Below are 208,645 nucleotides of genomic sequence, written 5' to 3' on the forward strand. Positions count from 1 at the left end.
CTTGACGTGCTTAGTAAGCCTAGTAATAGGCCTATAATTTTAATAGGTAATTTTCTCAAGCACGACTTCATAGATAGTGGGATAGGTTATTGATATTCACCTAGCAAAATATATCCTATTGCGTATAAGTAAGGAAGTATTCATTTTAAGGCTCAAAATATGTTATTAGCGTCAGCCAGTATAGGTAGAAAATTGCTGCTGTCCTTTGCTTCAATGGCAAGTCTGTTAATTTTAGCGGTAGTAATTGGTGCTTCGGGTTTTTCTTTTGTCGCTGAAACAGAAAAGCAAGTGATTGACTCGTCGGTTCCTGCGATGATTCAGGCAAGAGAAGTGTCAGAACAAAGTTCTAAAATATTGTCGTCTTTAGGGGTGCTATCTAATGCTCAAACAGAAAGAGAAAGGCAACAGGCCGGGGCACTGTTATTTTCTCAACTAGAAAAGTTATTAGATAAAATCAAGCTTCTTGGCGACAAACCATTTGACGTGGCGATATTAGAGCGACTAGAAAGCAAGGTGCAAAATGTAATAGACACTATAGTAGAACTGGGTGTCGTAGTAGAAGAAAAACTACTTTTAGATCACGTCATTATTTTGCAAGTAGAAGAGATGCGCCAACTCGCGGTTGAATTAGAAACTCTAACTAGAACTCAGGTTTTGAATACCAGCACTATTGCTGTTGCTAATATCACCAATATTTATAATCTCATCGAGAAACAAGATAATGAAACGGTTTACAGAGCGCTCGATAATCTAATCGAAGTCGATTTAGATTTATCTGAGCGGTTACATGAATTGCACCTACTCGCGTTTCAGATGCTGGCTCACATCGAAGAAGCACGAGCCGTAACAGACTCCTCGCGTATACAAAAGCTTAGAGCTGAATTTGAACATAATATCGACATCATTAAGCGTCGTATTTTGTCCGTGGAAGATCCTACCCGTTCTAGACAGATGCAAGTGCTAGTCAGCAAATTAGAACAAAGAAAAGAGGTGTTTGATAATCTAGATTTGCGTTATGAAAACAGGCAAAATGCGGAAAACTTGATGGTTCTAAACCTAACGCAGTTATCAGAGTTGAATAAAACAGTGAGCTTATTGGTAGATGAATCAAACAGCGACACAGCGTTGGCGATTAAAGAGTTAGGTGAAACGTTAACTTACGCAAAGTGGTCGTTGATTGTACTTTCTTTGCTTGGATTAGTGGCAGTTAGTTTTATTCTCTGGAATGTTGTGTATCTCTCTGTCGTCAAAAGATTGCACATCTACTCAGATGCGATTCGCTCAGTAGCAAATGGTGATTTGGCGTTCGATATTGATGTCAAAGGTAGCGATGAATTGGCGCAAATGGGTAAAGCTATCGTTATTGCTAGAGATACCGCTGAACAGCTTCAAATCGTTGCAGCCAGCGATGCTGTGACCAAAAATGAATTAGAAGAGCATAAAGCACATCTAGAGGAAACCATTACCCAACGAACGAAACAACTTAGAATGGCAAATGAGAAACTCAACCAGGAAGTATTAAAGCATAATCAAGCAAGGATCGAAGCAGAGCAAGCAAATCGAGCTAAAACTGCCTTTCTTTCTACCATGAGTCATGAGATCAGAACCCCTATGAATGGCGTGCTCGGTACCGCGACGTTATTGGATGAGACACGTTTAAATAACAAACAAAAACAATATGTCGATGTAATTAATCGTAGTGGTAACACCCTGTTGGGCATTCTAAACGATGTGCTTGATTATTCAAAAATTGAAGCGGGATTTTTGGAAATTCGCGAAGCACCTTTCAACCTTTCTGCTCTTGTAACTGACGTTTACCAACTTCAGAAGAGTAAAGCGACAGAGAAGCAGCTCGGTTTCTCTATGAACGTTGACAAAGAAGTCAGTGGCTATTGGTTAGGCGACGCAACACGAATAACTCAGGTACTAAATAACCTTGTAAGTAATGCCATAAAATTCACATCAACAGGGGACGTGAGCGTCAGCGTCTGTAAGGACTCGCGTCACCTCAGACATATTCTTTTTCGTGTTATCGATGCAGGGGTAGGTATATCGGAAGGCGACAAATCGAAACTGTTTGATGCATTTACTCAGGTTGGCAATGCAAAAGCAAAATTAGGTGGAACAGGGTTGGGTTTAGCGATTAGTCAAAAAATAGTCACTGCTATGGGAGGGTTTCTAGAGGTAGGGTCAGAGCTCGATCAAGGCAGTGTATTTAGCTTTTCTATCCCGCTAGAAGTCTCATTAGAGACAATCAAACCGAAGCCTGTGATAAAAGACCAAACCAACCTTGTTGCGAAGATCTTATTAGTCGAAGACAACCCTGTTAACTGCCTCGTTGCTGAAGGTTTTCTGACCAATAAGGGCCATCAAGTGGTTATTGCAGAAAATGGAGCACAAGCAAGAGCTCTGTTTAAGAAGCAACACTTTGATATTGGCTTGTTAGATATCAATTTACCCGATTGCAATGGTGTAGAGCTTATGGCTGACCTGCGATTGATCGAGGCCGAAACCCTTGACAACGTAGTGAAACGTATTCCAATGGTTGCCATTTCTGCCCATGTGTTTAGTGAAGAAGTGCAGGGCTATTTGAAAGCGGGGTTTGATGACTATCTGCCTAAGCCTTTAGATAAAAACAAATTACTTATCCTTGTGCAATCGATTCTAAAAGGACGAATACTTCAACGACCGCAACCTCTCCCTGAAGTAGAAAAGCATCAAGAGTTGGTGGATTTACATGTATTAGATGAAGATTGTAAAGTTTTAGGTGTAGAGAAAGTGCTTGAATTAATAAAGCTATTTGAGACAAGCAGTCTAGAGATCGTCAAGCAATTAGATCAAGCCGTGATTGAACTAGATCCTGCTTTGGTGAAGCAATTAGCGCACAAACTAAAGGGCTCTGCGGGTTCTATGGGAATGAATACACTTTATGCTACTTGCCTTGAGGTTGAATCCAATGATTATCCAATTGAAACGTATCAACAACAAAGAGAATCGCTGATTTCAATAGTAAAACGGTCAATTAGACTGGTAAAAAATGCAAGGCAATGAAGTGTTTATAGGCATCAAATTGCAGTCATAAATACATATAATTAGTTGGTTATGATCAAGATTTTATAGTTTACTTGCTGTTATAGTCACCGCTATCAGATCAAGCCCTCTTAAAGTAGAGGGAACTTGCAGTGTTAAGGTTAAATAATGATAGCGTTAAAAGAAGCATATACAGCGGGATTGCTAAAACAAAAATATTGGTTAAATAACGTGTTGTCAGGTGTCATCGTTGGGGTTGTCGCGTTGCCGTTGGCAATGGCATTTGCGATTGCTTCAGGTGCTAAACCCGAGCAGGGAATTTACACGGCCATTGTTGCAGGATTCTGCGTATCTATATTTGGTGGTAGCAGGCTACAAATAGCAGGCCCTACTGGGGCTTTCATCGTAATCTTGTCTGGCATTACTGGTGAACATGGCGTTATAGGGTTACAGATTGCGACATTCATGGCTGGTATCATACTATTTATATTTGGCTTAACGAAAATGGGCTCGATTATTAAGTTTATACCAGCCCCTGTCATTGTCGGATTTACTGCTGGTATTGGTGTCATCATATGGATAGGCCAGTGGCGGGACTTTTTTGGCCTACCAGTCGTTACCGGAGAACATTTTCATCAGAAATTTGCCCATCTGATCCAATTGTTGCCCCAGTTTCATCCAAGTACCACAATGTTTGGCATTGTTTCTCTATTCATTCTTCTTATATGTCCGAAATTGCGATGGACTAAGAAAATACCGAGCCCCCTGATAGCGCTCGTATTAATGACTTCATTGCAGGCCATGTTTCAGTTCGAAGGTATTAAAACGATAGGGAGTGCGTTTGGTGGAATTCCTTTAGGCTTGCCTACATTCGAACCTCTATCCTTCGAGTGGAGCCAGGTAATAACGCTTATTGGGCCAGCGTTTGCAATTGCTATGTTAGGCGCCATAGAGTCACTATTATCTGCTGTCGTCGCCGACGGTATGGTAGGGACTAAGCACAACTCTAATCAAGAACTCGTTGGTCAAGGCATCGCAAATATTGTTGCGCCATTATTTGGTGGTTTCGCTGCGACGGGTGCGATTGCTCGTACAGCTACAAACATTCGTAATGGTGGTAATAGCCCGTTAGCAGGTATCGTTCATGCTATTACGTTGTGCGTTGTACTCCTTGTGTTGGCTCCCCTGGCTGACAATATACCGCTAGCTACTCTTGCTGCTATTCTCTTTGTTGTCGCGTGGAACATGAGCGAAGCCAAACACTTTGTTAAAATGATGCGAACTGCACCTCACGCCGATGTTGCTGTCTTGGTTATCACTTTTACGTTGACCATTTTTGCAGACTTGGTCGTTGCGGTTAATATTGGTGTGATATTAGCAACATTACATTTTCTACATCGCATGGCTTCAAGTGTGGAAGTGTCATTGCAATCGTCAGATCCATTGAATGATGAACAAGTCTTGGCTGGGGAGCGGCCCCTGCCCAAAGATACGGTTGTCTATAACGTTGATGGTCCCTTTTTTTTCGGCGCTGTGGATAGTTTGGATAGAACATTAGCGGAAACGTTAATAATACCCGAATTCCTCGTTATTCGTTTGAAGTGGGTTCCATTCATCGATATCACAGGTATTGAGGCTCTTGATAAAGTGATCAGAGAATTACAAAACCGTGGAATACGCGTGATGGTGTGTGGTGCTAACGCCCGTGTAGAGAAAAAACTCAAGAAAGCCGGTGTGTTGGACTTAATCGGTGTGTATTACTACTTTGCAACCTTCGACAGTGCTGTAAATGCGATTCGGGAAAGACAAATTGATTAAGTCTTCAAACGTAAGGTACGTAAGCCATTAAAAATGTAGTAGATAAAGGTGATTAAGTTGACAATAGACAGCGTTGCTCATTATTCTCCACGTTGAATTTTCACTTAGCAGTCTCAATATGAACAAAGCCAAAAAATCGTTACAGATTAAAAAAAAGGTCGATATAAGCTCTAACACTCTGATTAAAACCGTTAATGGACCGATAGGACTCCATTGCAGGAACAAACATCAAGGGCGTTACGATTTTAAGAAACTTGTTGAATCTCTGCCATTGCTTAAAAAGGTTCTGACTAAGAACCCTAAAGGTGAAGACAGTATCGATTTTTCTGATCCAGAAGCTGTAAAGCTTCTTAATCGAGCACTTCTTTGTTGCTATTACAATATTGAGCAATGGGACATTCCTAAGGGGTATCTTTGTCCGCCAATACCGGGTCGCGCAGATTATATTCATCGGGTTGCGGCACTGTTATCGAGTGAAAGCAAAGGGTTAAAGCATCATCTCGTTAATGCGTTGGATATTGGCGTTGGTGCCAATTGTATCTATCCAATCATTGGCGTTAGTGAGTATGATTGGCATGTCGTCGCCTGTGATGTTGACCCAATCTCGGTTGAGTCGGTAGAAAAAATCGTGTGTAATAACTTAGTTTTGAAAGGCAATGTCGATTGTAGGCTTCAGATTAACAGCCAGAATTTCTTTCAGAATATCATCCAACCGGGTGAATACTACGATATAACCACCTGTAATCCACCATTTCATAAATCATTATCGGAAGCGCAACAAGGTAGCGAACGCAAAATCAAAAACCTTGCATCAAATCGAATAAAACGAGGTCAACCTTCGCAACAATTGAATAAGGGGAACCAACCTTTGCTCAACTTTGGTGGACAAAAAGCGGAATTATGGTGTCAGGGTGGCGAAGCAGAGTTTGTAAAAAACATGGTATTAGAGAGTAAACGTTTTGCTGATCAAGTACTTTGGTTTTCTACACTCATCTCGAAGAAAGACAATGTAAGATGGATGAAAAAGAATTTGGAAAAGGTAAATGCTTGTGAAGTTCAGATATTAGAAATGAGTCAAGGTCAAAAAGTGAGTCGTATTGTTGCGTGGACCTTTAAAAGCCCACAACAACGGCAACAGTGGCTTAAACTTAAAAACTAATCTAATCATGAGCATTTGGTTTTCCTCTCAGTGCTTTTGTTTTTCCTTTCAGTACTTTAGTGTCTACGCGTTTTCGTTTAGAAGAACGTGTAGGGCGTGTCGCTCTGCGGGCTTTTTCAACGTAGGATACAGAAACAATTAATTCTTGAAGTCTTTTAAGTGCATCCTCTCTATTTTTTTCCTGTGTTCTAAACTGCTGAGCTTTGATGATTATTACGCCATCTTTGGTTATTCGGCTGTCGTTCATGTTCAATAAACGCTGTTTATAGAAATCCGGTAGCGTAGAGTGTGTTACATCGAATCGCAGGTGTATAGCACTTGCAACTTTGTTAACATTTTGTCCTCCAGCACCTTGAGATCGTATTGCGGTAAGTTGAATTTCCCAGTCGGAAATTTCAACACTGTTTGATATTTTTAACATTATTTATCCGTAAAATTAGTAGATTATCTGTTGTTGTATATATGGTAAAGTTATTGTGTCTCGACTAATTTTACAGGAAAAATAGAATGAATATTGATCTTTCCAAATATGAAGGTGTGATATTTGATATGGATGGTACGCTTATAGATACCATGCCCGCACACCTTGATGCGTGGGAAACAACAGCAAAACAGTTCAATTTTACGTATAACAGAGACTGGATCCACGGACTGGGTGGTAAACCGAGTCCAGTAATAGCAGAAGAAGTTAGCCTAAAATATGGTATAGAACTAGATTTTGTTGCGGTGTCTGACTTCAAAATGGTCACTTTTTCACAAATGGCAGAGCAAGGTGACGTTATAAAGCATACCTTTGAGGTACTAAAAAAGGCTTATGGTAACAAGAAAATCGGGCTTGGTACTGGTAGTCAAAGAGCAAATGCGATGAGGCTCTTGGAAGAAAGAGATCTGTTGACATATTTTGATGCAATAGTGACGGCATCGGATGTGACGAATTTTAAACCATGCCCAGACACATTTATTAAAGCCGCAGAAAGTATGGGGGTTGCACCAACCTCATGCGTGGTGTTTGAAGATACGGCATTGGGTAAAAAAGCGGCGCATTCAGGTGGAATGGATTGCATAATGGTTCTTCCTGATGGTTTTGAGTTTTGTCCAGTTGAACGATAAAATAAACGGTGCTGATCAGTTTGAAGAGTAAGGGCCATGTAGACTATATGAACTAATACATCGTTATGATATTTATTGATATAGGTAGATAGGACCACTTCAAATTATTGGCTATTTAAGCTAGTGTTTATATTGTATATATATGTTATAAGGCCAAGGTTTTATTGTAGGTACCGCTAAACTTCAATGTTGATGTGTTTCTATAAATAACACACCAACATTGAAGCGATAATAACTATTTACATAACGTGCATTGAAATGAATTATTTTCTTCAAAATAATCTAGTATCGGCGTTATTAAGACCTCTTCTCCAGCACGCCATCGTGCAAGAATTGGGGTGACGAAACCTTCTCGACCTAAATTTGATTCAAACTCAACGATATTTTCCCAATTTTCGGCACCTATATGCGTAGGTAAAAATGCCCATCCCATTTTTTCAGATAATGCACATTCCAATAACTCCAAATCATTAATAACTTTATTATTTGGAGTGAATATGAATTTCTGATCTTTCGTTTTATTTAGATAAGCTTGTGGCAATATTTGAGTATGGTGGACGAGCTCGCTTAGCATTACATATTGTGAATCAAAAAAATCTTTGTGGGCATAAAATCGATAAGGCATAAACCCAAGAATACGCCATTCGTTCGTGATTGGTTTCTCTTCATTGTCATCAGATGGGGCTATTATAATATCGATAATATTTTTATCGAGAAGCTCTATTGACACGTTAGAACCAATTTTTATAAACTCGATCTCCATTTCTTTTGAGTGTGCATATCGAATCAAATTCTTCATCATTTCTTTTGGTACAACAGCATCGTAAGCCATTCGCAATGTGACTTTTAAAGCATCTGGGGATACCGTCTTTATTGTGTTTTGCCACGTAAAAATCTGTGCTGTTAGTAAAATTGAAGGCTTAAGTATTCTATTCCCTAATGGAGTAAGTTCTATTTTCCTAGAACTTCTGTTAAATAATTTGTGACCTAGTTCAAACTCAAAGGATTCAATATGTTCCGTAATTGTTGCACGGTTTTTATTTAAATGTTTCGCCGCCGTAGAAATATTTAGATCTTGGGCTACTTGTACAAAGGAAACGAGTTGATTGTAATTAAAGTCCTTCACCTAAATCGGTCCTTATTGGAAAGAATTCTCATTCTAACTTGTTCTGTCGGAAAAGCCCGCAGTTGCTGATTTCATTATCAAATAAACATAGGCTATAAATCTTTCGTATATTACATGCTTTTTAGACATCGTACATAAATGAGATTTTATTATGTCAAATGAAAACCAAAAAGAAAACGAAAATGAAATTGAAGACAACTCACGTCGCAATTTTTTTAAATTGGGATTAGGAGCCGCTGCTATTGCGGGGGTAGGCGTTTCCTCTACTTACGCGGCAAACAAAATAGAAGGTGTAAGTCATAGCGATTTCCCTGTTCCCATCGATCCTGATGTATTGAAACCCATGCCACAAGAAAACTCGATTTGGACGTTTATTAAGTCGCCATTGCTGGCGGACAAATTTCCTGAAAGAAATAAAAATTTCGAAAATGGATGGAATTTCCAACAACATGGCTTTAATCCCTTCGTTGGAATGGATAATTCAAAGCCTGGAATGCGACAACTAGATCTTGCCTTGATGATGTCTGGTTGGGCGATGGATGATGTATTAGCGCCTGGTTCGTCTTCGCTGCAGATTAAATCTGGCGTTTACGGTTGGGAGCAACATGGTCTCATGGATCAACAATGGCAGTTTGAAAGTGCCGAAGATGCAAGCCAGAGTATAAAGTCAGCTGCCAGACTGTTAGGGGCAACACGGTGTGGAATTACTCGTAACCATAAGGTGTGGAATTGGGACCCGCTTTATGATTCGAAAGAAGGACGAGAGGTTTCTTGGGATGAGTTTCCGTTTGTGCCAAAAACCGTAATAGTTGTTTTAATTGAGGAGGATTACCAAGCAATCGCTACAGCACCTTCTTACGTGTCCGGAGCCGCTGTTGGTATGGGATACTCCCAGATGGCAACAGTAGCCGGGAGCTTAGCGACATTTATTCGAGGGTTAGGTTATCAGGCTGTTGGCGCGGGTAACGATTTGGGAAATAGTGTTGCTTATGCTATAGAGGCGGGTCTAGGCGAAGGGGCTCGTAATGGTCACATGATGGCCCCACGTTTTGGCCCTCGTGTTCGAATTGCGAAAGTCTATACGGACCTAGAATTACCTGACGAAGCATATGATAAACCTAAGTCTTTTGGGATTATGGAGTTCTGTGAGAAATGCAAATTATGTGCAGAGAAGTGTCCCTCAAAAGCGATCAGTTTAGATGACAAGCCGGGGTGGGGACCAACCTATGAAAATGGTGAAAATCCAGAGTACTCCTGGCACCATCAGAGAGGCGTTAAAAAATTCTATAATGACGCCAAAAAATGCTACAAATATTGGGTAGATAGTGGCACTGACTGTGCGATTTGCATGACTGCTTGCCCATGGAATAAGCCGGATTTTTGGCACCATAGATTAATTGATGCTTCTAATGCTTATACGGGCGGACCGATTCATACCTTTATGAAAGTAATGGATGAATTATTTGGATACGGAAATGTATTTGATGAACAAGCCGTTTTTGATTTTTGGAAAACAGGCAAAGACATCGAAGTTTAATAGGAGCATAAAATTATGATGGCATTAATGTGGTATCTGTTGGGTATGTTCACTGTAACGGCATTTATCGGGTACAGGAAACTTGATCGTTTATATAAGCTAAATTGGATAGCGAAGCTCGGCATCCTCGCTTCAGCCGTAGGCATGTGGTTTTGTATTGCTTGGTCTTGGGCTTCTTTTGTAGAGAGAGAACCTCAGTCAGGTGCAATGGGTTTGGTTATGTTTGGTTTTATTTCCATAGTGATTTTTGCTGTTACCTGGAGAACCCAAATAGCACCAAATGAAAGAGCCTCTTATAAATAATTGAATAAACGTTAAATAAATAAGGATATTTCGATAGGCCAGGAAGGCCAAATATCACAGTAAAAGGTTACCTAACATGACTCATGAAAAACCATGCGAAGAGCTTTCCGACGCGCAGAACTACTATCTACAGGCAGCGAATCTTCTCAAGGGAATGAAACACAATGATAATGCAGAATTGGCAGTAAAATACTTAACTAAATCCGCTGATTTAGGATTAGTTGAAGCGCAGTATCAAATGGGCGTGATGTATTCTTTAGGTGAACATGTTGCTAAAAGCCAACCTATCGCATTTGATTGGTTTAAAAAGGCCTCGGATTGCGACTTTATTCCTGCTCAATTTGCGATGGCGACGCTGTATTCTCAAAGTGATCAATTTGGCAAGGCTTTTGACATTCTAAATGGCCTCGCAAACAAAGAAATAACAGAGGCGCAAACAAACCTAGCTGACCTTTATCTACGAGGGAAGGGAGTAGACAAAGACGTCGTAAAAGCAATCTCACTTCTTAAGTGTGCCGCCAACAAAGGCGATAGATTCGCGCAATATCGTTTGGGGCAACTCTATTATCAAGGGCAAGATACGGCAACCGACTACGTAAGCGCTCGTAAATATATAGTATTAGCGATGGAACAAAAGGTGTTACAAGCCTATTTTATAATGGGGTCTATGTTAGAGCATGGTTTTGGTATAGACAAAGATGTTGTTCGAGCCTATAGCTTATATAGTTATTGCCGACACTATGGAATGCCAAATCTAGATGATTTGATAGAGGACGTATTGGGTACTCTTGATGATATAAAAAAACAGCAAGCGAAACAAAAGGCTCAGGAGTACTGCGAGCATGAACCTTCCCCTATTTAATCATTGGCAAGACAATATATCCGAACAACTTTTTGAACAGGAGACACTGGCCAACTTTGATATATGGGGAGGCCAAAAACGCAATGAACGAAGAGGGGATGGATTCAAAGGGAAAGAGTACAAATATATGACTCTAATGCACTCGAACAATAATACGTTTTCAAATCGTACTTGGTGCTCACCGCCCGGTTTCCTTAGCAAGAATGACCATAATGTCGAGCGAATATTAATGAGTGAGAATCCGATTATTTATAATGTGCCACTTATGGATTCACCACATATAAGGTCGCTTGAGATATCACCCTACGGCCTGGAAACGAAAGATCAAAACACATTTACTATATTGGTACCCATTTGTGACAATATTGAACAGCGTTGGAAGGTCATCCTGTGCTTTAGAATTAAGAACGAGAAAAACCAAAATCCTCAACTGTTTTTGAAGCGCAATCAAGAGCAACTCGTTGGTATTGCAAACAAGATATATAAATTATGGCTAACCTTTGAAGGGAAAGATTTTAACCTGTATAAAGTAAGAGGTTCATTCTGTGAAAATGCCATCCAAATAGCCAGTTTGATGGTGGAAGGTTTTTCTACAAAACAGATGTCAGAGACTTTACATATCAGTGGTTCAGGCATTGAATACCATATTGAATCAATGAGACGAATATTAGGCGCGACGAATAGAGGAAGTTTAATCGCGGAGTTGTTCAGAAAAGGTATCGTTTCATGAACAAATATCAAGCTGGAATACAATTAAATTCTTTAGTCTGAAAATGACACGGTTGCCAGACGCTATATTCCATTGTGATGGCTTTCTTTATTTTAATCTAACGCAAGCCCGCCTTTATAGGTGAGCTTGCGCTTTGTTTAAACCATGCGATCTGGTTATTCAACCTATCAATCTCCTTAAAACAACTCGAATGTAATTTGGCCATCTTCCAGCATCGCCTTTAAGTAATTAACGACTTCTTGCTCGTCGACGTATCGCGTAGCGAGTGCGTCTTTGAACACCGCTAAAATCTCAGCTTTTAGTTCAGGTCTACCACACACGTAAACTTGTGCGCCATCATCTAGTAACCAACCAGCTAACTGTGTGTTGTGTTGATTCAACTTATCCTGTACATAAACTTTCTGTTCAGAATCTCGAGAAAATGCGGTATCAAGTTGCGTGATGACGCCTTCCGCGACGTATCGTATTAATTTCTGTTGATAGTAGAAATCACTTTCAGCGTGCCTATTACCAAATACTAACCAGTTCTTTCCTGAATGAAGCTGCTGCCTTCTCTCTTCTAACAGGCTCATCATAGGTGCGATTCCCGCTCCCGTTGCAATTAAGATAGCCGGTATATCATCTAGGGGTAATGACATTCCTGCACCGGGCTTAATCGTTGCAACCAGTTCGTGCCCTACAGGTAGATGTTCGGTTAAGAAATCTGAGCACAATCCATTTGTAAGTTTTCCATCCAACACAAACTGGTGCTTCGCTACGCATAAAGAAATCTGATTAGGGTTTTCGGTAGGGGATGAGGCAATTGAGTATAATCGCTCTTTAGCACTTCCTGGTGGGGTAATGCCAACAAGGTCGTTTACTAGGTACGGTTGTGTAATGTTGCCCTGAATGTCGAAACGTAGGTGAAAGGCTTGATTTGAGTTGTCGACGCAAGTTGAGGTATGTAAGGGTATCTTCTCTGCCAAGACCAATTTTACTGGTGTGTTAACCGACTTGGTTTGGCTAATGTCGATGTCATATTCTAGCTGTTGAGAGAGCCAGTTCTGCCAATCTTGCATCGGGTTACCATTGACCATGACAAGGTCATCTTCTGTTGCTAACCCCATACGAAGCAACTCGTTATGAAATAATTTTCCGGCTAAACAATAGTGAGAATAACTCTTGTCTCCAAGAGCCAATATACCAACGGGGATATCGAGAGTCGGAAAATCTTTGAGCTGCTCATAAAATAGTATTCCGTTATCAGGGATGTCGCCCTCTCCACAAGTACTTACAATCAGTAATACCTGTTTATATCGTTTGAAATCGGCAGGTTGTAATGATGAAAGTGACTGGACCTCGGCGGTTCTTCCTAACTTGCGTATAATATCGCCGGATTGAGAAGCCAAATTAGCGGCGGTTCCCGTTTGACTGGCATAACAAACGAGAATGTCTTGGTCTTCGTAAACAGGGCTAAAGAGGATACTCATTAAAGCATGGGTTATTTTGTTCATATTAACGGCCAATCGCTCAGGTATAGTTTTTAATAAACGAGTCAAAAAGGAATGCAATGATAATCGCGCTTGTAACAAACAATAGTGCTGTCGAAGCCCATTGAAGTCCTTTGGTTTTTGTCTTGGGAGGCTTGGTTGGTTTACTCATTTCTCTGTACTCGTCCTGTATGAAAGCAATCATATTACCCTCTGGTTTCCTTACGTTTTGCGAATTGTTTGATCTGGTATACAAGGTTATTTCTTAAATTAACTAGTAGGGTTAGCATCTCTCCCGCAGGGCAGAAAAAACGACAAAACATGTCGGGTATAAAAAAACAACCAACGATAACAGCAGGCATTATGAACCACTGAATACCATCACCTTGCAACGAAAATATCATCGAGAATGGCTCATATGCACCAGCACTAGGGTTTACGGTAACGAGCCCAATCATCAAAGCGATCCATAGGCCTATCTTAGGTATATAGCGACCATACTTCAGAACAATAGGCAGAAGAAGGAAGTTAAGATTGCTGATTTTTTGTAATAGAAATTGGATAGCATGGAATGGGCAGATATGACCACAATAGATATTTCTTCCTAGAAGGATAACCGCGACGAAGACGCTACCAAATAGAATCCAGAAACCGAGGTTTTCACTGAGTGCGGGTACAAAACCTAACAATAACCCAGAGAAGTTAGCTACATTGAGTAGCTGATTGGTCATAAAGCCAATAACGATAATGCTACCCAAAACGTAACTGAGCTTTAGCTTCTTACTGCCTACCCAAATATTGATGACTGACAGCACAATGAGTAACGCGATTAAAACGTGATTAAGAGTAAGGTCGATTTCTTTTTGTAATGGTTTAGGGGATAGAGAAAAACGCAGTTTTGCAATGGTATGTGATGCCCTAGTATTGGCATGCATGATCGCGTTGGAGCTGAGGGTTGCCCCACTAACTGCATCCCAGTTCTTGCCTGAGACGGGTAAATAATCAACAGGTTTTCGTTGAAACTGTCGTAAATATCCTGCATTTAAAAGCTTTTGGATATACGCAGGAGTGTCACTGTGGTTCAACAACTCTACCGTTTTGATTTTGCCTTCTTTGGTAATGATTGACGCTAACGTTAGTGGTCCACCATAACTGTTATCCGTGGCGACAGAGACATAATACTCCGCACCATTGTTAGCCATCGTAAAGAGTGCTTCGCTACCGTTTATTGCTGAAATTTTAGCGTTAGGATAAAGTCCTTGAATATCACTTTTCCAATCAGGCCTGTTATGCTCTTGACCCCAATACCAAGCAAGGATGAGTGTAATTAACGCGAGTAATCGAAACACCTTTCCATAATCAAGGCGCCATTTGATAGAGGATGTTGCCTTACTTGTACGACACGATTGCGATGAACAATCCTTACAATTCACGATAACGGCCTCTGAAAACAATAACAAAAATACAGTCGTTACTATCCACTTATGACGAAATCGTGTCACTAGGAAAAATCATAGTAAATGTGAAAATAAAACAATAATACGAAGTGAGGTAAACGAAAGCCTAGCGTCTTATTCAGACATTATTATTCGTCCAAGATCAGATGGACGTTACCTAATACCCAAAAAGCCCATTAACAAAGTAATGGGCTTTAAGCAGTACAATCACGACCATTTTTACAGGATTTAATGACCAACGATTAGATACATTTCGTTTTTATTCGAATACTTACTGTATTTCTAATAACTCAACATCAAATATCAGTACCGATGCTGGTGGGATTGGTCCGCTGCCACCTTTGCCATAACCAAGATTACTTGGCACAAACAAACGAATTTTTTGCCCAACAACCATGGTTTGCACCCCTTCAGTCCAGCCTTTTATGACTTGATTTAATCCAAACGAAATCGGTTCATTTCTATCAACCGAGCTATCGAAAACTGTACCGTCAATTAATGTACCGTGATAGTGCACCTTAACTTTGCTCGTGGCGGTTGGGTTCTCGGTACCCGTACCTTCCTGCAATACCTTGTACTGAAGTCCGCTTTCGGTAGTAATGACGCCTTCTTCTTTGGCATTTTTTTCTAAAAACGTTTGCCCAATAACCACGTTTGCGTCTGCGATTTTATGATTATTCCACGTGCGATAGATAAAAAATGCGGCAAGAACAAGAATTACAATGGGAAAGATAATTTTAGACACAGGAGTTCCTTTTTATTCTGATTTCGAAAGTAGGTAGTTAATGGTGGTTGCGAGGTCTTTAATGTCTTCATGACCTTCAGTGATAAGCAAATATTTACCCTTTATGATAAAGCTTGGTACAGAGTTAATATCCGCCTTTTTAGAAACGTCGTCAGCGAATGTCATGTGTTGTTCTAGTTCAGCCACGTGAGAGCTGTCGAATCGATAAGGACTCACTAAACCGCGAGAGACAAATACTTCCTCGATTCTTTCTTGCTTTTGATCCATCGTACCTTCTTGTTGCTGTACCACTTCAAATAGTGCGGCAACCAATTCGTGATCTGGCTGACCTTCTACTTGCATTACAGCAGCATAATAGAGCATGGCACTAACCTGGGCGCTTTGATTGAAGGTAACGTGAATTTTTCCGACTTTCTGTTTGGTGAGTGATTCTATTTCTGGTATCGAGGCTTCCATATTTCGACAATGGCCACAGGTTAAAGAAAACACCTCGGTAACGGGGGATAAGTTAAATTCGGATAAGTCGTTTGGTAGTGCGCTGTACTGTTTACCAAGTTGAGGCGTATTTGAGTCGCTGCAGGCAGCAACAAAAAGGGTGAAGGTCACCAATAGAAACAGTCGAACGAGTTTGTTTAGCATGTTATTAACCAATAAATGGAATATTGGGTTGATTCTACAGTCTGTAAACCGATGATTAAAGATACGGATAACAAATTTAGGTCAACTTTTAGAAATATTTTATTATGCTATAAAGATATTTAGGTTTAGGCCGATACAATTTTTGATTACATATGAATTTTCTTGGGTGGTGTTATGAGACTGATAGTCAGCTTGGTAATGGTCATACTTAGTGGATGTGGAACGATGAGTGAGTTCTCTATGCTGAATACGGCTCCACTGAATGGATCCCAATTACTTCACCCAGAATGGGCAGAAAGTACGTCTACTTCGCGTAATCAAAATGCGGCTCAACGTTCTTATGGACAAAGAGAAAATGATGACATGAGTTCAGTGGCAAGATTTTTGTCTTTGCAAGGTATACAGTATGAAGTGGTGTCTGGTGGCCATACCATGATCAAACTGAAGGAAAATATTAACTTTAAAACCGGGTCTGCCTCATTATCCCCTATATCCCAAGATTGGTTATCCAAACTTGGGGTATTCTTGTCAGGTTATTCAAATGTCGATATCGTCATAGACGGCCATACAGATAGTACAGGTAAATTATCAAATAATGAGCGGCTATCTCAAAAAAGGGCGTCAGAGGTAAAGTCACAGTTGCTGCGTAGCGACCTACATTCAAATAATATTTTCACGCGTGGTTATGGGGAATATATGCCTGCATGCAATAATGGTACATCGACCGGTAAAGCATGTAATCGTCGAGTTGAGTTGACGTTGATAGTCGCAAAGAACTAACAAAGTAACTCTTAAAAGGATTGGTGATCTGCCAATCCTTTCTTATTACTATTGAGCTTCCGAATCCAATGTCGGTGTGACATAAGCCGCCGTTCCCCAGAGCGGAACAGTAGAAAGGCTATGTTTGAAGCTGCCGGATGTTTCTTTGGTCGAGTATGAGAGGTACATCAACGTCTGGTTCTTTCCATCATAGATACGTCTGATTTTCATGTTTTTAAAGAATATGCTTTTGGATTTCTTTAAAACGACTTCACCAGATTTACTCTTGTCTATTTCGGCGATCATCTCTGAGGTTATCTCTCCTGTTTGGCGGCAAGATATAGAGCTATCACTTGGGTCCGATAAGCTGAAGTCGGCTTCAATAGAAGCTATATGGCAGGTCACGCCTGTAACCACAGGATCCGCCATATGATCTAGTTTGATATCCTTCATAGTAAAAATACCGAGTGACACATCACCAACCTCGTTGTCTGAACAGCCGACAAGTAAGGCTGATATTCCTACAGCTAAGAGTACTTTCTTCATCATTATTCCTTAGATCGCTATTTATATAGCGAGTCTATCATACGGTGGTCGGATATTAATCTGTTAAAGATTACCAAAGATAACTATGACGTCTAGTTACTTTTTGATAACAATCATGATCTGGATGCGATATCCTAAGAGCCAATTTCGCTCGGATGTAACACGGATATCAGAGAAATCTGTATCTAACATTCCTCCAATTAATTAGATGTATATCAAATGATTTCACAAATAGAGCCAGTTGAGAAGAAACATCAGTGGTTAAAAAGTCATGTCGATGTGAGTTTCCCTACCCCCGAGAGTCTCTTGGGTCGTGACCTATATATAGCACGAGAAAAGCAGGTCCAATACGTAGAAATTACGGCGACGGAAACAGAAACGTTAGACGAGTCTCTATTAGATGATGTCTATTTGGTCGACTTTCATCGATTAACCGTTATGTTTGCGCAGCTACAGTCGTCGTTTTGGTCGGACAAGAGCGATCAAAACTATGTGTTAGAATTTTTTGCTCAAATAGCACTGTCTCAAGATCATAATCTATACTTAGGATTTAAAGGTGGGCAAGCAACCGTCTGCGGTATGACAACAGTGTCTGACCGTACATTGCTTATTTCAGATTTAATATCACTGAAGAACGATCAAACCGTCATTCAGCACTTCGTAAGAAAATTAGTGGCGTGTCAAGATAGCTCGACGACTTTCAATCAACTTATTGTATCTTGCAACTAAATCCGTCTGGTTATAGTTTGTTCATTATGAACGATTTAAAGTGATCAGCCTTAAATTTTCAATGTTAATAACGTGCCTCACTACCATTCTTCTCTGTTGTTTCTTGTTCTTTCTTTTTCAGTACCCATTATAAGTATACAGGTAGCCTTAGTTTTATCGCATAACTGACTTGGTATAAAAGGTTGGTGTGATGAGAGGGAGATTATCGTTAGGTTAGTATGGCTACGCAACAGAAATAGGGACGGTTATGACTCTGAAAGTAAACGAAACCAAGTGTGTCATTTTCGACTGTGATGGCGTGCTGATTGACAGTGAAAAGTTATGTTGTAAAGCGCTAGTAAACGTTTTTTCTAAATATAACGATCAAATAAGTATCGAAGATTGTATCGCGCACTTTCAAGGTGGCAAAGTCGCCGATATTCTTACCGCCACAATAGAACGACTTAACATTAAGGTATCGCTGGACGATGTAGAGCCATTCTATCGAGCACAAGTTCAGCATTTATTTCACGAAGAGTTAGAGCCAGTGGCGGGTATTAGTGAACTTCTTGATCGTTTAACTGTGAAGGGGCTCCAGTATTGTGTTGTTTCAAATAGTCCAAAAACAAAAATAGAACGCTCCCTAGAACTTACTGGCTTGTTAGACAGGTTTAAAGGTAAGGTTTTTTCTGCTTTTGATGCAAACAGTTGGAAACCTGAACCAGATTTATTACTTTATGCCGCGATGAGTATGGGATATTCCCCTAAAGAATGCGTGTATATTGATGACACAGCGAAAGGTGTCGTCACAGGACTAAGTGCGGGTATTCAAACCATCTATTATCGCTCAAGTGCCTATAGCCCTCTATTTACGGGTGATGCGTTAGAGATAGAAAAAATGTCTGAGTTAGAGCTATTGATTAGTTAAACGTTTTTAAGCAAGCGAAGAGTGTGAAAATCGACTCTGTAGCCGATCTAGATAGGTTGATAATTATTCGATAACTAAAATGTAATCCATTTCATAAAGACCAGCATATGCTGGTCTTTTTCTTTTTATGTCGCCAATTCAGTAAAAATGTAACTTAACTGTCATACATTACACAAATATTTACACTTAAACTTACAATTATAAACTTAACCATATATTAACATCGGTTTCTATGACGAGAGTAAAACAATAAATATCAATACTTTAAAGTATTGACATGTTTCACGTATGTTAATAGTTAATGTGTTAAATGATAGTTTGGAAATAATTTACATGACGGGGGTTGTTTTTTGACCGAAAACAGGCAAAATGCACTGCAAAATAAGATTTCATTTATGAAGGGATGCCAAAATCAGACGTATAAGAGGTAAATCATGAAACTTTTCCTAGTGGTAATGGCTTCAATTTCAGCCGGTATTATTTCAGCAGATCATATCCATTCATTTATGTTGGGATTGACGGTCGCTTCGTTAGCGGTAGGCAGCTGTTATTGGTTTGCTTTCAGAACAACACGGTTTCCTGAATTAGCTCTACTATTATTGCTCTGTGGTATTTTTTCAAAGCTTATTATTACAACAATTGGTATCGCGATTGGGGTTCATACCTCTATTATCACCTCACCACTTGTTTTTGCCTTTTCGTATCTGTTTTTCTCTTTGGTGGTTACGTTCTTGTGGTTCAGTTACCGAGACAGTATTACGAAGGTTTCGAATAAGAAACTGGATAAAGCTGCGGTCTAAGATAACGTTTCTAGGTTACCTAGTTAAAAGTCAGTATGAAGCTGGCTTTTTTTGTGTCTGTAAATATGCAACACAAGCCATTCGACAATGGCATTACGGGTATTAGACTATGGTACAACTGCTTTAATTGCGGTTCTACGATAAAATAGTCAAGTGTTTATCAAATTTGCAGGGATGTGTCATGGAAGGCAATCTATTTTGGATCGAAAAAGGTTTCTTAGTATTTGGTATCATATTCGTAATGACGGGAATTCTTCTATATGGGAAGAGAAGTAATGATTGGAAAGGCGTGGCGACGATGTTTTACAAGCGCGTACCGCTGTCTATTGCGGAATATAAATGGTATCGGCTTGGTATTTCTCTCGTTGTTTTTGCTGTGATACTTCGTGTACTTGTCCTTACCTTGTGGCCACAGTGATCTAAGCGTTATTGTTAATTATGTGAATTATCAAAAAAGTCAGCCAGTATTAGGCTGACTTTTTTGCTTTAATCGACATTTACTGTAATGCTTTGTTATATATCTGGTAAGATATTGTTATTTAAATCAGTATAAAACAATGGTGGTATATGTCCTATCCGGTTTTAATATGTGATGATTCTGCTTTGGCTCGCAAGCAGATGGCTCGATCCTTACCCGCTGCACTAAATGCTGATATTACTTTCGCAGTAAATGGGTTAGATGCACTAGAAAAACTAGAACAACAAGAATTCAAATTGATGTTTTTGGATTTAACTATGCCTGAACTGGATGGTTATGGCACATTAGAACAGATTCAAAAACGAAATATCATTATTGATGTTGTCGTCGTCTCCGGTGATATTCAACCAAAAGCAAAACAAAAAGTAGAACAGCTAGGTGCAAAAGGTTTCATCCAAAAACCTATGGATAAAGAGCATCTAAAGTCGGTTCTTCGATCCCTTGTCAATCCTGCAGAAATATCTCAAGTCACTCCAAATCGAACTATTGAACTTCCTATATTAAAAAGAAGGGATATCTATATGGAGGTGGCTAATGTTTCTATTGGTCGAGCTGCCGATGCTCTGGCACGACATTTTGACGTCTTTGTCCATTTACCTTTGCCAAACGTGAATATTTTCGAAGTGACCGAATTACATATGGCGCTCGCAGATCTGGCTGACAATGATCAAGTTTCTGGCGTTTGCCAAGGTTTCAATGGCGAAGGTATTGCTGGCGAGGCGTTGGTGCTACTAAGTGACTCAAGTATTACGGACTTAAAACGTTTGATGAAGGTGCCAGCAGAGAGTGTAGAGCTAGAAGAGTTGGAACTGTTAATGGATGTGTCTAACATTCTAGTCGGATCATTCCTAAATGGTTTGGGTCAGCAAGCTGAGGTTCGGTTTTTCCAAGGACAACCTGTACTTCTTGGACAACATATACCGATTGAATCTATTATCGAATCAACCTCTGGGTCCTTCCAAAAAACCATGACATTCGAGGTAAGCTATAACATTGACAACACGAGCATTCGATGCGATTTGTTATTTATGTTCGTTGATGAATCTCTGCCAATTTTGGACAACAAACTCTCTTATCTAATGGAGGATTTTTGATGATAGGTTTACCAGCTGAGTTTGAGCAGTTTCATTGGATGGTGGACATGGTTCAGAATGTTGATCTTGGTCTAGTGGTACTAGATAAAGATTTTAATATACAAGTCTGGAATGGTTTTATGACGCATCATAGTGGCAAGCAAGCGCATGATGCGATCGGGAAATCGATTTTTGAAGTATTTCCTGAGATACAAAAAGAATGGTTTGTCATTAAGGCAAAGCCTGTTTTCGATCTAGGTTGTCGAAGTTTTGTTACTTGGCGACAAAGGCCCTATTTGTTTAAGTGCAGAAACGTAAGGCCTATTACGCAACAAGCGGATTATATGTATCAAAATGTGACCCTTAATCCGATGCGAACTCCAACCGGAGAGATAAAATCATTGTTTCTTTCTATTCAAGATGCAACAGCAGAAGCAATGACGGAAAATAGAAAAAATGACATTAAGGGGTAGTCATTGTGGTTGATCAGGGAAGGTTTCTTTATACCGCGCAACAAGTAAAAGCTGGGGAAATAAAACTAAGCGCTGAGCTAGGTTTAGACATGTTTGAGTTGATGGAAAGAGCCGGAACGGCAGTATTTGAACATATACAGCGTTGTTTTCCAGACTCTCACAGCATGCATGTTTACTGCGGCTCAGGCAATAATGGTGGTGATGGTTACGTCATTGCACGTTTAGCAAAAGCGGTAGGTTACAACGTCACTTTAGTGCATGTAGGCGAGTTAAGTAAGGTCAAGGGTGATGCAAAAATAGCCCAGGAAAAGTGGGCTCAAGTCAGTGGGAAAATAGAGTCTTTTTCTGATAACACCTTAAAAAAATGTGACCTAATAGTGGATGCATTATTAGGGACAGGCTATGAAGGAAATCTGCGTGAAGAATATGCCCAAGTAATCGCACACATTAATCGAAGTGAAGCGGAAACCATTTCGGTTGATATACCATCCGGACTGTGTCCAGATACCGGTTCGGTGTTAGGTGTATGTGTTGCTGCTAGATATACGGTTTCTTTTATTGGCCTTAAAAGGGGCTTATATACCGGACAAGCCGCTAATTATACCGGGGATATCATTTTTGCGGGGCTGGGTCTCTCTGATGTATTTACTAAATCGGTGCTGTCCAACATTAAGCTCATCTCTCAATCTGATGTTAATGATCATCTGGTTAAACGCGCGCGCGCATCACATAAGGGCGATTTTGGACGTGTACTTTGCTTAGGCGGTGATAGAGGCCTGTTTGGTGCTATTCGTTTAACGTCTGAAGCATGTGCTCGTGTGGGGGCGGGGCTTACTCGAGTCGTCACACAGCCTGAAAATGTACCAGCACTGGTCAGTGCTCGACCAGAGATAATGGTGTTTGATTGGCGCGGAAACAGCAACGAAATAAACGATCACCTATGGTGGACTGACGTTATCGCGCTGGGGCCCGGGCTAGGTAGTTCAAGTTGGGGACGATCGCTAGTTGGCTATTCCAGAACGGTTGAAAAGGCAATGGTTGTTGATGCTGATGGCCTTAACGTGCTAGCAAAGACCCCAGATTTCAATCGACGCCGCGTCATCACCCCGCACCCCGGAGAAGCGTCGAGGCTTCTAAATATGAGCGTACCAGAAGTTGAGCATGACCGCTTCTCAAGTGCTCGAAAGTTGCAGCTGAAATATGGTGGTGTTGTCGTTTTAAAAGGTGCGGGCACAATTATTTATGACGGAGAGTCATATTGGGTTTGTCAAAGCGGGAATCCTGGTATGGCAACAGGAGGGATGGGGGATGTGCTAACGGGTGTAATAGCCGGATTGATAGCACAAGGATTATCTCTGAGCGTCGCGGCTCGTGTTGGTGTTTGGATTCATTCGGTTGCAGCAGACATATGCGTTGAAAAAGAGGGTGAACGTGGCCTCTTAGCATCGGATCTATTTCCCGTAATAAGAAGGCTCGCAAACGGTATATAGCGTTACATATAAAGAGTTAACAAAGAGCGGCTTTAATTATTGAAGCTGCTCTTTGTCGTTTTACACATCATATTTCGTTTTGTCGCCAATATCAAAGTGTCTTGGCATGCGCCACTTGGCGATGCTAACGATCAAAAATAGTAGGGATGATGCGGATGCAAAAACCTTACTTGCGAGATCTGCATCAAACTGCAAACTGAACCATAATGCAGCGAGTATCAAAGGCTGAAATGGCAGTCCAGGTATCTTGAAACAGAAATATTCTTTGTAACAGAGCCCACCAAGCGTGATAAATGCACCACCAAGGCCTATTTCTGGATATCCAAGCAATACACAAATTAAACCGACCCAAGTCGCCATTTGTAAAAGCAGCCGAAAGGGCTTCATGTAAACGTGTAACGATGAAGCGCACATGATGGCACAGACAAAAACGAGATTTTGAATTGGGTAGTCAAGACCCCAAGGTAGTAATGCAATGACTGGAAAGCAAAATGTAAAGCCTAATCGATAGATGATCACGGTTAAATGATCGATCCAATCCATCTCCGATTTGATATGTGGATCTGCCATAGCGAATTCCCTATTTGAGCAATAAAATGGGTTAGAAAGTGCATTGTCTTACTAAATGAGATTTAATTTTTGATGTAAAACAATGAAGACCAAGTTCATTACATAAACTATCGCTGATTCTTGTGTGGTCGCGCGGGTGGTAAATTCAATGGTGAGAAGAAAAACCGTCTTGAATAGAGAGTCTAAGCAATAACTTAACCTATTGTAAGTAAATAAGTAATAACAGTTGTGTGTAAATTAGAAGACGTCTTAGATAAGTTTAGGATATGGAATCTTTGTCAGGATACCACAAAAAAAAGTCAAATATCAGACTTGTCAGCGCGGATTATCGACCTATAATGCTGAAAACCGGAGCGTCTGCCAATGCTCCGGTTTTTTTGTGCCCGAAGCATGAAAACCGACTGCAAAAGGTGATCAGAATGCACCTTCTTTAAGACTAGGTGTTAGGCACATCGTTACTGAAACAAGGAAATGCACAATGCGTATTGAACAGGAACTGAAGCTCGGCTTTAAAGATGTATTATTTCGTCCAAAGCGTTCAACGCTTAAAAGTCGCTCTCAAGTTAATTTAACCCGCGACATCACATTCAAGCATAGTGGCCGTCATTGGTCCGGCGTACCAGTCATTGCAGCGAATATGGATTCCGTTGCAACCTTCGAAATGGCCAAAGCATTAACTGAACATAACGTTATGACCGCGGTTCACAAACATTACACCGTTGATGATTGGAAACAGTTTATTGAAGGTTCGGACTCTAAAATATTAAATAACGTTATGGTTTCTACCGGTACGTCAGAAGTCGATTTTCAAAAGACCATTGATATCATGGCGATGACCGACGATATTATATTTATCTGCGTTGATATCGCTAATGGTTACTCTGAACATTTAGTTGAGTACGTAACGAAGGTGCGTGAACAGTTTCCAGATAAGGTTATCTCTGCAGGAAATGTCGTCACTGGCGACATGGTTGAAGAACTCATTCTTGCTGGTGCTGACATTGTCAAAGTGGGCATTGGTCCTGGTTCGGTTTGTACGACCCGCGTAAAAACGGGAGTAGGCTACCCACAGTTGTCCGCTATTATTGAGTGCGCTGATGCCGCTCACGGCTTAGGTGGTGCAATTATTGGTGATGGCGGGTGTGCATGCGCTGGAGATGTTTCAAAAGCCTTTGGTGGTGGCGCAGACTTTGTCATGTTAGGCGGCATGTTAGCTGGACATGAAGAATCTGGTGGTGAAACGGTAGAAAAGGATGGCAAGACGTTCATGAAATTCTACGGCATGAGTTCCGAGAGCGCGATGGCGAAGCATTCTGGTGGTGTCGCGAAGTATCGTGCAGCCGAAGGCAAAACCGTACTCATCCCGTTCCGTGGAAGCGTTCATGAAACCATTTCAGACATCCTCGGCGGCGTACGTTCAACCTGTACCTATGTAGGCGCAGCAAGGCTTAAAGAGCTAACTAAGCGTACAACATTTATCCGCGTGCAAGAGCAAGAGAACAACGTTTACGGTAAAGAGTAACACTCGTCATAACTGTAAAATTTTGCACAAATTAGGGTCGCTTTTAGCGGCTCTTTTTTTGCCTAAAATAGGGCAAGTGGCGAACTAGGTTATGCAAGAAAGCAGTTTACGTCGTGAAGAGAATGCAACTTTCCTTTAGTCACAAAAAACTCCAATCGATGGAAACATGGATTAGAGTTTTATTGCCGAGCTATCTATAAATTGCATTATCTAAAATTAAGGTGTCATTGAACAAGTAAAGGTAGCCTCAACTAAAGTATCCTCTGTATTCTCACTTGATTCAGTTACCATGGACGCCAAAATAGCGTTCTCTTTCCCTTTGATTTTAACGAAATGGCTTTCCTTAACAGAGTCAGCCTCTTGCCAAATTAAGGTTCCTGATGAATCGACTTTCCATGTAACGTTACTCGTTTCGTCTGCATCGTTATATTTGATAGTACCAATTTCACTTGAACGTAATTGAAGAGAAAAATTGTTATATGGTATGTTTTCACCACCTTTCGTTGTTGTTATAACAAATTGGCAAAGGTCATAATCTTCTCTGAAATTATAAAAATCATCAGAACGTGTAATGGATATTTCATCTAAATCACCAAGCAGAAGAGTAGAACCTGATTCCTCAAGTACATTCACTTTAGTCGTGGTAGAAAAACGACCAATCCGTGCAAAGCTATACGAACCTTCGTCCTGATCAACGAAACTAAGATCCCCCCAAGGATGAACGGTTATGGTTTCGTTTTCTTGATCAGACATATCTTGAACATTGTAAAGTCCACCCTCACCATCAGAATCAACACTTGCACTTAAGGCGTTAAATTTATTTGCTCCGTCTAAACTGTAGGTTCCAAATTCCCCAGAATAGGCTTGCGCCGATCCTTCAGAATAAGACTCTTGGTTATTGGTATGAGCAATAATATATTCAGTCGTTGAGATAAACGTGAGAATATTCCAATTATCATCATCCTCTTCATGCATACTCCATGCACCTATTAATGAGTTATCATCACTAGTAATACGTGTGAAAGTGAACGAGCCTTCCTCCGGAGCCGTAAAGTTAAGATTGTTTTGCTCAACTGAGATAGTAGTAGAAGGGGATAGGTCAGATAATCCACCTGATGAATCAGACTCTCCAGTAACATTAACAAGAAACCCTCCAGTTTCTAGATCCCAAGTATAGGTGCCATACTCGACAGAGCCTGCTTCTTGGTCGCCGTCATCACTGTGTTCGTGAATAATAATGTAGCGGTTCTCATCGATGAAGGTGAGAACATTGCGTTTGTTTTCCCCCTCAGATAATACCCAGGAACCAAGTAGCGTGCTCTTGAAGTGATCTTGCGCATCCTCTTTGCTAACAATAGTCAGACCTAAACCAGATAATTTACCTGCAACATCAGTATCAAAACTTGCAGACGTGATATCTAGTTCACTCGCATCAGCAAATGCTGCAGTGGTGGCGGCATCAATCGTAATTCCATTTTCTGGGTTACCATCTTTATCTAGCGTTTGTAATATTTGCAAGATATTGGTCTGTGTAGTCGGCTCATCGCTCATATCCATAGGCGTAATTATGCCGCTCGCTAACACTGGCGGAAATTCTAAATCGTTAATAAAAAATGTGACCGATTCTCCATCAACATAATCATACTCACCAAGTTCATTCGTTGTGCCTTCTTTTGTTTCAGTTCGATATGAGATACCTCCCACAGGACTATCAACAAACACCCCGGTTAACGTTGCACTGCTCCCTGAATCGTTGTTGTCACTGCTACTATCACTGTTGTTATCACTACCGCCACATCCAACTAACATACTAGTTAACGTAAGCGCTAAAAATAATGTTTTCATTACCTTCCCTTCTATGTTCTGAAATTAGAGATATTTTAAGGCTAAAAATTATCAGAAATTCAAAATGAAAATGAGCCATATTTGCGTTGAATTACTGGCGCATATAGAAGGTCAGTGTGTGATAATAAGATTAGTTATTCATCACCCAAATGGGTGATGAATAACTAAAACATCAGCGTAAATTGAGTTAGATCAATAGTCTGCGAATTATAGGTTACTCCGTTCACTTTTAATTCATGTGTTATTTCATACTTTCTGACAGCCATGCAATGAGTTCAATTGCTTTTTTTTTGCCATGGTTCTGTCTGGATAAGCGAGATAATAGGCACGGGTGAAATGAAATACAGTGGTGTCGCAGAAATTTTATCTGTAGAACAACAGCCGAAAGTATTGAAAGTGAAGCCTGGAACGTTAACGCTTTTCACAGGTCGCAACGCCATACATAGAGTAACACCGACACAAGGAGACAAAACTCGAATGTTGGTTGTCTTGGCTTATAATGCTCGGCAGACGTGAGTTTATCAGAACCGGCAAGAGTGACCTTCTATGGTCGACTTTAATATAGGATGAAAGATAGTAAAGTATTTGTCTTGTTTGAAGCTCAAAGGGACAAGTTCTTTAAATACGGGCTGAAGATAGAACAGATATCGATTAGAGGCAATATCGAATCGATTACTGTACTTGCCTCATTACAGCGGCTTTAATTTAGTGGAGAATGCTTCAACAGCGAACGCTCGTAAATATGAGATCGCTTACTACTCCCTGCATATAAACCGCGTATTATTTACGTCAGTTGTAGTAAATTTTGACTACCTTACCTAAAAATTCTATTTTCAATTAAAGCTATTTGAAGACAGAACCTTACTTGTAATATAGTGAATTGTATACCAATATAACTTTACGCGCATAGATCATGGATGGAGTATGTCTCAATTAGTAACCAACAAAAAGAATACGATTACGCAACTTGTGTTGCCATCGCTTTTAATTAATATTCTTTCATTGGCCGTGCCGTTAACGGTATTACAAATATATGACCGCATATTGCCTAATCAAAGCTACGGTACCGCGACATTATTGATTGCAGGGGCGATGATAGCGGTTTTATTAGAATCGTTGCTTAGATTCATTCGTACCTGGTTACTTTCTGCTGCTGCCAGCAATACAGAAAAGGCCAATTTTTCCTATCTTGTTTCACTTTTAGATAAAGCCACACCAAAACAGCTACTTAACCTAAAATTTGATGGTGTTCAGGACGGATTAGATTCGGTTAGCAAAACGAAAGAACTTCATTCAGGTGGGTTGATTTCAGGGATTATTGACGTGCCTTTCGCCCTGATTTTTCTCTGTTTGGTTGCGTATGTTGGTGGGGAATTAGTCTTGGTTCCTATTGCTGTATGGCTTATCACCTTTATTTTGGTTTGGGGAAGTTCTTTTCGAACCAAGCAATTGAATGAGGCAACAGCAAAACAGGAATCTCTACGTTCTTCATTCCTTATGGTAATGACCAATACGTTGCAGGGTATAAAGCGGCAAGCCGTTGAATCGCGGATCTATAGTCAGTTTAAACGGATCAATTATGAGCGCGCCCTTAGTAAAGCATCAGAAGAGCAACAAAGCGCCTTCGCTCAAGAGTGTATTCAACTCGCATCCTTAGCAACATCAGTAGTATTGGTGATTGTTGGTAGCTTGTGGGTATTGGATGGACAACTAACAACCGGTGGTCTTGCCGCGTGTTCAATTTTATCGGGTCGGGCTGTTGCACCATTAAGTGCGTTGGTTGGTCTGCGTGTAAAGTTGAATGCAATGCACAGTGCTAACCAAGCAATCGAGATGGTGAAAGCGGTAAACGACAATGATGACGAACTTGTTAAGAATCTAAATGTTGATTTTGACATTGGTGTAATTGAGTTGGTTGACGTAATAATTGATCGCTTTGGGCACCAGTATAAAGTATCTGGAGATTATCACTCGGGTGATATCGTTTTAGTACAGAGCGATATCCGGCATATTGCTAGTCATATACTTGCGGCAGTTTCTGGTAACGATGAGGTGATTCATGGGCAGATAACGTCAAAAAATGTCCCGTTTCCTCTTCGTGAAAACATCGCTTATGTGGGAAGTCGTGGGCAACTTTTATTTGGTTCGATATTAGATAACTTATGTGGGTTTGAACCTTCGCGCGCACAATTAGTAAATGATTACGTTAAAGAGCTTGGACTACATTCTGTTATTACACGATTACCTGAAGGGCTAGAAACGAAAGTAGGGATCACACCAAGTAATGTTCTGAGTGATGGTAGCGTAAAGCTCATTAATATTATTGCTCAACTAGCTAATAATAAACAGATAATAGTTTTCGATAAACCTGAGGTTGATCTCGATCTAGCCAGTATGGAAAGCTTGGCCAATAAAATCAAAATAGAGTCTGAAAAAAACAAGATTGTATTCATCGTGTCCCATCACCCACAGTTTATTAACTTGAGCAACAAAGTACTTGCCGTTGACTTAGTGATGGAGACATCAATATGAATGTATCACTAAGTATATGCGCCCAAAAGACATTAAGTGCACTTGAAGTGAATAGTAACATCCAACTATTTGCCAAGCAGTGGATTGATGAAAATGGGCTAGAGACAATAGAAGAGTTGTTTGCTCTTTTTGACCGCCTACAGCTACCCTATAGATTGCTCCCATCCCATAAAGAAGCGTGTAAATCAGAACATCGGCTGTGTCTGTTTGTCACGGGTGACTCAGAGGCCAAGTTGGGGCGTTTCTTTGATGGTAAATATCAGGTGTTAGCACTAGAAACCGAACAATTTGATCTATCTAAAACACCTGAAGACAGTCTTAATAGTTACTACATTTTGATAGACGATGCACCGAAGGAAAAAATCGAGCCCGATTGGGTTGGAGGCCGGCTAGCTGCATTTCGACCTTTAATACCGAAACTTATGCTTGTTAGTTTTTTTACTAATGTGTTTGCGTTGTTCATTCCATTTATCACCATGTCTATCTATGACCATGTTATTGGTGGTGACGCTGGCCATGAATTGGAGGGTATTGCGATTGGTGCAGCACTTCTGTTTGCCATGATGTGGCTTCTACGCGTTCTGAGAAGTAAGGTATTGGCTACTGTCTCGAATCGTATAAGCCGAGAGATTTCTCAAGCGATAGTGCAAAAGATACTTTCTAGTGCATACACCCAAGTGCAAAGTACCGCGTCATCTGCGCAGTATAATCAGACCTTAATGTCAGACCGTATCTCTGGTGTATTTTCAGGGCCATTAGGAAGTGCTTTATTTGATCTCCCATTCGTTATTTTGTTTTTGCTCGCCATTGGTATTCTTGGTGGCTGGTTGGTATTAGTCCCCGCCATATCACTGGTGTGTTATTACTTGCTTGCAAAACGTAATATTCAGAAATCAGTAACGCGTGCTAACCAAGCGACGGTCGCGGGAACCAACCGTCAAAACATGTTAAACGAACTGTCAAGTAAACTCGGTTTTATGCGTAGCGCCAATGTATTAAAACCGTGGAAGGTTCGGTTTGATAAAGCCAATTATTTGGCATCGAAAAATGGTTTTAATCAAGCGACAACTCAAAGCAAGTATACGTCGCTGTATTACGCTATAGGAGTCGGTTCTACCTTAGCAATTATAGGGATGGGTATCGGACTCATCTTTGAGCAAGTCATGACCGCGGGTGGCCTTATTGCTTCTATGATGCTTATTTCTCGAATTACTGGACCTGCCCAACTACTTGCTAATAGCGCAGGTCGATTGCAACTATTACAACAGTCAAAAATCCAAGTGAATCGAACACTAACTCAAAACAGTGACCGTAGTTTTAGCTATCAACATCAAGCATTATCGAAGGAAGCGCCTTCAATAAAACTAGAACAAGTGACGTTACGTTTTCCTAAGCAATCGAAGCCAGCGTTGAGCGGGGTTAGCTTTGAAATTGAGTCCGGTGAAGTCGTGGCGATTATAGGCCCAATGGGAAGCGGTAAAAGCTCTTTGCTTGGTGTTGTTGCTGGTTTACAGTCTGTGCAAAGCGGTGTTGTTGAGTTGAACTTAGTGAACATAAATCAATATGATCCGCAGTTGCTTCGGCACTGGAGTTATTATAGGGCGACGCATCCGGACATCTTGCTTCTAACGGTGCGAGAATGGCTTGATGATGGTAATGGTATTAGTGAAGAAACGATGTTGAATGCGATAAAGGTGGTAGGGGGAGAGCCTTGGTTGAGTTCATTACCTGATGGTCTAGACTCAGAATTAAGCAAACTATCACCTCAAAGTATATTTGATTCATTGGTAGGGTATGAAGCACAAGTATTAATAGACGCAAAAGCGTTGGTACATGACTATCCACTCTATTTAATGGATAACCCGGTTTCTGATTGCCATGAATCAGCAAAAAGTGTTTTTAGCCAATTTATTGAAAGTAAAAGAAGTAAGGCAACCGTTATTTTTACTTCGCACGATCTAGATTTAATAAAGTTAGCAGATAAAGTCATTGTGCTCGATGAAGGAAGTGTTGTTTACGCAGGGCCTGTAAACCAAGCGGAATCAGAAAGCCCACAAGGATTGGAGAGTGTGAATGAGTAATATGTATGGAGATGTGGTTGAATCTCGAAACACCAAGAGATTCCTTTCACTTGCTACGTGGGCTGTTGGTTTTTGTGTCATTGCGTTTGGTACATGGTCGGTGCTAACACAAGTGGATGAAATAGCAAAAGCAAAAGGTTCAGTCATACCGGAAGGTGAGCGGCAAGTGTTGCAGAGCGACATCGGTGGCAAGTTAAAGCGTATTTTAGTCAAAGAAGGTGAATTAGTTGAAATGGGTCAACCATTGGTTGAGTTTGACGCCACCTTTCAACAAACCGCCCTAGAAGAGTTGGATTCACAAAGAGTGACCTTAGAAGCGAGCATTGAAAGAATGAATGCGTTATTGGAAAACCGAGATCCAATTTTCGGCGTGTTTCAAGTAGATTACCCCGAAATTGTCAGCCAACAATTGGCCCAATTAAGCGCTCAAAAAGCACTATACTTTCAAAAACAAATCGTTCTTGAAAAAGAGAGTGAGCAGATTGCGGAGCAACTAAACAGTGTCGAGAAAGCCTTGCCATCTTTTAGACGACAGTTGTCGGCGACCCAGCAAGAGCTTGTGATTTTAGAAAAAGGACAGAAATCCGGTAATATTTCAAAGCTTCGAGTATTGGAAATGAAACAAAAACTCGCGTCTATTGAACAGCAAATTCAGGAAGCGCGTGGTAAAAAAGCGGTATTTCTTAGGCAAGTTGATTCTAATGAGCAGAAAATCGAACAACTATTAGCAGAAGAAAAAGTAGAGGTAAGCGACCTACGCTCCAAAGCTGTGTCTGATTTATCCGCTTTACAAGCTCGGGTTCGGACTGGGCAAGCGAAGTTAAGCAATACGATATTAGAATCACCTTTGCAAGGCTTAGTACAAAGTATACCAAGCACAAAAATTGGTGCAGTTATACCACCGGGCGGTACGGTTGTAGAGATTGTTCCTATTGGAGGAAAAGCCGACTTTAAAGCGCAGCTATCTCCAAGAGATATTGGTTTTGTAAGTGTAAGTCAACCAGCACGTGTAAAAATAGATGCATTTGATTACAGCCGTTTTGGTGCGCTAAAAGGGAGCGTCAAAAGTATTTCACCGACGACATCTCAAGATCAAAAAGGCAATATATTCTATGAAGTATTGATCTCAGTTGAGAAACCTTACTTTCATAATGACCCAGAAAAGTTTGTTATTTTGCCGGGTATGACAGGTGAAGTGAATATTACTACGGGAGAAAAATCAGTTTTCCAATACCTGTGGAAACCAATATATACCAATGTGAGTGTCGCGTTCGGTGAACGTTGATAGCTAACGAGTAGCTATTCGGGTAAATGTACCTAATGAGAGTGAATCGACGACAAAAAAAAGAACGTCATTTAGGCGTTCTTTTTTACGTTTGCAGGTGAATGTAACGTATTCCTAGCGTTCCTCGCCTTAGAAGTGAAGTTAGGTATCTTTTTCCAACAACTTGATGCTCTTACTTAAAGCTGGTGAGTTACCCTGAGTTTTAAACTGGCCTCACAAATACGTTGATGTAATGCGACTTCTTTGAAATGAACTGATACCTTTACTGCAACTTTATTCCTCAAGAAAACAATGATGTTATAATACATTGATGAGAACAAATTAATTTTAACTTGCACAACTTATTAATATTGAGGGTCTAAATTATACAACTTGTTATTGTTTGAATAAGATCATTGCGAGAGAAATAACAATAATGACAAGGGTTAATATATAAACATGTTTATCTTTTATCTTTTTCATTAATCTCATTGATACAGGTACGCCAATAAACGCGCCTAATGACATAAGTATTGCTGTTGTTAAATCGCTTTGTCCGCCTCTGCTATAATTTAGTGCGGTTAAACTGGAAAGAATAAGGGCCATCACTAATGATGATCCTACGGATTTTTTAATTCCGACACCAAGTAAGGTATTAAATGCGGGCAACAACATCACGCCTCCACCAACACCCGTCGATCCCATAATTGTACCGCAAGTGGCCCCAGTTGAAACGGCCACCTTGTTTGAGTGTATACGACCAGATTGTTGGTTAGCGCATTGTCGATATTTATTGTAAATGGAGACTAAGGATACGAGCATTATACCAATGATTGCAAACTCGATAGCGCTGTTAATACTAGAGGATAGGGCGGGAATACTGTAAAGATGGATAATCAATTCAGTGGTTATAAAGGTAGCAGGAAGGGCTCCTAATAGCATCCATCTTAGTGCTTTCCAATCGACATTTCCAACCATGATATGCGAAATGCCAGCGTTCGCTTTGACGATGGAAGAGATAATACTTGCGGTCCCGACAGCCATAATCGTATGCATACCAAATATGACCTGAAGAATAGGAATAATTAAAACGCCGCCACCAACACCTGTTAATCCAAGACATAAGCCTATGAGTGACCCTAATATCACTTTCATTAGGCTATCAACACTGAGTAATATTAATAAGTAATCCACATGATCCTCGTCGCTAATTTGTAATGTGTTGCTATTTATGACGTAATGTTTAAGTCATAATAAATAAAGGAATTGTACTTCGTTGCTAATATGAGGTTATTCTATAGGAGCACGAGGTCATCGATTATGTCGCGTGACATAATTGGAGAATAAATTATTTTTATGCGAATGAGAGACAATGACAATTGAATTAGATGCGGTTGTAAAGCGACTCAGTGAGAATACAAAAATTCATCAAGATAATTTTGAGAAGAATCAGATTATTTATCGTGCAAACCAAATAGCCAACGGATTTTATTTATTGGACTCCGGAATGGTTGGCTTGTATAAGAATACGGAAGCCGGCAAAGAACATTTGATTCGGGTGTATGGGAAGGGTGAGTTTTTCGGTTATCGCTCGTTGTTTAGTCAAGAAGCGTATCACCTTACCACTCGTAGCCTAACACCAAGTAATGTTTACCATATTCATATTTCACGTATCGAAGATCTTTATCAAAACACGCCAGATCTTTTAAACTTCTTAGTTAAATCAGTGTGTAGAGAGTTAGGAGAAGCAGAAAGTAGGCTATCTAATGTGGCTGGCTTTGGTGCGAAAATCCGAGTGCTAGATTCAATTATTGATCTGTTCGGTCGCTTTAGTGATTACCCATGGACGGCAAGAGAGATCGCAGAGTTTTCAGGGACAGAAGCACAAACCGTGATTCGTTTCTGTCGCCTCCTAAAAGATAAGGGATTACTCGATCCAAATATACGTGGTATCGCTCCCGTTAATCTGCATAACCTCTCTCAATTTAGAGCCAAACTCGTCAGCGATTAAGGGTCTTTATTTTCCACAGCATTGCTTGAATTTTCTGTTTGAACCACATGGGCATGGGTCGTTTCGACCGACCTTTGCAGTGGTAGAGGCACTGTTTTTAAGCTGCATTTCATGTTGATGTACCTGCCACATGATGTCACTTGCTGGTCGACCAGACTCAACTAAATCGCGCATTGTCGCAATGTAAGAGGCGGTATAATTGAAAAAATGTAAATAACCATCACATAGGTAATTGTGATTAGGCGCACCACTTTTTGACGATATAAATCTATGCTTAGGGCAACCACCATGACACGCGAAACGAAACTCGCACGTTTTGCACTCTGGTGTTAATCTCGATTTTTTAGACTGCCCAAATGCAATGGCTTGATCGCTCTGATTCATCTCTTTGATTGATAATTCGTGTATGTTACCAAGCTTATATTCAGGATATACGTAGTGATCACAGCTGTATAAATCGCCGTTAGCTTCTAGAGCCAGTGCTGTTCCGCATGTTGGGGAAAATATACATAGGCCACCCGGTTGTTTACACCAGTTGGCTAACGCGGTATCGAACGTTTGAATAAATACAGTACCAACGTCTTTTCTAACCCACTCATCAAATATCTGGTTAAGAAACTCGCCATATTGCCATGCAGGCACCGACCAACTTGTTACATTAGATTCAAGCGGTGAATCAGGGTGAATCAAAGTGAGTTGACCAGAATTCGTGGTTTTGGTCTGTTGTTCCACCAAGGGTATGAACTGCATGAATTTGGAGCCGATCGCTTTTAAAAAGTGATAGACCTCTTTGGGGTGGCGGGCATTGATATCATTGACGACAGTCAGTGTATTAAAAGCGATGTCGTGATGAATAAGTCGCTTGATCGCTCGCATCACTTTTTCGTGTGTCGCTTTACCTGATCTTGTTACTCTATAGGCATCGTGTAGCTCTGCTGGACCGTCAATGGAAAGGCCAATTAAGAAATTGTGACGTTTGAAAAATTCACACCAATCGTCGTCTATCAAAATGCCGTTGGTTTGAAAGGCATGATGCACTCTTTTATCACCTTTGTGCTTATCGACAAACTGAATGGCTTTTTGATAAAACGCTATTCCCATTAAGGTCGGCTCACCGCCTTGCCACGCAATATCAACGTCTGGACCTTGCTGCGCATCAATCTGCTGTTTAATGAAAAGTTCTAATGTCTCGTCGTCCATTTTCCAGTTTTCATTTCGCTCTGGGTAGAGCTTCTCTTTTTCTAAATAAAAACAGTATTTGCAATCGAGATTACATACAAAACCAGATGGTTTTGCCATAACGTGGCAATTGGTAGGAAGGTTTTGAGTGGTCATTGTTTGCAATTAGACTCCTTTTATAGAGAGGTGGCAGATGAGGGTGAACAGAAAAAAGTTATGGCTGTATATATACTTGAAATAAGCGAGTTAAAGCCAGCTTTTTTTTAAAACTGGCTTTATTTAAAAAATAACCTGATGCAACTCAAGATAGATAAGTTTAGCTTAATATAGGTTTTAACATCTGCATATCTTGATTGTGCTGCATTGGCAGGTGTTCCATATTGTGTAATCGGAACGATGCCCAATAACCCGCCCAACGAGGATCTGAACTGAATATCTCAGCGCCTTTATCTATTATGGCTTGCTTAATACTGTCGGATTCCTCCAGATAAAAAAGGTTAACCTGATCATCGATATCTAGGTCATAGAGTTCTTGATACCCAGTTGAGGTATTGTAACCGTAAAACCAACGGCGGTTATCTAATTCGATTTGGAAACCCGCACCAAGGTTCATGCCGACGTGCATGCCTGTTTGATATACTTGGGTTAGTGGTTTACGTTCTTTTCCTTGGGTAAGAGGCAGCAAACTACCCCCTTCCATATAGGTTGGTGTGTCTATACCCGCGATATTCAAAACGGTTGGTGCAACGTCTAGTGATGAAACCAATACTTCGCTATGTCTAATCGCTGATGCATAGGATTGCGGCGGCTTAACATACAGAGGAATCGAGAATATATCAGGTTGAAAATAGACCCCCTTATCAGCCATACCCATTCTTCCGTTCATGTCTCCATGGTCGGCTGAAAATATTATCAAACTGTCTTGCCAAAGCCCGGATGATTTCAAGTAGTCAATGAGTTTTCCGACGCCATAATCCACGACTTCTACTTGAAGTAAGTGACCCGCTATATAATCCACTAACGTCTGCTCGTCGTAGATCCCCCAATATTTCCTATAAAGCTTGTAGATAGGATTATTTGGGAGATCGTCACAAGCCATTAAGCGACGAAAACTCTCTGGTATTTCGATAGCTTGCTTAATTTCTTGATAGCGTTTTTCAAAACCGGCCGGAATGGAGTAGGGCTGGTGTGGGTCAAAGAAGTCAAGTTGGCTAAAAATCGGCTTTGTTGGGTCTTGGCGTTTGGCGGCCTTTATCTGACGAATGGTAAGATCAGCTAAGAACGTAGAGTAGTGAGCTTCAACTGGGAATGGTTGGCCATTTTCTTGTTCAATCCATCCGCCGAACGAATTTCCAACGTTCACCATATCCGACTGCAATCCGTAGAGTTCTCGTTTGTATACTGGCGGCAGAACCCCCATTGAGTCGATATAGTCGATATACCGGTCATCATCTAATACGGGTGGTCCCCAACGATCCCACGCGTGAACGTTTTCGCCAAAAGTTTCGACAAATTTAGCGACGCCCACGTGGCATTTTCCAGCGTGTTTAAGCGTGTAGCCCTCAGATTTAAGGTAATCTTGAAAAATAGTATCACTCGTTTCAAGATCGACCTGTGATCCACAGGGTGCTCTTTCGCCATTGGTTAAGTATGGAGGATGTTGGCCAGTAAACAGTGCGGCTCTAGCGGGTCCGCATAACGGGCTTGGCGTGAAAGCGCGGTTAAACTTAGTCCCTTCTTGCGCTATCTGATCTAGATTTGGTGTACGGATAACACTCGATAGCTGTCTAGCATCGTTGTAACAATCTGGCGAGATCATATCAACGGTTATTAAGAAGATATTCGGTTTGTTAGCGACGTCAAAGGTTTTGTAGGCACCCTTACGCGACTTTCTATTTAGGAATTTGGTATCCCCAGGCATAAAAGAATCCTCACTGGATAAGTGTAAATAATGAGCCTGAATAGCTGTATCAATTCTTGTCCTGAGTGCAGATTCAGGCCCGTTGATCTTATTGGTTTTCGGCGAGAGAAGACGCTGACGGTGATGTTTTTGATAACCAAATTTTTCGAGCTACAAAGCAGGACATTCCAAAAAGCGCTAACACGAGAAGCACCTTGGTAAGGCTACCGTTCTCACCGAGAATGCCGATATTAGAAAATACAGTGTAAAGCAGGGCTAACAGTCCAATAACCGTCCAGCTAGCGTGTTTTACGTACTTCCATTCAGTCACTTCAACCTGTTCGGTATACTTCTGTTCGAATGCGCTCTCCAATGGTTTGAAATAGCGAACCACCATCATGATTGAAACCATCCACAAGAAGTTAAGACCAACAACGTGGAGCCAATGCAGTTTGACGAACCCTAGGTCATCCTTAAGCACGAAGTGAGCGATATAGAAACTCGCCATACCAATGGGAAGCGCAATGTATGCAGCAAGTGCAGGTGTACGTTTAGACACGATACCAACAAGAATCACGGTAAGGATTGGCACATTAATAACGGCCATAATGGTTCGCATTAGCGTATATAAACCATCCGCTTGCGCAATAAGTGGCGCAATACAAACACAAATAGCAATAGTAACTGAACCAAAGATCTTACCGATTCGAACCGTCTGCCTATCAGACGCATCTTTGTTGATTATCCCTTTATAAATATCAAGGCTTACAAGCGTTGATAAGCTGTTCACTCCACTATTAAATGAGCTCATAACAGCGCCGAATAATACCGCACCAAAGAACCCCGTTAACCATGTAGGAAGCACTTCTCTAACCAAGGTTGGATAAGCCATATCTTTAGCAAGAATTTCCAATCCTTCTGCTGAAATCCCTTTAACAGGTACAGAGATCATTCCGCGTTGATGCATGTGCCAAGCGATAATTCCAGGTAGAACCAGCATCATGACACCAAAAACTTTCATAATTGCCGCTGCTAAAACACCTTTTTGTCCCTCTGCTAGGTTTTTTGCGCCTAATGCTCGTTGAACAATCGCTTGATTGGTACACCAGTAAAAGAGGTTAATTAATAAAATACCAGAGAATAGAGTATGCCAAGGAATCGCCGCTCCTTCTGAAACACCCGCCGCTTGCATCCGTTCTGGTGCCTCGGAAATGACGATATTAAAACCTTCAATCATGCTGCCATCACCAAGTTGGGTCAGGGCAAGAACCGGGACTAAGAAACCCGCGAATAGAAGACCCACGCCGTTTACCGTATCTGAAACTGCTACTGCCTTAAGCCCACCGAAGACGGCGTACAAACCTCCCATAATACCGAGGCTGATAACCATTATCCAGGTCGCTACGTTCTCAGTGACCCCTAGAATTTCAGCTACATTGAACAGTTTACCTAAGGTAATAGCACCTGCATAAAGTACAAATGGTAGGAAGCCAATTACAATTGCGTAAATAAAGATAAATGACGCGACACTTCTCATTCGCTTGCCGTATCTAGCTTCTAAAAACTGAGGTACAGTGGCGATGCCACCGCGTAAGAACTTAGGAAGAAAAACAACAGCAAGTATTATCATTGTTACCGCGGCTACAGTTTCCCATGCCATAACACTTGCGCCATTTGCGAAGGCATTGCCGTTGAGCCCCGTTAATTGCTCTGCAGAAATATTGGTTAGAAAAAGCGAACCTGCAATAACAAACCAGGGAAGACTACGACCGGCTAAAAAATAACCCGTTGTTTCGTTTAAATTTTCATCTTTAGTAACTCGATATGATATCCACGCTACTAACAGTGTAAATATAATAAATGACCCAATGGCAATCATAATATTATTCTCCATGTGTGAAGCACTTTTATTCCGTTCAATGTGCTTTTATTGTAAGGGTAATTAAGGTTAGGGCGATGTTCTAGTGATTAACTTTAAACTTGCTAATTCTCGTTAATAATAAAGAGATACGTCACGTTATTCGTCATTCAATAAAGGATTTCAATCACCTTGGGTCTAGTATTGGTTAGAAACGACATCATGTAGATGTAGTTAACGAACCGATTCATGTATAAAACGAAACTATGAAGAATAATCCGTTAGTAATTCTAAAAAATGTGAGCTGTACAGGTATTTCGATACGTTCATTTTGGGATGTCAATGGTGATAGGGGTTATCAAAACCTTTGGCCAAGAGATCGTAAGCTTCCTTACGCAGACAATACCCTTGTTGTTGTTTATACAGAGAGTGGTCAGGGGGTGATAAATGTAAAAAACGCAGATAGCATCAATATCAGGGGGAATAGTTTAATCTTTCTTGAACCACAATCTATTCTGAGTTACGGCTGTACAGGATTGGCATGGAAGTTATATTGGGTAGAGATATTTATAGATGAAGATGCGAAAAAGGTCATCCCTTTTAAAAGCATTATTAATATAGAAAATAGAGTTCATTATGAATTACAACTGGAGGAATTAAAGAAGCAGTTGAATTATAATGAGACCTACCATAACTCATATGCAGCAGCAATTTTTACTAAAATATTCTACGAATGGTTGGTTAACGCTAATTTCAAAGATAAGACACCACAACAAAGGATCATTGCCACTGTTGTAGACGAAATGTATCACCGAATTTCGGAAAACTGGACCGTTAAGGAGATGGCTTCTTTTGTTGGTTGCAGTGAGCAACATATGCGCAAGCTATTTACTAAGCAAACGGGTAAATCACCGAAAGACTATTACATGACGATTAAACTTGAAATTGCGCACACTCTGTTAAAAAAGGGCACACATAACATCACACAACTCGCTTATGAACTTGGTTACACTGATGCGTTCCATTTTAGCAAAGCCTTCAAGAAAAAGTTTAACATATCACCATCAGAGGTCGAACCTCACCAGACCAGCGAGGCTCGAAATCTATTAGAGCAATGACGTGTTAGGGATGATTAAAAGCGATCAGTCCCTCAACTCTCTTCTTAAGATTTTTCCGACATTAGTTTTTGGCAGTTCTTCTCTAAATTCAATGATTTTTGGGATTTTATAGCCAGTCAAATGTTGACGGCAGTGCTTCTTTATATCGTCTGCAGTAACTGGCGCACTAGTGACAACAACAAGTTTAACCCTTTCTCCGGCGACGTCATCTAGTACGCCAATTGCGGCGGCCTCGACAATCTTAGGGTGCAGAGTGGCGACTTCCTCAATTTCGGTAGGAAAGACATTAAAACCGGAGACTAGAATCATGTCTTTTTTACGATCTTCTATATAGAAAAATCCTTGGTCATCCATCCTGCCGATATCACCAGAACTTATCCAACCGCCTTCTTTTAAGGCTTCTTTAGTTTCAAGTTCTTGTTGCCAATAGCCTTTCATGACCTGATCACCGCGAATCTCTATCTCACCAATTTCTCCGGCAGGAAGTTCGTTGCCTTGCTCATTGACTATTCTTAACTCAGTACTAGGCAAGGGCACTCCAATAGATGGAACAAAGGACTGTTGAGTATGGACACCACCAGCAACGACAGGGGAGCATTCAGTCAAGCCGTAACCTTCAACGACTGGCATTCCTGTAATTCTCTGCCATTCGTCCGCGACATGTTTTTGTGTCGCCATTCCACCTGCAATAGTGAAGTTAGCATGGCTGAAGTCCAATGATCGAAAGCCAGCATGATTGTTTAACCCGTTAAAAAGCGTGTTAAGACCAAACATCATGGTGAAAGGATATTTCTTTAGATCGTTAACAAAACTATCCATATCTCGAGGATTCGTGATAAGTAGGTTAGTACCACCAAAATACATGATCAACATCATACTGACTGAGTTAGCAAAAATGTGATAGAGAGGCAGAGGTGTGACGGCGTGTTCGTTCTCGACTAAGGTTCGAGGTGAAAAATGCGCATTAACCTGCAGAACATTTGCAATAATGTTGCGATGCGTAAGCATGGCCCCTTTAGCAAGCCCTGTTGTACCGCCCGTGTATTGGAGGTAAGCAAGATCACTGTTTTCTATAAGCGGTGGATTCAGTGTCAGGCTTTTACCTTGAGTTAAGGCTCTTTTGAACGAGATGGCGCCAGGTAGATTATATTTTGGCACCATTTTTTTAACATACTTAACGGCAAAATTAACCAGTGTACGTTTATACGGTGTAAATTCATCACCTATTCGAGTTAGAATGACATGTTCTAAACTGGTTTGGTTGATAACTTTTTGAAGATTGTTGCCGAAGTTTGTCACCGCTACAATGGCTTTTGCGCCTGAGTCGCGTAACTGGTGTTGAAGTTCTCTCGGCGTATAGAGAGGATTAACGTTTACTACCACCAATCCTGCCTTGAGAGAACCAAGAATAGCGATGGGGTATTGAAGAAGGTTTGGCATCATTAATGCGATGCGATCCCCTTTTTTCATTGCCAATTTTACTTGCAGATAAGCAGCAAAAGCCGTCGCTTTTTCATCCAGTTCCTTATAACTAAGCGAATGCCCCATATTAATGAAAGCGGCTTTGTCTGGATGCTTAGCGAATACGTCCCGGAACATATCCGTAATATTTTGATACTTGTCGGCATCGATAGACGCAGGCACGTCTTTCGGGTAACTGTTAAGCCATGGTTTTTGTTCTGCGTACATTGTTATATTCTTCCTGCCATTTTTACCCGTATAGGGTAACGTATTCGCAATTCAAACAATAGAGCAAACGTACTAACTGAGCGTTTATCAACCTGTTTCTGTCAATATTTTAGAGGTAAATCCGGCGATAGACGATAGAATTGTTTCATGCTTAGACTAAAGTGGTATTTTCTATTTGTCATTTCTAGGTTAAAAATAACCTTACTATCTTTGAGATTATTAGTGAAACACAACAAGAGGGTTGGATTATGGAATTGAAGCAAGACCCAAGATGCTATACCGATGTGTGTGTAAATGGACTTTGGTATCACTATGATCATTGCGGCACTAAAGCATACGTATTGAGAGGGGGAGCGTCTCCAGAAATTATGCTTGAGCGCGAGCCAAAGACAGAAGACGAGTTAGTCTTAATGCTTAAAAATATGACGCCCAATTTTTAGATATTAATATAATAAAAAACCGAGTTCTTTGACAAGGCTCGGTTTTTTATTGCGTGTTAGATTAGTCATGTAAATTCATTATTCGCATGGAGGTGCCATGTGGATAACCGCCAAACCTCCGAGCGAGGTTTCGCGGTACTTCTTATTCATGTCTTTTCCGGTTTGATACATAGTATCAATAACTTTATCCAAAGAAATCAAGCACTTGCTGTTTCTCTTTAGTGCCATTCTAGATGCATTAATTGCCTTTACTGCCCCCATTGCGTTTCTCTCAATACAAGGCACCTGAACCAGCCCACCAATGGGGTCACACGTCATTCCTAAGGAGTGTTCCATGGCTATTTCAGCGGCAATACAAACTTGCTCGTTAGTACCACCGCGTAAAGCAGTTAAACCAGCTGCCGCCATAGAAGAGGAAACACCGATTTCTCCCTGACAGCCGACTTCTGCGCCAGAAATGGACGCATTCATTTTATACAGCATCCCGATAGCACCAGACACAGCAAGAAAATCTTTGATCTGTTTAAGATCTAACTCTTTAATAAAGGTGTGATAATACATCAATACTGCTGGGATAACGCCAGCGGCACCATTGGTTGGCGAGGTGACAACTTGTCCTCCAGCGGCATTTTCTTCACTCACCGCGAAGGCATAAACATTTATCCAATCCATTATCTCCATTGGGTCGCTATGCAGAGAATGATTGGCCTCAAGGTTTTTATGTAACGCTGGAGCTCGCCTTGTTACATTGAGTCCACCATCAAGAATACCCTCTGTCACTAATCCACGTTCGACACAATTTGTCATTATTTGCCATATCTGACGTGCTTTATCATCGATTTCTTCTTGGGGTCTAAATGCTAATTCATTTTTTAAAACAAGTCCGCCCAAGCAGAAACCGTTGGTCTCCGCTTTTAGCAGTAACTCGTCTGCTGAAAGGAAAGGATACTCAACCTTAACAACGTCTTTACTCGACCCGTTGGTTAATTCAGATTCGGTAGCAATGAACCCACCACCGACGGAATAATAGATCTCTTTTGAAATGAGTTTATTGCTTCCGTCGAATGCAGAAATGGACATGCCATTTTCATGCAAAGGAAGGTTCTCTTTGTGAAAAATGATGTCGTTATTGAAATCAAATGGAATAATGTAGTTCGGTGAAAGTGTGAGTGTGTTGTTGTCGATGTCAGAGCGTAGCAGGGCGTTCGCTTGTTCAATATGAATATTGTCTGGGCGGTTTCCCATCAAACCAATGAGCGTAGCGCGGTCAGTATGGTGACCTCTACCCGTTAATGAGAGCGAACCATAAAGGTCAACCTTGATTGACGCTACCTGGTCGAAATGACTTTCGATTTTTTGCCTAAATTCGAAACCTGCAATCATAGGTCCATTGGTATGAGAACTTGAAGGGCCAACACCGATTTTGTAGATATCGAATATAGATAACATGGTTTTACTCTCGAGATGAAATCAGTGCGAATACTGATTTATATTTATAATGTGTTTCGGAAAATAACGAAGGTTGATACTACCGTTCCGATCCTGAACAATTCAAGAAACTTGTTACGTGGCTGTGACAGAGAATAACATACTCTACTAAAAATCACGTTTTAAACCCTGTATAGTAATATTCCTTTTTCATACCAATGTTTATTATTTGTTATGGTTTCAATTATAGACATAGATTGCTCAAGTGGATAACTAATGCAGGTAAGTGAAGTATTAAGTGGTGAGTTGGCGACTGAATTTAAAACGGTGTCGGCTATGATGGAGATATACTGCAGAAAATATCACGGTAGCAGGTCGAACTTATGTCAGAACTGCCGTGAGCTCTTGACCTACGCAGAAACTAAATTGGACCGCTGTCCTTATGGTCAGGAGAAGCCTACCTGCAATAAATGTCCAATTCATTGCTATAAACCAGAACCCAAAGAACGCATGCGGCTGATCATGCGCTACTCTGGCCCAAGAATGCTATTGAAACACCCCATTCTTGCGGTTAGGCACCTTCGGCACGAAAAGCGCGAGGTACCTGAACAACCTAAAGTGAATGCATCTAATCGTCACACGCGATTAGAATTGGCCAAACAGGAAGCCGAGTACAAAAAAACTATGCGTGAGAAAGAGTAAGGTTGTTAACCCATTTTAGCTTCAAATAACGATGAAAGCAGAGCAATAATTTAACAACCTCTTCGATGATCAACATCGCATAAACCCAGGAAAATCCCCATTCTCCGATGAATGCACCATAGGCGGTGAGGGGAATACCGACCAACCACATTGCGATAAAATCCATTCGCAGGCAAAACAGGTTGTCCCCGCCAGAACGCAATATCCCATTTATGATGATCAAGTTAAGCATTCTTATCCAGATACCGCAGCATAGGATAGAGATTGCGGGAAGTGATAGGTGATAAAACACTTCTCCATCCAGATTAAGTAGTGTGAGTATCCATTCTTTGGTAGCGAATAGAGTTACACCAAGAATTAGGCCAAATATCAAAACAAACTTCAACAGTATCCGTGTTAGTTGAACCGCTTGACCAAATTGGTCTTTGCCCAATGACTGCCCAATGAGCACGGAACAAGCAACAGAAAGACCAAAGAATGTCGCGTAACACAGCGATTCAAATGGCCCTAGCAAGCTAAATACGGCCAGTTCCGTTGTTCCAATATGACCAAATATCATCTGGTAAGTTAACGTACCCATGGCCCAAAGCAACCCGTTGGATGCATTTGGTATAGCCAACTTACGATACGACGCATGTAACTTTTCAGGTGAGGCAACACGTTGAGAACTGAAGAGCCAATGGTGACGGTACCTCATATATGAATACATCAAAGCGATCTGTACAAAACGGGCAATAGTGGTGGCTAGGGCTGCACCCGCGACACCCATAGGGGCTATACCAAAACCACCCTGTATGAGCCAAAAATTAAGGGCGATGTTTAACAAGACCGTTAGAGTACCCACATAAAGTGGAGAGGTTGCATCTCCGCTAGACCGCATACTAGATTCAAGTACGATGACGAAGTGCGTTAATATCAATACTGGAAAACTGTACCACAGGTATTGGGACCCCAATTCGATTACACGTAAATCCATGGTTTGCGCCTGCATAATAAACCCAGAAAATAACGTAATTAGCACCGTAACGGGTAAAATAATTAGCGCGCCAACACGAATAGCGTAAAGCGTTACTGATTTGGCCGAGTTTCGGTCATCTTTGCCCCAGTATTGCGATACCAATACACCATTCGACACACTTAACCCCGCCATAATCATAATTGCAACAAAATGCCATTTTGATGCAATTCCCACAGCAGCAGTTGCCTCTTTACCAAATTCACTAACAATGAGAACATCAGCAAGTGCGAGAATTGATACCAACGCGCTTTGTATCGCAACAGGAAGAGCGAGCTTGATTATTCTTGAAAATAGGCGCGGGTGGTTGGTTTGAACAGGCATTAAGTATGACATGAATCCTCCTTTTTAATAGAGTGAAATATAGACATATAAGAAGATAAATAACATGTCAAAAAAAAGCATAAACCTGTTCAAATCCGTCATTAGTGATTTTGAGCCTCCAGTCGAATGGAAAGATTTTGTTTATCTCTCACCGGAATGTAGGGAGCGATTTTTAACAGTATCGGATATCCCAGAACTCAGTACTCAACATTTTTTCATGGCTGGATTAGCGGAGTTGAAAGGGGGATATCTGGTTGAAAGAGACAGCGTTGACGTCCACACCCTGCTATTCACTATTGAAGGGGAAGGTAAGCTAACAACGGCAACAAGTGAGGTGGTACTGAAACAAAACACACTGACTGTTTTACCTGCACTTACTCCGTTTCGATTTGAGTTAAATAAACCTGATGGGCAATGGAAAATGGTCTGGGTTCTCCTTAATAATAAAGAAAAGTGGATTCAGATAGCCAAACTTGGTCAATCGGTTATACCCTTTAAGGACGCGGAACTTGTATGGGCACTGATGACGCTTTTGCACAGCGAGATAGAAGGTCGACCAGCTTACAGAAAGCTTATATGCAGCGAGATTTCGAGTTTTTTAACAGGTGTTGAGTCCAAACCATTTAACTCTACTGCAAGAGTTCAGGCGTTATTTAATGAAGTAGGAGCACAACTTCATTTGCCATGGACGGTGAAAGAGATGGCGAACAGAACGTTTTTGAGTGAAGAGCAATTAAATAGAGTGTGTAAATCGCTTTATGCTCGCTCTCCTCAGAAAAAACTAATTGCATTACGCATGCAAAAAGCCGCAGACTTACTGCACAATAGAGAATGGTCTATTACCATGATCGCGCAACGTCTTGGATATAAAGACCCATACAATTTCACCCACAGATTCAAGGTGTTTTATGGTTGTTCTCCGAGAGATTACCGTAAACGAATTCATCAACAAAGAGAGTCATAATGGAGTCAGTTGCAATACTTGTAGATGTACAAAATATCTACTACACGACAAGGGATCGTTTTAATAGTCATTTTGACTACAATGCATTCTGGAGAAAAGCAACCGGGAATAGACAGGTAGTTGAAGCCAACGCTTACGCAATAGCAAGCAACAACCCCAAACAAAGGCAGTTTCACCATATACTCCGTGGTATAGGATTTAACGTTAAGTTGAAGCCTTTTATTCAGAGAATGGACGGTTCTGCGAAAGGGGATTGGGATGTTGGGATAACACTAGACGCAATAGAGTTGGCGATGCAAGCTGATGTCGTGATTCTTCTTTCCGGCGATGGTGATTTTGATTTGCTTGCACAACGAATCAGAGATAAATATAAAAAAGAGGTTGAAGTTTACGGTGTTAAAGATCTTACAGCAAAATCTTTAATAGAAGCGTCGGATCGTTTTTATGAAATTGATGAAGATCTTTTAATAAAGTAATGTAAAAAGAAGAAGATCAATCATTGATCTTCTTCTTCTTGAATTTCTTTTTCACTAACATTTTCTTCTATAATAATATCTAATTTTTCTCTGTCAGCTTTAGATATATATTTTTCTTTATTGTCTGTATGTAATTTAGAGTTTTTCTTTTTTTGTCTTTTTTTAAATATTTGATTAATTTTCTTTTTTCTATTCACTGCATATTCTCACTCAGTAGATGTCTATTTAATAAACGAATTTGAGACCTGACATTCGTGATTATAAGCTGCTTTAGATTAGCCGTCTACATCTAATCGGAGCGGTGTCGCAAAGTGAAAGCCTTGAAACAGGCTTACATTGAGACTAGAAACACTGAGAAACTGTTCTTTTGTTTCTATCCCTTCTATTAAGATTTTCGCGTTTATACTCTCACCCAAATCCAACGCTTTGTATAGCCTTCGTTGGTTACCGTCAATAAAATCATCCAGTAAGCTTTTATCCAATTTTATTATGTCTGGTTGTACTAGTTCAACACGATCAACGTCAGAAGAATCAATACCATAATCATCGATAGCGATGGTAAAACCAAGTTCTTTCAGGTGGTCAATAGACTGTTTAAGTCGTCTTGGATTATAGCTATCTAGCTCCACGATCTCGATGACAATCTGGCTCGTCTTTATCTCTAATTCATCTAGGCGTTGCATAAGCAGTTTGGTATTGCGACTGTTATTAAGAAAGTACTCATTAGACCGGGGAATAGTATTTAGAAATAAGGTAGAGCGCCGTTTTGATGATAGGGCGAAATTTCTTATGTGGATCGCGCGACTAAGGCGTTCAACGAATATTTTGCAATCGAAACTAAAAAGGTTACTTCTAAAGAAAAGATCTGTACGAATCTCTTGTCCATCGATGGTCTCTATTCGAAGTAATGCCTCGTAACCAATAATATGAGTGTCACTTTTCAATATTGGTTGATATACACTATTGAGTAACAATCCATTGTAAGTTGCAAAATAGTAACCATTATTATCTCGTTTAATGAGGGATTCTAGTTCTCTACGTTCAAAATACATAAGATATATTCAAATTTTATTAATCACAATTTATTTTTAACCACACTAATTATATTGTCAATACGACTTTATGCTCATTTATAAGAATGTATTAAATTAATTATATTTATAAACAATTTATTAACAAATAAGCAAAACATTGAGTACAAATCGAAGGGTTAAATAGACGCATATTGGCTGGTAAGAGTAGTTAATGCGGTACAAATCACATTAACTAGGTTGCTTATACTTTAGTTTAATCTATTTAGCATTTGATGTGTCAAGAGTTTGTTTTGACAGAGAGCTAACGATACCAACGATGGATAGCTATCGATGCCGAAAATATTAGATCAAACATATATCAGGATTATTTAATGCGTTTTATTTACTTAGCCCCCATGGCTTTGTCTTGTTCTGTTTTTGCAAATGAAGAAGCTTCTTTATTGCCCAGTTTAGAATTAGAAACACTGATGGCAACCGATGTCCAAGCGAATGCTGCGATGAAGCGTTTACAATCTACATCTGAAACCGCAGCGTCTATATACGTATTATCTAACGATGAACTGGTTAAATCTGGTGTTACTTCAATCCCTCAAGCATTGACATTAGTCCCTGGGTTGCAGGTAAGAAAAATCGACAATAATGTTTGGGCGATAACATCTAGAGCACCAGCAGGTAGATATTCAAGTAAATTACTTGTAATGATCGATGGCCAGAGTATTCATAACCCTGGTTTCGCTGGTGTTGATTGGGAAAGTATAAATGTACCAATTTTTGACATAGAAAGAATCGAGGTCATACGTGGTCAGTCAGGGTTGTTATGGGGAAGTAATGCGACAAATGGTGTCGTTAATATTATAACTATGCATTCTGAGGACACGCGTGCAACAAAAGTTCAGGTAGAAACCGGTTCACAATTAAACCATCAAGTAACGGGGCGGTTCGGGTCAGACTTAGGTGAGTATGGTGCGTATCGAGTCTATGCTTCAAGTCGAGAAACTGAACGTTCAGACACCTCCTATAAAGGACGCTCTAGTGATGAAGGGGAAACCTCTTCGTTTGGGTTGCGCTCGGACTTGATCCTAAGCGATGATCTTTCACTTATTTTGCAAGGGGACTATACAAAAATTGATAACGGTCAGACGGTCTCGTTATCTGATTTGACGACGTTTAAAACGAATCAGCTTACGACGGAATTTAAGCGAGAAGATGTTAAGTTAATGACGCGTCTAGAGCACCGGATAGATATTATTTCGAGTCAAATGATTCAAGCCTCCTATTCCAACCTGTCAGCAGACTCAGCTTTCCACAATGAACGCTTTAGTATTGTCGATGTAGACTATCAAATGAATACTATTATTAACGATATTCAATTTGACTGGGGTCTTAACTACAGACACACCCAAATAGATAGCGAAGACACGGACTATATGCTGGCAGTCAAAGATATTAACTCTACCGCCCAATACGGTGGATTTGTACAGGTACAGATTGACCTTATTCCACGAGAGTTGAATTTTTCACTTGGCAATCGTTCCGAACACAATGATTTTACTGGTTGGGAACACCAACCCATTGCAAGGTTAATGTGGAAGCCAACTGATAATCATGTAATGTGGTCATCGGTATCTCAAGCTATAAGGGTTCCATCTTTACTAGAGCAAAATGGTAAGACAGTGTTATCGGGTCAACGAGTAGGTGACCAAGTTGCGACAGGTAATCCTGGTATAGATAATCTTTATATCCCTTTATACTTAAACGGTAGCGAAGATATAGACGCTGAGACAACAATTTCGGGCGAGTTGGGTTATCGATACCTAAGGCATAACTGGAATTTTGATGTTACCTTTTTCCAAACCAAGTCAAAAAACGCGCTAGCGCTTGAAGCAACCTTTAATCCACTTACAATAGAAGAAGTTATCGCACTCAACGACCCTATTGCGATCGCTATTGCCCTACAAAATACGACGATTGATTATAATTTTGTGTCAAATGCGGAACTAAAGACCAACGGTTCGGAGTTCGTGTTAGGGTGGCAGCCAAACGATGAATTCAAGGCAGAAATAGGTTACAACTTTACCTCGTACGAATATCAATTAGCGGATTCAACGAGAACCGCCGTTGGTCAATCTTCCGATTTGTCACAACTGTTCTTAAAGTCTAGTGTATCGATTACCCGTAACCACTACCTCTTTGCCTTATATCGAATCGAATCGGGTACCGCGTATAAAACATCTGATTATGGATCTCTTGACCTAAGTTGGTCATGGTTATTTAACCCAACAGTAGCGTTTACGTTGACGGGTAACAATTTGCTTGCTGGTAAGCATGTAGAGTACAAAAATACAGACGAAACCTATACTGTGCCTACCTATATTGAGCAATCACTTGTTGCTCGAATTACGGCCAATTTCTAAATAGAGGCAGATAGTTATCTTATTAAGGCTGTTTCATCTCGTTCTTATAGGGCTGACGTTAATGTCGGCCAATTTGTCGTATGCAAGTGAAAGAGAATATGCGGTCAAAGCAGGTTTTATCTTTAACTTTGCCCGATACAGTGAGGGCAATTGGTTTAATCCAAATCTCAGAAGCAATTATATTATTTGTAGTTATAATCCAGATTTTGTCCTAACCGCATCAAAAACACTTATTGGTCAAAAGGTTAAAAATCGCCAAGTCGAGGTTCATTTAATATCAAGAGAAGGGATGCCTGATGATTCATGTAATAGTTTTTTCCTGACAGAAAAAAATTCCGACTTGATTGAAAAAGTAACCAGAAATGAAAGCCTGAAAAAAACCATGTTAGTAGGAGAAATGAAAACCTTTGTTCCATCCGGTGGTCATATCAATTTATTTATTACTGGTGGGAAAGTACGCTTTGAGGTTGACTCTGATGCGTTGCTTGATGCGGGTATAAAAATGAGCTCGAAGGTATTAAGGCTTGGACGTGTCGTCGAAGGGAGGCGTAAACAATGAGGAATATTGTTCCTAGATTCCGGACTATCCAAGTAAAGCTTGTCGCCTTATTTATGGTTGTTGCGCTTTTTTCTGTGTTAAGTACCGCAATCACTATTATCAAGTATGAAAAGAGTAATTCCAGAGAAAAAGAGTTGCATCGGATAGACTCAATTGCCGAAATATTGGCTCCAACCTTGACCGCTGCAGTCGTGTTTCATGATGACTTTGCCGCCAGTGAGCTATTGATGCCTTTGATGTCCGATAATACAATTATTGATGCGAAAGTGTACACAATAGACAGCGATGTATTTGTAAGTTTTCAATCCCCTCATTTAAACAGTATTGTTCCTAACACGGTATATATTACGGTGGCAAAACCCCTTGTTCATGACGAGACTAGCTATGGCAACTTGGTGATAAGGGTGAATGATCAATCGATCAATAAGCACATCGAAGTATACTCACTTTTTGTTGGATTGATTGCGGCCATCACTCTGGCAATTAGTTTCGCATTAGCGATAGTGTTTAGCCGATTTGTCATTGAACCTTTGTTGAATCTCGCTCGTGTGGCTACCAAGGTAACGAAAACAAATAATTATGCTCTGCGGGCTAAAACAACGACAAATGATGAAATAGGTCAATTGACTCAGTGCTTCAATCTCATGTTAGAAAACGTTGAACTGCGGGACCGCAACCTAGAACTTCAGGTTAAGCAGAGGACCACGGAATTAGAAGCGGCAAATAGCAAACTCCAGAAACAAGCTTATCATGACAGTTTGTCTAACCTGCCTAATAGACGGTACCTTAACGAAGAGCTGCAAAACTATGTGTTTAAATATGAAGCCAATGAGTCAATCGGCTTTTCAATACTATTTTTAGATCTGGATGGTTTCAAAGACGTTAATGATACTTTGGGGCATGATTATGGTGATCTGTTATTGATCGCGGTTGCCGATAGGCTTAGATCGGTGGTAAGAGCAAGTGACCTTGTTGTCCGCTTGGGCGGTGATGAGTTTACAATACTGCTTGGTGATGTGATTGATAGAGAACACAGCACTTTTGTGGCTAAAAACGTCCAAAGAGAATTAAACCAACCATTTATCATTAAGGGCGAAGACATCTCAGTTACCGCAAGCATTGGTGTTGCCATATTCCCAATAAATGCAATCGATGTAGAAACCATCTTAAAGTGTGCGGATCTGGCAATGTATGAAGCAAAATATGAAGGAAGGAATTGCTACCGATATTTTGACAACATGATGATGGACAGATTAATCGAAAAAAGGTCGGTAGTAGCTGATCTTAAAGTAGCATTGAGAGAGGAGCAATTTGAACTTTATTTTCAGCCTATTGTCGATTTTTCAACGGGTGAAATTGCCAAGGTCGAAGCCCTAATTCGTTGGAACCATCCAACGAAAGGTCTCGTGTTTCCCGATGAATTCATCTCGATTGCTGAAGAGTTTGGCATAATCAACGAAATTGGAGAATGGGTGTTAATAAATGCTTCTTTGCATATTCCCATCTTACAAAAGACCTTCAACCAAGACGTACAAATAAGTGTCAATGTTTCTCCGGCTCAATTCAAAGGTGATTTTAAACGCATAGAAACATGGTTAAACGAGTGCAGAAAATGTGAGCGACAGGTCGATCTCATTTCCTTCGAAATTACTGAAAACCTCTTAATGACGAGTGATGAAATAGTAAAGGATAGGTTGAAGCTGTTGAAAAATGTCGGTATCGATATTGCTATCGATGACTTTGGAGTTGGCTATTCTTCTCTGTCGTATCTACAGCAGATTGAAATCGACTTTATTAAAATTGATCGGTCATTTGTGAAAAATTTGGTCGAAGATGCAAATAGTCAGGCGCTATGTAAAGCGATGATTCAAATGGCGGATGAACTTGGCATCAAGGTTGTAGCGGAAGGGATTGAAGAAAAACGGCAATCTGATCTTCTTGCCTCTTATGGCTGCGGTTATGCCCAAGGTTATTATTTCTCGAAACCTGTTCCTATCGATGTATTAATTGACTCTACACGTGTTTTGATAAACGCATAATGTAAAGGGACATCGATTCACTTTTGGCACTCTAAGATTGCGTAAAGTTGGATATATTTTCTAACTAATTGTTGATCTGTAGAGCGAACCAAAGGATGCCCGAATCGCAGATAACAGGGACGAATATGAAATCGCTGGTCTAGATCATGCACAAGTTTTGAGTCGCTTTTGTACAAAGAAATACCTTGTTCTGTATACGCAGTGAAATCATCGGGTAATTCGCCCATCCACCAATCTAAAAGCTCACGGCTTTTCTGACTCCGTGATATCCAATGGTCAGCTAATAAGACGAGTAGGTCGCTGGGTTGGATGGCAAATCCATACTCAGCTTGCCATTCTGTTATGTCGGTAAGTAGCTTTTCTTTGCATATAGAATTTGCGCTGTCGAGGTGGTGAGTGATTACCCAAACGGTTCCTGCACTAGAGGCGATTCTATAGTGATGAGGATGATCGGGCGAACGAGTGGTATCAATTGGCTCGAATTGGTTTGGTAGGTTAAATGAATCCAAAGTGCTGGCGAGGCGTCTTGAAAATGCACGTCCAAGATGATGTTCACTCATTCCGCGATTATGTACCGTTGGGTAATGATTTTCGCATAGCTTAAGACAATCTTTCTGAAAGTCATGTATTGCACGTATGACGAGATCCCGTTGCAAATGTCCTCTCCCGAGTTTAATAATAGTGATATACCAGAACGTATTAGAATATATCACTTTACGTAAAGCTATGTACTAATATAACTTATTCGAAGTTACTTGATTTTTAACATAAAAGTGTGAGCTTATGAACGAAATAACTTTCAGTGCCAAACAAAAACAAGAGATTATTTATGCATTGCAGCGCTATTTTGAAGACGAACTTGATTTTGAACTCGGTCAATTCGATGCTGATTTCCTGCTTGATTTTGTCTCAAAAAAAATCGGGCCTGCTTTTTATAATCAGGGAGTAAGGGACGCGCAAAACGTTCTTGATCTCAAACTGGCTGATATTAATGATGAGCTATATCAGATCGAAAAGGAGAGTGACTTTTAGGTGTTAACGTAGAAGGTTGTCGTAGATATTCTATCAGTTCAAATAAACTGAACTGACCAATCAAATTTCGTTGCTTTATTCTTCTCTCTAATCAGTAAATACTCCGTACAAGATAATTATTCGCATTTAGATTAACGTGGCGAGAGAAGACTCATGTCGAAAGAAGTAAAAAACTATAACCCGATGGCGAGAGGGCTGCATTGGTTATCCGCTTTGGTCATTTTCGGTATGTTCGCCGCTGGGCTATGGATGGTTGAACTTAACTACTACAGTAGTTGGTATAAGACTGCACCCCATTGGCATAAGTCAGCTGGGCTGTTGTTGGCGGTTTTAACGACTTTTCGGATTATTTGGAAGTGGTTTACTTTGACACCAGCAATAGAAGGCTCAGGGCTAGAAAAAAAAGGGGCTCATGCGGTACATCACCTGTTGTATGTTCTCATGTTTGTTCTGTTTATCTCTGGATACCTGATTTCTACGTCAGACGGGCGGGGTATTGAAGTATTTAATTGGTTTACGATTCCAGGACTGGGGGAGTTATTTGCAGACCAATCTGATATCTCAGGAGAAATTCACTTTTACACCGCAGTCACTCTTATAGGTTTTGCCGCTTTACATGCGGTTGCCGCACTTAAGCACCACTTTATTAACAAAGACAATACGCTACGAAAAATGATAGGAGCATCAAAATGAAAAATTTACTGATAAAAACGGGACTAGCATTAGCAGTAGCAATGCCTATAACGGCGAGCGCAGCCGACTACGCTATTGATACCAACGGTGCGCACGCATCAATCAACTTTAAAGTAAGCCACTTAGGTTATGGCTTTATCAAAGGTCGTTTCAATACATTCGATGGTACTTTTTCCTACGATCCTGCTGATGTCACCGCTTCAAAAATTATGGTGAATATCGACACTACGAGTCTCGACTCTAACCATGCTGAACGTGATAAGCATCTTCGAAGCAAAGATTTCATTAACGCTGGTAAATTTACAGACGCAAAATTTGTTAGTTCGTCAGTAACAGATAATGGTGATGGTAAACTTTCAGTAAACGGTGACCTTACGCTTCATGGTAAAACCAGCCCAATTTCAATCTCTGCTGAATTCATCGGTGAAGGTTCAGACCCTTGGGGTGGATATCGTGCTGGATTTGTTGGCACAACGACTTTGCAGCTAGGTGATTTTGGAATTGAAGCGATGGGTATGGCACAAACGGTTGATATGGAACTTTACGTAGAAGGCGTAAAAAAATAATATAATGAGGCCAAGCGGGTGAGCTTGGCCTCTACTTATTAAGCGGTTTCTAGTTCATGGGTGTTGACGATAACATTCATTTTTTCTCCGTAAATTGCTCTCAATGCTGTCATCGCTTCCATTCTAGACACCACGCCAACAAGTAGACCATCTTGCAATACTGGCAGTGTTTGTGGCTTATTGATTTTCATGCTTTTCGCTCTCTCTTCTAAAGACAACGATGCAAATTGTGTCGCGATCCCCATTCCTGTTGTTGGATAGAGTTGCTCTTTGTCGATACATAAAAACTCGACAAGATTGACCAATGATTCATCGTGATTGACAGCAACAACGTCTCTAGACATGAGATCAACGACTTTCTGTCCCTTCGCGGGTAAATAATCTTGGCACCATAAGTCGACCATAACATCGTGGATAGAAAAGAAACCAACCAGCTTACCTTGAACATTGACAACTGGCGCGCCTTGGAGGTTTCTATCGGTTAATGCATCGATAGCTAATTCTGTCGGCATGTCTGCTTTTACTGCGTAAAATTCTTCATTCATAATATCGATAGCGGTTAAGTTAGTTTTCATAGCAAGTTCCCTTATTGACGTTGTTAGGTCTGTTGTTTTAATTGATTTTGATTGAGTTGATTTTAGTTCTGGTCGTACGTAGATAGACCAGTTAGCTAAGCCCACTAATACGGCGCCACCAACGATGTTTCCAAGCGTGACTGGTATTAAGTTTGCGGTTACAAAATTGAAAAATGTCAGATCTGAGTATTGGCTGGCTTCCGCCCCTACTTGAGCCCAAAAAGCATCAGGAGCAGTAGATTGAATCAGTATGCCTAGTGGCACCATAAACATATTTGCTACGCAGTGTTCAAAACCACTGCTGACGAACATCGCAACCGGAAGCATAACCATAAAAGCTTTCCCCATTGCGCTATGAGTACTAAATGTAAGCCAGATTGCTAGGCAAACAAGTAGGTTACATAAAACACCGAGTGCAAAGGCTTCAACAGGTGTGTGGTGGAGTTTGTGTTGCGCTATATTTAGTGCGTTTAAGCCCCATTGACCGCTGTCCATTTGGTACAAACCAGCGGCTACAACCAATAACAGTAGTATCGCCGCGCCAATAAAGTTGCCGACATAAACCTTTCCCCAAATGAGCACCATACGTTTAAAGCTAATCTTCCGGTTTGCCCATGCGATACTTGATAAAACAGAACTGGTAAAGAGTTCACCACCCATTAAGACAATAAGAATCAGCCCCATGCTAAAAGCGAGGCCACCGGCAAATCGACTGATGCCCCAACCCGTTGATTGGCTTCCGGTTGTAACCGTTATATAGAATAAAAACGCCAGTCCAATAAACAGGCCAGCCATAATCGCGAGGCTGAGTGTCATACTGGTGCTTTTCGTTGTTTTACTGAAAGCAAACTTTTCAGCTTGGGTCATCATCTCTTTCGGTGAAAAAAGATGTTTAATTTCAGACGAGTCATGCGGTGAAGTCATTTCTCCCTCCTTGTATTGTTTTCATGTCGTTCCTATTGTTCTTGATAAAAATTGAAGTGGTAGATTGCATAGTGGCGTTGTGTTGATATAAGAATAAGGGCTGGAACATGTAGTAGTAAAATTGATAATATTTATTAATATAATCAAAGAAATTGATATACAATAATTGACACGAACGATCATTCTTTTGAAACAGTTATTTTGAGGTGAATTTAATGCGATATTCATTGAAGCAACTTGCCGTTTTCGAAGCAGTTGCACACACCGGCAGTGTCAGTTTAGCGGCGGATAAACTCTCTCTAACCCAGTCGGCGACAAGCATGTCTCTTGCTCAACTAGAGAAAATGCTAGGTAGGCCGTTATTTGAACGTCAGGGCAAAAGAATGGCGTTAACGCATTGGGGAATGTGGCTTCGCCCAAAGGCAAAAAAGCTGTTACAGGATGCACAACAGATAGAGCTTGGTTTTGTAGAACAACATTTAATTAGTGGTGAAATCGGGTTATGTGCAAGCCAAACGCCGGCAGAACATCTTGTACCAGAGCTCATCAGTACAATTGATAACGATTTTCCTGAGATTAGAATAAACCTAGAGGTGAAGAGTACCGACGGGGTAATTGAGAGCGTGTTAAGTTACAAGAATGACTTGGGCATCATTGAAGGGCGTTGTGACGACAACAGAATCCATCAGGAAACATGGTGCCGAGATCACTTGACCGTTGTCGTGTCGGCACATCATCCATTTGCCAAACGAGAAACGATCAGCTTAGCGCAATTAGAACAAGCCAAATGGGTATTAAGAGAGATAGGATCCGGTACCAGAAAAATATTTGATAGCTCAATTCACCATCTTATTGCCGATCTAGACGTATGGCGTGAATATGAACACGTGCCAGTACTTCGAAGTTTGGTCGCTAATGGACCATATCTAACGTGTTTACCTTATCTAGACGTAGAGAAACATATCAATAATGGAAGCTTAGTGGCTCTTAACGTACCTGAGCTAGAAATGGAAAGAACACTTTCATTTATTTGGCGAGCAGATATGGCAGACAACCCACTTGCAACGTGTATAAGACGCGAGGGATTGAGAATGATGAAAGGTAAACCGAGTGTATTTTGATTAAGTAACCATTACACATAACTAACCAAATATGTTGAAAATGCGATTGCGTCACATTTTTGATGCAAACTTAGTTATACGTATCATTTATATGTGATCTAAGTCACCTCAATGACGAATGTGTTCAACTATTATCCATGTCTAAATGAATAAAATTTTTTTGGCGGGATCAGTAATGAGCGTATTATTTGCAATAGCAATTACAACTGGCATTTTATCTGGGATATGGGGTTGGTTGTCGATAAGCCTAGGGCTGTTAACATGGGCAGGCTTTTTAGGTTGCACAAGTTACTTTGCATCGCCAAAAGAAGGGGTAAAAGGGCTGGGCATAAGTCTAGTGACCAATATGACTGGTGTGTTTTGGGCTTTGGTCATCATTGAAGCGTCCAATTTAATTTCAATGGAAATAGTTGGTTACGTTGTCACTGGGGTGGTCGCTTTCATGATGTGCATTCAAGCGAAACAGACTTGGTTGAATTATATTCCAGGCACGTTCATTGGTTCTTGTGCCACGTTTGCCGCTGACGGTAATTGGACGCTTGTCGTTCCTTCAATCATTGTTGGTGGGATCTTTGGTTATTTGATGAAGGCTTCTGGTCTTTTGTTGAAAACGACACTAGAGAAAAAAAAACTCGGATATAGCTCTATCAACCGAGTGGAATCAGTACGTTCATCCCAATAACACACAATATAAGTTTTTTTGATTAAAGGCATGCAGATTAATTTGCATGCCTTTAATGCATTTAAATCTTTATTTGCGTCACGTGTTTCCGTTGGCCATGATGATGATACGTTTTAATGTCCATCTAATAAGTGAAGGTATGCACTCAGCGCCTTTGTTTTCACACTGCGATACTATTGCCAACGCAATATCAGGCTTAGCATGTTTTTTAAGAACGCGGGAGATCACCTTATTAGCCGGTATTGGATGATCATGAGGAACCTTTATCATGTCTTTGAAAAAGGCTTCGAATCCATTGGCATATAAGTAATGTTCGATATCTTTGTCTGGTAATTCGGTCAACCTATGTCTTTCTAAATCGTTATCCAATAAAGAACGTACGGTATTCGAATATTTTTTACCTGCCGCATCACCATCGGTTACGACATGCCAATCGATCTCATACGCTTTGGCAACTTTGACAAGCGATTTTAAACCAGATTGAGCGAACTCGACAATTTGCACGCCTTCAGCGGCGAGATTGTAACCGCAAAGTTTTGCCAGTTCATTAAATAACCACACCTCAGTTTCACCCTCTACTAGCAACCAACACCGAGCAAATAGGGCGTTGGGACGGTGGAATCGAATGTGAAATCCAACCTTTCTTAGTTCATCTTTACTTAGTAACTTCGATGACATTGATTTTGAAACGGTCCTATCAGATTTTCTTATCAAACGTCTAATTGAATGGAGCGGGACGGTGGCGAGTAACTGAGCGCTATTGGTTGTCAATACCTTTTGTGTAGGAACGAGTTGTAATAGGTTCCATGCTCGAGACAAATGGGTAGGATGGAGTCGTCCTTCTGGATCCTCTATAACTAGAATAGGCCGTGCACAGCGTCGTAGGTTGTTTGATCCCTTCGCTTGTAAATACGCATTTAGCAAAACAAGAACGAGCAATCTCGTTTGAGAGTCTTTGGTTTCTTCAATAACCTGCAACAGATTATTATTACCGACAGAAGACGCAGCAAAGAGTAGGCTCTCCCTTGGTTTTCTAGGATCTCGATTTACTTTACTAGTAAATGTAAAATAATGTTCGACTAGATTTTCCATTGACTTAAGGCTACTTCTCATTTCAGCCTTGTTCACGTGCCCTGGCATCGCCAATAATCGACGGCATGTGTTTTCAATGCGACGCTCTACCCGTGAATTGATAACATCATCGCCTCCGTGTAGTTTATTGTGGTCAAATCGACGAGAATCCCGAATGCGAATGACAGGGTGTAAACTTACGAGTTCCTCAGCGAGTTTTTGAGAGTGATGCAGTTGCATCTTGTTCCCTTCTATGTCGAGAAAACAACAATGATTCGTAATCTTGTATAAATCTCGAGTGGCACTGACTCGGTAAATTATCTTTTTATTACCTTGTTCATCTTCAATCCAAATAGGTTTGAGTTTGCGGTAGCGCCCAGCCCTTTCCTCACCCTTAACTGATGTGACGAAAGTTATCACTATTTGTAAGTGCTGTGTTTGAGGGTGAGCAATGGCGTAATCAACATGAAAGTCTTGCATCTCGAACTGATATAACTCTGGTTCGGAAGGAAGGGCGACAGATAGGGCATCGAGAAGAGACGATTTGCCCCAGGTATTTTCTCCAATAAGTGTGGTTAATTCGTCGAATGAAAGCGACAGCCTTCTAATTCCTCTAAATCCAGAGATTTCTATACTTTGTATTTGCATTATCATCTCCCTCTTTATACTAAGCTTACACGACGATGCTGATTAGTGCCTAAATATAACCAATCTTTACTCATAATAGGTTGATAATAAAAAGAATAATCAAATATTTTCGTCAATAGTTTGCATTAAGGCGATGACTTTTTAAGAATTCATTACAATGTCATAGAAGAAGGTTTACCATACATGGGTATGAAAGGTAGATATAGAAACTATGACGAAAAAAAATAAACCAATTCGATTGATATTGGCGCATATTAACGATACCCACTCTTATTTCGAGCCGCAGTCACTTCAACTTAACCTTAAGTTAGATAATCAAGTCATTTCGCCTTACGTTAGTAACGGTGGATTTGCACGTATTGCCACGCGTGCTGATGAGTTACGACAGATAGCACTCGAAACCGATAGAGAGTTTATGTTTTTCCATGCCGGAGACTGCTTTCAGGGCACGCTCTTTTTTTCTCTATTCAAAGGGAAAGCCAATGCGGATCTATTAAATGCGCTAAATATAGATGCGATGGCGCTTGGTAATCATGAGTTGGACATGGGAAATCAGCCCGTTGCTGAATTTCTAGATAGAATCAACTTTCCAATTCTCGCAGGAAATTGGGATATATCGAAAGAATCAAAGCAAAAAACGCATTCGCTTAACAACAAGTCCAATCTCGTTTCGTATAACGAACCATTCAAAACCGCGCATTGGATAACCAAAGAAGTTCAAGGGGAGCTTGTTGCCATTTTTGGCGTATCCATGGACCAGATGGCCGACATCTCAAATCCCGATGCAGACACCCCTTTTTCTAATACGTTTGAAACGGTTCAGAACACGGTTTTAGCGATCAGACGAAATGGGATAAATAAGATAATTTTGTTGAGCCACCTTGGTATAGACGTTGATTTAAAGCTCGCTAAGGAAGTAGACGGAATAGCAATAATCATAGGGGGGCACTCTCATACACTACAAGGAGACTTCTCTTCCATCGGTTTAGAGAACAATGGCGATTACGGTGTGATGGTCAATCAAACGCGAATTGTTCATTCTGGGCTGCATGCTCAGGCGATAGGGCATTGTGAGATTGACTTTGAAGCCGATGGGACAGTAAGTCGTTTTGTTGGTTGTAACGAACTTCTACTAGGGCGTAGACTCTGTATCGATGCGAGTTTGTCAGAAGTAAATACCGACTACCTACATAAAAGGGCGCAAAGTTGTCTCAGGGAGAACCCTAATGTGGTGATTTGTAAGAAAGCGCCATCGGTACAGAGTATTCTTCAAGACAAATACATCCCTCAAGTGAGAGCACTGCAACAAACGATTATCGGGAGAGTAACAACACCGCTTCGGCATGTCAGAATTCCGGATGAAATAGGAGGCAGTGACATCGTGCCTTTAGTCGCCGAATCTTTTTATCATGCAATGAGCAACGCTGGTTATTCGGTAGAGTTCGGAATGCATAATGCTGGTGGTGTAAGAACCTCTCTTAGTCCCGGCCCTATTTCTGTAGCAGATATTGCCGGAAAACTATTGCCATTTGCCGTGCCAATTGGGGTATACCATCTAAAAGGTAAATACCTCGCACTGGTACTAGAGGGTGCGATAAACAATGCGCTTAGTAATGGTGTTAGTGGTACAGGTACTGGCAGCTATCCCTATTGCTATAATCTTGATTATATTTATGATTTTACGGCAATAAAAGGGTCCAGAGTCACAAACCTTAACATCAAGTCAGCCGATGGTGGTTGGAGAGAGGTCGAAGATGAGACCATCTATTGTGGTACCTCTTCCGCCTACACAATGAAAGGAAAAGAGGGCTTTACCGCATTTCTGAATATGGAAGACGCAGGTGAGGTCACACAGTTATCAATGGCTGACTGCTTTATTGAACTGCTTAAATCTCAACCAGATAGGCTCGATAACGTTGTTAAGCAATTACATAAATTGATTAATTACTAATCTATGGCATTGATTTTGCTTATTAATGGTTAGCTATGATTTCGTAAGTTCATAGCTCAGTTTAATCATTAGCAAGCGGAGAGCTGTGTATGTGGAATACTGACTGGATCGATACTCTAGTTATATTAGGGTGGGTTGGGGCGTGGTCAATACTCGTCTATTATGTCCCTCTTACTGGAATGTAAAAAAAGGAGCTTTAGGCTCCTTTTTTATTGCGCTTCATTGTTGATGGTTAATCGAATATGTTGAACCGATATACATTGTGAATAACTTGAAATATTTGCATCAAATTAATTAACCCATAGTTGACGAAGTTGATTGATATTTTGGTTATTTAATGTAATTTATTTGTTAAAATCAAAGGCGTATATAAAGCCATATTTTTTAAATATGCAGGTATTCTGCGTAATATGCGACCAGTAATCAAAAAAATTGAATTTATTTTCGATGAGGTTGTTAAAATGTTGTTTCATTAGAATAACTAATCTGAATGTGCAATAATTGTCATTTATACTATGCCATAAAACAGCCTAAAATCTCTTACATAGAAACAGCAATCACAATTAATTTAGAGAGGCTATCATGGCTCAAGTAATGCACGCGAATACACTTATTGTTCCAACCTCTACGGACAAAAAAACCTACGCGGTTAATATCAAAGGATTGATTGCTCATATTTTAGATATTCTTTTTGTAAGCAACGAAGTCGAGTCTACGTACTACTCAAGTGACCTCTCTAGCCATATGCAAAAAGATTTGGGTATCATGCGTTAAACGTATGATTAACACACAGGTATGTATTTTCTTGTGACCTAAAGTAAACAGTTATAAGCCCTAAGTACACGACGTACTTGGGGCTTTTTGCTGTTAATCGCCAACGCAACACGCAAACCAAGGTAGCTGGTGACACTGAATGAATTGTGCTAAAACATTCGACATAATTTTAACTGGGCGACAGTCAAGTGATCACTAAATTAATTCTTATACGTGGTTTGCCTGGATCAGGTAAAAGTACACTAGCGAAGCGAATCATCGAGCAATACAGTTTTCCTATTCAGCACATAGAGACAGACATGTTTTTTGTTGAGAAGGGGGGAGACTATTCCTTTGATGCGAAAAAACTCTCACAGGCACACAACTGGTGTCAAGCAGAGGTGCGAGAGGCTTTGCTGAATGGATACTCTGTCGTTGTTTCTAACACCTTCGTACAGCGTTGGGAGATGCAACCTTACCGAGATATGGCGAAGGAGCTCAACATAGTGCTAGAGGTAATGGTTTGTAAAGAGGATTATGGAAGCATCCATCAAGTCCCTAAAATTACTATAAACAATATGCGGAAGAAGTGGGAAGTGTGTTCTTAAGTTTTCTAGGTATAAAAAAGGCGCTAAATCAGCGCCTTTTTTATACCTAGAAATACCGTATTATTTTTTACGACAAAACTCGGTAATTACATACATAGATTGACCGTTTGCTTTACCAGAAACTAGTTTAGGGTCATCGCTAAGGCTTATACCGCGTATAACTGTGCCTTGTTTGATGACTTGGTTAGTACCTTTGACAGGCAGGTCTTTAGTGACCGTTACGTCGTCACCTTTTTTAAGCTCGACACCGTTAATATCGCGTGGTTTTTCATCGTCATCGTCCATGCCGATCTCAGCCCACTTCGCCACGTCTTCTTCTAGATACATCATGTCAAGCAGGTCCATAGCCCAACCTTCCGTAGAAGAAAGGTTTTTAAGTTGACGCCAAGCCATCACTTGAACCGGTGGTACTTGGCTCCACATGCTGTCGTTCAAACAGCGCCAGTGGTTAGCATCAACGATTGCTGGATCGTCAATCTGTCCAGTGCATGTGTCACATATCATAATTGCATGATCAACAGTTACGTGCGAGTGAGGAGCAACAACGTATGGAGTGAGTGTGGATTCTGCAGCGCAAAGCTCACATTTTGATTCGCAGCGTTCAAGCATAGTAGCTTCTGTAGACATAGGGTATTTACCGTGGTTGTTAAGTTTTGCCTGTATTATCCACGTAATCGTTTTTTATAAAAGCGATTATTGTGGCTTTATAAAAATCAATGATGGCTTTTATCTTTTTCCGCAATAACTACATCTTGCATTGAGGTCGTTGCGCTGTCGATTTATTGAGCGTATTTGCCTTCGCGTCAAGATCCGCTATGCGAGTATTATGGGACGGGTGAGTGGATAGCAACTCTGGTGGTTGGTTACCACCGGAGGCTTTTGCCATATTTCTCCAGAGGTCTATGCTTTGGTATGGGTCAAATCCGGCGTTTGCCATTAACTCTAAGCCGACAATATCGGCTTCTGACTCTTGAGTTCTGCCATAAGGAAGAAGAACACCATATTGCACACCCAACCCAAGTGCGGCCATTGCGAGTCCCTGATACTCTGAATCATTCAATGTAGCATTGGTTACCTGAAGTCCAACATTAGCCAGTTGAGCTTGAGACATTCTCTCATTACTATGTTCGGCAAGTACATGCGCAATTTCGTGTCCAATTACCGTTGCAAGTTGGTCCTGATTCTCTGCTACCTTTAATAAACCAGTGTACACGCCTATTTTCCCACCAGGTAATGCGAACGCATTGACCTGCTCACTATCAAAGACAACAACCTCCCACTCTGAAAAACCTTCTTGCTTCGCGACATAGGGTAAAATAGCGCTGGTTACGCACTGCACATAATCATTGGTTTTTTTATTTTTACTGATCTTCTGCTCTTTCTTCAATGATTCGAATGATTGAGTACCCATACTATTCATCTGTTGATCTGAAAACATGATTATCTGGTGGCGTCCAGTAGGGGAAGAGCTACAAGCAACAAGCGTTAAAGTTATGCTCGAAAGTAATGCTTTTTGTAATCCATTCACGTATAACGTCCTAATACAATGGCTAATCTAATTGAATAATAGCAGCTCTTATCACTGCGATTCAATTACCAATAAAGGATCTTTAATGTCCATTTGGAAGAAAGCGATCACATTAGATACGCTTAATGCGAGTTCTAAGAACACACTGATTGAACATCTACAAATCGAATACACTGAAATAGGTGACGATTGTATTTCTGCGTCCATGCCCGTCTGCGATTTTACCCACCAACCTCTGGGTATGTTACATGGCGGAGCCTCGGTAGTGTTGGCAGAAACGCTGGGATCAGTCGCCGCAAATTTTAGCGTAAGTGACGAATACTATTGCGTTGGCTTAGATATAAATGCAAACCATATTAGGTCGATGCGTAAAGGTATGGTCGTTGGCAAAGCCAAGCCGATTCACATCGGCGCGAGTACTCAGGTATGGCAAATCAATATTGTTGATGAGCGAGATCGTTTGGTCTGCACAAGTAGACTGACGATAGCGGTGATGAAACACAAGAGAGCCCCAAATGTTGATTGAATTCTCTGGCGGAAAAATTATCGCAACTCAGCATGAGTTGGTTGTACGTGTAAACGGCGATCAAATGGTCACCATGCAAGCACAAATTGATGCTATCCAGCTCATCGGAAAAGGGGCAAATGTAATACTCGCCAATGCTGGAGAGTGCAAATGGTCGATTAAGTTGGACAATGAGTTACAACTGACAATGGTATCTCAAGCTATTGGTATTACATGGGAATAGTTTACCTATGTTTTTTGGTTGTGATAAAATAAGGAAATTTACCACAGTATTTTTTAAGAACAACAATAAGTGAGATTTCCTCTTTATGAGCAGTCCGAGACTAAGAACACAGTTTGAGTCCCTATTTGAGTACTTCAAAGGTCAAGATAGTGCCATACAGTTGGATGAAATAGTCTCGATCTTATTCTGTACTCGACGCAACGCACGAATTGTCTTAAATAAAATGGCAGGCGAGGGCTGGATAGAATGGCATCCAGCGGCAGGGCGGGGAAATCTTTCTAAAATAATCTTCAAGCGTAATCAGCAAGATGTTAGCGAAAATCTAGCCAAAAAATATCTGGAAGAAGGAAGAATAGAACAAGCCTTCTCAGTTCTAAACAAAGACGCTGGCAAACTTGCTAAAGTAATCGAAGATTATCTGGGTGTAACCCACAATAAAGGGCTGCAGTATGTTCGCTTACCATACTATCGCCAACTGTCCATGCTTAACCCTACCAAGCCTCACAGGCGCTCTGAACAGAATATTATGCGTCAGATTTTTAGTGGTTTAACCAAGCTAGACGAAAATGACCAATTACAACCGGACGTTGCCCATACTTGGGAATCAAATGATGGTAAAAACTGGCGCTTTTATCTCCGGCCTGGTGTGCGCTTTCATAATGGCGATTTGTTGCAAATCGGTCATGTCGTTGATTCAGTCGCTGCTTTGTCTTGTAATGTGGTTCAGAAAGATAAGAAACCTAAACGCGACGTTTACCCTAACGTGTTGTTTGACCATATTATTGACGTATATTCGCCAAAACCATGGGTCATAACCATCCGCTTATCGGCACCTGACTGGCATTTCCCTCTATTGCTAGCAGAGTCAAACGCAAAGATAATGCCGCCCGCAGAATGGATGTCGGAAGGCTTTGATCTCCTACCAATAGGTACTGGACCTTATAAGGTAAAACTAAATGATGAGAAACGTTTGGTGCTTGAGGCATTTGATAATTATTTTGGTTATAGGCCGTTAGTTGATGTTGTCGAAGTTTGGGTCATAGACCAAGTGTATTCAAGTATGGTCGTTCCGAGTTTAAGTAACCCAATAAAAGCGAAAACATCGAGCGACGATGAAGTGAAGTTGGATCCTGGCTGTACCTACTTATTATTGAACCGTAAACGTGGGTTAGCGAAAGAGGATAACTGGGCCAAATATTTCTGCTCTACGTTAAGTGCATTTAATCTCTTCCGCCTTTTGCCCGAAGAGACCATTTTAGATCTTGGTTTACTGCCCGCTTACGGATTAAAGCCTGGTTGGCAACATTCGGCACTCGGTGGCGATAAAGTATTGCCACCCTCTAAACAAAGTGTGACGGTGGCTTATCATTCGCAACATCCTATATTCCCGTCATTAGCAAAGGCGATAGCGAAGCTGCTCAGTAAGGATGGAATTACAGTGGTATTTAAAAAGTACCATCACTATCTAGAAGACGTGAGTAACGTAGACATCTGGTTAAAACCAATGGGGATTGGTACGGACAGAGATGATGCGTTGGCAGGTTGGTTAATGAACTATAGCAATATAAGTGATATGAGTAGTGAAGGGCAGTTTGAGCAATGGTGTTCTCTGGTGGAAGAATGGCGACAAGATAAGAGCGCTCAGTTCCCAGCAAGGAAATTGGGTAAGGAGTTAGTTGAATCAAATCAAATTGTTCCACTATTTCATTGTTGGTTAGGTGTGAATAAAGAACATTGTGGTGCTCTGCAAAATGCGACATGTAATGCACTTGGATGGTTCGACTTTAGCGGAGTTTGGGTAAAACCAGAAAACGCATACTAAAAAGCCAGTACAATGTACTGGCTTTAAAATTCATGTCATTAATCTTCGTCTTTATTTTCTGTTAAGAACTCTTTGATAAATCGTCTGATTTCTCTTGCGGCGGAGGTATCCATATCCTCACACATTGAGACAAATTTATCTCTCTGCTCACCGTTAATACGTATAATCAATTGGCTATCTTTTTTATTGGACTCTTTTTTATTTTTTGAAGTCACAATCTTACCTTAAATCCGTATATACAACGCATATGACTTTACTGGCTAATAACGAGTGTAGTCAACGATTTTAGTTAATTTATGTCAATTAAATCGAACGTTTGCTCACATATTAGTCATTTTTTTAATGTAACTCCAACCCTTGGTAATATCACAAAAAAAACAAGCAAAAATTAGCTATCCATATATCTAATTAATAGTGTTCTTTTTATAAGAAACACCACTCATTTATACGGTCTGACTATTTCTTTTCAAAAACTTCGATAAAATCACGTTTTAGTATGGGGTCACGACGCGCTTTCTTTATCTGTTTAACCATATCTTTGACACAATTATAAAGGACTTGGTCAAGTAGCTGAGTACGGTAGTCTTCCTGTTCTTGTTCAGACATGTCTTTTGGTAACTCTAAGGTCTTATATTCTTCCATAAAGTTTAGACCAGCAAATGCTTGGCTTACCGAGATCAGTGCATGAAACTGTTCAAAGTTATCTAAAACATTTTGTGCGCTAGTAGGCAAGCTATCCCAAGATTCCCTTACGGCTTCCTCAGATACTTCATGGATCGACACGACCATGTTCAACATCTCTTCTGGCACTTGATCAAACTCGATGACTTTGCGGAGTTCAGCAGAGACCAATTCGAGATCGATTTTGTCTTGTTCTGAGTTTTGTTCTTCAGTAGAAATAGTAGATTCTGTAGACATAGTAACTTTAGTATTAGGGAGTAATATACACATGCTAAAAAGAACCCCATGAAAGTCAATCAATACCGTAGAAATAGGGTAATAAAATGCGGCGTGACGAGCGTTGAGGTGACGTTGTAACAGTGATCGATGGTAAATTAAACAAAAAAAGCCACCTAAAGGCGGCTTAACGTTTGTTTAAACCATTAGTGGTCTGAATAACGGTTTAGATCTCGCTGACGTCTTCAGCCTGCGGGCCCTTCTGACCGTCAGTGATGACAAACGACACTCGTTGGCCATCTTCAAGGTTTCTGCGACCAGTTCCACTGATAGATGAAAAATGAACGAACACATCTTTACCACCGTTCTCAGGTGTGATGAATCCAAATCCTTTATCTTGGTTGAACCACTTTACCGTGCCATTGACTTTTTCACTCATAATTAAACTCTACGTAAATTTCGGTTTGATGCAAAACAATGAGTTAAATGCAATAAACCAGTTTTAGCATTTAACTATCCGATGTAAAAACACATCAGATAATTAACCGTACATTAACCTTTTTTACTCTTCCAGTTAAAAGGTTGTGAATATTTACAACTTGTGATCTGTATGCTTTTTAAGCGCCTATTGGTGTTTAATTGAACTAATTCAAATCATTATAGAGTTCCGAAAATTGTTCGTATCGTGTTTTATTAAGACCACGGTCGCTATATCCAACCCGTGACTGTGAACGATAATGGATGATCTGGTTTTCTAGGTCGAAGAAAAGTTCTACGTCGTCGTGAAACCTCATCGTTTCAGTCGTAAATATGACGTGCATGTAGTTATCATTTTCTACTTCAACACTGTTATTAGGCAGTTGAGCGAAAACGCGTTTTACATTTTTCTTTGCGTCATCAATACTAGGAAATGAAAGAGGGTTAACTTTCTTTTCTTCTATATCTGTTTGACTTGACACCGCATTTGGAGATGATGGCATTGGAGCTAATTGATTATTCTTTAGTCCCAAGTAAGTAGGCGTTGCGTTGTTCTTGTAGAACATAAATGCGCCTAGACCGATGACTAAAATGAGAACGATTTTATATATCATTACTTTATCCTTCTAATTATGAGTATTTTTAGAATTATTTGAGACTATAAGGAGCATAGTTTTAACAGATGAGTGCATTTAAATCGATCATAATTTGTGTAAATTTATGTGTGTGTCTGAGTAGCTATAGTTGGGCAAATGCCTTGCAACGCAACTTAGAGCATACATTCGCAGTATCAGTAGTGCTCACGGACAGTGATGCGTTCACTTTTGGTATTAGTGATTTCAACCCCAACAACATACTTAACCTAGACAATGAAGATATAGGCAGTGCTGACTCGATAGATTTACGCCAAAAAATCAGCGTTTTAACGATACCATTTGGAAAAAATTGGGAAAGTAGTGAGGATAATTATCATAGTGTCAATTTCAAACTGTCGTTTCTAAAGGTTGAGCAGGAAGTGGATTTTTCGACCATTCTCCCTTCTGAGAAGAGTGATACGTTTAAAGAGGAGGTTTATGGAGGGTACATCGGATACGGTTATCACGATCAGTTGACGGAAAACTGGTTTCTCAGATACGGAATAGGCGGGCATTTGCTGTACTACACCAACTCTTATGACTACAACAATAACAGTTCTCGCACTTATAGTAACAGTTTAGATGGGGTCGCTTATAATACTGACGCGTGGTCATTCTTGATAGAACCGTCTTTTAAAATTGGCTATAAAAAAGAAGTGGATTGGGGGAATTGGCAGCTATCTTCACGGTTCAATTACGCTTCTGGTCGAGGTTGGGGAGAAGCGAATAACGGTGATATTGGTAAACCTGAAAATGCCCGTTGGATAAATCAAGTAGAGATTTATCGTGATTTCTCCGAATGGAGTGGCATGGTTCAATCTATTTTCGCTAGTTTCAAACGCGTCGATTTAAATGGTGATTCTACGGAGCCGTTAGGAACCAGTTATTACTATGAAGTTATGGGAGGGTGGCTTATAACACCACCTTTCGAGACTACTTTAATCGATAACGTAGGTATAGGGCTGAGTTTAAACTATGGTAGCGCGCTTAAGGGAGGGAGTATCGTGTTGTATTTTAACCAAGATTGAGCCGCTAATTTGAGACCCGATTTCGGCCACCTTCTTTTGCTCTGTACAAAGCTTCATCTGCGGCTTTAAGTACCGACTTGGGGTCTCGGGTGTCGACACTATCTGCAACACCTATACTAATAGTCACGCTAACCGCACCAGAACGCGGTGAATTTGATCTTTGCGTCACGCCATTTTTGTCATTTTTTGGTCTGTCATCAAGGTTACGTAATATCATCTCATAATCGGCAATTCTTTCGCGAAGCTCTTCTAAATGATCGATTGTTTCATCTTGGTATTTATTTTTGAACAATACGGTGAATTCTTCGCCACCATATCGATATACCTTCGCTTTACCATTGGTATTAGCCATCAATGATGCGACAAGCTTCAACACGTCGTCTCCCGTATCGTGACCATAGGTATCATTAAATTTTTTGAAATGGTCTACATCCAACATGGCAATAGTATATTTCCTACCAAGATGTTTAAGCTCTGTGTCTAGGGCTCTTCGGCCGGGAATGTTTGTGAGCTGATCTATATACGCCAGCTCGTGGCTGGTGCTAATAACGCCTAGCGTTAGTAAAACGCCCCCTAACGAAAACAAAATGCTGGAGATAAAAGGGTATTGGAAGAGAATAAAGGTTAACGTTGATATGCAAAGACTGGAGTATACCGCAACATCAATTGGTCGATTGTATCTGAGTACCATTATGGCGAACAGACCGACCAAAAGAAGGCTATAAAGAATGATAATAAGGGGTAATAGTGATATTTCAGGAATGACAAATAGTATATTTTGCCAGGTTTGATTTAGTCCATTGCTATCAACAAATTGGACCGTTAATACTGACCAGCCAAAAAGTATCGCGACTATTGTAATATAAAGTGCGCTGGATAAGGTAAAAAAGCGTTTTTCAGGAAAAAGGTAGACGGTGACGCAAGCCGTAGGAAAAGTGAATGCCAAAACCAGAAACTCTATTTGGGTCGTCCCTGTCGATAAAGAACTTTGAAGCCTTGTTTGAATAACCCAGTACGCTACAGCCATCGCAATGGCAACCATACCAATTCGACCTTGGTTAAAGCTTTGACAAAGAAGGATACAGATTGCAAATAAAAAGTATGGTAGCTGACTGGCGAAGGGAATATTTGTTTGCACCAACAAGGTGACATTATTTATTCCAATGAAAATAAGGACAGTTAAAACCACAGGGAATAGGAGTCTAAATAAATTTGAATGTATGAAAGACATGTTCTCTAAGTCGCAAGAATTGCAAAGGTATCGTTACTAAGAATGATAGCATACTGTTTATTCATGAAAATCAAAGCAGTTTATCGAATAAATTCTAGTATTGAGGGTTAAGGTGAACGGATTACATCATTTTTCCAACCGCAGAATGTCTGTACCTTGAGGTTAACTGGCTATAGTGCTAGTTTAAATAAGTATCCTCTTAAATTAGGAACTTGGAGTAAGAATATGCAAATAAGTGTCGATGTGCATAATTACATGGAAACACTAGTGGGAACGGTACTCGCTAACGACGAATATACGGATAAGTATAGTAATGAACAGTTAGCAGATTTAGCGTGTTTAGCTCTGAACCAGTTAAGACCCGTATACATCCGCCATGATATTGATTTTTTATCTCGTTTAGCCGAAACACGTTTACTTGTGTTCAGGCAACAAGCTGAAGTCGCCGTCACTGCAGCAGAGGGTTTAATTAAAGATGATCGTCGGGTAATTCGTGAAGATGAAGATGTATCTGAATACTCAGCTAAAGGTAAAGTAGACAACGACAATCGTGAGTTAGAATGGTTTGAAGTACCTATCGTGTCGAAACAATAAAACCTTTTAAGTAACTCAATATATTTAGGAGTAATTGTGGGATTTTTTTCTAAACTGTTTGGTTCGAGCAACAAAAAAGCCGAAGCAAAACAAGTTGAACCAGTAGAATATGATGGCTTTCTTATTTACCAAGAAGCAAAGTCCGAATCCGGACAGTACAGAATAGCAGGACGAATTACGAAAGAGATAGATGGAGAACTGAAAGAGCATACCTTCATTCGTTCTGATGTTGTCGGTTCCGAGCAAGATGCGAATAGCCTTATGCTAAGCAAAGCCAAAATGTTTATCGACCAGATGAGAGGCGATATCTTCTAACTAAGCGCCTGAGATGTGAGCCATGCTACGTAGTTGAATTAGTTAAAGTAAACAACTTGATTTCCATCATTTTTGAAAGGGGCATTAGCGTATATGCTAATGGCTCTTTTAGTTTTTGATTCGATTTTGCTTACATAAAAGGCCCTCGATATCATTTCGATATTCAATACGGCCAGTTCTGTATGATTTTCCTACTAATGAGGTCGGATTAGTCATATAGACATGTATTTCTGGCAAAAAATACTTTAGATTCCAAACATCGTTCATAAAAACACTTTATTAATTGTGCCAATAGTAGGGAATAACTATGCAAATTGGTGTACCTAGAGAAATACTTGCAGGTGAAACACGCGTCGCTGCAACGCCAAAGACAGTTGAACAGCTAATCAAGCTGGGATTCGATGTCTCGGTAGAATCTGACGCTGGAGCTTTAGCTAGCTTCGATAACGTGTCCTTCCAAAATGCTGGAGCAACAGTGACCACCAAAGAAGAGATTTGGAATTCAGATCTCATCTTGAAAGTCAATGCGCCGTCGGATAATGAAATAGAATTGCTTAAAGAAGGTGCAAGCCTAATAAGCTTCATTTGGCCGGCGCAAAACGCTGAGTTAATGGAGAAGCTATCAAGCAAAAACATCAACGTTATGGCGATGGATGCGGTACCTCGTATTTCGCGTGCTCAGGCGTTAGATGCGCTCAGCTCTATGGCTAACATCGCTGGATACAGAGCAGTTGTTGAAGCCGCTCATGAATTTGGACGTTTCTTCACCGGTCAAATAACCGCAGCGGGTAAAGTTCCACCGGCTAAAGTTCTTGTTGCTGGTGCTGGTGTGGCCGGACTTGCGGCTATCGGTGCAGCAGGTAGTTTAGGCGCGATTGTAAGAGCATTCGATGTTCGCCCAGAGGTTAAAGAGCAAGTACAGTCAATGGGCGCTGAATTCCTTGAAGTTGATTTCGAGGAAGATTCCGGTGCTGGTGACGGCTATGCGAAAGAGATGTCTGAAGCGTTTAACAAAAAAGCGGAAGAGCTTTATGCCGCGCAAGCGAAAGATGTCGACATTATAATTACGACGGCACTTATACCAGGACGTCCAGCTCCGAAGTTAATTACCAAAGAGATGGTAGATAGTATGCAAGCGGGCAGCGTTATCGTTGACCTTGCGGCGGCTAACGGCGGTAACTGTGAATACACGGTTGCAGATAAAGTCATTACGACAGCTAATGGCGTGAAGATTGTCGGTTATACCGATATGGTCGGTCGTTTACCGACTCAGTCATCACAACTTTACGGTACAAACTTAGTCAACTTAATCAAACTTCTATGTAAAGAGAAAGACGGAAATATTGATATAGACTTTGAAGATGTCGTTCTTCGAGGGGTTACTGTGGTTAAAGCCGGTGAAGTAACGTGGCCAGCACCACCTATTCAAGTTTCTGCGCAACCACAGGTTAAAGTTGAGCAGCCAGTCAAACCCACAGCTAAGGTTGAAGAACCGGCTTCTCCAGTTAAGAAAATTGCTGGTCTAGCCGTTGCTGTTGGTGCTTTTGCATGGGTAGCTAGTGTTGCTCCTGCTGCATTCCTCGCTCATTTTACGGTATTTGTATTGGCCTGCGTGGTGGGTTATTACGTCGTCTGGAACGTGTCACATGCATTACATACTCCATTGATGTCGGTAACAAATGCTATCTCGGGGATTATCGTGGTGGGAGCGTTACTCCAAATTGGTCAAGGAAACACAGCAGTGTCAGTGCTTTCTTTTATCGCAGTATTAATTGCAAGCATAAATATTTTCGGTGGCTTTACGGTTACCAGACGTATGCTTGAAATGTTCCGTAAAGACTAAGGAGTAGTAAATGTCTGCAGGATTAGTACAGGCCGCCTACATTGTTGCTGCGGTTCTTTTTATAATGAGTTTAGCGGGTCTTTCTAAGCAGGAAACCGCACGCGCTGGTAACTATTACGGCATTACAGGTATGACGATCGCTCTGATCGCGACTATCTTTTCACCTGATTCGGCTGGTTTAGTGTGGGTCATCATCGCCATGGTTATTGGTGGTGGTATCGGTATCCATTACGCTAAAAAAGTTGAAATGACAGAGATGCCAGAGCTTGTCGCAATATTGCACAGCTTTGTTGGTTTAGCCGCTGTTTTAGTAGGTTATAACAGCTACTTGGATCACGGGATTATCCTAGACCAAGCGATGCTAAATATTCATCTTATAGAGGTATTCTTAGGTGTGTTCATTGGTGCCGTTACGTTTACTGGTTCCATTGTCGCATTTTGTAAACTTCGCGGTGTTATTTCATCTTCAGCGTTAAGCATTCCTCACAAACATAAGTGGAACCTGGCTGCTGTCGTCGGATCACTTTTCTTGATGATGGTCTTTGTGAACGCGGAAGGCAGTATGTTTGCCTTGATGTTGATGACGTTAATCGCGTTTGTATTTGGCTATCATTTAGTCGCTTCAATTGGTGGCGCTGATATGCCAGTGGTTGTATCGATGCTTAACTCTTATTCAGGTTGGGCTGCCGCTGCGGCGGGCTTCATGCTGGCAAATGATCTGTTGATTGTAACTGGTGCATTGGTCGGTTCTTCAGGAGCGATTCTTTCTTACATTATGTGTAAGGCGATGAATCGTTCATTCTTATCGGTGATAGCGGGTGGCTTTGGTCAAGACGTCGTCGTTGACAGCGATACCGATTACGGTGAGCACAGAGAAACAAATGCGGAAGACGTTGCGGATATGCTTAAAAACTCGACGTCCGTTATCATCACCCCAGGTTATGGTATGGCAGTTGCGCAGGCTCAATATCCTGTTCACGAAATTACTGAAAAGTTACGTAGTCAAGGTATTAAAGTGCGATTTGGTATTCATCCGGTTGCCGGAAGGTTACCCGGTCACATGAACGTTCTATTGGCTGAAGCTAAGGTGCCATACGATATCGTACTAGAGATGGACGAATTGAATGACGACTTCGCAGAAACTGATACGGTGCTTGTTATTGGCGCTAATGACACGGTTAACCCCGCGGCATTAGAAGATCCAAACAGTCCTATCGCAGGAATGCCAGTGTTAGAAGTGTGGCATGCTCGTAACGTTATCGTCTTTAAGCGTTCAATGAATCCTGGTTACGCCGGTGTGCAAAACCCATTATTCTTTAAAGAGAATACACAAATGCTATTTGGTGATGCAAAGCAAAGTGTCGATGCCATTTCTAAAGCACTGTAATAAATACACGTTTATGATTAACTTTTATAGTTAATTTGAATTAAAAGCCAACCATGATAGGTTGGCTTTTACATTTCTCTAACTTGAAAGGTAGTAATGAGTGCTATCTTCTTGAGAATAATGTGCTTTTCACCAATAATGTTATATTATTTGTTATTCACTCTTAAATTGGCCATCAATTTGTACTTTCGCAATTTCTCCTATTTTATCTTGATAGCTCTGATGCCATTTAAGGTAGTAGCGACGACGTTGCCGGAAAGGATCTCGAATTTCACGGAACGGTTCGATTATTCTCAAGCGACAGTAAACTACGATGTTAGGGTGCTTCAAACAGACTTCCCTACTAAGTTGATGTCTCCAGAGTTCATGCTGCCTCAAACCGCCAAATATCCATTAAAAGATATCCAACAAGTTTATAAATTATCCCAAAGCTGTACAGGTAAATTGCCTCTGAGTCCTTTGGTTACAGTGCCGTTGGTGTTTGTAAGAGCCATTTGTCGTGGTACACCGTTAAACACTAAGTGGTTTGCTCGATCTGGGTTAATACATCCTGGTGGCGGTACATATGCGCTACGATACGCGACAAAATTCCCTGACCAATTTGATCAGTTGCAATCCTACATGCACATTAAAGAAAGACCATTAGCTCCGGAAACCGAGCTGCTGGGGCGTTTACAAAGAATGCAAACCGACGCTATATCAGCATTGATAGCTGGCGAACGTATGTTTGTTGAAAACGAAGAAATGTGGCTAAAAAAGGGCAACGAGTACTACGTATTTCCTAATGAAGTTTGGCAATATAATGCCACCGAAGCGGAACTGAAATTTACATACGTAGAAAAAGATGTTTATTGCTTTGTAAAACGTGGCAACCTCTGCTGGGAACTAGAAGACCATTCTGACTTACTGCTTAAGAGCATGATTGCTCTGGTAATCATAAATATTACCTTGGTTGCAGGATGGGCGATATATCGCTGGAACGTCAAACGCGAAGAGATGAAGAGCCGCATGTTAGTGTTGCAAATATTAACGCACGAACTCAGAACACCAATCGCAAGCTTATCACTCACAGTGGAAGGTTTTAGAAGAGAATTTGAACGCCTTCCGGAAAGTGTATATGACGAATTTAGACGACTTTGCGAAGACACGATGCGACTTAGGCAATTGGCTGAAGCAAGCAAAGACTACCTTCAATCGGAACATCAAAACTTAGCGTCTGAATGGATTCCATCGGTTGAAGAATGGCTACACTATAGATATGAAGAGAGCGCAAAACCAATAAACATTGTGTTGAGTAAAGACGCTGCTGTAAAAGTTAATGTGTATTGGTTAGGCACCTGCCTCGATAATTTGGTGAACAATGCGATAAAATATGGTGTCGAGCCAATACAACTAAAAGTAAAAGTAAGTACGAATTCAATTGCATTTTTAATAATAGATCAAGGCAATATGACTAAGAAAAATTGGAAAACAGTTAAGAAACCGTTTGTCAGTAAGGCTGGATTAGGTCTTGGTTTAACGATTGTTGAATCGATGGTGGACAGAATGGGAGGTACTATGACTCTCATTGGTCCACCTACCACATTTAAATTGGAGATACCCTGTGAAACAGACACTACTACTCGTTGAAGATGATAAAAATTTGGCGGATGGATTATTAGTAAGTTTAGAACAAGCAGGTTACGAGTGTTTACATGCTGAAACTATTGCGGAAGTTGCGCCACTTTGGGAGAAAGCTGATCTAGTGATTTTAGACCGCCAACTGCCCGATGGTGATACGGTTGATCATCTTCCGTCGTGGAAAGAGATCAAGAAAGTGCCTGTCATCTTGCTTACCGCGTTGGTCACAATTAAAGATAAGGTTTCAGGCCTTGATGCAGGTGCAAATGACTATTTAACCAAACCCTTTGCAGAAGCTGAGCTGTTTGCACGCATCAGAGCGCAACTACGTTCACCAGGAAGTGACAACGATGACGAAGACTTAAGCAAAGTTATCACTAGCAACTTAGTTATTGATAAAGCCACGCGGGAAGTGTTTTGCCAAGACCAAACGATCACGTTAACAAGAACAGAGTTTGATCTGCTGCTCTTTTTGGCCAGTAATCTAGGCAGGGTCTTCACCAGAGACGAGTTGCTCGACCATGTTTGGGGTTATAATCATTTTCCGACGACACGAACCGTCGATACCCATGTGCTTCAACTTCGCCAAAAAATTCCAGGGCTTGAAATTGAAACACTCCGTGGTGTTGGTTATAAGATGAAAGCATAAAACGAATGCGAAATCTGTTTGTTCTAATTCTACTATTACCAAGCTTTTGTGGTGTTGCAAAAACTTGGTTTGAGACAAGTTCGCCTCTAAATCAAGCCCACGAGAAGCTTCTTGATAATGACTTAAAAGGCAGTTTCGATGCGATGATCCAGGTTTGGCAATCTGAACCTACTGAGTACGTAGAGAATCATCTAAATGAGTTATTGCAAAAAACCTTAGAAAATGATTGTGGTAAAAGTATCGCGACCGAACCCGTAGCGCCTTGGATTCGCAGCATAATAGTGAAAAGACAATCTATACAAAGTCCAGGTAGAACGGTTTCTAGAGCCATCGTTGAAATTACGTCAGAAACCGACATTACGGGGATACGTCTGCTCCGATGGCCAGATACCGTCGTATCCAAAGAGGCGAATTTTGAAGTCATCAAAGGTGAAGCTAAAAATATTTTTAGAATTAGCTACGAACTTAACCAACGATTACCGAGTGGATTGTACCGCTTGGAAGTGAGTAGTGACAACAATCAACCATGGCACCAATGGATAGTTATGGGCGAATCCGTTAATAAAGAAGTGGTCAGATGGGAATCAAAAGACAGTTGGGCTGTGGATAGGTTAGCTCAACTCAATCCATACTGTACTTTGCCTGTATTAACCGTATCACTTTATGATTACATCAAAGACGAGTATGTTCGGGTTTGGAATCAAGAGTATGAAGGCAAATACCCAACGCAATTACCAATTAGTGAGCTAAAACCAGATAGGTATGTCCTTGCTGTTGGAATTACACACCATCGCTGGCAAGGGCCTGTAATTATTGAAGATCAACAAGTTATAAGTAAAACTTACGATATTTCCTCTGAATAACCCTAAAGTCTTTCTCTTTTTAGCCGATACGAAATTAATGGATTAATTCTAGGCGACAAACATGAATAAATTACGCTTATCAGCGGCAATAATTGTTACTTTTTCATCCTCATATTCGATGGCCGCGAGCTATTCAATCGATGCCCGTGGCGACGCCATGGGTGGCGTTGGTGTGGTATCCGCAAGCTACTTAACGGCTCCGTTTTATAACCCGGCTATGGGTGCAATCTATCGCAGGAACGATGACGCGGGTATGCTTTTACCCGGTGTAGGGATTTCGTATAATGATGAGAACCAGTTGATAGACAATATCGATACGATGGCTGATTTGATAAGTGGCGTTGATTTAAATGACTCTTCTACATTCACTCAAGAAAAAATTGATGAACTCGATGCGGTTATGAATGACATGGAAGGCGATAACGCCCGGGTTGAATTTGGCGTTGTTGCCGCATTTGGTATCCCTAACCCATATATTTCGACCACTATTTTTGGTAAAGCTTATGCCGAATCTTTTATCGCGCCGGATATTGCTACTTCCAACGACTCGCTAACAGAACAAGCGGCTATTGCAGATAGAGCAAGTAGAAGTACAGTCAATGCCGTCTCTATCGGTATATTGGAAGCGGGGGCCTCTTTAGCCAAATACCAGACCGTCTTTGGTCAGCACATGTCATTTGGTGTCACACCTAAGTTTCAGAGAATCAATACCTATATCTATTCAGCTTCTGTTGAGAGTTACGATCTGAAAGACGTATTTGAAAACAGCACATCGGAAAGTACCTTTAATCTAGACGTTGGTGCCCTTTGGTTTTATGGACCATTCCGAGTGGGTTTCGCAGGCACAAACTTGGTGTCGCGCGATATTGAAACTCAAGTCTCAACCACGTCTTCTGGTTCAACGCAATCGTATACCTACCAATTGCGCCCTCAATACACCATTGGCGCGGGTTTCGTTGCAGACTATTTCTCATTAAGTGCAGACTATGATGTCACCGAAGACAAAAGATTCGACCAGTTTGAAGACAATACGCAATGGGTTCGCGTAGGTATGGAAATTGATATCATGAGACAACTCCAACTGCGCGCCGGTTATAAGCTCAACCTAGCGTATGAAGATAGTGATGGGACAGTAACTGGCGGTTTAGGTATTTCACCACTTGGATTATTCGAACTGGATCTAGCGGTAAGCTATACCAACGAAGATTCGATGGGTGCATACGCGAACTTTCTTGCGACTTATTAAAAAAATCATTATAGTCACGCCCCTTACCATTAAGGGGCAGTTTTATGTTTGATGACCTACCAACGTTAACACATCAAGAGCAACAAGAAGCGGTTGAGCAAATCCAAGAGTTGATGAAGCAAGGTATAAGTACGGCTGAAGCCATCAAATTAATAGCAGAACAAATTAGAAAAACTAAAGCAGGGTAGGAGAGTGGTTGACGTACCAATACCTTATTTTATCCCATTCATCCTACCGCACTATAACTAAATAAAACCCTCACAATATATAAACACCAACCACGCTTTCATACCTAAACCAAATTCGATAAATGCAAACTCTATGAGCTTTAAAATAAATTCTTGCAGTAACTCACCTACATAATGTCTAATTTCAATGAGTTAGTTGTGCATATTTATTCAAGGTCCCTTATTAAAAGCAAAAACCCCAAATCCAAACAAGGCGTCCTGTAATGTCGTTACACAGCGCTTTGTTTGCTTGGTATGATCTTCTGTTGGGGGTTGGTTGTTGGGATGTTCGTGAGTACTTGCTATTCTTGTGGGGAATAACAGCGCATCGTTTGGTTGGTTATTACAACAAAATCTATGGATTACTACCCATTGAACTCGTCAGATTTCACGTAGGACACAGCTGTGATTTTTTTGTCACATTTATCGTTAGCCGGCAGTGCATTACTAACCGAAACAGAGTGAATTTTTAATTTTCAGGGGATATATGGAAATGATCATCTATAACAGGATCGCTTAAGAGCGCATTATCAAATACGAAGCAATTGAACAGACTGGGAAGATTGAAAAGTTTTAGAGCGTCACAATGCCAATATATTGATCATTTAATGTTTGTAGTCCATTTCGATACAATTGATTGTTACTCTATTGCGGCCTTTTGATTTGGATTCGTACAGCGCCTTATCTGCTCGATGAAACACGTCGTTTTGTCCTACATCATCGCGACTCACTTTACTTACTCCAATGCTTACCGTCACGCGAGTTTGATCTGAATTAAATGTAAAATGATGTTCTTCAATTTTTTTGCATATCTGGCTTGCGAATAGATGAGCATCAGTAATGCCTGTATTTTTCAATAAGATTGCAAACTCTTCGCCACCGATACGACCAACACTACCGATATCACGCACTTCATCTTTTAATATATTAGCTACACTTCGAATCACTTCATCACCAAAAAGGTGCCCATAAGTATCATTAACTAATTTAAAATGATCGATGTCGATTATTAACAAAGCTGTTTCTATATTGTTCCTTTTTACACAGCCAAAACACTGATTCACTTTCATGCTAAAAGCACGGCGATTGAGTAATTGTGTAAGGTCGTCATGTTCGGACAGTTCAATTAATCGATCTTGATGTTCTTGATTCGAGGTGATATTTCGAGTAATCCATACCACAGCATTTTGCCCATGGATAGGACTTGTTAGAGGCTGAATACGACTTTCATACCACTGGGTTGTTTTCGGAATCGTTATATCCGGTATTGTTGGAAAATTATCAGGAGTGAAGCTATATAGGTAATGTTGAGTCTTCTGCGTTTCTAATGCTTCCGTCACTTTAACAAGAAACTCACTCGCTTGGCTCTTACTCAAAATATCTTCTAGATTTAAGCCAACTATAGAATCTGTCGTGTAAGTAACCTTCGTATCAACGCCACCAAAGGCATCTAAAAACTCACCTGATTCTGACAAAATAAATACCCTATCCGGAAGGGCTTTTAAGATAGACAGCAGCTCTGAACAACTACAATTTTTACTATTCATACAGTAATTACCTGATAGATTTATCAGTTTAAGGGAACAACCCATAAGTTTAACGAATGATTGATTGCTATATATTGACTCGAGTCAATCAACTCGTCTGAACAGCGAGAAGTTCTGACGAGTTACCTAGCGGTTCAGTTAACAGAACGATAAAAGGCCGAACGATTAGCCGTTGTCGCTAGGATAAAGATATATTTGCAACTGACAGATATAACAGCAGTAAATCGATTCTAATATCATGTCTATTAATAAGTGTGATTAAACCACCGGATATAATTGGTTTTCGGTATTAATATACGCAGTCAATAAATAGGTCATCCCCACAAAATGAAAGAACCGTAATGTTGACCAAGTTACCGTTCACTAGACGCTTATCCCAACATAAAGACAGTAAAAAACCAACCACTGACAAGTTCTACGGTTTTATCTCACCAAATTAGGAACACATAATGACACTTAACAAAACATTTTTGGCGTTATCTATCGCTGCATCAAGTCTATTTTCAATGTCTACCTTTGCGATAGAAAAAGTAGACATTTTAATTACAGATGCAACAGTGCTCACGATGAATGCAGAAAAACAAGTATTCAATCAAGGGACGGTCGCCATTAAAGGCAACAAAATTGTTGCTGTTGGTGATAACACTATAGCCAGCCAATATGAAGCGGACATTACGTTTGATGTAGACGGCGACATCGTCATGCCAGGCCTTATTAATACCCACACCCATGTATCAATGACGGTATTTCGTTCTCTAGCAGACGATGTTCCCGATCGATTACACCGCTATATTTTCCCACTCGAGGCGAAGCTAGTTTCTCGTGACATGGTCCGCATTGGTGCCAACCTAGGTAATGTGGAAATGGTTAAGGGTGGTGTCACTACTTATGCTGATATGTACTATTTTGAAGACGAAGTAGCAAAGACTGTCGATAAAATTGGTATGCGTGCCGTTCTTGGTGAGACCGTCATTAAATTCCCAGTAGCTGATGCCAAAAATGCTGAAGAGGGCATTCAATACGCACTCAACTTTATTGAAGAATATAAAGACCATCCGCGCATCACACCCGCATTTGCACCACACGCGCCTTACACCAACACAACAGAGATTCTACAAAAAGTCGCCAAATTGTCTAAAGAAAAAGACGTCCCTGTATTGATTCACCTTGCAGAATCAACGCGTGAACAAGAAAAAATAGCCAAGATCAGTGGCGGAAAAAGTCCAGTTCAGTACATGTATGACATTGGTGCGCTGAATGACAAACTGGTCGGCGCTCACATGATTTTGGTCGACGATAAAGATATTGAGCTCGTAAAAGAAAGTGATATGGGCGTTGCACATAATATGAGTGCGAATATTAAATCTGCAAAAGGTGTGTCCCCTGCACTTAAAATGTTTGACGAAGGCATTCGTATCGGGCTTGGAACTGACGGACCGATGTCAGGTAATACATTGAGTACTATCGACGAGTTTAGCCAGGTGGCCAAAGTACACAAATTAGTTAACCATGATCGCGCAGCAATGCCGCCAATCAAGGTTATCGATATGGCAACGATGGGTGCAGCTAGAGCATTGCATATGGAAGACAAAATCGGTTCATTAGAGCTAGGAAAGCTAGCCGATATTATTGTGATTGATACCAAGGCTCCTAATATGGTGCCTGTCTACAACCCGTACTCAGCTTTGGTTTATTCTGCCTATGCGACAAACGTTCGACATACTATTGTTGATGGTAAAGTGTTGATGCAAAATAAGAAAATGCTGACGGTTGACGAAGACAAAATCCGGGAAGAAGCACTGGCGTTTTCAGACATAGTTCGTAAAACCGTTATAGATAGCGGTGAAGTCGTTCAGTAATATATACCTATAAGGCCTGTTTTCTCAGGCCTTATCATTAACCTGTTAATTGTTTATATAGACCTGATTTTCATCCTTATTCGGTCTATTTATACTGTAAAGCCTTCCGACTTCATCGCAGTTAAACCAACTATGTGCTATTCCACTTGTTCTTCACAGAAGATTTGAGCATCTTGCGACTTTGTTGGCTCTTCATTTAAAGAACCCCCGGGGATAATTAGAAACTTGCTACTGGCAAGTTCTTTGATTTTTAAAGGTTTGGATACTTTAATTGTTCGAGTTTTAATTGCAGGAAAATTGCGTAATTTGCATATGATGACAACATACTTTGTAACATAATTAACCTATGCGCAATTATTACCCATAGGTTGTTACGTTTGAATTGTGCACTTCTAAATGATTATTTGTCGATATGTTAAAGGAATAATAAATGAATAGGATGATAATCCCATTATGTACAGCATTAGTATCCTCAGCTAGTTTAGCTGGCGGTTACAACACTGAAATCGATGCGACGTACACCACAAGAAATTTTGACAGTCAAGATATTAACTCGTCGTTACTTAGTGCAACGTACTATTTTCAATTGATCGATGATAGCAAAGGACCTCTAGCAGAGTCGTCATTTCTCGGTATGAGTTCAGAACTATCGTTGAAATACGGTCTCGTAAGTCAAGAATACTTAGACAATGCGACGACATGGGGTATCGCGGGTAAATATGTTTCCGAATCTGGATTCATCATAGGTATAGATTACGTCAGTAAACATTATGAACCAACCTATGGTCATAATGCGATTATTGATAGCGGATTTCTTAGAATAGGGGGATACATAGACGATACTTCTACGCTCATTGCAGGTATAAGTACCAATCAAAATGATGATGTGACAAGTAATAACGACTATAGATCAACTACTTTTGCATTGGACTACAAAAAGGTATTTATGTTAGAAAATAGCAAGGCGCTAAACCTGTATGGACGGTTTGGTTATACGGAATATCAAGAAGATAACAATGACAGTATTGGTAGTTTACAAATTGGAACAGACTATTACTTCAATCGTAAACTAAGCGTTGGACTGGATCTCGCCACTTTTGGTGTCAATCCAGGTACAGGTGCAAATAACGAATATGCATATAGGTATGGACTACAATCTACCTACTTTATTACTCAAAAGTTTTCTGTATACGGGTCATATAGGATTACAGATTTTGAAGATGTCTCTGAAAATGAAAACATGTTCTTAATAGGTTTCCAAACGAGATTTTAGGGAAAACAATATTGGGAGTTAACCTTTACTGTTAGATTTATCCCAGTAATACAGAACGGGGGGTTTGGATCCTTTCCTCCGAACTTCTCCTGTTCAGTCTCATGTTTGTCAGCTTGATTGGCGAATTAGACACTTTCTATAACACTATTACAAGAAAGTATAAAGCGCTAGGTATTACATTAAATTCAATGGCTTATGTTGGGGTGACAGGTCTAGTCTATAGCGTATTTGAATACACCTCTCAGTGCGTATTACGTATATTATGTTAAATATGAAACATGCGTACGTAAAATTAATTCTCCCTTTTTCATGCGCAAGATAACCTAACGCTAAAGGTAGTTACTTGTAGAAACGGATCTAGGCGTTAGTCGCACGGTTGTAATTGAAAATTCATTACGTCAATTTGCCAGATAATATTTGAGCGACTTTGCGCAGTTCAGTCAACAGACGTTGGTGCCCATATCGATTTATTTCTGGGGTTAACCCTGAAACACTGATCGCGTATGACGCTTCTTTTTTAACTTCTAAAGGTACTGCGATACAGGTGATACCAGACTCATTCCCTTCACCATCGATAGCGAAACCTCGTTCATAAATAATATCTAATTCTGCTAAAAACTCATCTTTTGTCGAAATATCGTTCTCACCAAAATGGACCAACGCATCAAGATCCTGGCAATGCGTTTGCCAGTACTTCTCTTTTTCTAACGGCGTAAAATAGGACAATACTACCTTACCGCAAGCAGAATGAGTCAACGATGACGTTAAGCCAGCATGCGCATTAGTATGAAATGCCGATAATTTCGGCTCTTGCTTTTTCAGTAAGATAACACTATCGAAATCTCTTCTTTGCAAATTGACAATGAAACCGATTCTGTTCGCCAACTCAGCCAAATAAGGCACGGCTTCATTCAGTAGAGAATCACTTTGAATAATAGAATACCCCATCGTCACCATCTTAGTGGTTAGATAATACAGTCCACCGGAAGACTGTCGAACATAGCCACTGTTAGATAAGCATTTGCATATGCGATGAACCGTGGGTTTAGGGTAACCTGACTGTTTACACAGAAGATCTAGGCTTATGCCTTCAGAACAGGCTATTTTTTCTAACACATCGAAAGTTTTATATACAGATTGCATTTTGAATCACACGACTTCTTTTATTATTGAAAATATTATATTTGAATTTATGATTTATTGACCATTAATTATCATAATAAAAAGACTGCCAATTCAATTTTCGGTCAATGGCATAACATTTTTCTTTATAAATGGGGCTTTCCCACTCGTAAAAACCAACTCATTGTTGGTTTTTATTCGTAGGTGAACTCATTCATCAGATTCTACACTTTTTGATGGAAATAGTCCCTTCTATTGAATTACTCAAGTTGCTGGCAAAGTTGACGTTATGACTGTTTTATCTTGATAACAACCTTACGTACTAGTTGATCCTCTGTCACTGTCAAGTTGGGCATATGAACGGTAAGAGGTGAGAACAGGTAAAACTCACCTAGTTTCATTTCAATATATGAAAGAGGCACACTATCTTCGTCAATAAAACAAATATCACGATCAGTTTCGTAGTCAAACTGCTTTAGCAGAGACTCTTTAGTTGAATCGGTCAACTCTGCCCAGCCAAATTTCTCTTCACCAGAGACGATAAATTGCACGTCACAATAGTTATTGTGAAATTCTGAACCCACACTACTTTTTTGTGAAGTCTGGTACTCCATTACTACAAAAAACGCATCTTCGATATCTAAACCAGCTATCTGGTGTTTACCCAGTTCTATTGATTCAAGATCTTGATTCGCGACAAATTCTATTGCCTTAACAAACTTGGTTGGCAGCAAAATTTTGTAATCTTGTGCCGAAAATTTACCTATCCACATAAAGGCTCCGAAATCATTGATAAAGCTTCGCAGTCTATTTCAATCGCATAAACTGAACTGGAAGCCGTAATATATAAGGTGTTTTGCACATCATCAAAAATACAATTTGAGACGCTTTCCGGAGTTGGTATCTTACCGACTAGAACCATATTGGGGTCTAAAATCAGAATACCTTCTGCTGAACTACAATAGAGCGTGCCAAAGTTATCCACTGTCATGCCATCAGGGATACCTTTTTCTACCTCATAGACCAGACGACCATTGACTAACCTTTCACCTTCAACATCAAAAGATTTGATGTGTCTTAATCCTTGAGTAGGAAAATCCACAATAGACATATCAGCAACATACAATGTTGACTCATCTGGTGAGAATACCAAGCCATTGGGACGTTGGACGTCAGAGGTAGCAATATTTAAATAATTCGTGACTGGGTTGTAACAATAAACGTAACAACCAATCATTTGGCTTTCCGATTTAAATCCTTCCTCATCGCTAATGATTCCATAAGGAGGATCAGTAAACCAGATAGTTCCGTCAGACTTACGCTCAACAACATCATTTGGAGAATTAAGACGTTTTCCGTCAAATTTATCGACTATGATTTTAGCAACCGAAAGGTTGTCTTTATTGCGTACAGCAAGACAGCGGCGACCATGTTCACATGTCACAACATCTCCGTTGGACAGAGCATAATTTCCATTTGAAAAATTGGACTGATCTGTCACCAGCGTCGTTTCTTTATTTTTAGGATCATAGACATACATTGCATTTTTCTTTACATCAGAAAACAGCAACTGGTTAGAGTGCTGCAACCATGCAGCACCCTCACACCAAATATGTCCAGAGCTGATCTTTACTAATTCAGAAAGGATCGCTTCTTTGTAAGACATAATTCGTTTACTCCCCTTATTTAGTTTCCCAAGACGCTTTATAAAAATCTCGGTAACCATTTTCTGGATCATAAAGGTTTCTATCTCCTCCTGCAGTATGGATATTATCCATACTTACGAGGTGAGCTGGTGTAACATAGCCACTAACAGGTTGATCTTGGAACAAACGATTTAGTTCATCAATCAACTGCCATCCGTGTAAGTTAAGAGGTTCGGCGACAGTCGCACTTTGAAAGCCTCCATTACGAATGCGTTCGAAGGCAGATTCACTACCGTCGCCTGCAGAAATATTATAAGGCCCCTCACCTTTCTCTTTACCCAACGACTTTAAAGCCGGTGACATATAGTCAAAATAAAGGTCATTAATTGCTAACGTATAGTTATATTTGTCTTGGTATTTTTGTACAAGCGAGTACGTTAATTGCGGGATACGTGCAGATGTATTCGCTAAAGGCGTATCTTCATAACTAAGTACAGAACATTCCTTACATTTTTCAATATAAGATTTCATTACGTCTGCTTTATGTACCGCTATGCTATAAAGACCGTCCGTTAAGATAACAACATTCGCCTTACCATCAGAATTTGCAATAGCATACATTGCCGAGACTTTCGCGACATCATCTGCCGAGCTAGTAATATTGGTATCAATATACAAGTCATCGATTGGGCCTGCTTCTGGTGTAGCATGCCAACTGACCAATTTAATTCCCAGCTCTTTTGCTTTACGTAAACTCCGCACCATAGTATTTGGTGTGAATCCACCAATAATAATACCATCTGGTTGAAGCGCTAGCGCCTGTTTAACCGCTGAAGATTGTGATGGAACACTACCTGCACCATCCAAAACACGCACCTTCCAACCTATCTCTTTAGCCGCTTCCTCATAACCTTTTACAACACCCAACACACCACTATTTTTCAGGTCCGAGGCAATAAATATGACCGATTTTTCTTTAGCCGCCGTAGGGCCAACAGTAATGGAAAATGGTTCCGAAGAATCCACAGACGCTTGCATAACAATTTCTTTCGCTAGCTGAACATAATCACTTGCTTCATCAGCCAAAACTTGCGATGTAAGAGTAATACCTATAAGTACCGGTAAGAGTTTTATCGCTTTTTTCATTATTTCACCTTCACGTTATTTTTTGTTGCTGTTTGTTTACGTTTCTGACTAAAACCAGCCAGAGTAATTGAAATGAGTAAGATGCCGCCGTTAAACAGTGGCTCGACAAAGAATGGCGTACCAAGTTGTTGTAATCCGGAGATACCCACACTAACGAGGGCAACGCCGATTAACGTACCCCAAACGTTAACTCGCCCTGCTCTATAAGTGGTTGATCCCAAGAAAGCCCCCACTAACGCGGGTAACATGTAGTCTTGACCGACAGAAGATGACCCGATACCTATATGGGAGGCTAATAAAACACTCGCGAAAGCTATCAGACCATCTGACAGGATATATGAACCGATGTAACACGCTTTGGTGTTGATACCATTGAGTGTGGCTGTGTTTGGGTTTGCACCAACGGCATACAATTTTCTGCCAAGCGCTGTGTATTCGGTGATCAACCAGAGCACTATTGTGATCGCCATTAGATAGAAAATAATAATCGGCAATCCAAGTACTTCAAGGCCGCTAAAGTTATAAAAGCTTTCCGGTAAAGCACCGACAATTTGTCGACCTCCGGTGTGCCAAAGTGACACGGCATAAATGACGGTACCCGTTCCAAGCGTCGCAACGAATGAATCGATATCGGCAAGGGCGACTAACATCCCATTAAAGGCACCATAAAGACACCCACACATCACCACAATGACGGCAGCAACCTCCCAAGAAAAACCATACCTCTGCTGAAGTGTGATTGCAAAAACGTGCCAGAAAGTAACGCCAAATCCAACATTAAGATTCATTTTCCCTGTCACCATGGTAACCATGGCCGCAAGTGCCAAAATAGCGACGATACTTTTTTCACTCAATATAGCTTGCAACGTTAGCATGGAGAAAAATGTATCAGTCGAGAGTCCAAATATGACTATAAGCAGCACGGTAAGGATGAGTAACCCGTAACGCATCGCAACTTGAGTAAGCATATTTCCGAGCCCCAACGACATCGTAATCTCCGTTTCTAGTGCTGTGGACTTGACATTAGATGTAGCCATGTTCAACCTCTTCTATTTTTGACCCTGATGCATATTTCAATAAATTGGAGACCGTTACGTCTCCTTCTAATAATTCTTTAACCACTCTTCCTCTGTTGAATACCAATGCGCGATTTGAAATATTTACAACCTCTTCAAAATCACTGGATATCACAATAACGGACAGGCCTTGACTGATAGCTTTTTGCATAATTTTATATATTTCTGCCCGTGCACCTATATCCACACCAGCGGTTGGATTGTCGAGAATCATCACTGGTTTATTCATACTGAACCAACGCGCTAGAATCACTTTTTGTTGATTCCCACCACTCATGGAACTAATCGCAATATTTGGGTCCATCGGTCGCACGTCATACTTACGCAATAAATCTAATGTTGTTTGCTGTTCTTTATCTTTAGAAAGAAAAGTGAAATTACTCGTTCCAAGGTTGGTAGGGTTTAAATTTAGATTTTCCAACGCACTCATTGGGGCACATATACTTTCTTTAACTCTATCTGCAGCAACCATAGCAAAACCACTTTTTATGCTATTCGCTGGCGAAGACAAATTCGCAAGATCTCCATTGAGGTGAACGGAACCTGATTTTATATTTAACCGACCAAATAGAGCCTGACCAATAATCTCTTGTCCCGCATTACGTAACCCGACAAGTGAAACGAGTTCTCCTTTTCTCAAGCCCATACTGAATGGGTCAAGATCACCAATTTGCAGACCTTCTATCTGTAAAACTGTATCTGCATTTGGCTTAAGTGGTGTTCGATAGTCCATCTCTTTCTTGGTACCTACAATAAGTTCCACCAAATCATCGATTGAATAATCATCCACTAGGCCCGAACCGACCATTTTCCCATCGCGTAATACAACAACGTCGTCGCAAATATCATGTATTTCATCTAATCGATGAGAGACATAGATCATCCCTACCCCTTTGTCTTTTAAACGTTTTAGTACTTCGAACATCCTTCCAACATCACTTGCAACAAGAGAAGCGGTAGGCTCATCCAGAATCAACACCTCTGCATCGGCAACCAGAGCTCGCGCAATTGCCAGCAAAGATTTTTCTGCAGCACTTAGGTTGAATATTCGTTCCGAGGATTTGATATCAAGGCCAACCAGACCCAGAACTTCCTGCGCTTTTTCCTCTGCTTTTTTCCAGTTTATGAATCCCCATTTTTTAGGAAACCCAAGCATCAACCCAATATTCTCTGCAACCGTCATCCATTCAATAAGGCCTAGATCCTGATGAATAAAAGCGATTGGAACCTTATTTGACGTAACAATTCGTGCGGCATCTTCTATAGGGTCCCCTTTAAATAGAACTTCCCCTGACGATTTTTTATGAATACCCGCTAACGTTTTGATTAGTGTCGATTTTCCCGCACCATTTTCTCCTAATAAAGCAACGCAACGTCCTTTATGGATATGAAAAGATGCCGAATCTAACGCGACAAAATTATAAAAACGCTTTGTCAGCTTATTTATAGATAAGAGGCTTTCATGTTGCGTATCAACTAATGCCATAGCTTGCTCATGTCCTTAAATATTTCAATATCACTTTCATAGATTCCACATTGTGGAACTTATTAATCTATAATTCCACATTATGGTATTTATGTTTATGTAGACAAAAAGTGACGATGATCTCTATTTTGGAAATGCCTGTTATAGATATCTCTTTAATCGATCTAGTCTGCAAAAAATAAATCATTTTGTTGCTTAATTGTTACAAAAGAAGTATTCGAGGTTGACATGTCAACATTAGCCAATCGAGGGGATGGTTAATCATTTTTTTGGCGGAGTATTTTTTAATATCTAAAAAAGGTGTGTATACAAAGATAGTTGACCCTCATTGCGCCTATACAAGGCATTATTTTTTATATTTATTATCTGTGGCAATTCTTGGTACCTTTAATAAATTGAATTAGTGACGTTGGTATTGCACTTTCATCTGTTTGGGTTTCAATCTCAGTTCCTTTGGCTCTCATTTTCTGAACCGATGGTAACAAAAGACGTATTTCTTTATTATCACTATTTGTTAATACGACTATATTTTCAGATTCTATTGCTCTAATCATCAGTACGCCATATTTTATTGATTGAATTTTTTCACCTATTATTACAGACTTTGGTGGTACTAAACGGTCAACAAATTGACCGGACCTCAGTTTTGTTGAACTAATTGAGCGAATATTACCCGTATTTTCGAAAACTACGATAACGGTATAACAATTGTAATAATCTATAACCGTTGTATAACCATGTCGATTTGTTTTAAATTTCGCCCCAATAACCATGTCTAATGGTGCTTCCATTCGTTTCATTGAAGACTCCCAATATTAGCATTTATTCATTAATATAAGCTCATGGGTGTTAATGTTATTTACTCCTACCCCAATCAAAATAAAATACATCCTAAGTTTATATTTATCGTGATCAATACATAAAGATTTCATGTCAACAATATAATTACTTCCTATTAGTTTTATTTAACCTTGATAAGAATAGAATAATTTAATATTTAAGATGAATAATAAAACAAAATATTAAAATTGAGTATGGTCCATACTATGTAATCAAAGAATATATCTAATATTCTTATATGAACTCAAAATATATCATTATTTTTAATACGTATACTTCTGTTGCTGGCCAACATTTCTAGTGTTTCTGAAATGTCCTTAACCGAGATAGTGTCCATGCATTTTGAAAAGGGATGAATGCAGTTATTTTCGCCAAAAAGGTGTTCATGCTCTCTCTTGCAACCATTAAAATATCCGTGCATTCCACAAGGTTGGAGGCGACACCCTGACTCTTTGTAGTGAATATACTGACCTGGGTAAGTTACGCATTCGGGTCTAGAGCTTCCTAGTATAACTAGAACATTCTTCGCATTAACCGCCGCAGACCCATGCACCATAAAACTGTCAAGACAGATACCTGCAAAGCTATGTTTAACAATAGCGAGAGATTGCCTAAGAGAATAACCCTCTGTTGATAAGTCGACAAAAGAATATATGCCAGAAAAAGTTTCCTTTAATATTTTCCAGTTGCTACTTTTCCATATTCTATTAGAGGATGTCGATACAGATTGATACCAGATAAGTTCATGAGGATGTTTCATCGTCTCTTTCTTTGCCCATATATCTTCATTTTTGTCAATAAAGACCTTAGGGTAATGTACAAGTAGCCTTTCTTTTAATTGTTCTTCTGCCATTTCGATCATATGCATATAACTGGGACGATATGGAAATGAGTTATGTGGTCGTCTAGAAGTATATTGTCTCAAGTCTATATTATAATTATTGGTAAGAGAGTCGCGACAATTTATCACTTCCACACCATCTAAACCTTTCAACAAGTCCGTAAAAGGAGTTAACGCAAAAATTTTAGTGTTTTTGTGTTTTTGTAACACACTTAATATTACTGCAGTCCCAGCTACAGTGCACCCCATTGAATTTGGAAGTCTAATGCTTATTGCCATATAACTAACACTCCAACTATATTTTATATATAGCCTTATATCAAACATATATAAAGTGTCATTTTATTTTTTACGAAAAAGTGGTTCTGGTTCAAAAACTAGTTAATTACGCTACTACTGAATTAATTAGAATCAGATTCTTGAATTATTCAACATGTTGGACGGTTATTATTCTTTTAATGTCAGTGAATATGTTCGGTTAGATGACTCTTAGGGGCTAGTTATGCCATTCTTATTGACATCGGGTGATTTTCATTCAGTTCGAGTAAATCCCAAAGATTTCCATAAAGATCTTCAAACACGGCGACCACACCGTAATCTTGTTCTTGGGGAGGCCTAACAAATTTGATCCCAGCTTCTATCATTCTATTGTAGTCACGCCAAAAATCATCTGTGTTTAAGAACAGAAATACACGTCCTCCAGACTGGTTCCCAATAAAGTTATGTTGTTCCGCCTTTGACGCTCGTGCAAGCAACAGTGTGACGCCGTTAGAGCCAGGCGGAGACACAACAACCCAACGCTTGTCTTGCTCTGGCTGGTAGGTATCTTCGACTAGTTCGAATTTCAATTTATTGACGTAAAAATCGATAGCTTCATCATAGTCTCTAACGACTAATGCAATATGGACAATTGACTGTTTCACACAAATTTTCCTCTACATAATTGTTGACTTAGCTTCACTGCATCTTATCTAAACTCTTGATCAACGTGATACCAATAAAAAAGCCAACTCAACGTTGGCTATGATTGTTCAGATTGTTTGAGTTATCAATTCATCAACCACCCGCCAATTTAACGGTGTAACCTTTTTTCTCTAAGTGAGCCTTAATTTTCTCACGATTGTCACCTTGTATCTCAACGGTCCCATCTTTTACCGAACCACCGCAGCCACAAACTTTTTTGAGCTCTGCTGCGACTAATTTTAGTGCTGCATCATCTAAATCAAGCCCAGTGACAATACAAACACCCTTGCCTTTTCGTCCTTTGGTTTGTTTCTGTATCCTCACGATACCATCACCCGTTGGACGGTTTACTTTTTGTTCTTCTGGTTTAATTCGGCCAATTTCTGTTGAATATACAAGAGACATATTATTTCTTTCTTATTGCCGCTACCGCGACGTGTTTATCGATATGCTTTTTGATTGCATCTTTAGAGCCTTTAATAAGCTTGCCATTAAAAAAGCAGTACCAAGAGTTTTTAGCTCCACTATCACTTTTTAATAGTTGGCCATTATACTCTTCATGTTGTTCAGTTACTTCTTCTTCTTTTTTAGGCGCGAGAGACGCGAATTCGATAGGATCTATAATGGTCGCAGTATCGCACCACCAATCTACCGATTTCTTAACCGCTGGCAAATTACCAGACAAAATCTGCTTTTTAATTCTGACATGCCAAACATCTTTATCAGCGCCGGATTGAATGCTGTAGCCTCTATGAAACGTCGTAGCCATAATGAATATTCTTTTTGTTTTTCGTCACTATATAATAATTGTAATTGTCACATATTCAAGTATATTCTTTCATTCAACCCATCAAGTTATAGTGCACTATGATCAAGAAAAACATTACCCCAATCACGGATATCATAGTGCGTGATAAAAGCAGAAAAAAATTTAATAATCATATAGTTAATGATGATATCAACCAGTTAACGGACACTCAATATTCCCATAGTACCGTACTAGCAATGACAACCGACTGGAATAGATTTGTTTCATTTTGTGAAGCTAAACATGTTAATGCGCTGCCAGCTTCGATCACCGCAATACGTATGTTCCTCGAGTATGAGTCTAGAGAGCGTAAGTTCGCCTCTATAAGACGTTACAGCATCACTATTGGCACCATACATAAACTACATAGTTATCCAGTCCCAACAGCACACCGCCAGATACAATTTACATTGTCACAGTTAAGGCTGCAAAAACAAGGTGATGCAAGACAAGCAAACGCCTTAACAACAAAACACCTAGATTCATTAGATGAGTTATTAAGTCGAGAAAATACGTTACGTGGTCACCGTGATCGTGCTATTTATTACATAATGTTTGAGTGTGCTTTGAAAAGAACGAATCTAAAGAACCTACAACTAAGTGATGTAGTTCAGATTGACAATCAGTGGTGTGTGAATCTGAACGACATGACATACAAATTGAGTGACAAAGCAGGCTCCGCCCTATTTGATTGGATTCAATTTCTTACAGGTTCACAAGGGTACCTTTTCCGTCGGATAGACAAACACAACAACATTGGAATGTATCAACTCGATGACTCTTCTATCTATCGGATCCTTCGAAGAGCAAGTGATCTATTAGGTTTGGCCAACCACTACAGATTTACAGGACAGTCAGCCCGAGTGGGCGCAACTCAAGAGCTTGAAAGGCAAGGCTATAATATCAGGGATATACAAGATTTCGGTCGCTGGCTTAGCCCTGCTATGCCAGCGCAATATTTGCAAATGAAGCGTGTCGCGGAAAACGAAATGACGAAATATAAAGTGATTAAACCTTGGGATTAAGCGCACTCTTTATTGCGCTGGCTAAAAATTCACCGAACTGATGTCCGTTATGTTCAACCATTTTAGGAAACATAGAAATCGGCGTCATTCCAGGAAAGGTATTAACCTCATTCAACAAGAGTTCATTCTCTTCGGTTAAGAAGAAATCGATGCGAGATAAGTCCTTCAATTTCATTTGATTAAATACGGTTCTGCTAAACGTTTCAATATTCGATAACTGCTGTACCGTAAGGTTGCGCGCTTCAACTTCAGTATGAGAATGGCTATCTGCACTATATTTCTCTTCATAAGTGTAAAAGGCATTGTCCGGTGCAATCACCTCGCCAGGTTTACTGACAAATAGCGTCCCTTGATATTCATACGCCGCAACTTCCAACTCTCGCGGTTTGACCGATTTTTCGATGAGAACTTGATCGGAATAATGAAAAGCAGACTGAATAGCTTTTACCAACTCGCTTTTTTTAGTCACACTGTAACACCCAACAGATGATCCCTGACATGCGGCTTTGACAAAAACTTTTCCCCATTTGTCAAAAGCTTGAGAGGCTTTATCTAATGATTTCTGGTCAGCATCAGTCAAAAAAAGGTAAGGTGTATTCGGGATCCCAATCGCGTCGTACCATAGTTTAGAGGTGATTTTATTAAAGCTATTTGTGCTCGCTTGCGCTCCACAACCAAAATAAGGAATACCAGCAAGTTCGAACATTGACTGTAGATCCCCCGTTTCGCCTGGGTATCCATGTACACACGGCACAATGTAGTCTATTTTGATTTCACCAATATCAGATATTAGCGCCTTTTTATTGATATCCAAATTGACATGAGCACCATCAAGCAACCACGCATCTTTGGTGATTTCCACAAAGTGGACTTCTAACTCTGGTTGTTTCTTGAGTTGATCCAATAAATAAGCCGCCGATACCAAAGAGACTTCATGCTCTGAACCACCACCACCACATAAGAGAAGAATAGATGTTTTATTCATTTTTAAGATCATTCCGCGAAACAACAACATTATTATCGAATTCTAATGATAACCAATTGATACCGTAGGTACAGTAAAAAATAGTGCCCAATACAATCTAGTCATTTGTTCGTTCAGAATTCAATCAAAAAAAGAAACCTAAGGGTTCCTTTTTTTTGATTGAGTAAAATGAGTCGCGACTATACGCCAGTTGCACAATTACTTAATCTTAACCAACTTCGGATAAGATGAACTTTTTATCTCGTCTAGGCTTTTAACAAAGGGTTTTAGATCTCTAAAATACTTAGGTAACGTTTGAATTGCGGCTTTCGCTTCAGACTTGGTCGCATAATCACCATATAAAACCGCATACCAATCTGTTCCTTTCACCTGTTTGTGATGCTCCCAAACCGGATGTGCCTCTGGCAACTGGTTTGCATAACTCAACGCTTTCTGAGAACTGCTTACGGCCATAACCTGTATGGTGTAGCCAAAACGCATCGTATTTGCTTCTTGCTTTTGAGTAGGCGGCAAGATTTTGATCATCTTGTTGCTAGAACGCGTGGCAGTAGACGGTTTGGGCTGAGATACTTGGGCTTTAACCACTTGTTGTTGTGCTACCGCGGTAACCCCAACATCGGATTCCATTACAGTCGATTCTTTCATCGGTTCGACCATGGGTTTAGTTTTATACTCTTCTTGATGGCTCTCACTTGTCACATTGGTGATCATTTCACCAGATGAACAAGCGGTAAGCAAAATAGACAAAGCGATAATAGAAATATTTCTCATAAACAATTCATAAGTTCCTTAATAAGCTACGCAAATCATGCCTATTGAACGCAATATAATCAAGTAGATAATCCTAATAGATATCATTAGGATGTGAGCTAAGGCACAGTCTAGCAGAACAATTCGGTATGCTCTGTCACATAGATAAAGTATAGACAATTCATTCAATGAGAAATCTATTATTATTGATAAACCGGTATATACCCGAGGTTTCTATGAATAATATTTCTAAACTGCTTAAGCCGACTTCTATCGCGGTTATTGGAGCATCAAACCGACCTTTTAGGGCTGGTGAAGTAGTCATGAATAATCTGTTAAAAGGCGGATTTCAAGGCGCCATTATGCCGGTCACACCCAAATATAAGGCAGTATGTGGTGTACTTGCTTACCCCTCAATTGATAAATTACCTATTACGCCTGATATCGCCGTTCTCTGCACCAATGCATCACGAAACGTAGAAATATTTACGCTGTTAGCCGAAAAAAAGGTATCAGCAGCGATTGTACTGTCATCCGATATGCATATTACAAATGGCGACGGGGAAACCATAGAACAACAGTGCCTCGCTATCGCGAAAGCGAATGGCATTCGAGTGTTAGGTGCAAACAGTTTGGGTCTTATCCTTCCTTGGTTAAACCTTAATGCCTCTTTTTCGCCTGTCAGCGCTGCGAAAGGCAACATCGCTTTTGTTTCTCAATCGGCGGCGGTTTGCACGACCATCTTAGATTGGGCAAACGACAAAGACATCGGTTTTTCCGCTTTTGTGTCCATTGGTAATGGAAGTGATATCGACGTGGCTGAATTGCTTGATCATCTCTGTACTGACAGCAAAACAGCGGCGATCCTTCTCTATATAGACTCCATTAAAGACGCGCGTCAGTTCATGTCGGCTGCGCGAGCCGCATCTCGAAATCGGCGCATATTGGTCCTTAAAGGTGGCCGAACGCACGCTGGACGACGGGCCGCGCAGCGTCACACCGGCGGCAATGATACGTTAGATATCATTTACGATTCGGCAATCAGTCGAACGGGTATGTTAAGAGTAAAAAACACCCATGAGTTGTTTGCAGCCGTAGAGACACTGACTCACGCCGTACCATTAAGAGGTGAGAGACTCGGTATCATTACCAACGGCGGCGGTCCATCAATAATGGCTGTGGATACTTTATTAGAGCGAGGTGGTAAATTAGCCGAACTCAGTGACGAAACTATTGAAAAATTGGATCAAGCGCTTCCACCAGCATGGTCGAAAAGCAACCCGATCGATATGATCGGTGACGCAGATAAAAATCGCTATGTAAATTCGGTAAATGCACTACTCGATAGTGATGATATCGACGCCCTTCTAATCATGCATAGTCCATCCGCAATTGCACATTCTATTGAAACGGCTCAAGCGATTATCGATTGTGTAAAGGCGCATCCACGACACAAACGCTTCAATATACTGACCAATTGGAGTGGCGAAAAAACCGCAAGAGAAGCACGACTTTTATTCACGCAAGCTGGCATACCAACTTACAGAACGCCCGAAAGCGCCGTTGTCGCCTACATGCACTTAGTGGAATACAGAAGAAACCAGAAACAACTCATAGAAACGCCAACCAGTTCCGAACAGATCGATGTCAAAAACAAGCAACAAGCGCGCAGTTGGATAGAAACCAAGCTTTCCAATCAGTTTGAGTCCCAACTTACAAAACAAAATTCAAGCGAAATCGACCTAGAAAATGTAGCCAATACATTGGTACTGGATACACATGAGATAACGCCATTACTGTCGAATTACAAATTTACCGTATTGGAAACATGGATAGCACAAGAGCCATCTGAAGCGGTTCAAATTGCAGACACCATCGGTTATCCCGTGGCCGTAAAACTTCGGTCACCAGACATCGCCCATAAATCTGATGTACACGGTGTGGTTCTTAATTTACGCAACCCTATCGAGGTTCAAACCGCCGCCCAATCTATCCTTGATGCTGTGCAACTGAACTATCCTTCTGCAAATATTCACGGTTTGTTGGTTCAAGCGATGGCAAGCCGAATTGGTGCCTATGAATTAAGAGTCAAAGTCAAGACTGACGCTACCTTTGGCCCTGTAATCATGCTAGGCGAAGGGGGCTCTGAATGGGATGAAAGCATAGATGCGGCTGTTGGTATTCTACCTTTGAACATGGCGTTAGCGAGATATCTTATTATACGCGCCATTAAAAGGCACACGATAAGGCCCCAGAAAACCAGCAATCTTGACATCGATCTACTGTGTGATTTTTTAGTCCGACTTTCGCAAATGATCATCGACAACCCACAGATCCATGAACTGGATATCCATCCCCTTCTTGTTGGGCACAAGTCACTAACCATATTAGATGCAGACCTGACTTTAAAGCCGTTTACTGGCGACCCACACCAACGATTAGCTATCCGTCCTTACCCAGTAGAATTGGAAGAATATGTGACCCTAAAAAGTGGCGAAGAAGTCAAACTTCGCCCTATCCTGCCTGAAGACGAACCCGCTCACGCCTCCTTTATTAATAATGTGTCTAAGGAAGACCTCTACAAACGCTTCTTTACTGAGGTGGGTGAGCTGAATCATGAAGCGTTATCCAATCTAACCCAAATAGATTTCAACCGAGAGATTGCTTTTGTTGCCGTCACCCAAAAAGGTGAGATATTGGGTGTATCTAGAGCCTTAATTAACCCAGATAATACCGATGCAGAATTTGCTATCCTGATCCGTTCTGATCTTAAAGGTTGTGGTTTAGGCCGAATATTAATGACAAGAATCATCGACTTTTGTAAAAACAAAGGCACAAAGCAGATGTCAGGCATGACAATGCCGACCAATAGAGGGATGTTAACTCTGGCACAAAAACTTGGTTTTGAACTCGACGTTCAATTTGAGGATGGGACTGCTGATATGTTATTGATTCTTAATTGATTTTATTACTTACCAACAAAAAAGACCGCATTGCGGTCTTTTTTAATTCAAATAGGGAAAACACTATTTAGACTTCATCTCTTTTCGTACCATAAGTGCTGCTGCAATTATAAATACAACAATTAAACCCAACTCCATATTTCCCCCTCAAAATGTGTAAAAACAAAAGTAATAAAAATGCAGGTAAGAACTAGTCACATACTAGCAGTAGAGTAGGTCAATTAACACGCAGATAACCATTTTATTTTTGAATAGCGATACTGATCAATAACCGTCTTCGTATAATTTCAAACATTAGAAAGTAAACATTACTAATTTGTTGGCTTTACCCCATTATTTATTTATCAAATAAATAAAATGGACTCTTATATCGGTAAAATCGTTGCAAGCCCTTTAGGGTTATTTCAAGGAAGACAAAAGAGGTTCAGATGAGTATTGAACAGTTATCTATTAACTGTGACATGGGTGAAAGCTTTGGTCTTTGGAAAATGGGCGAAGATGAAGAAGTTATGCCGTGGATAGACATGGCGAATATCGCCTGTGGTTTTCATGCCTCCGACCCAAATATAATGTCACAAACCATTCAATTAGCACTGAGGCATTCGGTAAAAATAGGCGCTCATCCGAGTTACAACGACATTCAAGGTTTCGGACGGCGTTCGATCGCCCATACAGAAGCTGAAGTTACCCACCTGATACTCTATCAACTTGGTGCAATAAAGGCACTTGCAGAACTGCATCAGGCAAAGGTTGAGTACGTCAAACCTCATGGTGCTCTTTATAACGACATGATGCGCTCTCCGGCCATATTTAAAGCCATAGCCAAAGCCGCGCAAGTTTATTCACTACCGCTTATGATTTTGTCGACCTCAGAGAACCAACAATACTTAGAAATGGCTGATGATTTTAATGTGCCGTTACTATTTGAAGCGTTTGCTGATAGAACCTATTCTGATAATGGACAACTTTCCTCAAGAGATCACCCCAAAGCAGTAATACACAATAGCGACGATATCTATTATCAAGTCATGCAGATAGCAAAGTATGGAAGCGTTACGACCGTTACAGGACAACCATTAGCGATACAAGCGGATACCATTTGTATTCATAGTGATAATCCCCACTCTATTGCTTGTATTCGTAAAATTAGAGAATCAATTGCCAATTTATGAGACCGACATGCTAAATAAAAAATTTTCTATTGAAGCCGTTTGCGAATCATCCATATTGATTCAATTTGCCGAAGAGATAAGTGAGGTGTTACCTCCCTTTATCAATCAGGTAGCCGAACTTATTTATGCGCACCATACCGACAACATAATGAACTTAACCCCCTCTTACACCACGCTTTTAGTCGACTATCTACCCTATCGAATCCCAGAACACGCTATGCTAGAAAGCCTTGCACAAATTGTCCATCAGGTTGATTCCTTTCAAGCCTTACCTAGCAACAACACGGTGACATTGCCCGTCTATTATGGATCTGACGTTGCGCCGGATCTAAACTCGATACTCAGTAATAAATCGTTGGATCTCCACACGCTTATCGCCAAGCATACGACGCCAGACTATACAATATGCGCCATTGGTTTTGCACCTGGATTTGCGTTTCTTTCCGGTTTAGATAATGACCTCATCACGCCACGACTGGCCACACCTAGGTTGAAAGTGGTTGCGGGCAGTGTAGGCATCGCAGACAATCAGACTGCCGTCTATCCCTCTGCAACACCAGGAGGCTGGAATATAATTGGTAACTGTCCCAGTAAACTTTTTGACCCCGAAAGCGAACAGCTTTCCCCCTTTCGAATTGGGGATAAAGTAAGATTTGAATCGATTACCAAACAACAATATCTAGAATTAGGAGGCGAGTTATGGGCTATTTAGAGGTCGTAAAACCCGGTCAATTAAGCCTAATTCAAGACTTTGGCCGCTACGGCCTTGCACCACTAGGTGTCACACAAGGCGGACCACTAGATGAATACGCTTACTGTTGGTCAAATCACCTTCTAGGCAACCACCCAAACAGCGCCACAATAGAGATCACTCTGGGCCAAGCTGAGTTTCGATTTACCCAAAATTGCATGCTCGCGATATGTGGTGGTGACTTACAAGCAAGATTAGATGATGAACCGATCAGAAACTGGACCTCGTTCTATGCTCGTAGAGGACAGGTTTTAAAGTTTGGCTTGCCAATAAACGGATTGAGAGCCTATTTAGCCGTAGAAGGTGGATTCAACATCGCTCCACATTTAGGCAGCACCAGCACCGTGTTAAGAGAGCAGCTCGGCGGCCTGCATCATGATGGTAAACCATTGGTCAAAAACGATAGACTAAAATACAGCAAATCGAGTGCAATGAAGCCATCTAAGCAATTGACCTTTCGCTTCACTCCCGATTACAACCTACCTTTACGTTTACGGCTGATTGAGTCTTATCAAGCACATCAATTTAACAAAGAATCAAAGCGCTCTTTTTACAACCAAACATATAAAGTTAGCCAACACAGCGACCGCATGGGATATCGTTTAGAAGGATCGCCGATAACACCACCCGTAGAAGGTATTATCTCCGAAGGCATAGCCTTGGGGTCCGTACAGATACCACCTGACGGGAAACCAATCATATTGTTAAACGATAGGCAAACCTTAGGTGGCTATCCTAAGTTAGGGGTACTGGCGAGGATTGATCATGCACGAATTGCACAGGCTAGGCCTGGACAAGAAGTGAAATTTATCCGAGGTAACCGCCGTCATCTACAAGATATATGGTGTGCATGGGCACTCAGGTTCGGATATTAATAGAGCGGTTCTAATCCGCTCACCTTTGCTAACCCATCGGGATAACCACGTTCAATGGCCAGTTCAATAGCGAACTGCTCTACCTCTCCTGCATCAAGTGACACCGTCTCTTTTTGATTGGACGAACGCTCAACGAGTATTTTGTCGAGAGTATTGTTGTTGCTAACTATGCCCTCTATTATCTTCAATGCCGCCTCAATAGCAGAAGACCCTTTTACAATCTCTATTCGCGCATAATTAGATCCATGAAAAGAGACATCAGCAGCGCGGAGAGAGGCATCCATTCCGGGAATTTGTTGAGCTCCATATAACGGCTTCCCAGCAAATGTGGCCTCAGCAAAACTAGGTATGAATCGGCTCATATGCTTGATAGCGAGTTCGGTTCTTTCTCGCTTCTGCATCTCATTCCACCCTTTTTTGATTTTATAAACTAAGTATTCCGGCAACTGAGGCTGAGCACAATCTTCATTGCTATACACTAACCCATCTTTAAACAAGGTGATCTCATCGGTCATACCATGTAATTGGAATATCCCATCGGCATAGGGTGTAAGCTGAGCCATTCCATCGATCGTTCCTCTCTCACCATGAAAGACCACTTCTGGCCATGTATCCGATATTCCAGTCCACTGGGTAACATACGCCGCTTTAAATTCGACTAATCGACTTCGAGGTGCCTTGATAAAATTGTCGACAGTACCCGTTTCATAGCCACAAGCATTAATAAGGTAATCAACCTCAAGCTCACGATTCTGCTCACCTTGTTGATAACTTATCGTCCATTTAGACTGGTTCGCTGTTATATCGGTGACTTCACTGGAAAGATAGACATGCGCACTCTTGTATTTGTCTAACAGCATCGTAGCTGAAGAGGCCAACCTAAATAGACTCCAACCATATTCTTGAACCAACACTACTGGGTATTTCAATGTATCGAGATCAACGTGATTAACAAACGGCAACATCCAATCATCAAGCGTGTTAGGTTGACCATCTTGTACTTGGCCTTTCAGCCTCTCTAACGCTTCTCGTGTATAGGTTTTGTAGTAGTTTTTTGCCTCTCCTAATACCTTATTAGAGTCATCCGCCGCCACCATTTTGTGGTAATGCTTTTGGATAGAGACGAGGCGTGGTAATAACGCCTCTGGCGCCCCTTTATCGGTCTTAGGGATGGCAATAATAGTTGGACGGATGTTAATCGTATGCGGGAATAGCTTCACCGATTGGATGGATTGTCTTAACAAGTCGATGCATTGCTGTTCGTCTATTTCTCGGTATAGATTTCCTCCGGCATGGAGATGACATATCGGTGGGCCATAAACTAAGCTCGGCTTGCGTTCAAACAGGTAGGTTTCGATTCCAAGTTCAGCCAGTTTTATCGCGACAGTTGCGCCTCCGATCCCGCCTCCAATCACGCCAATTTTTTTCATTTTTAAATCTATCGTTAGCTTACTCATTTACACGCTTTAACTCGTTAAACCTTGTTAGATTATACCTATAATTCATGTCAAAAAAATCCCACATTTCATACTGTTATTTCACATCAGAAAAACAGATTATTTTGCAAAAAAAAACTTGACTCAATTTTGACACAATCGATTTCTCATACTGTTGTGAATAACATCCTTCGCAAAAAGACGTGTGTTGGGCGCTCCAGAAACATTAGGTTATATTTCACTAAAGTTATCCAAAACTTTATCCACCGAATCTGTGGATAACTGGATCTACCTCAAACTCAAAATAACTCTTCGTCGCAATTTTGGTAATGAAGACCCACTTTTACACACTCCAAACCAGTTTGAACGATCAACCAACTATCATAGAATTTTCAATCGCTTTACATAAAGCAAAACTATAGTTAGAACCACGTTCTCATCTACCTAGTGTTCACTGCCAAACTGGTACGTTATTCACTTCCCTTAATTGGCTGCAACAGCTTCTTGATTAACGAATTGATTACAATCGCAAGTACCATAAAGGAAATCAAGGGCAACGCTAGCCATAATGTGGGATGCAATTGACCATCGAGGTCAAAGCCAAAACGCATAATACTAGCAACACTCACCTCCGCTCCAAAACTCGCCACCAAACCAGCCGTCACAGCCATTAAGCCATATTCACTCCATAGCGTACTGGTAACTCGTTTTTTAGAGGCCCCTAAGGTTCGATAAAGACGAATTTCATCCTGTCTTTGAGATAGGCTCAATCTTAACAGCGTAAATATGAGTAGAAGACCAGCCACGACGCCTAAAGAAGCTAATACCGTCACAGACCAAATTAACTGAGTCAGTAGGCTTCTTATCTTGTTACCCATCGTACGGATATCCAACAGGCTCACTGTCGGAAACGCCCGTGACAACGATTTTAATATTGAACTCTCTTGCTCGTCGACTCTAAAACTAACCATCCAAGTGGCAGGTAACGACGCCAGCACATCCGGTGTAAATATAAAGTAGAAGTTAGGTTTCATTTCTCGCCATTCAACATTACGAATACTATTAATTGTTGCATTGACTGGTTGACTGTTAATAGTGAAGCTTAGCTCATCACCAATTTTCAGATTCAAATCAGACGCGACTTCTGATTCAACAGAAACACCTGTTTTTGTCGTCCATGCCCCTTCGATGATCGAATTGGGATCGGACAGCTGTTCTACCCATGTGAAATTTAGTTCACGACTCAGTGACTCAGCTTCTTTGTTAACACTATCGTGATCTTTTGCTTCTGTGCCGTTGATGCCGCTTATCCTACCGCGGATAATCGGAAAAGCCTGCGAACGCTCTATGGATTGTCCATCTATCGTAGCCAAATATTCGTCTACTTCATAAGGCGCAATATTAATGGCAAACACATTAGGGGCGTTCTCTGGGATGGTCTGTTGCCAGTCCTGTAAAAGGTCGGTTCGAACCAACCAGATCACCGCTAACAACATTAACGACAAACCCAAAGCCCCAAATTGTAATGCACTGGCAATAGACGATCGGTTAATGCGACTCACTGCCAATTTCATAGAAGCCGATATAGGCAGCTTATTAATCACCTTGACGATCGCAATACTGATGAGCCCAAGCAAGACGAATAGGAGTACGATCCCACCTAATACCATCCAAACCAAAGTGTTATTCTGATAAGCAACGATCATCGGAATAATCGGAACCAACACCAACAAATAACGTTGCCATTTTGTCTCTTCCTTGCTCATCTGCATCACATTTACAGCAGATGTATTGATAAGTCCCAGTAATGGGATACCAAGTGCAGGAACTCCGATAAGAATACAGGTAAGGAACGCAACAAAGACGGGAGTAAGACCGTAGCTAGGTAATGGACTAGGTAGTAGGTCAGTAAGTGGGATTCGCAGAAATATCTCAAGTAGATAACCAGAGAACACACCAAAAGTGGCCCCAAGAACAAACAAAATAACGATCTGAGTAAACAACCAGCGCCTTAACCACCCTTTACTTGCACCCAAACTTTTTAACATTGCCACGGTTTTTCTTCGCCCTGCGACATAATTCTGACAAGTTAACACTAGCGTTGTCGCCGCCATAATGATCACAATGGCGACCGTCAGCGACAGGTATTGAGTTGTGCGATCAAACATCTCGTTATTTCTTGAGCCGCTATCTTGATCTCTCCAACGATCACTCGGTGTCAGTGTTACGGCGTTTTTTGCCGCCTCTAAACTCTCTTCATTGCCAAGCAGAAACAGATTAAAACGAACTCGACTTCCCACCCTAAGGGCACCTGTCTTCTCTATATCAGATTCATGGATGTAAACCGTGGGCATTTGCTGAAACGGATTAAACGACAAACCCGGCTCTTGGACTATTTTACCACTAATTACAAAATCCGCGTCACCTAGAGTGACAGTGTCACTCACAGTAACTTCAAGCAATGATAACACTCGTTCATCAAGCCACAGTTGGCCTGAACGTACTTTATTAGAGGTTTGTTTACCATCATCTAATTGCAACTTACCCCGTAATGGGTAGTTCGAATCGACCGCTTTCACCGTGACTAATTGCATCTGCTCTTCACTAAACGCCATGGTAGAAAAGCGAGTAAGCTTAGATTCACTGAGCTCTTTTTGGGCGTAAATAATGTCAAGTAAAGGCGGCGGGATTGGATTAGAAGATGAATAAACCAAATCAGCCGTCAAAGCATCTTTGCCCTGCTTAACCAATACCTGTTCCATTCGCTCTGCGAGCGCTGACAATGCAAAAACACACGCAATAATTAACGTCAATGCAATAGATATCGGCCATAACTGCCCATGGCGTATTTCTTCCAAACTCCACTTAAATAGACGTCGGTTAAGAGAGAAACCCGTTTGGTTATCCATGGTTAGTTCTCCAGTTTGCCAGCTTGCATATGAAACGTTTTATCACATCGCGCAGCCAGATCGGGATCATGCGTGACTAAAACAAGCGTCGTACCGTGCTTCTGATTTAACTCAAACAATATCTCTATAATTTTTTCTGCCGTGTGTTGGTCCAAGTTACCGGTTGGTTCATCGGCAAAAAGCACCTTGGGTTTGATCATAAAGGCACGCGCTAACGCAACACGTTGTTGTTCCCCACCCGAGAGTTGTGAAGGCAGATGATCGATTCGATTGCTTAATCCCACAGAATCCAGCAGCTCTTTTGCTCTCGTTCTGTCTTCGTCCTCGCCCTTAAGCAAGCAAGGCAATGTCACATTTTCTATCGCTGTCAAACTGGGTATGAGTAGAAAACTCTGAAATACGAACCCCACCGAATCACTTCGAATAGCCGCTCTTTTTTCTTCATCTAAACCGGATAATGCATGACCCATAAGATGCACATCACCGCTTGTTGGTACATCTAAACCCGCTAATAACGTCATCAATGTCGACTTGCCAGCACCTGAAGTACCAACAATAGCCACACACTCACCTTCATTAATCTCTAAATTTACGTCTTCAAGGATTGTTAAATGCTCTTGTTTAGTAGAGACTAATTTCGTGAGCGATTCAGCTTTAATAATGGAATTTGGCATGACTAGATTTATATCCTTTGTTTTTCTTATTTTTTCTTGTACTGCAAGTAGTACCACAATTTTAGTACTAGGTGATAGTTTAAGTGCTGGTTATCAAATGCCAATAGAGAGCAGTTGGCCACTCAGACTTTCTTCAGACCTGAATGAAAGAGGTTTTGACTACTCCGTCGTGAATGCAAGCATTTCCGGTGATACAACAGGTAATGGTCTTGATCGCCTGCCTGCTCTATTAGCACGACATAAGCCAAATTGGGTACTGATTGAATTAGGTGCCAATGACGGGCTTAGGGGGTTCCATCCACGTATAGTGACAAAAAATTTGCAACAGATTATTTCTATGAGCCAACAAGCGTCCGCAAACGTCGCTTTAATGCAGATTCAAGTCCCTCCAAATTACGGGCAAAGATACAGTCAAGCATTCGCCGATATCTATCCAAATCTAGCGGATGAATACCAAATCCCATTACTGCCTTTCTTTTTAGAGCAAATAATCTTGAAAGAGGAGTGGATGAAAGAGGATGGGCTTCACCCTAAAGAGGTAGCTCAACCATGGATCTCTAACTTTGTTGCGGACAACTTAGCACTATATCTTGATTAGTCACCAAATGTTGCCCTAGCGCAAAACTATACGCTTAACGTACTTATATATTAAAGCTCGTGATTATCAAATTGAGACTACGAGCTAATGATAATAGAGCCCATAATTAAAGGCGTTGTGGCAAAAACCGCTCATCCTGAAGGATGTAAGCATGCCGTCCAACAACAAATAGACTTCGTAAAATCCAACATAAAAACAACCAAAGGTCCAAAGCGAGTACTTATCCTAGGTGCTTCTTCTGGTTTTGGCCTCTCGGCTCGAATAGCGGCGACCTTTGGTGGTAGTGAAGCGGATACAATTGGTGTTTCATTTGAACGAGGCCCTTCTGAAAAGGGAACGGGATCAGCCGGTTGGTACAACAATGTCTACTTTTCCCAACAGGCTGAAGCTGAAGGCCGAACCGCTATTAATATAGTAGGCGATGCGTTTTCGCAAGACGTTCGGACCCAAGTTATAGAAGCCATCGAAACCTATTTTGAAGGTGAAGTTGATCTCATTATCTATAGCCTGGCTACCGGTGTCAGGCCAAAACCATCTGGGGAAGGCATGTGGCGCTCAGCGATAAAAACTATCGGCGAAAGCGCAACAGGAGCCACTATTATTCTCGAAGATGATAGTTGGCAAGAAACCACCGTAGAACCCGCAACCGAAGAAGAGATCGACGCTACCATTAAGGTAATGGGTGGTGCAGATTGGGAATCGTGGATCGATACACTCATTAATTCTGATTCTATCGCTCAAGGTGGCAAGACCATTGCCTTTTCTTATATTGGCCCTGAACTTACCTACCCAATTTACCATGAAGGAACATTAGGCCGAGCAAAGGTCGATCTACATCAAACTAGCCATGCACTAAACTTAAAACTAGCCAAAATTGGTGGCGGCGCGTATGCCACGGTTTGTAAAGCCTTGGTGACCAAAGCGAGTGTGTTCATTCCTGCTTTTACTCCCTATATTTTAGCGCTGTATAAAGTGATGAAGACCAAAGGTACACACGAAACCTGCATTCATCAAATGCACAGATTATTCAGTGATAAACTCTATGCCGAACCCGTACCTGTTGATGGGCAGAGACTGCTTCGATTAGATGAATATGAGCTTGATCCAAATGTTCAGCAACAAGTCAAAGCCATCATGAATACGATGAATGCAGATAATTTTAAACACGTTGGTGACTATCAAGGATACAAGGACGAATTCTTGAAACTCAATGGATTTGGATTTGACACTGTTGACTACAATGAGTTTTTCGATATAGAGCAGCTAAAAAAATTAAAACCGTAGTAAATTGATGAAAAATCAAACAAAGTGACTCACTTTTAATACTGATCCCTCCTAATGGAGGGTTTGGTATATCAATAGTTTAAATCTACCATATACTCATAAAACAATGCCTAAAGGAGTTAGGCACTCATCCCCACCAATCAAGCACATGGAAAGGTGCACATGACGAAACTGAAAACAGAAACGCTCACACTATCCAGTGATATATTGGAAAACCTCCAGCATATCGTCGATCTACTTAGTGACATTACCAAAGTTGAATACGCTGGCGTTGTTCAGTATAACAAACCAATCAAAGAACTCTGTTGTAACCACCCAACGGAGTCACGTAACATCAAACCATTAATTTTTTCTTTATACTCAAACTTATTCGAATCGACAACCTTAGATTTTTCTACCCATGCCCGTAGTAATTTGTCCGGACATATCACTCTAAATGACAACACACCGTTTTATTCGGCTCACTTATTGTTGTGGCCAGATGGCGCGTTATTTGGTGCCCTTGTTATCGTCGATAAAAATAAACAGAAACACAATTCAGATGCATTCAAACTGCTTTCTAGCTTCAGAGAGTCCATTAACGCTCAATTAAAAACCGTTTATCAGTATGAAAAATTATCGATATTGACCCGTCGCCTCAAACTTAGAGGGGATAATAAAACACAGAATATTGCGAGTCTAAATTTCACGCTCAGCCAAGAAATAGATAAACGAAAAGCAGCAGAACAAGAAGTCGTTTATCACAAGAATCATGATATTGGCACAGGGTTTCTCAACCAAATATCGTTGTTTGAGCACACCAAAAGACTAATAACCCAAGCCATACATAACCGCGAGAGCGTTGTCGTCGTTCACATCACATTTTCAAACGGTAGAAAGCTTCAAGAGCGATATGGCGAGAATGCTTTAAACAGCCTATTGGTGGCATTTCGTGAGCGAATAGGTCGAATAGACTGCGAAGACTCTGTAACGGCAAGAACCAGCAGTTCTAATTTTATTGTCGCGATAAGGACCAAATCTTTAACACCCTTTGTCGACAACTTTTGTTACCGATGCTTAGAAATCTGTCATTCCGATTTTTCAATCGATAATGATACGGTTCATCTACATGGCTTTATTGGCGTTTCTACCAGTATCGATACTCAAAAGGCACAGGATCTAATCTATTTTGCTAACGAAGCGGCATTCTCAAGCAAAGATACCGGCCAAAAATATAGCTACTATTCTGAAACACGTACCGAACAAAGAACACATACCAACGAGATCGAAAGCTATTTACTACAAGCCGTACGCAATAATGATTTAAAGCTCTATTACCAGCCTAAGGTAGAACTGAAATCTGGAAACTGGATTGGTGCAGAGGCCTTAATTCGATGGAATCATCCTGTTTTAGGTACCGTTTCAAACGAAAATCTTATACAACTAGCCGAACAAAATGGACTGATCTTTGAAGTGGGCAATTTTGTATTACGCTCTGCTATTGAGAGTGCAAGCGAATGGTTAACAAGTGGTAATGACTTCAAAATAGCGGTTAATGTTTCAGCCGTGCAATTAAAGAATGTCGATTTTGCCGATCACGTACAACATTTATTAGAAACGTATCAGTTTCCGGCGAACAAATTAGAGATAGAGTTGACCGAAAGCTCTTTAATTTCAGATGAATACCTAGCCAAGAAAACCCTTTATGCACTTAGTAAACTTGGCGTGACACTGTCACTTGATGATTTCGGAACTGGTTGCGCTTCTTTCAGTTACCTTAAAAACTATCCCTTTAATAGTCTAAAAATTGACAAAAGTTTTGTGCAAAATCTAACTCGAAACCCTAATGACAAAGAGATCGTACGATCTATCGTTCAGATCGCTAAAAAGCTCAATCTAGAGGTCACTATCGAAGGTATAGAAAATCTGGATCAAGAGCGTTTTGTATTGAACGAAGGCTGCGATTTTGCACAAGGATATTTGTACGGCAAAGCGATGACTAGCGATGAATTTAAGCAATGCATCGCTAAGTGACATTTACACTAGCTATCTCGTTACACGTTACCTATAATTCCCAACCACTATAATTATTAGCATACTCAATTCACGGTACGGCTAATTTATCAAGCATTTGGCGTTATGGATCAACTAGTAGCAAAACTTAAAAAACTCGAAAAACAGAATTTTCGTGCCTACCACTCTATCAAAGGCCAATATTCTTTTGACGACTATACCCTATATATTGACCATGTTCAGGGTGATCCATATGCATCATCGTCTCGATTTAGAGCAGTCAGACCTTGGTCGATGACTGGTCTACTTTGGTTAAGAGAACAATCGAGTTCTTTTCAGGCCGCAGCACGAGATTTTATCGCTCGCAGTTTTTCCTATTTTGCAGCACAAGAGAATGCTATCTCTATCGCATTAACAGGGCAAACCGTACTAGACAGTACCTCAGTACTTTTTACTGATGAGGGTATTGAACTAAGATTTAGAATCAACCTCCCTGCTGAGGGCCGTAGCATTCTGGCTAAAAAAGCCCTGAATATCATTACCTTCCACTTACCGAAGTACATTCGAAAGTCCACCATTGAAAGAGAGCTAGACAAAGAAGCCCTTATCAGACATTGCCAGTGTAATGAAGATCAAGATTTTTTGCGTACGCAACTTGAAGCGAACAACCTGATTGCTTTCATCGAAAACGACAGTTTGTTGCCTCGCCAAGCGGGTAATAGTGACTTACCAATGAAAGACGCCATTAGATTTAAAGCGCCCTCATCACTGCAAGTTGAACTACAAACCGTCAATCGAGGCACTATCTCAGGTATGGGTATTCCGAAAGGAATCACCTTGATAGTTGGTGGTGGCTTCCATGGCAAATCAACACTGCTCAATGCCATAGAACGCTCTATTTATAATCATATTCCTGGAGATGGTCGTGAAGGCATCGTTAGCGATAGCAACGCGATGAAGATCAAGGCAGAAGACGGTCGCTGTGTACATGCGCTTAACCTCTCCAATTATATAAATCACCTACCGATGGGCAAGGACACGACTGATTTTTCTACGCAAGATGCATCAGGTTCAACCTCACAAGCGGCATGGTTACAAGAATCTATTGAAGCCGGTGCCACGTCGATTCTCATTGACGAGGATACATCCGCGACTAACTTCATGATTCGAGACGAACGTATGCAAGCGTTGGTTAATAAAGGTGATGAACCTATAACACCACTCGTGGATAGAATTAGCCAATTGAAGGAGACACTTGATGTCTCTACTATGATAGTAATGGGTGGCTCTGGAGATTACTTAGATCATGCAGATACGGTCATACAGATGCACGACTATCAAGCCGTCGACGTTACCGCTAAAGCAAAGCAGGTCGTAAAGTTGCACCCAAGCCAACGAATTCAGGAAACCAATCAACAACTCGGCCAGTTCCCTTCTCGATCGTTAAGTCTAACAACACTGCAAAAAATATTAAGTGACGGGAAATTTCGAGTATCCGCGAAAGGGAAAGACGCATTGCGATTTGGCAAAGAATTCATTGATATTTCGGCATTGGAACAGATCGAAAGTTCTAGTCAGATCAACGCCATTGGCTGGATTTGGTTTCAGCTAGCTCAAAAGCCAGGTTGGGCAAACACACCACTGCAAGAAATTGATCAATTACTCCAAGATAATTGGCATCAATCTATGCCTAGTTACGGCGACCTTGCCAAACCAAGGACGTTAGAGGTCAGTGCAACATTAAACAGACTGCGCAAAGCAAACTTCCAACCAAGATAACTAAAAACAACCTGCGTTCCGTTAGTTAGGGAGAGCGCCGTTGATTTCCATTGGTCTCCTCTCAGGAGACCAATGTCATATCTTCCCAAATAAAATCCACACAATACTCTTGTTTTCATTCTCTGTTTCATTTTCTTTCTACTATGACAAAACACCAACCAGAGCTAACTTCTTGTCTCAACCAAAGCGATGTTTAAGCGCACATGGGTATTTTGAACGACTCGCGAAATCGAACTCATTTTGGATACAGCCTTAGCTAAATTGGAGTTAGACCTTATTAAAACTAACTCGGTAAAAATTTTTAATGGATAGATCGAATCGCGTTCGATATTATCTTGGGTGTTCAATAGAGTCGATTTATTTTCAATGGTTAGATTAAGCGGTGGTTAAAACAAACAATGGCTAATGGAAACAACAGCAAAGTAACCCTTTGGATACTGCTCACTTTTTACGGGTTAATATTCGCCTTTTCAGCCTTTGAACCCAGCTCGAGATCGGTATGGATAGCAGAAATAATTCCTATCGTACTTATTCTTACCGGTATTTTGGTTATTTCTAAACGCTTTGCATTTAGTTCAACCGCGTACCTTTTCATGTTTATTTGGCTCTGTTTACACACTATTGGTGCAAAATACACCTTTGCAGAAGTGCCGTTTGACTGGTTTAACAATCTGATTAATTCTGATCGCAATAACTTTGACCGTGTCGCGCATTTTTCGATTGGCTTTTTTGCTTACCCTATTGCTGAATATCTTTATAAAAATAAGTACTGCAATAAATGGATAGCAGGATTATTCGGTCTGTTTGCACTCATGAGTACAGCGGCGGGATATGAAATTATTGAATGGTGGTACGCCGAACTTGCTGGCGGTGACGATGGTATTGCATTCCTAGGTTCGCAAGGGGATATTTGGGACGCTCAAAAGGATATGCTTTGTGACACACTTGGTGCACTGTTTTCCTTAGCAGTTTTTACGGTTCGTAAATAATTGAAAGTATCGCTGTAACGCCAGTTTTATTGACGTTGCAGCAATACCGAGTTCTTCGTTACTTCTGTTTAGATTGAACAAATTCTCGACTTACGTCAACGATCGCGATGTCCCGGAAAAAACTCTGTCCAAGTATCACTGGATACTCTAGATGCTTTCTATCTGTTAGCGTGAAATCTGCTTTCTCTTTAATATCACCAACTTGAATCCACGCAGTTATAACAGGACGTTTCTGCGATTCTGCACTATTCGCTTGCTTAATTTTGGCCCAACGTAGTATCGGTAAACTGATCTCTTGAGAAGAGATCTTATCATGTTCAATTCGAAACTTGACCCAATCCTTACCTTCTCTTTCAAAAGGAACCACATCGACCGCACTAATAGAAGATGTAGTGGCGCCAGAGTCAATTTTAGATTTAAAGCTTTGGTCCAAACCTGGAATATAAACCCACTCTTCTGAGCCTAAGATTAACTTACCTTCCCCTGTTTTCATTGGGAGTGGCTTAGGTTTAGGTTCTGGTTTAACTTCTGGTTTTGGCTGTATGGCTTCTGGTGTCTCCGGTTGTATAACTTCCGTCTTATCTTTTGCTATTTCTGTATCAATATCAGGTGTTTCAACCGTTGCCTTTGGTGGCTCTTCTATTTTTGGCTTATCCATAGTAGAGGTTTGCTCACCTGTCGTGGCGCAAGCTGCTAAGCCTAAACACAGCAGAATGGATAACAATAATCTATTCAATTTCGTTCTCCTAACCATAGTTATCTAAATTTATCTCGATTTATGAAACTTGCACAATAGCATTCGCTACATACGGGATATCTTTTTCTGTTAGACCAGCAATATTGATTCTGCCGTCTCCCACACCGTATATACCGTACTCATCTCGAAGTCGAGTCATCTGCGCTTGAGAAAAGCCTAGCACAGTAAACATCCCTTTGTGAGACTCAATAAAATCAAACTGTTGAGAACTGTGAACTGATCGCAACTCATTGCAAAGTAGTAATCGCAAGTTGATCAATCTTAGCCTCATCGAGACCAATTCATCTTTCCAGACCTTTGTCATTGTTTCACTATTAAGGATGGTTTTCACCAACGCTGCACCGTGATCAGGTGGCATAGTATAGGTGGCTCTTGCCAACTGTAATAGTTTCCCTTTGGCGTTATTCACATCGGTTTGATTATTGCCAATAACAATAGCGGCGCCGGTACGTTCTCGGTATAAGCCAAAATTCTTAGAGCAAGAGGTGGTAATGAGCATCTCTTCCAGATTATCCGCCATATAGCGTAATCCTTGAGCGTCTTCTTCCAACCCGTCCCCAAACCCTTGATAGGCGATATCAACGAATGGAAGGAAACCATTTTTTTGTGAAAGTTCTGTGATCGCTTTCCAGACCTGAAAGTCGACATCGGCTCCTGTCGGGTTATGGCAACAACCGTGCAGCAACACCACATCATTGGGGCCAGCAGAGCTGATGTCGTCTATCATTGCTTCAACATCAACCTGTTTAGTCTGAGTGCTAAAGTAGCGATATTGCTTTACCTTAAGTCCTGCGGCTTCCATCACTGGACGGTGATTTACATAGCTTGGATTACTAAGCCACACCGTTGTATCTGGATTGGCAACTTTCATTAAATCACCAAGCATGCGAAGCGCACCACTGGCTCCTGGCGTTTGTATTGCGGACACTCGCCCCATTGCTGATGTACCAGAAAGAAGCAGGTTTACCATGCTTGAATTGAATTCCTCACACCCCGCAAGGCCAACATAAGATTTGGTTGTTTGCGTTTCTAATAGCTGCTTCTGAGCTTGTTGAACTGCCAACATAATTGGCGTTTCACCCAGATTATTTTTATACACGCCAATGCCAAGATCGACTTTCCCAATACGAGGATCATTACGATACGCTACAGAAAGAGAGAGTATCGGATCCAGTTGAGGTGTGGGTAAATGTGCAAACATAAAATCACATTCCTTTGCTATGTTTCGATTAATTTAAACGCGTATTCCATTGCGATACAACATTCCTTTGCAGTAGCAAAAAGTGAACCTTGAACTGCTTTTTTAGATTTTACGCCAGTCAGAACTCAAAGTAATTCAACAGAATTGAGCTCAGTGATAGCTTTGATTTATATCGATAAACCGTACAAAAAATAATACAGACAGATGGGGATTTGTGAAAGGACTATTTGAGCATTTATTTCTGATTGTTTGACCATTGACGTTGGTCACCTAACCAATAATATCTAGATATCTAATCAATGATTTCCAATTACTTGAGATAATGTATTATTTGATTTGCGCTACCACGCCATAGCAAAGCGGGATCGGCTTGATCTTGTTCAAATTTTCCGTCCACTAACACATCAATAAGGTCTATGATCTGTTGTTGTTTATCATTGAGCTCTGAAATCAGATACCCCGTCCACAGCCAGATATCTTTACCGATACATTCTGTGCGCACTCGTTTTACCAAATGTAACACAGTGTCTAGGTTTTCAGGATGCAAAGGATCCCCGCCACTCAATGATAATCCACGTCTTTTAATCCTCGTGTCATTAAGGTCATTGATAACTTGGTCTTGCATTAAATCGGTAAAGGGATGCCCTGAACTGGGTGACCAAGTCGCTTGGTTATAACAGCCCTTGCATTGGTGGTTACAGCCTGAAACAAATAAGCTAGCACGGGTTCCAGGGCCATTAACGACATCTATCGGATAATATTGAGAATAATTCATAGCGACCACAAACCTTCCCAACTAAGGGAAGGTTAATTGAAATGTTTATAGGTGTTTAACTCGACGCTTAACTTCTTCTTGCTTGCCTAAGTTAAACGGACGTGCATCTGGGCTACCTAGGTATCCGCACACTCGTCGTGTTACAGACACTTTAGTTGCATCATGATTGCCGCATTTAGGGCAGGTAAAACCTTTGCTAGTGCAATCAAACTCACCGGTAAAACCACATTCATAACACTCATCAATAGGTGTATTGGTGCCATAATAAGGCACGCGACTGTAGCTATAATCCCAAACATTTTCTAACGCTTCTACGTTTTGTTGCATGTTAGGAAATTCACCGTAACAAATGAAACCACCTGAGGAAAGCTCTGGATAAGGCATTTCAAAATCGATTTTGTCATACGGATTAACTTTCTTTTCAACATCAAGATGAAAACTATTGGTGTAATATCCTTTGTCAGTGACCCCTTCGATTACGCCAAACTCTTTAGCATCAATACTACAGAAACGGTTACATAGATTTTCACTTGGCGTCGCATACAAGCTAAATGCATAGCCCGTTTCCTCTTTCCATGCGTCTACCGCCGCTTTCATTTTACGAACGAGCTGAATCGCTTTAGCATTCAAGGTCGGATTGTCATAAACATGTTCTTTGCTCTTATACAGCGCATTGATCGTTTCATGAATACCGATGTAACCCAACGAAATAGAGGCGCGACCATTTTTGAAGATCTCAGCAACGGCGTCATCAGGATTCAAACGAACCCCACAAGCGCCTTCCATATATAGAATAGGAGCAACCTTCGCCTTCACTTTTTCTAAGCGATTAATTCGTGTATCTAATGCTTTTCGTGCCAACTGAAGTTTCTCTTCTAGCAGAGCATAAAACTTCGTTTCGTCCCCACCAGCTTGAATCGCAATTCTTGGTAGGTTCAAACTCACCACACCTAAGTTATTACGACCATCATGGACCAGTTCACCATTTTGTTCATATGGATTAAGGAAGCTACGGCACCCCATTGGGGTCTTAAAGGAGCCTGTAATTTCGACGACTTTATCGTAATTCAAGATATCCGGATACATACGCTTGGTTGCGCACTCTAACGCCAGTTCTTTGATATCATAGTTAGGATCTGAAGGTTTATGATTCAAGCCATCCTTAATGCCAAACACCAATTTAGGAAAGACCGCTGTTTTTCGATTTTTACCCAGACCTGCAATACGATTTTTCAAGATTGATGCTTGAATTAACTTCGCAGCCCAGCTTGTTCCTAGACCGAAACCAAAGGTTACAAATGGCGTCTGTCCATTGGCCGTATGCAGTGTATTCACTTCATACTCTAACGACTGAAATGCGTCGTAGCACTCTTTCTCTGTGCGCGATTTCGCAAACGCTTCAGGGTTATGGATATCCCACTCTTTGGCTACTTCCATATGCTTATCGTAGCTTGTTAAGACGTATGGTTCTAAGATTTCATCAATAGCATTGATGGTTGTGCCGCCATAAATGTGAGACGCAACCTGTGCAATAATTTGCGCCGTGACTGCTGTTGCTGTTGATATTGATTTGGGTGTATCAATTTCAGCGTTACCCATCTTGAAACCACGGGTAAGCATGCCTTTAAGGTCAATCAGCATACAATTGAACATTGGGAAAAACGGAGCGTAATCGAGGTCGTGATAGTGTATATCACCATCATCGTGAGCTTTTACTATATCGCGGGGTAAAATGTGGGTTTTTGCATAATGTTTTGCGACGATACCAGCTAATAAATCACGTTGAGTCGGGATTACCTTGCCATCTTTATTGGCATTTTCGTTTAATAGATCAGCGTTACTTTGCTCTATCAAGCCTTGAATTTCTTTCGTTAATGCGCTTTTTTTATCACGTGACATATCGCGATCATGTCGGTATTCGATATAAGAACGCGCCATACCTTTGTACGGGCCTTGCATCATTTCGTTTTCGACTAGCGTCTGTATCTCTTGGATATCAACTTCGTCATGTTCAAGGAGTTTACGCTCAACAGCCTCTGCCACTTTCTCTGCATAGGCAGTTACATCACTGTCTATAAAGGTTGATGCACTTTCGACAGCGGTAACAATGCGATCCCTTGCAAAAGGGGCGCGAGAACCATCTCTTTTAATGACGACTGTTTTCACTTTTTCTCCTTACCCTAGATATCCACGATTATTAACAAAACACCATATAGGGTATTAACATTTATATTTTACACTACATATTGTGTACGTATTTAACGAAAACCACCGACCCTAAGCCTTGATCTAGATCAATAAAAGCTAAGTGAACATCAAGATCACTCGATCTTTCTGGAGAAGATCTCATTGCGAAAAGAAACAGATATTTCACACAAAAATGCGCTTTTTGGGGTTGAAATTTTTGATACCCTGATGACATAAGCGTTGGCAAGGAGTCAACAAAGATAATGATAAAATTACTAATTACAAAATGGATTTTTGGCTCACTTCTTGTAGTGTGTACTTTATCCACAGAAACTGTTTTCGCCGATTCAATGTTAATCACAAGTTGGAATTTTGAATGGTTAAGTAATCGCGAAGAAGTAAGCACAATGTCAAAAAATCGTACGTCAAAAGATATCAAAATGTTAGCCAGTCATTTTCATCAGTTGTCGCCTTCTGTTTTATTCTTTCAAGAAGTCGACTCAAATGAGGCGATCCTAAACATTGTTGGCTATAAGTACCGTATTTATCTTTCCGACCGTATTCAGAAACCATTTAGAAAACATCAATTCGACGATATCAATCAATACACCGGTATTGCCGTTAAACACGGCATAAATGTGCAGGATCAGCATGACATAACATTCGATAAGGCGGCCAACAACAAATTAAGATTTGCTACCTACGTTATTATTGATGATATCGATTACAAAGAAGGGAATCCTGAGACAGATAAGATAGCTCCTAGAATTCATCTGTTATCTGTACATTTAAAGGCGGGGTGTAACGGTAGGTACCGAAAATCTCAGTCGTGTTCAACGTTAAAACAACAAGCGGATAAACTGAACTACTGGCTCCGAGAACGAGTCCGTAACAAGGAGAGCTTTATTATGGCTGGTGATTTCAATCACGCCCTCGCCTTTCCTAATGATTGGTTTTACCAAGATTTAACTAAGACAATTCAAAACCACGTTATCTTAGCCAGTCGAAAAACAGAAGCACACTGTGTTGTTCGTTCAAAACGAAACCCAAACAGAACCCATAAATATAATAGTATTATCGACCACATTTTAATAAGTTCAGATTTGGCCACCACCCAAGCCAAACAAAACGTGTATACCAAGCAACAGGTTTTGAGCTACCAGCTAAGTGACCATTGTCCTATTTCGGTTTCCCTTTTGAGATAATGAGGCAAAAAAAAGCAGCGCTAATTAGCGCTGCCGAGGGGCAGATTTATGATTATCTGCACACCAGTTTAGAACGAATTAAGCAATAACAACTTCAATACCTTGCGCTCTAAAACCTTCAATATATTCGTCCGAGCAGTCGGCGTCTGTAATAAGGATATCTATTTTATCGTTACCAAGCACTGAGTTAAAACCGACTCGCCCCATTTTTGTAGAATCCACAACAGCAATTATTTTTTTTGCGCATGAAGCCATTACCGCACTGATGGTATAACCTTCATTAAAGGTTGTAATCCCTTTTTCAGGATCAATACCATCGGCACCAATAAACAGTATGTCTGCTGAAACGCCATCTAGACACTGTTCTGCTTTAGATCCATGTAGGGATTTTGTTTTTACTCTATACGTCCCTCCACATATTACTAAGGTTGTGTTTGGCGCTTCTGCTAATGCGCTCGCGGCTGGCAGGTTATTGGTAATTGCAATGACCTCACCCGTTTCTGCGATGTGTTCAGCCACGATGTGCGTGGTGCTGCCGCTGTCCAAAATGACAGAATTTCCCGCTTCCACGTACTTTGCAGCAGTAATTGCAATTCTCTCTTTTGCACTAGCATTGATTTTGTAACGTCTTTCTAGTTTGACTTCGCGTTCATTTTCAATACTGTGAGGAAGGGATTGCAAGGACTGGGCTCCGCCATGAAAGCGTTTGAGTTTGTTGTTTTTTTCCAGTTTTCGCAAATCAGCTCGTACAGTCACTTCGGAGGTATCAAATAACTCGACTAAGTTTTTAACTTCTACTCGTCCATTCTCTTTAAGAAGTTCTAGAATTCGTTCATGCCTTTCTAGCACATTCATTTGGTTACCTCGCGCACGTCTTTCGTTTGATTTTGATTGTGTCCGAGCGGAATTATTGCACAAATGGATAATAGGTAAAGAGAAATAGATTTTTTGATGGATGACAAAAAAAGCCCGAATCGAGAAATTCGACCGGGTTATCAAGTATGATTCGTTTAGACTAACGTGCAAACTTCAAGTAAAACAATGGTTAACAAAGGATTTTAATATTAAACAGTGACCACTTCGATACCTTTCTCTCTAAATCCATCTAAATACTGTTGATTAATATTGGTGTCTGTCACCAATATATCGATGAGTTCTATATCTAATACGTGGTTAAACCCCACCCTTCCCATCTTGCTTGAATCAACGACGGCAATAATAACGTTTGCACATGAAGCCATCACTGCACTAATGGTATAGCCTTCATTAAAGGTTGTTATCCCTTTATCTGGTACAATGCCGTCTGCACCAATAAACAGAATATCAGCAGATACACCTTCTAAGCACTGCTCGGTTTTTGCACCATGCAATGACTTCGTTTTATGTCGGTAGGTACCACCACAAATAACCAAAGTAGTATCACGTGCTTCAGAAAATTCTTCCGCTACCGCAAGGTTATTGGTTATCGCAATTATCTCACCTTTTTTCGCCAACTGCTTAGCGACTAAGTGTGTGGTACTGCCACTGTCGATAATGATCGAATTACCCGACGATACGTAAGAAGCCGCTTTTTCAGCAATTCTTTGTTTTGCCAAAGCATTCAGGTCATAACGATTTTCGAGTTTGGTTTCATTTTCTAATACTTTTGGGTTGCGATTTATCACATTGGGCAACGTCGTAAGCGATTGTGCTCCACCATGGAAACGCTTTAGTTTATTTTCTTTTTCAAGCCTTCTAAGGTCCGCGCGTATCGTCACCTCTGACGTATGAAACAGTTCAACAAGGTTTTTAACGTCTACTCGACCTTTAGCAACAAGAAGTTCTAATATGCTTTCTTGCCTTTCTAGCACGTTCATTAATTGTACCTCTTGTCAGTCGATAAAGTGGCTGCCTTTTACGATTCTCTTTTCACTCTAATCTGTCTTTATTACGTAAAAGGCGCGCCTGTATATTCTATCGCTACTCAGTTGCTATCTTGCCGTCTATATCCCAAAGATCTTCCCAGCCTTTTGCGGTTTCCCACAAAAATACTTGACCCTTGATTAAGCGACAGTTTTTATCATTTTTAGCAATAGCATCCATCTCTTCATCGGTTAACGGATTTTCAGTGATGCATTTCAGATTCGTGTGATATTCATTCTCACGTACTGAGAATGGAATAGGCACATGGCCACGTTGAGCAGCCCATTTAATGCATATAACCGCAGGATGAACCCCTAAACGTTTCGCTGCTGCAACAATGACAGGATCTTCAATATCTACCGTATCATTATCAGTTTTGTCTCTGTCTGGTCGTGTTGGCGAACCGATTGGACAAAAACCAACAGGTAATACGTCGTTAGCAACGAGGAAGTCGTATAGACCTTGTTGCTGGAAGTGTGGATGGCATTCAAATTCGTTAACGACTGGCTTAATACGGGCGTCCCTCAAAAGAAGTTCCATTTTTGCCTGTGTCATGTTTGACGTACCGATACTCTTAACTAAACCCATGTCGACAAGTTGCTCCATTTGTCTCCATGTATTCATGAATTTTTCTTGGATAAACGGTGTTGAATCAGGGCTACGTGCATCACCGTCGCAACCTGGCGCATGATAATTTGAGAAAGGCCAATGAACCAAATAGAGATCCAGATAATCTAATTGAAGGTCCTCTAATGACTGTTTGCACGCGGCGATAACGTCATCATGTTGGTCATTCCAAACCTTAGAATCGATGAACAACTCTTCTCTTGGTATGCCACCATTCATCATCTGCTGGAACACATCACCAATCAGTTTTTCGTTTCCATATACTGATGCACAGTCAAAAAAGCGAAAACCAATAGAAGCCGCACCTAAGACTGCATTTGAAACTTCTTCTGCGGTAAATCTATCTGAACCAAATGTACCCATACCGATAGCTGGCATCTTAATTCCATTCGCTAGTACCTTGGTTGGAATGGATGACTGCGCGACTGCGTTATTTGATATTTTGAATTGAGACATGTTTAATTCCTTTTGAAAAGGTGGCCCCTCAAAATTAGGAGGTGAGGGGCACCTTGTTTTCTAATGATACTTGTTATTAGTAAAGTACTGACTTAGCTTCTTTAGTGTCGATGTTTTGCTTAGTTACGTAAACAACACCTGTATCGATGAACTTCTCAACTTTTTCACCTTTTAGGATCTTGTTTACTGTTTTAATACCTTCATAACCCATCGCGTAAGAAGATTGCACAACGATACCGTTTAAAGTGCCATCTTTTACGAACGATTGAAGGTCAGCGTTTCCGTCAAAACCAACCGCAACAACTTTACCTGCGAAACCTTGTTGCTTAAGTGCACGGCCCATGCCAACTGCTGTTGGTTCATTCGAACCAAAGATAGCAACGAGATCTTTATTTGATGCTAATACGTCGATAGTTTGGTTAAGTGCTGTAACCATATCTGCTTGTGAATAGAAAGGACCAATGATTTCCGCGCCTGCTTTCTTCACTTCATCCATGAATCCACCGTCACGCTCAATAGCTGAGCCTGCACCTGGAGTAAATGACATCATGGCAACTTTTGTTACTTTCTTACCTGATGCTTTTAGGTCAGCTATCAGCTTTTTAGCAGCAAGAGCACCCGCAGTGCGGTTATCTGTTGCTAAGAATGCTTGATAATATTTGTCATTTTCTAAACTTGAGTCAATTAATACGACTGGAATTCCTGCTTCCCACGCTTTCTTGACGGAAGGAACCAAGGCGTTTGGATCAGAAGGTGCTAATACGATGCCTGACACGCCACGGTTAATCGCGTTATCGACCATATTAACTTGCTCTGCTACGTTTGTTTCTGCTTCTGGTCCTTGGAAAGTGATTTTATATTCGCCTAACTCTTTTTCAGCATCTTCAGCTCCGCCACGAACGTTTTGCCAGAAGTTAGAATTAGATGTTTTCACGATAACTGCTATTTCGTTAGATTTAGCAAATGCATCCGGCATGCTGAACATTGTAGTAAGTCCAATCATTGCTACCATTGCGAGTTTTTTCATAGTACCGCCCTCCTTGTTAGGCGCATTTTTCTTTGTAGGTACAGATTTAGGTTTTTTAACCTGATTTTGACGAAGCTGATCAAACGCCACCGTCATTATTATTACGCTACCGATGATGATCTGTTGAACGAAGAACGAGACTCCATTCATATTCAAACCATTACGGAGCACACCCATGATAAATGCACCAATGAGAGTTCCTGGTATCGTACCTACCCCTCCCATTAATGATGTTCCACCTACCACGGCGCTTGCGATTGCATCCAACTCGTAGGCAACACCACCATTCGGTTGTGCTGTTACTAGTCGAGATGCGAGTACTACACCTGCAAGTCCTGCTAATGCTCCGCAAGCCGTGTAGGCATAAATTTTAACTCTCTCTGTCTTGATGCCAGAAAGACGTGCAGCTTCTTCATTTGAACCGATTGCGTATAGATAACGGCCTACACGTAATTTGGTTAAAGCAAAGGTAAACATGGCTGCAATAACTAACATCAAAATAACTGGATAAGGAATACCCGGGAACTTGACGATAGGAAAACCATTTGCGCCAGTTTCAACTACTCTGAATAATGCTCCGTTACCGAGATAAGAGAACGATTCTGGCATACCGGAGACGGGTGCAGCATTAGTAATATATAGCGCAATACCTCGAGCAATCATCATCATGCCCAATGTTGCAATGAATGGTGGTATCTTCAAAAATGTAACGAAAAAGCCGTTGGTTAAACCACACAATCCACCGATAAATACACCAAATACAAGTCCCAATGAGACGGGCACACCCGCGTTTACCGCCATACCAGCCGCTACGCCAGCTAGTGCAACAACCGAACCGATACTTAGATCTATTCCCCCTGTCAGAATTACACACGTTACACCGATGCCCATGAAGGCAATCGTCGACGTTTGTAACCCAATAGTCATCAAGTTATTGAGAGTGAAAAAATATTCATTCGTTGCAGTGAAGGCGATAAGTAGAGCAATCAAGCCTCCTAACGCTGCTAATTTTTGCAGCATTAATTTTTGTTTTTCAGTCATTTAAGCTTCCTCATATTCATGAGCGAACATATGTTTTACGCCCGTCGCATAGTGCATGATTTCTTCTTGATCCGTTTTTGAGGTCTCTAACATTCCTGTCATTTCCCCTTCCTTCATTACGATGACGCGGTCGGACATACCCATCACTTCTGGCAGTTCTGACGAGATCATAATGACGCCTACTCCTTCGGCGGCAAGAGCATCAAGCAACTCGTAGATTGCATATTTTGCCCCTACATCGATACCACGGGTTGGTTCATCGAATATCATTACTTTAGCTTCCCTAAACAACCACTTACCGATGACCACCTTTTGCTGATTACCACCGCTCAGATTATTTACAAGCTGCTCAACCGTGGGTGTTTTTATCTCCATTTTGTCGATGAATGTTTTTGACGCTGCGCATTCTTCGCTAGTCGATATCACACCATAGTCGTTACAAACCTTATCCATGGAAGCCATGGTAATGTTTTCACGAATGGTCATTTTTACTGCAACGCCGTTTAATTTTCGGTCTTCAGAAAGGTAAGCAATACCCGCTTTTATCGAATCCGCAGGAGACTTAATCAGAACCTGTTGGCCATGAATGTAAATCTCTCCATCATCTAACGGATCTGCACCAAATATAGAACGAGCAAGTTCAGTACGTTTCGCCCCAACCAAACCAGTGAAACCAAGAATCTCTCCCTTACGAAGATCAAAGTTCAGTGGCTTAAATACCCCATGTCGTTCTGCGTTTATCACCGACATGATCATTTCTTCTTGTGGAACAGAGGTTCTTTTCGGGAACTTCTTATCTAAGGAGCGTCCAACCATCTTGGAGATAATATCGTCCATGCTAATATCACTTAACACATGGTCAGACACGTACATGCCGTCACGGAAGATAGTAATGTGGTCACAGATACGTTTAAGTTCGTCCATTCGGTGGGATATATAGACGATGCACACACCTTGCGACTTAAGCTTTTCTACCAGCTCAAAGAGTTTTTCGATCTCTTTTTCAGTCAACGCAGACGTTGGTTCGTCCATAATCAGCACTTCAACATCAAACGAAAGTGCCTTTGCAATCTCGACCATTTGCTGCTTAGCAACCGACAAGGTATTAACGATATCGGTCGGGTTAACCCCTATTTCAAAGATCTCTAATAATTTCGCCGCATCCTTTTCCATTTTCTTATGGTTGACGATGCCTCTCGTTAGTGGTTCACGAGCAAAGAAAATATTTTCTGCCACCGTTAGGTGAGGTATTAAGTTAAGCTCTTGGAATATCATGCTTATTCCGTTTTTCTGAGCCTCTAATACCGAAGAAAACGTGCGCTTTTCTCCTTTGTATTCAATGGTGCCTTCGTCCGCTTCGTGAACACCGATGAGTACCTTCATTAGCGTTGATTTACCCGCTCCATTCTCCCCCATAAGTGCATGCACTTCGCCTTTACGTAGATCAAAATCGACGTTGCTTAATGCTTGAACACCTGTGAAAGCTTTTGAAATATTGCGCATTGATAATAATGTGTTAGTCATACATAGCCTCCGTGCATTTCAATAATGCTTAAGTTAAGGGAGTAACCCCTTTTTTGAGGATTATGTTGCCGTATTTTCTAGTAGTACCAGTTACTACGACACAAGTAGCGGTTTGCGCTCTATCATAGAATGCAAATCTATCGATGAAGGTAATATCTGTACCTTCAGGAAGAGCATCCGCATACTCTTCAACTAAACCATCTGGTAGCCGGTCACCTTTGACAGGTGCCATCATGACCACTTTGTCATCAACGTATTGATCGAGTTCAAACAGCGGAACAATAGCTTCCAGTAACTGGGATACTTCTATTCCATCAGCTCTGAATATCAAGTCATTACAGCTGTAGGCAGGGAAATGAGCATCGCTTATAACGAATTCATCTCCATGGCCCATCTTGCATAACTCTCTCAATAGGTCAGGTGATATCAAGGGACTAATATTTTTTAACATCTTATTGCCTTATTGCTTCCGGATCTTTTAACAAAATTGGACTAAATTCTTCCGCTGCTTCTACAGACTCTAATTTTTTGCTCTATGACATCCGCCATGGCCTGCTTAGCTTTAACGTTATACTCTCGCGGATCATTCACCGCTGGGTTTTCCAGGAATACTTGTTTTAACGCATCCGCATACGCTATTTTAAGCTCTGTTGCGACGTTTACCTTACAGATACCCATATCAATACAGCGACTGACATCTTCATCTGGCACGCCCGACGCACCATGAAGCACTAAAGGAATATCAATCAAAGCTGCGATTTTTTCTAATCGTGCAAAATCTAACTTCGGTTTTTCTTTGTAAAGCCCATGTGCAGTACCAATAGCAATGGCGAGTGAATCGATATTGGTTGCTCGAACGAGTCGCAACGCATCTTCTGGAATCGTATATGGGTCGTTGGCAACTTCGATAATCATGTCATCTTCTTGACCAACCAATTGACCAATTTCCGCTTCCACGCTACAGCCAAAGCGGTGACAAAGTTTTACCGCTTTTGATGTCAGCTCTATATTCTGATCGAGAGATAAAGCGCTGCCATCGATCATTGCCGAGCGGATGCCACTGCGAACTTTGAATTCCATATCGTCTAGGTCATGATGATGGTCGAGGTGCAAAACCACTTGCATGTCTCTAACGCGTGCCGCCGAATCAACGATGCTTATCATCTCTTGGATACCACCATAACTATAAGTACCTGGCGTGCCAGCAATAATTACTGGTGATTGAAGCTTCTTACATGTATCCAATACTACGTGTACGGTTTCTAAGTTATGCACATTAAATGCTGGTATAGCGTAACCATTCTTCTGTGCATCTTTTAATAAGTAATTACTGTTTATTAGGTTTATCATTACGCATCTTCCCAGCTTAGTAATATTTTTCCTTCCGATGGAAGCCCATTTAATTTGGTTACTTCGTCTATGAAGGCTTTCGGTTTGTAGACACCTTCAGTAAGCAAATCCGTATTTATCAAGTTCTGTTCAAATAAATCAGCCGCCACCTGCCACTCTTTTCCAGGATACGGCGCGGAGTAGTTCATCCAACTACCAATAATAGTTAGCTCTTTACGCAAAATGACTTCGAATTCTTTGTAAGTCATGTGTAGGTCTTTATGCAGAGTGCCAATTAGAGCGATAGTGGCTCGTGGTCCTGCTATCTGCGTTGCCAACTTCACAGTAATCGGCGTACCAGCAGTTTCTAGAATCAATTGATTTTCATGCATTTCAGTCATGGATTGGAATGTTTCGATTGATTCCGTTTGAATCGAGTTAACACAAACATCCGCGCCCAATAACTTGGCTTTATCCAGTTTGCTTGGGTTAATATCGATAGCGGTGACACTTTTAGCCCCTAGCGCTTTAGCGGTTTGAAGTGCTAGCAATCCTATTGTCCCAACACCTATCACAACAACATTTTTGTCCTTACAGCCACCGGCCATCAATATTGGGTGAATACCTACCGTAACGGGTTCGAAAAACGCCCCTTGTTGCAACGAAATTGTTTTAGGTAGTCGAAAACAACTTTTTTCTGGGACGACAACATACTCTGCATTGCCACCCGGCATTCTTGAACCGACAAAGCTATAATCTTTACAAAGTGAATACTCACCGTTTTTGCATCGAGCACATTTAAAACAAGGTACTAGCGGTGCACAGACTATGTTGTCTCCTACATGGATACTTTCTACATCTCCAGCAACTTCCACTGCTTGACCAGAAAACTCGTGGCCCAAGGTGATTGGATAAAAATGTGCTCCGTGATGAAAAACTCTTGGGATATCAGAACCGCATAACCCTGAATATTTAACCTTAACGAGAACACACCCTTCTCTCACTTCCGGTATGTTTGACTCTTGTATTGCAAGGCTTTCATTGCTTTCAACAATGACCTCCAACATCTTTTGTTTCATTTTTGCTACTCCCGTCACGGAAACTTTCGAAACCGCGGACAAATATATTCTTTCGAATGTTTTCTTCGTATTAATCTATCTGTTTTCAAGTATAATAACGAAAGCTTTCGATAACCAACGGAAGTTTTCGATTTTAAATCATTGGTCACACTTTTCGTGTGCTTTCTTTTAAAAGTAATTCGCAAGGAGTCAAAAGGTGTATATCGGTATAGATTGTGGAACTCAAGGAATAAAAGTAGCGATATGGGATGGTAAGAGTGATCTCTTAGGCGTTGGATATGAAACCTATCCCCTTATCAGTAATGACAGTGGTAAAAAAGAACAACAGGTAGACTGGTGGCTAAATGCGCTCGTAATTGCAATGGATAAAGCCTTTGCAAATACAGGTGAAAACAACAGACGTGTAGACCGAAAAACCATTGATGCTATTGGTGTGTCAGGACAACAACATGGGCTGGTTATCTTAGATAATAAAGACCAAGTTATTCGACCAGCTAAGCTATGGTGTGATACTGAGCCAACGGATTTACTTGACCAGTTTGTGTCATCAAACAAGATTAACTTCGCAGAAACAATCGGTATCAATGTACCGGTCGCATTTACCATTGCGAAATTGTTATGGACAAAAAACGAAAAACCACAAGATTTCGAAAGAATAGCTAAGATTATGTTACCTCACGATTACATCAACTATTGGTTCACGGGTAACTACGTGACAGAAGCAGGAGATGCATCGGGTTCTGGTTTGCTAGATACAAACAGCAAGACATGGAGTAAGCAAGTTGTTGACATGGTCGGTCTACCTGACGGATGTCGATTACCCGAGCTGATCCCCTCTCAAGCAGCTCACGGTACGATAAGAACATCACTAGCCGCGGAGCTTGGCCTCTCTCCAAACGTTATTGTTTCCAGTGGTGGTGGCGATAATATGATGGCAGCTATAGGAACCGGTAATGTTGGTACGGGACTTCTAACCATGAGCTTAGGGACTTCAGGTACCGTCTATTCGCACACAAAGCAACAGATTGAGAGTGTCGATTACCCTGACCTTAATGCCTTTTGTTCTTCAACAAATGGCTATTTACCTCTTGCTAGCACCATGAATGTGACAAGCGCTACAACCGCATTTAGAGATCTGCTGAAGGCGAACATTTCAACCTTCGAGCAAATGATAGCCTCTGTATCGCCGAGTTCACAAGGCATCGCTGTCATGCCTTATTTGTCCGGTGCTAGGTTACCTAATGTTCCCAAAGCTAAGGGAGCAATTTTTGGTTTAACTGGTGATAATTTAACCCAACAAAATCTGCTTAGAGCGGCCGTAGAGGGCGTAACCTATAATCTCGCCAAAGGGGTTGAGGTATTGTCTGACGCAGGCTTAAGCTTTGATTCGGTGTCTCTCATTGGTGGTGGTTCGAATAGCCAAACATGGCGACAGATAATCGCAGATGTCACGGGACTAATCGTTAACGTTCCAGCAGCCAGTGAAGCTGGCGCTCTAGGGGCCGCAATGCAGGCTAAGTGGGCTTTTTGCAATGAGAATGGTATCAAGACGACCATAGAGGATATTGCACGTGACAGTGTCACTCTAGATTCGCACATGATGGCGATTCCTGACCAAGCACAACACGAATACTATCGCGAGCTGTATAATGAATACCATCAACAAGTAGAAACTTACGTTAGCCAATTCAAATAAAATAAAACCCCCGTCAATCAGAGCTTGACGGGGGTTTTTATTGTTTACGTATTAACAGAGTTAGGCTCAATTGCATCCGTAAGAGTAATCATCCAGAACACCTTGAATCTTGCTCATCATGAGTGATTTTGGATTGGAGTCGAGTTCACTTGCTACTACTTTTTTATACTGTTCAGGAAGGTATTGACTTAACATACCAAGTGGTATTTCTAACGTTTCTAAATTGGTAATTAGGCTATCCATTGCGCGAATTATTCTAGGATTAGTCCAGTAATAACGCACCCTGTCTGAAAGGCTATAGTTTAAATCAACCATTGCTTTAGAGTGTGTTTCACTATAATAGTTTTTCCAATAGGTTTGGTCATCTAACAGTACTTCGTGAATCACGTCTTTAATGTGACTCTTCGCTTCAGAAGCCACTAATTCTTCTTCAATATCAGCCAAAGCAAACACCGCTTCTCTAAGCGCAAACGTCACTGCAGGTCCCACTTTTAAGATGGCATAATGGTCTCTCACTAGCTCTCTAAATGCTTCTTTTGTCTGATAATCCGTTGAATGGGCTTCGTAAATGAAATCTGTACTTTCGATATACAGTGATAAGTCTTTCGCTTCTTCAGGTTTATAATGAATAACACTCGAATGATCGAATTCAACTCCAGGTTGAACTACAATACCGACGACCCTCGATAACGCCTCTTCTATTCCTCTCGCTTTGAAAGCGTCGACATGCGTGGTTACCGTGTTCTCTGCATCCTTTACAGTAGTAACATGCACAGAATTAATGGCTTCTTTTTCGCCACCAGGGACGGGGACTTCTGTACCGATAACGTAGGTTAAACGCTTTTTAAGTTCATCACTTGCGGCTTGTTCTGCTACCTCACATAGAATCGCAGCTCGTTGAGCAACCACTACTGGCTCCAAAGGAACCGGGTCATCAGCACACGACATTGATGCGTCTAAATGAATCTTACTAAACCCTGCTTTTACGTAGTCTCTAATTAAGACTTTCGACTTTTCCATTGCCTCTGCAGCTGGTTCTTTCTGCCAGCAGTTAGGGCCAAGGTGATCACCACCAAGTATTATTCTGTCTTTATCAAAACCGACTTGTTTCGCAATCTCATTTACAAATTTGTAGAAATCTACCGGTTTCATACCCGTGTAGCCACCAAACTGATTTACCTGATTCGACGTCGCTTCTATTAACACTTTGTTATCAGTATTAAGTTCATATCTTAACGTCGCTTCTATTACTAGCGGGTGAGCGGAACAAACGGAATATATCCCTATGTGTTCACCATTTTTGTGTCTAGCTACAATACTTTTCATTTCCGATCTCTCATTTCGTAATCCTTCTTTTATTTTTGATCGCAATCAAACGAAAGTAAATAAAAGAATTCAAAATTAACGATTTTTTTGACCTAGAATGAAAATTTGGATGCATAAACACATTTCGAAACAAATTAGAACAATAAAAAAAGAGAAAGGCCCGTCTTCGGACCTTTCTCTTTTTTTATTGTTCGCTAGAAAATCAACTTGCTATTTGTTTCTATTTATAATTTAGCGGATCAACAACCAAATTATCACCACTCGAAACACCTTTTCTCACTTGATTGTGGTCTCCAAGTTGAACCAAACGATTGTGGATAACACCCTCTTGAATTACTTTCACATAATCTAATTGACCAACTTGATATACCGTATTTTCAGGAAGAATAAGCACCGACTGCTCGCCACTTGACAGCACAACTTTGCCATAGACTCCGGGATACACTAGAGAGGTGGTATCCATCTCTAGCTTCACGACAAAACTTCGCGAACTATTGTCTGCTGCGGGTGAGATCTCGACAACGTCGCCTTTTCCTTCAATATCGTACGTTGGCAAATGATAAGCCAAACTGGAACCAAGGTGGACATCTCTAATTTGAGCTTCTGAGATATTGACCTGTAGCTGAAGCTTTTCAGGGTTATACATACTCAACAATTGCATACCCGGAGAGGCCGTATCCCCCATATTCACATTCTTCTGAGTAATAAGCCCATCAAAAGGCGCCGTTATCATACTAAAGCCAAAGGTCGTCTCGGCTTCAACCACTGCCGCTTCTGCTTGCTTAAATGAAGCTTGCGCCGTTTTAAGATCGCTTTCTGTTTTGTCAAACTGAGATTGAGATAGAAGCTTCTTACTAACCAGTTCTTTTACTCGTCGATATTCTTTACGTGCCGCATTCAATATTGCCTGAGCAGACGATAAAGCCTGTTCTGTTTGCTTTACTCTCGCGTCGAGGTCTCGGCTTTCTAACCTCATTAATACATCACCTTGCTTCACAACCGATCCGACATTAACGAGGACTTCCGCTACCTTAGCGGTTAGTCGCGCAGATATAATTGCCTTTTGATCCGCCGCCACAGTACCGGTGAACTCATAACTGATCGGCATCGATTGCGACACAATTGCAACGGATTCTATTTGAGGATAATCAGCCGAGTGTCTTAACCCTTGCTCTGGTAACTTCGTGGTAAAAAAACCGGCCATATATAGAAACAACAATCCCAATATAAAGAATAGGGCTAAACCCAATAAGATCTTTGACTTCTTCATGCTTCTTCCTCTTCTTGAATGGGTAAACCATGTCCTTTTACATCGCGATACGCGAGATTATAAACCACGGGGATGACCAACAAAGTAAATACGGTTGAGGCCGTTATACCGAATATAATCGCCCATGCTAAACCATTAAAAATGGGGTCGAGAGTAATAACGATATTACCCAATAGCGTTGTACCTGCCGTAAGCAAAATTGGTCTCATACGAACCGCTCCAGACTCAATAAGCGCATCGGTTAGCGCTTTACCTTCCGCTAGTGATTGTTGGATAAACTCGATCAGCACAAGTGAGTTCCGCACGACGATACCGGCCAAGGCGATCATTCCTATCATCGCCGTCGCGGTAAAAAGTGCCGGATTTGGGTAGCCATTGATATCGTCACTGAACACGTTGAGTAACCAAAACCCAGGCATGATGCCGATGACGGTCAACGGAATCGCGAGCATAATAATACCAGATACCGCTGGAAGACCGGTTTGAATGAGCATAACAACAAACACACCTAATAACGCTGCACCGTACGCAATACCAAGATCAATGAACACGTCTACCGTTATTTTCCATTCACCTTCCCCGCTCCAAACGATGATGGTACCGGGTTCCACTGACCAACCATCGCCTGCACCATTATTTAGATAATGTCGCGTGCTGACAGGGTTTCGTTCGTTTAACGTTTCTGCATCTCTATCGGACATCACATCGGCAACAATTCCACCGGGTACCCTACCGGCCGATTCTGCATAAACGTAAACGACAGGTTTTAAATTTTTGTGGTTTATAGGCTGTTCAACAGCTTGTTTTACGAACGTGCCCAATTCAGAAACCTGTACCAAAGGTTGAGGAGCATCGACCAAAGCACCATGAACTTCATTCTTAGCGATACCAGCCCGCCCTCGTACATAAAGTGCGGTTAACTTATTCAAGTCGTCACGATTATGTTTTGCCAACCTTACCTTTACTGGCAAAGGATTGATTTCCCGTTCAGCTTGTAGGTGTCCTAATACAAAACCTTGATTGGCAGCACGAATCGTTTCGTTAATGTCGTACACCGATATTCCTGACAGAGCGGCCTTTTCTCTATCAACGACGAATTGCCACGTCTCAAATTCACCTTGAATAGAGGTATCGACTTCCGAGACAAATTCCTCTCGTTCTAATCTTTCCGCCACTTTCAAGGCTTGTTGTTGGAGCTCGTCGTAACTGGTCGTCTCTTCTCCATACACCTCCGCCGTGATGGTGGCAATCACAGGTGGGCCTGGTGGGACCTCGACCAATTGAATATCGGCGAAATGCTTGGCTGCAATAAGCTCGATATCATTTCTTAATCGAGTGACTATCTCGTGAGATTGTTGGACCCGTCTATCTTTATCGGCAAGGACAATACGAAGTTCACCCTGATTAGATTGACTGCGCATAAAGTAATGTCTAACCATACCGTTAAAGTCCATTGGAGATGCAACCCCTGCAAAAGCAGAAACTGACACAACTTCAGGGACGCTAACCAGATAGCCCGAGAAATCTCGCAATGCGTTTGATGTATTAACAAAACTGGACTGTTCGGGCATATTTACAACGAGTTGAAACTCATTTTTGTTGTCATATGGAAGCAACTTTAAAGGAACCAGCCTTAAAACCGGAAGCAGAGCTGCGCCCGCAAAGAGAACCGCAACAAGACCCAAAAATAGCCAACTATTGCGCCGGTTATTCAGCAGTGGGTGTAGCAGCTTTTTATACCATTTATACAATAGGGTCGTTTGTACATCATATGCGCCATCATCACTTGCCCTTCGTAATATTTTACGCGCTAACCATGGCGTTATCATAAAGGCAACTATGGTGCTGAAAACAACGCTTATCGGCACATTAAATGCGAGCGGCGCCATGTATGGCCCCATCATGCCAGTAATAAAGAACATCGGAGTAAAAACAATCACGATGGCGACCGTCGACATAAGTAAAGCGCTGCGAATTTCAGCCATAGCTAAAACGATCGCTTTCGTTCGTGAAAGATCTTTTCTTTTTAGATAGCGCTCAATGTTGTCGATACTGGCAATCGGGTCATCAACGATTAAGCCAAGTGCGAGGATCAAAGCAAACAAGGTGACGCGATTGATAGAGTAACCAAACGCCAAGTCCATTCCTAGCGCGGCACCGTAGCTGATTGGAATCGCAATACCTACTACCAATGCGCTTCGCCAATTTAAGAACAAACCGACAAACACGACAACAGTAAGGATTGAAATACCTAAGCTTGATACAAGATTCGATACCTTATCATCCGCCGTTTGACCGTAATTTCTTATGATACTGAGTTCAACACCTTCCGGTAACTGTTCCCGTTTCAGGTTATTAAACTCTTGCAGCACGTTTTCAGCAACGGTTACGGCGTTAGAGCCTTTTTGCTTGGCGACGGAGATATAGACCGCAGGATAAGTCTCGCTAATTTCTCCATTCGCAGAACCAAATTGAAACCAAGTATCATCCGTTGCTTCTTCCGGCCCATCTGAAATTACAGCAACATCGCGCAGAAACACTGGCCGTCCGTCCACAACATTTACCACCAGCTCACCAAGTTCTTCTGCCTTAGTGAAAAATTGTCCCGATTCGAGCTCGTACACCAACCCTGACTGATGGACTAGTCCAGAATTTTGTTTGTTATGACTAACAGAAAACGCATTCTGCAGATCATCTATAGTGGTTTTACGACTTGCCATCGCCGAGCTGTTTAACTCTATTTCGACGATGCGAGACTGTCCGCCAATGACTTCAACCACATTTGTACTTTCTAGTGCTTTTAGTCTTTGAGTCGCTTGTTGTGCGATTCGACGTAATTCGTAGCTACCGATTTGTTGAGGATTGGTTGAGTAAAGTGCAGCGACAACAATGGGTACATCATCTATCTCTACTGGCTTAACTATCCAGCTAGTAACCGACGCAGGTACCTTATCCTGATTCGCGTAAAGCTTGTTATAAAGCTTTACTAACGCATCCTCACGCTCTTCACCAACGTAATACCTTACGATAACTTGAGCAGCACCACGCATAGACGTCGAATAGACATACTCAACACCGTCTATTTGACTTAACAATTTTTCTAGTGGTTCGGTGACCTGCTTTTCAACCTGTTTGGCACTTAGACCCGGTGCTTGAATGATAACATCCGCCATTGGGACGATAATCTGCGGGTCTTCTTCCTTAGGCGTCATCACAAGCGATACCACCCCGATTGCGAGCGCAAGCAGAATTAATATCGGAGGAAAGAAACTGTTCATTACCTTATGAACAAACCCACCATTAAAGTCCTTTTTCATCTTTCCTCCTAAACAGACCAACTGTTATGATGTTTAATCACACCATTACTTATTTATACTAGTTACCCGAAACCGTTTGGGGGTCAGAATACTTCTTTTTGTTGATGCAAATCAAAATATTAGCAGTACCAAGGCCAACCATCATCGTAGCGAAAAATATCACCACGCCAGCATTGCCAGCGGCGAGTGATGAAACAACAGGACCAGGACACAACCCGACCAAGCCCCAACCAAGTCCAAACGTACCTGCGCCTAGAACTAATCGAGTATCTACCTTAGAGCTATTGCTAAGGGTGAATGTCTCCGCTAGAACCGGTTTACTACGAGGTTTAATAAAGAGTAAATAGGAAGGCAAGAACACCGCAAGTGCTCCTCCCATCACAAACATAAGATCCGGTGACCATTCACCAGCCACATCTAAAAATCCAATCACGTTAACTGGGTCTACCATGCCAGATATCGCCATACCAAGACCAAACAAAATACCCGCGATAAGAGAAATGAAACGAAACATACTAACTCCAAACTACAGTAGGTGAAGACGTACAAACACCGTCAACGCAGCAACCAACATAAAAACAGCGGTCGCAATAACAGAACGTAAAGACAATCGCCCCATTCCACAAATGCCATGTCCACTTGTGCAACCATTTCCGAGTTTGGTCCCTACACCAACTAAAAATCCAGCCAACGCTATCAATCCTGCACTCGCCGCGAATTCGGTTGGTATATGTACATCGAAAAACGCAACGCCTATCATGCCGCCTGAAATCATCCCTACGAAAAACAATAACCGCCAAGAATAATCTTTTGACTTGGGCGTTAAGAGCCCAGTTAGAATCCCGCTTATCCCAGCGATTTTCCCATTCATTAGTAACAACAAAGTGGCTGATATCCCTAATAGCACACCACCGAACAACGAATCCCAAGGAATGGCAAAGCTCATTTTTTACCTCTAAAAGTAATTACAATTTATACACAATAAATCTGATGCAGACTCGCAATCAATGAACCAACTCTCTCATCTGATAGCGAATAAAAAACTTGTTGCGATTCTTTTCTTACGTTAACCAACCCGTGTTTACGTAACACGGTCAAATGTTGGGAAAAGGCGGACTGACTTAAAGAAGACTGTTCTTGCAGCCTACCCGCACCAAGTTCTCCTTGCATTAGTTGGCAGAGAACCATTAATCTTTCTGGGTGAGCCATCGTCTTGAGCAACTCAGACATCTCAACGGCGTTACTTTGCATTTTTATCAGTTCCATGCCAGCTCCAGTCAGTTAATTCACTTATTTAGATTTTACTAATATAAGAAAATTAGTCAACTCTTAATTAGTTTACTTGAATAAATAAAAATAACATTAGACATTACTAAATTAGAATAATATAGTGATTACGCAATCATTATTGAGGATAGGAAAATGACGGTAGATAGCGGTATAAGAGTATTGGCTGGTAGCATGGTTCTGTTATCAGTAATTTTAACTTATTTTGTACATCCGGCATTTGTATGGTTAACGGTCTTTGCCGGCCTTAACCTATTACAAAGTGCCTTCACTGGATTCTGTCCGGCGGCGTCAATTTTGAAGAAATTAGGTTGTAAATAACCTTATTACCCTTTCGTTAAAGGTACCAAAGGTCTTGTCTTTATGAACTTATGCTACGTTGGGTAACAAGAAACTAAGAAAGCATAATTTATTGCCCGCTAAGTCTACATAGATTAGTGGGTGTAGTTGTTTTTTCTTAGCTTTTTATTATTTGATACTTTATTTTTTGGCTTAGATAAAGCTGAGACACAAATTTATTTTTGGAGAATACTATGACTAAAATCGTGATTATTGGTGGCGTTGCAGGTGGTGCTTCTGCCGCTGCACGCGCAAGGCGTTTAAGCGAAGACGCTGAAATTATCATGTTTGAACGTGGCGAGTTTGTATCTTTTGCTAATTGTGGTCTCCCATACCATATCGGTGGTGACATTACCGAAAGAAGCAACCTACTCCTACAGACACCAGAAAGCTTCCTAGCGCGATTCAATGTAGATGTTCGTACCATGAGCGAAGTTACCCGTATCGATAAAGAAAACAAAGTCGTTACCATCAAGAACGTGTTAGACCACTCAGAATATACTGAAAACTATGATTTCTTGGTATTAAGCCCTGGTGCAGGTCCGATTGTTCCCCCCATTCCTGGAATAAAGAATCCAATTACCCATTCACTGCGTAATATTCCAGATATGGATAAAATCCTTAACACTATCCGTATGAACCGCCCCGAGCATGCGACGGTTGTGGGCGGAGGTTTTATAGGTTTGGAGATGATGGAAGCGTTTCATCAGCTAGGCATTAAAACGACATTGATTGAGCTTGCTGACCAAGTGATGACACCCGTTGATCGTGAAATGGCGGGCTTTGCTCACGCTGAGATCAAAGAAAAAGGGGTTGATCTTCGTCTCGGTGTTGCCTTAGAAGCCGTAGAATATATTCAAGAACCTCACGTCCCAACCATCGAAAGTGGTGAGACAGACGACCATCCACATATTCAAGGCCACTTAGATCTTATTTTAAGCAACGGTGAAACTGTCCAGACTGAAATCTTAGTGATGGCTATTGGTGTACGTCCTGAAATCAAACTGGCACAAGATGCAGGTCTTAGAATCGGTGAATTGGGCGGAATCTGGACGGCTCCGACAATGCAAAGTAGTGACCCTTCTATTTATGCTGTCGGTGACGCAATCGAGGAAGCGGACTTTATTACTGGCAATCCGACGGTTGTTCCACTCGCTGGCCCCGCGAACCGTCAAGGTCGTATGGCGGCGGATAATATGTTTGGTCGAGAACAAACGTATCAAGGAACACAGGGCACCGCTATTTGTAAAATTTTTGATCTAGCGATTGCTTCTACAGGTAAGAATGAAAAAACACTTAAGCGCGAAGATATTCCATACAGAAAGGTCTATGTTCATACCGCTAGCCATGCGAGCTACTATCCTGGCGCGGAAATCGTTTCGTTTAAAATGCTTTACTGCCCAGAGACGAAGAAAATTCTTGGTGCACAAGCAGCAGGTAAGGATGGCGTAGATAAGCGTATTGATATTATGGCGGTTGCTCAGCGCGCGGGCATGACTATCGACCAACTTCAGCACCTTGAGTTAACTTACGCGCCACCGTTTGGCAGTGCGAAAGATGTGATTAACCAAGCGGCATTTGTTGCTAACAATATTGAAAATGGTGATGCAAGAGCAATACATTTCGATGAGTTAGAGACATTGACAGATGAGCAGATAATTCTTGATGTTCGTACGCCAATGGAAATCCAAAACTTTGGAACATTGGAAGGTGCAATCAATATCCCAGTGGATGAACTTCGACCTAGAATGAATGAGCTTCCTAAAGATAAAGAAATCATTATTCTTTGCGCCGTAGGATTGCGTGGCAACGTGGCTTATCGTCAGTTAGCCAACAATGGTTACAAAGCACGTAATCTCATCGGTGGTTACAGAACATTGATGTTCTCTAAAGCTTAAAACCGAATAAGGGAGCCTAATCGCTCCCTTATTCCCATTCTCCGTAACTATCGTCTTAAGAACAAAGACGATTTAAATCTTCTCTTACCTACTTCTCCAGCATGCGTGACTCATTTTCTTGCTCATGCATTTGTGGAGTGAAAAAACAAAATTGATTGCGCCCTGCCGCTTTACTTTGATACATCGCGGTGTCTGCGCTTCTAATGAGCTGCTCAATATCAATAGCATCATCTGGAAATAACGTAATACCAATACTGACGCTAATGGGTACTTTCCTTTCTCCAACGCTCACTAGAGGTAAACAAGCTTCGATAATTTTCTCTGCTACTATCTTCGCTCCTTCACTACTCTCCTGTTCTGGAAGTATGATAGCGAATTCATCACCCGCCAAGCGCGCGACCGTATCGTTACTCCGAACGCAACGTGAAAGACGACTCGCCAATTCAATCAAGAGTTGATCGCCTGCAACATGGCCAAGAGAGTCATTAATGTTCTTGAATCGATCGACATCGATGTAGAGTAATGCTACATGATTTTTTTCAATCACCGCTTTTGCTAACGCGAGATCCAACTTATCGAAGGCTAACTTCCTATTAGGAAGCCCTGTGAGATTGTCATGATGAGCCTGAGTGTATAGCTGATCTTCATATTTCTTTCTTTCGCTAAGATCAATGATACAGGCAACTAAAACCGCCTCTTCAGCATGTGCAACTAATCGACACGAAATTGAAGTCCACAATAGTTCGCCATTCGCTTTTTTCATATGTTGCTCAAGCCCTTCTAACTGATCATGCTCTTTTACAGAACAAAATAACAGCTGTCGATCTTCAGGGTTCATATATAAATCGTCACTATTCCAGCCAATAATTGATTCGCCTGAAAAACTGAATAATTTATTGGCTTGGTGATTGGCATATAAGATGTGTCCCGTGGTTTGACTCATGATGACGATAGCAACAGGAGACGCGGTGGCAACAGCAGAAAAATGTTTCTGGCTTTGATGAAGTTCCTTGCTGATCCTCCAGTGTTTACAACTTTCTCGGTATTGAATCCATATCGTCCCCACTAACCCAAATGCTAACGTAAAAGCGAACAACATTAACATTCGCATGTCATTACTAGGCCCTTGCTGAAAAGAACTCACTCGTAGCCACAAATTCCCCCCTACGGGTTTTAAAGGAATGGCTTTTGATAAACGAATGCTGTTTTGACTGTATGTGTTTTGATAAAAAACATTATCAATCGCATCTGACACTTCAATTTTATAATGAGACAAAGTCGGGTCTCTCTTTAATATTGAACCCATCAGTTTATTGATAGAGTAAACACCACCCAATGTGCCAAGAAATTGATTCTGATTAAATATTGGCACGTATAATTCAAAGGCTGGTTTACCCTGAATGACAATAAAAGGCCTTGTATATACTGGTTGTCGGCTATTATATGCTAATCGAGATGCACGCTTAGGTTCAGGCAATAAGAGTTTTAACCCGATTACCTGACTATTTCCTTCCATTGGTGCAGTATGACGTATCACGAAATCACTATCCGACCATGTGACATTAATTAGGCCAGGGTGGTCATTGACGTAACTTGTTAACCTCTTTTGAAAGGAAATAGGATCGAGATTTTGCTGTGATAATTCTTCTGCTATTAGCTGTAAATATTCACGATCAGTTCCCAATTTACGTTCTATATCTTCACTAGTTTTTATGAGCGCTTTTGTAAAATCGTATTGTTGAGTAATCGTATTACTCTGTTCAACAAATCGATAAAAACCCAGAACCAAGGTAATAATGGCTAAACTAGTCAAAAATGGAATAAGTCGACTAGGAGAGCCGGAATGTTCTTGCTTTGTCTCGCTTGGTATATGTGTTAGTTGTTCAAAAAATACCTTTGGAGAATCAATCGTTGTTATTTGTTTGTTTGTCTTTGGAAAAAAGATAAAGCCTAAACTACAGACAAGAATTAAAAAACCCGCAAGGATAACCTGAAAGGTTAGCACCTTATTGGTGATAGAATTATTGGTGATAGACGTTGCCGCTATCTCCCAATACCCATCGGCCATATTAACTTGCTTTACAAGCGGAGACTGCTCAAAGATCAACGTAGAACCAAAGAAAATACGCCCTTCGTTATCTCGTATTGCTATATTGAAGTTACCACTGCTCGCCGTTAAACCTGCGTCTTCAATAATCGGTATAACATCCATAACCATACTTACTATTCCCCAAAAACCATCCGGACTGTAAACGGCTTTTCTGAGAACAACACCAAGGCCACCTTGTCTCAATTCATACGGGGTTGAGTACGCAATGGTTCGACTCTTGATCGCACGATACGTTACATCTTTAACACCTAAATGGGGGTCATTTAAAAGATCATGCCCTAACGCTTCTTCATTACCAACTAACGGAAAAACCATATTAATACGGCCTTCAGGCGCTATAGCAAAATTGCGAACACCAACCGTCGATGAAAATAATCCAATCAAAAATGTTTCAGCCCTTTTCGCTGAATAAAAAGAGGGATTGGGCGTATTAGCAACGTCAGTTTCTACATAAGAGGCAAGTGCATTCAATAAGTTTTCGCGAGATTGTATAATTGCAGACAAGTCATATGCGTACCTTTCCAACTCAACACGAACTTTACTTGAATGTGCTTCTGATAAATAAGAGTGGTACCAATTTGACAATTGCCACCACGCACCGACGCAAGCCAGTGCAAGTACTGCCATTACAGTGTATCGCCTTAAATATCTAACGTTGCCGCGATTAACCATCGATTTGATCTTTCAAATTTAACCTATAAAAAATAAAATACATGGTCAAGAAGTAGACACAAATATTTTAATCAAAATACTCTACACGACTTGTATAGAACCGATATTCACTACCTCGTCCTAAGCGCCCGAAACGTATATAACTTCACCTCTGTCACGCCATTTAGTCCTTAACTTTCTCAAAAAAAATAAACACCTGATATCCCAATGCACACAATTTCCGAAATGAAACATTTGGTTCGATACCGTAATTTTTATTCAATTTTGTTAAATGTATTGATGGTATTTATAACTGAACCTAATTCAATCTTGCCACATTGACAGTGAATATGACAGTATTGCAACAAGTTTAGAATAAGTATGCATGTGATTTCTACCACTCTAGGAATGTATACTTTCGTGCACAAATTACAAAGATTAGAATTAACAGCAGGGATAGTAGCCAAATGAATGATCTATATACACAAGTGATGACCATCTTCTTGGGTTTTTTTGCGATTATGAACCCGATCGCTAATACTGCAGCCTTTGCTGGATTGGTCGGAGACAAAAGCAAAGCAGAGCAGATCAAAATTGCCGCGAAAGCACTCATTATTACATTTATTGTCATTCTATCTTTTGCGCTACTAGGAAAAGTGATCTTTCACCTATTTGGTATCACCATATCTGCATTAAGAATAACTGGGGGGATATTGGTATTTCTTGTTGGATATCAAATGCTTAATGGGCATAACTCCAAGTTACACTCCTCTGAAGGCAATGAGGACGCTGACATAGCAGTATCACCTTTAGCCGTACCTCTTCTTGCAGGCCCAGGAACCATTGCAACGGCAATGAATTATTCCTCTTCAGGAGAGATTACAGGGATAATAATCACTGTCTCGGTATTTGCGGTCTTATGCGTTATTACTTTCTTCTGTTTTATTTTCAGCTCAAACATTCTGGCATTAATAGGCAAAAGTGGTCTTAGTATTGTCACTCGACTAATGGGGCTAATACTTGCTGTCATAGGAACGCAAATGGTGATTACGGGAGTGACTGCTGTTGTGAAGGCTATGGGCTAAAAAGTTAATCAACGACAACGCTATCTGTTAATTTTGGAAACAAAACTCATTGACGTTAAAAAGGAGCCTTTAGGCTCCTTTTTTAATAACACTTTCTTTTTATTCCGGACGATTAAAGCAGTGATCTTTATGTTTTTCAATAAGCTCTAGTGCCGTTTTATCGCAATCAGGTAACGCCGCATCACTACTGCCTATAGGCGTCACTCTTTGACCCCATTTTAATAGACCCGACCCCCAGGTCAAACCGGCGCCAAACGCGGCGACCAAGATGTTGTCTCCTGGTTTCACACGCCCTTGTTCAAGCGCTTCACACAAAGCAATAGGTACGGTCGCTGCTGAAGTATTACCGTAGTTCTGAATATTAACAAACGCTTTATCTTGAGAAATTCCAGCCAAATCTGCCAGCGTTTGGATTATTCTAATATTCGCCTGATGAGGAATAAGAATATCAATATCCTGCGTACTCATCCCTGCGCGCTTCAATACTGTCTGAGCGGCAACGCCCATTCCTTTAACGGCGCGTTTAAAAATATCACGACCGACAAAATTAAAATCAAAGTAGCCATTATTCGCAGCAAAACGGTCCATGCTAGTACCAAATTTTGGCACCGATAAGATATCACGTCCAGCAGAGTCACATCCAATGAGCGCCTCTTGCAGTCCAACGTTTTCCTCGGTTCTACTAAGAACAGCAGCACCTGCACCGTCTCCGAATAGAACCGCCGTATCTCGTTGACTCCAATCGATGAAAAACGATAATCTTTCTGCGCCAATAACCAACGCATTTTTATAGTTACCCGCTTGAATCAAGCGTGTTGCTGTTTCTAACCCATAAACAAAGCCAGTACATGCGGCGTTCAAATCAAATGCGGCAGCACCAACGACACCAAGATTCTGTTGAACCTTAGACGCTATATTTGGGATAAGAGAATCGGCCGAGCAGGTTGCAACAATGATGATATCAAGATCTTTCGCTTCTATACCTGCGCATGCAAGGGCATGTTTTGCGGCAACTGTCGCAAGTTCTGAGGTGTTTACATGGCTTATTCGTCTGTTCTCAATACCCGTTCTAGAACGGATCCACTCATCAGAGGTTTCTATAAAAGTGCTTAAATCAGCATTGGATAATACCGCTGGTGGGATACATTTCCCCCAACCGGTTATTTCAGCGTAGTACTTGGTCATCTGTTCCTCTGTATACTTATTCTTGTCATTTATACAATATATTATATACAAGTATACGCTTATATAGCCTCACTGATAAGTGAGAATTTATTTCGGTATAAATATATCTACATTGCAGACTAGATACCCTTCCTAAATAGGTTGTTAATTGGGCAGACTCTGTCAAAACAAACATCAAAAAATCAAATGCTAGCGACTCAATATCAATTACTCTATAACCCTACTATTATGGTATTTAGGTATGAAAAAGCCTGATAACACACTAAACACATTATCCAATTTATACATAACGGAAGTTCAAATGAATGATGAGACGTCAGAGAACAATAAAGTCCTATTACTTTTTGCGCACCCTTCTTTACGCCGTTCAGAAATCAATAAACCGATGTTTGAAAGCGCATTGAAAGTTAAGGGCGTGACCGCGATTGACCTCTACGCACAGTATCCGACCTTTCAGATTGATATAGATGCAGAACAACAACAATTGGAGAACCACGATATTATTGTTTTCCAGTTTCCACTCTATTGGTATTCAACACCCTCAATGCTTAAAGAGTGGCAAGACCTAGTGTTAGAACATGGTTTTGCTTACGGAGAAGACGGAACCGCTCTAATGAACAAATCATTCATGTGCGCGCTAACGGCGGGTGGCCCGGAAGAGGCTTATCGAAAGGATGGTTATAATCATTTCACCATCTCAGAACTGTTGTACCCGTTAGAGCAAATGGCAAATCTTACCCATATGACATATCTCCCGCCTTTCACTTTATTTGGGTCAAGAACAGCCGTTGAAGAAGGAAAATTGAACGCCCACTTAGAGCAATGGCGAACAAAATTAGACGATCTTGTCAAAGGATCAAATGCAGACTTGTCAACCCACCGGGCGACATCGGAGATTAACGAATGACAGGCTATTTCCTTCAAGCGTTTATTTACCTGAGTGCTGCGGTTATCGCGGTGCCATTAGCGAAACGATTAGGCTTAGGATCTGTGTTGGGCTATCTGATAGCTGGCGTGGTCATCGGGCCAATAATTGGTTTAGTGGGGGACGAAACGACATCCATTCAGCACGTTGCTGAATTTGGAGTGGTGATGATGCTGTTTCTCGTTGGCTTAGAACTAGAACCAAAAATGCTCTGGGCGATGAGAAACAAATTGATTGGCCTTGGGGGGCTTCAAGTAGGATTGACTACGGCAGCGGTTATGGGCATCGCCATGATGTTCGATATTAGCTGGACCGTGTCATTAACCATCGGATTAGTTTTTGCCTTATCTTCAACCGCTATTGTTTTACAAACCTTTAGCGAAAAAGGACTAGAAAAAACAGAAGGGGCAAGAAATGCCTTTTCTGTACTGCTCTTTCAAGATATTGCCGTGATACCCATGTTGGCGTTTGTTCCTCTACTCGCCTTACCTGAGCTTGTAGAAGCAGCCAAATCTATGGTTTCACACGCGGCAGAACACCACGATGAACTTAGCTTAGTTGCTGGTTTACCGAGCTGGGGTTATGGATTAGTCATCATTCTTTCTATTGCTGTTGTCGTGGTAGGAGGACATTTCTTAAGCCGTCCATTATTCAAATACGTGGCTAAATCTGGCTTACGAGAAATATTTACAGCCACTTCGCTAATGTTAGTGATCGGTATTGCGGCTTTAATGAGTTTGGTCGGTTTGTCTCCTGCATTAGGTACATTTCTGGCTGGCGTAGTGTTAGCAAACAGTGAATTTAGGCATGAGCTAGAATCCAATATAGAGCCATTCAAAGGGTTATTGCTCGGTCTATTTTTTATTACTGTTGGAGCAGGAATTAACTTTGACGTTCTATTCAGTGATTTTATGCTGATTATCTCTCTAACTATTGGTTTAATGTTACTTAAAGGAACAGTGCTTTTTGTACTCGCCATTATTTTTCGTATTAAAAAGAGCAATCGCTGGTTATTTGCTTTGAGTCTTGCCCAAGCGGGCGAGTTCGGATTTGTTTTACTTAGTTTTACCGTACAGAATCACGTATTACCGCAAGGTATAGCGCAGACACTTTCTTTGGTTGTCGCACTTTCTATGTTCTTAACACCCGGATTATTCATATTATTCGACAAAGTAATACTGCCTAGGTATCAGAAAAATGAAAACGACCGAGAACCTGACAATATTGACGCAGAAGGCAGTGTCATTATTGCTGGAGTTGGACGTTTTGGCCAAATAGTCACAAGATTGCTAAGCGCTAATAACGTAAAAACAACGGTGTTGGACATTGAACCAACCCAGATTGATAATCTACGAAAGATCAACATCAAAAGCTATTTTGGGGATGCCACCAAGCCTGATTTACTGCATACCGCGGGAATAGAGCGAGCAACCGTTATCGTTATTACTATTGACAATAAAGAAGCGGTTAAAGAGTTAGTAGAGTATGTAAAACATACCTACCCTAACGTTAAGATAATTGCCCGAGCGTTCGATAGAGGCCACTCATATGCGCTACGATTAGCGGGCGCAGACACCATTATCTCGGAGACCTATTTTTCTGCTTTAGAAGCCGGTAAACAAGCACTTAAAGATGTCGGCTTTCATCCATTTCAGGTAGAGCAGCAAAAAAATGCTTTTGTCGCGATTGAAAATCTTGGTGCAGATAAGATGTTTGCGACTTGGAAAGAAGCCTCAGAAGAGGACAAATATGATGTCGCGTATCAGAAATTATTTATAGAACTTGAGAATGCGATCAGTTCTGCAATGAATAATGACCGCTCCGACAACCATGCGCGAACAGAAAGAGGTTGGACACCACCGCCCAAAGGTTACGCCGACATAGATAAACTTAGTTAAGAATAGTTAATCCACTCAGGATGTATGTTCATTATCCATTGGCGATGACATGTTTCATCGTCATATCTTTTTGCGCCACGCTTACCCCTTTAACCTGCGCATAGACCTGTTGACCAGTGCGAAGTTTAAGATCGTCAAATGCCCACTTTGTGACATTCGCTTTGAGTTGGCATTGATGGCCTAAATCGAGCGTGACCGACACATTGTGACTGCCTTCCTTTGTTTCAATAACGTCAATCTGATCAATTTTCGCCGGCAATATATTTCGAATAGATGTTTGTGTGGCCCTATTCATGGTGATCGAAACATCATTTGCTCGGATCTGCAATCGAATAGATGTACCTACCGGTTCGTCTAAAAGTTGAACCCACATTGATGTTTCTTCGGTTAATCGTACTTTTGTCAACGCATATTTGCTATGGTGCTGGCTAATAACGGCGTCAAAAAGTGAGCTTTGCTCAGAAGATGATTGCCAAGGTTTCATTGCGTCAGAACCCCAAACAGATTCTAAACTACCGCTGGTCACAACCCCGCCTTGTTCCATCAGAATAATATAGTCAGCTAACCTTAATATTTCACTTAAACTATGCGTCACATATAGGATGGGGATCTCGATTTCCTGAGCCATTTTTTCCAAGAAAGGCATTACCTCTTTTTTACGAGGTAGATCTAACGATGCTAGCGGTTCATCCATCAACAGCATGTCTGGATTCGAAAGCAAAGCACGAGCGATTGCTACTCTCTGTTTTTCACCTCCGGAAAGATCAATTGGGAAACGATTTAATAGCTGAGATAGGTTAAGGAGCTCAACGACATGGCTAAAATCTGACGGCTCGTTCTTTCCCTTCCCGTCACCTTTATCTTGAACACCGTAAAGTAGGTTTCCCTTCACGCTATAATGTGGAAAAAGCCTCGCGTCTTGAAAAACATAGCCAATTTTTCGCTTTTCTATTGCAACATTGACCTTATTTTCGTGATCGAATAGCACCTTCTCTCTAACTTGTATTTTCCCTTTATCAGGTGTGTACAAACCACAAATCGCGTTAATAAGTGACGTTTTTCCGGAACCAGAACGCCCAAAAATAGCCGTGATTCCTGTTGACGGAATTCTCTGGTCAATATCAAGAACAATATCACCAAGTTTATGATTTAATTTAATTTCTATCATCTTACTTTTGAATAACCTAAACGATTTTGAGTCCGACGCGTCAACCAATCTGAGATTAACAATGAAACCAACGCAACCACAATTGAGATAACGCAAAGCCTTGCAGCAGCAAACTCTGCTCCGGGTGTTTCAATAAAACTGTACATAGCTAATGGTAGGGTTTGGGTTTCCCCTGGAATATTCGAAACAAAAGTTATCGTTGCACCGAACTCACCTAAGCTGCGTGCAAATGAAAGCATGGTACCGGTTACGACTCCGGGTAATGTGAGCGGTAGAGTGATGGTATAAAACACCTTGAAAGGTGTTGCACCGAGGGTTCTAGCGGCTTGTTCTAACCTCGGGTCAACATTCTCCAGGCTTAAACGAATGGCGCGAACCATCAGCGGTAAAGCAACAACAGCAGAGGCTAACGCAGCCCCACGCCAACTGAAACTAAATGACAGACCAAATGTATCCCATAAAAATGCACCGATAACACCTTGTTTGCCCATCCCGATTAATAGAAGGTATCCAATAACGACGGGCGGTAAAACCAGAGGAAGATGGATTAAACTATCTAGTATTTGCTTGCCATAAAATTCTTTCTTCGCAAGTAACCATGCCAACCCTATCCCGATAGGAATGAGTCCAATGACGGCAATAGAGGCAATTTTCAGACTTAAATACAGTGCTTCTAACTCGAACTCTGACAACTTATTTATACTCCACTTTCGGAGAACTTCTAAAATTATTTAAATCCATATCGTGTGAATACCTGCTTTGCTTGGTCGCTGACTAAAAAATCAGCAAAGGACTTAACCACTAGGTCATTATTCATGATCGCCATAGGGTATACAATTGGTTCGTGCAGTGTATTAGGGAAACTGTCTACGATCGTCACCTTTTCACTCATCAATGCATCCGTTTTGTATACAATGCCTAACGTTGCTTCTCCTCTTTCTACTAACGCCAATGCAATGCGAACTGAACTTGTCGGTGCTACTTTGGTTTTAACCGTATCCCAAACAGCTAGGTTGGTTAACGACTGCTTCGCATAGATCCCTGCAGGTACAGATTCGGGCTGTCCAATGGCTAGCCTTTCATTTAATAGCAAACCATTCCATACCGCGGTACTGGTAAAATCAAACGACTTCTGAGGATGAGATTGAGGTGCAATCAACACAAGTTCATTCTCAGCCACAACGCGAATACCTTCCTGAGATATCAGACCTTTAGCAAGCAAATAATCTACCCACTTTTTATTTGCAGAGATATACAGGTCAGCGGGAGCCCCACTTTCTATTTGCCTTGCCAGTGACGATGAGCCAGCAAATACCGTTACAATTCTAATACCTGTTTCATCAGAATAGCTTTTCGCTAAGTCTGAAATAACATTCGTCATCGACGCGGCGGCGTACACTTTAAGGCTGTCCGCCGCTATTGCCGCTTTTAGTGGCAATAGCGTGCATAACCCCAACAAAATTATCAACCGAATCATATTTATCCCTATTTACATACCATCTTTACTTTGCCGAGCCGATTTTATTTTCACCATAGAACGTATTACTTATTCTAGAAACATAAAAAAGGTAACTAGGCATCAAAATACCATATCGTTAGCAATTTAAAGTGCGACGTACCTCACTCCACCACCAATTGCTAAGCCTACTGTTGTCGTTTGTACAGTATCTAAACAACATATAACTGTCTAAATTAATTATGAAAATTTATGAGCCCATTTATTTCCATGCGAACGAGCAAAGTATGAATCATTGATGCCTGAACGTACGACAACTTAATGACATGCGAGACATTCATGTGTCAAATAGTTGTCATATAATAAAATACGTCAATAAAACAACACACCCTAATAACCATAAATAGAGTCAATAGCATTACAAAACCAAGCTATCCCGCTATGAAGTCGAGTTCTGGCATATGTTTTGCTAGCAATTAGATAATTAAATTAAACAGTAAATGGAGTTTCCATGTTAAGCACGGCTCGCGCTTTTTCAATTATTAGCCTTTTGTTACTTTCTATAGGGTCTGCTTCTGCAAACAACTTTCCTTATAATGCTCTCGATTTCCGAGTTGGAGCAGGCCCAGCAACTTTTGGCGCAGCCTATAGCATGCAATTTATGGAAAATGCTCATTTTATTATTCGTGCCGATAGTGAATTTGAAGGCGATTACGATTTCGCAGGCGGCGTTGGTTTCAACGGCCCCGTTAACCAGTTTGTTGATGTCACAGGCCAAATGTTGATTCATAATATTAAAGACGATTCTAGCAATATTATCGGTGATGACATACTTCCAGAGTTTAATGTTGGCACACGTATTTGGTTCCTCGATAATGTGGAGCTACAAGGAAAAATCGGTTGGTTGGTTGATGACAACGAAAATCATCTTGTGTGGGAAGCCGGAGCTCGCTTCCACTCCACTCAACAACTCGTACTGGGTGCCTCACTATTAGATAACGGCGTTTATGGTAGCCAGATGATGATACATACACGCTTTCATTTTTAGATAGAATTCATACTACTGCTTGTCAGTTCATATTAACTAGACTTTATTGTTGTATATTAGGCGCTTATAATAAAGCGCCTATTTTTTTAAATAATTTACTGATGAAATAAATAACATTCTTTGTATATAACTATACGAAGATATATTATTAGGATTACTATCGTCCCCCACTTATTTGCAGCATTTATTTTATAGCTTAAGGATTAGCTTGTTAATCACATGTTAACTAAAACTAGACAACCGTTATTAAACAGAGCTTATCTCCTATGTCTACCCACTCTACTCTTGGTGACAGGTTTCGTTTTTACCCCGCCGTTGGCAGCACAAAACCCAGAGACAGTACACATTGGAGTACTCGCTAAGCGTGGAAAAACAATCACACAGCAAAAGTGGACGGCGACGGCCGATTATTTGCAGCAGGCTATCCCCAGCAAGAAATTTGACATCATACCGCTTAGTTTTGATGAGATAGACCTAAAAATCAGCGAACATTCTGTCGATTTTATTCTGTTAAATCCGACCATGTATGTGCAGTTAGAAAATACCCATAACGTGTCGAGAATCGCTACGTTAGTTTCCAAATATTCGAATAATGACGCCACGACTTTAGGTTCTGTCATCATATCTAAAGCAGATAAACTAACATTAAACACGACTAAAGACGTGTTGGATAAATCTGTCGCCGCCGTTAATCCTCGCTCCTTAGGAGGGTGGGAAATTGCTTTAGCCAGGTTTAAACACGATGATATTGATATGGTATCCGATGTAAAAAGCCTGCGATTTTTAGGCACACATGACCTTGTCATTCAGGCCGTGCTGAAGGGGGCCGCTGATATTGGTATTGTTCGCACTGGAACACTAGAGCAGATGGAAGAAGAAGGAAAAATATCCTTAAATGATTTCAGCGTTCTTCCCAGCGATAACAACAACACAGATTATCCACAATTGACGAGTACTCGCCTATATCCTGACTGGGTCTTTGCAAAGTCTGCACATGTAAGCGATCCACTCGCTAATCAGGTCGCTGCCGCTTTACTCCTTATGACTCCTCAAGATAAGGCAGCATACTCAGCGGCCATTTCGGGTTGGACTAACCCTAAAAGCTATGTGGCCGTGCATGAGTTGTTGGCAGAGCTCAAACTGCCACCGTACCATGAACAGAAAACGACGAGCATACCTCAGTTTGCACTCGAGCATTTACCCGCCGCCATTTCCATCATCGCCGCATTTTTCATACTGATCATTATGTATTTGCGTCAAAAAGTACTGACTAGAGAGCTACGTCACGCTCAAAATTCCCTTAAGAATTATTCAAATCGATTGGAACTTGCTGCAGAAGCGGGTGAACTCGGTATATGGGAATGGAACATTAAGAAAAACAAGTTCTACGCCGATGATAGAATCAGTCAATTATTTGGCTTAGAAAACACGACCAACATATATACAACACAAGATTGGTATAGCCGGGTTCACCCTGATGATATCGAACGGGTTCAAACCGCTATGCATCTCGCTTTAAGCGGTGGGGAAAAATTTGATGCTGAATATCGTATCTTAAAAAGTAATAACGAGTTTTGTGCTGTAAAAAGTGCTGCGATACATCGCTACAGTGAGTCACGAAATGGGTTGGTTGTTAATGGTGTGACTTGGGATATATCCAGTCACAGACAGTTAGTGGAGGAGAACAAACGACTCGCCACCTTAGACCCTCTTACCAATGCTAAGAACCGCCGTGGCTTCTTTCCATTAGCAAGAGCTGAATTCAATCGTTGTCGACGGTACGGCAATAAACTTGCTTTGCTGATGATTGATATAGATGATTTTAAGAAAATCAATGATATCAACGGACATTCTACTGGTGATGCGACACTAATTGCACTCTCTGATATTTGCCATACCGTTTTTCGAACGAGCGATCTATTTTGTCGATTGGGAGGGGAAGAGTTTGTTGCGTTATTGCACGAAAACAACATCGAGCAAGCTCATGTCGTCGCAGAACGACTACGAAAAGAGATTGAAAAAACCTCGGTTAGAACGGATAAAGCCTTTACCAAATTTACGGTTAGTATTGGTATCGCAGTTCTAATAGAACCAGACCAAACAATTGAAGATACAATTACCCGTGCGGACAAGGCGCTTTACAAGGCGAAGCAACAAGGGAAAAACTGCGTGGTAAGTGATATTTAGCCCTAGGTATATTGAATTTTCATGTCTTCTCCATGACATCGATATTGTTGATTCCATCTTTGTCCAGATTGGTATGCACAAAAAGGGATGTACACGTGTACATCCCTTTTAAGTTTCACCGATTCGTCAATCCCACAAAAACAACCAATACAGAATTCATCTAATGGTTATCTAATAGGTTAAACTTTTTTAGACATCATAGGTTGTAGACGATGTATTACCACCGGTACCCGTCCAGTTCGTGTGAAAGAACTCACCAAGCGGTTTGTCTACTCTCTCGTAGGTATGAGCACCAAAATAATCGCGTTGCGCTTGTATCATATTGGCTGGAAGACGCGATGTTGTATACCCATCTAAAAATGTGAGTGCCGATGTCATCGTAGGCATCGGTAAACCTATCTCCATTGCCTTAGAGGCAACTTTTCGCCATGCTGGTAAGCTATCAACTAAAATATCCTTAAAGTATGGATCCGATCCAAGGAACTGAATATCAGGATTGCTATCATATGCATCACGTATGTTTCCTAAGAATGCACTACGTATGATACAGCCACCACGCCACATAAGCGCAACATTGCCATAGTTTAGCGCCCAGTCATTTTCTTCAGAGGCTTCTCTGATAAGCATGAAACCTTGCGCGTAAGAAATAATTTTAGACGCTAGAAGCGCTTGACGCACAGCCTCTATCCAAACTTTTTTATCACCTTCTATCGGTGAGATAGTCTTATTAAACAACTGCTCGGCTTCAATGCGTTGATCTTTTAATGATGAGAGGCAGCGTGCAAAAACAGATTCGGTTATGAGGGTAAGTGGGATACCTAAATCCAATGCGTTAATACCCGTCCACTTGCCTGTTCCTTTTTGACCAGCTGTATCGAGGATCTTCTCAACAAGCGGTTCACCATCTTCGTCTTTGTATCCCAATATATCGGTGGTGATATCGATAAGGTAGCTGTCTAACTCCGTCGATTTCCACTCTTCAAATATAGCTTGCATCTCTTGATGAGAAAGCGATAACCCTTCTTTTAGGAAATGGTATGCTTCACTGATAAGCTGCATATCACCATACTCGATACCATTGTGCACCATCTTAACGAAATGACCAGAACCATCCTTACCGACCCAATCACAGCACGCTTCACCTGACTCTGTCTTCGCAGAAATACTCTGGAATATCGGCTTAACATGAGGCCAAGCTTCTGGTGCACCACCGGGCATAATAGACGGTCCAAATCTGGCCCCTTCTTCACCACCAGAAACACCGGTTCCAACAAAATGAATACCTTTTGCTTTAAGTGCAGCTACGCGTCGATTAGTGTCAGGGTAATTGGAGTTACCACCATCAATGATGATATCCCCTTCGTCGAGAAGTGGGACCAATTGATCAATGAACTGGTCGACAACATCACCAGCTCGTACCATAAGCATCACTTTACGCGGAGCTTCAAGCTTATCGACAAGATCTTGCATCGAATTTGCGCCCATAATGTTGGTACCTTTTGCAGGGCCCTGAAGAAAATCTTCTACTTTCGACACAGTACGGTTATATGCAACAACGTTAAACCCATGATCATTCATGTTTAAAATTAGGTTTTGTCCCATCACGGCTAAACCAATTACACCAATATCACCTTTCATTTTTTATTCTCCGTGAGACAGCATTTTTGCTGCCTGTAAATCTAAAAACCACTCTGTTTGACCATTGGTGGACTTAATTCTTGCCGCCGGATATGGTAGCTTTTCTGCTGAGTTCTGTTGAATTTCTTTAAGTATCGGGGCCTTGTTTTCACCCAGTACTAAGTACGTTATTCGCTTCGCATTTTCGATCAAACGTGCGCTTTTCGAGACTCTGATTTGACCACTTTCCGGGTGAGTTGCAACAATGGCGATGGCCGGTTCTAAATAATCAGTTCGATTAGGGAAAAGAGAGGCAGTATGCCCATCGATTCCCATGCCCAATATAATCCAATCAAATTCTGGAAGACCATTATTGCTCTGGATGTGTTGAATCATTTCATCAGAAAATCTTTTCACCTCTTGCCTCGGATCATTTTCACCCAAAATGCGATGAATATTAGCTTCCGGAATTACTATTTTTTTAAATAATAGTTCATTCACTTCACCAAAGTTACTCTCGGAATCAGTCGGTTCTACACACCGCTCATCCCCCCACCAAAAGTGAAGGTTTGTCCAATTGATACCTTCGTTATATGGTGTTTGAGCTAATCTTTTGAACAATAATTTAGGCGTACTACCACCTGACAATGAAACATGCACAGGTCTTTCTTCCTGACTAAGATAAAGCAGCCTTTCTGCCAGAGAATGAATCACTGCTTCTGGACTTTCAAAAACTTGATAATTCATCTCTATAACTCGCAATAATCGGTGTTAGTTAAGTTTTTGCATGGGAATCGCCATTTTCGATTGTCATCATGAAGCAATTGGTCGGCTTGTATTGGCCCCCAAGTGCCCGCAGCATAACCAAACAGATGTTCTGGATTCTGTTTATGATCTAAAATCGGCTGAACGAATTGCCAACAAGCTTCTACTGCATCAGTACGAGCAAACAAGGTCGCGTCTCCCTTCATACAATCCAGAATCAATCGTTCATATGCGGTAAGCATATTCGTCTCTTGCAGATCTTCATAATGGAAGTCCATCGATACTTCTTTAGCTTCAAAACCGGCACCTGGCTGTTTTAAACCAAAGCTAAGCAAAATCCCTTCGTCCGGCTGAATTCGAATAATAAGTTTATTCTCTGGCGCATTGACACCAAAAACGGGGTGTGGCGTATTTTTAAAATGAATGACAACCTCTGTGACTCGAGTTGGCAACCGTTTTCCAGTACGTACATAGAAAGGAACACCAGCCCAACGCCAATTGTCTATAAACATTTTTAAACCAACGTAGGTCTCTGTTCGTGAGTCCTCCGATACACCGTGCTCTTCGCGGTAGCCGGGTAGTTGCTTACCGCGTACCATAGATTCGGTATATTGACCTAAAACCAAATTGTTCTTTAGATCTTCTTCGCTTAATGGCCTGAAACATTGCATGACTTTAACCGCTTCGTCTCGAATAGAGTCAGCGTTGATAACTGAAGGCGGTTCCATACCAACCATCGCAAGCACTTGTAACAGATGATTCTGAAACATGTCTCTAACCGCGCCTGCGCCGTCATAATAACCACCACGTTCCTCTACACCCAAAAACTCGGCGGAGGTAATCTCAACGTGATCAATATATCTATGGTTCCACAGTGGTTCAAACATGGCATTTGAAAAACGCATAACCAAGAGGTTTTGCACCGTTTCTTTGCCAAGGTAATGGTCGATACGATAGATTTGATGTTCTTTAAAACAAGCATGAATCTGCAGATCGAGAGATTGAGCAGACTCTAAGTCGTATCCAAATGGCTTTTCTACGATGAGATTCTTCCATCCCTGACTTTCATCATTAAGCTCTGCTTCTGCTAAACATTCTGGAATAACGCCGTACAAGCTCGGTGGTGTTGATAAGTAATAGATGGTATTGCCACCCGTTTGGTGTTTTTGCTCGAGCTCGCTAAGCTTGTCTCGCAACACAGTATACTCTGTCGAGTTCGATGTATTGATTGCAACGTAATATAAGTGGTCACAAAATTCTTCTAGTAACTCAGTTTGCACTTTTTCGTTTTCTATCAACGACGCCTTTAGTTTTTCTCTGAAACTTGTGTCGTTATACGCGGTTCTACTTACCCCGAGAATGGCAAAATCAGTAGGTAGCATTCCATTTGCGTACAAATGATATAGAGCAGGTATTAACTTACGATGTGTAAGGTCACCAGAAGCACCAAATATCACTAAGGTATTATTTTCTGGACCAACAATTTTTTCTAAATTATTCATATAGTTCTCATAAGGTAATTAACTATTGAGTCATTCAATTGACAAGCCATACCTTCAAAATAGTAGTACAAAGATGAGACCGAAGTATTAAAAAAATTCTTTCAGTTAATCTTACGTTACGCGTAACATTATTAATGTATATCAAACCAAAACAATGCTCAACAGTTTGTTATCACAAGCATACTGACTAATTTAACTTAGATTAAGCGGAAAAATTCTATCAATCTAATAGCTAAAACCTAACAACTCTTTTAGTAACAGCTATCAATGGACATAAAACCCCATCGGTAAGTAACCTCACGACAAGCGGACGAGGATGTATTGAACTATCTGCATGATTATTGGATTGAGTTGATGACACGAATTGGACGTTGAATATTGGCGGGTAAAAAAAGAGCCAGCGTTAATGCTGACTCCGGTAAACTCGTAAAACTCAAAAGGCTAAGCGTACTGCTTTACCATACGATTCCATGCTAACTGCTGTTCATGTAAGCGCATTTTAATTTGTTCATACTCGACCTTAAGAATAGAGTGCTCATAGCGTTTAACCAAGGTCTCTTTTTTTCCTTCGAGCAGCTTTTTCTTAATCTCGTAGTAATCATTCATGTACTTCACCAGCAATTCGCATTCGTCTTGCAGCCGAATCGCAACCTGCACATTGTTTGGCACTTCACTAAGGTTATTCTTAACCTTGCTCAATAAAGCGAGGGCTTTTGCTTTTTCAATTCTTAGCTTTGGTGTCACCCTTAAATTATTCGCTAAACCAACCCACGAGCAACTCTTAATCAACCATTTTGTTGGATCATATTGCCACCAGCAGATCCCATTACGGTAATCATTTTCAAAGGTATGATGGAAATTATGATATCCCTCACCGAAGGTAAACACAGCCAAAACGCCATTGTCTCTTGCTGTATTTTTGGTTGTGTAGGGCTGTGAACCCCATATATGAGCCAAAGAATTGATAAAAAACGTCGAATGATGACTCATAAACAACCTAACGGCACCGACAATTAATATCATCCCTAACAAATCGTTATATATCAAACCTAACAAAATCGGTATACCAAAATTAGTGAGCAACGCTAACGCAAGATAATACTTGTGCTGCCACATCACCACTTTGTCTTTTTGCAGATCTCGACAGTTACCATATTCGTGGTAGATCTCTTCGTTATAATTTCTGAGCATCCAACCAATATGAGAGTACCAAAAACCTCTTTTCGCTGAATAAGGATCTTTCTCGTTGTTATCGACGAACTTATGGTGTGGCCGATGATCCGAAGACCAATGAAGAATGCTATTTTGCAGAGCAAACGCACCGCCAATCGCATAAATGTACTTCAAGCTAGAATGAGCATCATAGGCTTTGTGAGCCCATAATCGGTGATACCCGGCTGTAATCGAGAGGTTACAAAAACTGAAGGCAACGAGGAACCAAAAACCATGTTCCCATCCGTACCCCTGATAATATCCGTAAAGTGGTGCGACGATTAATGCCAATATAGCGGTAATTGCAAATACTAAGGCGTTAAGCCAGATTAGTGGTGGTTTATTGCTTGAGTTCATAATCCTTGCCGATTGAGAGTACACTTGTACACTAGAATATCAGCGTACAAGTGTACGCTCAACTAAAAATAATGAGAAATGTGCCATTAGACAGTTTTCCGTTATTGAATAGATAATGTTAGAATCGCCACAATTCGTTTGGGGCAGGCAGAGTATGCACCTCAGCAAACAAAAATTTTAAAGGCTAATAAATGGTTAACAACATAATTCAATGGTACCCGGGCCATATGCACAAAGCTCGTAAGGAAATTGAAGAAGTTATTCCTCAGATAGATGTCATCATAGAAGTATTAGATGCACGCATACCATTTAGTAGTGAAAATCCAATGATCTCTACATTACGTGGTGATAAACCTTGCGTTAAGGTTCTCAATAAACGGGACCTGTCTGATCCGGAACTGACTCAACGTTGGATAGAGCATTTCGAAAAAGAGCAAGGCGTTAAGGCGATGGCGATAACTACGTCAAATCCTCAAGAAGTACATAAAATTATGGAGTTGTGCCGTAAACTCGCACCTCATCGCGAAGATATGGGCAAAAACATTCGCACCATGATTATGGGTATACCAAACGTCGGCAAATCCACAATTATCAATACACTTGCAGGCCGTGCTATTGCTCAAACAGGTAACCAACCTGCGGTTACTCGTCGCCAGCAACGCATCAACCTTCAAAACGGAATTGTTCTATCGGACACTCCAGGTATTCTATGGCCTAAAGTAGAAAACCCACACAGTGGCTTCCGCTTGGCAGCAACTGGCGCCGTTAAAGATACGGCGATGGAATACATAGAAGTCGCCTTCTACACTGTCGAATACCTTGCAAAACAATACCCAGAGCTTTTGAAAGAGCGTTATCAATTAGACGAGCTGTCTGATAGTGATATCGAGCTAATGGAAGCGATTGGTGCGAAACGCGGTTGCTTGCGTGCAGGAGGGCGAGTAGACCTCCATAAAGCCTCTGAAATTCTATTGCATGAGCTTCGCAACGGAACGCTGGGACAAGTGACGTTAGAATTACCAGAAATGATCACACAAGAACTCATTGATGTCGAAATTGAGACGGCAAGAAAACAAGAAGCACAAATAAAGAAAAAAGAAGAACGCCGTAAACGCTACTTGCGAAATAAGCGATAAGAAAACGGGTTTGAAGGCCGAATAGCAACACGAAATCAAGGCGTTCAAACCCATTCGTTCTCAGCTCTTTCTTTATCTATTCTTATATATCGGAAAGATCGATCAATACGTTTTCCAAGTCATCCCAAGGCAGTAATGCGTTGTCTATCACTTCTATGCGAGTTTCAAAACCACTTAGTGTAAGCTCATTCACGGACACCACACCATTTGATACATTATAGGCAAAGCAGCCTTTGTCAGTATTAACGACACCCTTAACTCTCTCAGCAGTCAATGCTGTGAGCATAGAAAACATATCATCGAAGTTGAACGTTATTTCCGCTCCAAAAAGCCAACCACAACTGTGATAGCCCTGCCCATTATTTTCTTTACGAATGAATTTTTCACCCGGTGGTATCTCAAATTGCGGTTCCATACTCGCGTGTTCATGGTGATGCGGTTCGATATGCGCTGAAATACTACCTTCACTTCGCTCAATCTCTAAAAATGAAAGACTAAACTCACCTTGAGACGTCAATGTAAACTTCTGTTTTTTCGGTTCTTGTTGTTCAATCCAAGCTTCAAACGCAGCAATATCGATTTCAGTACATTTTTCGGCCTTATTGCCAATGATGATATCGGCACTGGCAAGTTGATCATTGAAATTTTGATTACTCGTGTAACGTTCGTCAGAAAAGTAACGGGGGTCGACAAGCGCGATCGTTGCTTTTAGGTCGACATAATTTTGATACTGCACCGACGTTAATGTCGCCACAACCTGCTTAGGATGACCTAAGCCTGTTGGTTCAATGAGTAATCTGTCAGGTTTCAGTCTTAACAATGCATTAATGCCGACAGACATAGGGACACCCGCCGTGCAGCACATACATCCTCCAGGGACTTCTTTAATAAGTGCACCGCTGTCACTGAGGATCGCGCCATCGATTCCAATTTCACCAAATTCATTCACTAATACTGCCCAAGTTTCATTGCTCGGCTTTTGTTTAAGCAGATTTAGAATGGAGGTTGTTTTTCCTGTGCCTAAAAAACCTGTGATTATATTTGTTGGAACCCGCTGAGACATGGACTACTCCTTTAATAAGATAACGGAGTATAGGGGAAATGATACAATTATAAAATGCAAAAAGGCGTACAAGCTTTAGTACGCCTTCAACACCTCGTGACTCACTCGTGAGTATGCGTAATGGAGATACTAAGTTAAGTATTCCAATTGATTACGAGGATTAAGAAATGTTCTATTGTTCCACTCTAATTGTAAGTAAGACTTCAATTGCCTCCATGTTATTGGGTTGCTCTTGTCTTACATATTAAGTGTGGTAGGTTTCGGAAAAAAAGCAAGAATTTAGAACGCTAAACTACAAAACCGAGATGTTAGTTCACATTTATTGAGATGCGAAGTAGGCTAACTCGCTTCAGAGATATGTTACTATTGCGCGCTTTACAACTAATTCCATTTTATTTTTCAACAGCTAACAACAGGGATGACATTTTTATTATGGCAAGACTTTCACGGCCAACACTCATTCCCAGCTTTTTTTCGAGTCAAAGTGATTATTTTATTGTTGTTTTACTATCGGGAATAGTTGGAACGCTTGCCGGTATCCTTGTCTCCTATTTTAATATCTTCATCAACTGGATTCTTGAACTACGTATCTCCTTTATCGATAATCAAGTTCCTGATCAATTTGTCTTTCAAGCTTCAGTCATTGTACTTAGTGGTGCAATTATGGCCGCTCTGGGATTCTGGTTAACATATCGTTTTGCACCTGAAGCTGAAGGCAGTGGTATTCCACACATAGAAGGCGCTTTAGTTGGTGAACACGATATTCGTTGGAAGCGTATATTACCGATTAAGTTTATTGCCGCCACACTGACGATAGGATCTGGCATGATTTTGGGTCGAGGAGGACCATCAATCCAACTTGGTGGGGCAGTTGGTAGAATGGTTGCGAGTAAAGCTCACAAATTTGAACATGCGCAGCACATATTAATTGCCGCTGGCTCAGCCGCTGGTCTCGCAGCCGCATTCAATACCCCACTAACGGCGATCTTGTTTGTTAACGAGGAAATGCGAAGGCAATTTAGCTACAACGTAATATCAATTAAATGCGTAACCTTGTCTGTCATTGCCGCAACCATCGTCATGGAATATCTCAATGGTCAAAACGCGATACTGTTAATACCGAGTTTTGCTACGCCACCATTAGGGTCTTTACCTACATTCGCCGCTCTTGGTATGTTGTTTGGCATAGTCGGTGTCTATTTCAATCAATGGATACTCAAGGCCACCAGTTGGTTTAAAAACTATCATGGCTCGAATATTTACCGCCTAGTCATTACTGGTGCAATATTTGGGGCAGTATTTTCGCTAGTACACGTTACCTACCCTATCCTATCTGGGGGCAGCTTACCGGCAATCACAGAGTTGTTTTCTACGCCGCAACCTTGGATGATAATGGCACTATTTTTCGCACTAAGAATGTTCGGTACCATTGCCTGTTTTGGTTCTGGTGCGCCGGGTGGTATTTTTGCACCTATTCTGACTCTAGGTACATTCTTTGGTTTAACTTATGGCGTCTTAATACATGATCTTGTGCCCAATTTTTCTACGGATGCCGGTACCTACGCAGTGGCAGGAATGGGGGCGCTTATTGCCGCTAGTTTGCGAACACCGTTAACCGGAGTCGTGCTCGTTGTTGAAATTTCTAACAACTACCAATTAATTCTACCCATCATGGTCACGTGTTTCGGCGCGACATTTGTTGCTCAAGCCATGGGCGGAAAACCATTGTATGCTGCGCTACTTGAATTAAAACATAAGAATTGGGAGCTCTAATTACTAACAATTAGGACTCTATTGAGGTGCAAACATATCTTGTTCTAGCATGATAAGTTTCCGTTTGGCCTCTAATCCACCAGCGTAACCAACAAGCTGTCCATTACTGCCTATTATCCTATGGCACGGTACAATGATTGATAGCGCATTCGCTCCATTTGCGTTAGCGACCGCTCGAACAGCATCTTTATTACCCATCGCTTTCGCGAGATTCAAATACGTCGATGTATCACCAAACGGAACCAATACAAGCTGACGCCAGACTTGCTTTTGAAATTCAGTTCCCACAAATAAAAGTGGTAGCTCAAAGTCCCGCCTTCTAGAGCTGAAATATTCGGACAATTGGTTTCTCGTTTCCGATAATACCTCGTTATCTTTCTCAACATATTGAGCCTGAAGCTTACCCGTTATGCGGTTATCTATTGCATTCCGCATATTTCGATAACGCCAATCACAGATGCAAAGTTGGTTATCATAACTACCCAAAAGAAGTTCGCCACAAGGGGTTTTATAATACTGAATTTCTATATGTTTCATACACACACCTTCTTTTCAGCAGAGCAGAATACTCATACATCAAATACCGTGCATTGATAATAATACTGTATATTTATACATGTCAATTGAAATAATATAGAACTTTAGTTTGAAATGACGAAATCGAACCAGATAGTTCGATTAGATATCGATGTTGAGCGATCAGTTTTCTAATCCAACTGACACTCGCTTAGAAAGGGCTATCTTTATTTAGTTCGTGGCATATCTCTACGACCGCCAACGCTAGGCTCGACTTTACAACTTGTTGCTGCCTTAGTTGTTGTAATTGATAAAATTCGAGATCACCATCGCCCTCTGGCTCTAATACTGCAAATTGTACTGTTCCCATCTTCTGAATAAGTCTCAGTTTTTGAATAGCCTCAAGTATTGCTGGCGTGGTGAATTCGTGATCGGAAAGATCAGCGTTGAGTTTGTGTTGAAGTTTAATGATATCTTCAATATCATGATAAACCGCATCAGGGATAACACCCAAACCAAAAAGCAGTTTAAGCCTGACACTAACATCACCCAAAGGACCGGTATCATGAAGAAGTGGACCAACAACGGATTGCACTGCAAAGTTATCTTTTTGGAAGATACGATGCATAAGCCCTTCCACGGCCTCATTGAATATACTTACAGCAACAACAATAAAAGCTCTTACTGAGGTGGTGCTGTTGAGTTTTTCAATTACTTCTGTTTCATCTACTTTGTCTGGCATATTTTATCTTAACTACGTGAGCATGCTAAGAAGAGCGCGGCTCTTCTTAGCAATATTACTTAAAGCTGAGCATACATAGTTTCGATTTGGGCTATTTCACCACCTTCAATATCGAGACCTGTATATTTAGCAAGAGTTGCCTTAACACCCTCTTCACTTAGCGATTTTTGCAACTCTTCAGCTTGGGGGTCTGAATTATTAGTGTATTTAAGCGCGGCTGCAACCCCTTTGAGCAAAGTTTTGTTCTCTATACCATATTCAATGGTACCGAGAAGAGGTTTAATCAACCTATCACCTGCTCCAAGCTTACGAATGGGCTGGCGACCTACTCGATCTACCTCATCAATCAGATACGGGTTAGCGAAGCGACCTAATATTTTTTCAATATAAGCAGCATGGACATCCGGGTCAAACTTATAACGACGAATTAGGACTTCACCACTCTCTTCCATCGCTTGCTTCACTTCTGCACGAATAATTGGATTTTCAATAGCTTCACGAATGGTATTCAAACCGGCAAGACAACCTAGGTATGCCGTTACACAATGTCCGGTATTAAGCGTGAACAATTTGCGTTCTACAAATGCCATTAGATTGTCCGTGCACTCCATTCCTGGAATGTTTGGGATCTCACCTTTAAACTGTGTCTCGTCAACGATCCATTCACTGAACGTCTCTACTGTTACCGCCAATGGATCGGTTTCACCTGCTGCTGCTGGTGGAACGATTCTATCAACCGCTGAATCCACAAATCCAACTGACGCCTCAACCTGGGGTTTCAGTGCATCATTAAGCTTTTCGAATACAGCTTCTTTAAGCTGGGAGGTACCTCGAACCATATTCTCGCAGGCAATAATATTAAGGGGCGTTGTTATACCGATCTCAATGCGCTTTTCTATCGCTTGCGCTAAGGTACCAGCAATGATTTTCAAAACCGTTGGTCCAACGGCAGTCGTAACTAAATCAGACGCTACAATAGCGTCTACAATCTCAGCACTAGTCGAGTTAAGTGCAGTAACACCTTGGACCATTTCTATCTTACAGTCGGCGCCTACAACCTTAACAGGGTATTCATTTCTAGCGATTAGTCCGTTAACGACCTCTTCATTTACATCTGCAAATGTAACTTCGACACCCGCATCAGCTAATAACTTACCAATAAAACCACGACCTATATTACCTGCGCCAAAATGTAGTGCTTTCATAATATGCATTCCAAAAAATATTAAATCTATTAAAATCAAAATTGAGGTCGGCCTTAGGGGGCTAGACCGACCTCGTTCACTTTGCTTAGGAGCTATGATTACAAAGGATTACTTACCGTTTAAGATTCGAAGTACATCATCCGGATTAGATGTCGACTTCAAGCATTTAATCGCTTCTTCATCATCAAGTGAATTTGTAATGGCCGTGATAACTTGAATATGTTCGTCACCTTGAGCCGCAATACCAATGACCATTATTGCAACATCGTCTTCATCTTCACCCCATTGGATACCCTGAGGAAATTGACAGAATACGATGCCCGTTTTTAGAACATACTTTTTCGCTTCAATCGTACCGTGTGGAACAGAAATTGATTCGCCTAAATATGTCGATACCAATTCTTCACGAGCTAACATGCCAGCAACATATTCTGGTGCTACATATCCTAATTTTACAAGTTGTTCACCAGCAAACTTGATTACTTCTTCTTTGGTTGATGCTTCCATTCCTAAAAAGATGTTCTCAGTTGATAACTTTAGTGTTCCATCTTCACTAGAGTCTGTGTTCACTGGTGCATCAGGCTTTTTTACAGCGCCCTCTTGAGCCGTTACTAACTCAGCAACTAAATTGTCATATAGTGCATTATCTAAGAAGTTAGACAATGAGATATGCTTAGCAGAGCCTGCGTGGTTACGCGCTCTATCAGTCAAATCTTTGTGCGTAACAACAATATCTGCATCTTGTGGCAAGTTGTTAATTGCGAGGTTTGTTACTTCAATATCAAGGTTGGCTGCATCGACTTTCTTGCGAAGAAGGCTAGCACCCATTGCACTTGAGCCCATACCTGCATCACATGCAACGATGATTTTAGTTACTGCAGCCATATTGACAGCAACGCCCTCTGCCCCTTTTGAAGAAGACTTCATGTCTTTCATTTGATTTGTTGCGTCTTCTAGTGACTCGTCATCATCTGATTGCTTTTGAGTTTTCATCAGTAAAGATGCGACGAAGAAAGATACACCTGCTGAAGAGATGACAGAAAGAATCACGCCTACAAATGCGGCTTTTGGCGTCATTAACAATACAGCGAAGATTGAACCAGGCGAGGCTGGAGACACAAGACCAGAATCGAACAATACGTTTACGAACACACCCGTCGCACCACCAGCAATGACAGCAAGGATTAGGCGAGGGTTCATCAATACGTATGGGAAGTAAATTTCGTGGATACCACCTAAGAAGTGGATAATAGAAGCACCAGCCGCAGACTGTTTAGCTGCACCTTTACCAAAGGCCATATAAGCCAATAGAAGACCAAGACCTGGACCAGGGTTCGCTTCGATTAGGAAGAAGATAGAACGACCCGCTTCTTCTGCTTGTTGGATACCTAGTGGAGAGAAGATACCATGGTTAATCGCGTTGTTTAGGAACAGGATTTTCGCTGGTTCAACAAAAATTGATGTAAGAGGTAGTATACCTGTCTCAACCAGTACGTTTACACCTGAAGCCATCCCTGTAGATAGCGCCTTAACAGCAGGCCCAACAACGACATAAGCAATAATGGCACAAATCATACCAATGATGCCGGCAGAGAAGTTATTAACTAACATCTCAAATCCACTTTTCACTTTACCGTGAACTGCTTCATCAAATTTCTTAATTGCGAACGCACCTAGTGGACCAACAATCATTGCCCCCATAAACATAGGAATGTCAGTACCAACGATAACACCCATTGTCGTTACAGCACCAACGACAGCACCACGTTCACCCGCGACCATTTTACCACCGGTATAACCGATTAGTAGAGGTAGCAAATAAGTAATCATTGGACCAACCATTGAAGACAAAGTCTCGTTTGGAATCCAACCTGTTGGAATAAATAGAGCAGTAATAAAACCCCACGCGATAAATGCACCAATGTTGGGCATTACCATGTTGGAGAGAAAACGGCCAAAATTTTGTACCTTGACCTTCGCTTCTGGTGATATCATAAAAGTTCCCCGTTCGATGTTCTAATAAGTTTGTGTTTCGGTTCGCTAAAACCGACTATTGTTTCGACACAATAAATTTACCACATAAACTAACATTAGGATCTTGAACGGGATTTTTGCATATCAGATCACATTAAAAGATCAACAAGAGAAAATATTAGAGACACATATCACAATAATGAACTGTAATTTTACAACATATTGCTAATATAATTAATGTCAATCGAAATCTCAGGACTTAAATCACATTTATTTAAATGCAAATACAAAATTATATGTGATGCAAATCACACATAATGAATATCCCAACTATTAACCCCTTTGTTTAGTGACTTAGATCACCAATGAAAATAGCGACATCCAATGATGTCAAGTTAAAATAGTGTTAATGATATTTATATGTTTTTTAATTACGGAAAAAAGAGTCAATCTGTAATTAAATGATGGTGGTTTATTCAATAGATTTTTGTATCTATTCCTGCAATGATGCTTGAAAAACGACAGCGATGTTCTAATTGTTGACAGTAGAAATCACTAATGGCGTAGTACTCATCTACTCATTAAGCGCCTTACTGATTCTAGTCAACGCCTCTTTTAAAGTTTGACGCGTACACGCAATATTTATACGTTGATACCCCTCTCCTTCGACACCAAACATCGTACCTCCTTCTAGCAGTACATTTGCTTTTTTTATCATCAAAGAATCCAGTTGTTTTGAACTTAGGTTGTACTCTTTTAAATCTAACCAGATAAAATACGTACCTTGAGGGGTGGTAAACTGAGCTTTGGGTATGTGCTGTTCGACAAAAGCTTTTGCAAATGAGTAGTTTGCGTCGATATACGCTCTCAACGCTTCTAACCAAGGTTCACCAAAGTTATACGCAGCAGTTACTGCAACAATGCCTAAAGGAGAAGGCATTGAAAAACCATTTTTAGCCTCCCATTTATCTTTCAGTTCCTTACTCTCTATAATTACATTAGACATATGTAACCCAGCAAGATTGAACGTTTTGCTTGGCGCTGTGCAGGTGATTATTTTATCGCTATTTGGGAAAAGTGTTGAGATTGGGTAATGTTTAGCGCCCATACGTACTAAATCAAAATGAATTTCATCACTCACTAACAAAACATCATTATTTAAACAAATATTACCCAACTTCAACAAATCTGTTTGGCTCCAGACATTGCCAGTCGGATTGTGTGGACTGCAAAATAACATAATCTTGTTGTCAGGATTTTTTGCTTTTTGTTCCAAATCATCAAAATCAATACTATAAACCCCGTCAGTTTCTATCAAGGGGTTGTTAACAATGCACCTTTCTTCTCGCTCTATAACTTTCGCAAACATATGGTAAACGGGCGGTTGAATAATGACACCATCTTGCTCATTGGAATAAGCTCTAATAATCGATTCGAGCGCTGGAATAACACCACTAGTGAGGTAAATATCATCGGCTTTTACATACCAATCAAATCTCTTGAAGAACCAGTTTTGCACGCTTTCATAGTAGGTTGAATCAGCTATGCTATAACCAAATATTTGGTCATCAACACGCTGTTTCATTGCTTCAACAATTACAGGCGCACACGCAAAGTCCATATCTGCTACCCAAAGCGGCAGCGTATTGTCATTTGCATAAGGAGAGATTTTTTTCATATACTCCCATTTTGCCGAGTTTGACCCTTTTCTATCTACACTATAATCAAAATCAAAATTTGCCATCCTAGCGTCCTTCATCTAATAACATACTGATTTATTTATACTACTTATGACTAAGCATTGCCGTTTTTTATTGGGTAGAAGGTCATTCAAATATAGCAGGCCAAAACGGACTTAGGCGTGAGAAGTCACTCTATTGCGACCAGACGCTTTAGATGCGTATAAAGCTTCGTCGGAGCGTGATAGTAGATCAATGGTATTGTCACCTTGACGAAATGCTGTGACACCAAAGCTAGCGGTAATTTTTCCAATCTCAGCAATATTATGCATTGCTATAGCTTCACGTAGATGTTCAGCAAATATTGTTGCGTCACTTAATGTGCTGTGAGGACAAATGATCAGAAACTCTTCGCCTCCCCATCGCCCAAGAGTATCGACATTGCGTCTATTGATCTCAAAAAGGTCGGCAACTTCTTTGAGTACCCTATCTCCCGATTGATGACCAAGTGTGTCGTTAACATGTTTGAAGTGGTCTAAATCTACCAAGATGACTGCGAACCCTTCTCCATAGCGGATAGCACGGTCGAGTTCATTGCTCAAGACAGCCTCTAGTTTGACCCTATTGTAGATGCCTGTAAGCTTGTCAGTAACCGATAGCCGCTCTAATTCGATATTCTTTATCTCGAGTACTTGTTGTGTTGCTTTCAACTGACTTAACGCGTCATCGACTTTAGATTTTGCGGCGCTAAGCCGACTATTTGACCAATAGAACCAAATAAACATAATCATAGAAGCGAACAAAATTTGAGCAACCAAGGTATAATCTTGCTTCTCAACGGCTTGTGACGTGTACCAACGTTGTTGTATTAAACTGTGTTGACTTGGAGTCAGTGAACGAAAACCTTTACTTAAAATAGAGGTTAATTCTGGCCATTCTTTAGGCGCGACAAAGTGGTATTCAATATCCTTATATTTGGTCGGAATTCCTACTTTTACATTGGATAAAAGACCATATGCAATCATATAATTTGCGACGGCAAGGTTTCCGATATACGCTTCTGCTCGATTGTCTTCAACCATATACAGTGCCTGTGCAGTATTCGATACCTCAACAACATTTATATCTGGATAGTCTGTATGAATCCAATCAGCCGAGATATGACCTTGCTCCATCGCTATTATCTGACCATTTAAGTCATTAATATTATTGATAATCGATGTTGACTTATTCACTAAAACCATAACAGGGTAAGAAAGAAAGGGCTCTCCATAATTGAATTGCTTACGCCTCTCTTTCGTTTGGACAGAGTACAGCAAGGTATCGTATTTCACTCTTTCATTCGCCATTTCCTTATGAGCAAGGTCCGTTGGCGAATCGTCAAAAACAAACTGAGGTGTTATTCCAACTATCTTTGCTATTTCTCTTATGTAATCTACTGCAATACCTTCTGCCATTCCTTTGCTAACAAATTCAAATGGAGGCTGATTGGTTCGAGTTCGAAATCGGATAATTGGATGATTTTGTAAAAATACTTTCTCCGATTGCGTTAATTTATTTGGATCTTCATGGGCTATCGAAACAGAGATCCAGTTATTCAATATCTTTTGGTCAACACTCGCAGGTATGGCAGAAATCATTTTATCCATTAACTGCGTTAATATTGGCTCATCCTTCCTTACTCCAACATTGAGATCCCAACTTCCTTCCAACTTTGAAGTGATTTTTAAGCTGCCAAAGTAATTCTGTTGAATGTTGTACCCGACTGTCGCCAATGTCCCAACATACCCATAGATCTCCCCTTTTTCGACACTTTCAAGCCCTTTTTCTAAGGTGTCGACTTCAACCAAGGTTAGATTAGGGTATTTAGCCTTCAAAAAATCGCCGATTGCATAGCCTTTTACTATGGCGAGTCTTTTATCGTGCAACTCGGATATATCTGAAACCCACGGTTTGTGCATGTCTGTCGCGATCACAATCGAAGACTTAAAATAGCCTTGCGAGAAATCGAGATACTTACTCTTCTCTTCCGATCTTGCCACTGCAGAAATAAAGTCGCATTGATGATTTTCTGCAAATGTTAGTGTTTCACTCCATGTTCTGGTTGAAGAAAGGATAATTGGTATTCCTAACGTATCCTCAAATAACCTCATATAGTCCGCAGTCAGACCAATGTGGGTGCCATTCTTATTCATCTCAAATGGCATCCAATTTGGATCTATACAAACATTTAATGCCTTCTTTTCTGAAAGGTAGTTTAATTCAAGGGGTGTAAATTCAAGTATAAGCTTTTGAGAGTGTTCAGGAACTGGTGCGAGCATCGTTTTTTCTTCAGCAGAATAAGCCAAATAAAACGGGGAAAATAATAGCAGATAAATCGCGAGCTTAGCTGTGCGTAATAAACGCAATATCGTTATCAAGTTTACGGCCTTGCTTCAATCACTTAAATCAATCAAATAACCTTAAATAGCCACTTAGGTTATGCAACAATAATATTAGCTTGATTAATGACAACTGTGTAATTTAATAATATAAATTGTGATGTTTGCTCGGCTTTATTGGCGTGTACAAACTAAGGTAAGTCGTTCTCGTAGCGTTACTAAATAATTGAAAAAGAGTAGCTATGCCGCGTAGATCGTTTGATCTTTGCCATTAGACTTAGCTTGGTAGAGAGCTTTATCAACCTCTTCAAGGGTATCCACGACCGAATCAGTTGTTTGGGGAATAATCGTTGCGACACCAATACTAATGGTCAGTGTTGATTTAATTAAGGACCCTTCATGACGTAATTTCAATGCGGCTATTTGATCATGTATTCGTCTGGCAACATGCTCGGCTCTGTTTTTCTCTGTCTCGGTTAATAAAAAGGCAAACTCTTCACCGCCAATTCTAAATACCCCACCCTCAGTATCTGATACTGATTTCTCTAATGCGCTAGCTACCGCGACAAGCGCTTTGTCTCCTTCCCCGTGACCATAAATATCATTAAGCTTCTTAAAATCATCAATATCACAGAACATAATGGTCAAAGGTGATTGTCGCTCGATATGTTGCTGCCAAACCCCCTCTAGACTCTCATCAAAGTTCCGACGATTTCCGATACCAGTAAGGCTGTCTACTAAACTTAACCGTCTGAATTCATTTTTGGCTTGATTCAACTTTTCTTTCGCGTGTACCCGTTCAGTAATATCCCTAGCAATAATGAAAAGACCTCTATTATTGGTAAATTGATCGGTATAGGCGAATTTACGAGCTTCAATCCACTGCTTTTGACCCATATCATCAATGACTTCATCTATGTTACGAAACTCTCGGCCAGTCTCTAGTACGTTTTTATCTGAACTAGCGAATTTCTCTGCAATTTCTTTTGAGGCAACCTCTTCCAGTTTTTTTCCCACCAGATCCGCTGGTGAATCTATTCCTAGCGCTTTGACAAATGCAGAATTACATGCTTCGTAGACCAAGTTTTCATTCATCATCCCCACGGCGTCAGGAACACTCTGAATCACATGATGGAGTAACGCTTTATTACCAATCGAACAATCCCGTGTACGTTCATCTGCCAGGTTTAAAATAACCGCGATTTGCCAACACCTTTTACCCCTATACCATATTTTCTGGCCGACAAACGTATAGTTGCGTTGCAAGTGGCTCATTTTATGGTTGTAATAAAAAGATTTTTGGGCAGTTTGATTTTTCAAGAATAAGACAAATTGTGGTGGCAACGTAGAGATATCTTCAGTTGAAAGACCAAGTAACGAATCATCACGAAGTGACGTGTTAATATAAATAGTCTCACCTTGTCCATTGACAATAAAAAAGGGAGATAAGTTCCCTATCATCGCTTTCGCAATTCCTATTTGATAAGTCAGCATTATAATACTGACTAAGAAGACTGACCCAACACCGACGGTGACAAATTCCATACATTCAACCAACAGATAACAAAGCTATTCCAACAATTCAGCGCAGTATAACTGACTAGTTTTCGAACATGTAAGTCCTTTTTAACAAAAATGTTATATTTAACCATATTCATATAATGTAAATATTCAAACACCAAATCTAAACATTAGTATTGAATAGTTTATGAAACGGCAATGGTATCTAACAAATTTCACACATAAAAAAACGGCTCCATGTAGAAGCCGTTTGTTTTTATCTATGAATGGCCTAAAGCAGAGCGACAGCATCCTGTGCAATAACTAACTCTTCATTGGTTGGGATAACCATTGCGACATGGCCTTCCCCTTGTGTGATTATGCCACTCGCACCAAACCGTGCAGCCTCATTCCCTGCTCTGTCTTCTTTAAAACCAAGCAGATTTAGATAACTTAATATTTCACTACGAATAGGTAATGAGTTTTCCCCAATCCCACCAGTAAAAATGATGGCATCTAACGAATCTAAAGAGACCATATAAGAACTAATGTATTTAGCCACTCGATAAGTGAATATTTCAAATGCTAATTTGGCACCTTCGTGACCTTTTTCCATCGCATCAAGAATACCGCGAGCGTCACTCGTTAACCCTGAAACACCTAAGAAACCTGATTTATTGTTTAGCGTGTCGAAAACCTGAGCTTGGGTCCAACCTTTCTTCAGCAAAAACTCGATTACACCGGGATCTAAGTCACCACTTCGTGTTCCCATCATCAAACCAGAGAGCGGAGTGAATCCCATAGAAGTATCGACACTCATGCCATTTTTGATTGCGCATACCGACGCACCATTACCCAAATGCACAGAAATGAAGCTTGCTTCATCCACTGGTTTATTTAACATTTTTGCCGCTTCTCTACTCACGTAAAAATGGCTCGTTCCGTGGAAACCGTAGCGTCGAATTGAATACATGTCGTATAATTCGCGGGCTATACCACCTGTGAATGCCTTAGGAGGCATTGTTTGGTGAAACGCTGTATCGAATACGGCAACCTGAGGCAGAGAAGGAAAGGCTTCTAGAGCGGCTCGTATGCCAAGTAAATTGGCAGGGTTATGTAATGGGGCGAGATCTTGTATCGCTTCAATGTCTTTTATTGTTTGCTCATTAAGAAGCACTGACTGAGTGAAGGTTTCTCCTCCGTGTACCACACGGTGACCGACAGAAACGATATTATCTGTAAGGCCTAACTGTTTAACCAAATCGACCAGCATTGTAATCGCCGCTTGATGGTGATTACCTTCGTCTGCGATTGCCACTTCATTCTTTTCACCTTGGTATTTCCAACTCATTCGTGAGTCTTCTAAACCAAAACATTCGCCCAGACCACTCAAGACTGCGTCTCCTGAAATAGTATCAATGACGGCGAATTTTAAAGATGAACTACCAGAGTTGATCACAAGCACAAACTTATTTGCCATAAGACAGGTTTCCTATATTGACTGTTTTGCACCGTAGTGCGCCTTTTCCTTATCCCATTATTCAATAATTTTTTAATCTTTCAACTTTTATTGATGAAGTTCTTCTAAGGGTGTCATTTTTATTGATACAGATCAAAAAATAAATTTATACGAGCTGCGAAATTAAAATGATCAGCCTTGTATTAATTAATAGTTTATTAACATAGTTTCACATTAAAGGTGTCGAGATGTTAAATATATGTTGACGGAGCAAAACAAAACGTCAATGCTACTATCTTCAATTTCAAACTTGTGGACAAGAGATGCAAATAGTAATCGGAAATAAAAATTATTCTAGCTGGTCGCTTCGCGCATGGCTAATGGCGAGTAAAGCAAAGCTCAATTTTGAAGAAATTTTGTTGCCGCTTGACACAGAAGAATTCTATAACGAAATTGTTAAGTATAATCCTGCTGCTAAGGTACCTGTGCTCATTGACGATGAGGTAACCGTTTGGGATTCATTAGCTATTTGTGAATATATCAACGATACCTATCTTGGTGGCAATGCACTTCCTAAATCTCCGATAGATAAAGCCTATGCCCGTTCCGTTGCCTCTGAAATGCACTCTGGATTTAACGCTGTACGCAACGAAATGCCAATGAACATAAGAGCGACACGTTTTGTTGAATTGAGCGAACAAGCACTTATCGATATAAAACGTATCGATGACATATGGGCAAAGCAAATAGATAGTTCCGGTGGCACAGGTTGTTGGCTTTTCGGCAAATGGTCAATAGCCGACATCATGTTTGCACCGGTTATAATGCGTTTCAAAACCTATCAGGTAAAGCTTTCACCTTCAGCCCAGACATATCTAGACTTTGTCCTGGCAGATCCCGATCTTAATGCGTGGATATCTGAAGCATTGAAAGAGACTCAAATTGTAGAGTTGGATGAGGCCGGTGCAGACGTGTAGCTACTGGTCTAACTAAGTGACAATAAAAAGCCGAGCTACAAAATAGCTCGGCTTTTTAGTTAATCAATTTACTTTTATTGAATTATTTTATGCTTCGCTACTTGTCGCGCCACGGTTCGATTTCTCACCGCGGAAACTTCCACGACTGTCAGCACTGCGGTTACGGTCAAAACGGCGCTCACCATCTTTACCACCACGATTATTACCACGAGCACCATCACGGTTACCACGATAGCCGCCGCCATCACGACGACCACCTTCACTGCGGCCACCTTCGCTACGACCACCACGTGATTCGCGGAAATCTGTAAAGTCACATACCACTGCACCCACTTCTGTTTGGCGAATGCGTAGTTTACGTAACTTACCAGTAGTATCAGAGTTCATCGCTTTTGGTAGCTGAACAAAAGTATGACCTTGAGCAAGTTTAATTGCACCAATAGATCCTTTTGTTAAACCAAGCTCGTTCGCGAGTGCGCCAACGATATCTTTAACTTGCACACCTTGATCTCGGCCAACTTGTAATTGGTATGTATCCCAATCTTTCGTTGCTCCACCAAAACTGCGACCGCCTTCACGACCATCTCGTCCGTCACGATCACCACCTTCACGGCGATCTTTACGACGTTGCTTGTCACGTTCAATAGCTGAAGTCATCGGATCTGGACCTTTATAGAATAAAGGTGTTTTTCCTTGAGCACGCTTAAGTAGCATCGCTGCTAAGGTTGTCGCGTCAATTTCTAGCGACGCCTGTAGTTTCGCAACTAATTCTGCAAAATTCTCTAAAGAAGCGTTTTCTTTCTCGCTCTCTAGTTCAGCACCTAATTTCGCTAGGCGAGACTCGGCAACTTGATCACGTAACGGAACTTGAATCTCTTCCATACTTGATTTTGTTACACGTTCAATAGTACGCAGCATACGAATTTGATTAGTACGAACTAGAAGAATCGCTTTACCCTTACGTCCAGCACGGCCAGTACGACCGATACGGTGGATATACGACTCAACATCAAAAGGAATGTCGTAGTTGAATACATGAGTAATACGAGGTATATCAAGGCCACGAGCAACAACATCCGTTGCAACTAGGATATCAATAATACCCTTCTTAATGTTCTCAACAGTACGTTCACGAAGAGACTGTGGAATATCTCCGTGTAATGCTGCCACTTTAAAGCCACGATCAGCAAGATAAGAAGCTAGGCGTTCAGTGTCTTGACGAGTACGAACAAAAACAAGTGAGGCATCCGTTTCTTCGGTTTCAAGAAGACGTGTCATTGCTTCGTCTTTCTCTACGCCCTTCACGACCCAGTAATTCTGTTCTACTTTATCAACGGTGTGGTTGCTACCTGCTACGTCAACACGAGCTGGATCACGCAAGAAGCGGTCAACGATTCTCTTAAGCATCGGAGGCATTGTTGCAGAGAACAGGACGCGCTGAGCGGATTCTGGTGCATGCTCCATGATAGCGGTAACGTCGTCGACAAAACCCATGTTAAGCATTTCATCCGCTTCATCTAGTACGAATGTTTTAACTTCACCTAGGTGTAAACGATCGCGGTTAATCAAATCTTGTACACGTCCAGGTGTACCTACAACAATATGAGTTCCTGATTTAAGGGCTCGCATTTGATCAACAATTGAAGCACCACCATAAATTTCAAGAACTTTAAGTCCTCTAACATTACGGCCAAGGCTTTTAATTTCTGCAGCAACCTGAATGGCAAGCTCACGAGTAGGAGCAAGAACAATCGCTTGTGGCTTGTATTGGTTAAGGTCAATCTTGTTTAGAACAGGAAGTGAAAACGCGGCAGTTTTACCTGTACCGGTTTGTGCTTTACCTAAAGCATCACGACCTTCTAAAAGAAAAGGGATAGACTCAGCTTGAATTGGTGTTGGATTAACGAAACCCATTTCGTTAAGCGCAGACAATAGGTTGTCGTTCAGCTCTAAATCGCTGAATTGGATATTGGAATCTTGCATTAGGATCCTACTTTATCAAAAAAATCATCGGTCCCACGTGCTTTTCCAATTCCAATACTTCTATGGTCGTACGAACCATCCGCACTAAATCCATTCAGATGCAAAGAGTATATAAAAACGCATCAAGCCGCTAGGGACATATCTAAGGGGGCGAGATAATGCCTCAGTTGAGGACAAAAATCCAGAAAAAATTGAAATACATCACACTTTTATTCAATTTAATAAAAATTGCTCATCAAATCGTCATTTTTTTGACTCATGTCTCCTTATGAGACTCACAAACTCAAAATGTTCGAGGTTAAAATTATACATTTTGGTAGCAAATATTGGACGTAGTTATTTACGGACTGGTTTTAATGTCAATACGTTGACCGAATTATTCGTTTCAGCGAACTTGATGAATTAAGCATAGTTAAATTAAGTACATTTTTGATTTAGGTTGACTAGTTTTGTTGACCTTTCATGGTTAAATTTTGTTCGAGATAAAAGCATCTTACTCTTTTAGCCGAACCTTTTGGACAGCGTGACTTATTGGATATGTCTTTTACATCCGTTAGAATCATACAAGAAGACGCTATTTTTGAAGGCGCAATACATGAAATCATTGCTCACACCATCCTAATGGCGATTGTAGATTACAAGCCCTTTTTATCGTTGGATCCGCCTTAGTGTTTACTCCATGCTGCAATATCGAATCATGTAACGAGACCTAATCATATTTAAATCGGCTCAATAACAGACACATTACCAAGTCGATAAATATACTTTAACCAAATTACCTAGTAATATGTGACTCAATAACCGTTCAATGACTTCTGTCTCGCCCTATCCTACTCAACGTTGATTTACTTTCGTTTTAGGGAAGAGTTTTGGGGAGATATCGGGGAGAGTTAGTTTTCCCTTATAAATTAAAGGATTATGATTTCGTAATGTTCCAAGACAATCCCCTACTGGCTCAATTAAAGCAGCAAATAAAAGAAAATATCCCAAAAAAAGAAGGTGTGGTTAAAGCGACTGAAAGAGGTTTCGGCTTTCTAGAAGTGGATAACAAAACCAGCTTCTTTATTCCCCCGGCACATATGAAGAAATGCCTGCACGGTGACAAGGTCGTGGCGCTTATACGCAACGAAAATGACAAAGAGTTTGCCGAACCAGATCAACTCATCGAGCAGAGCCTTAACCGTTTCATTGGGCGAGTTAAATTGTTTAAAGGTCGCCTTAATGTGGTACCTGACAAACAGCAATATAGAAAACTCTCACTTAAGGCCAAGGCCAAGAAAGGGGTCAACCCAGAGACATTAAATGACGGCGATTGGGTTGTTGCACAACTCGTCCAGCATCCACTAAAAGATAATAGCGGTTTTTTTGTCGAAATCGTTGAAAAAATCACCGATGCAGGTGACAAAATTGCGCCATGGTGGGTAACATTGGCTGAAAATGACCTACCAAATACGGAGCCTGAGGGGATACAAGAGTGGGCGGTCTTGGATGATCCTTCTCTGACACGTATTGATATGACTGCAGTACCATTTGTTACTATAGATGGCGAGTCTACCAAAGATATGGACGACGCTTTGTATGCTGAAAAACTTAAATCGGGAGGGTATAAACTGACCATCGCCATCGCCGATCCGACCGCCTATATATCCACCGATGATGACATGGATAAAGTGGCTAGAGCACGTGGTTTCACTATCTATCTACCTGGTAGAAACATTCCAATGCTACCGCGAGAGCTGGCAGATGAACTCTGTTCTCTTGTTGAAGGAGAAGTTCGTCCCGCTCTATGTTGCAGTGTGACTATCTCCGATGACGGAACTATTGGTAATGATATACAATTTTTTGCGGCCAATATTAAGTCGCACGCTCGCTTAAACTACAACAATGTCTCTGATTGGCTAGAAGACACCTCGACGAATCAATGGCAACCCAGCACAACCATAGCAAAAGTACTTCGAGTTCTCGCTGATTTAGCCGATGCGAGAGCCTCCTGGAGAGAAAGCAATGCTGTAGTATTTAAAGATCGCCCTGATTATCGATTTGAGTTAAGCGAAAACAACGACATCATCGCGATCCATACAGAAGAACGTAGAAGCGCAAACAAACTGGTCGAAGAAACGATGATTACGGCCAACATTTGTGCAGGTTCGGTACTGAAACAACAATTTGGCACAGGCATATTTAATACTCACGCGGGATTTAAAACAGACCGAATTAAAGACGTCGTTAAACTGGTAAATAGCAACCCTGAAAACGACTTCACTGAAGAAGAATTAGGCTCGTTAGAAGGATTTAGTACTCTTAGACGTTGGCTAAATAACCAAGAAACGGCCTATCTAGATAACAGACTCAGAAAACTTCAAGCCTACAGTGAAATGGGCAACGTACCATTAGAACATTTCGCCATGGGCCTTGATATCTATGCAACTTGGACATCTCCAATTAGAAAATATGGAGACATGGTCAACCATCGATTGCTTAAAGACCATATCTTGGGCCGTGAACCCGTTCACGCACCCGATGATTCGCTAGGTAATGAACTCGCCATACATAGAAAACACCATAAAATTGCCGAGCGAAATATTGCAAACTGGCTATATGCTCGAACGTTAGCGAATGAGCCAAAGAAAGAAACAATTTTTGTCGCTGAAATATTTGATATCAATCGTGCTGGAATGCGAGTTCGTATTTTGGAGAATGGCGCGACGAGCTTTGTGCCTGCGTCTCTAATTATGGCGAATAAAGAGCGAATTGAGTGCAATAGCGAATTAGGTACTATATCTATCGACAAGGATCACGTTTACAAACTTGGTGATGTGCTAGAAATAGTACTTACTGATGTAAGTATAGAAAATCGTAATATAGTTGCCAGACCTAAGCAACTTTTTACAGAGCCAGAACAAGCTGAGCCGAATAAGAAATCGGAATAATGTTTACTATCTAACAAGGTGTTTACTGCACCTTGTTACTGTTTCAATGTGAGTTTATGTCGAGAATAAAAGTATATAAGCATGATATTTTCGTTGCCCGCAAGGCAACTCGTTATCCAATAACCCAATGTGGGCTAATTTTGGTCAGAGATGGCCACGTTAGCTATTCAACGAAAGAAAACCTACCCAGGACGCTTTCTGCTGGTGAGTTCACTATTTACCACTCTGACAGAGTAAGGGATATAGTGTCGCACGCTGATAATGGCGCATTCGCTGCTGATATCATCACCTTTGAACCTAGTTTGTTCCGGCAGTTCTGTGACAATCTGCATAATTCAGAGTTGAATGCTACAGATGATAATACACAAAACCATGTATTAAGTGATGCCCATGAAACGGCAAAGGCAATCCTCACCGTATTGCTAAGAGCTAAAGAGAGTAATGCAAGCACAGAGTCCACGTTAGAATCTTTAGCTCAGGCTCTTATCTTTGAAATCCTGTCTATCGAACCTAACTTCTTACCTGTTATTCGTAGCGCTTGCGATCAAGGAACGGCAGAGAAAGTCATCGGATTTATTGAGATCAATATTGAGGGTGATGTCTCGCTAGAATCGACTGCAGGTTTCCTCGGCATGTCGATTGCCACACTTAAAAGACGATTGGCAGCGGAAGGTTTAAGCTTTTCTCAAATACTAAAAATAAAGCGAGTAAACTACGCGGCAACGAAGCTTAGATTAAGTAATAAGTCTATCGCTCAGATTGCGCTAGAATCCGGATTCAAAAGCGCAGCACACTTCAGTACGGCGTTTAAAGGCGTGCAAGCTATGACACCGAAAGAGTTTCGGCAACACGTTAAAAAAGGTTAAAAAAGAGAACCTTTATGGTTCTCTTTTAATTGCCTTCTCCCAATCATTCACCAGATAATTTGATGTGGATCCAATTCAATTTCATCAAGTAATCGAGCAAATTCTGATTGGGGTTGTAACTTTGGGTAAGGCACCCAAGCCTCTAATTCTGTACTCCCTTCTTCGCTTTCTGCTAAAAAAAGTTGCCACGTATTTTTATTCGAGTCGTATTCTAGTTTTGCGATTGGAAATTCATCATTTACGTGAGAAGAGTCAAGCAAAAAGCAAAGTTTTGAAAACATCACACCTTCGCTATATATTTCATATTGCACTTTTCCCATCTCAGCTAAGATGCTTTGATTACGGCTAGAACACATAGCCCTAACGGCTTTTTCAAGACGAAACTGTTCTATCTCGGATATATGCATGAACTTCACCATCTAAAATTGGTCCCTATTTAACTATAAGCCTTATCTGATGAAATACACTTAATGTTGTGAATAAAAGACAAACTTACTGTCATTCATAAAAATGTCATACCTCAGAAATACAATTTGATTTCGGATTACTCATTTTTGGAGATTTTATGTTTCGTGTTGTTCTAGCAACTCTGTTATCAGCCACCTTTTTACTTCCAGTCGCAAACGCTAAAGAAGTAAACATTTCAGGTTCCACATCTGTGTCACGTATCATGGACGTTTTGGCTGAAGAATTTAATGCGACACATGACGCATCCTATATCGCAGTTCAAAGTATAGGTTCAACCGCGGGTATCACCATGGTAAACAAAGGGGTTGCGGAAATAGGAATGAGTTCACGTTATCTTACTGAAGGTGAGTATTCTGAACAATTAACGGTACTGACCATCGCCTATGACGGCTTGGGTGTCGTTGTTAACCACGCGAACCTAATTAAAGACATCACTCGCGAACAACTTTTCGATGTCTATAAAGGCAATATCACTAATTGGAAACAACTAGGAGGCAAAGACCTCACTATTGCGGTTGTCACGCGTGAGTTATCTTCTGGTTCTCGTTCTAGTTTTGAGTCACTTCTCGGTTTAACACGGATAGTCAATAACCATCAGGTATCCGATATCAACCCAACCAATTTGGTTGTCAGTAGTAACAGTATGGTTAAGACCATCGTTAAACATAATCCACAGGCGATAGGTTTTATTTCGGACGGTTCCGTAGACAACACAGTAAAAGAGTTAACATTCGAAGGTATCACCGCTACGCAGACAAATATTCGTGACAAAAAGTACCAACTTTCTAGGCCTTTCATTATTTTCTACAAGAAGGAAGAGATTAGCAAGGATGGTAAAACGTTCATTCAGTTTCTAAAATCAGACCGAGCAACGAAACTCATTCAGCAATACGGTTACATACCAACGAACAGTTAACTAAATATCGACTTAAATTGACGAGTCCGCGCTATATCATACCGTAGAGGATCAAAGGGTCGTCAAGGATGACAAACTTAGTTAGTTTTATATAACCTTGATTGGATTAACAGCGTTAAACAATGAAGATAAAAAAAGAGCGACTAAATAGTCGCTCTTTTTTTAAAAAATAATCTTAGAAATAAAGTCTTATTACCGACACAACCACACATCCCGGGCGACGAACACCGTCTATTTCGACTTTGAGTTCACGTTCCACCTCAAGGCCTTTCTTAATAGGTGTCACTTTCAAAAGCTTACTACGAGTTCGAATTTGATTTCCCGCTTTCACAGGATAAGGGAAACGTACTTGATTCAAACCAACATTAATCACAAGACGGGCGCTAGGAAACAATGGGTTATTCGCATCAACACTGTCCGTCATTTTAGACAGCATAGACAGGGTCAAAAAACCATGAGCGACAGTACTCTTAAAAGGCGACTCTTCAGCTGCTCTCTCTGGATCAGTATGGATCCATTGCATGTCTTCTGTCACTTGACCAAAAGAATTGATGCGGTCTTGAGTCATTTGAACCCAATCACCAACATGAATTTCTTCATCTAATTTTTCATGAAGTTCATTGAGAACCGCCAACGCTCTATCACTTAAATCAAAGCTTTCTTGAACGCTAGGTTTCATCTCTTCATTAACAGCAGGAATCATCGAGTGGTCACGAAACCAGTGCAATATTGGGCTTTCACTCGCTTTATGGACAAGGTCATCCCAGTAATCTTTAATCACAGGCGACATGAGTTCTTTGATTTCCAAATGATGTTTGGTCAAAGATTCCCCTCTGTGCTTGAGAATATCAACAACTTTCATAAAAACCTCTGCTAATGGAAGCTCGTCTACCGAGCAGTAACAGTTAAGTTTGACGCTGTTCACACTTTCTTGCAAATACTTTCGAGCGCACAAGTGTATTCTGAAACGATGATTATCTATAATAAACAGTACGTTATCCAATAAAACATTATTTTATTACATAACTTACCAATACACCAAATTTACACCTATTTAACAAAATCGAAGAAAAACGTACTATTCCGAGCGTTTTCATGACCTGCATGAGCGGGAGGAAGATGAAGGAACATTGCTCATTACCATTTTTTGAATAATCGACCCACAATGTTTGGATGGTAGTTCCAACAATGATCAAACATTGCCATTAACTGCGGATTGCCATATTTCGAAAGGCTAATCGCATGAAAACGGTTTTTCTTAGATTGAAGTGATTTGACCATATCCAAGATAACTTCAGGTTGCTTCGGTGCTATAAAATCAGAAATGACCACCATATCAGCGTTGCGATACTTGCTGGAGCTCATTAATTCTACCGATTTAACGATAACAGAATCCAGATCAGTCCCTCCGTGAAATTGATACGAGAGAAAGTCACTGGCTTCCCTTAACCCATCAGCTTTAGTCAATTCGTAGGTAATCCGTTCGGTTGAAAAAAGAATAACAAAGCACTCTCTGTTTTCAGCAAGCGCTATTTGCATCAAAGCATAAGACATCGCTTTAGCACATTGCTCGGGGAATCCACTCATCGATCCAGAAGAATCCACACAGATGATAAATGGCCCTTTTTCTATGTCTATTTTCCTATTTTCTGGTTTCTGCGATTTGATCTTACGAAGCTTGCGCGCTTTACCCTTAACTTTATAGTTCATCAAGCGCTTATCAACCAGATGCTTATAGAACACCACCTCTAGCTCTGGGTAAGCCAAGAACATCGTTTCATTTGGCAACATTCGGCTGAGATCATCACTTTCATGAATACCAACAATATCGTCTGCTGCTTCGTCGCTTTTTTCCTCAACCATTCTTAACTCTTCAGCTGGGTTTTTTAATAAATCAGGGTCACTCACTTCACTGGCCATTCGCCCCAGTTTTTCAGCCATCGCTTGTAGCTCTGCATTCTTCTTCAAGAACTCCGCATAGCGTTTCATCGACAAAACATCACTTTTAGATAGTTTTGCCGCTGCCATATCCCACAGTCGACCAAGCTTGGCAATATCACCTTGTTCAGAAACGTTCTGCATGCTTTGCATTGTTTCTATGCGTTGATAAAGATCGGCTAAAAACTTCTCCTTATCCGATTCTAACTGTGCAATCTCAGCCTGTTTTATCGCTTTTGATAAACTTTTGTACCACTGCTCGCAGAAGTAATGAGGAAACATAGGGTTATAGACGCCTTTGTTTCGTTCCAATAGTTTCTTTGCTTTAGAATAGAAGGGGGAATGCCATTGGAGTTGTTTGACAATATCAGGGGCTTTCTCAAAGAATGTATCTTCATCATAATGAATAACCTCTTGATAAAGATTAAGCTCATCAAGCAATCGTTCAGTCTCACACGCTTTGGTGATTTTTCTTTTCACGCCATTTCGCCACTTGGTAATCTGATTATTTACCGAGGCTTTTACCGCTCTATTCTCTGGGATCATAAGCAGTTGAGAGCGACCGATTAAGTCATTAACCGCCGTGTCTATGATGCCCGACTCTGCGACCATCATTATCAGATTTAGTCCATCTGCACCTAGCACTTTATCTTCCTATACAAAGAACTGATCCAAACTCTTTATTCTTTGAGTCACTTTTTCACTCTCTAATTGAATGGCCTCAACATCTTCCATCAGCGACTGTAGACTGCTTTCCATTTTTGCTGGCAATCGGTCATCAATAAAGCTGTGCGGTAATGCGCCATGAAAATCAGATCTTACTTTACGAAAATGATGTTCAGCTTGGGTAAGTTGCTTTATTGCGTCCTCTGCTTTCTCGCACCACTCTCCATAAAGCTTGGAATCGAGACCTTCATTGGTCACGATGCCTGCCAACACAGATCGATTCGCGATATCTTTTACAACTAAACGGTCAGATACATTAATGTCGAAGCGAATTCGGCATAAATTACTATTTTGATTCACGTAACCGTAGGCGTCACCTCCTCCCTCTTTAATCACCTTTTCTAGCTCTTCTTTCGCTACATAGATCCAGCGACTGTCCCCTTTTTCTGATTCATTGACAGACATATTACTCTGTAAAAGAACCAGTTTTAGTAACCCCCTCGCATTCCCAACGCTGTATATTTTGGCATTAGATATATCGAGGCTATAACCGCCTTTGCGCAGAATTCCAGTTGCCGCTTCATTGGTTAAAGTCATGCTAAACTCGGATTCCAATTCATCTTGTATTAACGACAAACCTTCTCGGCAACTCGTTATCTGCTGCTGAATAATATGTTGATCAAAGGCATGATTTATCGCAAACTCTTCAATCACTTCTTGTACCAATTGTCTAGATTCCGGGCTATGCCAGAGGCAGTCTTTTAGAAGTAATAGATCAAGAGGATTAATCGAGTCTCGTCCATTAAAATAGGCACTCGCTTTCAATAACTTAACGGCTTTCTTCCATCGCCTATCCGAGACATACAATTCTGATCCTAACGAATCAACCCTGTTTTCTTCCGCTTTCTTTTCTAGCAGAGCCTTAAGCGCGTATAATTTTTCAAAGCACTCATCATTGAGTACAAGTAAGTCCAATTCGTGCTTCCAGAGATGATATTCTTCATCTGTGATAGCCAGCCCTGCAGGGATTTCGGCTTCCTGTTCAGTTCCGACCATTAGCATTGCTTTAAAGTTTTGTTTGTTTTGAATTCGGTTAACGAATACACGTACCAACATTCTGTCGTAAAGCGCCTCTAAACCACTATCCTCGTCGGGAAGCTCATTGGATGCAGATACCAGTAAACGCATTGGCACTTTTTGGATCTCGTTACCGTTTTTGAATGTTTTCTCGTTCACTACGGTAAGCAGTGTATTAAGAATAGCCGGTCCTGCTTTCCAGATTTCATCTAGGAATACAACTTGGGCTTGAGGAAGATACCCTTCAGTTAATCGAACATATCGACCATTGTCTTTTAGTTCTTGAATACTTAAAGGGCCAAACACCTCTTCCGGTGTGGAGAACCGGGTCATTAAGTACTCAAAATAGCTGCTGTTGTCGAATGCTTGAATTAAACGCTTTGCAATGAGGCTTTTAGCGATACCTGGAGGGCCTAATAGAAAGACACTCTCGCCAGACAACGCCGCCAGCAAGCACAGTTTGATCGTACCTTCTCTTTCATATACACCGTAAGAAAGGGCTTTAACTAATTTATTTATTCTTTCTGATAGAAGTGCTTTTTGTGCGTGTGAGGCTCTTTGAGACATTGTCATAGATAAACCGCAAATAGTTACTTTGAAAAATAGAACGAGTTTGTTATTAAAGTGTTACTTTACAGAACCCAGTATCGTTAAAAAATATGTCTTGTCTATAACTGGTTAAAAAACTTGTAACTAAACACATGTTATAGTGGCAAATGTGTCGTTGGACACTTCTACATTGCTTCAGTATTTCTAGTGACGTAGGATAATAGCAGCATAAATTGCTGATTATTTTTGAGATGATTGTTTTCATTTATCACTATGCAACCCCGTCAATAAAACTCAGAGTGTACAACGTGCCTAAATTAATTCATCAATGGAAACAACTGTCGCTTATTCAACGTGAGATGACACTTCCTAACAGTGTCAAAGTCCTACACACCACCGTCACGCACCCGGGTGCAACGGTTATTTTGCCAATAATGTTAAACGGCGACATTTTGTTACTGAGACAGTTTCGACCATCTATAAACGATTGGTTATATGAACTCCCGGCAGGCACATTAGAGCAAGATGAATTACCAATAGACTGTGCGATGCGCGAACTGGAAGAAGAGACGGGGTACAGTGCAAAACACTTTCAATCGATCGGTGAGCTCATTCCTCTTGCCGGGTTTTGTGACGAGGTCCAATATCTTTATATCGCGAAGGATCTAAGTCAGACGGCAAGGCTAGCGTGTGATGTTGATGAGGTCATTGAGATACTGTATCTCAGCGTTAAAGACGTGGAAGACATGATCGTGAATGGCACAATTATCGATTCGAAAACAATCGCTTGTTTGTCAAAAGCAAAGCTATTAAATTACATATAATAAAACATATACTTGGAAAAGAATTCTATGGACTTTCGCTCAGATACCGTTACAAAACCAACCCAAGCCATGCGTGAAGCAATGGCCAACGCAGAAGTCGGGGACGATGTGTATGGCGATGATCCCACCGTCAATGATCTGGAAAAATGGGCCGCAGAACGACATGGATTCGAAGCCGCACTTTTCACAACATCTGGAACTCAAGCAAATTTACTTGGTCTTATGGCTCATTGTCAGCGCGGAGATGAGTACCTTTGTGGCCAGCAGGCCCACAATTTTAAGTATGAAGCAGGTGGTGCGGCTGTTTTAGGTTCTATACAACCACAGCCCGTAGAGAATAACCCAGATGGGACAATCAGCTTTGATAAACTTCGCGCGGCCATAAAGCCAGACGACTTTCACTTTGCTCAAACCAAACTCCTCAGCCTTGAAAACACCATCAACGGTAAAGTACTGCCACTTGAATATCTAAAGCAGGCGCGTGAGTTTGTCAATCTACATGGGTTGCAATTACATCTAGACGGTGCACGTGTTTATAACGCCTCTGTTGCTTTGGATGTCGATATCAAAGAAATTACTCAATATTTCGATTCAATCACTATCTGTATGTCGAAGGGATTATCAGCGCCAATTGGGTCTTTGCTACTAGGTACCACAGAATTTATTGATAGGGCAAGAAGGGTAAGAAAAATGCTTGGCGGTGGTATGAGACAAGCTGGCATCCTAGCGGCGGCAGCAAAGCTCGCGTTGACCGACCAAGTAGCACAACTTGCAACTGATCATGCGAATGCGAAAAGATTGGCTAATGGCTTAGCTAACATTAGGGGCTTCTCAGTAAATCCCGATCATGTTCAAACTAACTTAGTCTTTGCAAAGATTGATGATGACGTAAATGTGGAGAGCTTGGCCGATACCTTAGCGAAAGATAATATCATTATCACCGCTATGAACCCGATCAGGTTTGCTACACATAACGATATTTCAACACAAGATGTTGATAAGCTGATTGAAAAATTGGCGGAATTATATAACTAGAAACGAATTATTAAGGTAAGCGTTAATATCTAAAAGAAAAATGCCCTGTCGAAGGCAGTAAAAAACAGGGCTAATAAGAATTATCCATCGTTCCTAATTCATTGAAAAGCCTAACAAGTGATCTTGTTAGGCCTTTTTTATGGTTACGCTTGTTGACTCTTTTGAGGGTTCTTGATCTTAAACAGTATCGCGAACATCACAGGTACAACGATAAGCGTCAATACCGTGGCGAAACCTAAACCGGCCATAATGGTGACCGCCATTGAACCGAAGAATGCATCAAACACTAATGGGATCATACCGAGTATGGTTGTAATCGCAGCCATGCTAACGGGCCGGACACGGCTAACGGCACTATGTATAATCGCTTCATAGGGTTCTCGCCCTTCTGATAGTTCCAGATTTATTTGATCCAACAGCACGATACCATTTTTCAAGATCATGCCGCTCAAGCTCAGTAATCCAAGAAATGCAGTGAAACTAAAGGGCATATTTGATCCAAGCAAACCAACAGAAACACCGATAATTGATAATGGGACGGTAAACCATATCACTAACGATTTTTTCACTGAGCCGAATAGGAAGATGGTGACTATGAACATCAGCAAATAACCCATTGGTAAAGAACTAAACAGAGACTCTTGAGCGTCTTTAGATGACTCATATTCGCCACCCCAACTTAGTTCATACCCTTCAGGTAATGCTAAGGCCTCAACCTTGGGTTGAATACGAGCAAACAGACTCGCAGGTGTTTCATTGCCCAGCACGTCATGGTCAGCTAAAACGGTCAAGGTACGCTTTCTGTCTCGCCTCATAATCAGTGGTTCAGACCATCCTAAATCAATGCCATCAATCACTTGTTCAATTGGCACATAAGCCTGCTGGCTCGGACTCCAAATACCAAGATTTTGCACCGTATCAAAATTGACACGCTCATCTGCAGGCAAACGAACCATAATTGGAATCATTTGCGTACCATCTCTAAACAAGCCAATGGTTGAGCCCCCAAATGCAGTTTGCAATGTATTAGAGAGGTCTTCTTTAGATACGCCCATTCGACGAGCTTTAGATTCATTAAACATTGGTACGAGATCTTTGGTTCTTTCTCGCCAATCGTGTCGGATATTTCGAGAACCCGGATCTTGGTAAAGAATATCTTCTACTTGAGCCGCAATATTTCTTAATATCTGAGGATCCGCACCAGTAATTCGCGCCTCAATTTTTGATGCAGGTGATGGCCCAAATTCCAATAATTTAAATTGAAAGGTTGGAGAGTCAAACGAAACCGCTAGCTGGTCATCAAGTTTGTGCAATAGCGTGAACATCTGTTCCCTATCATTTGCTCTCACTTGAAACTGAGCGTACGCCTCATAACTCCTTTCTGGTGCATATGTTAATGCAAAACGCTGTAATCCTTGTCCAATAGAAGAGGAGACAAATTCAACTTCGTCATAGCGACGTAAAAAGCGATCGACTTCTTCGGTTTGCTTCTGAGTTTCTCTAATGTCGGTGCCTTCAGGCATCCACATATCGACATAAAACATAGGTGTATTAGAGGCAGGGAAAAACTGCTGTTTAACGTTGCCAAATCCAATAATAGCCGTTATAAGCAAAGCAACCATGCTCGCAACAGTTAACCATCTAAAGCGCAGTGCAAATTTCAAGACAGAGCTAAACACAAGGTACAAAGCACCTTTATACGGGTCGGTATCTTCGCCCTCTTCACTTTCGCCATCTTTCAGAAGCAGATCCGCTAAGAACGGCGTTAATGTAAGTGCGGTAATCCAACTTAAGAAGAGTGAATAACACAATACCCAGAAGAGATCACCTAAGAACTCGCCGGTGGCATCAGACGATAAACCTATTGGTGCAAACGCCGTAATAGCGATAACCGTCGCACCCAATAAAGGCCACTGTGTCTGCTTAACAATATCTTTCGCAGCTTGAAGTTTGGTTCTTCCTTTCTTAAGGCCGACCAATATTCCTTCAACGATAACAATGGCGTTATCCACCAGCATACCGAGTGCAATGATCAATGCACCAAGAGAGATACGATGGAGCTCAATATCAGAGAGTTTCATTAAAATGAAAGTACCCATTACGGTAAGCAACAGGACAATACCAATAATTAGGCCACTTCGAAGACCCATAGCCAATAGGAGGACGACAATAACGATGCCGACCGCCTCTGCTAGGCTTACCATGAAGTTTTGTACCGATTTGTCTACTTCTTGAGACTGATTGTAAAAATAACTGAGTTCAAGGCCTGCCGGTTTAATGTTTTCAATTTCCGCTAATTTCGCTTCAATCGAATGGCCTACATCGACAACGTTCACGCCTGAACCAAAAGATATCCCGAGGTTAATCGCCGTTTTCCCGTTAAACGTAACGATATTCTCTGGTTTTTCCTGAAGACCACGTCTAACCGACGCCACATCTTTTAGTCGAATGAGATTACCCGTATCACGACCGTGGATGATCAAATTTTCTAACGATTCAACAGAGTTCAAATCACCACTTGGACGAATGGTTAAATTCTGCCCATTAATCATCAACTCACCTGCAGAAACAACGCTATTTTGGTGCGAAAGCAACGAGGTTATTGTTGAAAAGTCCAAATTTAGAGAAGCCAAACGGTCAATCGACATTTCTACGTACAAGTACTCTTGCTGATCACCTGCAATACTGACTTTACCGACACCGTCGACCAGTTCTATTTCACGGCTTAGTAAATCTGCGTAGCGTTTAAGTTCTACGTAATCATAACCATCACCCGTTAACATCATCATAATGCCGAATACATCACCGAAATCATCGATGATCTGTAGCGACGTCACCCCGGAAGGCAAAGTAGGTTGTAAGTCGTTCACCTTACGACGCATCTCATCCCAAATCTGTGGAAGTTCATCAGAACCGTAGGTCATTTTCATGCTCACCGTAATCTGTGACATACCAGCCGAAGAGATGGAGGTAACGTTGTCGACATACGGTAACTGACGGATCGCCTTTTCAATTGGGTAAGTCAGTTCTTCTTCTACTTCTGTTGTGGTTGCTCCAGGATAAGTCGCAATAACCAACGCATCTTTAATGGTAAATGCGGGATCTTCAAGGCGACCTAAATCAAAGAAACTTTGGGTTCCGCCAATGGCTAAAATGACAAGAAATAACCAACTTATCACTTTATTTTTTATTGAATATTCGGCAATGCTCACTGGATCTCTTCCTTGTTTGCTATAGCAACGACAGCGTCTTCACGCATTTTTCTTAAGTTGGAGTTAACAACGGCGTCACCATTAACGACTCCATTGGCTACTATTGCTCCATGACTACTGATCTGAATGATATCTACTGATTCTTTATGAACGGTGCCATCAATAAGCTTCCAGACATAAAACTCATTCTCTTTAACGCCCGCATCAAGTGCGGTCATCGGTATTTGATACCCCTTTACAATTCGAAGACCAGCCGCCATTAAATCAACATCCAGGCTGGCACTTGTACCCGGTAAAATAGCTGGTTCAACCTGTGGCATCTCCAGCCAAAACTCAAAGGCATCGCTGCCTTGCGCTGGTTCACTGGAATGTTGGTAGTAAGTCGACACAAACTCTCTTTCATCACCAAAAAAACGCGTCTTCACATGATAATTTCGGGTCTCGCTATCTGGATTAATCATAGAAAGCACAGTATCGGAAATAGCAATTCGAATACGAACAACATCGCCACGATAAACACTTAGAATTTCTTCACCGGGGCTCGCATTTTCAAAAGACTGCTTTGGTACTTCAGAAATATAACCGTCAAAAGGCGCAACTAAACGTGTGTATTCTAGGTTGTTTTTCGCAATCTGAAAATTAACGAAAGCCATTCGCTTACTCGCGGTCAACTCGTCAAACTCAGATTGTGAGACCATCTTTCTTTTGAGAAGATTTTTGCCGCGGCTCCATTGTTTTACCGTGAGTTCATATTGCGCTTGGGTATCCGCTAACTGCTGCAGAAGTTTTTTGGTATCAAGCTTTGCTAGCAATTCTCCTTTCTTAATTCTTTGGCCTTTGTGTACCAAAATGGCTTCCAGTTTACCCTCTACGCGGAAAGACAAAGGGGTGAGATCTGCGGGTGCGACCGTACCTTTAAAATTTCTAAACTGGCTTGAAAGAGGAGGCTTCACGTCAAATATTGATACGGTAACCGCTTTCCTTTCTTTCACTTCTGTCTCTACTCCACATCCTTGCAGTGTCGCTAAAGCGAATAGGAGACCCGCTATTTTATAATGTCGGTGTATTCGCATCAGATACCTCCCTCTCGAGTCCAAGCTCTTACTATCTGTCCTTCTTTAAGATCCTTTGCTCCCGCGACAACAATTTGATCTCCCGCCTTTAAACCGGATACTACTGCGCCAAATTCGTTTAGCTCAACAGCAATACTTTCTACGCTCTGTTCCAACTGGTTAAACTTCCAAACTTTGCCTTTTTCAGCCTCTCTGGTGATCCATGCTCCATCCGGTATTGAGAGCATATTTTCTTTTCGATTATTGGTGATTAACACCTGTCCGGTCATACCAGTAAGAATATTAAGAGACTCTGGACGAACAATCGTGATGGTAGCGCTATAGCTATTGGTATCGACATTAGGTTGGGTTGACATCTCTTTAAAAGCCGCTGGTACAACAACAGTATTGTCTATATCAAATATCACTGCGTATTCGCGACTTGGTAGATTATGTATTCCTGCCTTCTCAATATAGGGAACCGGAATAACAATATTTATGTCCAGATTCTCATTATTAATGATGTTAAGTACCGGCTGTTTAGACGAGACATATTGAAAAGGTTGAACAAATTTTAGTGACACCACACCATTGAATGGTGCTGTAATCTTAGTATATTGGAGATCGGTTTTACTCTCTTTAAGATTGGCGTCTGCCGCCTTAAATGCCGTTTCAGATTGGTCAAATACGTCAGCACTAATCAACTTTTTCTTAAATAGTTGTTTATTGCGTTCTAGACGAGTGTTTGCCAGATCATATTGAGCTTGTGACGCATCGACTGCTAATTGGTAGTCTTTGTCATCAAGAACAGCAAGCACCTCTCCTTCCACCACTTTCTGCCCTTCTTTGACACTTAACGTTTCAATCACACCTGGAACTTGAAACGACAGTTGAGAACGGTCACCAGCATCAACTTCAGCTAAAAAAACGTCATAACCGGCGTCCGTGACATTTGGTACCTGATAAAGTTTCACCGGTTTAATGACGTCTTCTTGTGTCTCTGAATTTGCTTGCTCGCAACCTGCAAGGAACACCCAAGCGCCTGTTACTAAAGCTAGTTTGAACATTGTAACTAAGCCTTTTTTATTCACCCTACTTTCTCCATCACTGTGAAAAGTATTTACTACACGTTTGTGCAGTATATGAATAATTCGACTAAGATCAATATATATTTTACATGCGTATAGTAAATTATACTGACGAGAACCATTATATTGATTAGAATGCGTTATTGAACTTTGAGAAGACATTATGATTTGTAGAAAACAGGGCAGAAGAAGCGCGCAAACAGCAGAAGAAACTAAGCACTTAATCCTTGCTACCGCAGGAAGAATGTTTTGTTTGCAAGGCTATGAAAAAGTATCATTGAGAAACATTAGCGAAGCCGCTGGTGTATCCCATAGTCTTATTCGCCACCACTTCGGTAGTAAAGAACAAATATGGTATGCCGTAAGTGATACGTTGAATGCCTATATGCAGAACTACCTTAACGCGCTAATCAATGAATTTCCTGACAACAAACCAGCTCAAATTGTCTTGTATAACTTCAGTATTAAGATGATGGCACACTTATTACTTAATCCTCAGCCACTCCAATTTATTGCTGACGCGATAAGACAAGAAGGTGAATTCTTCGATTACTTTATGGATCAATCAGGGGTGTTTGAATCAATCACACAGGGCCTTATCGATGAGCACAACAAGCAAAACCCAAGCTATCAGGTCAATCTCTGGGAACTCAAATGGCAGATGATTTATACCGCTCACGCAGCTATCAGTCTGCGCCCATTGCTGAAGATAGTTTGGGAAGGGGAAGTGAGTAACATAGACGAGGCATTACTTAAACACTGGTCAATGTTTAATAAATTGATTGCGAGTCAATTAAACATACAAGCAGATGATATCGTGACGTCTTCAAATCTAAGAGATCTTCTATTGCCCATTGCCTGCGATTTCTCGAATCCAGACACATGTTCCGATAATCTAAGACAATTCTCTTAGCTTCGTTTACCACGGTTATGGTGGACATTAAGCTTCGATTTCATTTTTCTTTTTTCAGCAGAGCGATTTTGTTTTTTCATTGGTCGCTCTTCTTTGGATTCTTCAATCAAACTCGGTTCAAACCCTTGAAGCCATTCTTGAGGCAAGCGTTCATCTAACAAGCTTTCAATTGCCTTCAGTAGATACTCTTCGTCACGCACCAATAACGAAATAGCCAACCCAGCGTTACCTGCACGTCCAGTACGACCAATTCGGTGTACATAATCTTCCGCTTGATATGGCATATCGAAATTCACTACACATTCAAGCTCTTGAATATCAATTCCACGAGCCGCAACGTCCGTTGCAATTAACGCTCTGACTTTACCTGATTTAAAATCATCCAACGCTTTTTGGCGTGCTCCTTGGCTCTTATCACCATTTATAGATGCGGCTTTTATACCATCCAATTTAAGTTCTTTAACTAATGCATCACTGCCTATCTTCGTCTTTGTAAATACCAATACTTGTCGCCAGTTTCGAGAGCCGATGAGATAAGCAAGCAATTCGCTCTTTCTCTTTTTGTCTACCGGATAAACCATTTGCGATACGGTGCTCGCAGTACTATTAGATGGTGTAGCTTGTTCTTCTTCAGGGTTATCGAGTATTTGATACGCTAACTTTTTAACACGATCATGAAAGGTTGCCGAGAAAAACAGCGTTTGTCTTTCTTTTGGAAGTTGTTTCAATATTCGCTGTATATCCGGAAGAAAGCCCATATCTAACATACGGTCTGCTTCATCAAGTACCAAGGTTTTGGTACGTCTTAGATCGATGGTTTTAGTATAGGCATGGTCTAATAACCGGCCTGGTGTCGCAACAAGGATATCAGCGCCATTTCTCAGGTTGATTTTTTGAACATTTAGACTCGTTCCGCCATAAGCCACAACAATGTTTAAGTCGCAGTTCTCACTATAACTAACAAGGCTATCGAAAACTTGTTGAGCCAGTTCACGAGTGGGGACCAAAATCAAGCTTCTAATCCATTTTCCCGGCTCGTCATCGGTTCTGTTCTGAGATTCAGCCATTAAATTATGAATGATAGGCAAGCCAAATGCCGCCGTTTTACCTGTACCAGTCTGGGCGCCAGCTAATACATCTTTCCCTTCCAAAACATGGGGAATCGCTTTCTCTTGTATTGTTGTCGGCTGTTCAAAACCAAGCTTGCCCAGCGTTTCCACTAGTTGTTGATTAAGGTTCAATTGGGAAAAAGAAATCGGGGATTCAGACATTAACTTAAGCTCTCAGAAATTTGGGTCAGGATTGTAACAGATAACCAACGTCTCTATCACGGTAGATGACGTGTTTTTTCAATACTCGCTTTAAGTACGTCATCATATAAAATTGAGAATAATCCCTTCATTTCATCATAATGCGTGTCAATATCTTGAAAACACTCCGCTAACGGTGCCATTCTAGTACTACGATGAGACATCCGTTCTAACACTATTTCAATCGTGCTTAATGAAACGTATGACGTCAACCATCTATGCTTCCACATCAATTCGGTTACATGTAGATAGCGTTCAGGTAAATCAACATTCGGTTTCGCCACTCGTTTCTCAGCCGTCTGACAAAAAGAATGTAAACTCTCATCACAGTATTCAGACCACGCATTTGCTAGACAATGGTCCCAAAAAACATCCATCGCGATAGGGGCGAATCGTCGTCGGGCAGGTGAAAAAAGCAACTTAACTTGTCTCGATATTTCATGTTGGTCAGTAAACTTATCAACAAACCGGTGCAGCATAATGCCGTCAACAACCTCTTTAGGGTAACGACCAACAGGGTTCCCTTTTACAAAATCACCCAGCAAATTACCGGCAACGTCACTGTCGCATACTGTGGCAATATGAATGTGCGCCAAAAAATTCATCTAAAAGCTATTCTACTTATCCTGAACACAGGAGCGTCGGCAATAATAACCACAAGTTAGCCTAAATGAGTGAAAAGTTAAAACATAAAATGGACGTAACGGTCAAAAACAAAAAAGCCAGCAACTCTCGTCACTGGCTTTACCTTAAATGCGTTAATCGTGCTCACGTGTAACCACACTTCTACAGATTATCAATAACGAATGCGTCATCGATTACGACATCATCCAACTCATAATCCGTTAGGTCGAAGCCAATTTCCAATGCATCTAACCACTCTAAGCTATCGTTTTCTAAAAATTTTTCATCCATAACCATTGCCTCCTTATCGTCTATGAATATAGAGATAACACTTTTATATGACAGATTTTTTATAACACCTAACATTAAACATCGATAATTTTTAAAAACTATGCGCCCCGTCAGATGCAACCGTTTGCGTAGAGTTTTTATACTAATTCGGTTCGTAACCAAACAGATTTACAATGTGATGCAGATCACATCTTTAACTTAAAAACTACATGCCATTACATAAAAATGTCGAGCATTTATCTTTTTTTCATCTAGAATCTACATTGCGAGACATCTATCCAGCATTTCAACAACGAGGCCAACATGAAAGAGATACCATTTCGATTGATTGACAGATTATTTATAAAAATGTCTATCAACGATAAATTTTGGGTCATTTTTGTCCTATTCTTTGCCGCTCTAACGACCACAGCCCTTGGCAGATACAACCAAACGATAACTGGTATCGAGAATAATTCCGTCAAGATTGTACAAGCCAAAGTAAACGGCATTGCGTCGGCGATAGCACCAGATAACAAGGTAAGCATACCGAATATCTCTATCTCTAACGCTTCAACAGAAGCCTCATTCAAAACCCGTTCTATCACAGCCTCTGCTAGAGTAGCTAACGGTCAATACGCGACACTGACTGAACAAGTTCCGGACTCAGTACAAACAGCAAAGGAAGCCGCTTTAAACTCGTTTCTACTTAGCTTCTTATGGTTAATTCCTATTGCTATCGTTCTGTATTGGACCGCTACATTTTTGACCGGTGCTCTCTGGGTATTATGGCAAACGACCGTTAAAATCGCAGATGGCGATCTTACTTCCCGTTTAGGTTTCCATTCTGGCCGTGACGAGTTTGGTACCATCGGTTGTGCGTTAGATGAAGCGATGGATACATTGACGGAATTAGTTGAGGTAGTAAAAGAGAGCTCAACAACGTTAGAAATGACAACCGCAACGTTTGCGTCAGAAGTAACGCAAAGCCAAAAGCAGATTAACTACCAACACTCATCGCTCGATTCTGTCGCGACAGCAATGGAAGAGATGACCGCTTCTGCTTTGGAAGTCTCGAATATAGCCAAACAAGCGGCAGAACACTCCGAGAATGATGAAAAATACGTTCAAGCAAGTCAACAACGTGTTCAACAAGCGATCTCTGAAATTGAACAACTCAGCCAATTTATTTCGGAATCATCAACTTCAGTCGCAACACTTGCAGATAGCACAACTCAAATCAATGACGTTATTACAACCATTAGTGCGATATCTGAACAAACAAACTTATTGGCGCTCAACGCCGCGATTGAAGCGGCTCGTGCTGGCGAATATGGCCGAGGTTTCGCCGTCGTCGCAGACGAAGTAAGAACACTGGCCAGCCGAACACAAGAAGCGACCGTTGAGATACAATCCACCATCGAAAAACTGCAAGTCGAAACTGGACTGATTGCATCGAAAACTGAAAATACAGTGTCGCAAGCCAACACCAGCAATAAAATCATCTCGAGCATTGGTGATGATGTGGTCTCCATTGCAGAATCGGCTCGCGCGGTGATGGAAATGAGTATTCATATCTCAACCTCTGCCGATGAGCAAAGCACTGTTGCAAACGATATAGCAAGTGAATTGAGCGATATTCGCAGCCAATCAGACGCTATCAGAGAGGTCGCGCAGACGTCCGCTCATGGCGTCTCCGAGTTAACAGAGGCATCAAGCAAGCTCAACTCAGTGCTAAAAGGTTACAAGACCGCATAGACACATAAACCACCGTTAAATCATTATCGTAATTAAGGGCTGATCATTTATTGATCAGCCCTTTTGTTTTACAACAACATTCTGCTGTTAATAATACTGATCTAATAATTTAGAAAAATTAACGAAGACGCAGGTGATGTACCAGCGCTATATCGAATGTTGAGTTCAATGGAGAACGAACAAGATTACGTTAAGCTATTGGATCGTTTTGCTATTCGTCTTCGTTCACCGGAATTTTGACCATTTAACGACTTGGTTCATAGATGCGACAAGCGGACCCAACCTGTCGAATTCGGTTTATTAGACTATAATCGATTTGAGAATCGTTAATTTCTCAATAGAGAAGTCAGATGTTTACTACGCACCATCAGCAAGCATCTCTCGTAATGTCCTCATGTAATCCAAGTAAAGGAGGTAGCCATGAACATGCGAGAAAAAATAGAAGATCTAGAGCAACAAATATACATAGCCTGTTCTGAAAGTGACACTGACACGATGAATATGCTTGAGTATCAACTCGAACAGTTGCGCGGGCGGATGGAGCACGTGCTAGACGATGACCCATACGCACTCGAAGACTATTACTATGATGAATAAATTATGGCTATAAAAATAGAAAGCCCCAACAGAATACGTTCTGATGGGGCTTCCTTTTATTCTCTAAGGAGTACTATCTTAAGCCAGATAGGAACTCATGTCTCGTTGCCGAATTTGATTTAAATATTCCACCTAACGCGGTTGTAGTGGTCTCACTTGTTGCGTCCATTACGCCACGTGATTTGACACAATAATGTGTCGCGTCAATGGTAACCGCCACATCGTCAGACTCTAATAACGCCTGTAAAGCGACTAATATTTGCTGGGTCATCCTCTCCTGAACCTGAGGACGTTGAGCAAAAAATCGTACAATGCGGTTAATTTTAGATAGACCAATAATTTTGCCACGAGGAATATACGCCACCGCGGCTTTCCCGTCGATGGTCACAAGATGATGTTCACATGTGCTGGTAACGGTAATATTTTTTACCCTTACCATTTCACTCACATTCATTTTATTCTCAATGACGGTGATCTTAGGGAAATTCTTGTAATCCAAACCAGAAAAAACTTCATCAACATACATTTTTGCTATTCTAGCTGGTGTTTCTTCTAAACTATCATCGTTAAGATCAAGCTCTAATAACTGCAGCACTTCACGCATATGGTTTTCTATGCGTCGTTTCTTCTCTTCTCGGCTTACCTGATTAGGCAGCATGGGAGTTTCGAGGCCTCTTTGCTCTAGCGCATCCTTTACTAATTGAGCTGAATCGCTAATACCCGACATAATCTCTCCTACTATTTGCAACGTCCAACAACCTGTTTAAACGTCCAACAACCCAAATTAACGGCTGATAAGGATACTCGGATTCATAGAGAATTACAGTAACAATTATTTCTACAAACTCTGATCTGCCTTTGAGTTCAAGAGGAATGCGCTACGCCAATTGATCGAAAGTAAATCCCCCTTGTTAGATACCTACTATTTACATCAAATTTACTAATTTGTGAATTTCACAGGCTATAGCAAGCGGAGATATATGTTATTGTTCCCGCCGTAATTTTAATAATGATAATAAGGATTCATTATGGGATGTTGTGATGCCCCAGGTCTAATGCCAATCGATGATGCTATACAACAGATGCTGTCAAGCATAACGGCAATTAAGTCGACTCAGTCGCGTGCACTTGAACACACCGTTGGCTTTGTTTTAGCTGAAGATATTCTCTCCCCAATTAATGTTCCTCCGTTTGATAATTCTGCGATGGACGGTTATGCAATTAAACGCATCGAACTAAAAGCAACAAACGTTTTGCCTTTGTGTGGAAAATCATTTGCAGGCCAACCCTTTGAAGGGGAATGGCTAACTGGAACGTGCATTCGAATAATGACCGGGGCCAAAATACCTCAAGGTTGTGATGGCGTTGTCATGCAAGAAGACACAACCGTTGTCGATGGCGGTATCCAGTTCAACGATACCGACGTAAAAGAAGGCAACAATATTCGTCCTACGGGCGACGATATTCGTACTGGTGATATTGTATTGAAAGCAGGGACTCGACTCACCCCTAGAGACATTCCCATGATCGCTTCACTCGGCATTAGCCACCTATCTGTATTTGACAAGCCGAAGGTTGCTTTCTTCTCGACTGGCGATGAATTAATACCATTAGGTGAAACCTTAAAAGAGGGTCAAATATACGATAGCAATCGATATGGACTTAAGATCCTTTTGGATAAGTTCGGATGCGAAGCAATAGACTTAGGGATTATTCCGGATATTCCAGACCAACTTAGACATGCATTTAATCAAGCTCAGGAACAAGCCGATGTTGTCATAACCTCTGGTGGTGTCAGTGTTGGTGAAGCCGATTATACAAAAGACATTCTTGACGAACTAGGCTCCGTGAGTTTCTGGAAGATCGCGATCAAACCAGGAAAACCTTTTGCGTTTGGTAAGCTCGATAAAGCGTGGTTCTGCGGATTGCCTGGCAACCCTGTATCGGCTGCATTGACCACCTATGTTTTGGTACAGCCTCTTCTAGCGAAACTTTCTGGCGAAACCGACTGGCAACCACCTCAATCGATTCCTGCAACGACGCTATCTAGCTTTAATAAAAAACCGGGAAGAACCGATTATCAGCGTGGAGTTTACACTGTAAAAGATGGCAAATTTGAGGTAGAAAGTGCAGGTAATCAAAGCTCAGGTGCGTTTACTTCAATGAGCGTAGCGAACTGTTTTGTTATCATTGAACACGAACGAGGCCGCGTTAATGCGGGTGAGACCGTTCATATCCAACCATTTAATCACACACAATACTAATTGCAGCTAAACAAGCAACGACTGTCAATTAAAACGGTCGTTGCTTGGCTATCGAAAGCGTTATCGTAAACCAGTCAGGAAAAGCTATGGAAATCCTTTCAGATAAAGAAATGCTCCGTTACAACCGCCAGATAATACTGAAGAATTTCGACTTCGAAGGACAAGAAGCCCTCAAACAGAGTTCCGTACTCGTTATTGGTGCCGGGGGATTAGGTTGTGCATCTAGTCAATATCTTGCTACAGCTGGCATCGGTCATATTACTCTGGTTGATTTTGACTCTGTAGAGCTATCAAATTTGCAAAGACAAGTATTGCATTCGGATTCGGACATCGGGAAACTGAAAGTACAGTCTGCCTCTGAAAGCTTGCGAGGGTTGAATCCACATCTAGCGGTAGACACCGTCGCAGAAAAGCTAAACGATCAGGCAATGCTTGCCTTAATTGAGAAGCATCATGTCATACTGGATGCGACCGATAATAAGGAGACGAGAAACCAACTTAACCGCCTCTGTTATCAAACCAAAACACCACTTGTCTCGGGTGCCGCTATTCGGATGGAAGGTCAAATCAGCGTCTATACCTATCAAGAGGATGAGCCTTGCTATGAATGTCTAAGTGCTCTATTTGGTCAAAACGCACTAACTTGCGTAGAAGCCGGTGTCATGTCACCCGTCGTCGGCATTATTGGAGGTATACAGGCCCTAGAAACCATAAAGGTTATCTCTCAGTATGGAAGCCATTATCGTGGAAAATTGATGATCTTTGATGCTCTAAATTTGAGCTGGAGAGAAATGAAACTAACCAAACATCCCGGCTGCGCAGTTTGTGGGTGACTATTTTTGAGCTTTTAATAAAATTCTACTATTTATTTTAAATAACTAAAAATATGTGATCTGTGCCACTGTTTTTTAAACATCTTTTGCATGATCATTCTGGGCTGTCATTCTGTTTAACATCAGTGTCATATGAACAAATTGTTGAGTGTAGTAGTGATGGAATCCAGAATTTCTCAATTAAGAAAAGACTTTAAAGCTCGAATTTTCGCCATCGTTCCAAATAATGATGAAAGAGCAACCACCTCGGTTTTAACCGAAGAAGAGCTCGTTGAGCTACAAAATGCTTGGGTACAATTAGCTATTTGGAAGCAAAGTGATATCGCAAATTAGTGAAAAGTGACATCCCACTCACTATTCACGACTTTGCTTTGTCTACATTACTTTTATTTCATTTTCTCATCTAAATTCAAAACAGTAAGAGCGTTACTAACACTCGTGGCAATCACGTCAACAACCCCCGTACGCAGAGCCCCTAATAAAGCAAGAGGCTTGCTATTTTCCGCGGCTATCGCAATCACTTCTGCAATAGGTTTAAATTCCTTCATGCTTAAACCTATTACTCGATCACTCATTACTGTCTGCGCTGTGTCACCATGGATATCAAAAAAATCATACCCTGCAAAATCCCCTACTACCCCCTGCAGTAATCTAGACTGAACCACTTCTTCCGCAGTAAACCAACCCAGATCGACCATATAGCTGTTTTCACTCATATCACCAATACCGACCAGAGATACATCAGCTTTTCGCGCTAAATCAAGGGTTTGCTTAACCGTAGTATTTTCCATGAAGGCCAATTTCTGTTCTTTATTTTCCGCATACGCTGGGGCATATAGCGTCTCAGATGAACCACCGTATTTTTTTGCCAGTTGACGACAGATATGATCGGCATTATACATTCCCCCCCTTGGGTGAATGCCTCCAATACCGCAAACAAACTTACAATCTCTTGGTGTAATAACTCCCACGTGATGAGCCACTGCAGAGACATTTCTTCCTTGTCCCACCGTAACCACCATACCGTCCTTTAATGTCGTCGACAGATAATTTGATACCAAACCCGCAACTTGCAGGCGTTGCTGCTCTACGCTCGGTTGGTCCAATGCGACCAGCGCTCTTTTCACTCCGAAACGTTCAATAAGACGTTGTTCTATTTTTGCACTGAATACCGGGTGATATTTGACCGTGATTTCAACGATACCCTCATCTCTGGCCTGCTTGAGCATCCGACCTACTTTTGCTCTAGAAATAGTGAATTTTTTTGATATTTCTTCTTGTGTCGCGCCATCTTGATAGTAGGCAACTGAAATTTCAGTTAGAAGATCCGTACTCTGATCCAAAATATCCTGATTTTTTTTACTCATATCTCACCTACTAAACCTGTTTATTTTCCAGTACACAGCCATTACTTTAGCTCAGTCCCGTTACATATGCTCACACAAAAAACCCTTAGGTTTTGCACTTTAATTCTTAATCAAAAAGTGACGAAAACGTTTATATCATATAAAACCTAGCAAACATTGACTAAAGTCACTTTTAGCTTGTCTCCTTGATTGACTTTCGACTCAGATCCGCTAATTTGGACGAATCAATTCCTCAACAATGTTCCATATGTTCACGGGGTATTGTTTACAGTTAAAATGAAAAATACTGATTATTTGTAATGTATAATTGGTAGAATAACAATTGACTATGTTAAGCCTTACAAGACAGGACGACGGATATGAGCAACAAATTAGAGCAACTTCGTAAAGTAACCACAGTAGTAGCAGATACAGGTGATATCGAGGCGATTCGTAAGTATAAGCCAGAAGACGCAACAACCAACCCTTCTCTTATTCTTAAAGCGGCACAGATTCCTGAGTATGCTCCTCTTATCGATAAAGCCATTGAGTATGCAAAATCTCAAAGCAGCGACAAAGCACAACAGGTTCAAGATACTTGTGACATGCTTGCCGTTAACATTGGTAAAGAAATTCTTACTACTATTCCAGGTCGAATCTCTACTGAAGTAGACGCTCGTTTGTCTTATGATAAAGAAAGCAGCGTGACTAAAGCTCGTCAGCTTGTAAAAATGTACAACGATGCCGGCATCTCTAATGACCGCATCCTTATCAAATTGGCTTCTACTTGGGAAGGCATATGCGCCGCTGAAATCCTAGAAAAAGAAGGCATCAACTGTAACCTAACGCTTCTTTTCTCATTCGCACAAGCACGAGCATGTGCTGAAGCTGGCGCTTTCCTGATTTCTCCTTTCGTAGGTCGTATCATGGACTGGTATAAAGCGAAAGAAGGCCGTGACTTTGAAGCTCAAGAAGATCCAGGCGTTCTATCTGTTACGGCAATCTACAACTATTACAAAGAACATGGTTACAATACGGTTGTTATGGGCGCTAGCTTCCGTAACATTGGTGAGATTCTTGAAATCGCAGGTTGTGACCGTTTAACGATTGCACCTCAACTTCTACAAGAATTAGAAGATGCACAAGGTGATCTTGTAGAGAAACTCGTTGCGACTACAGACATAAAAGAACGTCCTGCACGAATGACTCACGCTGAGTTCTTGTGGGAACACAACCAAGACCCAATGGCGGTTGAAAAACTTGCTGAAGGTATTCGTAATTTTGCTGTCGACCAAGGCAAATTAGAAACGATGATCGCTGCAAAACTTTAATATCCTCAAATTTTAATAAAAGCGCTCCATTCATACTGGGGCGCTTCTAAATAGAGATTCATAAAATGGTTCATCCCATTTTCAAATATTAAAACTCATTGGAATCGAAAAATGGAACGTAAACAACTAGCAAATGCAATCCGTGCCCTTAGCATGGACGGTGTTCAAAAAGCCAACTCAGGTCACCCTGGCGCACCTATGGGTATGGCTGATATCGCCGAAGTACTTTGGCGTGGTCACCTAAACCATAACC

The 208,645-nt window shown here is 41.0% G+C and carries 184 protein-coding genes and 1 pseudogene (1 of these 185 only partly in view); 90 read left to right on the top strand and 95 right to left on the bottom strand.

What is annotated here, in order from left to right; genetic code table 11:
- Positions 1 to 71: the 5' end (the start) of a TMAO reductase system periplasmic protein TorT gene (gene torT, locus AACW90_RS10300; RefSeq protein WP_390233918.1), read on the bottom strand. 934 nt of this gene lie to the left of the window's left edge; 71 of the gene's 1,005 nt are visible here — the first part of the coding sequence; it begins with the start codon at positions 69 to 71; its stop codon lies off the left edge, out of view.
- An 88-nt stretch (positions 72 to 159) separates the two neighbouring features.
- On the opposite strand from torT, the gene torS reads away from it, so the two are divergent.
- From torS to rlmF, 3 genes are all read left to right on the top strand, one after another.
- A complete protein-coding gene (gene torS, locus AACW90_RS10305) occupies positions 160 to 3,051 on the top strand; it encodes a TMAO reductase system sensor histidine kinase/response regulator TorS (protein WP_390233921.1) in 2,892 nt (963 codons plus the stop codon).
- Positions 3,052 to 3,198: 147 nt separating this feature from the next.
- On the top strand, positions 3,199 to 4,848 hold the full coding sequence (locus tag AACW90_RS10310) for a SulP family inorganic anion transporter (protein ID WP_390233923.1): 1,650 nt from the start codon (positions 3,199 to 3,201) through the stop codon (positions 4,846 to 4,848).
- Positions 4,849 to 4,966: 118 nt separating this feature from the next.
- Entirely contained in the window at positions 4,967 to 6,007 is a 1,041-nt protein-coding gene (rlmF, locus tag AACW90_RS10315; protein ID WP_390233926.1) for a 23S rRNA (adenine(1618)-N(6))-methyltransferase RlmF, read from the top strand.
- 1 nt (position 6,008) lies between these two features.
- On the opposite strand, the gene arfB is transcribed toward rlmF, so the two are convergent.
- Entirely contained in the window at positions 6,009 to 6,428 is a 420-nt protein-coding gene (gene arfB, locus AACW90_RS10320; protein ID WP_390233928.1) for an alternative ribosome rescue aminoacyl-tRNA hydrolase ArfB, read from the bottom strand.
- Positions 6,429 to 6,514: 86 nt separating this feature from the next.
- Between arfB and AACW90_RS10325 the strand changes: the two genes are divergently transcribed.
- Positions 6,515 to 7,117 carry a beta-phosphoglucomutase family hydrolase gene (locus tag AACW90_RS10325; protein ID WP_390233929.1) on the top strand — a complete coding sequence of 201 codons (603 nt, stop codon included), beginning with the start codon at positions 6,515 to 6,517 and terminating at the stop codon, positions 7,115 to 7,117.
- Positions 7,118 to 7,352: 235 nt separating this feature from the next.
- Here the strand turns inward: AACW90_RS10325 and AACW90_RS10330 are convergent, their stop codons facing one another.
- A complete protein-coding gene (locus AACW90_RS10330; protein ID WP_390233932.1) occupies positions 7,353 to 8,243 on the bottom strand; it encodes a LysR family transcriptional regulator in 891 nt (296 codons plus the stop codon).
- 151 nt (positions 8,244 to 8,394) lie between these two features.
- Between AACW90_RS10330 and AACW90_RS10335 the strand changes: the two genes are divergently transcribed.
- From AACW90_RS10335 to AACW90_RS10350, 4 genes are all read left to right on the top strand, one after another.
- The gene (locus tag AACW90_RS10335) at positions 8,395 to 9,780 is read left to right on the top strand and encodes a reductive dehalogenase (RefSeq protein ID WP_390233933.1); all 1,386 of its coding nucleotides are present in this window, start codon (positions 8,395 to 8,397) and stop codon (positions 9,778 to 9,780) included.
- 15 nt (positions 9,781 to 9,795) lie between these two features.
- Entirely contained in the window at positions 9,796 to 10,083 is a 288-nt protein-coding gene (locus tag AACW90_RS10340; protein WP_390233935.1) for a VcrB family reductive dehalogenase putative membrane anchor, read from the top strand.
- Positions 10,084 to 10,159: 76 nt separating this feature from the next.
- Positions 10,160 to 10,945: a tetratricopeptide repeat protein gene (locus AACW90_RS10345; protein ID WP_390233937.1), complete on the top strand. Its 786-nt coding sequence runs from the start codon at positions 10,160 to 10,162 to the stop codon at positions 10,943 to 10,945.
- Positions 10,926 to 11,675, top strand: coding sequence for a helix-turn-helix transcriptional regulator (locus tag AACW90_RS10350; protein ID WP_390233940.1), 750 nt, complete (start codon positions 10,926 to 10,928; stop codon positions 11,673 to 11,675). Before AACW90_RS10345 ends, AACW90_RS10350 begins: the two co-directional genes overlap by 20 nt.
- 176 nt (positions 11,676 to 11,851) lie before the next feature.
- Here the strand turns inward: AACW90_RS10350 and AACW90_RS10355 are convergent, their stop codons facing one another.
- From AACW90_RS10355 to AACW90_RS10370, 4 genes are all read right to left on the bottom strand, one after another.
- Entirely contained in the window at positions 11,852 to 13,168 is a 1,317-nt protein-coding gene (locus AACW90_RS10355; protein WP_390233942.1) for a flavodoxin domain-containing protein, read from the bottom strand.
- A gap of 182 nt (positions 13,169 to 13,350) precedes the next feature.
- Positions 13,351 to 14,577: an FMN-binding protein gene (locus tag AACW90_RS10360; RefSeq protein ID WP_390233944.1), complete on the bottom strand. Its 1,227-nt coding sequence runs from the start codon at positions 14,575 to 14,577 to the stop codon at positions 13,351 to 13,353.
- A gap of 295 nt (positions 14,578 to 14,872) precedes the next feature.
- A complete protein-coding gene (gene bamJ / locus AACW90_RS10365) occupies positions 14,873 to 15,346 on the bottom strand; it encodes a BamJ family beta-barrel-assembly machinery protein (protein WP_390233947.1) in 474 nt (157 codons plus the stop codon).
- 12 nt (positions 15,347 to 15,358) lie between these two features.
- Complete coding sequence (locus tag AACW90_RS10370) at positions 15,359 to 15,985, bottom strand: thioredoxin domain-containing protein (RefSeq protein WP_390233949.1); 627 nt, start codon at positions 15,983 to 15,985, stop codon at positions 15,359 to 15,361.
- A gap of 174 nt (positions 15,986 to 16,159) precedes the next feature.
- Between AACW90_RS10370 and AACW90_RS10375 the strand changes: the two genes are divergently transcribed.
- On the top strand, positions 16,160 to 16,765 hold the full coding sequence (locus tag AACW90_RS10375; protein WP_390233951.1) for an OmpA family protein: 606 nt from the start codon (positions 16,160 to 16,162) through the stop codon (positions 16,763 to 16,765).
- A 48-nt stretch (positions 16,766 to 16,813) separates the two neighbouring features.
- On the opposite strand, the gene AACW90_RS10380 is transcribed toward AACW90_RS10375, so the two are convergent.
- Positions 16,814 to 17,290, bottom strand: a complete 477-nt coding sequence (locus AACW90_RS10380) for a CreA family protein (protein ID WP_390233954.1) — start codon at positions 17,288 to 17,290, stop codon at positions 16,814 to 16,816.
- Between the two features lie 219 nt (positions 17,291 to 17,509).
- On the opposite strand from AACW90_RS10380, the gene AACW90_RS10385 reads away from it, so the two are divergent.
- The 7 genes from AACW90_RS10385 to AACW90_RS10415 all read left to right on the top strand — a co-directional run bounded on the left by AACW90_RS10385 (position 17,510) and on the right by AACW90_RS10415 (position 23,240).
- Entirely contained in the window at positions 17,510 to 18,019 is a 510-nt protein-coding gene (locus tag AACW90_RS10385; protein ID WP_390233956.1) for a hypothetical protein, read from the top strand.
- Positions 18,020 to 18,272: 253 nt separating this feature from the next.
- Positions 18,273 to 18,926: an HAD-IA family hydrolase gene (locus AACW90_RS10390; RefSeq protein ID WP_390234338.1), complete on the top strand. Its 654-nt coding sequence runs from the start codon at positions 18,273 to 18,275 to the stop codon at positions 18,924 to 18,926.
- Positions 18,927 to 19,360: 434 nt separating this feature from the next.
- Complete coding sequence (locus tag AACW90_RS10395; RefSeq protein WP_390233959.1) at positions 19,361 to 19,726, top strand: NADH:ubiquinone oxidoreductase; 366 nt, start codon at positions 19,361 to 19,363, stop codon at positions 19,724 to 19,726.
- Positions 19,727 to 19,907: 181 nt separating this feature from the next.
- Entirely contained in the window at positions 19,908 to 20,144 is a 237-nt protein-coding gene (locus AACW90_RS10400) for a hypothetical protein (RefSeq protein WP_195705184.1), read from the top strand.
- A gap of 149 nt (positions 20,145 to 20,293) precedes the next feature.
- Positions 20,294 to 21,298, top strand: a complete 1,005-nt coding sequence (locus AACW90_RS10405; RefSeq protein ID WP_390233961.1) for a response regulator — start codon at positions 20,294 to 20,296, stop codon at positions 21,296 to 21,298.
- Positions 21,298 to 21,750, top strand: coding sequence for a PAS domain-containing protein (locus AACW90_RS10410; protein ID WP_390233963.1), 453 nt, complete (start codon positions 21,298 to 21,300; stop codon positions 21,748 to 21,750). Before AACW90_RS10405 ends, AACW90_RS10410 begins: the two co-directional genes overlap by 1 nt.
- A gap of 5 nt (positions 21,751 to 21,755) precedes the next feature.
- On the top strand, positions 21,756 to 23,240 hold the full coding sequence (locus AACW90_RS10415; protein WP_390233966.1) for an NAD(P)H-hydrate dehydratase: 1,485 nt from the start codon (positions 21,756 to 21,758) through the stop codon (positions 23,238 to 23,240).
- Positions 23,241 to 23,300: 60 nt separating this feature from the next.
- On the opposite strand, the gene AACW90_RS10420 is transcribed toward AACW90_RS10415, so the two are convergent.
- Entirely contained in the window at positions 23,301 to 23,810 is a 510-nt protein-coding gene (locus AACW90_RS10420) for a DUF2301 domain-containing membrane protein (protein ID WP_390233969.1), read from the bottom strand.
- A gap of 478 nt (positions 23,811 to 24,288) precedes the next feature.
- Between AACW90_RS10420 and AACW90_RS10425 the strand changes: the two genes are divergently transcribed.
- Positions 24,289 to 25,332 (top strand): GMP reductase, encoded by a 1,044-nt coding sequence (locus tag AACW90_RS10425; RefSeq protein WP_390233972.1) that lies wholly within the window; start codon positions 24,289 to 24,291, stop codon positions 25,330 to 25,332.
- Positions 25,333 to 25,548: 216 nt separating this feature from the next.
- Here the strand turns inward: AACW90_RS10425 and AACW90_RS10430 are convergent, their stop codons facing one another.
- Positions 25,549 to 27,177 (bottom strand): adhesin, encoded by a 1,629-nt coding sequence (locus tag AACW90_RS10430; RefSeq protein WP_390233975.1) that lies wholly within the window; start codon positions 27,175 to 27,177, stop codon positions 25,549 to 25,551.
- 336 nt (positions 27,178 to 27,513) lie between these two features.
- Between AACW90_RS10430 and AACW90_RS10435 the strand changes: the two genes are divergently transcribed.
- The 4 genes from AACW90_RS10435 (at position 27,514) to AACW90_RS10450 (ending at position 33,075) form a co-directional block, all read left to right on the top strand.
- The gene (locus AACW90_RS10435; RefSeq protein ID WP_390233978.1) at positions 27,514 to 27,693 is read left to right on the top strand and encodes a hypothetical protein; all 180 of its coding nucleotides are present in this window, start codon (positions 27,514 to 27,516) and stop codon (positions 27,691 to 27,693) included.
- Between the two features lie 408 nt (positions 27,694 to 28,101).
- Positions 28,102 to 29,709 (top strand): AAA family ATPase, encoded by a 1,608-nt coding sequence (locus AACW90_RS10440; RefSeq protein ID WP_390233980.1) that lies wholly within the window; start codon positions 28,102 to 28,104, stop codon positions 29,707 to 29,709.
- Entirely contained in the window at positions 29,706 to 31,790 is a 2,085-nt protein-coding gene (locus tag AACW90_RS10445) for an ABC transporter transmembrane domain-containing protein (protein ID WP_390233982.1), read from the top strand. The genes AACW90_RS10440 and AACW90_RS10445 overlap by 4 nt, the downstream gene beginning before the upstream one ends.
- Complete coding sequence (locus AACW90_RS10450; protein WP_390233983.1) at positions 31,783 to 33,075, top strand: HlyD family type I secretion periplasmic adaptor subunit; 1,293 nt, start codon at positions 31,783 to 31,785, stop codon at positions 33,073 to 33,075. Before AACW90_RS10445 ends, AACW90_RS10450 begins: the two co-directional genes overlap by 8 nt.
- A 375-nt stretch (positions 33,076 to 33,450) precedes the next feature.
- Here AACW90_RS10450 and AACW90_RS10455 read toward each other — a convergent pair whose 3' ends face one another.
- The gene (locus tag AACW90_RS10455) at positions 33,451 to 34,248 is read right to left on the bottom strand and encodes a sulfite exporter TauE/SafE family protein (RefSeq protein ID WP_390233985.1); all 798 of its coding nucleotides are present in this window, start codon (positions 34,246 to 34,248) and stop codon (positions 33,451 to 33,453) included.
- Between the two features lie 178 nt (positions 34,249 to 34,426).
- Here AACW90_RS10455 and AACW90_RS10460 point away from each other — a divergent pair, with 178 nt between their 5' ends.
- A complete protein-coding gene (locus tag AACW90_RS10460; protein ID WP_195705173.1) occupies positions 34,427 to 35,065 on the top strand; it encodes a Crp/Fnr family transcriptional regulator in 639 nt (212 codons plus the stop codon).
- A 6-nt stretch (positions 35,066 to 35,071) separates the two neighbouring features.
- On the opposite strand, the gene AACW90_RS10465 is transcribed toward AACW90_RS10460, so the two are convergent.
- From AACW90_RS10465 to AACW90_RS10475, 3 genes are all read right to left on the bottom strand, one after another.
- On the bottom strand, positions 35,072 to 36,400 hold the full coding sequence (locus tag AACW90_RS10465) for an anaerobic sulfatase maturase (RefSeq protein WP_390234341.1): 1,329 nt from the start codon (positions 36,398 to 36,400) through the stop codon (positions 35,072 to 35,074).
- A gap of 160 nt (positions 36,401 to 36,560) precedes the next feature.
- Positions 36,561 to 38,165 (bottom strand): sulfatase-like hydrolase/transferase, encoded by a 1,605-nt coding sequence (locus AACW90_RS10470; protein ID WP_390233988.1) that lies wholly within the window; start codon positions 38,163 to 38,165, stop codon positions 36,561 to 36,563.
- 88 nt (positions 38,166 to 38,253) lie between these two features.
- Complete coding sequence (locus AACW90_RS10475) at positions 38,254 to 40,038, bottom strand: solute:sodium symporter family transporter (protein ID WP_390233991.1); 1,785 nt, start codon at positions 40,036 to 40,038, stop codon at positions 38,254 to 38,256.
- 230 nt (positions 40,039 to 40,268) lie between these two features.
- Between AACW90_RS10475 and AACW90_RS10480 the strand changes: the two genes are divergently transcribed.
- Positions 40,269 to 41,120: a helix-turn-helix transcriptional regulator gene (locus AACW90_RS10480; protein ID WP_390233994.1), complete on the top strand. Its 852-nt coding sequence runs from the start codon at positions 40,269 to 40,271 to the stop codon at positions 41,118 to 41,120.
- A gap of 24 nt (positions 41,121 to 41,144) precedes the next feature.
- On the opposite strand, the gene AACW90_RS10485 is transcribed toward AACW90_RS10480, so the two are convergent.
- A complete protein-coding gene (locus tag AACW90_RS10485) occupies positions 41,145 to 42,809 on the bottom strand; it encodes an AMP-binding protein (RefSeq protein WP_390233996.1) in 1,665 nt (554 codons plus the stop codon).
- Positions 42,810 to 43,057: 248 nt separating this feature from the next.
- Here AACW90_RS10485 and AACW90_RS10490 point away from each other — a divergent pair, with 248 nt between their 5' ends.
- The gene (locus AACW90_RS10490; RefSeq protein ID WP_195705169.1) at positions 43,058 to 43,249 is read left to right on the top strand and encodes a hypothetical protein; all 192 of its coding nucleotides are present in this window, start codon (positions 43,058 to 43,060) and stop codon (positions 43,247 to 43,249) included.
- Between the two features lie 78 nt (positions 43,250 to 43,327).
- Here AACW90_RS10490 and AACW90_RS10495 read toward each other — a convergent pair whose 3' ends face one another.
- Positions 43,328 to 44,698 (bottom strand): L-serine ammonia-lyase, encoded by a 1,371-nt coding sequence (locus AACW90_RS10495; protein WP_390233999.1) that lies wholly within the window; start codon positions 44,696 to 44,698, stop codon positions 43,328 to 43,330.
- 255 nt (positions 44,699 to 44,953) lie between these two features.
- Here AACW90_RS10495 and AACW90_RS10500 point away from each other — a divergent pair, with 255 nt between their 5' ends.
- The gene (locus AACW90_RS10500; RefSeq protein WP_390234001.1) at positions 44,954 to 45,379 is read left to right on the top strand and encodes a nitrous oxide-stimulated promoter family protein; all 426 of its coding nucleotides are present in this window, start codon (positions 44,954 to 44,956) and stop codon (positions 45,377 to 45,379) included.
- On the opposite strand, the gene AACW90_RS10505 is transcribed toward AACW90_RS10500, so the two are convergent.
- Positions 45,360 to 46,730 carry an MATE family efflux transporter gene (locus tag AACW90_RS10505; RefSeq protein ID WP_390234004.1) on the bottom strand — a complete coding sequence of 457 codons (1,371 nt, stop codon included), beginning with the start codon at positions 46,728 to 46,730 and terminating at the stop codon, positions 45,360 to 45,362. The genes AACW90_RS10500 and AACW90_RS10505 overlap by 20 nt on opposite strands.
- A gap of 52 nt (positions 46,731 to 46,782) precedes the next feature.
- On the opposite strand from AACW90_RS10505, the gene AACW90_RS10510 reads away from it, so the two are divergent.
- On the top strand, positions 46,783 to 47,682 hold the full coding sequence (locus tag AACW90_RS10510; RefSeq protein WP_390234007.1) for a helix-turn-helix transcriptional regulator: 900 nt from the start codon (positions 46,783 to 46,785) through the stop codon (positions 47,680 to 47,682).
- Positions 47,682 to 48,158: a LabA-like NYN domain-containing protein gene (locus AACW90_RS10515; protein ID WP_390234009.1), complete on the top strand. Its 477-nt coding sequence runs from the start codon at positions 47,682 to 47,684 to the stop codon at positions 48,156 to 48,158. The genes AACW90_RS10510 and AACW90_RS10515 overlap by 1 nt, the downstream gene beginning before the upstream one ends.
- Positions 48,159 to 48,178: 20 nt before the next feature.
- On the opposite strand, the gene AACW90_RS10520 is transcribed toward AACW90_RS10515, so the two are convergent.
- Together AACW90_RS10520 and AACW90_RS10525 are read right to left on the bottom strand one after the other, a co-directional pair.
- Positions 48,179 to 48,355, bottom strand: coding sequence for a DUF2986 domain-containing protein (locus AACW90_RS10520; protein ID WP_390234012.1), 177 nt, complete (start codon positions 48,353 to 48,355; stop codon positions 48,179 to 48,181).
- Between the two features lie 78 nt (positions 48,356 to 48,433).
- Positions 48,434 to 49,210 carry an EAL domain-containing protein gene (locus AACW90_RS10525; RefSeq protein WP_390234014.1) on the bottom strand — a complete coding sequence of 259 codons (777 nt, stop codon included), beginning with the start codon at positions 49,208 to 49,210 and terminating at the stop codon, positions 48,434 to 48,436.
- A 353-nt stretch (positions 49,211 to 49,563) separates the two neighbouring features.
- On the opposite strand from AACW90_RS10525, the gene AACW90_RS10530 reads away from it, so the two are divergent.
- From AACW90_RS10530 to AACW90_RS10540, 3 genes are all read left to right on the top strand, one after another.
- Entirely contained in the window at positions 49,564 to 51,606 is a 2,043-nt protein-coding gene (locus tag AACW90_RS10530; protein WP_390234018.1) for a TonB-dependent receptor plug domain-containing protein, read from the top strand.
- A gap of 61 nt (positions 51,607 to 51,667) precedes the next feature.
- Positions 51,668 to 52,165 carry a YfiR family protein gene (locus tag AACW90_RS10535; RefSeq protein WP_390234021.1) on the top strand — a complete coding sequence of 166 codons (498 nt, stop codon included), beginning with the start codon at positions 51,668 to 51,670 and terminating at the stop codon, positions 52,163 to 52,165.
- Positions 52,162 to 54,204: an EAL domain-containing protein gene (locus AACW90_RS10540; RefSeq protein ID WP_390234023.1), complete on the top strand. Its 2,043-nt coding sequence runs from the start codon at positions 52,162 to 52,164 to the stop codon at positions 54,202 to 54,204. Before AACW90_RS10535 ends, AACW90_RS10540 begins: the two co-directional genes overlap by 4 nt.
- A 17-nt stretch (positions 54,205 to 54,221) precedes the next feature.
- On the opposite strand, the gene AACW90_RS10545 is transcribed toward AACW90_RS10540, so the two are convergent.
- The gene (locus AACW90_RS10545) at positions 54,222 to 54,860 is read right to left on the bottom strand and encodes a hypothetical protein (RefSeq protein ID WP_390234024.1); all 639 of its coding nucleotides are present in this window, start codon (positions 54,858 to 54,860) and stop codon (positions 54,222 to 54,224) included.
- A 127-nt stretch (positions 54,861 to 54,987) separates the two neighbouring features.
- Between AACW90_RS10545 and AACW90_RS10550 the strand changes: the two genes are divergently transcribed.
- The 3 genes from AACW90_RS10550 to AACW90_RS10560 all read left to right on the top strand — a co-directional run bounded on the left by AACW90_RS10550 (position 54,988) and on the right by AACW90_RS10560 (position 56,495).
- On the top strand, positions 54,988 to 55,236 hold the full coding sequence (locus AACW90_RS10550; protein WP_390234026.1) for a DUF2164 domain-containing protein: 249 nt from the start codon (positions 54,988 to 54,990) through the stop codon (positions 55,234 to 55,236).
- Positions 55,237 to 55,389: 153 nt separating this feature from the next.
- The gene (locus AACW90_RS10555; protein WP_390234028.1) at positions 55,390 to 55,929 is read left to right on the top strand and encodes a cytochrome b; all 540 of its coding nucleotides are present in this window, start codon (positions 55,390 to 55,392) and stop codon (positions 55,927 to 55,929) included.
- A complete protein-coding gene (locus AACW90_RS10560; RefSeq protein WP_390234030.1) occupies positions 55,926 to 56,495 on the top strand; it encodes a YceI family protein in 570 nt (189 codons plus the stop codon). The genes AACW90_RS10555 and AACW90_RS10560 overlap by 4 nt, the downstream gene beginning before the upstream one ends.
- Positions 56,496 to 56,533: 38 nt before the next feature.
- Here AACW90_RS10560 and focA read toward each other — a convergent pair whose 3' ends face one another.
- The gene (gene focA / locus AACW90_RS10565; RefSeq protein ID WP_390234031.1) at positions 56,534 to 57,994 is read right to left on the bottom strand and encodes a formate transporter FocA; all 1,461 of its coding nucleotides are present in this window, start codon (positions 57,992 to 57,994) and stop codon (positions 56,534 to 56,536) included.
- Between the two features lie 215 nt (positions 57,995 to 58,209).
- Here focA and AACW90_RS10570 point away from each other — a divergent pair, with 215 nt between their 5' ends.
- Together AACW90_RS10570 and AACW90_RS10575 are read left to right on the top strand one after the other, a co-directional pair.
- Positions 58,210 to 59,115: a LysR substrate-binding domain-containing protein gene (locus AACW90_RS10570; RefSeq protein ID WP_195706387.1), complete on the top strand. Its 906-nt coding sequence runs from the start codon at positions 58,210 to 58,212 to the stop codon at positions 59,113 to 59,115.
- 175 nt (positions 59,116 to 59,290) lie between these two features.
- Positions 59,291 to 59,797, top strand: coding sequence for a DUF1097 domain-containing protein (locus tag AACW90_RS10575; protein WP_390234034.1), 507 nt, complete (start codon positions 59,291 to 59,293; stop codon positions 59,795 to 59,797).
- Between the two features lie 78 nt (positions 59,798 to 59,875).
- On the opposite strand, the gene AACW90_RS10580 is transcribed toward AACW90_RS10575, so the two are convergent.
- The gene (locus tag AACW90_RS10580) at positions 59,876 to 61,516 is read right to left on the bottom strand and encodes a DUF2813 domain-containing protein (protein ID WP_390234036.1); all 1,641 of its coding nucleotides are present in this window, start codon (positions 61,514 to 61,516) and stop codon (positions 59,876 to 59,878) included.
- 211 nt (positions 61,517 to 61,727) lie between these two features.
- On the opposite strand from AACW90_RS10580, the gene AACW90_RS10585 reads away from it, so the two are divergent.
- From AACW90_RS10585 to AACW90_RS10595, 3 genes are all read left to right on the top strand, one after another.
- Entirely contained in the window at positions 61,728 to 63,467 is a 1,740-nt protein-coding gene (locus AACW90_RS10585; protein ID WP_390234038.1) for a bifunctional metallophosphatase/5'-nucleotidase, read from the top strand.
- Between the two features lie 582 nt (positions 63,468 to 64,049).
- Positions 64,050 to 64,241, top strand: a complete 192-nt coding sequence (locus tag AACW90_RS10590) for a hypothetical protein (protein WP_195706383.1) — start codon at positions 64,050 to 64,052, stop codon at positions 64,239 to 64,241.
- A gap of 188 nt (positions 64,242 to 64,429) precedes the next feature.
- Positions 64,430 to 64,828 carry an ATP-binding protein gene (locus tag AACW90_RS10595; RefSeq protein WP_390234039.1) on the top strand — a complete coding sequence of 133 codons (399 nt, stop codon included), beginning with the start codon at positions 64,430 to 64,432 and terminating at the stop codon, positions 64,826 to 64,828.
- A 60-nt stretch (positions 64,829 to 64,888) separates the two neighbouring features.
- Here AACW90_RS10595 and AACW90_RS10600 read toward each other — a convergent pair whose 3' ends face one another.
- Entirely contained in the window at positions 64,889 to 65,455 is a 567-nt protein-coding gene (locus AACW90_RS10600) for a PhnA domain-containing protein (RefSeq protein ID WP_390234040.1), read from the bottom strand.
- Between the two features lie 118 nt (positions 65,456 to 65,573).
- Positions 65,574 to 66,356 carry a M48 family metallopeptidase gene (locus AACW90_RS10605; RefSeq protein WP_390234042.1) on the bottom strand — a complete coding sequence of 261 codons (783 nt, stop codon included), beginning with the start codon at positions 66,354 to 66,356 and terminating at the stop codon, positions 65,574 to 65,576.
- A gap of 85 nt (positions 66,357 to 66,441) precedes the next feature.
- On the opposite strand from AACW90_RS10605, the gene AACW90_RS10610 reads away from it, so the two are divergent.
- From AACW90_RS10610 to AACW90_RS10620, 3 genes are all read left to right on the top strand, one after another.
- Positions 66,442 to 66,882 (top strand): hotdog fold thioesterase, encoded by a 441-nt coding sequence (locus AACW90_RS10610; protein WP_390234044.1) that lies wholly within the window; start codon positions 66,442 to 66,444, stop codon positions 66,880 to 66,882.
- Positions 66,872 to 67,105, top strand: coding sequence for a DUF3389 domain-containing protein (locus tag AACW90_RS10615; RefSeq protein ID WP_390234046.1), 234 nt, complete (start codon positions 66,872 to 66,874; stop codon positions 67,103 to 67,105). Before AACW90_RS10610 ends, AACW90_RS10615 begins: the two co-directional genes overlap by 11 nt.
- Before the next feature lie 85 nt (positions 67,106 to 67,190).
- Positions 67,191 to 68,927 (top strand): SgrR family transcriptional regulator, encoded by a 1,737-nt coding sequence (locus AACW90_RS10620; RefSeq protein WP_390234049.1) that lies wholly within the window; start codon positions 67,191 to 67,193, stop codon positions 68,925 to 68,927.
- A 38-nt stretch (positions 68,928 to 68,965) separates the two neighbouring features.
- Here the strand turns inward: AACW90_RS10620 and AACW90_RS10625 are convergent, their stop codons facing one another.
- The 4 genes from AACW90_RS10625 to AACW90_RS10640 form a co-directional block, all read right to left on the bottom strand.
- Positions 68,966 to 69,142 carry a hypothetical protein gene (locus AACW90_RS10625; protein ID WP_195706377.1) on the bottom strand — a complete coding sequence of 59 codons (177 nt, stop codon included), beginning with the start codon at positions 69,140 to 69,142 and terminating at the stop codon, positions 68,966 to 68,968.
- A gap of 241 nt (positions 69,143 to 69,383) precedes the next feature.
- Positions 69,384 to 69,845 (bottom strand): DUF3069 domain-containing protein, encoded by a 462-nt coding sequence (locus AACW90_RS10630; RefSeq protein WP_390234053.1) that lies wholly within the window; start codon positions 69,843 to 69,845, stop codon positions 69,384 to 69,386.
- Positions 69,846 to 70,050: 205 nt separating this feature from the next.
- Positions 70,051 to 70,263, bottom strand: coding sequence for a cold-shock protein (locus AACW90_RS10635; RefSeq protein WP_195706375.1), 213 nt, complete (start codon positions 70,261 to 70,263; stop codon positions 70,051 to 70,053).
- Positions 70,264 to 70,468: 205 nt separating this feature from the next.
- Complete coding sequence (locus AACW90_RS10640; RefSeq protein WP_390234055.1) at positions 70,469 to 70,915, bottom strand: DUF1499 domain-containing protein; 447 nt, start codon at positions 70,913 to 70,915, stop codon at positions 70,469 to 70,471.
- 143 nt (positions 70,916 to 71,058) lie between these two features.
- On the opposite strand from AACW90_RS10640, the gene AACW90_RS10645 reads away from it, so the two are divergent.
- Positions 71,059 to 71,964, top strand: coding sequence for a Solitary outer membrane autotransporter beta-barrel domain (locus AACW90_RS10645; protein WP_502226692.1), 906 nt, complete (start codon positions 71,059 to 71,061; stop codon positions 71,962 to 71,964).
- Between the two features lie 4 nt (positions 71,965 to 71,968).
- Here the strand turns inward: AACW90_RS10645 and AACW90_RS10650 are convergent, their stop codons facing one another.
- A complete protein-coding gene (locus AACW90_RS10650) occupies positions 71,969 to 73,102 on the bottom strand; it encodes a GGDEF domain-containing protein (RefSeq protein WP_390234060.1) in 1,134 nt (377 codons plus the stop codon).
- Between the two features lie 318 nt (positions 73,103 to 73,420).
- On the opposite strand from AACW90_RS10650, the gene AACW90_RS10655 reads away from it, so the two are divergent.
- From AACW90_RS10655 to AACW90_RS10700, 10 genes are all read left to right on the top strand, one after another.
- Positions 73,421 to 73,789 carry a late competence development ComFB family protein gene (locus AACW90_RS10655; RefSeq protein WP_390234063.1) on the top strand — a complete coding sequence of 123 codons (369 nt, stop codon included), beginning with the start codon at positions 73,421 to 73,423 and terminating at the stop codon, positions 73,787 to 73,789.
- Positions 73,790 to 73,825: 36 nt separating this feature from the next.
- Positions 73,826 to 74,104, top strand: a complete 279-nt coding sequence (locus tag AACW90_RS10660; protein WP_390234065.1) for an HlyU family transcriptional regulator — start codon at positions 73,826 to 73,828, stop codon at positions 74,102 to 74,104.
- Between the two features lie 307 nt (positions 74,105 to 74,411).
- Positions 74,412 to 75,947, top strand: a complete 1,536-nt coding sequence (pntA, locus tag AACW90_RS10665; protein WP_390234067.1) for a Re/Si-specific NAD(P)(+) transhydrogenase subunit alpha — start codon at positions 74,412 to 74,414, stop codon at positions 75,945 to 75,947.
- 10 nt (positions 75,948 to 75,957) lie between these two features.
- Complete coding sequence (gene pntB / locus AACW90_RS10670; protein WP_390234070.1) at positions 75,958 to 77,334, top strand: Re/Si-specific NAD(P)(+) transhydrogenase subunit beta; 1,377 nt, start codon at positions 75,958 to 75,960, stop codon at positions 77,332 to 77,334.
- Between the two features lie 222 nt (positions 77,335 to 77,556).
- Entirely contained in the window at positions 77,557 to 78,963 is a 1,407-nt protein-coding gene (vxrA, locus tag AACW90_RS10675; RefSeq protein WP_390234073.1) for a sensor histidine kinase VxrA, read from the top strand.
- Complete coding sequence (vxrB, locus tag AACW90_RS10680) at positions 78,938 to 79,603, top strand: response regulator transcription factor VxrB (protein WP_390234075.1); 666 nt, start codon at positions 78,938 to 78,940, stop codon at positions 79,601 to 79,603. The genes vxrA and vxrB overlap by 26 nt, the downstream gene beginning before the upstream one ends.
- 5 nt (positions 79,604 to 79,608) lie before the next feature.
- Positions 79,609 to 80,466 (top strand): DUF2861 family protein, encoded by an 858-nt coding sequence (locus AACW90_RS10685; protein WP_390234078.1) that lies wholly within the window; start codon positions 79,609 to 79,611, stop codon positions 80,464 to 80,466.
- 61 nt (positions 80,467 to 80,527) lie between these two features.
- A complete protein-coding gene (locus AACW90_RS10690) occupies positions 80,528 to 81,712 on the top strand; it encodes a conjugal transfer protein TraF (RefSeq protein WP_390234081.1) in 1,185 nt (394 codons plus the stop codon).
- A 44-nt stretch (positions 81,713 to 81,756) separates the two neighbouring features.
- A complete protein-coding gene (locus AACW90_RS10695; RefSeq protein WP_390234083.1) occupies positions 81,757 to 81,900 on the top strand; it encodes a YoaH family protein in 144 nt (47 codons plus the stop codon).
- A gap of 263 nt (positions 81,901 to 82,163) precedes the next feature.
- A complete protein-coding gene (locus AACW90_RS10700; protein ID WP_390234086.1) occupies positions 82,164 to 82,412 on the top strand; it encodes a hypothetical protein in 249 nt (82 codons plus the stop codon).
- A 132-nt stretch (positions 82,413 to 82,544) separates the two neighbouring features.
- Here AACW90_RS10700 and AACW90_RS10705 read toward each other — a convergent pair whose 3' ends face one another.
- The gene (locus AACW90_RS10705) at positions 82,545 to 83,486 is read right to left on the bottom strand and encodes a sensor domain-containing diguanylate cyclase (RefSeq protein WP_390234088.1); all 942 of its coding nucleotides are present in this window, start codon (positions 83,484 to 83,486) and stop codon (positions 82,545 to 82,547) included.
- Between the two features lie 449 nt (positions 83,487 to 83,935).
- On the opposite strand from AACW90_RS10705, the gene AACW90_RS10710 reads away from it, so the two are divergent.
- Together AACW90_RS10710 and AACW90_RS10715 are read left to right on the top strand one after the other, a co-directional pair.
- Positions 83,936 to 85,345: an amidohydrolase gene (locus AACW90_RS10710; protein ID WP_390234090.1), complete on the top strand. Its 1,410-nt coding sequence runs from the start codon at positions 83,936 to 83,938 to the stop codon at positions 85,343 to 85,345.
- A 430-nt stretch (positions 85,346 to 85,775) separates the two neighbouring features.
- Positions 85,776 to 86,618, top strand: a complete 843-nt coding sequence (locus tag AACW90_RS10715) for a putative porin (protein ID WP_390234092.1) — start codon at positions 85,776 to 85,778, stop codon at positions 86,616 to 86,618.
- 393 nt (positions 86,619 to 87,011) lie between these two features.
- Here AACW90_RS10715 and AACW90_RS10720 read toward each other — a convergent pair whose 3' ends face one another.
- From AACW90_RS10720 to AACW90_RS10770, 11 genes are all read right to left on the bottom strand, one after another.
- Positions 87,012 to 87,761, bottom strand: coding sequence for an IclR family transcriptional regulator (locus AACW90_RS10720; RefSeq protein WP_390234095.1), 750 nt, complete (start codon positions 87,759 to 87,761; stop codon positions 87,012 to 87,014).
- Positions 87,762 to 88,027: 266 nt separating this feature from the next.
- Positions 88,028 to 88,513: a NanQ anomerase/TabA/YiaL family protein gene (locus AACW90_RS10725; RefSeq protein ID WP_390234098.1), complete on the bottom strand. Its 486-nt coding sequence runs from the start codon at positions 88,511 to 88,513 to the stop codon at positions 88,028 to 88,030.
- The gene (locus AACW90_RS10730; protein ID WP_390234100.1) at positions 88,504 to 89,478 is read right to left on the bottom strand and encodes an SMP-30/gluconolactonase/LRE family protein; all 975 of its coding nucleotides are present in this window, start codon (positions 89,476 to 89,478) and stop codon (positions 88,504 to 88,506) included. Before AACW90_RS10730 ends, AACW90_RS10725 begins: the two co-directional genes overlap by 10 nt.
- Positions 89,423 to 90,532: a substrate-binding domain-containing protein gene (locus AACW90_RS10735; protein ID WP_390234102.1), complete on the bottom strand. Its 1,110-nt coding sequence runs from the start codon at positions 90,530 to 90,532 to the stop codon at positions 89,423 to 89,425. The genes AACW90_RS10730 and AACW90_RS10735 overlap by 56 nt, the downstream gene beginning before the upstream one ends.
- Positions 90,532 to 91,569, bottom strand: a complete 1,038-nt coding sequence (locus AACW90_RS10740; RefSeq protein ID WP_390234106.1) for an ABC transporter permease — start codon at positions 91,567 to 91,569, stop codon at positions 90,532 to 90,534. Before AACW90_RS10740 ends, AACW90_RS10735 begins: the two co-directional genes overlap by 1 nt.
- Positions 91,556 to 93,094, bottom strand: coding sequence for a sugar ABC transporter ATP-binding protein (locus AACW90_RS10745; protein WP_390234109.1), 1,539 nt, complete (start codon positions 93,092 to 93,094; stop codon positions 91,556 to 91,558). Before AACW90_RS10745 ends, AACW90_RS10740 begins: the two co-directional genes overlap by 14 nt.
- A 362-nt stretch (positions 93,095 to 93,456) precedes the next feature.
- On the bottom strand, positions 93,457 to 93,894 hold the full coding sequence (locus AACW90_RS10750; protein ID WP_390234112.1) for a hypothetical protein: 438 nt from the start codon (positions 93,892 to 93,894) through the stop codon (positions 93,457 to 93,459).
- A 284-nt stretch (positions 93,895 to 94,178) separates the two neighbouring features.
- Positions 94,179 to 95,054 carry a glycosyltransferase family 9 protein gene (locus AACW90_RS10755; protein ID WP_390234114.1) on the bottom strand — a complete coding sequence of 292 codons (876 nt, stop codon included), beginning with the start codon at positions 95,052 to 95,054 and terminating at the stop codon, positions 94,179 to 94,181.
- A gap of 221 nt (positions 95,055 to 95,275) precedes the next feature.
- Positions 95,276 to 95,698 (bottom strand): VOC family protein, encoded by a 423-nt coding sequence (locus AACW90_RS10760; protein WP_390234116.1) that lies wholly within the window; start codon positions 95,696 to 95,698, stop codon positions 95,276 to 95,278.
- A gap of 133 nt (positions 95,699 to 95,831) precedes the next feature.
- Positions 95,832 to 96,143: a stress response translation initiation inhibitor YciH gene (gene yciH, locus AACW90_RS10765; protein ID WP_390234119.1), complete on the bottom strand. Its 312-nt coding sequence runs from the start codon at positions 96,141 to 96,143 to the stop codon at positions 95,832 to 95,834.
- A gap of 1 nt (position 96,144) precedes the next feature.
- A complete protein-coding gene (locus tag AACW90_RS10770) occupies positions 96,145 to 96,507 on the bottom strand; it encodes a DUF3319 domain-containing protein (RefSeq protein ID WP_195706352.1) in 363 nt (120 codons plus the stop codon).
- A 101-nt stretch (positions 96,508 to 96,608) separates the two neighbouring features.
- On the opposite strand from AACW90_RS10770, the gene AACW90_RS10775 reads away from it, so the two are divergent.
- Positions 96,609 to 97,571: a tyrosine-type recombinase/integrase gene (locus AACW90_RS10775; protein ID WP_390234343.1), complete on the top strand. Its 963-nt coding sequence runs from the start codon at positions 96,609 to 96,611 to the stop codon at positions 97,569 to 97,571.
- Here AACW90_RS10775 and AACW90_RS10780 read toward each other — a convergent pair.
- Both AACW90_RS10780 and AACW90_RS10785 read right to left on the bottom strand, forming a co-directional pair.
- Entirely contained in the window at positions 97,555 to 98,556 is a 1,002-nt protein-coding gene (locus AACW90_RS10780; protein WP_390234121.1) for a D-alanine--D-alanine ligase, read from the bottom strand. The two genes, AACW90_RS10775 and AACW90_RS10780, sit on opposite strands and share 17 nt — an antisense overlap.
- Positions 98,557 to 98,754: 198 nt before the next feature.
- Positions 98,755 to 99,327 carry an SPOR domain-containing protein gene (locus AACW90_RS10785; RefSeq protein ID WP_390234123.1) on the bottom strand — a complete coding sequence of 191 codons (573 nt, stop codon included), beginning with the start codon at positions 99,325 to 99,327 and terminating at the stop codon, positions 98,755 to 98,757.
- A 215-nt stretch (positions 99,328 to 99,542) separates the two neighbouring features.
- On the opposite strand from AACW90_RS10785, the gene AACW90_RS10790 reads away from it, so the two are divergent.
- The 4 genes from AACW90_RS10790 to AACW90_RS10805 all read left to right on the top strand — a co-directional run bounded on the left by AACW90_RS10790 (position 99,543) and on the right by AACW90_RS10805 (position 105,067).
- On the top strand, positions 99,543 to 102,269 hold the full coding sequence (locus tag AACW90_RS10790; protein WP_390234125.1) for a bifunctional acetate--CoA ligase family protein/GNAT family N-acetyltransferase: 2,727 nt from the start codon (positions 99,543 to 99,545) through the stop codon (positions 102,267 to 102,269).
- Between the two features lie 428 nt (positions 102,270 to 102,697).
- Positions 102,698 to 103,441 carry a 5-oxoprolinase subunit PxpA gene (locus AACW90_RS10795; RefSeq protein WP_390234127.1) on the top strand — a complete coding sequence of 248 codons (744 nt, stop codon included), beginning with the start codon at positions 102,698 to 102,700 and terminating at the stop codon, positions 103,439 to 103,441.
- Between the two features lie 7 nt (positions 103,442 to 103,448).
- Complete coding sequence (locus tag AACW90_RS10800) at positions 103,449 to 104,153, top strand: 5-oxoprolinase subunit B family protein (protein WP_390234129.1); 705 nt, start codon at positions 103,449 to 103,451, stop codon at positions 104,151 to 104,153.
- On the top strand, positions 104,141 to 105,067 hold the full coding sequence (locus tag AACW90_RS10805) for a 5-oxoprolinase subunit C family protein (protein WP_390234132.1): 927 nt from the start codon (positions 104,141 to 104,143) through the stop codon (positions 105,065 to 105,067). The genes AACW90_RS10800 and AACW90_RS10805 overlap by 13 nt, the downstream gene beginning before the upstream one ends.
- Here AACW90_RS10805 and AACW90_RS10810 read toward each other — a convergent pair.
- The 3 genes from AACW90_RS10810 to AACW90_RS10820 all read right to left on the bottom strand — a co-directional run bounded on the left by AACW90_RS10810 (position 105,064) and on the right by AACW90_RS10820 (position 110,086).
- Entirely contained in the window at positions 105,064 to 106,524 is a 1,461-nt protein-coding gene (locus AACW90_RS10810; protein WP_390234134.1) for an FAD-dependent oxidoreductase, read from the bottom strand. The genes AACW90_RS10805 and AACW90_RS10810 overlap by 4 nt on opposite strands.
- Positions 106,525 to 106,973: 449 nt before the next feature.
- A complete protein-coding gene (locus AACW90_RS10815) occupies positions 106,974 to 109,412 on the bottom strand; it encodes an ABC transporter permease (RefSeq protein ID WP_390234137.1) in 2,439 nt (812 codons plus the stop codon).
- Positions 109,413 to 109,414: 2 nt separating this feature from the next.
- Positions 109,415 to 110,086 (bottom strand): ABC transporter ATP-binding protein, encoded by a 672-nt coding sequence (locus AACW90_RS10820; protein ID WP_390234140.1) that lies wholly within the window; start codon positions 110,084 to 110,086, stop codon positions 109,415 to 109,417.
- Between AACW90_RS10820 and AACW90_RS10825 the strand changes: the two genes are divergently transcribed.
- The 5 genes from AACW90_RS10825 (at position 110,085) to AACW90_RS10845 (ending at position 116,728) form a co-directional block, all read left to right on the top strand.
- Positions 110,085 to 110,684: an arylesterase gene (locus tag AACW90_RS10825; protein WP_390234142.1), complete on the top strand. Its 600-nt coding sequence runs from the start codon at positions 110,085 to 110,087 to the stop codon at positions 110,682 to 110,684. The two genes, AACW90_RS10820 and AACW90_RS10825, sit on opposite strands and share 2 nt — an antisense overlap.
- Positions 110,685 to 110,771: 87 nt before the next feature.
- Entirely contained in the window at positions 110,772 to 111,968 is a 1,197-nt protein-coding gene (gene fabV, locus AACW90_RS10830) for an enoyl-ACP reductase FabV (protein ID WP_390234145.1), read from the top strand.
- A 162-nt stretch (positions 111,969 to 112,130) separates the two neighbouring features.
- On the top strand, positions 112,131 to 113,981 hold the full coding sequence (locus AACW90_RS10835) for a putative bifunctional diguanylate cyclase/phosphodiesterase (RefSeq protein ID WP_390234147.1): 1,851 nt from the start codon (positions 112,131 to 112,133) through the stop codon (positions 113,979 to 113,981).
- A gap of 105 nt (positions 113,982 to 114,086) precedes the next feature.
- Entirely contained in the window at positions 114,087 to 115,739 is a 1,653-nt protein-coding gene (locus AACW90_RS10840; protein ID WP_390234149.1) for a P-loop domain-containing protein, read from the top strand.
- Positions 115,740 to 116,137: 398 nt separating this feature from the next.
- Complete coding sequence (locus AACW90_RS10845) at positions 116,138 to 116,728, top strand: DUF2238 domain-containing protein (RefSeq protein ID WP_390234152.1); 591 nt, start codon at positions 116,138 to 116,140, stop codon at positions 116,726 to 116,728.
- A 58-nt stretch (positions 116,729 to 116,786) separates the two neighbouring features.
- Here AACW90_RS10845 and AACW90_RS10850 read toward each other — a convergent pair whose 3' ends face one another.
- From AACW90_RS10850 to nrdD, 4 genes are all read right to left on the bottom strand, one after another.
- Positions 116,787 to 117,482, bottom strand: a complete 696-nt coding sequence (locus AACW90_RS10850; protein WP_390234155.1) for an ATP-dependent zinc protease family protein — start codon at positions 117,480 to 117,482, stop codon at positions 116,787 to 116,789.
- Positions 117,483 to 117,504: 22 nt separating this feature from the next.
- Positions 117,505 to 118,686, bottom strand: a complete 1,182-nt coding sequence (locus tag AACW90_RS10855; protein ID WP_390234158.1) for an amino acid aminotransferase — start codon at positions 118,684 to 118,686, stop codon at positions 117,505 to 117,507.
- Positions 118,687 to 118,996: 310 nt separating this feature from the next.
- The gene (nrdG, locus tag AACW90_RS10860; protein WP_390234160.1) at positions 118,997 to 119,461 is read right to left on the bottom strand and encodes an anaerobic ribonucleoside-triphosphate reductase-activating protein; all 465 of its coding nucleotides are present in this window, start codon (positions 119,459 to 119,461) and stop codon (positions 118,997 to 118,999) included.
- 45 nt (positions 119,462 to 119,506) lie between these two features.
- Positions 119,507 to 121,627, bottom strand: coding sequence for an anaerobic ribonucleoside-triphosphate reductase (nrdD, locus tag AACW90_RS10865; protein WP_390234163.1), 2,121 nt, complete (start codon positions 121,625 to 121,627; stop codon positions 119,507 to 119,509).
- Positions 121,628 to 121,911: 284 nt separating this feature from the next.
- On the opposite strand from nrdD, the gene AACW90_RS10870 reads away from it, so the two are divergent.
- The gene (locus tag AACW90_RS10870; protein ID WP_390234165.1) at positions 121,912 to 122,853 is read left to right on the top strand and encodes an endonuclease/exonuclease/phosphatase family protein; all 942 of its coding nucleotides are present in this window, start codon (positions 121,912 to 121,914) and stop codon (positions 122,851 to 122,853) included.
- Positions 122,854 to 122,931: 78 nt separating this feature from the next.
- On the opposite strand, the gene AACW90_RS10875 is transcribed toward AACW90_RS10870, so the two are convergent.
- The 8 genes from AACW90_RS10875 to AACW90_RS10910 form a co-directional block, all read right to left on the bottom strand.
- Positions 122,932 to 123,708 carry a DeoR/GlpR family DNA-binding transcription regulator gene (locus AACW90_RS10875; protein WP_390234168.1) on the bottom strand — a complete coding sequence of 259 codons (777 nt, stop codon included), beginning with the start codon at positions 123,706 to 123,708 and terminating at the stop codon, positions 122,932 to 122,934.
- A gap of 209 nt (positions 123,709 to 123,917) precedes the next feature.
- Positions 123,918 to 124,709: a DeoR/GlpR family DNA-binding transcription regulator gene (locus AACW90_RS10880; protein WP_390234171.1), complete on the bottom strand. Its 792-nt coding sequence runs from the start codon at positions 124,707 to 124,709 to the stop codon at positions 123,918 to 123,920.
- A gap of 103 nt (positions 124,710 to 124,812) precedes the next feature.
- Positions 124,813 to 125,838 (bottom strand): aldo/keto reductase, encoded by a 1,026-nt coding sequence (locus AACW90_RS10885; RefSeq protein WP_390234173.1) that lies wholly within the window; start codon positions 125,836 to 125,838, stop codon positions 124,813 to 124,815.
- A 76-nt stretch (positions 125,839 to 125,914) separates the two neighbouring features.
- A complete protein-coding gene (locus AACW90_RS10890; protein WP_390234175.1) occupies positions 125,915 to 127,906 on the bottom strand; it encodes a substrate-binding domain-containing protein in 1,992 nt (663 codons plus the stop codon).
- On the bottom strand, positions 127,907 to 129,430 hold the full coding sequence (locus AACW90_RS10895; protein WP_390234177.1) for a sugar ABC transporter ATP-binding protein: 1,524 nt from the start codon (positions 129,428 to 129,430) through the stop codon (positions 127,907 to 127,909).
- Positions 129,431 to 129,458: 28 nt separating this feature from the next.
- The gene (gene fucU / locus AACW90_RS10900) at positions 129,459 to 129,881 is read right to left on the bottom strand and encodes an L-fucose mutarotase (RefSeq protein WP_390234179.1); all 423 of its coding nucleotides are present in this window, start codon (positions 129,879 to 129,881) and stop codon (positions 129,459 to 129,461) included.
- Positions 129,882 to 129,922: 41 nt separating this feature from the next.
- Entirely contained in the window at positions 129,923 to 130,777 is an 855-nt protein-coding gene (gene gatY / locus AACW90_RS10905; RefSeq protein WP_390234346.1) for a tagatose-bisphosphate aldolase subunit GatY, read from the bottom strand.
- A 2-nt stretch (positions 130,778 to 130,779) separates the two neighbouring features.
- Positions 130,780 to 131,838 (bottom strand): alcohol dehydrogenase catalytic domain-containing protein, encoded by a 1,059-nt coding sequence (locus AACW90_RS10910; protein ID WP_390234181.1) that lies wholly within the window; start codon positions 131,836 to 131,838, stop codon positions 130,780 to 130,782.
- 196 nt (positions 131,839 to 132,034) lie between these two features.
- Here AACW90_RS10910 and xylB point away from each other — a divergent pair, with 196 nt between their 5' ends.
- Positions 132,035 to 133,534, top strand: a complete 1,500-nt coding sequence (gene xylB, locus AACW90_RS10915) for a xylulokinase (RefSeq protein ID WP_390234184.1) — start codon at positions 132,035 to 132,037, stop codon at positions 133,532 to 133,534.
- A 66-nt stretch (positions 133,535 to 133,600) separates the two neighbouring features.
- On the opposite strand, the gene gatZ is transcribed toward xylB, so the two are convergent.
- The 6 genes from gatZ to AACW90_RS10945 form a co-directional block, all read right to left on the bottom strand.
- Positions 133,601 to 134,860, bottom strand: coding sequence for a tagatose-bisphosphate aldolase subunit GatZ (gene gatZ, locus AACW90_RS10920; RefSeq protein ID WP_390234187.1), 1,260 nt, complete (start codon positions 134,858 to 134,860; stop codon positions 133,601 to 133,603).
- A gap of 220 nt (positions 134,861 to 135,080) precedes the next feature.
- Complete coding sequence (locus AACW90_RS10925; protein ID WP_390234189.1) at positions 135,081 to 136,130, bottom strand: efflux RND transporter periplasmic adaptor subunit; 1,050 nt, start codon at positions 136,128 to 136,130, stop codon at positions 135,081 to 135,083.
- Positions 136,127 to 139,447, bottom strand: coding sequence for an efflux RND transporter permease subunit (locus tag AACW90_RS10930; RefSeq protein ID WP_390234192.1), 3,321 nt, complete (start codon positions 139,445 to 139,447; stop codon positions 136,127 to 136,129). Before AACW90_RS10930 ends, AACW90_RS10925 begins: the two co-directional genes overlap by 4 nt.
- Before the next feature lie 58 nt (positions 139,448 to 139,505).
- On the bottom strand, positions 139,506 to 139,961 hold the full coding sequence (locus AACW90_RS10935) for a DUF6691 family protein (RefSeq protein WP_390234195.1): 456 nt from the start codon (positions 139,959 to 139,961) through the stop codon (positions 139,506 to 139,508).
- A gap of 12 nt (positions 139,962 to 139,973) precedes the next feature.
- Positions 139,974 to 140,393, bottom strand: a complete 420-nt coding sequence (locus tag AACW90_RS10940) for a YeeE/YedE family protein (RefSeq protein WP_390234198.1) — start codon at positions 140,391 to 140,393, stop codon at positions 139,974 to 139,976.
- A 26-nt stretch (positions 140,394 to 140,419) separates the two neighbouring features.
- On the bottom strand, positions 140,420 to 140,713 hold the full coding sequence (locus tag AACW90_RS10945) for a metalloregulator ArsR/SmtB family transcription factor (protein WP_390234201.1): 294 nt from the start codon (positions 140,711 to 140,713) through the stop codon (positions 140,420 to 140,422).
- Positions 140,714 to 140,869: 156 nt separating this feature from the next.
- Between AACW90_RS10945 and AACW90_RS10950 the strand changes: the two genes are divergently transcribed.
- Entirely contained in the window at positions 140,870 to 141,055 is a 186-nt protein-coding gene (locus AACW90_RS10950; RefSeq protein ID WP_390234203.1) for a YgaP family membrane protein, read from the top strand.
- Positions 141,056 to 141,267: 212 nt separating this feature from the next.
- Positions 141,268 to 142,971, top strand: a complete 1,704-nt coding sequence (locus AACW90_RS10955; protein WP_390234206.1) for an FAD-dependent oxidoreductase — start codon at positions 141,268 to 141,270, stop codon at positions 142,969 to 142,971.
- A gap of 88 nt (positions 142,972 to 143,059) precedes the next feature.
- On the opposite strand, the gene AACW90_RS10960 is transcribed toward AACW90_RS10955, so the two are convergent.
- Positions 143,060 to 145,708, bottom strand: a complete 2,649-nt coding sequence (locus tag AACW90_RS10960) for a diguanylate cyclase domain-containing protein (RefSeq protein ID WP_390234209.1) — start codon at positions 145,706 to 145,708, stop codon at positions 143,060 to 143,062.
- Between the two features lie 491 nt (positions 145,709 to 146,199).
- Between AACW90_RS10960 and AACW90_RS10965 the strand changes: the two genes are divergently transcribed.
- Entirely contained in the window at positions 146,200 to 146,817 is a 618-nt protein-coding gene (locus AACW90_RS10965) for a MarC family protein (protein WP_390234211.1), read from the top strand.
- Positions 146,818 to 146,916: 99 nt separating this feature from the next.
- Here AACW90_RS10965 and AACW90_RS10970 read toward each other — a convergent pair whose 3' ends face one another.
- Positions 146,917 to 148,002: a ketoacyl-ACP synthase III gene (locus tag AACW90_RS10970; protein WP_390234214.1), complete on the bottom strand. Its 1,086-nt coding sequence runs from the start codon at positions 148,000 to 148,002 to the stop codon at positions 146,917 to 146,919.
- Between the two features lie 301 nt (positions 148,003 to 148,303).
- On the opposite strand from AACW90_RS10970, the gene AACW90_RS10975 reads away from it, so the two are divergent.
- Positions 148,304 to 148,909: an NAD(P)H-dependent oxidoreductase gene (locus AACW90_RS10975; RefSeq protein ID WP_390234348.1), complete on the top strand. Its 606-nt coding sequence runs from the start codon at positions 148,304 to 148,306 to the stop codon at positions 148,907 to 148,909.
- Positions 148,906 to 150,825, top strand: a complete 1,920-nt coding sequence (locus tag AACW90_RS10980; RefSeq protein WP_390234217.1) for a monovalent cation:proton antiporter-2 (CPA2) family protein — start codon at positions 148,906 to 148,908, stop codon at positions 150,823 to 150,825. Before AACW90_RS10975 ends, AACW90_RS10980 begins: the two co-directional genes overlap by 4 nt.
- 31 nt (positions 150,826 to 150,856) lie before the next feature.
- Here AACW90_RS10980 and modC read toward each other — a convergent pair whose 3' ends face one another.
- The 3 genes from modC to modA are packed head-to-tail and all read right to left on the bottom strand — an operon-like array spanning position 150,857 to position 153,470.
- Entirely contained in the window at positions 150,857 to 151,993 is a 1,137-nt protein-coding gene (modC, locus tag AACW90_RS10985; protein WP_390234219.1) for a molybdenum ABC transporter ATP-binding protein ModC, read from the bottom strand.
- On the bottom strand, positions 151,990 to 152,694 hold the full coding sequence (gene modB, locus AACW90_RS10990) for a molybdate ABC transporter permease subunit (RefSeq protein ID WP_390234351.1): 705 nt from the start codon (positions 152,692 to 152,694) through the stop codon (positions 151,990 to 151,992). Before modB ends, modC begins: the two co-directional genes overlap by 4 nt.
- Before the next feature lie 26 nt (positions 152,695 to 152,720).
- On the bottom strand, positions 152,721 to 153,470 hold the full coding sequence (modA, locus tag AACW90_RS10995) for a molybdate ABC transporter substrate-binding protein (RefSeq protein ID WP_390234222.1): 750 nt from the start codon (positions 153,468 to 153,470) through the stop codon (positions 152,721 to 152,723).
- 490 nt (positions 153,471 to 153,960) lie between these two features.
- Between modA and AACW90_RS11000 the strand changes: the two genes are divergently transcribed.
- A complete protein-coding gene (locus tag AACW90_RS11000) occupies positions 153,961 to 154,497 on the top strand; it encodes a hypothetical protein (protein WP_390234225.1) in 537 nt (178 codons plus the stop codon).
- Between the two features lie 219 nt (positions 154,498 to 154,716).
- Positions 154,717 to 156,684 carry a diguanylate cyclase gene (locus tag AACW90_RS11005; protein ID WP_390234227.1) on the top strand — a complete coding sequence of 656 codons (1,968 nt, stop codon included), beginning with the start codon at positions 154,717 to 154,719 and terminating at the stop codon, positions 156,682 to 156,684.
- Positions 156,685 to 156,873: 189 nt separating this feature from the next.
- Here the strand turns inward: AACW90_RS11005 and gnd are convergent, their stop codons facing one another.
- The 4 genes from gnd to AACW90_RS11025 all read right to left on the bottom strand — a co-directional run bounded on the left by gnd (position 156,874) and on the right by AACW90_RS11025 (position 162,137).
- A complete protein-coding gene (gnd, locus tag AACW90_RS11010; RefSeq protein ID WP_390234230.1) occupies positions 156,874 to 158,322 on the bottom strand; it encodes a decarboxylating NADP(+)-dependent phosphogluconate dehydrogenase in 1,449 nt (482 codons plus the stop codon).
- 3 nt (positions 158,323 to 158,325) lie between these two features.
- A complete protein-coding gene (gene pgl, locus AACW90_RS11015) occupies positions 158,326 to 159,048 on the bottom strand; it encodes a 6-phosphogluconolactonase (RefSeq protein ID WP_390234233.1) in 723 nt (240 codons plus the stop codon).
- A 2-nt stretch (positions 159,049 to 159,050) separates the two neighbouring features.
- A complete protein-coding gene (zwf, locus tag AACW90_RS11020; RefSeq protein WP_390234355.1) occupies positions 159,051 to 160,550 on the bottom strand; it encodes a glucose-6-phosphate dehydrogenase in 1,500 nt (499 codons plus the stop codon).
- A 459-nt stretch (positions 160,551 to 161,009) separates the two neighbouring features.
- Complete coding sequence (locus tag AACW90_RS11025; protein ID WP_390234236.1) at positions 161,010 to 162,137, bottom strand: acyl-CoA desaturase; 1,128 nt, start codon at positions 162,135 to 162,137, stop codon at positions 161,010 to 161,012.
- Between the two features lie 191 nt (positions 162,138 to 162,328).
- On the opposite strand from AACW90_RS11025, the gene ylqF reads away from it, so the two are divergent.
- Positions 162,329 to 163,273, top strand: coding sequence for a ribosome biogenesis GTPase YlqF (gene ylqF, locus AACW90_RS11030; protein WP_275137645.1), 945 nt, complete (start codon positions 162,329 to 162,331; stop codon positions 163,271 to 163,273).
- An 82-nt stretch (positions 163,274 to 163,355) separates the two neighbouring features.
- Here ylqF and AACW90_RS11035 read toward each other — a convergent pair whose 3' ends face one another.
- Positions 163,356 to 164,336: a CobW family GTP-binding protein gene (locus tag AACW90_RS11035; protein WP_390234238.1), complete on the bottom strand. Its 981-nt coding sequence runs from the start codon at positions 164,334 to 164,336 to the stop codon at positions 163,356 to 163,358.
- 432 nt (positions 164,337 to 164,768) lie between these two features.
- Here AACW90_RS11035 and clcA point away from each other — a divergent pair, with 432 nt between their 5' ends.
- Entirely contained in the window at positions 164,769 to 166,109 is a 1,341-nt protein-coding gene (gene clcA / locus AACW90_RS11040; RefSeq protein ID WP_390234240.1) for a H(+)/Cl(-) exchange transporter ClcA, read from the top strand.
- Between the two features lie 18 nt (positions 166,110 to 166,127).
- Here the strand turns inward: clcA and AACW90_RS11045 are convergent, their stop codons facing one another.
- The 8 genes from AACW90_RS11045 to AACW90_RS11080 all read right to left on the bottom strand — a co-directional run bounded on the left by AACW90_RS11045 (position 166,128) and on the right by AACW90_RS11080 (position 177,586).
- Entirely contained in the window at positions 166,128 to 166,646 is a 519-nt protein-coding gene (locus tag AACW90_RS11045; protein WP_390234243.1) for a methylated-DNA--[protein]-cysteine S-methyltransferase, read from the bottom strand.
- A 190-nt stretch (positions 166,647 to 166,836) separates the two neighbouring features.
- Positions 166,837 to 167,367: an MltR family transcriptional regulator gene (locus AACW90_RS11050; protein WP_390234245.1), complete on the bottom strand. Its 531-nt coding sequence runs from the start codon at positions 167,365 to 167,367 to the stop codon at positions 166,837 to 166,839.
- 59 nt (positions 167,368 to 167,426) lie between these two features.
- Positions 167,427 to 168,572, bottom strand: a complete 1,146-nt coding sequence (locus tag AACW90_RS11055; RefSeq protein ID WP_502226693.1) for a mannitol-1-phosphate 5-dehydrogenase — start codon at positions 168,570 to 168,572, stop codon at positions 167,427 to 167,429.
- Positions 168,573 to 168,680: 108 nt separating this feature from the next.
- The gene (locus AACW90_RS11060) at positions 168,681 to 170,567 is read right to left on the bottom strand and encodes a PTS mannitol transporter subunit IICBA (protein WP_390234247.1); all 1,887 of its coding nucleotides are present in this window, start codon (positions 170,565 to 170,567) and stop codon (positions 168,681 to 168,683) included.
- Between the two features lie 553 nt (positions 170,568 to 171,120).
- On the bottom strand, positions 171,121 to 172,290 hold the full coding sequence (locus AACW90_RS11065) for a MalY/PatB family protein (RefSeq protein ID WP_390234249.1): 1,170 nt from the start codon (positions 172,288 to 172,290) through the stop codon (positions 171,121 to 171,123).
- A 111-nt stretch (positions 172,291 to 172,401) separates the two neighbouring features.
- A complete protein-coding gene (locus AACW90_RS11070; RefSeq protein WP_390234251.1) occupies positions 172,402 to 174,645 on the bottom strand; it encodes a diguanylate cyclase in 2,244 nt (747 codons plus the stop codon).
- A gap of 201 nt (positions 174,646 to 174,846) precedes the next feature.
- Positions 174,847 to 176,151, bottom strand: coding sequence for a sensor domain-containing diguanylate cyclase (locus tag AACW90_RS11075; RefSeq protein ID WP_390234253.1), 1,305 nt, complete (start codon positions 176,149 to 176,151; stop codon positions 174,847 to 174,849).
- A 247-nt stretch (positions 176,152 to 176,398) separates the two neighbouring features.
- Positions 176,399 to 177,586: an acetate/propionate family kinase gene (locus tag AACW90_RS11080; RefSeq protein WP_390234255.1), complete on the bottom strand. Its 1,188-nt coding sequence runs from the start codon at positions 177,584 to 177,586 to the stop codon at positions 176,399 to 176,401.
- 302 nt (positions 177,587 to 177,888) lie between these two features.
- Between AACW90_RS11080 and AACW90_RS11085 the strand changes: the two genes are divergently transcribed.
- Positions 177,889 to 178,542 carry a glutathione S-transferase family protein gene (locus tag AACW90_RS11085; protein ID WP_390234257.1) on the top strand — a complete coding sequence of 218 codons (654 nt, stop codon included), beginning with the start codon at positions 177,889 to 177,891 and terminating at the stop codon, positions 178,540 to 178,542.
- 87 nt (positions 178,543 to 178,629) lie between these two features.
- Here the strand turns inward: AACW90_RS11085 and AACW90_RS11090 are convergent, their stop codons facing one another.
- Positions 178,630 to 180,525, bottom strand: coding sequence for a DEAD/DEAH box helicase (locus tag AACW90_RS11090; protein WP_390234259.1), 1,896 nt, complete (start codon positions 180,523 to 180,525; stop codon positions 178,630 to 178,632).
- 929 nt (positions 180,526 to 181,454) lie between these two features.
- Here AACW90_RS11090 and rnb point away from each other — a divergent pair.
- The gene (gene rnb, locus AACW90_RS11095; RefSeq protein WP_390234261.1) at positions 181,455 to 183,455 is read left to right on the top strand and encodes an exoribonuclease II; all 2,001 of its coding nucleotides are present in this window, start codon (positions 181,455 to 181,457) and stop codon (positions 183,453 to 183,455) included.
- A gap of 56 nt (positions 183,456 to 183,511) precedes the next feature.
- The gene (locus AACW90_RS11100) at positions 183,512 to 184,321 is read left to right on the top strand and encodes an AraC family transcriptional regulator (protein ID WP_390234264.1); all 810 of its coding nucleotides are present in this window, start codon (positions 183,512 to 183,514) and stop codon (positions 184,319 to 184,321) included.
- A gap of 47 nt (positions 184,322 to 184,368) precedes the next feature.
- Here the strand turns inward: AACW90_RS11100 and AACW90_RS11105 are convergent, their stop codons facing one another.
- Positions 184,369 to 184,728, bottom strand: coding sequence for a DUF3024 domain-containing protein (locus tag AACW90_RS11105; RefSeq protein WP_195706283.1), 360 nt, complete (start codon positions 184,726 to 184,728; stop codon positions 184,369 to 184,371).
- Positions 184,729 to 184,886: 158 nt separating this feature from the next.
- Here AACW90_RS11105 and AACW90_RS11110 point away from each other — a divergent pair, with 158 nt between their 5' ends.
- Entirely contained in the window at positions 184,887 to 185,705 is an 819-nt protein-coding gene (locus AACW90_RS11110; RefSeq protein ID WP_390234267.1) for a phosphate ABC transporter substrate-binding protein, read from the top strand.
- A gap of 175 nt (positions 185,706 to 185,880) precedes the next feature.
- Here AACW90_RS11110 and AACW90_RS11115 read toward each other — a convergent pair whose 3' ends face one another.
- The 3 genes from AACW90_RS11115 to AACW90_RS11125 all read right to left on the bottom strand — a co-directional run bounded on the left by AACW90_RS11115 (position 185,881) and on the right by AACW90_RS11125 (position 189,959).
- Positions 185,881 to 186,567, bottom strand: a complete 687-nt coding sequence (locus AACW90_RS11115) for a MaoC family dehydratase (protein ID WP_347998805.1) — start codon at positions 186,565 to 186,567, stop codon at positions 185,881 to 185,883.
- 275 nt (positions 186,568 to 186,842) lie between these two features.
- Positions 186,843 to 188,288: an ATPase RavA stimulator ViaA gene (viaA, locus tag AACW90_RS11120; protein WP_390234270.1), complete on the bottom strand. Its 1,446-nt coding sequence runs from the start codon at positions 188,286 to 188,288 to the stop codon at positions 186,843 to 186,845.
- Positions 188,289 to 188,297: 9 nt separating this feature from the next.
- Positions 188,298 to 189,959, bottom strand: coding sequence for an ATPase RavA domain-containing protein (locus AACW90_RS11125; protein ID WP_390234271.1), 1,662 nt, complete (start codon positions 189,957 to 189,959; stop codon positions 188,298 to 188,300).
- A 284-nt stretch (positions 189,960 to 190,243) separates the two neighbouring features.
- On the opposite strand from AACW90_RS11125, the gene AACW90_RS11130 reads away from it, so the two are divergent.
- Both AACW90_RS11130 and ltaE read left to right on the top strand, forming a co-directional pair.
- Positions 190,244 to 190,759 (top strand): NUDIX hydrolase, encoded by a 516-nt coding sequence (locus AACW90_RS11130; RefSeq protein WP_390234273.1) that lies wholly within the window; start codon positions 190,244 to 190,246, stop codon positions 190,757 to 190,759.
- Positions 190,760 to 190,786: 27 nt separating this feature from the next.
- Entirely contained in the window at positions 190,787 to 191,794 is a 1,008-nt protein-coding gene (ltaE, locus tag AACW90_RS11135) for a low-specificity L-threonine aldolase (RefSeq protein WP_390234276.1), read from the top strand.
- Between the two features lie 143 nt (positions 191,795 to 191,937).
- Here ltaE and AACW90_RS11140 read toward each other — a convergent pair whose 3' ends face one another.
- From AACW90_RS11140 to AACW90_RS11150, 3 genes are read right to left on the bottom strand one after another with little or no spacing between them, the layout of a single operon-like run.
- Complete coding sequence (locus AACW90_RS11140) at positions 191,938 to 195,006, bottom strand: efflux RND transporter permease subunit (RefSeq protein WP_390234280.1); 3,069 nt, start codon at positions 195,004 to 195,006, stop codon at positions 191,938 to 191,940.
- Positions 195,003 to 196,079, bottom strand: a complete 1,077-nt coding sequence (locus AACW90_RS11145) for an efflux RND transporter periplasmic adaptor subunit (RefSeq protein WP_390234282.1) — start codon at positions 196,077 to 196,079, stop codon at positions 195,003 to 195,005. The genes AACW90_RS11140 and AACW90_RS11145 overlap by 4 nt, the downstream gene beginning before the upstream one ends.
- Complete coding sequence (locus AACW90_RS11150; protein ID WP_390234285.1) at positions 196,079 to 197,125, bottom strand: efflux RND transporter periplasmic adaptor subunit; 1,047 nt, start codon at positions 197,123 to 197,125, stop codon at positions 196,079 to 196,081. Before AACW90_RS11150 ends, AACW90_RS11145 begins: the two co-directional genes overlap by 1 nt.
- Positions 197,126 to 197,309: 184 nt before the next feature.
- Between AACW90_RS11150 and AACW90_RS11155 the strand changes: the two genes are divergently transcribed.
- The gene (locus AACW90_RS11155; protein WP_390234288.1) at positions 197,310 to 198,059 is read left to right on the top strand and encodes a TetR/AcrR family transcriptional regulator; all 750 of its coding nucleotides are present in this window, start codon (positions 197,310 to 197,312) and stop codon (positions 198,057 to 198,059) included.
- Here the strand turns inward: AACW90_RS11155 and AACW90_RS11160 are convergent.
- The 3 genes from AACW90_RS11160 to AACW90_RS11170 all read right to left on the bottom strand — a co-directional run bounded on the left by AACW90_RS11160 (position 198,056) and on the right by AACW90_RS11170 (position 200,284).
- A complete protein-coding gene (locus AACW90_RS11160) occupies positions 198,056 to 199,330 on the bottom strand; it encodes a DEAD/DEAH box helicase (RefSeq protein ID WP_390234291.1) in 1,275 nt (424 codons plus the stop codon). The two genes, AACW90_RS11155 and AACW90_RS11160, sit on opposite strands and share 4 nt — an antisense overlap.
- A 56-nt stretch (positions 199,331 to 199,386) precedes the next feature.
- Positions 199,387 to 199,974, bottom strand: a complete 588-nt coding sequence (locus AACW90_RS11165) for an acyl carrier protein phosphodiesterase (RefSeq protein ID WP_390234294.1) — start codon at positions 199,972 to 199,974, stop codon at positions 199,387 to 199,389.
- A gap of 181 nt (positions 199,975 to 200,155) precedes the next feature.
- Positions 200,156 to 200,284 carry a hypothetical protein gene (locus AACW90_RS11170; protein ID WP_390234296.1) on the bottom strand — a complete coding sequence of 43 codons (129 nt, stop codon included), beginning with the start codon at positions 200,282 to 200,284 and terminating at the stop codon, positions 200,156 to 200,158.
- 303 nt (positions 200,285 to 200,587) lie between these two features.
- Here AACW90_RS11170 and AACW90_RS11175 point away from each other — a divergent pair, with 303 nt between their 5' ends.
- The 3 genes and pseudogenes from AACW90_RS11175 (at position 200,588) to AACW90_RS11185 (ending at position 202,618) form a co-directional block, all read left to right on the top strand.
- Positions 200,588 to 202,021 (top strand): methyl-accepting chemotaxis protein, encoded by a 1,434-nt coding sequence (locus tag AACW90_RS11175; RefSeq protein WP_390234299.1) that lies wholly within the window; start codon positions 200,588 to 200,590, stop codon positions 202,019 to 202,021.
- A gap of 138 nt (positions 202,022 to 202,159) precedes the next feature.
- Positions 202,160 to 202,351 (top strand): annotated as a pseudogene (locus AACW90_RS11180) (fatty acid cis/trans isomerase); the annotation flags it as partial.
- 90 nt (positions 202,352 to 202,441) lie between these two features.
- A complete protein-coding gene (locus AACW90_RS11185; protein ID WP_195706268.1) occupies positions 202,442 to 202,618 on the top strand; it encodes a hypothetical protein in 177 nt (58 codons plus the stop codon).
- A 73-nt stretch (positions 202,619 to 202,691) separates the two neighbouring features.
- On the opposite strand, the gene folE is transcribed toward AACW90_RS11185, so the two are convergent.
- Positions 202,692 to 203,345 carry a GTP cyclohydrolase I FolE gene (gene folE, locus AACW90_RS11190; protein ID WP_195706267.1) on the bottom strand — a complete coding sequence of 218 codons (654 nt, stop codon included), beginning with the start codon at positions 203,343 to 203,345 and terminating at the stop codon, positions 202,692 to 202,694.
- Positions 203,346 to 203,646: 301 nt separating this feature from the next.
- Between folE and moeA the strand changes: the two genes are divergently transcribed.
- From moeA to AACW90_RS11205, 3 genes are all read left to right on the top strand, one after another.
- Complete coding sequence (gene moeA, locus AACW90_RS11195; RefSeq protein WP_390234303.1) at positions 203,647 to 204,882, top strand: molybdopterin molybdotransferase MoeA; 1,236 nt, start codon at positions 203,647 to 203,649, stop codon at positions 204,880 to 204,882.
- Between the two features lie 86 nt (positions 204,883 to 204,968).
- Complete coding sequence (moeB, locus tag AACW90_RS11200; protein ID WP_390234306.1) at positions 204,969 to 205,715, top strand: molybdopterin-synthase adenylyltransferase MoeB; 747 nt, start codon at positions 204,969 to 204,971, stop codon at positions 205,713 to 205,715.
- Positions 205,716 to 205,874: 159 nt separating this feature from the next.
- Positions 205,875 to 206,048, top strand: coding sequence for a hypothetical protein (locus AACW90_RS11205; protein ID WP_390234308.1), 174 nt, complete (start codon positions 205,875 to 205,877; stop codon positions 206,046 to 206,048).
- Between the two features lie 53 nt (positions 206,049 to 206,101).
- On the opposite strand, the gene AACW90_RS11210 is transcribed toward AACW90_RS11205, so the two are convergent.
- Complete coding sequence (locus tag AACW90_RS11210) at positions 206,102 to 207,082, bottom strand: sugar-binding transcriptional regulator (RefSeq protein WP_390234310.1); 981 nt, start codon at positions 207,080 to 207,082, stop codon at positions 206,102 to 206,104.
- Positions 207,083 to 207,441: 359 nt separating this feature from the next.
- On the opposite strand from AACW90_RS11210, the gene tal reads away from it, so the two are divergent.
- The gene (tal, locus tag AACW90_RS11215) at positions 207,442 to 208,392 is read left to right on the top strand and encodes a transaldolase (RefSeq protein ID WP_390234313.1); all 951 of its coding nucleotides are present in this window, start codon (positions 207,442 to 207,444) and stop codon (positions 208,390 to 208,392) included.
- 111 nt (positions 208,393 to 208,503) lie between these two features.
- On the top strand, positions 208,504 to 208,645 hold a 142-nt coding region (locus AACW90_RS11220), incomplete at its 3' end, for a thiamine pyrophosphate-binding protein (protein ID WP_390234360.1).

The organism is Vibrio frigidus (genome assembly GCF_042465995.1).
Taxonomy (GTDB): Bacteria; Pseudomonadota; Gammaproteobacteria; order Enterobacterales; family Vibrionaceae; genus Vibrio.

Bases quoted from the DNA above. Each gene is read 5' to 3' on its own strand.
- torS (WP_390233921.1), top strand. From the start codon at position 160: ATGTTATTAGCGTCAGCCAGTATAGGTAGAAAATTGCTGCTGTCCTTT.
- AACW90_RS10310 (WP_390233923.1), top strand. From the start codon at position 3,199: ATGATAGCGTTAAAAGAAGCATATACAGCGGGATTGCTAAAACAAAAA.
- rlmF (WP_390233926.1), top strand. From the start codon at position 4,967: ATGAACAAAGCCAAAAAATCGTTACAGATTAAAAAAAAGGTCGATATA.
- arfB (WP_390233928.1), bottom strand. From the start codon at position 6,428: ATGTTAAAAATATCAAACAGTGTTGAAATTTCCGACTGGGAAATTCAA.
- AACW90_RS10325 (WP_390233929.1), top strand. From the start codon at position 6,515: ATGAATATTGATCTTTCCAAATATGAAGGTGTGATATTTGATATGGAT.
- AACW90_RS10335 (WP_390233933.1), top strand. From the start codon at position 8,395: ATGTCAAATGAAAACCAAAAAGAAAACGAAAATGAAATTGAAGACAAC.
- AACW90_RS10340 (WP_390233935.1), top strand. From the start codon at position 9,796: ATGATGGCATTAATGTGGTATCTGTTGGGTATGTTCACTGTAACGGCA.
- AACW90_RS10345 (WP_390233937.1), top strand. From the start codon at position 10,160: ATGACTCATGAAAAACCATGCGAAGAGCTTTCCGACGCGCAGAACTAC.
- AACW90_RS10350 (WP_390233940.1), top strand. From the start codon at position 10,926: ATGAACCTTCCCCTATTTAATCATTGGCAAGACAATATATCCGAACAA.
- AACW90_RS10355 (WP_390233942.1), bottom strand. From the start codon at position 13,168: ATGAACAAAATAACCCATGCTTTAATGAGTATCCTCTTTAGCCCTGTT.
- AACW90_RS10370 (WP_390233949.1), bottom strand. From the start codon at position 15,985: ATGCTAAACAAACTCGTTCGACTGTTTCTATTGGTGACCTTCACCCTT.
- AACW90_RS10375 (WP_390233951.1), top strand. From the start codon at position 16,160: ATGAGACTGATAGTCAGCTTGGTAATGGTCATACTTAGTGGATGTGGA.
- AACW90_RS10380 (WP_390233954.1), bottom strand. From the start codon at position 17,290: ATGAAGAAAGTACTCTTAGCTGTAGGAATATCAGCCTTACTTGTCGGC.
- AACW90_RS10385 (WP_390233956.1), top strand. From the start codon at position 17,510: ATGATTTCACAAATAGAGCCAGTTGAGAAGAAACATCAGTGGTTAAAA.
- AACW90_RS10395 (WP_390233959.1), top strand. From the start codon at position 19,361: ATGAAACTTTTCCTAGTGGTAATGGCTTCAATTTCAGCCGGTATTATT.
- AACW90_RS10400 (WP_195705184.1), top strand. From the start codon at position 19,908: ATGGAAGGCAATCTATTTTGGATCGAAAAAGGTTTCTTAGTATTTGGT.
- AACW90_RS10405 (WP_390233961.1), top strand. From the start codon at position 20,294: ATGTCCTATCCGGTTTTAATATGTGATGATTCTGCTTTGGCTCGCAAG.
- AACW90_RS10410 (WP_390233963.1), top strand. From the start codon at position 21,298: ATGATAGGTTTACCAGCTGAGTTTGAGCAGTTTCATTGGATGGTGGAC.
- AACW90_RS10420 (WP_390233969.1), bottom strand. From the start codon at position 23,810: ATGGCAGATCCACATATCAAATCGGAGATGGATTGGATCGATCATTTA.
- AACW90_RS10425 (WP_390233972.1), top strand. From the start codon at position 24,289: ATGCGTATTGAACAGGAACTGAAGCTCGGCTTTAAAGATGTATTATTT.
- AACW90_RS10430 (WP_390233975.1), bottom strand. From the start codon at position 27,177: ATGAAAACATTATTTTTAGCGCTTACGTTAACTAGTATGTTAGTTGGA.
- AACW90_RS10435 (WP_390233978.1), top strand. From the start codon at position 27,514: ATGAAATACAGTGGTGTCGCAGAAATTTTATCTGTAGAACAACAGCCG.
- AACW90_RS10440 (WP_390233980.1), top strand. From the start codon at position 28,102: ATGTCTCAATTAGTAACCAACAAAAAGAATACGATTACGCAACTTGTG.
- AACW90_RS10445 (WP_390233982.1), top strand. From the start codon at position 29,706: ATGAATGTATCACTAAGTATATGCGCCCAAAAGACATTAAGTGCACTT.
- AACW90_RS10450 (WP_390233983.1), top strand. From the start codon at position 31,783: ATGAGTAATATGTATGGAGATGTGGTTGAATCTCGAAACACCAAGAGA.
- AACW90_RS10460 (WP_195705173.1), top strand. From the start codon at position 34,427: ATGACAATTGAATTAGATGCGGTTGTAAAGCGACTCAGTGAGAATACA.
- AACW90_RS10465 (WP_390234341.1), bottom strand. From the start codon at position 36,400: ATGACCACTCAAAACCTTCCTACCAATTGCCACGTTATGGCAAAACCA.
- AACW90_RS10470 (WP_390233988.1), bottom strand. From the start codon at position 38,165: ATGCCTGGGGATACCAAATTCCTAAATAGAAAGTCGCGTAAGGGTGCC.
- AACW90_RS10475 (WP_390233991.1), bottom strand. From the start codon at position 40,038: ATGGAGAATAATATTATGATTGCCATTGGGTCATTTATTATATTTACA.
- AACW90_RS10480 (WP_390233994.1), top strand. From the start codon at position 40,269: ATGAAGAATAATCCGTTAGTAATTCTAAAAAATGTGAGCTGTACAGGT.
- AACW90_RS10485 (WP_390233996.1), bottom strand. From the start codon at position 42,809: ATGTACGCAGAACAAAAACCATGGCTTAACAGTTACCCGAAAGACGTG.
- AACW90_RS10490 (WP_195705169.1), top strand. From the start codon at position 43,058: ATGGAATTGAAGCAAGACCCAAGATGCTATACCGATGTGTGTGTAAAT.
- AACW90_RS10495 (WP_390233999.1), bottom strand. From the start codon at position 44,698: ATGTTATCTATATTCGATATCTACAAAATCGGTGTTGGCCCTTCAAGT.
- AACW90_RS10500 (WP_390234001.1), top strand. From the start codon at position 44,954: ATGCAGGTAAGTGAAGTATTAAGTGGTGAGTTGGCGACTGAATTTAAA.
- AACW90_RS10505 (WP_390234004.1), bottom strand. From the start codon at position 46,730: ATGTCATACTTAATGCCTGTTCAAACCAACCACCCGCGCCTATTTTCA.
- AACW90_RS10510 (WP_390234007.1), top strand. From the start codon at position 46,783: ATGTCAAAAAAAAGCATAAACCTGTTCAAATCCGTCATTAGTGATTTT.
- AACW90_RS10515 (WP_390234009.1), top strand. From the start codon at position 47,682: ATGGAGTCAGTTGCAATACTTGTAGATGTACAAAATATCTACTACACG.
- AACW90_RS10525 (WP_390234014.1), bottom strand. From the start codon at position 49,210: ATGTATTTTGAACGTAGAGAACTAGAATCCCTCATTAAACGAGATAAT.
- AACW90_RS10530 (WP_390234018.1), top strand. From the start codon at position 49,564: ATGCGTTTTATTTACTTAGCCCCCATGGCTTTGTCTTGTTCTGTTTTT.
- AACW90_RS10535 (WP_390234021.1), top strand. From the start codon at position 51,668: ATGTCGGCCAATTTGTCGTATGCAAGTGAAAGAGAATATGCGGTCAAA.
- AACW90_RS10540 (WP_390234023.1), top strand. From the start codon at position 52,162: ATGAGGAATATTGTTCCTAGATTCCGGACTATCCAAGTAAAGCTTGTC.
- AACW90_RS10550 (WP_390234026.1), top strand. From the start codon at position 54,988: ATGAACGAAATAACTTTCAGTGCCAAACAAAAACAAGAGATTATTTAT.
- AACW90_RS10555 (WP_390234028.1), top strand. From the start codon at position 55,390: ATGTCGAAAGAAGTAAAAAACTATAACCCGATGGCGAGAGGGCTGCAT.
- AACW90_RS10560 (WP_390234030.1), top strand. From the start codon at position 55,926: ATGAAAAATTTACTGATAAAAACGGGACTAGCATTAGCAGTAGCAATG.
- focA (WP_390234031.1), bottom strand. From the start codon at position 57,994: ATGACTTCACCGCATGACTCGTCTGAAATTAAACATCTTTTTTCACCG.
- AACW90_RS10570 (WP_195706387.1), top strand. From the start codon at position 58,210: ATGCGATATTCATTGAAGCAACTTGCCGTTTTCGAAGCAGTTGCACAC.
- AACW90_RS10575 (WP_390234034.1), top strand. From the start codon at position 59,291: ATGAGCGTATTATTTGCAATAGCAATTACAACTGGCATTTTATCTGGG.
- AACW90_RS10580 (WP_390234036.1), bottom strand. From the start codon at position 61,516: ATGCAAATACAAAGTATAGAAATCTCTGGATTTAGAGGAATTAGAAGG.
- AACW90_RS10585 (WP_390234038.1), top strand. From the start codon at position 61,728: ATGACGAAAAAAAATAAACCAATTCGATTGATATTGGCGCATATTAAC.
- AACW90_RS10590 (WP_195706383.1), top strand. From the start codon at position 64,050: ATGGCTCAAGTAATGCACGCGAATACACTTATTGTTCCAACCTCTACG.
- AACW90_RS10600 (WP_390234040.1), bottom strand. From the start codon at position 65,455: ATGTCTACAGAAGCTACTATGCTTGAACGCTGCGAATCAAAATGTGAG.
- AACW90_RS10610 (WP_390234044.1), top strand. From the start codon at position 66,442: ATGTCCATTTGGAAGAAAGCGATCACATTAGATACGCTTAATGCGAGT.
- AACW90_RS10615 (WP_390234046.1), top strand. From the start codon at position 66,872: ATGTTGATTGAATTCTCTGGCGGAAAAATTATCGCAACTCAGCATGAG.
- AACW90_RS10620 (WP_390234049.1), top strand. From the start codon at position 67,191: ATGAGCAGTCCGAGACTAAGAACACAGTTTGAGTCCCTATTTGAGTAC.
- AACW90_RS10630 (WP_390234053.1), bottom strand. From the start codon at position 69,845: ATGTCTACAGAATCTACTATTTCTACTGAAGAACAAAACTCAGAACAA.
- AACW90_RS10635 (WP_195706375.1), bottom strand. From the start codon at position 70,263: ATGAGTGAAAAAGTCAATGGCACGGTAAAGTGGTTCAACCAAGATAAA.
- AACW90_RS10640 (WP_390234055.1), bottom strand. From the start codon at position 70,915: ATGATATATAAAATCGTTCTCATTTTAGTCATCGGTCTAGGCGCATTT.
- AACW90_RS10655 (WP_390234063.1), top strand. From the start codon at position 73,421: ATGCAAATAAGTGTCGATGTGCATAATTACATGGAAACACTAGTGGGA.
- pntA (WP_390234067.1), top strand. From the start codon at position 74,412: ATGCAAATTGGTGTACCTAGAGAAATACTTGCAGGTGAAACACGCGTC.
- pntB (WP_390234070.1), top strand. From the start codon at position 75,958: ATGTCTGCAGGATTAGTACAGGCCGCCTACATTGTTGCTGCGGTTCTT.
- vxrA (WP_390234073.1), top strand. From the start codon at position 77,557: ATGCCATTTAAGGTAGTAGCGACGACGTTGCCGGAAAGGATCTCGAAT.
- AACW90_RS10685 (WP_390234078.1), top strand. From the start codon at position 79,609: ATGCGAAATCTGTTTGTTCTAATTCTACTATTACCAAGCTTTTGTGGT.
- AACW90_RS10690 (WP_390234081.1), top strand. From the start codon at position 80,528: ATGAATAAATTACGCTTATCAGCGGCAATAATTGTTACTTTTTCATCC.
- AACW90_RS10695 (WP_390234083.1), top strand. From the start codon at position 81,757: ATGTTTGATGACCTACCAACGTTAACACATCAAGAGCAACAAGAAGCG.
- AACW90_RS10700 (WP_390234086.1), top strand. From the start codon at position 82,164: ATGTCGTTACACAGCGCTTTGTTTGCTTGGTATGATCTTCTGTTGGGG.
- AACW90_RS10705 (WP_390234088.1), bottom strand. From the start codon at position 83,486: ATGAATAGTAAAAATTGTAGTTGTTCAGAGCTGCTGTCTATCTTAAAA.
- AACW90_RS10710 (WP_390234090.1), top strand. From the start codon at position 83,936: ATGACACTTAACAAAACATTTTTGGCGTTATCTATCGCTGCATCAAGT.
- AACW90_RS10715 (WP_390234092.1), top strand. From the start codon at position 85,776: ATGAATAGGATGATAATCCCATTATGTACAGCATTAGTATCCTCAGCT.
- AACW90_RS10720 (WP_390234095.1), bottom strand. From the start codon at position 87,761: ATGCAATCTGTATATAAAACTTTCGATGTGTTAGAAAAAATAGCCTGT.
- AACW90_RS10725 (WP_390234098.1), bottom strand. From the start codon at position 88,513: ATGTGGATAGGTAAATTTTCGGCACAAGATTACAAAATTTTGCTGCCA.
- AACW90_RS10730 (WP_390234100.1), bottom strand. From the start codon at position 89,478: ATGATCCAGAAAATGGTTACCGAGATTTTTATAAAGCGTCTTGGGAAA.
- AACW90_RS10735 (WP_390234102.1), bottom strand. From the start codon at position 90,532: ATGAAAAAAGCGATAAAACTCTTACCGGTACTTATAGGTATTACTCTT.
- AACW90_RS10740 (WP_390234106.1), bottom strand. From the start codon at position 91,569: ATGGCTACATCTAATGTCAAGTCCACAGCACTAGAAACGGAGATTACG.
- AACW90_RS10745 (WP_390234109.1), bottom strand. From the start codon at position 93,094: ATGGCATTAGTTGATACGCAACATGAAAGCCTCTTATCTATAAATAAG.
- AACW90_RS10750 (WP_390234112.1), bottom strand. From the start codon at position 93,894: ATGAAACGAATGGAAGCACCATTAGACATGGTTATTGGGGCGAAATTT.
- AACW90_RS10755 (WP_390234114.1), bottom strand. From the start codon at position 95,054: ATGGCAATAAGCATTAGACTTCCAAATTCAATGGGGTGCACTGTAGCT.
- yciH (WP_390234119.1), bottom strand. From the start codon at position 96,143: ATGTCTCTTGTATATTCAACAGAAATTGGCCGAATTAAACCAGAAGAA.
- AACW90_RS10770 (WP_195706352.1), bottom strand. From the start codon at position 96,507: ATGGCTACGACGTTTCATAGAGGCTACAGCATTCAATCCGGCGCTGAT.
- AACW90_RS10780 (WP_390234121.1), bottom strand. From the start codon at position 98,556: ATGAATAAAACATCTATTCTTCTCTTATGTGGTGGTGGTGGTTCAGAG.
- AACW90_RS10785 (WP_390234123.1), bottom strand. From the start codon at position 99,327: ATGAGAAATATTTCTATTATCGCTTTGTCTATTTTGCTTACCGCTTGT.
- AACW90_RS10790 (WP_390234125.1), top strand. From the start codon at position 99,543: ATGAATAATATTTCTAAACTGCTTAAGCCGACTTCTATCGCGGTTATT.
- AACW90_RS10795 (WP_390234127.1), top strand. From the start codon at position 102,698: ATGAGTATTGAACAGTTATCTATTAACTGTGACATGGGTGAAAGCTTT.
- AACW90_RS10800 (WP_390234129.1), top strand. From the start codon at position 103,449: ATGCTAAATAAAAAATTTTCTATTGAAGCCGTTTGCGAATCATCCATA.
- AACW90_RS10805 (WP_390234132.1), top strand. From the start codon at position 104,141: ATGGGCTATTTAGAGGTCGTAAAACCCGGTCAATTAAGCCTAATTCAA.
- AACW90_RS10810 (WP_390234134.1), bottom strand. From the start codon at position 106,524: ATGAGTAAGCTAACGATAGATTTAAAAATGAAAAAAATTGGCGTGATT.
- AACW90_RS10815 (WP_390234137.1), bottom strand. From the start codon at position 109,412: ATGGATAACCAAACGGGTTTCTCTCTTAACCGACGTCTATTTAAGTGG.
- AACW90_RS10825 (WP_390234142.1), top strand. From the start codon at position 110,085: ATGACTAGATTTATATCCTTTGTTTTTCTTATTTTTTCTTGTACTGCA.
- AACW90_RS10820 (WP_390234140.1), bottom strand. From the start codon at position 110,086: ATGCCAAATTCCATTATTAAAGCTGAATCGCTCACGAAATTAGTCTCT.
- fabV (WP_390234145.1), top strand. From the start codon at position 110,772: ATGATAATAGAGCCCATAATTAAAGGCGTTGTGGCAAAAACCGCTCAT.
- AACW90_RS10835 (WP_390234147.1), top strand. From the start codon at position 112,131: ATGACGAAACTGAAAACAGAAACGCTCACACTATCCAGTGATATATTG.
- AACW90_RS10840 (WP_390234149.1), top strand. From the start codon at position 114,087: ATGGATCAACTAGTAGCAAAACTTAAAAAACTCGAAAAACAGAATTTT.
- AACW90_RS10845 (WP_390234152.1), top strand. From the start codon at position 116,138: ATGGCTAATGGAAACAACAGCAAAGTAACCCTTTGGATACTGCTCACT.
- AACW90_RS10850 (WP_390234155.1), bottom strand. From the start codon at position 117,482: ATGGTTAGGAGAACGAAATTGAATAGATTATTGTTATCCATTCTGCTG.
- AACW90_RS10855 (WP_390234158.1), bottom strand. From the start codon at position 118,686: ATGTTTGCACATTTACCCACACCTCAACTGGATCCGATACTCTCTCTT.
- nrdG (WP_390234160.1), bottom strand. From the start codon at position 119,461: ATGAATTATTCTCAATATTATCCGATAGATGTCGTTAATGGCCCTGGA.
- AACW90_RS10870 (WP_390234165.1), top strand. From the start codon at position 121,912: ATGATAAAATTACTAATTACAAAATGGATTTTTGGCTCACTTCTTGTA.
- AACW90_RS10875 (WP_390234168.1), bottom strand. From the start codon at position 123,708: ATGAATGTGCTAGAAAGGCATGAACGAATTCTAGAACTTCTTAAAGAG.
- AACW90_RS10880 (WP_390234171.1), bottom strand. From the start codon at position 124,709: ATGAACGTGCTAGAAAGGCAAGAAAGCATATTAGAACTTCTTGTTGCT.
- AACW90_RS10885 (WP_390234173.1), bottom strand. From the start codon at position 125,838: ATGTCTCAATTCAAAATATCAAATAACGCAGTCGCGCAGTCATCCATT.
- AACW90_RS10890 (WP_390234175.1), bottom strand. From the start codon at position 127,906: ATGACTGAAAAACAAAAATTAATGCTGCAAAAATTAGCAGCGTTAGGA.
- AACW90_RS10895 (WP_390234177.1), bottom strand. From the start codon at position 129,430: ATGACTAACACATTATTATCAATGCGCAATATTTCAAAAGCTTTCACA.
- fucU (WP_390234179.1), bottom strand. From the start codon at position 129,881: ATGTTAAAAAATATTAGTCCCTTGATATCACCTGACCTATTGAGAGAG.
- AACW90_RS10910 (WP_390234181.1), bottom strand. From the start codon at position 131,838: ATGAAACAAAAGATGTTGGAGGTCATTGTTGAAAGCAATGAAAGCCTT.
- gatZ (WP_390234187.1), bottom strand. From the start codon at position 134,860: ATGAAAAGTATTGTAGCTAGACACAAAAATGGTGAACACATAGGGATA.
- AACW90_RS10925 (WP_390234189.1), bottom strand. From the start codon at position 136,130: ATGAAGAAGTCAAAGATCTTATTGGGTTTAGCCCTATTCTTTATATTG.
- AACW90_RS10930 (WP_390234192.1), bottom strand. From the start codon at position 139,447: ATGAAAAAGGACTTTAATGGTGGGTTTGTTCATAAGGTAATGAACAGT.
- AACW90_RS10935 (WP_390234195.1), bottom strand. From the start codon at position 139,961: ATGTTTCGTTTCATTTCTCTTATCGCGGGTATTTTGTTTGGTCTTGGT.
- AACW90_RS10940 (WP_390234198.1), bottom strand. From the start codon at position 140,393: ATGAGCTTTGCCATTCCTTGGGATTCGTTGTTCGGTGGTGTGCTATTA.
- AACW90_RS10945 (WP_390234201.1), bottom strand. From the start codon at position 140,713: ATGGAACTGATAAAAATGCAAAGTAACGCCGTTGAGATGTCTGAGTTG.
- AACW90_RS10950 (WP_390234203.1), top strand. From the start codon at position 140,870: ATGACGGTAGATAGCGGTATAAGAGTATTGGCTGGTAGCATGGTTCTG.
- AACW90_RS10955 (WP_390234206.1), top strand. From the start codon at position 141,268: ATGACTAAAATCGTGATTATTGGTGGCGTTGCAGGTGGTGCTTCTGCC.
- AACW90_RS10960 (WP_390234209.1), bottom strand. From the start codon at position 145,708: ATGGCAGTACTTGCACTGGCTTGCGTCGGTGCGTGGTGGCAATTGTCA.
- AACW90_RS10965 (WP_390234211.1), top strand. From the start codon at position 146,200: ATGAATGATCTATATACACAAGTGATGACCATCTTCTTGGGTTTTTTT.
- AACW90_RS10970 (WP_390234214.1), bottom strand. From the start codon at position 148,002: ATGACCAAGTACTACGCTGAAATAACCGGTTGGGGGAAATGTATCCCA.
- AACW90_RS10975 (WP_390234348.1), top strand. From the start codon at position 148,304: ATGAATGATGAGACGTCAGAGAACAATAAAGTCCTATTACTTTTTGCG.
- AACW90_RS10980 (WP_390234217.1), top strand. From the start codon at position 148,906: ATGACAGGCTATTTCCTTCAAGCGTTTATTTACCTGAGTGCTGCGGTT.
- modC (WP_390234219.1), bottom strand. From the start codon at position 151,993: ATGATAGAAATTAAATTAAATCATAAACTTGGTGATATTGTTCTTGAT.
- modA (WP_390234222.1), bottom strand. From the start codon at position 153,470: ATGATTCGGTTGATAATTTTGTTGGGGTTATGCACGCTATTGCCACTA.
- AACW90_RS11000 (WP_390234225.1), top strand. From the start codon at position 153,961: ATGTTAAGCACGGCTCGCGCTTTTTCAATTATTAGCCTTTTGTTACTT.
- AACW90_RS11005 (WP_390234227.1), top strand. From the start codon at position 154,717: ATGTTAACTAAAACTAGACAACCGTTATTAAACAGAGCTTATCTCCTA.
- gnd (WP_390234230.1), bottom strand. From the start codon at position 158,322: ATGAAAGGTGATATTGGTGTAATTGGTTTAGCCGTGATGGGACAAAAC.
- pgl (WP_390234233.1), bottom strand. From the start codon at position 159,048: ATGAATTATCAAGTTTTTGAAAGTCCAGAAGCAGTGATTCATTCTCTG.
- AACW90_RS11025 (WP_390234236.1), bottom strand. From the start codon at position 162,137: ATGAACTCAAGCAATAAACCACCACTAATCTGGCTTAACGCCTTAGTA.
- ylqF (WP_275137645.1), top strand. From the start codon at position 162,329: ATGGTTAACAACATAATTCAATGGTACCCGGGCCATATGCACAAAGCT.
- AACW90_RS11035 (WP_390234238.1), bottom strand. From the start codon at position 164,336: ATGTCTCAGCGGGTTCCAACAAATATAATCACAGGTTTTTTAGGCACA.
- clcA (WP_390234240.1), top strand. From the start codon at position 164,769: ATGGCAAGACTTTCACGGCCAACACTCATTCCCAGCTTTTTTTCGAGT.
- AACW90_RS11045 (WP_390234243.1), bottom strand. From the start codon at position 166,646: ATGAAACATATAGAAATTCAGTATTATAAAACCCCTTGTGGCGAACTT.
- AACW90_RS11050 (WP_390234245.1), bottom strand. From the start codon at position 167,367: ATGCCAGACAAAGTAGATGAAACAGAAGTAATTGAAAAACTCAACAGC.
- AACW90_RS11055 (WP_502226693.1), bottom strand. From the start codon at position 168,572: ATGAAAGCACTACATTTTGGCGCAGGTAATATAGGTCGTGGTTTTATT.
- AACW90_RS11060 (WP_390234247.1), bottom strand. From the start codon at position 170,567: ATGATATCACCAGAAGCGAAGGTCAAGGTACAAAATTTTGGCCGTTTT.
- AACW90_RS11065 (WP_390234249.1), bottom strand. From the start codon at position 172,290: ATGGCAAATTTTGATTTTGATTATAGTGTAGATAGAAAAGGGTCAAAC.
- AACW90_RS11075 (WP_390234253.1), bottom strand. From the start codon at position 176,151: ATGGAATTTGTCACCGTCGGTGTTGGGTCAGTCTTCTTAGTCAGTATT.
- AACW90_RS11080 (WP_390234255.1), bottom strand. From the start codon at position 177,586: ATGGCAAATAAGTTTGTGCTTGTGATCAACTCTGGTAGTTCATCTTTA.
- AACW90_RS11085 (WP_390234257.1), top strand. From the start codon at position 177,889: ATGCAAATAGTAATCGGAAATAAAAATTATTCTAGCTGGTCGCTTCGC.
- AACW90_RS11090 (WP_390234259.1), bottom strand. From the start codon at position 180,525: ATGCAAGATTCCAATATCCAATTCAGCGATTTAGAGCTGAACGACAAC.
- rnb (WP_390234261.1), top strand. From the start codon at position 181,455: ATGTTCCAAGACAATCCCCTACTGGCTCAATTAAAGCAGCAAATAAAA.
- AACW90_RS11100 (WP_390234264.1), top strand. From the start codon at position 183,512: ATGTCGAGAATAAAAGTATATAAGCATGATATTTTCGTTGCCCGCAAG.
- AACW90_RS11105 (WP_195706283.1), bottom strand. From the start codon at position 184,728: ATGCATATATCCGAGATAGAACAGTTTCGTCTTGAAAAAGCCGTTAGG.
- AACW90_RS11110 (WP_390234267.1), top strand. From the start codon at position 184,887: ATGTTTCGTGTTGTTCTAGCAACTCTGTTATCAGCCACCTTTTTACTT.
- AACW90_RS11115 (WP_347998805.1), bottom strand. From the start codon at position 186,567: ATGAAAGTTGTTGATATTCTCAAGCACAGAGGGGAATCTTTGACCAAA.
- AACW90_RS11125 (WP_390234271.1), bottom strand. From the start codon at position 189,959: ATGACAATGTCTCAAAGAGCCTCACACGCACAAAAAGCACTTCTATCA.
- ltaE (WP_390234276.1), top strand. From the start codon at position 190,787: ATGGACTTTCGCTCAGATACCGTTACAAAACCAACCCAAGCCATGCGT.
- AACW90_RS11145 (WP_390234282.1), bottom strand. From the start codon at position 196,079: ATGCGAATACACCGACATTATAAAATAGCGGGTCTCCTATTCGCTTTA.
- AACW90_RS11150 (WP_390234285.1), bottom strand. From the start codon at position 197,125: ATGTTCAAACTAGCTTTAGTAACAGGCGCTTGGGTGTTCCTTGCAGGT.
- AACW90_RS11155 (WP_390234288.1), top strand. From the start codon at position 197,310: ATGATTTGTAGAAAACAGGGCAGAAGAAGCGCGCAAACAGCAGAAGAA.
- AACW90_RS11160 (WP_390234291.1), bottom strand. From the start codon at position 199,330: ATGTCTGAATCCCCGATTTCTTTTTCCCAATTGAACCTTAATCAACAA.
- AACW90_RS11165 (WP_390234294.1), bottom strand. From the start codon at position 199,974: ATGAATTTTTTGGCGCACATTCATATTGCCACAGTATGCGACAGTGAC.
- AACW90_RS11170 (WP_390234296.1), bottom strand. From the start codon at position 200,284: ATGGATGAAAAATTTTTAGAAAACGATAGCTTAGAGTGGTTAGATGCA.
- AACW90_RS11175 (WP_390234299.1), top strand. From the start codon at position 200,588: ATGAAAGAGATACCATTTCGATTGATTGACAGATTATTTATAAAAATG.
- AACW90_RS11185 (WP_195706268.1), top strand. From the start codon at position 202,442: ATGAACATGCGAGAAAAAATAGAAGATCTAGAGCAACAAATATACATA.
- folE (WP_195706267.1), bottom strand. From the start codon at position 203,345: ATGTCGGGTATTAGCGATTCAGCTCAATTAGTAAAGGATGCGCTAGAG.
- moeA (WP_390234303.1), top strand. From the start codon at position 203,647: ATGGGATGTTGTGATGCCCCAGGTCTAATGCCAATCGATGATGCTATA.
- moeB (WP_390234306.1), top strand. From the start codon at position 204,969: ATGGAAATCCTTTCAGATAAAGAAATGCTCCGTTACAACCGCCAGATA.
- AACW90_RS11205 (WP_390234308.1), top strand. From the start codon at position 205,875: ATGGAATCCAGAATTTCTCAATTAAGAAAAGACTTTAAAGCTCGAATT.
- AACW90_RS11210 (WP_390234310.1), bottom strand. From the start codon at position 207,082: ATGAGTAAAAAAAATCAGGATATTTTGGATCAGAGTACGGATCTTCTA.
- tal (WP_390234313.1), top strand. From the start codon at position 207,442: ATGAGCAACAAATTAGAGCAACTTCGTAAAGTAACCACAGTAGTAGCA.